Source organism: Micromonospora sp. WMMD961 (assembly GCF_029626145.1).
In the GTDB taxonomy this organism is placed as follows: Bacteria; Actinomycetota; Actinomycetes; order Mycobacteriales; family Micromonosporaceae; genus Micromonospora.
Map to the genome: position 1 here is coordinate 492,799 of NZ_JARUBJ010000002.1, position 228,999 is coordinate 721,797.

At 70.9% G+C, this 228,999-nt stretch carries 212 protein-coding genes, 4 tRNA genes and 3 pseudogenes (1 of these 219 only partly in view); 123 read left to right on the plus strand and 96 right to left on the minus strand.

Annotated elements, in window-relative coordinates; all coding sequences use genetic code 11:
• Window positions 1-10 precede the first annotated feature (10 nt).
• Window positions 11-850 carry a hypothetical protein gene (locus O7614_RS02410; protein ID WP_278142122.1) on the plus strand — a complete coding sequence of 280 codons (840 nt, stop codon included), beginning with the start codon at window positions 11-13 and terminating at the stop codon, window positions 848-850.
• Between the two features lie 251 nt (window positions 851-1,101).
• On the plus strand, window positions 1,102-1,311 hold the full coding sequence (locus O7614_RS02415; RefSeq protein WP_007073996.1) for a BldC family transcriptional regulator: 210 nt from the start codon (window positions 1,102-1,104) through the stop codon (window positions 1,309-1,311).
• A gap of 74 nt (window positions 1,312-1,385) precedes the next feature.
• Here the strand turns inward: O7614_RS02415 and O7614_RS02420 are convergent, their stop codons facing one another.
• Entirely contained in the window at window positions 1,386-1,775 is a 390-nt protein-coding gene (locus O7614_RS02420; protein WP_278136865.1) for a PPOX class F420-dependent oxidoreductase, read from the minus strand.
• Window positions 1,776-1,829: 54 nt separating this feature from the next.
• Between O7614_RS02420 and O7614_RS02425 the strand changes: the two genes are divergently transcribed.
• Window positions 1,830-2,609, plus strand: coding sequence for a class I SAM-dependent methyltransferase (locus O7614_RS02425; RefSeq protein ID WP_278136866.1), 780 nt, complete (start codon window positions 1,830-1,832; stop codon window positions 2,607-2,609).
• A 44-nt stretch (window positions 2,610-2,653) separates the two neighbouring features.
• Here the strand turns inward: O7614_RS02425 and O7614_RS02430 are convergent, their stop codons facing one another.
• Window positions 2,654-2,941 (minus strand): hypothetical protein, encoded by a 288-nt coding sequence (locus O7614_RS02430; RefSeq protein WP_278136867.1) that lies wholly within the window; start codon window positions 2,939-2,941, stop codon window positions 2,654-2,656.
• 176 nt (window positions 2,942-3,117) lie between these two features.
• On the opposite strand from O7614_RS02430, the gene O7614_RS02435 reads away from it, so the two are divergent.
• Both O7614_RS02435 and O7614_RS02440 read left to right on the plus strand, forming a co-directional pair.
• A complete protein-coding gene (locus O7614_RS02435; RefSeq protein WP_278136868.1) occupies window positions 3,118-3,975 on the plus strand; it encodes a 3-hydroxyacyl-CoA dehydrogenase family protein in 858 nt (285 codons plus the stop codon).
• Window positions 3,972-4,715, plus strand: a complete 744-nt coding sequence (locus O7614_RS02440) for an enoyl-CoA hydratase/isomerase family protein (RefSeq protein ID WP_278136869.1) — start codon at window positions 3,972-3,974, stop codon at window positions 4,713-4,715. The genes O7614_RS02435 and O7614_RS02440 overlap by 4 nt, the downstream gene beginning before the upstream one ends.
• A 64-nt stretch (window positions 4,716-4,779) precedes the next feature.
• Here the strand turns inward: O7614_RS02440 and O7614_RS02445 are convergent, their stop codons facing one another.
• Window positions 4,780-6,123: an ABC transporter substrate-binding protein gene (locus tag O7614_RS02445; RefSeq protein ID WP_278136870.1), complete on the minus strand. Its 1,344-nt coding sequence runs from the start codon at window positions 6,121-6,123 to the stop codon at window positions 4,780-4,782.
• A 156-nt stretch (window positions 6,124-6,279) separates the two neighbouring features.
• On the opposite strand from O7614_RS02445, the gene O7614_RS02450 reads away from it, so the two are divergent.
• Window positions 6,280-6,669 carry a hypothetical protein gene (locus tag O7614_RS02450; RefSeq protein WP_278136871.1) on the plus strand — a complete coding sequence of 130 codons (390 nt, stop codon included), beginning with the start codon at window positions 6,280-6,282 and terminating at the stop codon, window positions 6,667-6,669.
• Between the two features lie 54 nt (window positions 6,670-6,723).
• Here the strand turns inward: O7614_RS02450 and O7614_RS02455 are convergent, their stop codons facing one another.
• Window positions 6,724-7,164 carry a hypothetical protein gene (locus O7614_RS02455; protein ID WP_278136872.1) on the minus strand — a complete coding sequence of 147 codons (441 nt, stop codon included), beginning with the start codon at window positions 7,162-7,164 and terminating at the stop codon, window positions 6,724-6,726.
• A 130-nt stretch (window positions 7,165-7,294) separates the two neighbouring features.
• Here O7614_RS02455 and O7614_RS02460 point away from each other — a divergent pair, with 130 nt between their 5' ends.
• Window positions 7,295-8,002 (plus strand): DUF2786 domain-containing protein, encoded by a 708-nt coding sequence (locus O7614_RS02460; RefSeq protein ID WP_278136873.1) that lies wholly within the window; start codon window positions 7,295-7,297, stop codon window positions 8,000-8,002.
• Window positions 8,003-8,022: 20 nt separating this feature from the next.
• On the opposite strand, the gene O7614_RS02465 is transcribed toward O7614_RS02460, so the two are convergent.
• On the minus strand, window positions 8,023-8,547 hold the full coding sequence (locus O7614_RS02465) for an SRPBCC family protein (RefSeq protein WP_278136874.1): 525 nt from the start codon (window positions 8,545-8,547) through the stop codon (window positions 8,023-8,025).
• Window positions 8,548-8,703: 156 nt separating this feature from the next.
• Here O7614_RS02465 and O7614_RS02470 point away from each other — a divergent pair, with 156 nt between their 5' ends.
• Complete coding sequence (locus O7614_RS02470) at window positions 8,704-9,624, plus strand: hypothetical protein (protein WP_278136875.1); 921 nt, start codon at window positions 8,704-8,706, stop codon at window positions 9,622-9,624.
• A 145-nt stretch (window positions 9,625-9,769) separates the two neighbouring features.
• Here the strand turns inward: O7614_RS02470 and O7614_RS02475 are convergent, their stop codons facing one another.
• The 9 genes from O7614_RS02475 to O7614_RS02515 all read right to left on the minus strand — a co-directional run bounded on the left by O7614_RS02475 (window position 9,770) and on the right by O7614_RS02515 (window position 15,679).
• On the minus strand, window positions 9,770-9,973 hold the full coding sequence (locus tag O7614_RS02475; RefSeq protein WP_278136876.1) for a hypothetical protein: 204 nt from the start codon (window positions 9,971-9,973) through the stop codon (window positions 9,770-9,772).
• Window positions 9,974-10,114: 141 nt separating this feature from the next.
• Window positions 10,115-10,188: transfer RNA gene (locus O7614_RS02480), tRNA-Phe, on the minus strand.
• A 99-nt stretch (window positions 10,189-10,287) separates the two neighbouring features.
• Window positions 10,288-10,361 (minus strand) — tRNA-Asp (locus tag O7614_RS02485).
• Window positions 10,362-10,392: 31 nt separating this feature from the next.
• Window positions 10,393-10,465: transfer RNA gene (locus O7614_RS02490), tRNA-Glu, on the minus strand.
• A 154-nt stretch (window positions 10,466-10,619) separates the two neighbouring features.
• Window positions 10,620-11,402: a polysaccharide deacetylase family protein gene (locus O7614_RS02495; protein ID WP_278136877.1), complete on the minus strand. Its 783-nt coding sequence runs from the start codon at window positions 11,400-11,402 to the stop codon at window positions 10,620-10,622.
• A 76-nt stretch (window positions 11,403-11,478) separates the two neighbouring features.
• Window positions 11,479-12,423 (minus strand): MerR family transcriptional regulator, encoded by a 945-nt coding sequence (locus tag O7614_RS02500; protein WP_278136878.1) that lies wholly within the window; start codon window positions 12,421-12,423, stop codon window positions 11,479-11,481.
• On the minus strand, window positions 12,413-13,030 hold the full coding sequence (idi, locus tag O7614_RS02505) for an isopentenyl-diphosphate Delta-isomerase (protein WP_278136879.1): 618 nt from the start codon (window positions 13,028-13,030) through the stop codon (window positions 12,413-12,415). The genes O7614_RS02500 and idi overlap by 11 nt, the downstream gene beginning before the upstream one ends.
• A complete protein-coding gene (gene crtI / locus O7614_RS02510; protein WP_278136880.1) occupies window positions 13,027-14,508 on the minus strand; it encodes a phytoene desaturase family protein in 1,482 nt (493 codons plus the stop codon). The genes idi and crtI overlap by 4 nt, the downstream gene beginning before the upstream one ends.
• A gap of 28 nt (window positions 14,509-14,536) precedes the next feature.
• On the minus strand, window positions 14,537-15,679 hold the full coding sequence (locus O7614_RS02515; protein ID WP_278136881.1) for a polyprenyl synthetase family protein: 1,143 nt from the start codon (window positions 15,677-15,679) through the stop codon (window positions 14,537-14,539).
• A gap of 64 nt (window positions 15,680-15,743) precedes the next feature.
• Between O7614_RS02515 and O7614_RS02520 the strand changes: the two genes are divergently transcribed.
• Both O7614_RS02520 and O7614_RS02525 read left to right on the plus strand, forming a co-directional pair.
• Entirely contained in the window at window positions 15,744-16,667 is a 924-nt protein-coding gene (locus tag O7614_RS02520) for a phytoene/squalene synthase family protein (RefSeq protein ID WP_278136882.1), read from the plus strand.
• Window positions 16,664-17,989, plus strand: coding sequence for a deoxyribodipyrimidine photo-lyase (locus O7614_RS02525; protein WP_278136883.1), 1,326 nt, complete (start codon window positions 16,664-16,666; stop codon window positions 17,987-17,989). Before O7614_RS02520 ends, O7614_RS02525 begins: the two co-directional genes overlap by 4 nt.
• A 6-nt stretch (window positions 17,990-17,995) precedes the next feature.
• On the opposite strand, the gene O7614_RS02530 is transcribed toward O7614_RS02525, so the two are convergent.
• The gene (locus O7614_RS02530; RefSeq protein WP_278136884.1) at window positions 17,996-19,060 is read right to left on the minus strand and encodes a serine hydrolase domain-containing protein; all 1,065 of its coding nucleotides are present in this window, start codon (window positions 19,058-19,060) and stop codon (window positions 17,996-17,998) included.
• A gap of 92 nt (window positions 19,061-19,152) precedes the next feature.
• Between O7614_RS02530 and O7614_RS02535 the strand changes: the two genes are divergently transcribed.
• From O7614_RS02535 to O7614_RS02570, 8 genes are all read left to right on the plus strand, one after another.
• Complete coding sequence (locus O7614_RS02535; protein ID WP_278136885.1) at window positions 19,153-20,628, plus strand: FAD-dependent oxidoreductase; 1,476 nt, start codon at window positions 19,153-19,155, stop codon at window positions 20,626-20,628.
• Between the two features lie 326 nt (window positions 20,629-20,954).
• Entirely contained in the window at window positions 20,955-21,959 is a 1,005-nt protein-coding gene (locus O7614_RS02540; protein ID WP_278136886.1) for a LacI family DNA-binding transcriptional regulator, read from the plus strand.
• A gap of 450 nt (window positions 21,960-22,409) precedes the next feature.
• Window positions 22,410-23,789, plus strand: coding sequence for an extracellular solute-binding protein (locus O7614_RS02545; protein WP_278136887.1), 1,380 nt, complete (start codon window positions 22,410-22,412; stop codon window positions 23,787-23,789).
• Between the two features lie 89 nt (window positions 23,790-23,878).
• Entirely contained in the window at window positions 23,879-24,835 is a 957-nt protein-coding gene (locus O7614_RS02550) for a sugar ABC transporter permease (protein WP_278136888.1), read from the plus strand.
• A gap of 12 nt (window positions 24,836-24,847) precedes the next feature.
• On the plus strand, window positions 24,848-25,735 hold the full coding sequence (locus O7614_RS02555) for a carbohydrate ABC transporter permease (RefSeq protein ID WP_278136889.1): 888 nt from the start codon (window positions 24,848-24,850) through the stop codon (window positions 25,733-25,735).
• Between the two features lie 101 nt (window positions 25,736-25,836).
• Window positions 25,837-27,474, plus strand: a complete 1,638-nt coding sequence (locus O7614_RS02560) for a glycoside hydrolase family 13 protein (protein ID WP_278136890.1) — start codon at window positions 25,837-25,839, stop codon at window positions 27,472-27,474.
• A gap of 136 nt (window positions 27,475-27,610) precedes the next feature.
• Entirely contained in the window at window positions 27,611-30,487 is a 2,877-nt protein-coding gene (locus O7614_RS02565; RefSeq protein ID WP_278136891.1) for a discoidin domain-containing protein, read from the plus strand.
• A 183-nt stretch (window positions 30,488-30,670) separates the two neighbouring features.
• The gene (locus O7614_RS02570; RefSeq protein ID WP_278136892.1) at window positions 30,671-34,357 is read left to right on the plus strand and encodes a discoidin domain-containing protein; all 3,687 of its coding nucleotides are present in this window, start codon (window positions 30,671-30,673) and stop codon (window positions 34,355-34,357) included.
• Between the two features lies 1 nt (window position 34,358).
• Here the strand turns inward: O7614_RS02570 and O7614_RS02575 are convergent, their stop codons facing one another.
• Window positions 34,359-35,159 (minus strand): crotonase/enoyl-CoA hydratase family protein, encoded by an 801-nt coding sequence (locus O7614_RS02575; protein WP_278136893.1) that lies wholly within the window; start codon window positions 35,157-35,159, stop codon window positions 34,359-34,361.
• Between the two features lie 161 nt (window positions 35,160-35,320).
• On the opposite strand from O7614_RS02575, the gene O7614_RS02580 reads away from it, so the two are divergent.
• Window positions 35,321-36,175 carry a Rieske 2Fe-2S domain-containing protein gene (locus O7614_RS02580; protein WP_278136894.1) on the plus strand — a complete coding sequence of 285 codons (855 nt, stop codon included), beginning with the start codon at window positions 35,321-35,323 and terminating at the stop codon, window positions 36,173-36,175.
• Between the two features lie 455 nt (window positions 36,176-36,630).
• Here O7614_RS02580 and O7614_RS02585 read toward each other — a convergent pair.
• The 12 genes and pseudogenes from O7614_RS02585 to O7614_RS02640 form a co-directional block, all read right to left on the minus strand.
• Window positions 36,631-37,671, minus strand: a pseudogene (locus O7614_RS02585) (LysM domain-containing protein); the annotation flags it as partial.
• 14 nt (window positions 37,672-37,685) lie between these two features.
• Window positions 37,686-38,135 (minus strand): pilus assembly protein TadG-related protein, encoded by a 450-nt coding sequence (locus tag O7614_RS02590; protein WP_278136895.1) that lies wholly within the window; start codon window positions 38,133-38,135, stop codon window positions 37,686-37,688.
• Window positions 38,132-38,599, minus strand: a complete 468-nt coding sequence (locus O7614_RS02595; RefSeq protein WP_278136896.1) for a TadE/TadG family type IV pilus assembly protein — start codon at window positions 38,597-38,599, stop codon at window positions 38,132-38,134. The genes O7614_RS02590 and O7614_RS02595 overlap by 4 nt, the downstream gene beginning before the upstream one ends.
• Window positions 38,596-39,042 (minus strand): TadE family protein, encoded by a 447-nt coding sequence (locus O7614_RS02600; protein WP_278136897.1) that lies wholly within the window; start codon window positions 39,040-39,042, stop codon window positions 38,596-38,598. The genes O7614_RS02595 and O7614_RS02600 overlap by 4 nt, the downstream gene beginning before the upstream one ends.
• 5 nt (window positions 39,043-39,047) lie before the next feature.
• Window positions 39,048-39,251 carry a hypothetical protein gene (locus O7614_RS02605; RefSeq protein WP_278136898.1) on the minus strand — a complete coding sequence of 68 codons (204 nt, stop codon included), beginning with the start codon at window positions 39,249-39,251 and terminating at the stop codon, window positions 39,048-39,050.
• Window positions 39,252-39,276: 25 nt separating this feature from the next.
• The gene (locus O7614_RS02610; protein WP_278142123.1) at window positions 39,277-40,146 is read right to left on the minus strand and encodes a type II secretion system F family protein; all 870 of its coding nucleotides are present in this window, start codon (window positions 40,144-40,146) and stop codon (window positions 39,277-39,279) included.
• A complete protein-coding gene (locus O7614_RS02615; RefSeq protein ID WP_278136899.1) occupies window positions 40,146-41,045 on the minus strand; it encodes a type II secretion system F family protein in 900 nt (299 codons plus the stop codon). Before O7614_RS02615 ends, O7614_RS02610 begins: the two co-directional genes overlap by 1 nt.
• 4 nt (window positions 41,046-41,049) lie before the next feature.
• The gene (locus tag O7614_RS02620) at window positions 41,050-42,594 is read right to left on the minus strand and encodes a CpaF/VirB11 family protein (RefSeq protein WP_278136900.1); all 1,545 of its coding nucleotides are present in this window, start codon (window positions 42,592-42,594) and stop codon (window positions 41,050-41,052) included.
• On the minus strand, window positions 42,584-43,384 hold the full coding sequence (locus O7614_RS02625) for a ParA family protein (protein WP_278136901.1): 801 nt from the start codon (window positions 43,382-43,384) through the stop codon (window positions 42,584-42,586). Before O7614_RS02625 ends, O7614_RS02620 begins: the two co-directional genes overlap by 11 nt.
• Window positions 43,385-43,386: 2 nt before the next feature.
• Complete coding sequence (locus O7614_RS02630; RefSeq protein ID WP_278136902.1) at window positions 43,387-44,049, minus strand: SAF domain-containing protein; 663 nt, start codon at window positions 44,047-44,049, stop codon at window positions 43,387-43,389.
• Between the two features lie 40 nt (window positions 44,050-44,089).
• Complete coding sequence (locus O7614_RS02635; RefSeq protein WP_278142124.1) at window positions 44,090-44,962, minus strand: hypothetical protein; 873 nt, start codon at window positions 44,960-44,962, stop codon at window positions 44,090-44,092.
• A gap of 74 nt (window positions 44,963-45,036) precedes the next feature.
• The gene (locus O7614_RS02640; protein WP_278142125.1) at window positions 45,037-45,555 is read right to left on the minus strand and encodes a hypothetical protein; all 519 of its coding nucleotides are present in this window, start codon (window positions 45,553-45,555) and stop codon (window positions 45,037-45,039) included.
• Between the two features lie 638 nt (window positions 45,556-46,193).
• Between O7614_RS02640 and O7614_RS02645 the strand changes: the two genes are divergently transcribed.
• Window positions 46,194-47,102, plus strand: a complete 909-nt coding sequence (locus tag O7614_RS02645; RefSeq protein WP_347404330.1) for a prepilin peptidase — start codon at window positions 46,194-46,196, stop codon at window positions 47,100-47,102.
• Between the two features lie 162 nt (window positions 47,103-47,264).
• On the opposite strand, the gene O7614_RS02650 is transcribed toward O7614_RS02645, so the two are convergent.
• A complete protein-coding gene (locus O7614_RS02650) occupies window positions 47,265-47,885 on the minus strand; it encodes a phosphatase PAP2 family protein (RefSeq protein ID WP_278136903.1) in 621 nt (206 codons plus the stop codon).
• A gap of 170 nt (window positions 47,886-48,055) precedes the next feature.
• On the opposite strand from O7614_RS02650, the gene O7614_RS02655 reads away from it, so the two are divergent.
• The gene (locus O7614_RS02655) at window positions 48,056-50,455 is read left to right on the plus strand and encodes a glycosyl hydrolase family 65 protein (RefSeq protein WP_278136904.1); all 2,400 of its coding nucleotides are present in this window, start codon (window positions 48,056-48,058) and stop codon (window positions 50,453-50,455) included.
• Window positions 50,456-50,514: 59 nt separating this feature from the next.
• On the opposite strand, the gene O7614_RS02660 is transcribed toward O7614_RS02655, so the two are convergent.
• Entirely contained in the window at window positions 50,515-50,979 is a 465-nt protein-coding gene (locus tag O7614_RS02660; protein WP_278136905.1) for a hypothetical protein, read from the minus strand.
• Window positions 50,980-51,123: 144 nt separating this feature from the next.
• Here O7614_RS02660 and O7614_RS02665 point away from each other — a divergent pair, with 144 nt between their 5' ends.
• From O7614_RS02665 to O7614_RS02680, 4 genes are all read left to right on the plus strand, one after another.
• Window positions 51,124-51,912 (plus strand): SAM-dependent methyltransferase, encoded by a 789-nt coding sequence (locus O7614_RS02665; protein ID WP_278136906.1) that lies wholly within the window; start codon window positions 51,124-51,126, stop codon window positions 51,910-51,912.
• Between the two features lie 73 nt (window positions 51,913-51,985).
• Window positions 51,986-53,149 carry a low temperature requirement protein A gene (locus O7614_RS02670; RefSeq protein WP_278136907.1) on the plus strand — a complete coding sequence of 388 codons (1,164 nt, stop codon included), beginning with the start codon at window positions 51,986-51,988 and terminating at the stop codon, window positions 53,147-53,149.
• Window positions 53,150-53,159: 10 nt separating this feature from the next.
• Window positions 53,160-54,056: a helix-turn-helix domain-containing GNAT family N-acetyltransferase gene (locus O7614_RS02675; protein ID WP_278136908.1), complete on the plus strand. Its 897-nt coding sequence runs from the start codon at window positions 53,160-53,162 to the stop codon at window positions 54,054-54,056.
• Window positions 54,057-54,113: 57 nt separating this feature from the next.
• Window positions 54,114-54,854, plus strand: a complete 741-nt coding sequence (locus tag O7614_RS02680; RefSeq protein ID WP_278136909.1) for a hypothetical protein — start codon at window positions 54,114-54,116, stop codon at window positions 54,852-54,854.
• A gap of 187 nt (window positions 54,855-55,041) precedes the next feature.
• Here the strand turns inward: O7614_RS02680 and O7614_RS02685 are convergent, their stop codons facing one another.
• From O7614_RS02685 to O7614_RS02695, 3 genes are all read right to left on the minus strand, one after another.
• A complete protein-coding gene (locus O7614_RS02685; protein ID WP_278136910.1) occupies window positions 55,042-57,006 on the minus strand; it encodes an ABC transporter permease subunit in 1,965 nt (654 codons plus the stop codon).
• A 68-nt stretch (window positions 57,007-57,074) separates the two neighbouring features.
• Window positions 57,075-58,505 (minus strand): extracellular solute-binding protein, encoded by a 1,431-nt coding sequence (locus O7614_RS02690; protein ID WP_278136911.1) that lies wholly within the window; start codon window positions 58,503-58,505, stop codon window positions 57,075-57,077.
• Between the two features lie 304 nt (window positions 58,506-58,809).
• Complete coding sequence (locus O7614_RS02695) at window positions 58,810-59,580, minus strand: IclR family transcriptional regulator (protein WP_278136912.1); 771 nt, start codon at window positions 59,578-59,580, stop codon at window positions 58,810-58,812.
• A gap of 123 nt (window positions 59,581-59,703) precedes the next feature.
• Between O7614_RS02695 and O7614_RS02700 the strand changes: the two genes are divergently transcribed.
• Complete coding sequence (locus tag O7614_RS02700; RefSeq protein ID WP_278136913.1) at window positions 59,704-60,198, plus strand: hypothetical protein; 495 nt, start codon at window positions 59,704-59,706, stop codon at window positions 60,196-60,198.
• Between the two features lie 72 nt (window positions 60,199-60,270).
• On the opposite strand, the gene O7614_RS02705 is transcribed toward O7614_RS02700, so the two are convergent.
• Complete coding sequence (locus O7614_RS02705) at window positions 60,271-60,774, minus strand: hypothetical protein (protein WP_278136914.1); 504 nt, start codon at window positions 60,772-60,774, stop codon at window positions 60,271-60,273.
• Between the two features lie 130 nt (window positions 60,775-60,904).
• Between O7614_RS02705 and O7614_RS02710 the strand changes: the two are divergent.
• Window positions 60,905-61,161, plus strand: a pseudogene (locus O7614_RS02710) (site-specific integrase); the annotation flags it as partial.
• A gap of 25 nt (window positions 61,162-61,186) precedes the next feature.
• On the opposite strand, the gene O7614_RS02715 reads toward O7614_RS02710, so the two are convergent.
• From O7614_RS02715 to O7614_RS02725, 3 genes are all read right to left on the minus strand, one after another.
• Entirely contained in the window at window positions 61,187-61,444 is a 258-nt protein-coding gene (locus O7614_RS02715; RefSeq protein ID WP_111242115.1) for a Txe/YoeB family addiction module toxin, read from the minus strand.
• Complete coding sequence (locus tag O7614_RS02720; RefSeq protein WP_278136915.1) at window positions 61,441-61,716, minus strand: type II toxin-antitoxin system prevent-host-death family antitoxin; 276 nt, start codon at window positions 61,714-61,716, stop codon at window positions 61,441-61,443. The genes O7614_RS02715 and O7614_RS02720 overlap by 4 nt, the downstream gene beginning before the upstream one ends.
• Before the next feature lie 154 nt (window positions 61,717-61,870).
• A tRNA-Lys gene (locus O7614_RS02725) sits at window positions 61,871-61,942 on the minus strand.
• A gap of 295 nt (window positions 61,943-62,237) precedes the next feature.
• Here O7614_RS02725 and O7614_RS02730 point away from each other — a divergent pair.
• Window positions 62,238-63,320, plus strand: coding sequence for an NAD-dependent epimerase/dehydratase family protein (locus O7614_RS02730; RefSeq protein WP_278136916.1), 1,083 nt, complete (start codon window positions 62,238-62,240; stop codon window positions 63,318-63,320).
• A 110-nt stretch (window positions 63,321-63,430) separates the two neighbouring features.
• On the opposite strand, the gene O7614_RS02735 is transcribed toward O7614_RS02730, so the two are convergent.
• The 8 genes from O7614_RS02735 to O7614_RS02770 form a co-directional block, all read right to left on the minus strand.
• Window positions 63,431-64,615, minus strand: coding sequence for a hypothetical protein (locus tag O7614_RS02735; protein ID WP_278142127.1), 1,185 nt, complete (start codon window positions 64,613-64,615; stop codon window positions 63,431-63,433).
• An 82-nt stretch (window positions 64,616-64,697) separates the two neighbouring features.
• A complete protein-coding gene (locus tag O7614_RS02740; protein ID WP_278136917.1) occupies window positions 64,698-65,447 on the minus strand; it encodes a ZIP family zinc transporter in 750 nt (249 codons plus the stop codon).
• A 54-nt stretch (window positions 65,448-65,501) separates the two neighbouring features.
• Complete coding sequence (locus O7614_RS02745) at window positions 65,502-66,692, minus strand: GNAT family N-acetyltransferase (RefSeq protein ID WP_278136918.1); 1,191 nt, start codon at window positions 66,690-66,692, stop codon at window positions 65,502-65,504.
• A 73-nt stretch (window positions 66,693-66,765) separates the two neighbouring features.
• A complete protein-coding gene (locus O7614_RS02750) occupies window positions 66,766-67,458 on the minus strand; it encodes a hypothetical protein (protein ID WP_278136919.1) in 693 nt (230 codons plus the stop codon).
• The gene (locus tag O7614_RS02755) at window positions 67,455-68,300 is read right to left on the minus strand and encodes an ATP-binding cassette domain-containing protein (RefSeq protein WP_278136920.1); all 846 of its coding nucleotides are present in this window, start codon (window positions 68,298-68,300) and stop codon (window positions 67,455-67,457) included. The genes O7614_RS02750 and O7614_RS02755 overlap by 4 nt, the downstream gene beginning before the upstream one ends.
• Complete coding sequence (locus O7614_RS02760) at window positions 68,297-68,635, minus strand: PadR family transcriptional regulator (RefSeq protein WP_278136921.1); 339 nt, start codon at window positions 68,633-68,635, stop codon at window positions 68,297-68,299. The genes O7614_RS02755 and O7614_RS02760 overlap by 4 nt, the downstream gene beginning before the upstream one ends.
• Before the next feature lie 101 nt (window positions 68,636-68,736).
• Window positions 68,737-69,456, minus strand: a complete 720-nt coding sequence (locus tag O7614_RS02765) for a protein phosphatase 2C domain-containing protein (RefSeq protein ID WP_278136922.1) — start codon at window positions 69,454-69,456, stop codon at window positions 68,737-68,739.
• Window positions 69,457-69,536: 80 nt separating this feature from the next.
• A complete protein-coding gene (locus O7614_RS02770; RefSeq protein ID WP_278136923.1) occupies window positions 69,537-70,109 on the minus strand; it encodes an XRE family transcriptional regulator in 573 nt (190 codons plus the stop codon).
• 55 nt (window positions 70,110-70,164) lie between these two features.
• On the opposite strand from O7614_RS02770, the gene O7614_RS02775 reads away from it, so the two are divergent.
• Window positions 70,165-71,442, plus strand: coding sequence for a benzoate/H(+) symporter BenE family transporter (locus tag O7614_RS02775; protein WP_278136924.1), 1,278 nt, complete (start codon window positions 70,165-70,167; stop codon window positions 71,440-71,442).
• Here O7614_RS02775 and O7614_RS02780 read toward each other — a convergent pair.
• The 4 genes from O7614_RS02780 to O7614_RS02795 form a co-directional block, all read right to left on the minus strand.
• Entirely contained in the window at window positions 71,355-71,726 is a 372-nt protein-coding gene (locus O7614_RS02780) for a hypothetical protein (RefSeq protein WP_278136925.1), read from the minus strand. The two genes, O7614_RS02775 and O7614_RS02780, sit on opposite strands and share 88 nt — an antisense overlap.
• Window positions 71,727-72,017: 291 nt before the next feature.
• The gene (locus O7614_RS02785) at window positions 72,018-72,269 is read right to left on the minus strand and encodes a hypothetical protein (RefSeq protein WP_238642919.1); all 252 of its coding nucleotides are present in this window, start codon (window positions 72,267-72,269) and stop codon (window positions 72,018-72,020) included.
• Window positions 72,270-72,350: 81 nt separating this feature from the next.
• Entirely contained in the window at window positions 72,351-72,809 is a 459-nt protein-coding gene (mscL, locus tag O7614_RS02790; RefSeq protein ID WP_278136926.1) for a large conductance mechanosensitive channel protein MscL, read from the minus strand.
• 39 nt (window positions 72,810-72,848) lie between these two features.
• Complete coding sequence (locus O7614_RS02795) at window positions 72,849-73,529, minus strand: FadR/GntR family transcriptional regulator (RefSeq protein ID WP_278142128.1); 681 nt, start codon at window positions 73,527-73,529, stop codon at window positions 72,849-72,851.
• A gap of 86 nt (window positions 73,530-73,615) precedes the next feature.
• Here O7614_RS02795 and O7614_RS02800 point away from each other — a divergent pair, with 86 nt between their 5' ends.
• Complete coding sequence (locus tag O7614_RS02800; RefSeq protein ID WP_278136927.1) at window positions 73,616-74,896, plus strand: MFS transporter; 1,281 nt, start codon at window positions 73,616-73,618, stop codon at window positions 74,894-74,896.
• Between the two features lie 13 nt (window positions 74,897-74,909).
• On the opposite strand, the gene O7614_RS02805 is transcribed toward O7614_RS02800, so the two are convergent.
• Window positions 74,910-75,266: an STAS domain-containing protein gene (locus O7614_RS02805; protein ID WP_179781714.1), complete on the minus strand. Its 357-nt coding sequence runs from the start codon at window positions 75,264-75,266 to the stop codon at window positions 74,910-74,912.
• 163 nt (window positions 75,267-75,429) lie between these two features.
• Between O7614_RS02805 and O7614_RS02810 the strand changes: the two genes are divergently transcribed.
• The 6 genes from O7614_RS02810 to O7614_RS02835 are packed head-to-tail and all read left to right on the plus strand — an operon-like array spanning window position 75,430 to window position 81,021.
• A complete protein-coding gene (locus O7614_RS02810; RefSeq protein WP_278136928.1) occupies window positions 75,430-76,290 on the plus strand; it encodes an STAS domain-containing protein in 861 nt (286 codons plus the stop codon).
• Window positions 76,290-76,700, plus strand: a complete 411-nt coding sequence (locus O7614_RS02815; protein ID WP_278136929.1) for an STAS domain-containing protein — start codon at window positions 76,290-76,292, stop codon at window positions 76,698-76,700. Before O7614_RS02810 ends, O7614_RS02815 begins: the two co-directional genes overlap by 1 nt.
• The gene (locus O7614_RS02820; RefSeq protein WP_278136930.1) at window positions 76,697-77,116 is read left to right on the plus strand and encodes an anti-sigma regulatory factor; all 420 of its coding nucleotides are present in this window, start codon (window positions 76,697-76,699) and stop codon (window positions 77,114-77,116) included. Before O7614_RS02815 ends, O7614_RS02820 begins: the two co-directional genes overlap by 4 nt.
• A complete protein-coding gene (locus tag O7614_RS02825) occupies window positions 77,113-78,126 on the plus strand; it encodes a SpoIIE family protein phosphatase (RefSeq protein WP_278142129.1) in 1,014 nt (337 codons plus the stop codon). Before O7614_RS02820 ends, O7614_RS02825 begins: the two co-directional genes overlap by 4 nt.
• Window positions 78,123-79,478, plus strand: coding sequence for an ATP-binding protein (locus tag O7614_RS02830; protein WP_278136931.1), 1,356 nt, complete (start codon window positions 78,123-78,125; stop codon window positions 79,476-79,478). The genes O7614_RS02825 and O7614_RS02830 overlap by 4 nt, the downstream gene beginning before the upstream one ends.
• A gap of 13 nt (window positions 79,479-79,491) precedes the next feature.
• Complete coding sequence (locus tag O7614_RS02835) at window positions 79,492-81,021, plus strand: SpoIIE family protein phosphatase (protein ID WP_278136932.1); 1,530 nt, start codon at window positions 79,492-79,494, stop codon at window positions 81,019-81,021.
• Window positions 81,022-81,043: 22 nt separating this feature from the next.
• Here O7614_RS02835 and O7614_RS02840 read toward each other — a convergent pair whose 3' ends face one another.
• On the minus strand, window positions 81,044-81,871 hold the full coding sequence (locus tag O7614_RS02840) for an AraC family transcriptional regulator (protein WP_278136933.1): 828 nt from the start codon (window positions 81,869-81,871) through the stop codon (window positions 81,044-81,046).
• 31 nt (window positions 81,872-81,902) lie between these two features.
• Here O7614_RS02840 and O7614_RS02845 point away from each other — a divergent pair, with 31 nt between their 5' ends.
• The 4 genes from O7614_RS02845 to O7614_RS02860 all read left to right on the plus strand — a co-directional run bounded on the left by O7614_RS02845 (window position 81,903) and on the right by O7614_RS02860 (window position 85,430).
• A complete protein-coding gene (locus tag O7614_RS02845) occupies window positions 81,903-82,484 on the plus strand; it encodes a TIGR03086 family metal-binding protein (RefSeq protein WP_278136934.1) in 582 nt (193 codons plus the stop codon).
• A 182-nt stretch (window positions 82,485-82,666) separates the two neighbouring features.
• Window positions 82,667-83,203: a PadR family transcriptional regulator gene (locus O7614_RS02850; RefSeq protein ID WP_278136935.1), complete on the plus strand. Its 537-nt coding sequence runs from the start codon at window positions 82,667-82,669 to the stop codon at window positions 83,201-83,203.
• Window positions 83,200-83,901, plus strand: coding sequence for an ABC transporter ATP-binding protein (locus tag O7614_RS02855; protein ID WP_278136936.1), 702 nt, complete (start codon window positions 83,200-83,202; stop codon window positions 83,899-83,901). The genes O7614_RS02850 and O7614_RS02855 overlap by 4 nt, the downstream gene beginning before the upstream one ends.
• A complete protein-coding gene (locus tag O7614_RS02860; protein WP_278136937.1) occupies window positions 83,898-85,430 on the plus strand; it encodes an FtsX-like permease family protein in 1,533 nt (510 codons plus the stop codon). Before O7614_RS02855 ends, O7614_RS02860 begins: the two co-directional genes overlap by 4 nt.
• Window positions 85,431-85,471: 41 nt before the next feature.
• Here the strand turns inward: O7614_RS02860 and O7614_RS02865 are convergent, their stop codons facing one another.
• Both O7614_RS02865 and O7614_RS02870 read right to left on the minus strand, forming a co-directional pair.
• A complete protein-coding gene (locus O7614_RS02865) occupies window positions 85,472-85,657 on the minus strand; it encodes a hypothetical protein (protein ID WP_278136938.1) in 186 nt (61 codons plus the stop codon).
• Between the two features lie 80 nt (window positions 85,658-85,737).
• Window positions 85,738-87,834 carry a S9 family peptidase gene (locus O7614_RS02870; protein WP_278136939.1) on the minus strand — a complete coding sequence of 699 codons (2,097 nt, stop codon included), beginning with the start codon at window positions 87,832-87,834 and terminating at the stop codon, window positions 85,738-85,740.
• Window positions 87,835-87,930: 96 nt separating this feature from the next.
• Here O7614_RS02870 and O7614_RS02875 point away from each other — a divergent pair, with 96 nt between their 5' ends.
• Entirely contained in the window at window positions 87,931-89,289 is a 1,359-nt protein-coding gene (locus O7614_RS02875; RefSeq protein WP_278136940.1) for an FAD-binding oxidoreductase, read from the plus strand.
• Window positions 89,290-89,299: 10 nt separating this feature from the next.
• On the opposite strand, the gene O7614_RS02880 is transcribed toward O7614_RS02875, so the two are convergent.
• Window positions 89,300-91,375, minus strand: a complete 2,076-nt coding sequence (locus tag O7614_RS02880; RefSeq protein WP_278136941.1) for a SpoIIE family protein phosphatase — start codon at window positions 91,373-91,375, stop codon at window positions 89,300-89,302.
• A 361-nt stretch (window positions 91,376-91,736) separates the two neighbouring features.
• Between O7614_RS02880 and O7614_RS02885 the strand changes: the two genes are divergently transcribed.
• Entirely contained in the window at window positions 91,737-96,104 is a 4,368-nt protein-coding gene (locus tag O7614_RS02885; protein WP_278136942.1) for a HAMP domain-containing protein, read from the plus strand.
• On the plus strand, window positions 96,101-96,655 hold the full coding sequence (locus tag O7614_RS02890) for a response regulator (RefSeq protein WP_278136943.1): 555 nt from the start codon (window positions 96,101-96,103) through the stop codon (window positions 96,653-96,655). Before O7614_RS02885 ends, O7614_RS02890 begins: the two co-directional genes overlap by 4 nt.
• 17 nt (window positions 96,656-96,672) lie before the next feature.
• Here O7614_RS02890 and O7614_RS02895 read toward each other — a convergent pair whose 3' ends face one another.
• On the minus strand, window positions 96,673-97,008 hold the full coding sequence (locus tag O7614_RS02895) for an STAS domain-containing protein (protein WP_278136944.1): 336 nt from the start codon (window positions 97,006-97,008) through the stop codon (window positions 96,673-96,675).
• A 198-nt stretch (window positions 97,009-97,206) separates the two neighbouring features.
• Between O7614_RS02895 and hemL the strand changes: the two genes are divergently transcribed.
• From hemL to ccsB, 6 genes are all read left to right on the plus strand, one after another.
• Window positions 97,207-98,544: a glutamate-1-semialdehyde 2,1-aminomutase gene (hemL, locus tag O7614_RS02900; protein WP_278136945.1), complete on the plus strand. Its 1,338-nt coding sequence runs from the start codon at window positions 97,207-97,209 to the stop codon at window positions 98,542-98,544.
• 63 nt (window positions 98,545-98,607) lie between these two features.
• Window positions 98,608-99,255, plus strand: a complete 648-nt coding sequence (locus tag O7614_RS02905; RefSeq protein ID WP_278136946.1) for a histidine phosphatase family protein — start codon at window positions 98,608-98,610, stop codon at window positions 99,253-99,255.
• Complete coding sequence (locus O7614_RS02910; RefSeq protein WP_278136947.1) at window positions 99,255-99,821, plus strand: TlpA disulfide reductase family protein; 567 nt, start codon at window positions 99,255-99,257, stop codon at window positions 99,819-99,821. The genes O7614_RS02905 and O7614_RS02910 overlap by 1 nt, the downstream gene beginning before the upstream one ends.
• A complete protein-coding gene (locus O7614_RS02915) occupies window positions 99,821-100,678 on the plus strand; it encodes a cytochrome c biogenesis protein CcdA (protein WP_278136948.1) in 858 nt (285 codons plus the stop codon). The genes O7614_RS02910 and O7614_RS02915 overlap by 1 nt, the downstream gene beginning before the upstream one ends.
• Entirely contained in the window at window positions 100,675-102,300 is a 1,626-nt protein-coding gene (locus O7614_RS02920) for a cytochrome c biogenesis protein ResB (protein ID WP_278136949.1), read from the plus strand. Before O7614_RS02915 ends, O7614_RS02920 begins: the two co-directional genes overlap by 4 nt.
• Window positions 102,300-103,265: a c-type cytochrome biogenesis protein CcsB gene (gene ccsB / locus O7614_RS02925; protein WP_278136950.1), complete on the plus strand. Its 966-nt coding sequence runs from the start codon at window positions 102,300-102,302 to the stop codon at window positions 103,263-103,265. The genes O7614_RS02920 and ccsB overlap by 1 nt, the downstream gene beginning before the upstream one ends.
• 69 nt (window positions 103,266-103,334) lie before the next feature.
• Here the strand turns inward: ccsB and O7614_RS02930 are convergent, their stop codons facing one another.
• From O7614_RS02930 to O7614_RS02940, 3 genes are all read right to left on the minus strand, one after another.
• Window positions 103,335-104,696, minus strand: coding sequence for a hypothetical protein (locus O7614_RS02930; protein WP_278136951.1), 1,362 nt, complete (start codon window positions 104,694-104,696; stop codon window positions 103,335-103,337).
• Between the two features lie 139 nt (window positions 104,697-104,835).
• On the minus strand, window positions 104,836-105,048 hold the full coding sequence (locus tag O7614_RS02935; protein WP_278136952.1) for a hypothetical protein: 213 nt from the start codon (window positions 105,046-105,048) through the stop codon (window positions 104,836-104,838).
• 155 nt (window positions 105,049-105,203) lie between these two features.
• Window positions 105,204-105,680: a MarR family transcriptional regulator gene (locus tag O7614_RS02940; RefSeq protein ID WP_278136953.1), complete on the minus strand. Its 477-nt coding sequence runs from the start codon at window positions 105,678-105,680 to the stop codon at window positions 105,204-105,206.
• A gap of 130 nt (window positions 105,681-105,810) precedes the next feature.
• On the opposite strand from O7614_RS02940, the gene O7614_RS02945 reads away from it, so the two are divergent.
• The gene (locus O7614_RS02945; RefSeq protein WP_278136954.1) at window positions 105,811-106,365 is read left to right on the plus strand and encodes a carboxymuconolactone decarboxylase family protein; all 555 of its coding nucleotides are present in this window, start codon (window positions 105,811-105,813) and stop codon (window positions 106,363-106,365) included.
• A 16-nt stretch (window positions 106,366-106,381) separates the two neighbouring features.
• Here the strand turns inward: O7614_RS02945 and O7614_RS02950 are convergent, their stop codons facing one another.
• Complete coding sequence (locus O7614_RS02950; protein ID WP_278136955.1) at window positions 106,382-107,134, minus strand: alpha/beta hydrolase; 753 nt, start codon at window positions 107,132-107,134, stop codon at window positions 106,382-106,384.
• 223 nt (window positions 107,135-107,357) lie between these two features.
• On the opposite strand from O7614_RS02950, the gene O7614_RS02955 reads away from it, so the two are divergent.
• Window positions 107,358-108,818 carry a menaquinone biosynthesis decarboxylase gene (locus tag O7614_RS02955; RefSeq protein WP_278136956.1) on the plus strand — a complete coding sequence of 487 codons (1,461 nt, stop codon included), beginning with the start codon at window positions 107,358-107,360 and terminating at the stop codon, window positions 108,816-108,818.
• On the plus strand, window positions 108,818-109,729 hold the full coding sequence (mqnP, locus tag O7614_RS02960; RefSeq protein ID WP_278136957.1) for a menaquinone biosynthesis prenyltransferase MqnP: 912 nt from the start codon (window positions 108,818-108,820) through the stop codon (window positions 109,727-109,729). Before O7614_RS02955 ends, mqnP begins: the two co-directional genes overlap by 1 nt.
• Before the next feature lie 43 nt (window positions 109,730-109,772).
• On the opposite strand, the gene O7614_RS02965 is transcribed toward mqnP, so the two are convergent.
• Complete coding sequence (locus tag O7614_RS02965; RefSeq protein ID WP_278136958.1) at window positions 109,773-110,780, minus strand: terpene synthase family protein; 1,008 nt, start codon at window positions 110,778-110,780, stop codon at window positions 109,773-109,775.
• A 149-nt stretch (window positions 110,781-110,929) separates the two neighbouring features.
• Between O7614_RS02965 and O7614_RS02970 the strand changes: the two genes are divergently transcribed.
• Complete coding sequence (locus O7614_RS02970) at window positions 110,930-111,559, plus strand: UbiX family flavin prenyltransferase (protein ID WP_278136959.1); 630 nt, start codon at window positions 110,930-110,932, stop codon at window positions 111,557-111,559.
• A gap of 111 nt (window positions 111,560-111,670) precedes the next feature.
• On the opposite strand, the gene O7614_RS02975 is transcribed toward O7614_RS02970, so the two are convergent.
• Window positions 111,671-111,937: a BldC family transcriptional regulator gene (locus O7614_RS02975; protein WP_007454516.1), complete on the minus strand. Its 267-nt coding sequence runs from the start codon at window positions 111,935-111,937 to the stop codon at window positions 111,671-111,673.
• Window positions 111,938-112,207: 270 nt separating this feature from the next.
• Here O7614_RS02975 and O7614_RS02980 point away from each other — a divergent pair, with 270 nt between their 5' ends.
• From O7614_RS02980 to O7614_RS02990, 3 genes are read left to right on the plus strand one after another with little or no spacing between them, the layout of a single operon-like run.
• Window positions 112,208-112,666, plus strand: a complete 459-nt coding sequence (locus tag O7614_RS02980; RefSeq protein ID WP_088986799.1) for an Lrp/AsnC family transcriptional regulator — start codon at window positions 112,208-112,210, stop codon at window positions 112,664-112,666.
• 50 nt (window positions 112,667-112,716) lie between these two features.
• Window positions 112,717-113,547 carry an SDR family NAD(P)-dependent oxidoreductase gene (locus O7614_RS02985; protein WP_278136960.1) on the plus strand — a complete coding sequence of 277 codons (831 nt, stop codon included), beginning with the start codon at window positions 112,717-112,719 and terminating at the stop codon, window positions 113,545-113,547.
• 32 nt (window positions 113,548-113,579) lie between these two features.
• A complete protein-coding gene (locus O7614_RS02990) occupies window positions 113,580-114,671 on the plus strand; it encodes a PLP-dependent cysteine synthase family protein (protein WP_278136961.1) in 1,092 nt (363 codons plus the stop codon).
• Window positions 114,672-114,734: 63 nt separating this feature from the next.
• Here the strand turns inward: O7614_RS02990 and O7614_RS02995 are convergent, their stop codons facing one another.
• From O7614_RS02995 to O7614_RS03010, 4 genes are all read right to left on the minus strand, one after another.
• Window positions 114,735-115,355, minus strand: coding sequence for a putative glycolipid-binding domain-containing protein (locus tag O7614_RS02995; protein WP_278142130.1), 621 nt, complete (start codon window positions 115,353-115,355; stop codon window positions 114,735-114,737).
• Window positions 115,356-115,461: 106 nt separating this feature from the next.
• Window positions 115,462-117,471, minus strand: a complete 2,010-nt coding sequence (locus O7614_RS03000) for a DEAD/DEAH box helicase (RefSeq protein ID WP_278136962.1) — start codon at window positions 117,469-117,471, stop codon at window positions 115,462-115,464.
• A 197-nt stretch (window positions 117,472-117,668) separates the two neighbouring features.
• A complete protein-coding gene (locus tag O7614_RS03005) occupies window positions 117,669-119,348 on the minus strand; it encodes a hypothetical protein (RefSeq protein ID WP_278136963.1) in 1,680 nt (559 codons plus the stop codon).
• A gap of 114 nt (window positions 119,349-119,462) precedes the next feature.
• The gene (locus O7614_RS03010) at window positions 119,463-121,016 is read right to left on the minus strand and encodes a C40 family peptidase (RefSeq protein ID WP_278136964.1); all 1,554 of its coding nucleotides are present in this window, start codon (window positions 121,014-121,016) and stop codon (window positions 119,463-119,465) included.
• Window positions 121,017-121,255: 239 nt separating this feature from the next.
• On the opposite strand from O7614_RS03010, the gene mqnE reads away from it, so the two are divergent.
• From mqnE to O7614_RS03025, 3 genes are all read left to right on the plus strand, one after another.
• Entirely contained in the window at window positions 121,256-122,425 is a 1,170-nt protein-coding gene (gene mqnE, locus O7614_RS03015; RefSeq protein ID WP_278136965.1) for an aminofutalosine synthase MqnE, read from the plus strand.
• A gap of 23 nt (window positions 122,426-122,448) precedes the next feature.
• Window positions 122,449-122,904 (plus strand): hypothetical protein, encoded by a 456-nt coding sequence (locus O7614_RS03020; protein ID WP_278136966.1) that lies wholly within the window; start codon window positions 122,449-122,451, stop codon window positions 122,902-122,904.
• A gap of 73 nt (window positions 122,905-122,977) precedes the next feature.
• Complete coding sequence (locus O7614_RS03025; RefSeq protein WP_278136967.1) at window positions 122,978-123,277, plus strand: DUF4229 domain-containing protein; 300 nt, start codon at window positions 122,978-122,980, stop codon at window positions 123,275-123,277.
• Between the two features lie 94 nt (window positions 123,278-123,371).
• Here O7614_RS03025 and O7614_RS03030 read toward each other — a convergent pair whose 3' ends face one another.
• Complete coding sequence (locus tag O7614_RS03030; protein WP_278136968.1) at window positions 123,372-124,709, minus strand: C39 family peptidase; 1,338 nt, start codon at window positions 124,707-124,709, stop codon at window positions 123,372-123,374.
• Window positions 124,710-124,920: 211 nt separating this feature from the next.
• On the opposite strand from O7614_RS03030, the gene O7614_RS03035 reads away from it, so the two are divergent.
• The 4 genes from O7614_RS03035 to O7614_RS03050 all read left to right on the plus strand — a co-directional run bounded on the left by O7614_RS03035 (window position 124,921) and on the right by O7614_RS03050 (window position 130,198).
• Window positions 124,921-126,798 carry a M14 family zinc carboxypeptidase gene (locus O7614_RS03035; protein WP_278136969.1) on the plus strand — a complete coding sequence of 626 codons (1,878 nt, stop codon included), beginning with the start codon at window positions 124,921-124,923 and terminating at the stop codon, window positions 126,796-126,798.
• 352 nt (window positions 126,799-127,150) lie between these two features.
• Window positions 127,151-128,080, plus strand: coding sequence for an ABC transporter substrate-binding protein (locus O7614_RS03040; protein ID WP_278136970.1), 930 nt, complete (start codon window positions 127,151-127,153; stop codon window positions 128,078-128,080).
• A 151-nt stretch (window positions 128,081-128,231) separates the two neighbouring features.
• A complete protein-coding gene (locus O7614_RS03045) occupies window positions 128,232-129,266 on the plus strand; it encodes an iron ABC transporter permease (RefSeq protein ID WP_278136971.1) in 1,035 nt (344 codons plus the stop codon).
• 92 nt (window positions 129,267-129,358) lie between these two features.
• Window positions 129,359-130,198, plus strand: a complete 840-nt coding sequence (locus O7614_RS03050; protein ID WP_278142131.1) for an ABC transporter ATP-binding protein — start codon at window positions 129,359-129,361, stop codon at window positions 130,196-130,198.
• On the opposite strand, the gene O7614_RS03055 is transcribed toward O7614_RS03050, so the two are convergent.
• The 5 genes from O7614_RS03055 to O7614_RS03075 form a co-directional block, all read right to left on the minus strand.
• A complete protein-coding gene (locus O7614_RS03055; protein WP_278136972.1) occupies window positions 130,148-130,912 on the minus strand; it encodes a VOC family protein in 765 nt (254 codons plus the stop codon). The genes O7614_RS03050 and O7614_RS03055 overlap by 51 nt on opposite strands.
• Before the next feature lie 95 nt (window positions 130,913-131,007).
• Entirely contained in the window at window positions 131,008-131,745 is a 738-nt protein-coding gene (locus O7614_RS03060) for an ABC transporter permease (RefSeq protein ID WP_278136973.1), read from the minus strand.
• A 10-nt stretch (window positions 131,746-131,755) separates the two neighbouring features.
• Window positions 131,756-132,697, minus strand: a complete 942-nt coding sequence (locus tag O7614_RS03065; RefSeq protein WP_278136974.1) for an ABC transporter ATP-binding protein — start codon at window positions 132,695-132,697, stop codon at window positions 131,756-131,758.
• Window positions 132,694-133,005 carry a transcriptional regulator gene (locus O7614_RS03070; RefSeq protein WP_278136975.1) on the minus strand — a complete coding sequence of 104 codons (312 nt, stop codon included), beginning with the start codon at window positions 133,003-133,005 and terminating at the stop codon, window positions 132,694-132,696. Before O7614_RS03070 ends, O7614_RS03065 begins: the two co-directional genes overlap by 4 nt.
• Window positions 133,002-133,646 carry a transporter gene (locus O7614_RS03075; RefSeq protein ID WP_278136976.1) on the minus strand — a complete coding sequence of 215 codons (645 nt, stop codon included), beginning with the start codon at window positions 133,644-133,646 and terminating at the stop codon, window positions 133,002-133,004. The genes O7614_RS03070 and O7614_RS03075 overlap by 4 nt, the downstream gene beginning before the upstream one ends.
• A gap of 135 nt (window positions 133,647-133,781) precedes the next feature.
• Between O7614_RS03075 and O7614_RS03080 the strand changes: the two genes are divergently transcribed.
• Genes O7614_RS03080 through O7614_RS03095 form a run of 4 tightly spaced genes read left to right on the plus strand, consistent with a single transcriptional unit; the run spans window position 133,782 to window position 136,137 of the window.
• Window positions 133,782-134,186 carry a type VII secretion target gene (locus tag O7614_RS03080; RefSeq protein WP_278136977.1) on the plus strand — a complete coding sequence of 135 codons (405 nt, stop codon included), beginning with the start codon at window positions 133,782-133,784 and terminating at the stop codon, window positions 134,184-134,186.
• The gene (locus O7614_RS03085) at window positions 134,183-135,109 is read left to right on the plus strand and encodes a WXG100 family type VII secretion target (protein ID WP_278136978.1); all 927 of its coding nucleotides are present in this window, start codon (window positions 134,183-134,185) and stop codon (window positions 135,107-135,109) included. Before O7614_RS03080 ends, O7614_RS03085 begins: the two co-directional genes overlap by 4 nt.
• Window positions 135,110-135,119: 10 nt before the next feature.
• Complete coding sequence (locus O7614_RS03090) at window positions 135,120-135,521, plus strand: YbaB/EbfC family nucleoid-associated protein (RefSeq protein WP_278136979.1); 402 nt, start codon at window positions 135,120-135,122, stop codon at window positions 135,519-135,521.
• Between the two features lie 4 nt (window positions 135,522-135,525).
• Window positions 135,526-136,137 (plus strand): hypothetical protein, encoded by a 612-nt coding sequence (locus O7614_RS03095; RefSeq protein WP_278136980.1) that lies wholly within the window; start codon window positions 135,526-135,528, stop codon window positions 136,135-136,137.
• A 59-nt stretch (window positions 136,138-136,196) separates the two neighbouring features.
• Here O7614_RS03095 and O7614_RS03100 read toward each other — a convergent pair whose 3' ends face one another.
• Together O7614_RS03100 and O7614_RS03105 are read right to left on the minus strand one after the other, a co-directional pair.
• Window positions 136,197-138,401 carry an AAA family ATPase gene (locus tag O7614_RS03100; protein WP_278136981.1) on the minus strand — a complete coding sequence of 735 codons (2,205 nt, stop codon included), beginning with the start codon at window positions 138,399-138,401 and terminating at the stop codon, window positions 136,197-136,199.
• Window positions 138,402-138,952: 551 nt separating this feature from the next.
• Window positions 138,953-140,203 carry an HNH endonuclease signature motif containing protein gene (locus tag O7614_RS03105; RefSeq protein ID WP_278136982.1) on the minus strand — a complete coding sequence of 417 codons (1,251 nt, stop codon included), beginning with the start codon at window positions 140,201-140,203 and terminating at the stop codon, window positions 138,953-138,955.
• Between the two features lie 208 nt (window positions 140,204-140,411).
• Between O7614_RS03105 and O7614_RS03110 the strand changes: the two genes are divergently transcribed.
• The 4 genes from O7614_RS03110 (at window position 140,412) to O7614_RS03125 (ending at window position 143,835) form a co-directional block, all read left to right on the plus strand.
• On the plus strand, window positions 140,412-140,933 hold the full coding sequence (locus O7614_RS03110) for a hypothetical protein (protein ID WP_278136983.1): 522 nt from the start codon (window positions 140,412-140,414) through the stop codon (window positions 140,931-140,933).
• Window positions 140,934-141,041: 108 nt separating this feature from the next.
• On the plus strand, window positions 141,042-141,626 hold the full coding sequence (locus tag O7614_RS03115; RefSeq protein WP_278136984.1) for a winged helix-turn-helix domain-containing protein: 585 nt from the start codon (window positions 141,042-141,044) through the stop codon (window positions 141,624-141,626).
• A gap of 41 nt (window positions 141,627-141,667) precedes the next feature.
• Window positions 141,668-143,032, plus strand: coding sequence for an MFS transporter (locus O7614_RS03120; RefSeq protein ID WP_278136985.1), 1,365 nt, complete (start codon window positions 141,668-141,670; stop codon window positions 143,030-143,032).
• The gene (locus O7614_RS03125) at window positions 142,984-143,835 is read left to right on the plus strand and encodes a menaquinone biosynthesis protein (RefSeq protein ID WP_278136986.1); all 852 of its coding nucleotides are present in this window, start codon (window positions 142,984-142,986) and stop codon (window positions 143,833-143,835) included. The genes O7614_RS03120 and O7614_RS03125 overlap by 49 nt, the downstream gene beginning before the upstream one ends.
• Before the next feature lie 90 nt (window positions 143,836-143,925).
• Here the strand turns inward: O7614_RS03125 and O7614_RS03130 are convergent, their stop codons facing one another.
• Complete coding sequence (locus O7614_RS03130) at window positions 143,926-144,888, minus strand: hypothetical protein (protein WP_278136987.1); 963 nt, start codon at window positions 144,886-144,888, stop codon at window positions 143,926-143,928.
• Window positions 144,888-145,877, minus strand: coding sequence for a hypothetical protein (locus O7614_RS03135; RefSeq protein WP_278136988.1), 990 nt, complete (start codon window positions 145,875-145,877; stop codon window positions 144,888-144,890). Before O7614_RS03135 ends, O7614_RS03130 begins: the two co-directional genes overlap by 1 nt.
• Window positions 145,878-146,249: 372 nt before the next feature.
• Here O7614_RS03135 and paaA point away from each other — a divergent pair, with 372 nt between their 5' ends.
• From paaA to O7614_RS03270, 27 genes are all read left to right on the plus strand, one after another.
• On the plus strand, window positions 146,250-147,329 hold the full coding sequence (paaA, locus tag O7614_RS03140) for a 1,2-phenylacetyl-CoA epoxidase subunit PaaA (RefSeq protein WP_278136989.1): 1,080 nt from the start codon (window positions 146,250-146,252) through the stop codon (window positions 147,327-147,329).
• A complete protein-coding gene (paaB, locus tag O7614_RS03145; RefSeq protein ID WP_091395615.1) occupies window positions 147,326-147,610 on the plus strand; it encodes a 1,2-phenylacetyl-CoA epoxidase subunit PaaB in 285 nt (94 codons plus the stop codon). Before paaA ends, paaB begins: the two co-directional genes overlap by 4 nt.
• Before the next feature lie 76 nt (window positions 147,611-147,686).
• A complete protein-coding gene (paaC, locus tag O7614_RS03150; protein ID WP_278136990.1) occupies window positions 147,687-148,412 on the plus strand; it encodes a 1,2-phenylacetyl-CoA epoxidase subunit PaaC in 726 nt (241 codons plus the stop codon).
• On the plus strand, window positions 148,406-148,882 hold the full coding sequence (gene paaD, locus O7614_RS03155) for a 1,2-phenylacetyl-CoA epoxidase subunit PaaD (protein WP_278136991.1): 477 nt from the start codon (window positions 148,406-148,408) through the stop codon (window positions 148,880-148,882). Before paaC ends, paaD begins: the two co-directional genes overlap by 7 nt.
• Window positions 148,879-149,988 (plus strand): 1,2-phenylacetyl-CoA epoxidase subunit PaaE, encoded by a 1,110-nt coding sequence (gene paaE, locus O7614_RS03160; RefSeq protein WP_278136993.1) that lies wholly within the window; start codon window positions 148,879-148,881, stop codon window positions 149,986-149,988. The genes paaD and paaE overlap by 4 nt, the downstream gene beginning before the upstream one ends.
• A gap of 132 nt (window positions 149,989-150,120) precedes the next feature.
• A complete protein-coding gene (locus tag O7614_RS03165; protein ID WP_278136994.1) occupies window positions 150,121-153,750 on the plus strand; it encodes an ALF repeat-containing protein in 3,630 nt (1,209 codons plus the stop codon).
• Complete coding sequence (locus O7614_RS03170) at window positions 153,747-154,157, plus strand: hypothetical protein (protein WP_278136995.1); 411 nt, start codon at window positions 153,747-153,749, stop codon at window positions 154,155-154,157. Before O7614_RS03165 ends, O7614_RS03170 begins: the two co-directional genes overlap by 4 nt.
• Before the next feature lie 202 nt (window positions 154,158-154,359).
• Window positions 154,360-155,550, plus strand: coding sequence for a cyclic dehypoxanthinyl futalosine synthase (gene mqnC / locus O7614_RS03175; protein ID WP_278136996.1), 1,191 nt, complete (start codon window positions 154,360-154,362; stop codon window positions 155,548-155,550).
• A 427-nt stretch (window positions 155,551-155,977) separates the two neighbouring features.
• On the plus strand, window positions 155,978-157,237 hold the full coding sequence (locus O7614_RS03180; RefSeq protein ID WP_278136997.1) for a cell wall anchor protein: 1,260 nt from the start codon (window positions 155,978-155,980) through the stop codon (window positions 157,235-157,237).
• A gap of 191 nt (window positions 157,238-157,428) precedes the next feature.
• Window positions 157,429-158,139 (plus strand): demethylmenaquinone methyltransferase, encoded by a 711-nt coding sequence (locus tag O7614_RS03185; RefSeq protein ID WP_278136998.1) that lies wholly within the window; start codon window positions 157,429-157,431, stop codon window positions 158,137-158,139.
• An 89-nt stretch (window positions 158,140-158,228) separates the two neighbouring features.
• Window positions 158,229-158,453: a hypothetical protein gene (locus O7614_RS03190; protein ID WP_130406437.1), complete on the plus strand. Its 225-nt coding sequence runs from the start codon at window positions 158,229-158,231 to the stop codon at window positions 158,451-158,453.
• Window positions 158,454-158,592: 139 nt separating this feature from the next.
• Entirely contained in the window at window positions 158,593-159,870 is a 1,278-nt protein-coding gene (locus tag O7614_RS03195) for a geranylgeranyl reductase family protein (RefSeq protein WP_278136999.1), read from the plus strand.
• A gap of 191 nt (window positions 159,871-160,061) precedes the next feature.
• Window positions 160,062-160,427, plus strand: coding sequence for an NADH-quinone oxidoreductase subunit A (locus O7614_RS03200; protein ID WP_007454588.1), 366 nt, complete (start codon window positions 160,062-160,064; stop codon window positions 160,425-160,427).
• 14 nt (window positions 160,428-160,441) lie between these two features.
• Entirely contained in the window at window positions 160,442-161,119 is a 678-nt protein-coding gene (locus O7614_RS03205; protein WP_088986765.1) for an NADH-quinone oxidoreductase subunit B, read from the plus strand.
• Window positions 161,116-161,853, plus strand: a complete 738-nt coding sequence (locus O7614_RS03210) for an NADH-quinone oxidoreductase subunit C (RefSeq protein WP_278137000.1) — start codon at window positions 161,116-161,118, stop codon at window positions 161,851-161,853. Before O7614_RS03205 ends, O7614_RS03210 begins: the two co-directional genes overlap by 4 nt.
• Window positions 161,850-163,178, plus strand: a complete 1,329-nt coding sequence (locus O7614_RS03215) for an NADH-quinone oxidoreductase subunit D (RefSeq protein WP_278137001.1) — start codon at window positions 161,850-161,852, stop codon at window positions 163,176-163,178. The genes O7614_RS03210 and O7614_RS03215 overlap by 4 nt, the downstream gene beginning before the upstream one ends.
• The gene (gene nuoE, locus O7614_RS03220) at window positions 163,175-164,377 is read left to right on the plus strand and encodes an NADH-quinone oxidoreductase subunit NuoE (protein ID WP_278137002.1); all 1,203 of its coding nucleotides are present in this window, start codon (window positions 163,175-163,177) and stop codon (window positions 164,375-164,377) included. Before O7614_RS03215 ends, nuoE begins: the two co-directional genes overlap by 4 nt.
• The gene (nuoF, locus tag O7614_RS03225; RefSeq protein WP_278137003.1) at window positions 164,374-165,690 is read left to right on the plus strand and encodes an NADH-quinone oxidoreductase subunit NuoF; all 1,317 of its coding nucleotides are present in this window, start codon (window positions 164,374-164,376) and stop codon (window positions 165,688-165,690) included. Before nuoE ends, nuoF begins: the two co-directional genes overlap by 4 nt.
• A 55-nt stretch (window positions 165,691-165,745) precedes the next feature.
• The gene (locus O7614_RS03230; RefSeq protein WP_278137004.1) at window positions 165,746-168,253 is read left to right on the plus strand and encodes an NADH-quinone oxidoreductase subunit G; all 2,508 of its coding nucleotides are present in this window, start codon (window positions 165,746-165,748) and stop codon (window positions 168,251-168,253) included.
• 118 nt (window positions 168,254-168,371) lie between these two features.
• On the plus strand, window positions 168,372-169,721 hold the full coding sequence (gene nuoH, locus O7614_RS03235; RefSeq protein ID WP_278137005.1) for an NADH-quinone oxidoreductase subunit NuoH: 1,350 nt from the start codon (window positions 168,372-168,374) through the stop codon (window positions 169,719-169,721).
• A 1-nt stretch (window position 169,722) separates the two neighbouring features.
• Window positions 169,723-170,364 carry an NADH-quinone oxidoreductase subunit NuoI gene (nuoI, locus tag O7614_RS03240; protein WP_141907606.1) on the plus strand — a complete coding sequence of 214 codons (642 nt, stop codon included), beginning with the start codon at window positions 169,723-169,725 and terminating at the stop codon, window positions 170,362-170,364.
• Window positions 170,361-171,131, plus strand: a complete 771-nt coding sequence (locus O7614_RS03245; protein WP_278137006.1) for an NADH-quinone oxidoreductase subunit J — start codon at window positions 170,361-170,363, stop codon at window positions 171,129-171,131. Before nuoI ends, O7614_RS03245 begins: the two co-directional genes overlap by 4 nt.
• Window positions 171,131-171,448 (plus strand): NADH-quinone oxidoreductase subunit NuoK, encoded by a 318-nt coding sequence (gene nuoK / locus O7614_RS03250; protein ID WP_278137007.1) that lies wholly within the window; start codon window positions 171,131-171,133, stop codon window positions 171,446-171,448. The genes O7614_RS03245 and nuoK overlap by 1 nt, the downstream gene beginning before the upstream one ends.
• 11 nt (window positions 171,449-171,459) lie before the next feature.
• Entirely contained in the window at window positions 171,460-173,388 is a 1,929-nt protein-coding gene (nuoL, locus tag O7614_RS03255; protein ID WP_278137008.1) for an NADH-quinone oxidoreductase subunit L, read from the plus strand.
• A gap of 64 nt (window positions 173,389-173,452) precedes the next feature.
• Window positions 173,453-174,985, plus strand: coding sequence for an NADH-quinone oxidoreductase subunit M (locus O7614_RS03260; RefSeq protein WP_145785928.1), 1,533 nt, complete (start codon window positions 173,453-173,455; stop codon window positions 174,983-174,985).
• Window positions 174,982-176,535 (plus strand): NADH-quinone oxidoreductase subunit NuoN, encoded by a 1,554-nt coding sequence (gene nuoN / locus O7614_RS03265; RefSeq protein ID WP_278137009.1) that lies wholly within the window; start codon window positions 174,982-174,984, stop codon window positions 176,533-176,535. Before O7614_RS03260 ends, nuoN begins: the two co-directional genes overlap by 4 nt.
• A gap of 90 nt (window positions 176,536-176,625) precedes the next feature.
• Complete coding sequence (locus tag O7614_RS03270; protein WP_278137010.1) at window positions 176,626-177,711, plus strand: polyprenyl synthetase family protein; 1,086 nt, start codon at window positions 176,626-176,628, stop codon at window positions 177,709-177,711.
• Here the strand turns inward: O7614_RS03270 and O7614_RS03275 are convergent.
• Window positions 177,687-178,916, minus strand: a complete 1,230-nt coding sequence (locus tag O7614_RS03275; RefSeq protein WP_278137011.1) for an MFS transporter — start codon at window positions 178,914-178,916, stop codon at window positions 177,687-177,689. The genes O7614_RS03270 and O7614_RS03275 overlap by 25 nt on opposite strands.
• A 154-nt stretch (window positions 178,917-179,070) precedes the next feature.
• On the opposite strand from O7614_RS03275, the gene O7614_RS03280 reads away from it, so the two are divergent.
• Window positions 179,071-179,853, plus strand: coding sequence for an IclR family transcriptional regulator C-terminal domain-containing protein (locus O7614_RS03280; RefSeq protein WP_145785932.1), 783 nt, complete (start codon window positions 179,071-179,073; stop codon window positions 179,851-179,853).
• 109 nt (window positions 179,854-179,962) lie between these two features.
• On the opposite strand, the gene O7614_RS03285 is transcribed toward O7614_RS03280, so the two are convergent.
• Complete coding sequence (locus O7614_RS03285) at window positions 179,963-182,089, minus strand: PhoX family phosphatase (RefSeq protein WP_278137012.1); 2,127 nt, start codon at window positions 182,087-182,089, stop codon at window positions 179,963-179,965.
• A 214-nt stretch (window positions 182,090-182,303) separates the two neighbouring features.
• Here O7614_RS03285 and O7614_RS03290 point away from each other — a divergent pair, with 214 nt between their 5' ends.
• Together O7614_RS03290 and O7614_RS03295 are read left to right on the plus strand one after the other, a co-directional pair.
• Window positions 182,304-182,819: a sigma-70 family RNA polymerase sigma factor gene (locus tag O7614_RS03290; RefSeq protein ID WP_088986748.1), complete on the plus strand. Its 516-nt coding sequence runs from the start codon at window positions 182,304-182,306 to the stop codon at window positions 182,817-182,819.
• Window positions 182,816-183,526, plus strand: coding sequence for a zf-HC2 domain-containing protein (locus tag O7614_RS03295; RefSeq protein WP_278137013.1), 711 nt, complete (start codon window positions 182,816-182,818; stop codon window positions 183,524-183,526). The genes O7614_RS03290 and O7614_RS03295 overlap by 4 nt, the downstream gene beginning before the upstream one ends.
• 86 nt (window positions 183,527-183,612) lie before the next feature.
• On the opposite strand, the gene rarD is transcribed toward O7614_RS03295, so the two are convergent.
• From rarD to eccE, 4 genes are all read right to left on the minus strand, one after another.
• The gene (gene rarD, locus O7614_RS03300; protein ID WP_278137014.1) at window positions 183,613-184,548 is read right to left on the minus strand and encodes an EamA family transporter RarD; all 936 of its coding nucleotides are present in this window, start codon (window positions 184,546-184,548) and stop codon (window positions 183,613-183,615) included.
• Window positions 184,545-185,042, minus strand: coding sequence for a GNAT family N-acetyltransferase (locus tag O7614_RS03305; RefSeq protein WP_278137015.1), 498 nt, complete (start codon window positions 185,040-185,042; stop codon window positions 184,545-184,547). Before O7614_RS03305 ends, rarD begins: the two co-directional genes overlap by 4 nt.
• Window positions 185,043-185,148: 106 nt before the next feature.
• Window positions 185,149-185,535, minus strand: a complete 387-nt coding sequence (locus tag O7614_RS03310) for a phage holin family protein (protein WP_278137016.1) — start codon at window positions 185,533-185,535, stop codon at window positions 185,149-185,151.
• Between the two features lie 61 nt (window positions 185,536-185,596).
• Entirely contained in the window at window positions 185,597-187,504 is a 1,908-nt protein-coding gene (eccE, locus tag O7614_RS03315) for a type VII secretion protein EccE (RefSeq protein ID WP_278137017.1), read from the minus strand.
• A 292-nt stretch (window positions 187,505-187,796) separates the two neighbouring features.
• Between eccE and O7614_RS03320 the strand changes: the two genes are divergently transcribed.
• On the plus strand, window positions 187,797-188,117 hold the full coding sequence (locus O7614_RS03320) for a WXG100 family type VII secretion target (RefSeq protein ID WP_238645909.1): 321 nt from the start codon (window positions 187,797-187,799) through the stop codon (window positions 188,115-188,117).
• A gap of 21 nt (window positions 188,118-188,138) precedes the next feature.
• Window positions 188,139-188,432, plus strand: coding sequence for a WXG100 family type VII secretion target (locus O7614_RS03325; RefSeq protein WP_278137018.1), 294 nt, complete (start codon window positions 188,139-188,141; stop codon window positions 188,430-188,432).
• Between the two features lie 130 nt (window positions 188,433-188,562).
• Here the strand turns inward: O7614_RS03325 and mycP are convergent, their stop codons facing one another.
• On the minus strand, window positions 188,563-189,786 hold the full coding sequence (mycP, locus tag O7614_RS03330; protein ID WP_278137019.1) for a type VII secretion-associated serine protease mycosin: 1,224 nt from the start codon (window positions 189,784-189,786) through the stop codon (window positions 188,563-188,565).
• A 152-nt stretch (window positions 189,787-189,938) separates the two neighbouring features.
• Between mycP and O7614_RS03335 the strand changes: the two genes are divergently transcribed.
• Both O7614_RS03335 and O7614_RS03340 read left to right on the plus strand, forming a co-directional pair.
• Entirely contained in the window at window positions 189,939-192,758 is a 2,820-nt protein-coding gene (locus tag O7614_RS03335; RefSeq protein WP_278137020.1) for an SseB family protein, read from the plus strand.
• Complete coding sequence (locus tag O7614_RS03340; protein ID WP_278137021.1) at window positions 192,755-193,120, plus strand: hypothetical protein; 366 nt, start codon at window positions 192,755-192,757, stop codon at window positions 193,118-193,120. The genes O7614_RS03335 and O7614_RS03340 overlap by 4 nt, the downstream gene beginning before the upstream one ends.
• A gap of 5 nt (window positions 193,121-193,125) precedes the next feature.
• Here the strand turns inward: O7614_RS03340 and O7614_RS03345 are convergent, their stop codons facing one another.
• From O7614_RS03345 to acs, 4 genes are all read right to left on the minus strand, one after another.
• Window positions 193,126-194,058, minus strand: a complete 933-nt coding sequence (locus O7614_RS03345; RefSeq protein WP_278137022.1) for an alpha/beta hydrolase — start codon at window positions 194,056-194,058, stop codon at window positions 193,126-193,128.
• A gap of 165 nt (window positions 194,059-194,223) precedes the next feature.
• A complete protein-coding gene (locus O7614_RS03350; protein ID WP_278142132.1) occupies window positions 194,224-196,659 on the minus strand; it encodes an immune inhibitor A domain-containing protein in 2,436 nt (811 codons plus the stop codon).
• A 333-nt stretch (window positions 196,660-196,992) separates the two neighbouring features.
• Window positions 196,993-199,788 carry an immune inhibitor A domain-containing protein gene (locus O7614_RS03355; RefSeq protein WP_278137023.1) on the minus strand — a complete coding sequence of 932 codons (2,796 nt, stop codon included), beginning with the start codon at window positions 199,786-199,788 and terminating at the stop codon, window positions 196,993-196,995.
• 224 nt (window positions 199,789-200,012) lie between these two features.
• Complete coding sequence (gene acs / locus O7614_RS03360) at window positions 200,013-202,034, minus strand: acetate--CoA ligase (protein ID WP_278137024.1); 2,022 nt, start codon at window positions 202,032-202,034, stop codon at window positions 200,013-200,015.
• Window positions 202,035-202,241: 207 nt separating this feature from the next.
• Between acs and O7614_RS03365 the strand changes: the two genes are divergently transcribed.
• Window positions 202,242-202,988, plus strand: coding sequence for an oxidoreductase (locus tag O7614_RS03365; protein WP_278137025.1), 747 nt, complete (start codon window positions 202,242-202,244; stop codon window positions 202,986-202,988).
• Window positions 202,989-202,995: 7 nt separating this feature from the next.
• Here O7614_RS03365 and O7614_RS03370 read toward each other — a convergent pair whose 3' ends face one another.
• From O7614_RS03370 to O7614_RS03390, 5 genes are all read right to left on the minus strand, one after another.
• A complete protein-coding gene (locus tag O7614_RS03370; protein WP_278137026.1) occupies window positions 202,996-203,628 on the minus strand; it encodes a TetR/AcrR family transcriptional regulator in 633 nt (210 codons plus the stop codon).
• Window positions 203,523-204,887: a methyltransferase gene (locus O7614_RS03375; RefSeq protein ID WP_278137027.1), complete on the minus strand. Its 1,365-nt coding sequence runs from the start codon at window positions 204,885-204,887 to the stop codon at window positions 203,523-203,525. Before O7614_RS03375 ends, O7614_RS03370 begins: the two co-directional genes overlap by 106 nt.
• Window positions 204,884-205,780, minus strand: coding sequence for a hypothetical protein (locus O7614_RS03380; protein ID WP_278137028.1), 897 nt, complete (start codon window positions 205,778-205,780; stop codon window positions 204,884-204,886). Before O7614_RS03380 ends, O7614_RS03375 begins: the two co-directional genes overlap by 4 nt.
• Before the next feature lie 227 nt (window positions 205,781-206,007).
• Window positions 206,008-206,814 carry an HAD-IB family hydrolase gene (locus O7614_RS03385; protein ID WP_278137029.1) on the minus strand — a complete coding sequence of 269 codons (807 nt, stop codon included), beginning with the start codon at window positions 206,812-206,814 and terminating at the stop codon, window positions 206,008-206,010.
• Window positions 206,815-207,418: 604 nt separating this feature from the next.
• Window positions 207,419-207,832 carry an HD domain-containing protein gene (locus O7614_RS03390; RefSeq protein WP_278137030.1) on the minus strand — a complete coding sequence of 138 codons (414 nt, stop codon included), beginning with the start codon at window positions 207,830-207,832 and terminating at the stop codon, window positions 207,419-207,421.
• Between the two features lie 186 nt (window positions 207,833-208,018).
• On the opposite strand from O7614_RS03390, the gene O7614_RS03395 reads away from it, so the two are divergent.
• Complete coding sequence (locus O7614_RS03395) at window positions 208,019-208,795, plus strand: hypothetical protein (protein WP_278137031.1); 777 nt, start codon at window positions 208,019-208,021, stop codon at window positions 208,793-208,795.
• Window positions 208,796-209,476: 681 nt separating this feature from the next.
• Complete coding sequence (locus O7614_RS03400) at window positions 209,477-210,028, plus strand: hypothetical protein (protein WP_278137032.1); 552 nt, start codon at window positions 209,477-209,479, stop codon at window positions 210,026-210,028.
• Window positions 210,029-210,229: 201 nt separating this feature from the next.
• Here the strand turns inward: O7614_RS03400 and O7614_RS03405 are convergent, their stop codons facing one another.
• Both O7614_RS03405 and O7614_RS03410 read right to left on the minus strand, forming a co-directional pair.
• Window positions 210,230-211,135 carry a hypothetical protein gene (locus O7614_RS03405; protein ID WP_278137033.1) on the minus strand — a complete coding sequence of 302 codons (906 nt, stop codon included), beginning with the start codon at window positions 211,133-211,135 and terminating at the stop codon, window positions 210,230-210,232.
• A gap of 771 nt (window positions 211,136-211,906) precedes the next feature.
• The gene (locus O7614_RS03410) at window positions 211,907-212,656 is read right to left on the minus strand and encodes a helix-turn-helix transcriptional regulator (RefSeq protein WP_278137034.1); all 750 of its coding nucleotides are present in this window, start codon (window positions 212,654-212,656) and stop codon (window positions 211,907-211,909) included.
• A 119-nt stretch (window positions 212,657-212,775) separates the two neighbouring features.
• On the opposite strand from O7614_RS03410, the gene O7614_RS03415 reads away from it, so the two are divergent.
• The 11 genes and pseudogenes from O7614_RS03415 to O7614_RS03465 all read left to right on the plus strand — a co-directional run bounded on the left by O7614_RS03415 (window position 212,776) and on the right by O7614_RS03465 (window position 221,071).
• The gene (locus O7614_RS03415) at window positions 212,776-212,949 is read left to right on the plus strand and encodes a hypothetical protein (RefSeq protein WP_278137035.1); all 174 of its coding nucleotides are present in this window, start codon (window positions 212,776-212,778) and stop codon (window positions 212,947-212,949) included.
• Between the two features lie 470 nt (window positions 212,950-213,419).
• Window positions 213,420-213,956: an NUDIX domain-containing protein gene (locus O7614_RS03420; RefSeq protein ID WP_278137036.1), complete on the plus strand. Its 537-nt coding sequence runs from the start codon at window positions 213,420-213,422 to the stop codon at window positions 213,954-213,956.
• A 188-nt stretch (window positions 213,957-214,144) separates the two neighbouring features.
• Window positions 214,145-214,699 (plus strand): sigma-70 family RNA polymerase sigma factor, encoded by a 555-nt coding sequence (locus O7614_RS03425; protein ID WP_278137037.1) that lies wholly within the window; start codon window positions 214,145-214,147, stop codon window positions 214,697-214,699.
• On the plus strand, window positions 214,699-215,697 hold the full coding sequence (locus O7614_RS03430) for a CU044_5270 family protein (protein WP_278137039.1): 999 nt from the start codon (window positions 214,699-214,701) through the stop codon (window positions 215,695-215,697). Before O7614_RS03425 ends, O7614_RS03430 begins: the two co-directional genes overlap by 1 nt.
• 220 nt (window positions 215,698-215,917) lie before the next feature.
• Window positions 215,918-217,021, plus strand: a complete 1,104-nt coding sequence (ssd, locus tag O7614_RS03435) for a septum site-determining protein Ssd (protein ID WP_278137040.1) — start codon at window positions 215,918-215,920, stop codon at window positions 217,019-217,021.
• Window positions 217,018-218,229, plus strand: coding sequence for a TadA family conjugal transfer-associated ATPase (locus tag O7614_RS03440; RefSeq protein WP_278137041.1), 1,212 nt, complete (start codon window positions 217,018-217,020; stop codon window positions 218,227-218,229). Before ssd ends, O7614_RS03440 begins: the two co-directional genes overlap by 4 nt.
• Window positions 218,226-219,356 carry a hypothetical protein gene (locus O7614_RS03445; protein ID WP_347404331.1) on the plus strand — a complete coding sequence of 377 codons (1,131 nt, stop codon included), beginning with the start codon at window positions 218,226-218,228 and terminating at the stop codon, window positions 219,354-219,356. The genes O7614_RS03440 and O7614_RS03445 overlap by 4 nt, the downstream gene beginning before the upstream one ends.
• The gene (locus O7614_RS03450) at window positions 219,353-220,036 is read left to right on the plus strand and encodes a type II secretion system F family protein (RefSeq protein WP_278137043.1); all 684 of its coding nucleotides are present in this window, start codon (window positions 219,353-219,355) and stop codon (window positions 220,034-220,036) included. The genes O7614_RS03445 and O7614_RS03450 overlap by 4 nt, the downstream gene beginning before the upstream one ends.
• Window positions 220,037-220,059: 23 nt before the next feature.
• A complete protein-coding gene (locus O7614_RS03455; RefSeq protein WP_076470820.1) occupies window positions 220,060-220,227 on the plus strand; it encodes a DUF4244 domain-containing protein in 168 nt (55 codons plus the stop codon).
• An 86-nt stretch (window positions 220,228-220,313) separates the two neighbouring features.
• Window positions 220,314-220,664: pseudogene (locus tag O7614_RS03460) on the plus strand (TadE family type IV pilus minor pilin); the annotation flags it as partial.
• Entirely contained in the window at window positions 220,661-221,071 is a 411-nt protein-coding gene (locus tag O7614_RS03465; protein WP_278137044.1) for an Rv3654c family TadE-like protein, read from the plus strand. The pseudogene O7614_RS03460 and the gene O7614_RS03465, both read left to right, overlap by 4 nt.
• Window positions 221,072-221,509: 438 nt before the next feature.
• Here O7614_RS03465 and O7614_RS03470 read toward each other — a convergent pair whose 3' ends face one another.
• The 3 genes from O7614_RS03470 to O7614_RS03480 form a co-directional block, all read right to left on the minus strand.
• Window positions 221,510-222,088 (minus strand): hypothetical protein, encoded by a 579-nt coding sequence (locus tag O7614_RS03470; RefSeq protein ID WP_278137045.1) that lies wholly within the window; start codon window positions 222,086-222,088, stop codon window positions 221,510-221,512.
• 142 nt (window positions 222,089-222,230) lie between these two features.
• Window positions 222,231-222,440 (minus strand): hypothetical protein, encoded by a 210-nt coding sequence (locus tag O7614_RS03475; protein WP_278137047.1) that lies wholly within the window; start codon window positions 222,438-222,440, stop codon window positions 222,231-222,233.
• A gap of 96 nt (window positions 222,441-222,536) precedes the next feature.
• Window positions 222,537-224,969, minus strand: a complete 2,433-nt coding sequence (locus O7614_RS03480; RefSeq protein ID WP_278137048.1) for a DEAD/DEAH box helicase — start codon at window positions 224,967-224,969, stop codon at window positions 222,537-222,539.
• Between the two features lie 140 nt (window positions 224,970-225,109).
• Here O7614_RS03480 and O7614_RS03485 point away from each other — a divergent pair, with 140 nt between their 5' ends.
• The 4 genes from O7614_RS03485 to O7614_RS03500 all read left to right on the plus strand — a co-directional run.
• Complete coding sequence (locus O7614_RS03485) at window positions 225,110-225,466, plus strand: STAS domain-containing protein (protein WP_088986718.1); 357 nt, start codon at window positions 225,110-225,112, stop codon at window positions 225,464-225,466.
• Window positions 225,463-225,900, plus strand: coding sequence for an ATP-binding protein (locus O7614_RS03490; protein ID WP_278137049.1), 438 nt, complete (start codon window positions 225,463-225,465; stop codon window positions 225,898-225,900). Before O7614_RS03485 ends, O7614_RS03490 begins: the two co-directional genes overlap by 4 nt.
• Before the next feature lie 317 nt (window positions 225,901-226,217).
• Window positions 226,218-228,578 carry a sodium-translocating pyrophosphatase gene (locus O7614_RS03495; protein WP_278137050.1) on the plus strand — a complete coding sequence of 787 codons (2,361 nt, stop codon included), beginning with the start codon at window positions 226,218-226,220 and terminating at the stop codon, window positions 228,576-228,578.
• A 101-nt stretch (window positions 228,579-228,679) separates the two neighbouring features.
• Window positions 228,680-228,999: the 5' portion of a hypothetical protein gene (locus O7614_RS03500; RefSeq protein ID WP_278137051.1), read on the plus strand. Its footprint extends 223 nt past the window's final position; the window shows 320 of its 543 coding nt (coding positions 1-320); the start codon lies at window positions 228,680-228,682; its stop codon lies beyond the right edge, outside the window.

The following is a 228,999-nucleotide window of genomic DNA, read 5'->3' on the forward strand; positions in this document are numbered from 1 at the left end:
GGATCGCGCGGTGCCGTCGCTCTTCGCTTCTTACCTGCGCGTGTACGAACCGCTGACCGCCTTCGACCGGGACCGGCAGAGCTACTGGCGCCGTTACGTCTCGGAGGGGCGGGCGGTCGCCCCGGTCGAGGGGCCCGGCCGGCAGCGGACGGCGGTGATCGAGGCGCTGGGCGCTGGCTGGACCCGGCTGCCCGACCTGCCGGAGGAGGCGTACGTCCTGGAGACGGACGACAGCCTGCTGGTCTGCCCGTGGAACCTGCGGATCCGGGTCGCCGAGGCGGCGCTCAGCGCTCGGGACGGCGTGCCCTCGGTGCTCGCCGACGCCTTCGTGCCGCCGGTGCTCGCCGGGCAGGCCAGGGCGGTCGTCGACGACTGGCGCAGCGGCGCTCGGGTGTTGGAACACGGCGTACCCCGGGTGCACGAGCAGATCGCCACCTGGGGGGTGCCACTGCGGTGGTTCGTGCTCTTCGAGCCGGCTGAGCGGGACCTGGTCACCCAGCCGGGGCGACGGGCGTTGCGCTACCGCACCGAGATCTCCAAGGCCCGCCGCCGGTCTTCGCGGGCGCTGTCGGTGTTGCGCAAGTCGGTGGGCGACGCGCCGATCACCGAGGCGGTGGAGGAGGCGGCTCGCTGGTTGGAGGAGTTCCATCCCCGCTCGGTGGTCGAGTTGGACTACGGCGGTCTGGTGGACCTGCTGTCCGACGAGACCCTCGAGGCCGACGACTCTCCGGAACTTGTCGCGGGCGGCCTCGCGGGGCTGTCGCGGGGTGAGGCCGACGAGGCGTCGGCCGCGTACGACAAGTTGGTGGCCCGGTGGCGCGCGGTGCAGTTGCTCGAGCGGTGCAACTAGGGGCAAATCGGCCTAGGAGCGCTCCCAAGGTGAGGTGTGCTCGTAGTTGACGCATCACGAACCGTGATCATGAGTCCGAATAAGGTAGTTTCTGCCGTGTAAAAGTCGTAAAAATCGGGCATGGTTCATCCGTCCGTCTAGGGACCTTCATCCGTTCGGCCCATGTCGGACATCGGGGACTAGCCGGACCATGGGAGACGCGTCGGCCGGCGGGACCCCGGCCGATGTCTATACATGTGGAGGAGTGACCGATGGCATCGCGAACGCACGAACCAGAGCCGCTACTTACACCGGCCGAGGTGGCGTCGATGTTCCGTGTCGACCCGAAGACGGTGACCCGGTGGGCCAAGGCCGGCAAGCTCAGTGCCATCCGCACCCTGGGTGGTCACCGTCGCTACCGCGAGTCGGAGGTCAGGGCGCTGCTGCAGGGTCAGATCCCGCAGCAGCGGCAGGGCGACTGAGTCGGCAACAGGTTCTTTCCGGTCAGGGGCGGTGGATCTCGATCCGCCGCCCCTTTCCACGCCTCAGCACCGACTCAGCGCTGCGTCTCGGCCAGGGTCACCCGGATGCCGACCGTGCCACCCTCGCCCCGGCGCAGCCGGCTGCCCAGCAGGCTGAGTCGACCGAGCAGGCGGTACTTGTGCTTGAGCAGGTCACGGACCCGGCCGGTGTCACCACTGCCGTAGATCGTCGCGTGGGCCGGCACCTCCGCCCCGTGCGGTCGGCCCCGCACGTCGCACGGAGCCACCGTCACCTCGCCGTTACGCCGGATCCGCTTGACCTTGCCCGAGTCGGCCCGGGTCCAGACTGCCAACGCCTCGCCGTCGCGTACCGCCCAGACCGGCGTCGGCACCGCCCGACCGTCCTTGCGGAAGGTCGTGAGCAGGATGTACTTCTCGGCCGACAGCCGGTCCAACGTGGTCACGCCGCCAGGATACGGCCGCCACGGGTCGCTGAGTGGCCGGATAGCGTGAACGTCGTGACGGGGGAGCCTCTAATCGGTGACGTGGTCGGCGAACTGCTGCGGGACGCGCTCGCGGTGGCCAGCGGGGTCGGGCCGCGACCCCTGGTGGGTGGGCGACTGCCCCGGCCGGTCATCGAGATCATCGAACGGGACGACGGGCTGATCAACGGTGCGCCCGCCGCGCACTACCTCGACGGACCACAGGACTGGCAGCCGTACGACCACCGCGCGGTGGACCGGGTCCGCGGCGAGACGCTGGACGTCGGCACCGGCGCCGGCCGGATCGCCCTGCTGCTCCAGGAGCGCGGCGTACCGGTCACCGGCCTGGACACCTCCGCCGGCGCGCTCGCGGTGAGCCGGCGTCGCGGTGTCCGGCGACTGGTACACGGCACGGTCGACACGCATGTGGCCGATGGTCAGCGGTACGACACGTTCCTGCTGCTCGGCAACAACCTCGGGCTGTTCGAGGGCCGGAAGCGTGCTCCCGAGTTCCTGACCGCGCTCGCCGCGCTGGCCCGACCGGGGGCGCAGATCATCGCGCACGGCACCGACCCGTACGGCACACGCGACCCGGTGCACACCGGTTACCACGAACGCAACCGTCGCCGGGGTCGGCTCGGCGGTCAGCTCCGGCTCCGGTTGCGCTACCGGGAGCTGAGCACCGAGTGGTTCGACTACCTGGTCTGCTCGGCGGACGAGTTCGCCTCGCTGGTGCACGGCACCGGCTGGCGGTTGACCGATGTGGACGACCGCGACAAGCCCTACTACCTGGCCACCCTGCGCCTGGCCGACTGAGCGACGGCCCCCGCGCATCACCAGCGCGGAGGCCGTCGTACAGCTCAGACCTGGACGGTCGGGGGAAGCTGCTCGGGCGGCAGACCGCCGTCGCCGTCGACCACCTCGTCCGGCTGGCCGTCCTCGTCGATGTCGACCATGGTGATGTCCACCTTGCCGTCGCCGTCGGTGTCGAACTGGAACAGGTCGGCCTTGCCGTCGCCGTCGGTGTCCACCACCCACACGTCGGTCCTGCCGTCGTTGTTGGTGTCGGCGCGCAGCAGCTCGACCCGCTCGTCGCCCCGGGTCTCCACGATCTCCCCGTCAGTGACGCTCTCCGGTGCCTGGCTCATCTCGGTGGTCCTTCCCTCGGTTGACGCAGCCGTCATTACCCGATCCCGCGCTCCCCCACGCATGGCCCGGGTCGTCGAGCTGTCTAGGGTCGCACCATGAGCGAGCGGAGCGGGCGGAACACCCCGGTCGGCGTGGCGGGGACCCCGCGCGTCGGCGGGCGGGACAGGGAGGCGTGATGAGCGATCGTTTCGTGGTCGTCGGTGCCGGCACGATGGGGCTCGGCATCGCGTACGTGGCGGCCGGGGCCGGGCACGCCGTGGAACTGGTCGAGGTGGACCCTGAGCGGGGAGCTACCGCGTTGAACCGGCTGGCCGACCTGTGGGAGCGCGCGGTGCAGCGCGGGAAGCTGAGTGCCGACGAGGCCGCCGCGAACCGGCAACGGGTCACGCTGCGCCCGACGCTCGCCGACGTCGCTCCCGCCCCCGAGGTGATCGTCGAGGCGGTGCCCGAGCGGCTCGACCTGAAGCGGGCGGTGCTGCGCGACGCCGCCGCGCTGCACCCGGCTCTGCTGGGCAGCAACACCTCCAGCATCGCCATCGGCGAGCTGGCCGCCGGACTGGACGCGCCCGAGCGCTTCCTCGGCCTGCACTTCTTCAACCCGGTCTGGGCGATGGCGCTCCTGGAGATCGTGGTCGGCCCGGCCACCGCCGAGGAGACCACCGCGGCGGCCGTCGCGCTCGCCGGCCGGTTGGGCAAGGACCCCGTCGTCGTACGCGACATGCCCGGCTTCGCCACGTCGCGACTCGGGGTCACCCTCGGGCTGGAGGCGATCCGGATGGTGGCCGACGGGGTGGCCAGCCCGGCCGACATCGACAAGGCCATGGTGTTGGGCTACCGGCACCCGATCGGCCCACTGGAACTCACCGACCTGGTCGGTCTGGACGTGCGGCTGGACATCGCCCGCACCCTCCAGGCCGCGTACGGGGACCGCTTCGCACCGCCACCCCTGCTCGTGGAGATGGTGGCCGAGGGGCGGTTCGGGAAGAAGTCGGGGCAGGGCTTCTACCGGTGGGAAGGCGGTGTCAGACAATGAGCGGCCTGCGGATCGAGGAGCGGCCGGACCGGCTGGTGGTGACGTTGGATCGGCCGGAGAAGCGCAACGCCATCGACGCCGACCTGATCGCCGAGTTGCACCACGTCTGCGCCGAGTTGGAGGCGTACCCCCGGCTCCTGCTGCTGACCGGCGGCGCCGAGGGCGTCTTCGCCGGGGGCGCCGACATCGGCCAACTCCGCGAGCGGGGCCGCACGGACGCTCTCGCCGCGATCAACTCCGCCGCGTTCGCCCGGATCCGGGCGCTACCGATGCCGACCGTGGCCGCCGTCGACGGCCCGGCCCTGGGCGGTGGCGCGGAGCTGGCGTACGCCTGCGATCTGCGGGTGTGCACGGCTCGGGCGGTCTTCGGCCAGCCGGAGGTGCGGTTGGGCATCCTGGCCGGCGCTGGCGCGACCCACCGGCTGCCCGCGCTGGTCGGTGAGGGCCGAGCCAAGGAGCTGCTCTTCACCGGACGACGGGTGGACGCCGCCGAGGCGTTGCGGATCGGCCTGGTGAACCGGGTGGTGGACGAGCCCGGTGAGCTGTTGACAGTGGCGCACGCCCTGTTGGACGAGATCGCCCTGGGCTCGCCGCTGGCGCTGCGGCTGACCAAGCTGGCGGTGGACGCGCCCGCCGCCGCGCACCCGCATCTCGACCTGGTCAGCCAGGCGGTGCTCTTCGAGGACGAGGAGAAGCACCGGCGGATGACCGAGTTCCTGGAGCGCCGCCGGCCGCGATGATCGCCCGACACGAAACGGCCGCACCGGCTGAGCGCCGGTGCGGCCGTTTCGTGCTTCTGCTGGGCTACTGCCGGATCTGCACCCCGGCGTCGGCCAGGCCGCGGATCACCTGGGCGGACTCACCGAAGCCGATGATCAGTACGGCGTCCGCGCCGAAGGCCTTGATCTCCTTCGCGCCGCCGCTGAAGTCGACCGGGGGCGCCTTCGCGTCGGCCGGCGGTTCGTACGTCATCAGCTTGAGCCGGTCGTTCGCGATGCCGGCCTTCTCCAGTTCGTCGCGGACGGTGGCCTGGAGGCCCTCACCGTAGGAGTCCTTCCGGGCCACGATGACGATCTTCTGTGACCCGTCGCGGAGAATCACGTCGGCCAGCGCCCGGCCCTGGAGGCTGTCCGGAGGGGCGGTGCGGAAGTAGAGGCCCTTGTCCTCCACGTCGGTCAGCCCGCTGTCGGTGTTGGACGGGGAGAAGAGGATCTTCCCGGCCCGCACCACGTCCGGCAGCACCTCTCGGGAGATGCCCGAACCACCCGCGCCGATGATCACGCTGACGCCGTCCGCCACGTGCTTGGCCACCGTCGCCTTGGCCACCGTCGGGCTGGTGCCGTCGTCACCCTCGACCCAGGTCACCGGCTTGCCCAGCGCGCCGCCGGCGGCGTTGACCTCCTTGATCGCCAGCGCGGCGCCGGCGGCCATCGGGGGGTACGCGATCGCCAGGTCACCGGTCTTCGGCAGCAGGCCGCCCAACTTCAGGGGCTCCTGGTCGGGGTCGCCCCCCGGGCGCTGCTTCTTCGGCTTCGGCGGCGTCTTGGTGCTCGCCGCCGACTCGATGCCCGCGCCGACGAACTCGGTCTTGCCGTCGTTGATCTGCTGCCCGTCGAAGGTCAGCGTGGCGTAGCTCGCGGTGGCCGGCTCACCCTTGTCGGTGAAGCCCGCCCGGGTCAACGACACGCTGCGGTACTCGATGTCCTGCCCGTTGCGGGCCAGCGCGAGACAACTCGCCGGATCCTCGCAGCGCTGCCCGTCGTTGGTCACCGCGACGATCTGCTTCGCGATGGCCGCCGGGTCGGTACTACCGGCCAGCTGCGCGGCGAGCACGGCGATCACCACCGCGTCGTACGACTCGGCTGCGTACAGATAGTCCGTCAGCGCCGGATCGACGGCCTTCAGTCGGCTCTTGAAGTCCTCCGGCAGCGGGGTGAGTGGCGTGGTGCCCTTCATCCCGTCCACGAGGCTCGCACGTTCCTTCAACTCCGCAGGATAGGAGTTGAGCATGTTGCCGTCCGTGCCGTAGAGGCGCACCTGTTGGGCGCTGGCCTCCTTGGCCTTGTCATCCCCGCAAGCGCTTGTGGCGAGCAGGATCGTCGCGCAGGCAGCCAGTGTGGCCACCCGCGAGCGGCGTGAAACGAGCATGGTCGTCCTTCCTCCGGCGAAGGTCCGCTGCGCACATTAGCGTGCCGAGGCCGACGGTGGGACCGTGGAGGTGGCGTAAAGCGCAGGTAGCTCGCATTGAACACGGACAGTGACGATCGGTGGGGGTGCTTGACCTCCCGTCCTACTGTGCGCTGGGTGACGGACCTACCACAGCAAACGTTCGACGACGCAGCCGCCGTGCTCCGCTCGGCGCTGGCCGGGGATGGAGACGCGGTGGTGGGCGCGTTCGACGCGGTCGTCGACCGGGCCGGCCTGAGTGGCGCGTACGGGGTCGCCTGGTGTCTCGCCGCGACGATGCTGGGTGACACCCCGGCGGCCAGCGGGGCGGCGCTGGACTTCCCGGGGATCGACCAGGCGGAGTACGACACCCGCTGGGTGGCGCGTTTCGTCAGCGCGTACGCCAATCGGGACGAGCCGACCGGAGAGGCGCTGTTCGGGGCTGCGGCAGCCGATGGTCTGCTGCCCGACTGCCTGCTCACCCTCGCCGGCTCGACGATCGCCACCCTGCGCAGCCGCGCCGGGTGAGAGGCCGGGTCGCGGCGTCCGTCGGGGGGCGGACGCCGCGACCGGGCGCACCGGTCAGAACGCGTGGTACGCGATGAGCGGCTCGTACTCGTACCGCAGGTTCTCGAAGCGGACCCGGAAGTTGACCCCGTCCCGGACGTTGGTCGCCACCGTGATCCAGCCCGAGTTGGCCGGCAGGTAGGTCCAGTAGTTGCAGGCGCTGGTCTTGTCGACGAAGATCACGCACGCCTCGGTGGCATACACGCTCGCGTTGCGGACGTTGATGTCGCGACAGCGGGTGGTGGTGCGGTACTGGCCGGCTGAGCCGCCGTAGCGGCCACTTTCGAAGTACGACCGGACTGCCCCGCCATAGCAGGTGGCGAGCGGGGCGAAGGCGTTCGTGCCAGGGGCGGCCGGTGTGATCGGCGTGGGTGCGGCGGCCTGTGCGGGTGCGCCGGCGAAGAGCAGCGCGGCGGTCGTGGCGACGGCGAACAGGCGAGCGGTCGGGGATGGCATGCGTGCAGGCCTCCGAAACAGTCAACTGACAGTCCGGATTGGACTGATCATCGGACGGTGACGATGATACGTATCGATCGATGCTGTCGTGGCCCCGTTGATGTCCGCCCCGTGTGGTAGCTCTGTAGGCATGTCCGAGGCCATGCTCAGCAAGGTGCGCAAGCTGCTGGCCCAGGCCGAGGATCCGGCCTGCACGCCCGCCGAAGCCGCCGCGTTCACCGCCAAGGCGACCGAGCTGATCGCCCGCTACGGCGTGGACCGGGCGCTGCTGGCCGTCCGCGACCCGACCACCGATCCCGTCGGCGACCGGGTTCTGGACATCGTCGCCCCGTACGCCCGCGACAAGGTCGGCCTGCTCGCCGCCGTCGCCGAGCCGCTGCGCTGCCGTTGCGTGCGCCGTCGGCAGGGCAACGGCTTCGCGCTGCACCTCTTCGGCTTCGCCAGTGACCTGGAGCGGGTCGACCTGCTCTTCACCTCGCTGCTCGTGCAGGCGGCGCACGGCCTGGCCGCCACCCCGGTGCCGGAGGACGACCATCCCGCCGCCTTTCGTCGCTCCTGGCTGGCCGGCTTCGCGGAGGTGATCGGAGGCCGCCTCTGGGCGGCGGAGACGGCGGCGGCCAGCGAGTCGGGCACGCCGTCGGTGGCGCTGGTGCTCGCCGACCGGTCCGACCGGGTGCAACGACGGCTCAGCGAGGAGTACCCACGGCTGCGCACCGCACCGCCACGCCGATTGGGCGGCACCGGGTTCGGCTCGGGTGCGGAGGCCGGCCAACGCGCGAACCTGGGCGGCCGGGACCTCTCCGGCCGCTCCGCTGCTGATCGGCGGCTCGGCCGGTGAGCCGGTCAGGCGTCAGCCGGTCAGGCGGAGGTGCCGGGCTGGCGTGACACCGTGTCGACGTAGCGGGTGAGCAGCTCGTGCCAGCCGGCGGTGAGTGCCTTGCGGTATCCCTCGGCCGCCTCGCCATGCCGGTCGAAGTGCCGGTGCTCCAGCTCGACCCGGGTGCGTTCCGGCCCTTCCGGCAGGAACAGCACCTCGACCTCGCTGGCCCGGGCCGGATCCGGCACCGGCGCCCGGTCGGGGCCGATCTGCCAGACGAAGACCAGCCGCCGCGGCGGATCCCAGGTGAGCACCCGCCCCCAGTCGGCGCGGAAGCCGTACGGGCCGATCTCGTAGAGCATGCCGCCGGCCCGGGGCTCCATGCCCAGCTCGTCGAGTGCGTCCGGGCCGGACCAGGTGTATTCGACGACCCACCAGTCAGTCAGCTTTGCGGTGAAGACCGCGAACGCATGCTCGGCCGAGCCGGGGACGAGAAGACTGCACCGCAGGGAAAAACGGTCGGCGTCCTGCCGGATGTCGGCCGGATCAGTCATTTCCTGTCCCATAGGCCCGGACCATACCGGCTGATGCCCGGGTGTGCAGCTTCGCGCGGTGCCCAGTTACAGACAGAGGGTCGCCGGGCCGTCACGCACGGGATGCCCGACCGGAAACCGGGTAACCGCGCGAACGACCGGAACTCTGTGCAGGCGGGGCGGGAGATCATGAGCGAGAACGCGCAGCAACGAGGGCCGGACCGGGACGTCGACAGGGCAGAACCGGACGTCCTGCTCGACATCCCGAAGGTGTCCGTCGACTCGATCCGGCTGGTGGTCGACGGCCTCGACGCCGACCTGTCGCTGCGGGCCCGGGTGGCCAACCTCCTCCAGGTCGACGCCGGCGTACGGGTGCACCTGAGCGGCGGCGAACTGGACGTGAACGGGGTGCACGCCGAGGCGCAGCTACGGGTGCGGCTGGAGCAGCTGACCAGCATCCTGGGGCGGGCGCTCGACACCCTCGACAGCAACCCACAGATCATCGAATCGCTCGCTCGGACGGCCACCGCCGTCGACGACGTGAACCGCAGCGCGCAGCAGTTGGCCGCCGGGGCAGCGGAGGTCCGGGCGTCGGCGAGGCGCTCTGACGGCGTACTCGAGGGAATGGGTCAGCAGGTCGGTGCGGTCGCCGACCGTGACCGACCCGGTCCTCCTGATCGGCCGGGTCCGGGTCGGCCTGGACCAGGTCCGGTCGGCTCGGAACCGAGGGCCGGGGGTCCAGGGCCCCGAGCTGGCGGCCCTGGACCAGCCGATCAGTCGCGACCGGCGGGTCAGCATCCGGAGGCTCGTGAGCCGGAAGGTCAGCATCCGGCGGGCCCGAGGCCCGAAGCCCGTGAGTCGGCGGGCCGGGGGCCGGAAGGAAGGACTGGACGATCCGGTGACCGGCCCGATCAGGCGGCTGCGCCCGGTCCGAGCCCGTCCGGAGACGGTGACGGCGGTCTGTCGGCCACGGCGCAGGCTGCCGCCCAGAACGCCGCGCAGCTCGCCGAGCAGGCGGGGGAGACGCTGCGACAGGCCGGACGCAGCGTGTGGGAGGCGATCCAGGGCAGCGTGGTGCAGCACCGCCCGCAGGGTCGCCACGACCGCTGACGCCGTGCCGCCGCGTGGCCGCGCCATGATCGACTCGGTTTCCTTGATACCGCGGTGTCGCGAGCACTGGGACACCCCGACATCAGGGAAGTCGAGTTGATCACAAGCCGTTCCGTGGTGCTGCTGGCCGGTGGGAGGGGCCAGGTCAGAAGTCAGGTCCGCGCCAGTGGGCTCCCAGCACCGCTGCCTCTATGCGGAGCAGCAGGCCCGCGATCACCAGCAGAGCGCCGGACACGAGGAACTCGCCGCTGGAATTGACGCCGCTGAGGCCCATGACGAAGAGGGCGCCGCCGACAACAGCGCCGAGTGTTCCGATGGTCTCCACGATCCCGCCAGGTCTTCTGTCCACGGGCCGGAGCGTAGGTGCGGACGATGAACGCGGGGCGGCCAGGACCGGTCGTGCAGGGTATCGGTGAAAGCACCGGAAACAGCAAGATCCCCACCTGCGAATCCGCTGGTGGGGACCTCTGTAGCCCGGCGAAAGGCTATGTGGCCAGGGGCGGGGTCGAACCGCCGACCTTCCGATTTTCAGTCGGACGCTCGTACCAACTGAGCTACCTGGCCGTGTCGCTCGGCTCATGCTACCCGGCTACCGGATGAACCGGTGGCAGGGCGACCTGCTCCGATACGCAGAACGCCGCGCGAGGCGCGGCGTCAGCGCTGCGGTCCTGACGGGACTTGAACCCGCGACCTCCGCCTTGACAGGGCGGCGAGCACTCCAACTGCTCCACAGGACCTAGCTTGTGTTGCTCCGGCTTACGCCGGTCGTGCCCCCAACGGGATTCGAACCCGTGCTACCGCCTTGAAAGGGCGGCGTCCTGGGCCGCTAGACGATGAGGGCGGCCCCGCCATCATTGCACACTCGCAACTTCAAGCGGACTTGCTCCCATCCGGCCCCGCCGGAGGCTCCGAAAGCATACGTGATGCCTGGTCGGTCGACAAAATCGGAATCGGCAAGGGCTGGAAATGGGGGATAACCGCAGGTCAAGGGCGGTCTAGCGGAGTTTGGCGATGCCGAAGCGCTTCTTCAGGTCGGCGATCAGGTGAGGGCAGGCGGCGAGCGTCGCGGCCCGGTTGCCACCCCCGTCGTGCAGCAGCACGATGGCACCGGGGCGGGCGGCGGTGTGGACCCGTTTGCCGATCGTGGCGGCGGTCGGCTTGTCCCAGTCCTGCGGGTCGACCGACCAGTGCAGCGGGAGCATGCCGAGCCCTTTCGCCACGTCCAGCACCTCCGGCGTCCACCGGCCGCCCGGCTGCCGGTAGAACGGCACCTTCGCGCCGGGAGCCGCCGTCTGGATGGCCTTGTTGGTGCGGGCCAGGTCGGCCTGGATCTCGTCGACGGGCCGCCGGGCCAGGTCGAGGTCGTGCCGCCAGCTGTGGTTGCAGAGCTGGTGCCCCTCGCGCACGATCCGCCGGACCAGCTCCGGGTGGCGCTGCACCTCGCGACCGACCACGCAGAAGGTCGCGGTCACCTTGGCGGCCTTCAGCTGGTCGAGCACCTTCGGCGTCCAGGTCGGGCTGGGCCCGTCGTCGAAGGTGAGGACCACCGGGCGTTCGCCGGTGTTGCGACGCAGGCCGGCCGGGAGCTTCGCCGGCAACGGACGCAGCGGAGGCTTGGCCGGCTTGGTGACGCTGGGGTGCGGTGTCGGGGTGGGCGGCCTGGTCGCTTCCACCGGCCGTGAAGCGCCGGCGGGTGCGATGGTGCGCTCCGGCTGGGCACAGCCGGACAGGGCCAGCGCCGCGGCGAGGACGGACGCCAGGACGGCGCGGGCTTGCATCTGCTCGCTCCCGGAGGGGTCGGGGTAGGCGGACCCGCCCGACGGTAGTTCACCCGGTCAGCGGGCGACAGTGCGATCAGTCACGCGTCGACTGGTCCAGGGAGTCACGGACCGCGGCGGCCAGCGAGACCGCCTCGGCCAGGTCCACCGGCCGGACCACCCCGGCGGGCAGCGCGTCTGCTCGCCAGCCGGGGCCGGCCGCGAGCGCCAACAGCGGGCGGCGGGGCGCGGCGAGCAACGCGCTGAGCTGGGCCGGGTCGGCGGTGGCGCGGGTGTGCGACCAGAGCACCACGGCGGCCGGTCCGGTCCGGTTGACCGCCTCGACCAGGGCGGCCACCGGCACCCGGGCGCCGAGCATCCGGTAGCTGACCCCGGCCTCCGCGAGAGCCGCGGCCAATGCTTCCAGTGGCAGGGTGTGCTGCTCCTCGTCGGCGCAGGAGAGCAGGATGCGGGCCGGGCCGGTGGGCACCCTGACCCGACTGGCCGCCGCGAGGGCCTCCGAGACGCAGCGGGACACCAGGTGTTCCACCTCGATCAGGCCGGCGGTGGCGGCGTGGCGTTCACCGATGCCGGCGAGCACCGGACGTAGCAGTCCCTCCCAGGTGGCGACGACCCCGCTGGTGGCCAAGGCGTGCGCGATCGTCTCGCTGATCACCGCCGCGTCCAGGCGCATGGCGGCTCGGGCCAATCCGCGGGCTGCCGGCCCGGCGCGGCCCACCGGGATGCTTCCACCGCCGTCGCGACCAGGTGCGTGGGTGCGGCCGGGGGCGACCGTGCCGTTGGATGACGGGTCCGGTGCCTGGCGGGCCCAGCGGGCCGCCTCGGCGGGGCTCACCCCCTCGGTGGTGAGGCGTCGCATGATCTCGAGGCGGGCCAGATCGGCCGGCGTGTAGCGGCGATGGTGACCGGGGACGTGTTCACTGGGCCCGAGCCCGTAGCGCTGGTGCCAGGTGCGAAGGGTCGTGACCGCGACCCCCAGCCGGCGTGCGACCGCACCCGCGCTCAGCGCCTCATCGACCACCCGACCGCTCCGCCGTGTCGTCCGCCGGTCCGGGCGGGGTCACGGCCAGGCTGGATGTGCCGGACGTGGACCCCGTGGGGCGCAGCAGCCGGTTCACCACCCCACCCAGCCAGGGCGCGTACGACCGGGGGTCGCGGTCCAGTTCGGCTTCCAGCGCGGTCGGGTCGGCCCACCGCAGCTCGGCCACCTCGCCCAGGTCCGGCAGCAGTGGAGCAGAGGGCAGGAAGTCGCCCCGCAACACGTGGTCGTACTCGAATTCGACCCGACCGGTCGCCGGGTCCTCGGCGTAGTAGACGTAGACGCCGACCTCGGTTAGCTCGACCGGGCCCGCGCCCAGTTCCTCGCGTAGCCGCCGGTTGGCGGCCTCGGCGAGCGACTCGCCCGGCTGGGGGTGGCCGCAGCAGGAGTTGGCCCAGCGCAGCGGGAACCGGGTCTTGACAGCGGCTCGGCGCTGGAGCAGCACCTGGCCGTCCGGGTCCACCAGCAGCACGGAGAAGGCCCGGTGGAGTTGCCCCGGCGGCTGGTGCGCGGCGGCGACGGTCGTCTCGCCGTTGGCCTTGCCGGTCTCGTCGACCAGCTCGACAAGGTGCCCCTCGCGACCGCTCATCGACCGTCCCCGGTGATCCGGCCGGCGGCGAGCTTGCCGGAGATGAGCACCATCGGCACGCCGACGCCCGGCTGGGTCCCGGAGCCGACGAAGACCACGTTCGACAGCTTGCGGTGCAGGTTGGACGGGCGGAACGGGCCGGTCTGGAAGAGGGTGTGGGCGGCGGCGAACGGCGTGCCGGCGGCCATCCCCTGCTCCTCCCACTCGGCCGGGGTGATCGCCCGCAGCACCTCGACGCCGGCGCCGAAGCCGACGTAGCCGCGCTCCTCCAGGGTGCCGATCAGCTGGTCGCTGTAGCGCTGGGTCAGGTCGCCGCGCCACTCGAACGGAGCCCGGTGCAGGTTGGGCACGGGGGCGAGCACGTAGTAGGTGTGCCGGTCCGCAGGGGCCACCGACGGGTCGGTCCGGCTCGGGTTGGTCACCAGCAGCGACGGATCGGTCATCAGCTCACCCCGCCGGATGACCTCATCGAAGGTGCCCTTCCACGCGCGTCCGAAGTGGATGTTGTGATGCGCGATCTTTTCATATGCCTGTCGGGAACCGACGTGCAGAACGACGCAGGACGGCGAGTAGGTGAGCTGTCGTGCCGGAGCGGCCGGGAGCAGGTCCCGGTAGGCGACCGGCAGGTCGGGGTTGAGCACCACCACGTCCGCCGGCACCAGTTCCCCGTCGGCGGTGAGCACTCCGGTGGCCCGACCGTTCGCGGTCTCCACCCGGGTCACCGTGGTGTCGTACCGGATCTGCACGCCGTGCTTCTCGGCCGCGCCGGCCATCGCCCTGGAGACCGCGTGGATGCCACCGCGCGGGAAGAAGACCCCGGCCACCGAGTCGAGGTACGCGATGACGGTGTAGATGGCCAGCGCGTCGTGCGGCGCGAGGCCGGCGTACATCGCCTGGAAGGAGAAGATCCGCTGGGTACGTGGGTCCCGGAAGAATTGGTTGATCTTCGTCTGGAGCCGACGGAAGGCCCCGCCGGTGAGCAACTTGAGCAGGTTGCCGGTGAGCAGGTCGGTCGGCGCGTCCAGGTTGCGCTCGATGAAGTCGGCCCGCTCCAGACGCCACAGCTCCCGCGCGTAGTCGACGAAGCGCAGGTAACCGTCGGCCTCACGCGGCCCGCAGACCCGGGAGATCTCGGCGGCCATCCGCGTGGTGTCGGTGAGCACGTCGAGGGTCGAGCCGTCCGGGTAGTACGCCCGGTAGGCAGGGTCGAGCGGGGTCAGGTCGAGCCAGTCGCGCAACTCCTCACCGACCGCGCCGAGCGCCTCGGCGATCAGGTCGGGCATGGTGAGCACGGTCGGACCGGTGTCGAACTCGTAGCCGTCCACGGCCAGTCGGCCGGCGCGCCCGCCGGGCACCGGCTCGCGTTCCAGCACTGTCACCTGCCGGCCACTGCCGGCGAGGTGCAGCGCGCAGGCGAGCCCACCCAGCCCGGCCCCGACGACCACCACCCGGTCCGTCCGTCCTGTCACCGTCCGCACGTGACCACCTCCTTGCTCAAGTCGCTCATCAGGCCCGCCGGTTGGCAGCGGCGGTGGCCAGCCCGGTCAGTGCGGTCCGCGCCGTCTGGTCCACGGGTGCGGCGTCGAGCGCCGCCAGCGCGTCACCCACCCGCTCGGCGATCATCCGCTCCACCCGGGTCACCGCACCGGTCTCCACGACCAACTCGGCGAGCCGGTCGACCGGTCCGCCGGCGGCCCGCTCCAACGCCCGGAACTGCGCTGGCGTGGCCAGCTCCCGGGCCAGCATGAGCAGCGTGGTCGGCTTGCCGGTGCGGAGGTCGTCGCCGGCCGGCTTGCCGGTGGCGGCCGGGTCGCCGTAGACGCCGAGGAGGTCGTCGCGCAGCTGGAACGCCTCGCCGACCGCCAGGCCATAACGGGTGTACGCGGAGACCAGCGGATCGTCGAGGGGGACGCCGGCCAGACAGGCCCCGAAGAGCAGTGGTCGCTGGACGGTGTAGCTGGCGGTCTTGTAGCGGGCCACCCGCAGCGCCCGGTCGACCGACCAGTTGGCCGGGTCGTTCTCGCCGAGCACGTCGAGGTACTGCCCGGCGACCGTCTCCACCCGCATCTGGTCGTAGCAGCGGCGAACCTCGAACAGCCGGGCCGTCGGCACCGTGGCCTGGGCCAGCAGTCGATCGGCCCAGACCATGCAGAGGTCACCGATGAGCACGGCGACCGCCTCGCCGAACCGGGCGGGATCACCTCGGTGGCCGGCGGCGATGTGCTGTTCGGCGAGCGCGACGTGCGCGGTGGGCCGGCCTCGGCGGGTGGTGGACGCGTCCATCACGTCGTCGTGGACGAGGGCGAAGGTGTGCAGCAGTTCGAGCGAGGCCAGCGCGGGCAGGACCGGGGGCAGTGCCTCGGCGGCGCCGACCGCGCCGCGCCACCCCCAGTAGGCGAACGTGGGCCGGATCCGTTTGCCGCCGACGAGGACGGCGTCCCGCGCGGCTGCGGCGAATCGGCCCATCGACGGGTCGATCTCGGCGAGGGTGTCGACCTCGGCGGTGAGGAACGTGCTCAGGGTCTCGTGGACCGCCGTGATCAGGTCCTGGGTGTACGCGGCCAGCACGGCGCGGACCGGATCGTCCCCGTCCCCTGGCCCCGCCGGCGCCACGCGGGTCGCGTTACCCGCAACTGCGTCGTTGGCCATGTGGCTGAGCGTACCCTAGGCTACGAGTTGCGTCGATTGGTGCGTCGATAAATGAGGAGGGCCGGTGGAAACTGATCTCACCGCTGCCTATGAACGGTGCCGTGAGCTGCACAAACGTCACGGCCGCACCTACTATCTCGCCACTCGACTGCTTCCCGCTTGGAAACGACGACATGTGCACGCCCTCTACGGGTTCACCCGGTACGCGGACGAGATCGTGGACCGCACCGAGGACCTTCCCCAGGTCGAGCGGGCTGCCCTCCTGGAGGACTGGGCCAGCCGATTCGTGTCCGGCCTGCACGGAGCGCCCGTCGACGACCCGTTGCTGCCGGCGGTCCTGCACACGATCGCCGTCTTCGATCTCGACCGGGACGACTTTGCGTCGTTTCTGAAGAGCATGGCGATGGACCTGACCGTCAGCTCCTACCCGACGTACGACCACCTGCTCGACTACATGGAGGGCTCGGCGGCGGTGATCGGCACGATGATGCTGCCGATCCTGGGCAGCTCCGACCCGGCGGCGGCCCGGGAGCCGGCACGGCAGCTCGGCTTCGCCTTCCAGCTCACCAACTTCATCCGGGACGTCGCCGAGGACCTCGACCGAGGTCGCACCTACCTACCGGACGAGGACCTGACGAAGTTCGGTGTGACCCGCGAGGAGCTGGCCGAGGCCAGCGCCCGGGGCCGCGGTACGCACCGGACCCGCGAGCTGATCGAGTACGAGGTGACCCGCGCCCAGGCGCACTACGCCGCCGCCGCTCCGGGCATCACCATGCTGGCGCCGGCCTCACAGGCCTGCATGCGCACCGCGTACGCGCTCTACGGCGGCATCCTCGACGAGGTCGCCGCGCAGGACTACGACGTCTTCGCCCGGCGCGCCCTGGTGCCGCAGCGGCGACGGATGGCGGTGGCCGCGCGGGCTCTGCTCACCTCGACCGGTACACCGGTCACCATCCCCGGGCCGACGGTCCAACCGGAGACCCGGTGACCGCGAGCACGGCGATCGTGCTCCTCACCCGCGACCTGCGGGTGCACGACCATCCGGCGCTGGCCACCACCTGCGCCGCCTTCGACCGGGTGGTGCCGCTGTACGTGCTCGACCCGGCGCTGGCCGACCTGTCGGCCAACCGCACCCGGTTCCTGCATCAGGCCCTCGCCGAGCTGCGCGTCGAGCTGCGTGAGCGCGGCGGTGACCTGGTGGTGCGGCACGGTGACCCGGTGGCCGAGACGATCCGATTGGCCGGCGAGGTCGGCGCCACCGCCGTCGCGCTCTCCGCCGACGTCAGCCACTACGCCCGGCGTCGGGAGCGGCGGCTACGCGCGGAGTGCGAGCGGCACCGACTGCACCTGCGACTGTTCCCCGGGCTGACAGTGGTCGAGCCGGGTGCGCTCCAGCCCGGTGGCGGCGGCGACCACTACCGGGTGTTCAGCCCGTACCACCGGTCCTGGGCCGCCCGTCAGTGGCGCGAGGAGTTGGCCGCGCCGGACCACGTGGCGCTGCCCGGTGGCGTGCGCGTGGGCAGTCTGCCGAAGCCGCCGGCCGGGGAGTCGCCGGACGCGGCGGTCGGCGGCGAGCGGGTCGCCCGGCAGCGGCTCACCGACTGGCTGCCCGACCTGACCCGGTACGACGACCAGCACGACGACATGGCCGGCGACGACACCTCCCGGCTCAGCCCGTACCTGCGTTTCGGGTGCGTCTCGCCGCTGGCGGTGGCGAACCGCGCCGGGGACCGGTCCGGCCCGTTCGTCCGGCAGCTCTGCTGGCGGGACTTCTACTACCAGGTCACCGCGGCCTTTCCGGAGATCTCGACCGCGGCGTACCGGCGGGGTGCCACCGAGCAGTGGCGCTACGACGACGACGCGGTGGCTGCCTGGGCCGAGGGCCGCACCGGGATGCCCATCGTCGACGCCGGGATGCGACAACTGCGGACGCAGGGCTGGATGCACAACCGGGCTCGCCTGATCACCGCCGGCTACCTGACCAAGCACCTCGGGCAGGACTGGCGTGTGGGAGTGAAGGTGTTCTTCCGTTGGCTGCTGGACGGGGACGTGGCGAACAATTCCGGCAACTGGCAGTGGGTCGCCGGCACCGGCAACGACACGAAGCCCTACCGGGGGTTCAACCCGGTCCGGCAGGCCGAGCGGTACGACCCGGACGGCGACTACGTACGCCGGTGGGTGCCGGAGCTGGCGGGGGTGCAGGGCAAGGCGGTCCACCAACCGTGGCGACTGCCCGAGGCGCTCCGCCGGACGCTCGACTATCCGCCACCGCTCTCGGTGCCCGGCACCGACCCGGTCTGGCTGCGCTGACCTGCGTCAGAGGCAGGAGTGCAGCGCCTCGGCCAGTTCGTCGACCCGGTCGTGCTCGGCCAGGTGGGCCGTGGCGTACGCGAGGGTGTAGCCGCGCTCCGGGTCGGCCCACGCGCTGCTCCCGCCGATCCCGCCCATGCCCCAACTGCCGTCCGGCTCCCACTGCATGCCCAGCGTCCAGTGGGCGCGGCGGTCCAGCACCAGGTCCGGTCCGTCGTACTGGACGCGGGTCGCCTCCGCCACCAGCTCCGGGCTGAGCAGCCGGACGCCGTCGAGGACGCCGCCGGCCAGCAGGCCGGTGTAGAGCCGGGCCAGGCCGGATGCGGTGGCGTGCAGGTTGACCGCGGGCATCTCGGCAGCTCGCCAGAGCGGGCTGTTCAGCACGGCCAGGTCCAGTCCTCCGGCCGGGTTGCCCAACGCGCGCGCCCGCAACGATCCCGGCTCGCCGAGCATCCGAACCGGCCACTGCGGGTCGCCGTAGCGCATCTCGGCGCAGCGGCGTTGGTCCGCCTCGGTCAATCCGTAGCCGAGGTCGAGCCGCCACGGACCAGCGATCTCCTCGGCCAGGAACCGGCCCACCGACCGCCCGTCGACCCGCCGGACCAGCTCGCCCACCAGGTGCCCGTACGTCCAGGCGTGCTCGCCGGCCACCGAGCCCGGCTGCCACTCGGGGTCGGCGGCGGCCAGATCACCGGTGAGCAGCGCCCAGTCGGCGATCGTGGTGGCCGGCCGGGGCACCGGGAAGGCCGGGAGCCCGGCGGTGTGCGACAACACCTGGCGCACCGTGGCCGGCGTGCGGAACTCTGGCCAGTACCGGTCGACTGGCGCGTCGAGGTCGACCTGGCCCCGGTCGACGAGCATCAGCAGGCAGAGCGCGACCACCGGTTTGCCGACCGAGTAGACGTTGGCCAGCGTGTCCGGCCGCCACGGCTCGGCACCGGCCCGGTGACCCCCGATCAGGTCGACGACGGGCTGCCCGTCGTACCAGACGACCAGGTTGGCGCCGGTCTCCCGGCCCGAGGCGTGCAGGTCGTGGAAGCAGTCCCGGACCGGGGCGAAGCGTGCGTGCATCCCGTCACGGTAGGCGGCCCGGACCGGTGAGTGCGCCGACATTTCCGCCGACCCCGGTGGTCGGGGTGGTGTCGCTGGGGGATGCTGTTCCGGTGGCGGATCCGGAGCTGGTGGATGTGGTCGTGGTCGGGCTCGGAGTCGGTGGCGAGGAGGTGGCCGAACGGCTCGCCGACGCCGGCCTGAGCGTCGTCGGCGTCGAACGGGATCTGGTCGGCGGGGAGTGCCCCTACTGGGGCTGCATCCCGAGCAAGATGATGATCAGAGCGGCCAATGCCCTCGCCGAGGCCCGCCGGGTCGACGGGCTCGCCGGGACGGCACAGGTCCAGCCGGACTGGGCGCCGGTGGCGAAGCGGATCCGCGAGGAAGCCACCGACACCTGGGACGACACCGTCGCGGCCGAGCGGTTCGTCGGCAAGGGCGGCCGGCTCGTGCGGGGCAGTGGCCGTCTCGACGGTCCGCGTCGGGTCCGGGTCGGTGACCAGGTGTTCGAGGCCCGGTACGGGGTCGTGCTGGGCACCGGGACCCGTCCGTCGGTGCCCCCGATCGACGGCCTGGCCGACACGCCGTACTGGACCAACCATCAGGCGATCGAGGTCGAGAAGCTGCCGGAGTCGTTGCTGGTGCTCGGCGGCGGCGCCATCGGTCTGGAGTTGGCGCAGGTCTTCGCCCGCTTCGGTGTCCGGGTGACGGTGGTGGAGGCGCTCGACCGGGTGCTGGCCGTCGAGGAACCGGAGGCGTCCGAGGTCGCCGCCGCGGCGCTGCGCGCCGACGGCGTGGAAATCCACACCGGGGTACGCGCCGAACGGGTCGAACACGACGGCACACGGTTCACCCTGCGTGGCAGCGGCGGTGCGGCGTACACCGCCGACCAGTTGCTGGTGGTGACCGGGCGCAAGGCACACCTGGCCGAGTTGGGGCTGGAGACGGTCGGCCTGGACGGCAGCTCGCGTTTCCTGCCGGTCGACGACCGGTTGCACGTCACCGACCACGTCTGGGCGGTCGGCGACCTGACCGGTGAGGGCGCCTTCACCCACATCGCGATGTACCAGGCGGGGATCGTGATCGCCGACATCCTGGCCCGGGCTCGCCAGGCGACGGCGGGGGCGGATGCCAGCGGCACCTCCAGCGTGGTCGGGGGAGCGATGGGTGCGTCCAGTTCGCTGGCCGCCAGCGGGTCGAGCGGGTCGGCCGGTACGGTCCCGCGAGCCGACTACCGTGCGCTGCCCCGGGTGACCTTCACCGACCCCGAGGTCGGCGCGGTCGGGCTCACCGAGCGGCAGGCCCGCGAGCGCGGCATCAACGTGCAGGTCGGATTCACCAAGCTGAGCAGCTCGACCCGGGGCTGGATCCACCAGGTCGGCGACGAGGGCTTCATCAAGCTCGTCGCGGACGCCGACCAGGGCGTGCTGATCGGCGCGACCTCGGTCGGTCCGGCCGGCGGCGAGGTGCTGTCCGCGCTGGTGGTGGCGGTGCACGCGGCGGTGCCGCTGAGCCAGCTCCGGCACATGATCTACGCGTACCCGACCTTCCACCGGGCCATCGAGACCGCACTGCGCGACCTGTCCTGACGCCCGCCCAGCCGAGTCCAGAGTGCGCCGCGCCTGGCGATGCCGCACACGTGGCGGCTGGACATGATCCACTCGCGTTTCAGGAAGTCGCGGTATCCGGGGCACCTTGCACACCGCAATATCCTTGACAGTCGAGTCGATCACGACGGCCTGCCCCGGTGGCCGGACGTCAGGGTTCATGCAGCCGGAAGAGCGGTTTCGGCGTTCGGTGTTGCGCGCCGCAGGGGTCGGAATGGTCGGCCGTGGGAAGAATGCGGCAGCCGGCTAGCAAGCGCCGGGCAGTTTGCTGTTCATTTCTTTCATCCACACGACGTACGATTGCGACTGTGACCAAGCGGTTGACTGAAGTTGCCAAGAAGGCGGGCGTCAGCGAGGCCACCGTCAGCCGGGTGCTCAACGGCCGTGACGGGGTGTCGGAGGCGACCCGGACCGCGGTGCTGACCGCGCTGGACGTGCTCGGTTACGAGCGGCCGACCAAGCTGCGTGGCGAACGTGCCCGGCTGGTCGGGCTGGTGCTGCCCGAGTTGCAGAACCCGATCTTCCCGGCGTTGGCCGAGGTCGTCACCGGGACCCTCGCCCAACGCGGTTACACGCCGGCGCTCTGCGCCCGGACCATCGGCGGTGTCTCCGAAATGGACTACGTGGAGATGCTCCTCGACCACCAGGTCTCCGGGGTGATCTTCGCTGGTGGTTCGTACGCGCTCGCCGACGCGCGGCACGACCACTACCGTCGGCTGACCGATCGGGGTCTACCGGTGGTGCTGGTGAACGCGGGTGTGGACGAGCTGGGTTTTCCCCGGGTCTCGACGGACGACGCGGTGGCGGTGGAGCAGGCGTACGGGCACCTGCGCTCGCTCGGGCACGAACGCATCGGCATGGTGCTCGGTCCGGAGGGGCACGTGCCGTCGCGCCGCAAACTGGACGCGATGATCCGGGCCGCCGGCTGGGGTGAGGACGACGCCGAGTGCGTCCAGCGCTCCAGCTTCTCGATGGAGGGAGCACGGGTCGCCGCCACGAAGTTGGTCGAGCGGGGCGTCACCGGCATCATCTGCGCCAGCGACGTCCTGGCCCTGGGCACCATCCGTGCGGCCCGGCGGCTGGGCCGCTCGGTGCCGACCGACATCTCGGTGGTGGGCTACGACGACTCCGCGTTCATGACCTGCACCGATCCGCCGTTGACCACGGTCCGGCAGCCGATCGAGACGATGGGGCAGGCCGCCGTGGACCTGCTGGTCACCCAGATCGAGGGTGCCGGCGTGCTGCAGGACGAGCTGCTGTTCGAGCCGGAGTTGGTGGTACGCGGCTCGACCGCTCCCGCCCCCGGCCGCTAGCGACCACCACACCGACCGAGGCTTCCGGCCGTCGACCGCCCACGCGGTCGACGGCCGTTCCCGTCCCTACACCCACCCCACCCACCCCCACCCCACCCGCGACGATCATGGAGTTGTGGTGGGTGTCATAACGTCTGTAAAGCCCTTAAATCAGGCACCACAACTCCATGATCGACGCGCTCGGGCAGGGCTTGCCGCATCGACCTGTTCGAATGGGCCTTTATGGCGGGTTAAGGGCCGTTTTATCCCGGTGCTTTCAGGCTCTTGCCAACATCTGTCGTCATCATGTCGTGTCCTTTCGTCTCAGGGTCGACACCTTGCTGAAATGAGTCGGCCTCGCTACAGTGACTCCACTCACACCTGGCTCCGACGCAGCTACTGGGCGTCAGGTCGCATCACCGCAGATCAGCGAAGGTCATTGGAGACACCCGTTCCCGAAGGGATGGACAGATGTCCGTACCGCAATACCGAAAGGCTGCGGCGGTCGCGCTCGTGGCCGGCCTGGGGCTCAGCCTCACGGCGTGCTCCACGAAGAGTGACGACAAGGGCGCGACCGCTGGCGGCAAGGTCACCATCACGGTCGACTGCCAGCCCGTCGGTGCCCAGAAAGAGCTGCTGAAGAACTGGAACGACGATGTCGCCGAGTTCCAGAAGCAGAACCCGGACATCGTCATCAAGAGCGTCAGCGTCGGCGAGCAGTGCAACAACCCGCCGGACTTCACCGCCCGGCTGGCCGGCGGCACGGTGACCGACGTGTTCTACGGGTACATGACCGACGTCCAGCAGGTGCTTGACTCCGGTCAGGCGATGGACATCACCCAGTACGCCAACAAGGACACCGTTCCGACCTGGGACAGCATCGACCCCGCGCTGAAGGAGGTCTTCACCGACGGCGGCAAGCTCTACGCCGTACCGGTGAAGAACTACTCGATGGGCCTGATCTACAACAAGGCCCTGTTCCAGCAGGCTGGGCTCGACGTGAACAACCCACCCAAGACCTGGGCCGACGTCCGGGCCGCCGCGAAGAAGATCTCCGCGCTCGGCAACGGCATCGCGGGCTACGCGGAGTACAGCGCCGGCAACACCGGCGGCTGGCACTTCACCTCCCTGCTCTACTCGCAGGGCGGCCAGGTGCTCACGGCTGACGGCAAGAAGGCCGACTTCAACAACGCGATGGGCAAGCAGGTCCTGCAGAACCTCAAGGACATGCGGTACGGCGACAACAGCATGGGTGCCCGCCAGCTGCTCCAGTGGGGCGACCTGCTGACCAACGCCGGCGCCGGCAAGGTCGGCATGTTCATCGGTGCGCCGGACGCCACCCAGGCGATCGTCAGCCAGTTCCAGGGCAAGTTCCAGGACTGGGCGATGGCCCCGCTGCCCGGCCAGGACGGTGCGGCGAAGGGGACGCTCGGTGGCGGCGAGGGCTACTTCTTCAAGAAGGACCTCACCCCCGAGCAGGTCAAGGCCGGTCTCAAGTGGATCGCGTACCAGAAGCTCACCCCGGGCAAGGGTCAGTTCGACTACGTCCGGGCCAAGCCGCAGAACTACCCGGTGGGTCTGCCCCAGCCGCTGCTCTTCGCCAACGGCAGCGACGCGCAGAAGCAGGAACTGGAGCTGCGCAAGGCGAACGCCAACGTCGACACCGCCAACTTCGCGATCTTCGAGGCGACCCCGGTGCCGATCAAGGGTGAACCGCGCAACGCCCAGGCGATCTACGCGGTGCTCGACGCCGCGATGTCGGGTGTGCTGACCAACCCGAACTCGAACATCGACGCACTGCTCAAGACCGCCGAGGAGAAGGTCAACCAGCTCCTCGCCGCGGAGAGCTGACCGAGCGTGTGGGGGCCGGGACGCCGACCCGGCCCCCACACACCACCCGCACCGCATCTCGACGTCACTTAACTCACCCAGGAGTTGCCTTGGCGATCACCGTCGTCCCGGAGACCCCCAGGAAACCGGGCCGCCCGCCGTCGCCGTACTCGGCCGGGGCGCAGCGCACGAGCCTCGGCCGCAAGGTACGGGACAACCTCACCGGGCACGCGTTCCTGATCGGCGCGGTGCTCTGCTTCGTCGTCTTCTCCTGGTACCCGATGATCCGCGGCATCGTCATGAGCTTCCAGCGGACCCGGCGCGGCGAGACCACCTGGGTGGGCTGGGACAACTACTCCCGCATCCTCGCCGACCCGAGCTTCTGGCCAGCCTGGCAGAACACGCTCTACTTCACGTTGCTCGCGCTCGTCCTCGGGTACGCGGTGCCGTTCTTCGTGGCGGTCCTGCTCAACGAGTTCCGCCACGCCAAGGGGTACCTGCGGATCCTGGTCTACCTACCGGTGATGCTGCCGCCGGCCTCGGCGCTGTACCTCTTCAAGTTCTACGCGTACGACCCCAGCGAGGCGGGCCTGTTCAACGCGATCCTGAAGGCGCTGCACCTGCCCACCTCGCAGTGGATGCAGTCGCCCGAGATGACGATGCCGGCGATGGTGCTCGCGTCGACCTGGATGAACATGGGCGGGGCGGTGCTGATCTACCTCGCCTCGTTGCAGAACATCCCGGGCGAGTTGTACGAGGCTGCCGAGCTCGACGGTGCGGGCATCTGGAAGCGCATCCGCCACGTGACGATCCCGCAGACCCGGTTGATCCTCGCGCTGCTGGCGATGATCCAGATCGTCGCCACGATGCAGCTCTTCATCGAGCCCCTGATCCTCGCCAACGGCGCGGGCGCGGAGGATTCCGCGACGTCGGTGGCGTACCTCATCTACCAGCACGGCTTCTTCCAGAACGACCTCAACGGCGCTGCGGCGCTCGGTGTGATCATGCTCGTGGTGCTGGCCGGCTTCTCCGCCGCCTACCTGCGGCTGAGCGCGAAACAGGACTAGGACGGGCGAGACATGGCACAGGACTCCGGCACCCGGACCCTCATCTCCTCCGCGCAGCTTCGCCGTGGGCGCGGCAGGTTCATCTACTGGTCGCTGCTCACCGTCGTCGTCGTGGGCTTCACCCTGGTCTTCCTCGGGCCGCTCTACTGGATGGTCACCGGCGCGCTCAAGTCCGGCCAGGAGATCGCGCAGACCCCGCCCACGCTGTTCCCGAAGGACCCCCAGCCGCAGAACTACATCGACGCGTGGAACAACCTGGACCTCGCCAAGCTGTTGTTCAACACGTTCTACTACGCCACCGGCGCGGTGCTGTTCCAACTCGTCCTCGACACCGCCGCCGCGTACTCGTTGTCCAAGCTTCGACCGATCTTCGGCAACGTGATCCTCGCCCTGATGCTGGGAACCCTGATGATCCCGGCGATGGTCCTCATCGTTCCGCAGTACGTCACGGTGATCGACCTGCCGATCCTGCACATCAACCTGCTCGACTCGCCGTTCGCCATCTGGCTGCCGCTGGTCGCGAACGCGTTCAACATCTTCCTGCTGAAGCGGTTCTTCGACTCGATTCCCGAGGAGCTGATGGCGGCGGCTCTGATGGACGGGGCGTCGTCGATGCGCACGCTGTGGTCGATCATCCTGCCGTTGTCGCGCCCCATCCTCGGTGTGGTCTCGATCTTCGCGGTGACGGCGGTCTGGAAGGACTTCCTCTGGCCGAAGCTGGTCATGCCGTCGCCGGAGACCCGGACGGTCAGCGTCGGCATCTACGCCTTCGCGGGTGGTACGCCGATGAACGTGGTGATCGCCGCCTCGGTCATCGCCGCGATCCCGACCGTCATCATCTTCCTGATCTTCCAGCGGAACATCATGTCCGGTCTGACCACGGGCAGCATCAAGGGCTAGCCACGACCGCAACACCCCGCGCGGCGGACAACGATCGTTCGCCCGACACACATACAGGTCCGGCGAACCCGCCGACGTACTGACCCAGAAAGCAGGTGCTCGTGTCCACAGCAGACAGCAGTCCGTGGTGGCGTGGAGCGGTGATCTACCAGGTGTATCCCCGGAGCTTCGCCGACGGCAACGGCGACGGCATCGGCGACATCGCCGGCATCCGGTCCCGGCTGGATCACCTGTCCGCGCTCGGCGTCGACGCGATCTGGTTCAGCCCCTGGTACCCCTCACCGATGGCCGACGCCGGCTACGACGTGTCCGACTACCGGGACATCGACCCGGTCTTCGGCACCCTCGCCGAGGTCGAGGCGTTGATCGCCGAGGCGCACGCGCTGGGCATCCGGACCATCGTCGACGTGGTGCCGAACCACTGCTCCGACGCGCACCCGTGGTTCCAGGCCGCGCTCGCCGGTGGGCCCGGCGCACCCGAGCGGGACCTGTTCTGGTTCCGCCCCGGCCGGGGCCCCAACGGTGACCAGCGCCCCACCGACTGGGTCGGCGAGTTCGGTGGCGAAACCTGGACCCGCACCACCAACCCGGACGGCACCCCCGGCGACTGGTATCTGCACCTCTTCGCCCCGCAGCAGCCGGACTTCAACTGGGACCACCCCCGGGTGCGGGCGGAGTTCGAGGACATCCTGCGGTTCTGGTTCGACCGGGGCGTGGACGGGATCCGGATCGACTCGGCCGGCCTGCTGGTCAAGGACGGGACGCTACCCGAGGTCCAGCCGGACCAGCCGCACCCGTTCCACGACCTCGACGGGGTGCACGACATATACCGGGGCTGGCGGCGGGTCGCCGACGAGTACGCCGACCGTGCGTTGATCGGTGAGGTGTGGCTGCCGGACCGGCAGCGGTTCGCCAACTACCTGCGCCCGGACGAACTGCACGCCGCGTTCAACTTCGACTTCCTCGGCTGCGCCTGGGACGCTTCCGCGTTGCGCGAGAGCATCGACGGGACGCTGAGCGCGCACGCGCCGGTCAACGCCCCGGCCACCTGGGTCCTCTCCAACCACGACGTCACCCGCCACGTCACCCGCTACGGTCGGGCCGACACCAGGTTCAGCTTCGCGGCCAAGCGCGAGGGTATCCCCACCGACCTGGAACTGGGCACCCGCCGAGCCCGGGCCGCCGCGCTGCTGTCGCTGTCGCTGCCCGGAGCCGCCTACGTCTACCAGGGCGAGGAGTTGGGCCTCTACGAGGTCGAGGACATCCCGTACGCGCTGCGGCAGGACCCGATGTGGGAACGTTCCGGCCGGATCGACCCGGGCCGGGACGGCTGCCGCGTACCCCTGCCGTGGGCTGGTGACGAGCCGCCGTTCGAGTTCAGTCCGGCCGGCGCCGCAGCGCCCTGGCTGCCCCAGCCGGCCGACTGGAAGGACCGGACGGCCCGCGCGCAGACCGGAGACTCGGCGTCGATGCTGGAGCTGTACCGGGCGGCGATCCAGGCGCGGCGGGCCGACCCGGCGCTCGGCGACGGGGAGCTGACCTGGCTGCCCGCCCCGGACAGCGTGCTCGCCTTCAGTCGTGGCGGCGGCTTCGTCTGCGTCGTCAACCTCTCCGACTCGCCGGTTCCGATGCCGGCGGAGGGGGAGTTGCTGCTGGCCAGTGGGCCACTCGACGACGGGTTGCTGCCGGCCGACACCGCGGTCTGGCTGCGTACCGCCAAGGCGACCGACCTGACCTGACAGTGCTCGCCGTGGTGCCGGCGGCCCGTCCCGGCCGCCGGCACCACGCCACCCGGAACGGAAGGAGGAACGAGGGGGACGCGCCGCACCGACACGGGGGGACCTGGCCTGCCTGACGAAAGGGAGAGCGCAGCTCATGGCCAACCACACCACCGGCACCCCGCACCACCTTCGACACCCGACCCGGGCAGGGTTGGCCGCCATTGCCGCCGCCCTGCTCGCCGCCACCTCGTTGACCGCTCTCGCGGTCACCGGCACCGCAACCCCGGCCTCGGCGGCCGGGCTGTCCCCCTTCGACATCCCCAACCGGGGCGCCACAGTGCCGTTCGTCGAGCAGGAGGCGGAGAAGGCCGCCCACAACGGCACGAAGATCGGCCCGGACCGCCGCTACGGCACGCTGCCGTCCGAGGCGTCCGGCCGGGAGGCGGTGACCCTCGACGCCGTCGGCGAGTACGTCGAATTCACCCTCACCGCCCCGGCCAACGCGGTCACCTTCCGGTACAGCCTGCCGGACAGCCCGGCCGGCACGGGCCGGGACGCCGCCATCGACCTGCGGGCCAACGGGTCGCTTTTGAAGTCGGTCCCGGTGACGTCGCGGTACGGCTGGTACTACGGCGGATACCCGTTCAACAACAACCCGGGCGACACCAACCCGCACCACTTCTACGACGAGACCCGGGCGATGTTCGGCAGCACCCAGCCGGCCGGCACGAAGATCCGGTTCCAGGTCTCCTCGACCGCGCAGTCGCCCACGTTCACCATCGACCTGGCCGACTTCGAGCTGGTAGCCCCGGCGATCACGAAGCCCTCCGGCGTCATCGACGTGGTCACCGACTTCGGTGCCGACCCGAGCGGCGCGACCGACTCGACCGCGAAGTTCCAGGCGGCCGTCGACGCCGGTAAGGCCCAGGGCCGGGCGGTCTGGATCCCGACCGGGACCTTCACCCTCTGGGACCACGTGGTGGTCGACGGGGTGACGCTGCGTGGCGCCGGCCCCTGGTACTCGGTGCTCGGCGGCCGGCACCCCACCGAGCGGAACCGGTCCGTCGGCATCTACGGGAAGTACGTCCCCGGTGGCGGCTACACCGGCCCGGTGCGCGCGCACGAGGCGAACGGGCCCAGCCGCAACGTCACCCTGCGGGACTTCGCCATCATCGGCGACATCCGCGAGCGGGTCGACGACGACCAGGTCAACGCGCTGGGCGGGGCGATGACGAACTCGGTGGTCGACAACCTGTGGTTGGAGAACACCAAGGTCGGGGCGTGGATGGACGGCCCGATGGACAACTTCACCATCCGCAACAGCCGGATCCTGGACCAGACCGCGGACGGGGTGAACTTCCACACCGGCGTGACCAACTCGACGGTGACCAACACCTTCGTCCGCAACACCGGCGACGACGCGTTGGCGATGTGGGCGCAGAGCGTGCCGAACGTCAACAACTCCTTCACCCGCAACACCATCGGCGTGACCCTGCTGGCGAACCACCTGGTCAGCTACGGCGGTCGGGACATCACGATCACCGACAACGTGACGGCCGACTCGCTGACCAACGGCGGCGGCATCCACGTCGCGAACCGTTACCCGGGTGTGCAGGGCGACACCGCGGTCCGCGGCACCTGGACGATCGCCCGCAACACGTTGATCCGCAACGGCAACTCGGACTACAACTGGAACTTCGGCGTCGGGGCGATCTGGTTCTCCGCCCTCAACGAGTCGTTCCAGCAGGCCACCATCAACATCACCGACACCGACATCCTGGACAGCTCGTACGCGGCGCTGCACTGGATCGAGGGCCAGACCAGCGGCATCAACCTCAACAACGTACGCATCGACGGCGCCGGCACGTACGCGCTCCAGGTGCAGGCACCCAGCCAGGTGTCCTTCACCAACGTGCGGGCCACCAACATCGCGCAGAGCAACCCGATGCACAACTGCGTGGGCGGTGGCTTCCAGATCACCCAGGGCTCGGGGAACTCCGGCTGGTACACCCCGACCCCGTACTGCGGCCCGTGGCCGAACCCGCAGTGGGGTGGCGGACCCACCTCGCCGCCGCCCACCACGACCCCGCCTCCCACGACCCCGCCGCCGACCACGCCACCCCCGACCAGCGGGAACCTGGCGCTGAACCGGTCGACGACCGCCACCAGCACCAACCAGAACTACGCGGCGGGCAACGTGGTGGACGGCAACGCGGCCAGCTACTGGGAGAGCGCCAACAACGCGTTCCCGCAGTCGATCACCATCGACCTGGGCGCGTCCCGGTCCGTCGACCGGGTGGTGCTCAAGCTGCCCAGCGGTTGGGAGCAACGCACCCAGACGCTGTCGGTGCTCGGCTCCGCCGACGGGTCGTCGTACTCCACGCTGGCGTCGTCCGCCAGCCGGGTCTTCACCCCCGGCTCGGGCAACACCGTGTCGATCGGGCTGCCCTCCGGTGCCCGCCGCTACCTCCGGGTCACCGTCACCGGCAACACCGGCTGGCCGGCCGCGCAGCTCTCCGAGGTCGAGGTGTACGGCGGCACGACCACCACACCACCGCCGACCACCACCCCGCCCCCGACCACCCCGCCACCCACGACCACCCCGCCACCCAGCGGCAACCTGGCGGCCGGGCGGTCGATCACCGAGACCAGCCACTCCGACGTGTACGCCGCCCCCAACGCGGTGGACGGCAACCCGAACACCTACTGGGAGAGCGCCAACAACGCCTTCCCGCAGTCACTGACCGTGGACCTGGGTGCCGACCGGTCGGTGTCCCGGGTGGTGCTGAAACTCCCACCGTCGTCGGCCTGGCAGACGCGTACGCAGACGCTGGCGGTGCTCGGCTCCACCAACGGCTCGTCGTTCACCACGGTGAAGGCGTCCGCCGGCTACACCTTCAACCCGGCCAGCGGCAACACGGCCACCGTGACCTTCACGGCGACCAACCAGCGGTACCTGCGACTCACCGTCACCGGCAACAGCGGCTGGCCGGCCGGCCAGCTCAGCGAGTTCGAGGTCTATTCCAGCTAGGCCGTCGGCCCCGCCCGGACCGGGCGGGGCCACCGGTCCGGTCCGGCGCAACGCGGCGCCGGCCACCCACCCCGTCCCCCAACCCGCACCATCCCCCACCTGTCGCGGAACGACGGGCGTACCCCTGCACCCGTCGCCGGGCAACGCACCCACACCCACCCCCGAAAGAGGTGTAGCGACCCCATGTTCAGCAACGGCACCAGACGAGGCACGCCGCCGCTCGGCGCGCCCAATCCCGTCCCCCGCACGGGCCACCGACGGCTGCTCGCCAGCGTGCTCGCCGGGATGCTCCTCGCCACCGCCCCGGTCGTCATCCCCGCGGCGAACGCGGCACCGGCGGTCGACCCGGTCGCCGCCGCCGCGCGGATGGCCATGCTCGCCGGGCTCTCCGCGACGATGACCGCCAGCAGCTACAACCAGAACTACGTGGCGGGCAACGCCAACGACGGCAACGCGTCGACCTACTGGGAGAGCGCCAACAACGCGTTCCCGCAGTGGATCCAGGCTGACCTGGGCGCCACGGTCAGCGTGGACCGGGTGGTGCTCAAGCTGCCACCCGCGTCGGACTGGCAGACCCGCACCCAGACGCTGTCGGTGCTCGGCTCGACCAACGGCTCGTCCTTCACCACCCTGAAGGCGTCCGCCGGCTACACCTTCAACCCGAGCAGCGGCAACACCGCGACGGTCAGCTTCACCGCCGCCAGCACCCGCTACGTGCGGGTGCAGGTCACCGGCAACACCGGCTGGCCGGCCGCGCAGTTCTCCGAGGTCGAGGTGTACGGCGCCACCGGCAGCACCGACACCCAGGCCCCGAGCGTTCCCGGCAACCTGGCGTACACCCAGCCGGCCAGCGGGCAGATCCGGCTCACCTGGTCAGCGTCCACCGACAACGTCGGGGTGACCGGCTACGACGTCTACGCCAACGGCGCGCTGCGCGGCAGCGTCAACGGCTCGACGCTCACGTACACCGACAGTCAGTCGGCCAGTGCCACCGTCTCGTACTACGTGCGGGCCAAGGACGCGGCCGGGAACCAGTCGGCGAACAGCAACACCGTGACCCGGACCGGCACCGGCAACCCGCCGACCGGTAGCAACCTGGCGATCGGCAAACCGATCACCGCCTCCGGGTACGTGCACACGTTCGTGGCCACCAACGCCAACGACAACAACGTGGCCACCTACTGGGAGGGCAACGGCAACCCGAGCACGCTGACCGTGCAGCTCGGCGCGAACGCCAGCCTCAGCCAGATCGTGCTCAAGCTGAACCCGGACTCGGCCTGGGGTACGCGTACGCAGAACATCACGGTGCTCGGCCGGGACCAGGGTTCGTCGAGCTTCACCACCCTGGTCGGCGCGGCGAACTACACCTTCAACCCGGGCAGCGGCAACACGGTGACCATCCCGGTCTCCGGTGCTGCGGCGGACGTACGGCTCTCGATCGCCTCGAACACCGGCGCCCCGGCCGGGCAGGTGGCCGAGTTCCAGGTCTTCGGCACCCCCGCGCCGAACCCGGACCTGACCGTCACCGGCATGTCGTTCAGCCCGTCCGCACCGGTCGAGACCAGCACGATCACCCTCTCGGCCACCGTGCGCAACGCCGGCTCGGCGGCCTCCGGCGCGACGAACGTCAACTTCTACCTGGGCTCCACCCGGGTCGGGACCGCCTCGGTCGGCAGCCTCGCCTCCGGCGCCTCGACCACTGTCAGCGCCAGCATCGGCACCCGTGACGCGGGCAGCTACCCGCTCAGCGCGAAGGTCGACGAGTCGAACACCGTCGTCGAGCAGGACGACACCAACAACAGCTACACCAACCCCAGCCCGCTGGTCGTCGCCGCGGTCGCCAGCTCCGACCTCGTCGCCTCGGCGGTCGCCTGGTCGCCGGGCAACCCGTCGGCGGGCAACACGGTGACCTTCTCCGTGTCCATCCGCAACGCCGGCAACCAGGCTTCCGCGTCCGGTGCGCACGGCATCACCCTGACCGTGCTCAACGAGTCCGGCACCGTGGTCCGTACCCTGGCCGGCTCGTACTCCGGCGTGATCAACGCCGGCGCCACGGTCGGGCCGATCAACCTGGGCACCTGGACCGCCGCGAACGGCAAGTACACCGTCCGGGTGGTGCTCGCCGTGGACGGCAACGAGCTGCCGGTGAAGCAGGCCAACAACACCAGTGACCGCCCCCTCTTCGTCGGTCGCGGCGCCAACATGCCCTACGACATGTACGAGGCCGAGGACGGTGCGATCGGCGGTGGCGCCAGCGTCGTCGGGCCGAACCGGGAGATCGGCGACCTGGCCGGCGAGGCGTCCGGTCGGCGGGCGGTGACCCTCAACTCGACCGGCAGCTACGTCGAGTTCACCACCCGGGCCAGCACCAACACGCTGGTCACCCGCTTCTCCATCCCGGACGCACCGGGCGGCGGCGGCATCAACTCGACGCTGAACGTCTACGTCAACGGCACGTTCCACAAGGCCATCGACCTGACGTCCCGGTACGCCTGGCTCTACGGCAACGAGGCCAGCCCGGGCAACTCACCGAGCGCGGGCGGACCGCGGCACATCTACGACGAAGCCAACGTCATGCTCAACTCCACCGTCCCGGCCGGCAGCAAGATCCGCCTGCAGAAGGACCCGGCCAACACCACCACGTACGCGATCGACTTCATCAACACCGAGCAGGTGTCGCCGATCGCCAACCCGGACCCGTCCCGCTACACCACGCCGACCGGCTTCACCCACCAGGACGTGCAGAACGCCCTGGACCGGGTGCGGATGGACACCACCGGCAACCTGGTCGGGGTGTACCTGCCGGCCGGAAACTACTCCACCTCGTCGAAGTTCCAGGTGTACGGCAAGGCGGTCCAGGTGACCGGCGCCGGCCCCTGGTACACCCGGTTCAATGCCCCGTCGGGCCAGGACAACACCGACATCGGCTTCCGGGCCGAGGCGTCGGCGGCGAACTCGTCGTTCAAGAACTTCGCCTACTTCGGTAACTACACCTCGCGCATCGACGGCCCGGGCAAGGTGTTCGACTTCTCCAACGTGTCGAACATCGTGATCGACAACATCTGGAACGAGCACATGGTGTGCCTCTACTGGGGCGCGAACACCGACTACATGACGATCAAGAACTCCCGGATCCGCAACATGTTTGCCGACGGCATCAACATGACCAACGGGAGCACCAACAACCTGGTCAGCAACAACGACGCCCGGGCCACCGGCGACGACAGCTTCGCGCTGTTCTCGGCGATCGACGCGGGCGGCGCCGACATGAAGGACAACATCTACGAGAACCTGACCTCGACCCTCACCTGGCGGGCCGCAGGCGTGGCCGTCTACGGCGGGTACGGCAACACGTTCCGCAACATCTACATCGCGGACACCCTGGTCTACTCGGGCATCACCATCAGCTCGCTCGACTTCGGCTACCCGATGAACGGCTTCGGTGCCAACCCGCCGACCCGGTTCGAGAACATCTCGATCGTGCGGGCCGGTGGGCACTTCTGGGGTGGGCAGACCTTCCCGGCGATCTGGGTCTTCTCGGCCTCGAAGGTGTTCCAGGGCATCCGGGTCAGCGATGTCGACATCGTCGATCCGACGTACAGCGGCATCATGTTCCAGACCAACTACGTCGGCGGGCAACCGCAGAACCCGATCACCGACACGGTCTTCACCAACGTCTCGATCAGCGGTGCCCGGAAGAGCGGGGACGCCTACGACGCGAAGTCCGGCTTCGCCATCTGGGCGAACCCGATGCCGGAAGCCGGGCAGGGTCCGGCCGTCGGGTCGGTCACCTTCAACAACCTCCGGTTGAGCAACAACGCGGTGGATATCCAGAACCCCACCTCGACGTTCACCATCATCCGCAACTGAGTCACCCGGTAGCCGACGCCGTCGGGAGGTCCCACCCTCCCGGCGGCGTCGCGCCGTGCCGGCCCTCGCCCGCGGCGAACCGGGCCGCACCGGCCACCGCGTCCGTGGCCAGCGAGTCCATCCCGTATGCCAACTCGGTCGCCAGTGCCTCCGGCTCGGGCCGCCCGGCGGCGGTCAGCATCGCCGCCCGATCGTTGCGCAGGCAGGTCTGCGGGTGCCGGGCGATAGCCGCCGCCAACTCCTCGGCCGCCGCCCGTGCCTGGCCGGGTGGCACCACCCGGTTGACCAACCCCATCGTGTACGCCTCGTCCGCCGGCACCGGGCGGCCGGTGAGGATCAGGTCCATCGCCCGGCTCTCGCCGATCAACCGGGGCAGCCGGACGGTGCCACCGTCGACCAGGGGCACTCCCCACCGGCGGCAGAACACCCCGAGCGTCGCGTCGGACTCGGCGACCCGCAGGTCGCACCAGAGCGCCAACTCGAGTCCGCCCGCCACCGCGTACCCGGAGATCGCCGCGATCACCGGTTTGCTGAGCGCCATCCGGGTCGGACCCATCGGCCCGTCCCCCTCGGGCTCCACCCGGTTGCCACTCGGGGTGCCGATCGCCTTCAGGTCGGCCCCGGCGCAGAACGTGCCGCCGGCGCCCCAGAGCACGGCCACCGACGCGTCCGGGTCGGCTTCGAAGGCGCGGAAGGCGTCGGCCAGCGCCCGGGCGGTCGGCCCGTCGACGGCGTTGCGAGCCGCCGCCCGATCCAGCACAACGGTCGTCACCGGCCCGGAACGCTCCACCCGTACACCCATCGACTCAGCATGCCTGCGTTGCCCGGCACCCACAATCCTGGTCGATCTTGCAGGTTCGGTCGACCAGGTTGGTGTCGAGCGGCGTCTACAAGATCGCGCTGAGTGGCAGTTTTGTCACCCGCGACCGGTTTGCGACCCCCTTCGCCGGGAAGTCGGTACGGGTGCGAGCACTTTTGACGAAAGTTGAGCAGGCATCCAGGCTGGACCGGACCGGTGACCGGTTGCAGCGAATCGTCCTCAGCACGCTGCGTCCGCGGCGGCTGCGGGACCTGCTGCACGGGGTCACCATCGGGCACCCACTGCACCCGGCGATGGTGCAGGTGCCGGTCGGCGCGTGGATCAGCGCCGCCGTCCTGGACCTGATGCCCGGGCAACGGCGGCCCGCGACGATGCTGGTGGGCCTGGGCACCGTCAGTGCGGTGCCGGCGGCGGTCGCCGGGTTCAACGACTGGGCGGCACTCGCCCGGGACCAGCGCCGCGTCGGCCTGGTGCACGCCGCCGCCAACACCGTCGGCGTGACGCTCTACGCCGGCTCGTTGGCCGCGCGACTGTCCGGCCGGCACGGCGTCGGTCGAGCCCTCGGCTTTCTCGGGCTCTCCACCGTCAGCCTCGGGGCGTACATCGGGGGTCATCTCGCGTACAAGCAGGGGGCGCAGGTCAACCAGAGCGTCTCCGAGTTGCGCCGGATGACCGACGGGTGGCACTCGCTCGTCGACATGGCGACGCTGCCGCAGCGCACCCTGATCACCCGAGAGGTGGACGACGACATCTCGGTGATCCTCTACCGGCACGGTGACGAGGTGACCGTGATGTTGGAGCGCTGCCCGCACCAGAGCGGGCCTCTCGGCGAGGGCGAGGTGCAGGAGATCGACGGCCACGCCTGCGTGGTCTGTCCGTGGCACGGCAGCGCGTTCCGGCTCAACGGCGGCGAGGTCGTTCAGGGGCCGTCCGGCAACGACCAGCAGATCCTGCCCACCCGGATCCAGAACGGCGTGCTCCAGACCCGCCTGCCCTGACGGCCTTCCGTTGCGGGCAGCTCTCGAGCGCGCCGGGTCCGCTATCCCCGGTCCGGTCCGGAACCGCTGCGTCGGTGGCGGCCGACCGGTGGCCCGTCCGGTACGGAGTCCAGACCGTGCCCGCCGGTGAGCAGCCCACCCGCGCCATCGGCACCAGCCCAACCGCCGTCACCGCCCCAACCCGGCGCGCCGGCGGGCTCCACCCCGCCGCCGCTTCCGGTGCTGCCGCTGCCGCGGGGGGCGGTGTCGTTGGCGCTCGTCGGGGTCCGACCGGCCGGTGGGGTCGGAGCCTCGATCGCTGCTGCCGCCCGGCTCGCCGCCCAGGCCGCACCGCTTCCACCGGCTCCGCCAGCGGTCCGCCGGGTTGCGCTCGTGGTGCGGCCCGCGCTGCTGGTGCTTCGCGACGTGCCGCCTCGGGGCTTGCGCGAGGAGGCGGCCAGTCGGGGGGTCGCACCGGCGGTCGCCGGGCGTCGACGCAGACCCAGGACCGCGCCGATCTGGGCACCGACAATGCTCGCCACGGCCAGTACGGCGGAGACCGCCAACGGTCGGTTCACCCGGTCGGCCGCACCGGCGCGGGCTGCGCCGACCGTCATCGCGGGTGGTTGGCCCGCTGACCCCGTACCGCTGGGTGGTGCCGGGTCCACCCGCTCCGGTGCGGCCCGCTCGGGTGCCGGCCGGGGTGCGGGCGCCGGTTTCGGGGCCGCGGGGCGGACGACCAGACGGCCATTCGCGTGCTGCCGGGCCCCCTGGTCGGCGGCCTCCGTCGGGAGTCGGAGCAGTTGGCCGGGGCGGATCCGATCCGGGTCGTCGAGCTTGTTCAGCGCCGCGAGCTGTCGGTAGTCACCGAACTCGTCCAGATAACGCTCGGCCACCTCACCCAGGTAGTCACCCCGCGCCACCCGGTACACCGGCGCGGCCTCGCCGTTCGTCGACCGGCCGCTGGGTGCGGCCAACTCCGTCCCGGCCAACCCGAGTGGCCCGCCGCGGGCCAGCGGGGCTGCGGCGTCGGGTGTCGTGCCCGCGCGGGCCGGCGCGGCCAGGGTGGCCACCGTCGGTGCGCCCGGATTCGGGTACGCCGGGGGGCCGTAGATCGCCGCGGCGCTGGCGGCGGCCGGGCTGGCGATCAGGATCAGCGCGACCGAGCCGACCAGCGCGGCGGCGGCCTTCTGCTGGCGTCCCATCCCGGGCAACTTCGGCGCCGGCCGGCGCAGGGTCTGTGCGCCCAGCTCGACGAGGACGGAGAAGGCGAACGTGGCCCAGCCGAACCAGCCGGCCACGGCCAGTGCCCGCAGGAAGAGCTGACCATCGTCCCGGCTGGTCAGGGCGGTGCCCACCTCGCTGATGGTGGGAAGGTGGTCGGGCAGGGGGTTACCGGCGAAGGCCAGCAAGGCGATCGGCGCGCCGACCAGCAGCACCAGGAGCACGGCCAGCGCGCCGATGCCGGTGAGGATCCGTCCGGTCCGCCGTACGACGGACCCACCCGATGCGGGCATGGCTGCCTTCCTTCCTAAGGTGCTGTGGTGATGGCACTCGCGGTCGCCTCGCCGGTGACGGCGACCGTCTTGTCCTGGACGAACGGTCCGAGCATCGAGCGCTGGTAGGTGATGGTGACGGTCACCCGGATCCGGACTTCCCCGCCGACCTCGGGGAAGCCCACCGTGTGACCGGCGATGTCGACGGCGGCCAGGTAGTTGGCGACCGCCACGGCCGCCTCCTCCGGGTCGATCCGCTTGGGTCCGCCCTCGATGGCGGTGGCCCGGTCGATGGCCTGGCCGCCGGCCCGAGCCGCCTCGGCGGCCAGGTTCTGGGCGCGTTGCAGGGTGCGGAGCTGCCCGGCGGCGTCGAAGGAGAGGCCGATGATGGCCAGCACGCCGATCATCGTGACCGCGAGGAAGATGCTCACCCGGCCGTGCTCACCCGAGTGCGAGTGGCCGGGTGCCGGCGCGGTGGCGGTCACTGCCGGCTCCGGTAGCGGTCCAGAGGCGAGGTGAAGCTCGCGGTGATCTGCTTCTCGGCGGGCATCCCGGGCAGGATGCCGAGCGAGATGTCGTCGAACGACACCAGGCAGACGATCTCCACCGTCACCGTGGCGTCCTCGCCGACCGTGCTGCCGAAGGCGCTTTCGAAGCTGGTCGCCGCGCCGGCCACCGAACCGGTGAATGTGGGGTTCAGGTCGTTCGCGCAGGCCAGGCCGTGCCAGTCGAGCTGTTGCTCGGCGGCCTCCCGCGCCGCGGTCTTCGCGGTTTCCGAGTCCCGCGAGATCGAGGCGGCACGGGCGGCGTCGTGAACGGCGGCCTCGACCGCCTCCGCGGCGAGCGCGGTACGCCCGACCACGCCGGCCAGCACCATCAGCGCGATGAACGCGGGCGCGAGCACCGCCACCTCGATGGAGACCGAGCCGCGCTCGGCGGTGCGGTTCACGGGGGCGTCACCCTCTCCACCGTCCCGTGGGCGGTCTGCTGAATCGCGAAGTCCACGCCCGGTACCACCGACAGGGACCGGCCGCTCACCGTGCAGGTCACCTCGACGTCTTCGATGATCACGCAGTTCGGGCCGGGTGCGTTCCAGCCCACCAGCCAGCCGCCGGCGGCCTGCAGGAACTGGGTGGCGCTGTCCACCCCGGCTCCATCCGCCGCCTGGTAGGACCGCTGGGCGTTGACGCCGCCCTGCGCGGCGTTCAACGCGGTCGAGCGGGCGAGGAAGACGGCCGCGATCTGGATCGAGGCGAAGAGCAGCACCAGGATCAGCGGCATCAGCACGGCCAGCTCCACCGGGTTGGCACCCCGATCCCGGTCACCGGCCGCGAGGTGGCGCCGGGCGGCGTCGACCGCCCGGTGCCACCTCGCGAACGCGGCTCGGCGCATCACGGCTACTCCGGCTCCGTGTAGTCCGGGATGTTGTCCATCCAGTTCTCCGCCTTGGCCAGGGCCAGCGCGGTGACGGCCATGGCGACCACGACCAGGCCGGCGATGATCACCGCTGTGGGCACCGGGCTGTCGCCGCGCTCGCCGTCGCGGCGCAGCTCGGCCAGGCGCGTCGTCAACACGACGTGCAGGTAGCTGAAGATGGGCATGGCGTACTCCTCCAGGTGGGCGGGGTCACAGACGGGCGACGAACGGATAGAGGACGAAGCCGAGCAGCACGAAGACGAGCAGTGCGCCCGGGATGTCGAGCTTGCTGGTCACCGCCTCGGCACGAGTGAGGTTGTCGGTGCGGATCTGGTCGCGCAGCGAGTCGGCCCGGCTGCGCAGGGTCTCGTGCACCTGCGCGCCCTCACTGCCGGAGGAGCGCATGATCGCGCCGACGTCGCCCAACTCCGGGATGCCGATCTTGTCGGCGAGGTCGCGTAGCTCGTCCCAGGGCGCGTGCATTTGCATCTGGGCCATCCGCAGCGACTCCTGGAGCCGGTCGAACACCCAGCCGTCGCAGACGGCCGCGGCCCGTTCCAGCGACTGCACCGGGCCGTGCGCCGCCGAGAGTTGCAACGCCACCAGATCCAGGTACGTGCAGACCGCCTGGCGGAACTCGTCGCGGGCGGCGTCGGCCTTGGTCAGCACGGCACGATGTGCCAGCAGAGCGCCCAGCAACCCCAGGCCGAGGCTGCCGAGCACCGGTACGACGAGCGGAAACGAGACGCCGAGCACCAACAGCGCCACCCCGAGCACTGTGGGCGTGGCCAGCCCGATCAGTGCGGAGAGCAGCACCGACAGCGCGTACTGCTCGGAGGTCTGACCGATCAGGGCGAGCTGCCGGTGGGGTGGCCGCAGCCAGCGGGAGAACCCGCTCAACCAGTCCAGCCGACGGGAGGCGGGCGCGGCGATCTGGCCGGTGCCCGGCGGCTGGTGCAGCCGGCGCAGCGCCGGCCCGAGTGCCGGAGTCGCCGGTACCAGCTCCCGGATCACCAGGAACACGCCCAGCCCGACGCCAGCGCCGCCACAGACCGCCATGATCAACTGCCAGTTGACCATCATGCGATCACCTCGCTCGGGTCGGGCGCCGGGAGGAACCGGGCCGGCCGCTGCGGCTGACTCATCGACCGCACCCAGGCCAGCAGGCCGATGAAGGCGGCACCGAGGACGGCCATCACCACCTGACCGAGCGGTGTGCCGTACGGCCTGATGTACTCGGTGTTGATCAGCCCGTACGCGAGGGTCGCCAGGGTCATTCCGGTGAGGAAGCGGACCGCGAACCGGGGCTGGGTGCGCTTGGCCTCGATCTCCCGGCGGGTGGCTACCTCCGCCGACGCCGCGCCGGCGATCGAACCGAGCACGTCACCCAGCCGTTCACCCCGGTCCGACAGGTGCAGGATCAACGCCGCGACCACCTGGTCGCAGACCGGGTCGGCGATCTCGTCGGCGAACGCCAACAGCGCGGAGCGGGCCATCCAGCCGGCCTGTAGACGGGCGGCGAGCAGCCGCACCTCGTCCTCGATGCCGGGCGGCACACTGCCGATCGTGCCGATGATCGACTGTTGGAGACCCTGCCCGGTGCCGGAGACGTCCTTGAGTCGGCGGGTCCACTCGCCGACCGCCTCGATCCGGGCGATCGCCCGCTGTTCGGCCTTGCCCACACCGAACAGCCACGGGGTGCCGGGCACCGCGACCGCCACCAGGAGACCCACCACCGGCAGCCCGGTCAGCAGGAACGCCAACGCGCCCGCGGCCAGCGCGGTGACCAGCAGCGCCTGGTAGGACCGTTGCTCGGCCGGCGTGCTGCCGGGTCCGCGCCACAGCCGACCGAAGCCGGACCGGCCGCCCGGAGGCGCACCGGGAGGCCGACGGGTGCCGACCAACGCCACCACGGCCAGCAGCAGCCCCGCCACGCAGGCGGCCCCGGAGACCACCGCGATCAGTTCCAGGCTGCCCATCACGTCACCGCCGGGCCAGCCGGGTGTGCCGGGGCCGGCGCCAGGCGCCCGTACCGGCCTCGATCCACCGGGTGAGCAGCCGCACGTCGTACCCCACCCGCAGCAACTGGTCGCGGACCCGCTCCGGCAGGTGCCGGGGGACCGCACGACCATCCGGGCCTGGCCCGAAGACCGTGGTGGTGGTGATCCGACCGGCCTCGCCGGCCCCGATTACCTCCTCCACATGGGACACGAACCGTTGTTTACGTCCACCGATCGCGGTCTCGTCCTCGACGGTGACGTAGACGATCAGGTCGAGGGCGTTGCCGGCCATCCGGCGGGCCTGGTCGACGGTCATCTCCCGGCCGTGCGCCAGCGCCAGCTCGACGATCCGTTCACCCACTCCGGCAGCCGTGCGGGCGTGGATGGTGCACATCGAGCCTCGGCTGGTGGTCATCGCCTGGAGCATCGGCACGATCTCCCGGGAGCGGACCTCCCCCACGATGATGCGCAGCACACCCATCCGCAGCGACAGCGGGATCAGGTCGGCGATGGTCACCTCGCCGGCCGGGCGGCCGTCGAAGCCGCGTTCGCCGTGCCCCTCCCGGGCCTCGAAGCTCATCACCGCCCGGTGCCGCTCCCGGCGGCGGGCCGGTAGCAGTTCGCGGCTCTCCTCCAGCAGCACGTACGGCTCGTCCGGCGGGATCTCGTTCATCAGCGCTCGGATGATCGTGGTCTTACCGGCGCCGGCCAACCCGGCGACCATGATGTTCAGACCGGCGCGCATCGCCGCGCGGAGGAAGTCGCGCAGCAGCGGGTCGATCATCTCGTCCAGGTCGCCCCGGGCGCCCGCCACGTCGTCCAGGCTCACGTCCAGGGTGTTGTGCTTGCGGATCACCGCGTACGGGCGGTGGCTGACCAGGAACACCGCGGCCAGCCGGCTGCCGTCGGGCAGTTGCAGGTCGAGGGTGGGCTTCACGGTGGACAGGGACCGCTCGGTCGCACCCGCCCGACGGGCCGCCGCCTGGAGGATCTCCACCAGCTCGGCGTCACTGTCGGCGATCGGCTCGGCCCAGTCCACCCCGCCGCCGTGCCGGGTGATGCGTACCTGGTCACAGCCGAGGATGTGCACTTCCTCGATGGTGTCGTCGACCAGCAGGGTCTGTAGCCGGCCGAGCCCGACCAGTTCGGCGGTCACCTGGTCGAGCAGCAGGCGTTCCTCGCCGGCGGCCATCGGCGTGCCCGACCGGCGTACCGAGTCCGCGTACGCGGCGACCACCGTGACGGCGAGTCGGGCCCGCTCGGTGTCCTCCTCGTCGACGGTGAACTCCCGGCCGCGCTGCCACACGGTGAGTCGCTCGGTGAGTTCCCGACGCAGCTCCCGGACGACGTGGAAGTCCATCCGGGGTCGGGGCGTCGGTTCCGGTGGCGTCGTGGTCGGGGGCAGCGGCTGCGGCACCGGCGCGTGCTGCTGCTGGTGCCGGCCGTTCGGGGTGGCCAGGGGCGCTGCGGTGGAGGTGACACCCGGTGGCTGTTGACGCGGGTCGGCGGAGACCGGCTCAAACCGCATCCGGCACCCCCTGCTGCACGGGCCACGCCAACCGGGCCCGCCGCCGTTCCAGCAGCGCGCCGATCGGCACCTCCAGCGCGGCCGCCGCGCGCATCAGCGGCCGTCCGGCCCGCACGGTTCCGCCCAGAGCCAGCACCCCCGCGGTACGTGGATCGTGCGGCAGCCGTGCGATCACCGGAAGTTTCAGGGCTCGGCTGATCTCGGCTCGTCCGCGCCCACCGCCGACCAGCAGCAGCCGCAGGGTGCCCGGCGGCACCCGGTGTTCGGCGAAGTCCCGCTCGATCGTGGTGACCACCGCCCGGGTGCCGGAGAGGTCGGGCAGGTGCGCCCGGGTCACCAGCAGCACCACCGAGGCGGCTCGCAGCACCGGCCACGGCGGCCCGGTGACGTGCAACCGGCCACAGTCGACCAGGACGTCGTACCCGGGGGTGCCCCGGTCCAGGGCGTCGAAGTAGTCGGCGAAGCGTTGCCAGAGGGGGGTGACACTGCCGCCCTGGGCCGGGTCGACGAGCCCGGGCAGCAGCAGTCGTTCCCGACGGGGTGCGTCCAGGTCGACGAGCTGCGACCAGAACGCGGTTTCCAGGTTGCCGTCGCGGAGTTCCCCGACGGCCAGTTCGCCGAGGCCGCGTGGACCGTCCAGCTGACCGCCGAGGTAGCCGGCGAGGATCGAGCCGCCGGCCGGGTCGCACTCGGCGAGGACCAGCCGTCGGTGCCAGGCCAGCGCGCAGGCCAGCGCCGAGGTCGTGACGCCGGGCGAGCCCTTCGCGGACACCAGCGCGATGATCGCCATGCTCAGGCCGTCTCGGTCAGCACGACGGCGATCCGGTCCTGTGCGGCGAGCGCCACCACCGCCGGTACGTCGCGGGTGAGCAGCGCCAGGTACAGCACCTTGTCGTCGTTCGCCGAGGCGACCATGTCGATCACGGTGGCCGTGAACCTCGTGCCGGCGGCTGCCGCCTCTCCGTTGGTGTTGCTGCGGTCCGGGGTGCTCACCAGCAGGACCTTGTCCCCGGGGTGCAGTTTGCGGGCCGGCACCTGGGCGGTCTTCAGGCCCAGCGCGATCTGCTGTTGGCCGGGGCCGAGCAACGGGTCGTCGGTGACCTGCCCCAGCGTGAGCAGGGTGCCCGGGACCAGCGCCACGGCGGCGCGTTTACCGACCACCTCGTCGAGCCGGCCGGCCGGCACCGGGCGCAGCCCCTGACCGCCGGCGACCTGCACGCTGACCAGGTCGGCAGCGCTGATCTCACGTCCCACCTCCACCGGCCGGGCCACCGCCAGGTAGCTACCGGTGGCCCGGACCGAGGTCACCGCGAAGGCCGCGCCGAGCCCACCCAGCGCGATCAGGAGTACGGCGAGACCGAGCAGCCCGGGGCGGACCCGCCGCTGCCGGACGACTGTCGGCGGGGTGACCGGCGCGTCGACCGAGGCGGTCCCGTTGCGCGTCGCGAGGCTCACTGGGTCATCTCCGTTCGCGGGGATCGCACCATCGGCTCACTCACCGGGTCACCACCTGGAGTTCGTTGATCTGGATCTGCACGTTGCCGCTGCGGCGGGTCACCAGGATCTCTCCGGTCTGGCCACCGCCGCGCCAGGTCACCGTCCAGTGCGTGGTGGCGCTGACCGTGTACTCGCCGGCCGTCGGGTAGCCGTCGGGATCGCCGCAGTCCGGCGAGGGGCGACCGGCGAGGTCCTTGTTCTTCGCGTCGTACGGGGTGCCTGCCGAATAGCAGGTGATCTTCTCGTCGTTGCCCATGTCCCAGACGATCCGGCTGACCGCCGCGGTGATCGAGACGGTCACGTCCCGGTCGGTCGCGCTCGCCGTCAACGGGCCGAAGTAGTCCTCGCCCGGGTTGGCCCACAGCCACACCGGCAGACCGACGAGACCGGGGCCGATGCCCTTGCGGGGTGCGACCTTGAGTGGTGCGGGCAGCAGCTTGATCGATGCCAGGGCGCGCCGGGCCAGCTCCTCCGGATTGGGTGGTGCGCCGAAGCCGGCCGGGGGCTCGTCCAGCAACACCTCGGTCTGGTTGCCCACGTCCGCGCCGCCGTTGCAGGTCTGCACGTACCACTGCTGGCCCTCGGGTGCCTCGGGCTGCGGTACTGACAACTTGTAGTAGCAGCCGTCGCTGCTGTTGAACCAGCCCTTGAACTCGTCGTAGCAGGGGATGGTCCGCCCGTCCCACCGGCAGACGCCACCCCCACCGCCCCCGCCGCCGTCGTCTCCGCCGTCGTCACCGCCGCCGCCCGGGTCACCCGGGTTGCCGGGTTCGTCGTCCCAGACGTTGCAGTCCGGCTGGTCCGGCGGGCAGTTGGCCCCCGGGTCGGCGCGTCGAGCAGCGGCGGCTGCCGACGGGGTCGCGCCGACCACCAGCAGGAGGGCGAGGCAGACCCCGGCGAGAGCCCGCCAGGATGTGCCAGCGCGGCGTGAGCGTGCTCCGGACGTCAGCACGGCTGGTCCCGGTGCGTCGTGCCAGAGTTGATCAGCCAGCGCCCGTCGGGATACCGGGTCGCGGTGGCGGTGGAGAAGTGCCTGCCGCCTCCGCTGCCTGGAACCACGCGCTTGTCCTTGGCGTAGACCAGCCGGTAGCCGGTCGTGTCCAGGCAGTCCTGGATCTCCACGGTGGCCGGCTTCGCGTCCAGGCTGACCGCGATCACGGTCGGGTCCGACTTGACCGTCCCGGTACGCATAGCGCCGTGCTCCTTAGCGTCGCGAATGGACAATTGCACCCGAGTGAGAAGTGGATCAGCGAGATACCGGGCGAGTTCCGGCGCGCGTGGATCACTGCGCCCGCTCGCCGTACGCGAGGCCGCGAGATAACCGGAGTACGCGTCCAGTGCCGCCTTTTCGGCGGCTTGCCGTTCGATCTCGGGATCGGTCCGTCGTTCCTCTTCACGGGCTGCCGCCGGTCGTTCGACCGACTCCCGTCCGCTGGCGCAGGCGGTGAGCGGCGCTGCCGCCATGACCGCCAGCAGGCAGATTGCCGCTCGTCTGAGCTGCCGTCCGCGCACCGTCGAGCCTCCTCGTGGTCGCCCGCAGCGGTGAGGGGTCACCGCCGTCGGGCATGCGGAAGCGCGCCCGGATCAGCACATCCGGAGCCGTTCATTGCGCTTCTGCATTCACCGTTACGGATCTTCTACAAATGCAAGGTCCTGTGTCTTCCGGTTGTCGAGGTGAGGCTTGCGTCGCACCCAAGGGGCGAGCATAGGCTGACGCTCGCCGATGCAACAGAGGCAATTCAAGTGAACACTCTGAGTGATGACAGGTGGTGGTGGCGGGTGTCCGCACTGCGACCCGGGCAGTGGCCGGGCGAGGGATCGTCGGGGATCGGGCGTCGCCGGGGCGGGTGGGGTCGCCGTTGCCCCGTCGCTGGTCCCGGGAGTGGGACATCACGGCCCGATCCCGGCATCCCACCGGCGTCGTCGGTCAGCCGGCGGGCCGCCTGGCCCGCCGAGTCAGCCGGCCGGAGTCCGGTCGAAGGCGCCCTCCGGCGGCCGGGCGGGAAGGTCGCTTTCTGCGCCATCCGCCACACCCCGGCGATCGTTCAGTCACGATCCGTGTTCACCTTGGTGGGGGAGCACCGGGGCGTAACGGAGGCGACATGGCACTGACCGGCCCCCCGGCGGCCGTCCCGGGTCGGCAGACCCCACCCGATCGGCGCTCGGCAACCCCGCCGACCGGCGGTCCGGCGACCGCGCAGGCCGGCGGTCCGGCAACCCCGCAGACCGGCGGCACGACCGAATCCACCGGACCGACGGCGGGTCGTGGCCGCGCTACGGCACGGGCCCGGCTGTCGACGCTGCTCGCGATCCTGGCGATCGGCCCGCTGATGCGGATGGCCGCGCTGCGCTACGCCGTACCCCCGGGCATGCCCAGCCGGACCGGCTGCGACGCCTGCGGCACGTCGATCGGCCTGACCCGGCCCTGGCCGGCGCTCGGTCCGGCCGCCCGGTGCGGTCGTTGCCGAGCGCGGGTCGGCCCGCCCCCGGGCACGGTCGAGGTGGCGGTGCTCACCGCGGTGCTGCTGCTGCTCGCCCTGGCCGACTCGGCGGGCGGGGCGCTGCCGGCGCTGGCCTGGTGGCTCGGCTGGACGATCCCGGCGGTCCTCGTCGACCTGGCCGTGCACCGATTGCCGGACCGGCTCACCCTGCCGGCGGCTGCCGGGACCTGGCTCCTGCTCGGTGTCGCCGCGCTCGACGCCGAGCCGGGGCACTGGCTGCGGGCGGTCCTCGCCGGCGCCGGGCTGGCGCTCTTCTTCGCCAGCACCACGTTGCTGCTCGGGCGTCGTGGCTTCGGGTTGGGCGACGCCAAGCTGGCGCTGAGTGTGGGAGCGCTGCTCGGCTGGTACGGCTGGCCGGTGCTGCTGGTCGGGCTGCTGCTCGCCTTCGGGCTGTCCGCGCTGCTGAGCGTGGGTCTGCTGGCCGCCCGCCGGGCGCACTGGAACACGCACCTGCCCTTCGGCCCGTTCCTCCTGCTCGGCACGGTGGGCGCGCTGCTGCTGGCCCGCTGACCGCCCGCTGCTGACCGCCCGCCGCCCTGCCCGCCGCCCTGCCTTCAAGATCGCGCTCGAACCAGGAAGTAGTGGTCTCGCCGGCGGTTGCAGGCCACCAGAACCAGGATCGAGCGCGACCTTGGGGCGCGCTGGCCCCCCGGCGGGGGTGGGTGGTGTGGGTCAGGGGTTCGGGCGGCCGGCCAACTCGGGGACCGGGGTGCGGGCACGGCGGCGCAGCAGTTCGGTGGTGGGTCGGGCCAGAAGTGGGGTTGCCACCACGGCCACCAGGGCGCCGAACAGCACGCCGGCGATGACGTCGTGCGGGTAGTGCACGCCCACGAAGACGCGGGAGAAGGCACCGAGCGCGGCCAGCGGCAGCGCGACCAACCCGAGCCGGCGGGAGAGCAGCACCGTGGTGACCGCCAGCGCGCCGGCCACCGTGGAGTGGTTGCTGGGGAACGACCAGTCACCCGGGGGTGGGCAGGCACCCGCGATGATCGCCCGGCCGACCGTCCGGCAGGGCCGATCCTCGTCCACCACTGTCTTGAACCACTCGCTGCCCACGTACGCCAGGAGGGCTGGCAGCGGCGCGATCAGGGCGAGCGCCCGGTCGCGCGGACCGCCGGAGCGGCGACCCAGCGCGGCGATCAGCAGGAGTGCGCCGAGCAGCAGGATCACCCCCTCGGTCGCGTGCCCGACGAACCACTGCACCGGCTCGGGGCTGGCGGCGGCGGCGTCGACGACGTCGCGGTACCACTCCGCACTGATCTCCGGAACGTCCATGCTGCCGTTGTCGGCCATGCCTCACCTCACCTCATGTTCATACCCCGTTCATCTTGGAGACACCCTAGGAACGCGGCACAGGGCATCACCGCTGTCGAAGGTCGGGCTGCCGGCACGACCTGCGTCCAGGATTCGTACAGCCGGCTCTGCTTGGCTGGTCGGGGACGTCGGCATCCACAGGAGGCTTCGTGCACACCAGTTCGGCCACCGACCAACCGCCAGGAGCCGCCGATGCGGGGAATGACGAGACGTGGCGGATCCGGCGTACGGCGGCCGACCTGGACCGGCTCGGCGAGACCGAGTCGATCTTCGCGTTGGGTAACGGGTGGGTCGGGTGGCGCGGGGTCCTCGACGAGGGTGCCCCGTGCGGGATGCCGGGCAGCTACGTCAACGGCCTGCACGAGCGGCGCGAGCTGAGCTACCCCGAGGAGGGGTACGCCTTTCCGCAGGCCAGCGACACCGTCATCAGCGCGCCGAACGCCACGCTGATCCGGCTCTGGGTCGACGACGAGCCGTTGGACATCCGGACCGGAACACTGCGCAGCCATGAACAGGTGCTCGACCTGCGTACCGGTGTGTTGCGTCGGGACACCGAGTGGATCTCCCCGGCCGGGAAGGGGGTGCGGATCCGCAGCACCCGGCTGGTGTCCCTGCCGCGCCGCCCGGTGGCCGCTGTCCGGTACGAGGTCGAGGCGCTGGACACCCCCGTCGAGCTGCGGGTCTGCTCGGACCTGCTGGCGAACGAGAAGGTGCCGGAGCGCTCGGACGACCCCCGGGCAGCCTCGGTGCCCGCCGACCCGCTGACCGCCGAGTCGTACGACGCGAGCGGCCTCGACGGCGTGCTGGTGCACCGGACCGAGCGCAGCGGCCAGCGCGTGGCGGTAGCGGTCAGTCACCTGGTGGACGGGACGGACACGGTCACCACCACCGGTGACAGCACCCCGGACCGGGTACGTCTGACCGTGGCGGGTCGCCTGCATCCCGGGCAGCGGCTGCGGCTGACGAAGTTCGCCGCGTACGAGTGGGCGGCGGTCCACGACGTACCCGCCGACGAGTTGGCTGCCCTGGTCTCCGCCGAGGCGGATGCGGCCCGCGCGGACGGGTTCGACGCTCTCCTCGTCGATCAGCGGGCCGCCCTGGACGGGGCCTGGCAGGTCGCCGACGTGCAGCTCGACGGCGATGAGGAGCTTCAGCAGGCAGTGCGGTTCGCGATGTTCCACCTGATCCAGGCCGGTCGGCCGGACTCGGACCGGACCATCTCGGCCAAGGGGTTGACCGGCAACGGCTACGACGGGCACGTCCTCTGGGACACCGAGACCTACGTCCTGCCGGTGCTCACCTACCTGGCCCCGGCGGTGGCCCGCTCGGCGCTGAGCTGGCGGCACGCCCACCTGCCCGAGGCCCGGGAGCGGGCCCGCGAGCTGCGGCTGACCGGTGCCACCTTCCCGTGGCGCACCATCGGCGGCCGGGAGTGCTCCGGCTACTGGCCGGCCGGCACGGCCGCGCTGCACGTCAACGCGGACATCGCCGACGCGGTACTGCGCTACCTGGCGGCCACCGACGACCAGCGGTTCCTCGCCGAGGCGGGATTGGAGTTGCTGGTGGAGACCGCCCGGCTCTGGCACGGCTTCGGCCACTGGTCGGACACGGGCGACTTCCACCTGCACGGGGTGACCGGCCCGGACGAGTACGCCGCACTCGTCGACGACAACGTCTTCACCAACCTCATGGCGAAGCGCAACCTGCGGGGCGCGGCGGACGCCGTTGAGCGCCACCCCGACCTGGCCGGCCGGCTCGGCGTGGACCAGGACGAGGTGGTCAGCTGGCGGGCCGCCGCCGACGCGATGTTCGTTCCGTACGACGGCGAGCGCGAGGTGCACCAGCAGGCCGCCGGCTTCACCGAGCAGCCCGAGTGGGACTTCGCGAACACCAGCGCGGACGACTACCCGCTGCTGCTGCACTTCCCGTACCTGGAGCTGTACCGCAAGCAGGTGGTCAAGCAGGCCGACCTGGTGCTCGCGATGCAGCTGCACCCCGGGGAGTTCACCGCCGCCGAGAAGGCCCGCAACCTGACCTACTACGAGGCCCGAACGGTCCGCGACTCGTCGCTGTCGGCCGCACCGCAGGCCGTCCTGGCCGCCGAGGTCGGGCACCTGGATCTGGCGTACGACCTGTTCGCCGAGTCGGTCCTGCAGGACCTCGCGGACCTGGGCGACAAGACCGCCGACGGGCTGCACCTGGCCTCGCTGGCCGGTGCGTGGCTGGCACTCGTACTGGGCTTCGGCGGGCTGCGCGACGACCGAGGTGTGCTCTCCTTCGACCCCCGGCTGCCGCGTCGGATCGACCGGTTGGCGTTCAGCCTGCGCTGGCGGGGCCACCGGCTGCGGGTCACGTTGACTCCCACCGAGGCCCGCTACGAACTGCCCGACGCCGCCTCCGACACCGAGGTCGAGGTCTGGCACCACGGCGAGGCGGTACGGATCACCGGTGCCGAACCGGTCAGCCGGCCGATGCCGCCGGTGCCCGATTCCGGTCCGGAACCGGCCTCCCCGCCCGGCCGCCGCCCCACCCGTCGCTCGGCCGACTGAGCCGCCCGCTGCTCGGCTCGGCCCTCGCAGGCAGGCTGGCGTGCGGAGCCGTCGCCAGCTCAGGCCTGCACGGGACCGCCGGCCATCCGTTCCCGGACGGCCTCCAGCGCCTCGAAGGCGTACGCCCAGTTGTGGCACTTGAAGCTGCGCAGCCCGTCGATCGCGGTGTGACAGTCGGAGCAGCGCACGCCGGCGATGGCATCGGGGATCTCGGTGTTGACGTACTTGCGCTCGCCGAGGATGACCGTGGCGATCATGGCCTTGTCGTGCAGGCCGGAGAGCGCCGACGAGACGATGTCGTACCAGGTGACCCGCCGGCCGCACTTCGGGCAGTCCGGTTCGTCGCCGCTGACCCAGAGCGGCGCGCCGATGCTCCGCGCCGGCATGCCGAGCAGCTTCTCCAACCGCCGGACGTCCGACTCCGGGGTGGTCCAGCGGTGTCGGCCGGGCAGTGACGCGGGCGAGTCGTACACGGCGCGGAACAGGTCGTGGTCGACCTGCACCGTCTCGCGCTGAGCGGTCATCGGCTTACCTCCTCGTTGAGTCGGTGCCCCCACCGTGGTCAGCGACGACCATGGGCGCTGCCGGATCAACGACACGACAGGGCAGCGGGTCGTCGCCACAGGTGCTAGACATCGGAATCCCACGTCACTGTCGAAGGGACCCCCGTGACCGACCAGCCGGCGCCCGATGCCACCGCCCGACCCAACGTCGCCCGGATGTACGACTACTTCCTGGGCGGCAGCCACAACTTCGCCGCCGACCGGGCCGCCGCCGAACGGGTGCTGGAGATCTTCCCGGAGACCGGGGTCGCCGCCCAGACCAACCGCCACTTCCTGCGCCGAGCTGTCCGCCACGCCGCCGGACAGGGCGTACGCCAGTTCCTCGACATCGGTGCCGGGCTGCCCACCCAGGGCACCGTGCACGAGGTGGTGCGGACGGTGGCACCGGACGCCCGGGTGGTCTACGTCGACTACGACGAGGTGGCCGTCGCGTACGCCCGGCAGTTGTTGACGGACGTGCCCGGCACGGCTGTCGTCCAGGGTGACCTGCGGCGGCCCGACGAGTTGTTGGCGCACCCGGACGTGCGAGGCACGCTCGACCTGGATCGGCCGGTGGCGGTGCTGCTCCTCGCGGTGCTGCACTTCGTGCCGGACGACGACGACCCGTGGGCGGCGGTCGCCCGACTGCGGGACGCCACCGTCCCCGGCAGTCACCTGGTGCTGTCCCACCTGACGTTGGACGGCATCCCACCGGAGTTGGCCGAGCGCGGGAAGGCCGTCTACCGCAACAGCAGCGCGCCGCTCGTTCCCCGCACGCACGCCGAGACGTTGCGCTTCTTCACCGGGTACGACCTGCTCGAACCCGGCCTCGTGGAGACCACCCGGTGGCGGCCGGACGGCGAGGGTGACCTCGTCGACTCGCACGGCTACGCCGGGGTGGGCGTGCGCCGCTGATCGGCTTTTCGCCTCCGTAGCCCTCCCCGGGTGGTACGACGGACGCAGGGCGTGCCACCGGGAGGAGCCGCCGATGGCCAGCAAGCCCGACCGGCTGCTCCGCAGGAGCGAGGCGCCGCTGAGCGCCTCGTTCCTGGAGCTGTTCTTCGACCTGGCGTTCGTCCTGGCGCTGAGTCAGCTGGCCGAGCACCTGCTGCACGACCTCACCCTGGTCGGCGCCCTGTACACAGCGATACTGCTGACCGGGGTCTGGACCCTCTGGGTGACCACCACCTGGTTCGCCGACTGGTACGACCCGGAGAGCGCGGCGGTTCGAGGACTGCTGATCGCCGCCGCGTTGGCCAGCCTGTTGGCCGGGGTGGCGATCCCGCAGGCCTTTGACGGCCGGGGGTTGCTCTTCGCGGGCGCCTACGTCGCGCTGCACGTCGGGCGGAGCATCGTCACCGCCGTGACGTTGCGGGGGCACCCCCGACAACGCCGGGCGGTACGGATCCTCAGCTGGTACACCCTCTCCGCCGTACCGTGGCTGGCGGGCGGCTTCTGGGCGGACGGGCGGGTGCCGCTCTGGGTGCTCGCCCTCTCGATCGACCTCATCGGCCCCCGGTTCCGCTGGCCCACGCCACTGTTGGGCCGTGCGGAACGGGAGGAACTGCATCTCGTCGGCGAGCACTTCGCGGAGCGGTACCAACAAATCATGATCATCGCGCTCGGTGAACTCGTGCTGGTCGCCGGTCTCTCGTACGCCGACACCCGACTGCACGTGCCGGAGACCGCCGCCTTCCTGCTGGTCTTCGCGACGGCAGTGCTGATCGGTCTCCTCTACGTGACGCCCGCCGGGCAGCGCCTCGGGCCGGCCATCGAGCACGCCGACCCGGCCCGGATCGGCGTCATCACCGGACACCTGCACCTGGTGATGATCGCCGGGTTGGTGGTCACCGCCGTCGGGGCCGAGTTGAGCATCGCCCACCCCACCGAGACCAGCGACGCGACCGCCGTCCTGGTCATCCTGGGCGGTCCCACGCTGTTCCTCGTCGGGCGGATCCTGTTCTCCCTGATGATCCACCGGCGGATCTCCTGGCCCCGGGTGGCCGCCCTGTTCGTGTTGGGTGGTGTGGCGGCCGCCCTGCGGCCGCCGCTGCTGGCGGTCAGCGCGGTCGCCACGGCGGTGGTGCTCGTGGTCGTCGTCCTGGACCGTGCCGGCATCACCACCTACCGCCAGACCCAACAACCTGACTAAGGTCAGGTATATGGACGCCGCTCTCATCGCCGCCGTGCGGCGGTTCAACCGGACGGTCACCCAGCGGGTCGGTGCCCTCGACGACGAGTACATGGCCCAGGGTCGGCCCCTCGGGCAGGCCCGCCTGCTGTGGGAGATCGGCCCTGCCGGCGCCGAGGTCGCGGCACTGCGGGCACGGCTCGGGCTGGACTCCGGCCACCTCAGCCGACTGCTGCGCGCCCTGGAATCCGAAGGGCTGGTCACCGTCGGACCGACCGTGCAATCCGGCGGCGACGGCCGGGTACGCACAGCCCAGCTCACCGACGCCGGCCGGACCGAATGGACCCAGCTCGACCGGCTGTCCGACGAACTGGCCGCGTCGATCCTCGGACCACTCACCGAGGCCCGCCGGGAACGACTCGTCACCGCCATGGCCGAGGTCGAACGGCTCCTCATCAGCTCGATGGTCGTCATCGAGCCGTGTCCACCCAACGGCCCGCGGGTACGCGCATGTCTGCGGGCTTACGTCCGGGACATCGAGCGTCGATTCGACGACGGGTTCGACCCGGAACTGAGCAACCCGGTCCCGGACGAGGCACTCATCCCACCCGCCGGCGTCGTCCTGCTCGCCACCCTCAACGCCGAACCGATCGGCTGCGGCGCTGTCAAACTCCACCCGGACGCGCCTGCCGAGATCAAACGGGTCTGGGTGTCGGACACCGTCCGTGGGCTCGGCGTCGGGCGACGGTTGCTGGGCGAGTTGGAACGGTACGCCGCCGAGCGTGGCGCGAGCGCCGTCCGGCTGGACACCAACCGCAACCTCACCGAGGCGATCGCCCTGTACCGGTCGGCGGGTTACCGGGAGATCGAGGCGTACAACACCGAGCACTACGCCCACCACTGGTTCGAGAAGCGGCTTGGGCAGTGACGGTGGCACCCGATCACCCGGGGGAACGTATTGCCTGCCATCGCTACGGTCGGTGGGGTGAAGGGTGACGCCGTCGCGGGATACTGGAGGAACTTCGCCGGTGCAGCGCTCTTCGCCGTGCTGTGCGTGCTCCTCTCGGTAGCGGTGGCTGCCGCCTTCTTCGGTGTGGCATACCTGCTCAGCGACGTCGGGATCGTCGCCGGCCTGTTCTTCGGGCTCGGGATCACCGTCGTCGTCGTCGGGCTCTACGCGGCCACGCCCTTCCTCTTCGAGGCGTTGTTGGGGCCGAACCTGTTCCAACGGCTGTTCTGCGTACGCGACAAGTCCCTCACCCCGGACGCCATCCGTGAGCTGACAGCTATCGCGGCCGCGCCGGTCACCGGTCCGCTCGCCCCCGGACACGGCGTGCTCCGGATCATCCCGATCAAACCCGCGTGGTGGAACGATCCGGACGCGTACGACGACGACACCAGGCCGGTCGTCATGGTCGAGGGGAGTGAGCATCGACTGCCCGGGTGGGACCCGTACGAGATCGCCGTTCCCGCCGGGATGGTCGAGGTCGTGGCGTGGCTGCCGCTTCGTACCGGCATTCCGGGACGGCAGGCCACCGGTCTCGTCGACGTACCGGCGGGGCGTGTCGGCGCACTGGTGTACCGACCCTCGTCGCTGCCCGAACTCCCCGGCACGGCCACCGACCTGGCTGGCGAGGTGCGGGGCGAGACGTCGTCGTCCCGGACCGGGTGGGTGACCACCCTGCTCATCGCTCTTGGCGTCCTGACGTGGCTGATCGTCGGTTAGCGCAGCCGGGTTCGTCTACCACGTCGCCGTCACCCTGGACGGATTCATCACCGGCCCGGACAGCGGCTCCCTCGTCCTCACCTACACCCGCGCGCGGGCCGGCAGCGAGACCGAGTGAACCTCCTGGGGCTTGCCCTTGCCGGGCCGCTGGTGCCGGTCGGCACCAGCGGCCCGTAGGTTCGCTTGGTCAGCCCTTCACCGCGCCCGCGGTGAGCCCTTCGGTCAGGAAGCGCTGCCCGAGGGCGTACATGACCACGACCGGGATGCTGACGAGCAGCGACGCTGCGGCGAGTTGTCCTTGTGGGACGACGTCTCCGGCGATCATCGACTGCATCCCGACGGGGAGCGTCTTGTACTCGTCCTTCGTGATGAACACGAAGGCGAACAGGAACTCGTTCCAGGCGTTGGTCAGGGTGAAGAGCGCGACCGCCAGCAACCCCGGCTTGGCCAGTGGCAGCACCACCCGGCCGAACGCCTGGAGGCGGGTGCAGCCGTCGACGAGCGCGGCCTCCTCCAACTCGATGGGGATCGACGAGAAGTAGCCGACCAGCAGCCAGGTGGCGAACGGCAGCGTGAAGGTCGGGTACGTCACCACCAGGGACCACAACGAGTCGGTGAGCCGTGCGCCGATGAGCATCTGGTACAGCGGGATGAACAGCAGCGCACCCGGCATCACGTAGGTGAGCAGCACCGTGACGGTGAAGCCCTGCGCCCCGCGGAACCGCAGCCGGGCCAGTGCGTAACCCGCCAGGGCGGCGCAGACCAGCGCCACCGCGGTGGACGCCGCCGACACCAGGATGGTGTTGAGGTACCAGCGGCCGAACGGCTGGTTGTCGAACAGGGCGCTGAACTGTTCCAGGGTCCACGGCGTCGGCCACAGGTCGTCGGTGCGCATGACGACCTGGCCCTCGGACTTGAAGGCGGTGACGGCGATCCAGTACAGCGGGCCGAGCACGAAGAAGAGCAACCCGGCCAGCGCGACCCAGGACCCCAGACCCGACGCCGCCGCCGCCGACCGTCGACCGCCCCGGGACTGCAGGGTCGAGACCACCCGGCCGACCGCCACCGCGATCAGCAGGATCACCCCGAGGACCACCGCCGCCTTCCAGAAGATCTCCGGCGACGCCCAGAAGAGCAGGCCGGTGACCACTGCGGTGACGACCCACGGCAGCGCCTTGCGCGCCGTTCCGGCCCACCGCCGCGCCCCGATCCGCCACGCCGCCTGGCGTCGCCGGGGCAGCCTGATGGTGGTGTCCTGGCGTAGCAACCTGACCAGGACGAACACCAGCCCACCGATCACCGGCAGCATGACGAGCGTGACCGCCGCGCCGGCGCCGTACTGCAGTTGCAGGATCGCCTTCGAGTAGGCGATGAGCACGTACGGCGCGGTCACGTCACCCGGTCCGCCCTGGGTCAGCAGCCAGACGAGGTCGAAGTTGTTGAACGTCCAGATCGACGACAGCGTCACCGTCACGGTGAGCACGTGACGCAACCCGGGCAGCGTCACGTTCATGAACCGCTGCACCGACGAGGCGCCGTCGATCGTCGCCGCCTCGTAAAGGTCCGCCGGGATGGCCTTCAACCCGGCGAGGAAACACACGGTGAAGAACGGCACCCCCTTCCAGACGTTGACGAGGATCACCGACGGCATGGCCAGCTCCGGGTCGGACAGCCAGCCCGCCGGCCAGCTGTCGACCAGGTGCGCGCTGGCCAGTAACGGCCCGATTCCGGTTGCGGTGAGCAGCGTGTTGACGCTGCCGAAGATCGGGTCGAGCAGGGAGCGCCAGCTGAACGCCGTCACCACCGTCGGCACCACCCACGGCACCAGCAGCAACCCGGTCAGCACTGCCCGCCCGCGACGGCGATGGTGCAGCAGCAGGGCCGCGGACAACCCCAGCACAACCTTGAAGATCTCGGCGTACGCGGTGAAGACGAACGAGTTCACCACGCCCGTGTGGAACTGGTCGTCGCCGACGAGCGCGAGGTAGTTGTCCAGGCCGACGAACACGGTGTCCTGCCCGTGCCGTTCGGTGGTGCTGGTCAGGATCGACCGGGCGATCGGCACCAGAACAAGAGCGCCGACCAGCAGGGCCATCGGCGCCAGGAACAGTGTCGCCAACCGCCAGTCACGCCCCAGCCGCCGCTGCGTCATGGTGAGAGAGCCAGGTCCCGACGGCGGGGATTTCCTCGCCGTCGGGACCCGCGCAGGACGGACCGAGCTCACTGCGGCAGCCCCTGCTGGTTGAAGATCTGCACCATCTTCGCGTGGGCGGTCGTCACGGCCTGCGCCGGCGCAGTCCCCTGCACGACCTGCTGCATCATGTCGGTGAGGACGTAGGCGGAGCCGACGGCCTGCTGGCCCGCGCTGGCCTTCTGCGGGAAGGCCAGGCCGTTCTTCGTGTTCAGCGGTAGCTTGAGTTCAGTGATCTTGCGCAGCATGGGGAACGCCGGGTCGCCACTGGTGAAGAACGGGTCGGCGTCCCAGACCTTCTCCCAGGCGGGCATCACCAGGCCGGGGGCCTCCTTCGCCACGCCGAGCAGGGCGGGCGCGCTGACCAGGTACTGCGCCAGGAGCTTGGCGAGCCCGGGGTTCTTGGCGCCCTTGAAGACGACGAAGCCCTGCGACTGGCCGAGGAGCAGGGGGTTGTTGGTGGCCGGTCCGATGCAGTCGGAGAACACGTGGGTGTTCGCGTGCACCGGGTTCTTCTTGGTCCGCGAGTCCGCGTAGACGCTGAACTGGTTGCGGGTGTAGCCGAGGATCCCGGCGAGCCAGTTCTCGTTGTTGCTGGTGTCGGTCCAGCTCGCGATCCCCGGCGGCAGCATCGGCTTGTACTTCTCGTTGGTGTAGATGTCGCCCAGGAAGGTGACCGCCTGCACCGTCTCGGGGGAGTTGAACGTGACCTTCCGGCCGTCGTTGGAGGCGATCGATCCGCCGTACGCGTTGATCAGGGCCTCGATCATGCCGTTGCCGTCACCGGACCGGTTCACCGTCATGCCCCAACCGAACCGGCGTTTGGCCGGATCGGAGATCTCCAGGCATACGTCCCGCAGCTCTTCCCAGCTGTAGATGTCCTTGGGCGTGATGCCCTTGTCCTGCATCCAGTCCTTGCGCAGGAACGACCCGATCCCGATGAAGTGGTAGGGGATCGCGAACCACTTGCCGTCGAAGACGCAGAAGTTCTTGGCCTCGGCGCAGGGTTCGCCGTACTTGGCCGTCAGCGCCTGGACGACGTCCGTCACGTCCTCCAGGTCACCCAACGCCTGGAACTGCGCGACGAAGCGCGAGTCGGTCATGAACGCCAGGTCGCGCGCCACCCCACCCTCGACCTCGGCGTGGATCTTGGCCACCACGTCACCGGCGTCGGCCTGGACCAGGCTGTTCTCGATCTTCGTCCCGGTGGTGTCGGCGAACTTCTTGATCGAGCTGTCGAGGGCTTCGTTCGCCGCCGTCGAGTACAGCTTCTGCGACAGCATCCCCATCGAGGAGCCCTTCATCGCGGCCGCCGCGTCGATCAGCTCCTGCGGAACCTCCGGCTGCACCTTGGCGGGCGAGTCGGATTCACCCCCACACGCGGCCAGACCTGCCGCGCCGAGCACCCCCACCCCCATCCCCAGAAAGCCGCGTCGTGACCAGGCCGGATTGATGTCCATGGACATTCGCCTCCTTCGAGTCCCCGCCGCACGGCACGCCGAGGGCGTAGCTCGTGCAACAGGTGTGTCTTCATGACGGCGACCACGGATGCGCGTCGCCCGCATCGGTCAGTGCGTTGAGGCGATCGGCGACCGGGCCGAGAAGGCGGCGCTGATGTTCCAGTTCGGTCGAGCCACGGGACCACCGCCGTTCGAAATTTCGAACTCAGTTCGAAATACCGCATCAAGTGGTCGCGACGCTAGAACAGCCCTGAGAAGAATGTCAATGTTTCGATGGTGTTTCGAACCGAAAACGGGAGGTGGGCTATCGAGGCAGGGCCCGGTAGCCCATCCGGGCGGACAGCGTGGCCGCGCCCTCGCGGACCAGCTCGGTCCACTCCCGGTACGCCTGAGCCGTCCAGCGGATGATCGGCGCGGACAGACTCATCGCGGCGATCGTGGTGCCGGAATGGTCCCGGATCCCCGCGGCGACGCAGCGCATGGCGGTGTCGGACTCGCCGATGTCCACCGCGACGCTGTCCGCCCGCACACGCGCGAGATGTGCCCGAAGGCGGTCCGGATCGGTGATGCTTGCCGGAGTCATGCCAGGCAGGGCGTCCTTGGTCAGGACGGCGTCCAGGACGGCCGGATCGAGGCCCGACAGCAGGATCTTGCCGACCGCCGTGCAGTGAGCCGGCAGCCGCCGCCCGACCGCGGAGACCATCCGGACCGGGTGCGTGCTGTCGAACTTGACGAGGTAGATGACATCCGCACCGTCGAGCACGGCCACGTGCACCGCCTCGTCGCACGCGGCGGCCACGTCCCGCGCGACGCACTGCGCCTCACGGACCAGATCAAGCCGGCCGGCGAACGCCGCACCGAGCTGGAACAGCGGCATGCCGAGCCGATACCGCACCGGCTGGCCCGGGACCGAGATCAGGTACGAGCGAGCCTCAAGCGTGACGAGTAGTTCGTGGACGGTGGTGCGGGGCAGGTCGAGCCGCTCCATCACCTGGCGGGCCGACAGTTCAGGGCAGTCCACGAACAGTTCGAGGACGTCGAGTGCGCGGTTGACCGCCGGTACCACACGGGGCATGTCGATAGTCCCTTCGCAGTGCGGGCCCCGCGTCAACGATCTCCACTTGGGCCAGCACTTGAAGAGGATAGCTACGTCAGCCCTGGGCGCCAGACTGTTGCAGAACCTTGCGACCATGACGCCATGACCTCCGGCCCGCCCGCCACCCAGGCCCAGGATCAGGTATCCGACGCGGTCCTCACGGCGGTCTACACCGTGGTCGGCGCCCGCCGCACATCCCTCGACACGATGATGTGGCAGATTCCCGCGCTGGCTACCGCGGCTCAGGCCTTTCTTCTCACGATCGCACTACAGCCCGGCAACTCACCCGCTGCCCAAGCCCTCGCCGTCGTCCTCGGCACGATCCTCGCTGTCCTGGCGGCACAGTTGATGGCCAAACACCGCCATCTTGAGATGAGCGACAGTCGGCTCATGGAGCGGATCGAGGGACAGCTGCGCCTTGAGCGAAGCCTCGACGTCCCTCCCCACGCCGCCGGGCGTCGCCGTCTCGGCGATCACCAACCCTGGTGGATTCGCATGTCGTCGTACCGGCTCTGGCTGCTCGGTGTGACCGGTTTCGGCGTCGCGGACCTGACCGTGGCGGTGGACGCCGTGGCAGACCTGGGACTCTTCCGTTGAGCCGACACCGTTGACCCGTGCAGAGGGCGCGGGTCGGTCCTCGTCGCCTGAGCTGAGGATGATCGCGAATCGTCAGGGTTTCCGTAGCCCGTCACTGTTCTGAAGAGCTACTTTGCCGCCGGCGGCGAGGGCGGTCAGGATAACGGCGGCGCCGACGCTGAGCGCCGCCTTGTTGACCCACCTGTCCAGGTAGTGCTTGTTCTCGGAGTCCTTCGCAGATTCCTTGTCGGCGGTCTGCATGAGGCAGTCGGTGAGGTACCTTCGCTCTTCCGGGCTCAGATCGTCGCGTTGGAGCTGAGCGATGATCGCCGCTCTGGCTTCCTGGTAGCCCCGATGAACGTTCTCCTGGCTCTTCTCGTTGAACGAGAGGGTGGATTCGTGCATCCTCCGCACCGTGGTCATCGCCTTGACGGCAAATTTTGTGATCTCGGGGAGCTGCTCGATTACTTTTAGCTGAACCTCCTTCTCCATCTCCGGCATCATGGCCACGAGCTGGATGACCTTGTCCTTGGAGAGATTCCGCCAAGTGTCGATGCCAAGGGCCTTCTTGGCGTCCTCTTCACTGCTGATGGCCATCCTGTGTCCTGCCCGTCGAGAGGTCCAATCGGCAAGGAGCGTAGCGGGGCCCTGCTCGTCCGCGCTGCCTTCGATTCGCCACACGGCGTGGGTGCCTTGTCGACACCGGCGGCGCGCTGCTGCGTAGCCTGGTCGGCCGGTCGAGCCGCGCAACTTCAACCGGTTCTGGGACCGCCGCTGTGACGCGGCCGGCGTTCGGCGGATGACCGTCAGGGATGCCGGCGGACCTGCGCCTCGCTCCTGGCGGACCTGGACGTGCACCCTCGGGTGGCGATGCAGATCCTGCGGCACGCGCAGTTCGCCATCACCATGGAGATATACACGGTGGTCTCCTCGGCGGCTACCCGCGACGCCCTCAAGCGGCTCGGCCAGACGCTCGACCGATGACCGCTGGGTTGCCGGTTCCGGTCCGCTATCGGTCGCCGTAGTGGTACCGGCAGGCGATGATCTCGACGTCGTCCTTGGTGATCCGATACACCAGGCGGTGTTCGCGATCGATCCGGCGGGACCAGAAGCCGGACAGCTCTCCCCGAAGGGGCTCAGGCTTGCCGATGCCCTCGTATCCGTTGCGCATCACGTCCGCGATGAGGTCGTTGATGCGCTTGACCAGCTTCCGATCCGTGTGGCTGAGGTACTGGCTCCATGCCGTTGCGGTGAAGACCAGCCTCACGCGACGTCCCGCACGCTGGCCGGGTCGATCAGGTCCCGCTCGGCCGCATCACCCTTCTCCAGCTCTGCCATCGATCGGCGCAGCGCGGCGGCGTTGCTGGGGTTGCGCAGGAGGTACTCGGTCTCCTTCATCGACTCGTACTCCGCAAGCGGCACGATCACCACGGGCTCGTGGCCGGATCGGGTCACCACCACTTCCTCCGCGTCGTTGATGACGCTGTCGAGTTCGGCGGCCAGGTTCTGCCGTAGCTGGGTGAAATTCACGGTCCGCATGACCACCTCCATGGCAAGTACAGAAAACTGTACCTCAGGTGAGCCGATAGAGACATGCGTGTGCGTGGCCGGCTCGCTGCTGTACTTCACTGCTGTACGGGGCACGCGCACCAACGCAAGAGACCGGTGGAGGGCCGGTTGACCTGCGGAAGAGTGGGCCGCCAGGGACTCGAACCCTGAACCTATGGATTAAAAGTCCACAGCTCTGCCATTGAGCTAGCGGCCCGCGCGCTCAGGTTACCTGACAGGGAGCGATGCCGGCTCTCGGCTTCCGGCCAGGTGTCGATGCCTGGCAATCGGCGGACCTGATCGTCACGAGGTTCGCGATGTGGCGGTGTCCGGGACGGTGGAACCGCCAGGTCGGGACCTTCCTCACCCCTGATCGACCCGGGTTTCCGGAAGCCGGGGTGTCGTGCCCGCCCGGATACCGCGACTTTCAGAAAACCCAGTGGATCAAGCCGCCGGCCGCGCGGGGCGGGGCGTGGTGGTTGAGCTGCTGCTGGGCGGGTACGGGGTCGGGCATGCGGATCGTGGTGGTGGGGGCCAGCGGCAACGTCGGTACGGCATTGCTGCGGCGGCTGCGCCGGGAGCGGGGCGTGGAGTTGGCCGGGGTGGTCCGGCGGTTGCCCGGCCCGGATGTCGGCGAGCCGTACGACCAGGTGGAGTGGCACTCGTGCGACGTCGGTGCGCCGACTGCCCCACCCCAGCTGGCCGAGATCTTCGCCGGTGCGGACGCGGTGGTGCACCTGGCCTGGCAGATCCAGCCCAGCCATGACCAGCGGGTGCTGCGCCGGACCAACGTCGACGGTAGTCGGGCGGTGATCGACGCGGTGGTTCGGGCCGGGGTGCCGGCACTGGTGTACGCCTCGTCGGTCGGCACCTACGCGCCCGGTCCGAAGGACCACCCGATCAGCGAGCGGTGGCCGGCGACCGGTGTGGCCGGCTCGTCGTACAGCGAGCACAAGGCGGAGGTCGAGGCGCTGCTGGACGAGGTCGAGCGGGAGCACCCGACGCTGCGGGTGGTGCGGATGCGACCCGGGTTGATCTTCCAGCGGGCCGCCGGTGTGGAGATCACCCGCTATTTTCTCGGCCCGCTGGCGCCGGTGTGGCTGTTGCGCTTCGGTCGGATTCCGTTGGTGCCGACGAACCGCCGGTTGCGGATGCAGGCGGTGCACGCCGACGACGTCGCTGATGCGTACACCCGGGCGGTGTTGGGTGATGTGCGCGGCGCTTTCAACGTCGCTGCGGACCCGGTGCTGACGCCGGAGCTGGTGGCCCGGCACTTCCATGGCTGGACGGTGCCGGTCGCCGCGCCGGTGCTGCGCGCGGCGGCGGCGCTGAGCTGGCGGGCGCGGCTGCAGCCGGTCGACGCGGGCTGGGTGGAGCTGGGTCTGAACGCCCCGCTGATGTCCAGCGAACGCGCCGAGACCGAGCTCGGTTGGCAGCCCAAGATCAGCGCGATCGCGGCCCTCAAGGAACTCTTCGCCGGAATGGCCGACGGCGACCACACGCCGAGCCCGCCGATGTCCGGCACCCGCGACCTGCCCGGCCGCCCCGCTGCTCTCCTGAAGGCCCGCCCCCCAGGCCAGGGGAACCCCTACTGATCCGGGTGATCAAGAGGTTTCGGTCAGAAACGCGCCTCCGGTGACCGAAACCTCTTGATCACCGGAGGGCATCCGCACGGCGGACGCAAGGGAGCAGCCGGCGGCGGGGGTCAGCTCAGCTTGGAACCGGTGACAGTGGGGTTCTGGGCGCCCAGGAAGAAGATGCCGGGGAAGCCGCGGGTCTCGAACTTGGCGCTCGGGTTGCGGCGCAGGGTCGAGCTTTCGATCCGCATCGTGCCGGTGCGGTTGTTGCTCACGAAGAAGACCGCGCCGCCGCCCTCGTTGGCCTTGTTGTTCTCGATGATCGTGCCGGCGATCCGGACGGTGAACTCGTTGCCGTCGCAGTAGATCGCGCCGCCGCTGCCGCCGCCGGGCGTGCCGGACTTGGCCGGGTTGGCCCCGCTACCGATCGCCTCGTTGTTCTTGAGCAGGCTGTTCAGCACCACCCAGGAGACGCCGATGCTGCTCAGCGCCCCTCCGTTCGAGCAGGAACCGCCGTCGAAGGTGCTGCCGACCACGTACACCGGCTTGTTCTCGTACTGGCTGAGCACCCGGACGGCTGCGCCGCCCAGGTCGGGGCCGGTGCGGTCGCAGCGGTTGCGGACGAAGCGCGAGTTGACCACCTTCAGCCGTCCACCACGGACGAAGATCGCCCCACCGCCGCCGCCCTCGGCCTTGTCGCCGGTGGAGTTGCCGTCGGTGAACGTCAGGTTCTGCACGGTGAGCTGGGGGTGATCCTGGTTCTGGCAGTGTGAGGTGGTCCAGCCCTGGGCCTCGTCGCAGGTGTTCATGTAGAGGATGCGGCGCTGCCCCTGGCCGCTCAGCGTGACGGTGCCGCCGCCGTCCAGCACGACCTTCGGTCCGTTGGCGTTGCGGACCTTCGCGGTGGCGGTCATCTTGATCGTCACCGGCGCCGGCCCACAGTTGAACGTGATGACACCGCCGGCCGCGACGGCCTTCACGACCGCTGCGGAGGTGCAGCTCGCCGGGGTGCCGGTGCCGATGGTCCGGGTCGGCTTCGAGGTGTCCACCGCCCTACCCTCGGCCGGCACGCTGGCCTTGCCGTTCGGGTTGCCCGCGGCGAGGACCTTCTCGGCGGGCTTCGGGCTCGCGCTGGCACCCGGGCCACCGAGGCCGTCGCGGGCCTCCGGCGCGGCGTTCTGGTCGCCGGTCGCCAGTGCCGTCGGCGAGGTGGACGAGCCGGGCTGGAAAGCGGGCGCCGGGTCGTCGGCCGCGCAGGCGGGCAGGGTCGCGGTGGCGACACCGAGGACGAGCAGGGCGGCAAGCGACGTCATGCGCACCCCGTGATGCTAGGAGCAGTGACGGTGTCGCGACGAATCCGCCGTGCCGGTTTAATACGCAGCTAAGACGCCGTCATCAGGCGTGGGACAGGGCGAACGCGGTCAGGAAACCGGCGACGGTGATAAGGCCGACCAGCAGGTGCGCGTCCTCGAATGCCTCGGGAACCATGGTGTCGGTGATCATCGCGAGGATCGCGCCGGCGGCCAGCGCGGTGATCCCGGCCAGCACCTCCGGTGGAGCGCCGCCCAGCAGTGTGTTGCCGAGCAGCGCCGCGGCTCCGCTGATCAGGGCGATCCCGGTCCAGAGCAGGAAGACGTACCGCCGGGGTCGACCGGCCTGACGCATGCCGGCCGCGCTGGACAGGCCCTCCGGGACGTTGCTGAGGAAGACCGCCGCCACCGTGACCAGGCTGACCGTGCCACCGCTGAGCAGGCTCGCGCCGATCACCACCGATTCCGGTACGCCGTCGAGCAGGGCGCCCACGGCGATAGCCGACCCGGAGCCGGGCTTCTCGTTCTCGGAGGGTTGCTGGTCACCGGAGCGCTTCCGGTGTCGGGCACCGTGTCGGGCGAGCACCAGATTGGCCACCGTGTAGACGACCGCACCGGCGGCAGCGCCGAGCGCGGTGGGCAGCAGACCACCCTGCTCGTGCGCTTCGGCGATCAGCTCGAACGACACGGCGGAGAGCAGCACCCCGGCACCGAACGCCATGATCGACGCGATGAGACGCTGCGGCACCCGCGCGAACCAGCCGACCGCCGCCCCGACCAGCAGAGCCGACCCGGCCAGTAGGCCCCACCCACCCGCCTGTAACCACTCCGGCATTCGCGGGAGACTACCCACGGCCGTCGGGCCGACAAACCCGGTCGTGAGGAAGGCTCAGAAGTCGGCGAAGAGGTACGGCACCCGGCGGGGGAAGATGCCGCGCAGCTCGGCGGCGGCGTCCACCGGCACCTCACCCAGGCCCCGCAACGGCAGCTCGGCCGGGTCCAGCACCCCGTACGCCAGGGCGGAGAGCCCGGCCGCGGTGAGGGTGGCGGTGGGCGTACGGCCGGTGGTGTCGTCGACCAGCTCCAGCGCGCCGGTCGTGCCGTCCAGTAGGTGGGTGCCGGCCAGCCACCGGTCTCCGGTCAGCTCGACCCGTACCCGGCCTGGTCCGGCGGGCAGCCCGCGCAACGCGTCCATCGACAGCAGTCGGGCCATCGGGGCCGACGAACCCGGTACGGCCGTGCGCGCCTCGACGTGCACATCCAGGTCGGTCAGCCACAGCTCCGGCAGCTCGTCGGGCGGGACCTGGACGGTGATCCGTTCGATCTGGTCGACGTGCCGGGCGAAGAACTGCAACAGCAACGTCCGGGCGAGCGGGTCGACCACCAGCATCTCGTTGCCGTGCAGCGTTCCGCCGTGCCCGTCGATCCGGTACGTCACCGCGCCGGTCACCTCCCCGCCCACCCGGGCGGTGAGCAGCCAGTACTCGTCCCGGTCGCGCATCCCGACCGCCCGGTAGTCCGGGAAGACCGAGAAGCCGTGCCGTTCCTGGAGGTGGCGCTCGGTGAACGCCCGCCAGGCCGGGTAGCCGGCCGCGATGCGCTCCCAGCTCACTTCGCCGGGCAGGTCCACCCGGAGCAGCGAGCCCAGGTTGGCCGCGGTGAAGGTGACCCGGCGCGGCTTGGGCAGCCCGACGTAGCCGAACCGGGCGTAGAAGCTGGGTCGGAACGGGTAGAGCGCGCTGAGCGGGTGCCCGTCGTCGCGCATCTCGTCGAGGAGTTGGTGCAGCAACGTCCGGACGTGCCCCTGCCGGCGGGCCAGCGGATGGGTCGCCACCCCGGCGACACCGGCCATCGGCAGGACCGCCCCGCGCAGGTTCTGTCGCATCGGGATTGCCGAGGCGGCGGCTAACGTGGTGCCGCCCTCCTCGGCGATCAACGTCCGGTTGCCCTCCTGGTAGGGCAGGTAGTCGCGGAACTCGTCGATCCGTGCGGCACCGAGCGGCGAGGACTCGAAGGCGTACGCGGCCAGCGGGAAGCTGGTGGTGAGACGGTCGTCGGCGGTCACCCGGCGGATGGTCATTCGTCCATCTCAACCCGCCGCAGGGGTCGTAGCAACCGGATTCGGCCGATCTGCGGCGTCGACCAGCGCCGCGTCAGCCGACCTGCAGGTGTCGCAGGTGCCGGCGGCGGCGCAGGCGGACGCTGGCCACCGCAGCCACGCCCAGGGCCAGCAGGGCGGTGACGACGAGCCCGTGCAGCAGGCCACGGGATAGATAGCCCTGGTCGGTGTGGTCCACCGACCAGGTGGCGATCTCCCGGGTCGACCAGAACGGCGTCAACTTCGCCCCGGACCCCGCCGGGTCGATCAACATCTGCACCGTGACCACGGTGAGCAGCAGCAGCGTGCCCTCCAACTCGCGGGGCAGCAGCGCACCGATCAGCATCCCGAACGGTGCCGCCACCGCGACGGAACAGAGCAGCGCCGCAGCCAGGCCGCCGTACCGCAGGCGCGCGCCGTCGATCATCGGGAGCAGGAAGAACGGCACGGAGATGACCAGCCCCACCGTCCACAGGCCGAGCATCCGCCCGAGGTAGAGGTGGTGGGGGCGGTAGCCGGCCAGCCGCAGCCTCGGCTCCAACTCACGGGCGGCGGTCGTGGCGAACAGCGCGGCGGTGCTCACCGCCCAGCCCACGCCGAGGAGCAGCGAACGGACCGACTGCCCGAGGTAGCCGTCCCGCCGGATCAGGTAGAAGGTCAACGGCATCAACAACAACAGCAGGAGTACGCCTCGACGCCGCAGCAGCTCCCGAACTGTCATCTCGGCGACGGTGACGAGCTGGTTCACAGGTGACCTCCCTGGCGGCCGGGCGCGTGCCACTCGGTCTCTCGTGCCGGGGTCAGGTCGAGCACGATGTCCACCCGGTCGAGTTGGTTGAGCAGGTGCGTCACCACGACGATGGCCGTGCCGGCGTCGCGCAACCTGCTGAGCTGATCCCAGAAGTTGACGTACGTGCCCTGGTCGAAGCCCTGGTACGGCTCGTCGAGCAGCAGAACGTCGGGGGCGCTGAGCGTGGACATGGTCAGGTTGAGCTTCTGTCGGGTGCCACCGGACAGGTGGCGGGCCTGCACGTCCCCGCCCGCCTCCCAACCGAGCTGGCGAGCCGCCGCCCGACCGGCGCGGCGGGCCGGGCCGCGGGTCACGCCCTGACCGGCGCCGACGAGCACGAAGTGCTCGTCGGCGAGCAGGAAGTCGGCGGTGCCGCCGGACTGCGGGCAGTAGCCGAGCCGCCCGGAGACGGTCACCTCACCGGCGTCCGGTGACATCAGCCCGGCGCAGATCCGGAGGAAGGTGCTCTTGCCGCAGCCGTTCGCGCCGACCACGGCGGCGATCTGTCCGCCCCGGACGGTCAGCGTGGCGTCGCGCAGCACGGTTCGCCGCCCGTACTTCTTGCTGATGCCCGCCGCGTGCAGCCGTACCGGCCCGGGACGTGGTCCGGGCGCGGTGCCGATGCTCTCCACGACCGCGCCCGCGTACTGCTGGGGTGGACCGAAGACGACCCAGGGGTCGCCGCCCCCTTCGCGCAGGTGTGTGGCGGCCTCGGCGACCACGTGGCGGGCGGTGTCCGGCGCGACCCGGCGCTGGTGCAGTTCGGCTGTGAGCGTCCGCAGCCAATCGTCGGCGTTCACCGGGTGACCCCCTTCGTGACGATGTCGTTCACCGGCCGGACGAAGGTGAGCCAGGCGTTGCCGCCGGTGCGGAGCGCCGCGTGTCCGTCGTCGGTGAGCCGGTAGTACTTGCGGGCCGGCCCGGCACTGCCCTCCCGCCACTGCGCGGTGACCAGGCCGGTCTTCTGTAGGCGCAACAGCACGGGATAGAGCGTGCCGCCCTGGATCGGCCCGACTCCCGCCGTGTCGAGCGCCTGGGCCAGTTGGTAGCCGTAGGACTCGCCTTCGGACAGCAGGGCGAGGACGCAGATGTCGAGCACCCCCCGCAGCCACTGCCCGCGCCGGTCGGAATCCACGCGTCGGACAGTAGCGGTGCAAGCTAGATGGCACAACTACCTACTTGGGTGGCCGGACCCGATCCGGCGGGTTCCGTGAACCGCGGAGTGCGTCCTACTAGTCAGCGGGCGACGACGTCGGAGACCACGACGGTCACGTTGTCCGGAGCGCCGGCGTGGTGGGCCAGCTTCACCAGTTGCTCGCCGCACTGCTGGCGGTCGGCGTACATGCCCAACGCCGCCGCGATGGCGTCGTCCTCGACGTAGTCGGAGAGCCCGTCGCTGCACAGCAGCAGTCGGTCGCCGGGGACCACGGTGAGCACCCCGATCGCCGGTGGGGTGTCGGCTCCCTGCACGGCCCGGGTCACCAGGGACCGCTGCGGGTGGTGACGCGCCTGGTCGGGGGAGAGCGTGCCCTGGTCGACCAGCGCCTGCACGAACGTGTCGTCGCGGGTGAGCTGCGTCAGCTCCCCGTCGCGCAGCAGGTAGCACCGGGAGTCGCCGACCTGGGCCAGCACCAGAGTCTCCCCGGCCAACAGCGCCGCGGTGAGCGTCGTGCCCATCCCTTCCCGGGTCGGGTCGACGGTGATGGCGGCGTGGATGCGCTGGTTGGCGGTGCTGACCACGGCGCGCAGGGCGTCGGCGGCACCGTCGGGGTCGGTGGGCGGGGCCAGCTCGTCCAGGATCCGGATCACGATCTCGCTCGCCACCTCGCCCGCGGGCAGCCCACCCATGCCGTCGGCGACGGCGATCAGGCGGTCACCGGCGAGGGCGGAGTCCTCGTTGTTGGTGCGCACCAAGCCGATGTCGTTGAGGATGACCGAGCGGAGGATCAGCGTCATGGGGTCAAGCTTGCCAAGAAGACCCTGCCTTCGTCTCTACGCACTACTGCGTGGGGCGAAAATGATTGAGATATGGGTCGTCAGGACCGGTCTCGTCGGCGCGGGTAGCGCAGCAGCAGGCTGGCGGCGACCTCCTCGTCGCCCACCGCCGCGTAGCTGTGCGGCACGTCGGACACCCAGCGGAGGTGGCCACCGGCCGGGGCGGTCAGTGGTGCGTCGACCGGCCCGGCGCGCAGCACTCCGGCGAAGACGGTGATGTGTTCGGTCACGCCCGGTTGGTGGGCGGGTGAGGTCTGCACGACGCCCGGCGCGACTCTCATCCGGTACAGCTCGTAGGTCGCGTCGGTGTCGGTGAACACCTCCAGCAGGGTGGCGGTGACGGCGGTGCCGTGCACGATCGGCTCGGCCGCCGGTTCGGCCAGCAGGGCGGTGAACGGCACGCCGAGCTGCGCGGTGACCGCCCAGAGCGTCTCCAGGGTGGGGTTGCGGGTGCCGTGTTCCAGGCCGGAGAGGGTGGCCTTTCCGACACCGGCGAGCCGGGCCAGTGTGGACAGCGAGATGCCCCGCTCCTCGCGTAGGGCGCGGACCCGACGGCCGACGACGACGGGATCCACGTCGAGGCCCGGGCGGCGGGCTGGTGGTGGCTGCGGCACCCGACTATGGTGCTACACGCTGTCGTTCCGTAAACGGAACAGTCGGGGGAGTGGGATGGCCGGACGTGTGCAACCACTGCTGGCGGGCGTGGTCACCGCGCTGGTCGGCTTCGCCAGCTCGTTCACGGTTGTGTTGGCTGGGCTGCGCGCGGCCGGCGCGTCGGACGAGCAGGCCGCCTCCGGCCTGCTCGCCCTCTGCGTGGCGTGCGGGCTCGCCGCCGCCTGGCTGGGCTGGCGGCACCGGATACCGATGAGCGTGGCCTGGTCCACACCGGGCGCGGCGCTGCTGGTGGCGACCGGGCCACCCCCGGGCGGTTGGCCCGTCGCGGTGGGCGCCTTCCTCGTCTCCGGGGTGCTGATCGTCGCGGCCGGGCTGTTTCCACCACTGGGCCGCGCGGTGGCCGCCATCCCCAAGCCGGTGGCCGGCGCGATGCTCGCCGGGGTGCTGCTGCCGCTGTGCACCGCCCCGGTCCGCGCACTGGTCGAGCTGCCCCTGGTGGCCGGGCCGGTGGTGGCGGCCTGGCTGCTGCTACACCGGTTCGCCCGCCGCTGGGCGGTGCCCGGTGCGCTGGTGGTGGCGGTGGCGGCGATCGCGCTGACCGCGCCGCCGGCCGGTCCGACCGGTGCCGCGCTGGTCCCGTCGGTCACGCTGACCGCGCCCGCCTGGAACGCCTCCGCGCTGGTCGGGCTGGCAGTTCCACTGTTCCTGGTCACCATGGCCGCGCAGAACGTACCCGGCATGGCCGTGCTGGTCGGCTACGGCTACCGGCCGCCGTTCGGCGCCGCACTGCGGGCCACCGGCCTGGCCAGCCTGCTCGCCGCCCCGGCCGGCGGGCACGCGGTGAACCTCGCGGCGATCACCGCTGCGCTCGCCGCCAGCCCCGACGCGCACCCGGACCCGGAGCGGCGGTGGGTCGCCTCGGTCACCGCCGGCCTCGGGCTGGCTCTGCTCGGGTTGGGCGCCGGAGCGGCCACCGCGCTTGTCGCAGTCGCCCCACCGATCCTCATCGAGGCGGTCGCCGGGCTGGCCCTGCTGGGCGCCCTCGCGACCGCGCTCGCCTCTGCGGTCGCCGACCCGACGACCCGGGAGGCCGCAGTGGTCACCTTCGTGGTGACCGCCTCCGGGGTGACGTTGATCGGCGTGGGCGGCGCGTTCTGGGGTCTGGCCGCCGGTTGCCTGATGCTGTTGCTCTTCCACCGCCGCCCACCCACCGCCCCACCGGCCGACGGGCCGGGGCGGTCGGATCACTCCTCGGGAGGTAGGTCGGCCATGCCCACGGCCAGGAGGACCCGGCCGTCAGCCACCGACCCGATCCGGTCGGCCGGTACGTAGACCGCGCCGGTGCGGGTCAACTCCGTCGAGACCTTCAGGTAGCCGCTGTGCAGCAACCGCGCGGCCAGGTCGGCCGGGACGTCCGGCTCCTCGACCGCGGTCGCCTCGATCAGCTCGTCCAGGCTGCTGCCCGGGTCGGCGGTCGACGTCTGGACGGTCACCGCGTTGGGGTCACCCCGCTGGACGAGGTCCACGGTCCCGACCTCGGTGCCGGCTGAGTCGATCACCGGCATCCCGGTGGTGATCCGCGAGATGGTCGCCTGCTGCTCGTCCTGCTGGTCCATTCGATGCCGGTTCCCGGGGCGGCGCGCCGCTAAACGCCGTCGCTCGGCTGCCCGCCCGCCGCCCGGCGGCGCAGCGGGGGGCGGCGATATCCGGAGAGCCTGATGCCTGTGTGGCATCAATATGCCCCAGCGGCATCACCGCAAAGAGCGGTACCGCCTCCCCGGGCCTGGAGCGGCGGCAACCGGCGGCAGAGCCCACCGCCGCCGGGATCGCCTTGGCGGCAACGCTGCGCCCGGCAGCAGGGCAGCAGGGCAGCAGGGCAGCAGGGCAGCAGGGCGGCAGGTGGTTGGTCAGCCGTTCGGCAGGGTCCAACTGCCCGGGGGTCGGGGGGACAGCTCCCGCCAGGTGTCCGGGCCGTCGAGCAGGGCCCGGACGGTGTCCTCGGCCTCGTCCGCACTGCCGTACTCGTAGAACCGGGAAATGCCCTCGGCCCCGCCGGCGCGCTGCTCGACGTGCCACCGGTCGGCGTCCACCCGCAGGAAGACGTCCCGCCGGGCCAGCCGCCCCCACTTCCCGTTCCACCAGTGCTTGCGCTGCTCCATGGCGGGACTCTATCGAACACACGTACGAGAAGGTGCGGCCCCTGCGGGATTCCCACAGGGGCCGATGTGCATCCGGTCGAGTCAGCGCTGCGTCGGCGGTTCCGTCCGGCGGCCCAGCACGTCGTCCAGCGCCCCGCGCTGCTGGCCCGGGGTGGTGTGACCGGCGGAGACCAGCGCGTCCCGGATCTCGGTGAGCAGCTTGACCTCCTCGCTCGGCGCGGCCGGCGGCGGCTCCTCGCCCCGCTGCCGGCGCTCGGCCAGCTTGTTCATCGGGAACACCACGAAGAAGTAGAGCACCGCGGCGGTGAGCAGGAAGGTGATCAGGGCGTTGATGAACGCCGCCCAGTCGAAGACCTGGTCGTTGAGTGTCCACTTCCCGGCCGAGAGGCTGGTGCCCCCGCCGATCGCCTTGATCAGTGGTTCGAGGAACGACTTGGTGAGCTGGGTGACCACGCCCGTGAAAGCAGCACCGATCACGATGCCGACCGCCAGGTCGACGACGTTGCCGCGCATGATGAAGTCTTTGAAGCCCTTGAGCATCCGTACTCCCGAGGTGTCCGCTTTTCTGTCGGGGACAACCTATGCCCGTTCGGCGGGCTCCAGAAAAGCGCCGGCTTCGAGCGCGGCACGGCGCGGGTCGCCGGCCCGGATCGCCTCGACCAGTCGGCTGTGGTCGACGTAGCGCTCCGGGGTGAGCGCGTCGCCCATCGCCTGGGCGACGGTGCTGCGCAGGGCGCTGCCGACCGAGGCGTACAGCTCGGCGAGCATGGCGTTGTGCGCGGCGGCGACCACCGCCGTGTGCAGCGCCGCGTCGGCCTCGACGAACGCGTCGACCCGACCGTCGTGCCAGGCGGCCTCGCGCTCCGCGAGCGCGCCGTCGAGCGCCGCCAGATCCTCCGGGGTACGCCGCAGCGCGGCGAGACGGGCGGCCTCCACCTCGAAGGCGCGGCGCACCTCGATCACCTCGGTCATCCGGTCGTCGCCGAGGCGGCGGGCCACCACCGGTGCCAGCTCGTCGGTGGAGATCACGTACGTGCCGGAGCCCTGCCGGCACTCCAGCACGCCGGCGTGCACCAGCGCGCGGACCGCCTCGCGGACCGTGTTGCGGCCGACGCCCAGCGCGGCAACCAGCTGTGGCTCGGTGGGGATGCGCCCGCCGACCGGCCACTCGCCGCCGAGGATCCGAGCGCGGAGCTGTTCGATCGTCTGCCGGACCCGGTGGCCACGGGGTGGCACGGCGGGCTGGCCGCGCGGCGGCACGGCGGGCGCGGAGGAGGAATCGACCGACGGTGGCACTGGTTACATCACCGGTCCCAAATTCATCCCATGATTGTAGGTTAGCGGTCATGACCCCGCCACCCACCGCCGCTCCGGCGCCCCCCGCCCCCGCCGCCGTCGACACCCGCCTAGCCGACGGCCCGGGTGCGGTCCGGCGGACGCACCCGGCAACCGGCGGCGCGCTCGTGCTGGTCGGGATGCTGCTGGTCGCGGTCAACCTGCGGGCCGTGGTGACGAGCCTCGGCGCGCTGCTCGACGAGGTCCGCGACGGGCTGGGCCTCTCCGGTGCCACCGCCGGTCTGGTCACCACCCTGCCGACCATCGCGTTCGCCGGTCTCGGCGCGCTCACCCCGTGGTTGGTACGCCGGGTGGCGCCGGCCCGGGTGCTGGTGGTCGCCATGCTCGCCCTCGCCGTTGGTCAGGTGCTCCGGGTCGTCACCGACTCGACCTGGGTCTTCGTGCTCACCAGCGCGCTGGCGCTGTCCGGCATCGCGGTCGCCAACATCCTGCTGCCGATGCTCGTCAAGCAGCACTTCCCACACCGCACCGGCCTGGTCACCGGGGCGTACACGATGGCGTTGACAGTGGGCACGACGCTGGCCGCCGCCACCGCGGTGCCTATCGCGCACGCCTTCGGGTCCTGGCGGGCCGGGCTCGGCATCTGGGCCGCGATGGCCGCGGTGGCCGTACTCCCGTGGGTGCCGCTGGCGCTGCGGACCCGGACGGGCGTGCGGCGGGCGACTCCGACGGCGGTCGCCACCGCGCCAGCGCGGATCCGGCCGGCACGGACCCGGCTCGGCTGGGCGATGGCCGCCTACTTCGGGGCGCAGTCGCTCAGCGGGTACGCGATCATGGGCTGGTTGGCCCAGTTGTTCCGCGACGCCGGCTACCAGCCGGAGTCGGCCGGGCTGCTGCTCGCCGGGGTGACCGCGCTCGGTGTGCCGATCGCGCTGCTGATGCCCACCCTGGCCGGCCGGCTGGGCAGCCTGCGTCCGCTGGTGCTCGGGCTGACCACCGCGTCGGCGTTGGCCTACCTGGGGTTGGCGCTGGCGCCGCGTGGTGCCGCCCTGCTCTGGGTCGCGCTGCTGGCCATCGGTCAGGGGGCGTTCCCGATGATCCTGACCGCGATCGGTCTGCGCGCCCGCACCGCCGAGGGAACGGTCGCGCTGTCGGCGTTCGCGCAGAGCACCGGCTACGTGATCGCCGCCCTCGGCCCGCTGATGGTCGGCATCCTCTACGAGGCCACCGGCGGTTGGACCGCCCCGATCGGGTTCCTGCTGGGCGCTCTCGCCGTGCAGACCACGGCGGGCATGGCGATCGCTCGTCCGCGCTACGTCGAGGACGAGTGAGGAACGGCTGCGGTCAGGAGGAGGCTGGCGTCGATTCGCCGGCGACTGCCTCGTCCACCGTCGGATAGGTGTGCAGCACCTCGACCAGCCCGCTCACCTCGAGGATGCGCAGCACTCCCCGCTGTGGCGCCGCCAGCCGGACCACGCCGCCCGCCTCGTCGCAGCTGTTCTTGGCGCGGACGAAGACCGACAGACCGGTCGAGTCGCAGAATGAGACGTCCGCCAGGTCGAACACCAGCCGGCTGCGGCCCTTGTCGAGCAGGTCGGTGATCTGGTCCTGAAGCTGCGGTGCGGTGGCCATGTCCAGCTCGCCCGCGACCGACACGACGACCACGTCGCCGCGCTGTTCCGTGTGCACCGTCAAGGACATTCGCCAGACCTCCTGTTATCGGGGGAACGGTATCCCACGACCGGGGTCGAACGCAGAACGGGAGCCGGGATCCGGTGGCCATCGTCATTCCGTTGCTACGGGGCAAGTAGTTGATCAGCCCTCGGTGATAGAGTCCGCCCGGTCCAGGTCAAGGGGGTTCGAAATGGCGTTGAGCACCGAAGAAAGTGGTCGGCTCGCCGCGCTGCTCGGCGGGCAGGCCGAACGGGTCACGACTCGGTGGACCGAGATCGTCACCAGTTCGTTGCGGGGCCGGCTGAGCCAGGCCGAGTTGCGTCGTCAGGTCGAGGACCTGCACCGTGCCATCGTCACCACCAGCGAGCAGGGCACCATCGACCTGTCCGCCGACAGCGCCGCGGAACTGCGGGCCGCGCTCTCCGAGCTGTCCCGTGGCCGGGCCCGGCAGGGCTTCTCCGCCAGCGAGACCACGATCAGCATCTTCGCGCTGAAGGACGTGCTGGCCGAGCTGGTGCAGGAGGACGGCGGCCCGAACGCGCTGCACGACTACGTCTCCTTCTCGAAGCTCGTCGACGAGATGGGCCTGTTCACCTTCGAGAGCTTCGTCCGGACCCGGGAAAGCCTGATCGCCGACCAGGCCGAGCAGCTGCTCGAACTCTCCACCCCGGTGGTCAAGCTCTGGGAGGGCGTCGTCGCCGTGCCGCTGGTCGGCACCCTGGACTCGGCCCGGGCCCAGGTCGTCATGGAGCGGCTGCTGCAGACCCTGGTCGACACCAGCTCGCCGTACGCGATCATCGACATCACCGGCGTACCGGCGGTGGACACCCAGGTCGCCCAGCACATCCTGAAGACCGTGGTGGCCGCCCGGCTGATGGGCGCCGACTGCATCATCTCCGGCATCCGCCCGCAGATCGCGCAGACCATCGTGGCGCTCGGGATCGAGTTCGGCGACATCGCCACCAAGGCGAGCCTCGCCGACGCGCTGCGCCACGTGCTGCGGCTCAACGGGGTGGAGACCGCCCGTCGCCAGCCGCGCCGGGACGCCTGATGGAACGGGTGCCGATCCTCAAGATCGGCGACATCCTGCTCGTCTCCATCCAGCTCGACATGTCCGACCAGACGGCGGTCCAGCTTCAGGAGGACTTGGCCGAGCGGATCGTCGCCACCGGCTGCCACGGCGTCATCATCGACATCACCGCGCTGGACATCGTCGACTCCTTCGTCGGGCGGATGCTCTCCACCATCGCGTCGATCTCCAAGGTGCTCGACGCCGAGACGGTGGTGGTCGGCATGCGGCCGGCCGTCGCCATCACCCTTGTCGAACTCGGGCTGTCACTCAACGGCATCCGCACCGCGCTGAACGTCGAGCGTGGCATGGAGCTGATCGCGGCGGCCCACGCCGACGAGCTCGACTACCAGCTCGACGACGAACCGGACGCCGAGACGGCCACGCCGTGACCGCGGGCGTCGACCTGGGCCAGCCGCAGGCGCAGTCGGTCCGCAGCGATGAGGACGTGGTGCGCGTCCGGCAGTTGGTCCGCGCCGTGGCGGTGGCCAGCAAGCTGTCCCTGGTCGACCAGACCAAGCTGGTCACCGCGGCGAGCGAGTTGGCCCGCAACACCCTGGTGTACGGCGGCGGCGGTTCGGTCGAGGTGACGGTCGTGGACAACGGCCGACGCAAGGGCGTGCAGATCGTGTTCGCCGACTCCGGGCCGGGCATCGCCGACCTCGACCTGGCGATGACCGACGGCTACACCAGCGGCGGCGGCCTCGGCCTCGGCCTCAGTGGGTCGCGCCGGCTGGTCGACGAATTCGAGATCGAGACGTCGGCGGAGACCGGCACGCGGATCACGGTCACCAAGTGGTCCAGGTGAACGCCGACGCGGTCACCGACAGTGGCATCTGGTTCCGGGTGGAAGCCAGCAGCGCGGCGAGCGCCGTCCGACGTGCCGCCGAACGGCTCGGTGCGCAGGTGGAGATGGGGGCGGCGCGCATCGCCGACCTGGCCATCGTGGCGGCCGAGTTGACCAGCAACCTGGTCAAGCACGCCGACGAGGGTGTCCTGCTCCTCCGGCCGGTACGCCGCGCCGGGCAGGCCGGTGTGGAACTGGTGGCCATCGACGCCGGGCCCGGCATGGTCGACCTCACCGTCTCGTCCCGGGACGGGCACTCCACCGCCGGCACGCTCGGCATCGGTCTGGGCGCCATCGTCCGGCAGGCCAGCTGGTTCGACGGATACTCGTTGCCCGGCCGGGGCACCGTCCTCGCCGTGCAGGTCTGGCCGGCCGAGGCGGCGCCGCCGTCCTGGGCCGGAGCCCTCAGCCGACCGTTGACCGGCGAGACGATCAGCGGCGACGGCTATGCCGTCCGGGTCGTCGACGGGCGGCACCAGGTGCTGGTCAGCGACGGGTTGGGGCACGGCCCGCTGGCCGGGGCCGCCACCGAAGCGGCGCTGGCCGCGTTCCGCGACGCCCCCGCCGGCCCGCCGGCGATGGTGGTCGGTCACCTGCACCGGAGCATGTCGCACACCCGGGGCGCCGCGCTCGCCGTCGGCGAGCTGATGCCGGAGGCCGGTGTGCTGCACTACGCCGGCCTGGGCAACATCTCCGGCGTGATCGTCGACGGTGACGGCCATCGCCGAGGGCTGGTGTCGCTGCCCGGCATCGCCGGCCACCAACGGCCGACAATCCGCGAGTACGACTACCCGTTCGGTCCCGGCGCCCGGCTGGTGATGCACAGCGACGGGGTGGTCGACCGGTGGCGGATGGCCGACTACCCGGGCCTGGCCGAGCGATCCCCGCTGGTCATGGCGGCGACCCTGCTACGCGACGCCGGAGTGCGCCGCGACGACGCCTGCGTACTGGTCGCGAGGTCCTGGGCATGAGCGGGGCCGCGCTGCCGCTGCTGCAGATGGCGCTGCGGGTCGAACAGGACATCTTCGTGATCCGTCAGCGGGGCCGTGAGGTGGCCGCCGTGGTCGGCCTGGAACACCAGGACCAGGTGCGGATCGCCACCGCGCTCAGTGAGGTCGCCCGGGATCTGCTGCGGACGACCGGAGGAGCGGACGTCTCGTTCCACGTCGACGCGGCCGCCGACGGCCGCTTCCACCTGCGCGCCGACCTGGCCCCGGTGACCCCGCTGCCGGACGGCCGCTACGAGCCGCAGTCCGGCGCGGTGTCCCGACTGGTTGACACACTGAGCGTGTCGACCGTCGAGGGGGTTACGGTCGTGAGGATGTCCCGACGAGTCCCGGCCAACGCGCCGACGCCGACCCCGGAGCGGCTCGCCGAGTTCCGTACCGAACTCGGCCAGACCGCGCCGGCCAGTGCGCTGGACGAGCTGACCGTGCAGAACGGGCAGCTCATCGCCGCACTCGACGAGGTGCGCAGTCAGCGCGACGAGCTGGCGGTGCTGAACGAGGAGCTGGCCGAGACCAACCGCGGTGTGCTGGCGCTCTACAACCAGCTCACCGAGGAACTCGAAGAGACCAACCGCGGCGTCGTCGCCCTCTACGCCGAGCTGGACGAGAAGTCGGCCCAACTCCGTGCCGCGAGTGAGTCGAAGAGCCGGTTCCTGGCCAACGTGAGCCACGAGCTGCGCGCCCCGGTCACCGCGATCATCGGCCTGGGGCGGTTGCTCACCGACTCCGCCTCCGACCCGCTCACCGACGAGCAGGGCCGCCAGGTCGATCTGATCCGCTCGTCGGCGGCGGACCTGCTCAACCTCGTCAACGAACTCCTCGACCTCGCCAAGGCGGAGTCCGGCCGGATCGAGCCGGACCTGACCGACGTCGACCTGCGCCCGGTCTTCGGTCAACTGCGCGGCACGCTACGCGCGCTGGCCACCCGACCGGACGTGGAGCTGGTCGTGGAGGAGCCGGCCGTGCCGGCCCTGCTGCGCACCGACGAGGTGCTGCTCGGCCAGGTGCTGCGCAACCTGCTGCACAACGGGTTGAAGTTCACCGAGCGCGGCCAGGTGCGACTGAGCGCCCACCGGCAGGATGACCGGTGGAAGTTCGAGGTCAGCGACACCGGGCCGGGCATCGCCCCCGAGCTGCACGACCGGATCTTCGAGGAGTTCTACCAGGTGCCCGGTGCCACCCGGGTCGGCGGCACCGGCCTCGGTCTGCCGTACGCCCGGCGGTTGGTGACGCTGCTGGGCGGGACGCTGCAGCTGACCAGCGCGCCGGGCGAAGGCAGCACGTTCACCGTCTCCCTGCCCACCGGCCGGGCGTGACAGCGTGGACGGCATGCCGACAACCATCCTGGTGGTCGACGACAGTCGTACCAAGCGTTACCTGTTGGTCAGCTGGCTGACTCGGGCCGGGTTCACCGTGCTGGAGGCCGAGAACGGCGCCGAGGCGTTGGCCCGGGTCGAGGCGGACCGGATCGACCTGGTGGTTCTCGACGTCCGACTGCCCGACGTGAGTGGCTACGAAGTCTGCGAACAGATCAAGGCGCGGCATCCGGCGATGCCGGTGATCCACGTGTCGGCGCACGCCGTGGACGTGGCCGACCGCGCCCAGGGGTTGACCCGGGGTGCGGACGCGTACCTGACCGAGCCGATCGAGCCGGAGGAGCTGATCGCCACCACCCGGGCGGTGTTGCGCTACTACCAGGCCCGGCAGCGGGCCGAACTGCTCGCCGAGCGGTTGCTCGGGTTGGCCGACACGACCGTGGCCGTGCACGCCGCGCCGACCTTCGCGCGCCTGCTGGAGGCCGCCGCCGAGGGTGCCGCCCAGATCTTCAGGAGCCCGGCGGCGGTGATCGCCGAGACCTTCGACGGCGACTGCCTGGCCGGCGTCTGCGCCGGTCCCGGCGCGGTGGCCGCCGTGGTGCCGTGGGTCGTCGACGACACCGGGGTGCCCACCGGTGCCACGGTGCGGGTGGAGGCCCCGGAGAACTGGGCGCTCGTCGACTGGCCGGCGGACGACACGGTGACCGTCGCCGCCGCCCGGCTGCGCGAGGATCGGGCCCCGCTGTACGTGGTGGTCCCGACCGCCACCCAGACCGCTCAGACCCCGGTGCTCAAGCAGTTGGCTCAGGCGGTGGCGGCGGCCGTCGAGGGGCAACGCTCGTTCGACGAGGAGCACCGGATCGCGGTCACCCTCCAACGCAGCCTGCTCCCGCGCGGTCTGCCCACCGTGGCCGGCCTCGACCTCGCGGTGCGCTACGAGCCGGCGAGCGCGCAGACCGAGGTGGGCGGCGACTTCTACGAGTTGGTGATGCTCGACGGGCATCTGCTGCTCGCGATCGGCGACGTCGCCGGCCACTCGCTGCACGCGGCGACCGTGATGGCCGAGCTGCGGCACGCGGTGCGGGCGTACGCGGTCGAGGGGCACCAGCCCGGCGAGATCCTGCACCGGGTCAACGAGCTGATGCGGACCCTGCTGCCGAACGAGCTGGCCACGCTCTGCGTACTGCTGCTGCATCCACCGACCGGACGGGTCCGGCTGGCCAGTGCCGGGCACCTTCCCCCGCTAATGGTCATGGACGGCAAGGTCGATTTCGTGCAGCACTCCGCGCCGCTGCTCGGCGTCCGCGCCCCGCGCCCCGCCGACCTGGAGTTCGTGCTGCCGGCCGGGGCCACGCTGGTCTTCTACACCGACGGGCTGATCGAGCGACGGGACGCCACCATCGACGAGGGGATGGCCGCGCTCGCCGCGCTCTCCGCCACCGTCGACGATGACCTGGACCGCTTCTGTGCCCGGTTGCTGGTGGAGCTGGCCCCACCGGAGATCCAGGACGACGTCGCCGTGGTCGTCCTGCGCCGCCGCTGAGCTGTCGGCTGTCTCGGCTTCCTCAACGCACCGAGCGGGCGTACGCGGCGGGGGACATCCCGGCCACGGCGGTGAAGTCTCGGACCAGGTGGGCCTGGTCGCTGTAGCCGAGGTCGGCGGCGAGGTCGGCCCAGCGCAGCGGGCCACCGGCGGCCTGTTCGACCGCCTCCTGGAGCCGGTAGCGGCGGATGACCCACTTCGGCGCGACCCCCACGTACTCCATGAAGAGCCGCTGCAACCGGCGGACCGGAACGTCGTGCCGCGCGGCGAAGTCGTCGACCCGCAGCACCGTCCGGTCGGTGCGGATCGCCTCGGCAAGCTGGATGGCCTCCTCGGCCATCGGGTCCGGCTCCGGCTGCCAGGCGCTGAGGAGGGCGTCCAGCGCCCGGCAGCGCTCGTCGTCGCTGGCCGCTGTTGGCGAGAGCCCCGAGGGCCTGCCCGCGCACACCAGGACGTCCGGGCGGGTCAACCGGCCGGCGGGCAGCGGCACCCTACGGCCGGTCAGCTCACTGACCGGGCGCTGCCAGAACGGGTGGAAGCCACCGGGGCGGAACTGCACCCCGGACACCCGGCCGGTGCCGCTGAGTGTGATCCGGAACAGGTCGAGGCCCACTCCGGCCACCTCGCCGGACTCGGGCCCGTCGCCGTCCCGTTGGAACACCACGTTCACCGACGGGTGCGGCACGACCCGTTGCTCGAACGGATCGCGCAACGTCCAGTCGATCAACCAGTAGTGCTCGACCCACTGGCGCAGCGGCTCCGCCGGCAGGTGTCGGCGGAAGCGCACCTCGCGCAGCATGCGCCCGGGGTCGAGAATTCCCCGGCTGTCGCCACGCGGTCGCTGTCGCATTTGTTCAAGACCACCCTCATACGCTGGCCCTATGTCCACTCAGACTAGCGAGCTGCTGGCGGCCGCCGCGCCGCGAACCGTCGATGTCGTACGGGGTGTCTACGACGACCAGTTGGACCTGCCCACACCGTGCAGTGACTACCTGGTCCGTGATCTGCTCAATCATCTCTTCCAGGTGGTGGTCAACTTCCAGGACCTGGCCGAGAAGCGACAGGTGGAGTGGCTCGAGAAGCCCGACCACCTGGGCGACGGCTGGCGGGACCGGTTCGAGGTGGAGACCGGCCGGTTGATCGCCGCCTGGTCGGACCCGTCCACATTGGAGGGCGTGTCACCGGGCATGGGCATGCCGCAGTCCGTCATCGGCGGTATGGCCCTGCTGGACCTGACAGTGCACGGCTGGGACCTCGCGGTCGCCACCGGCCAGCCGTACCAACCGGCCCCGGAGGCGGTGGCCGAACTGCACGCGCTGGTGGAGCAGTTGGGCCCCACCGCCCGCAAGATGGGCGTCTTCGCCGACCCGGTCACCCAACCCACCACCCCGACCGACAGCCCCGACCTGGCCCACCTCCTGACCCAAACCGGCCGCACCCCCACCTGGCCCCAGACCCCCTAACCCCACCCCCACCCCCACCCCCACCTCCACCCCCACCTCCCTCCCGGCCTCAATCCCCGTGGGTGATCATGAAGTTATTGCTATCGACGTCGGCGTGTCCGGGCAACAACTTCATGATCAACGGGATGGGTGGGGTGGGTTTTGTATTGACCGGGGTATTCGCTGGGTGAATAGTGGGTGGGGTGTCCACGCCGCATGTTCTGCTCGGGTTGCTCGCCGGGGGCAGCCGACACGGCTATGAGCTGAAGCGTGCGCACGACGAGCGGCTGCCACGGGCTCGACCGCTGGCCTTCGGGCAGGTCTACGCCACGCTCGGCCGCCTCGAACGCGACGGGCTGGTGGCCGCCGCCGGGCAGGACCGGGTGGCCGGGCCGGATCGCACGGCGTACGCGCTGACCGACCAGGGGCGGGACACACTGGACCAGTGGCTGTCCGCAGTGGAACCGCCCATGCCGTACGTGGCCAGCACACTCTTCGCCAAGGTCGTGGTGGCGCTGCTGGTCGCCGACGTCGATCGGGCCCGGTCGTACCTGATCGCCCAGCGGGCCGCGCACACCGCGCGGCTGCGCGAGCTGACAGTGGTCAAGACCGACCCGGTCGCCACCCTCAGCGACGTGGTCGCTGCCGATTTCGCGATCGCACACCTCGACGCGGATCTGCGGTGGCTGCACGCCACCCTGGGCCGGGTCGCCGACTGGCACCGGGAGGTGCATCCGTGACGCAACTCCAGGCTCGCGGCGTGGTCCGGGCGTACGGCCCGACGCCCGCGCTGCGCGGCGTGACGCTCGACGTGGCCGAGGGCGAGATCGTCGCCGTCACCGGGCCGAGCGGCTGTGGCAAGTCGACACTGCTGCACTGCCTGGCCGGGATTCTCCGGCCGGACGCCGGCGAGGTCACCTGGCGCGGGCACCGCATCGACACTCTGTCGGAGGCGGCACGATCCCGGCTGCGGCGCACCGAGTTCGGGGTGCTGTTCCAGTTCGGTCAACTGGTGGCCGAGTTGACCGCCGCCGAGAACGTCGCTCTGCCCCTGCTCCTCGCCGGCACGGGGCGGCGAGAGGCACGGACGGCGGCGTTCACCTGGCTGGAACGGTTCGGGGTGGCCGAGGTGGCCGACGTCCGGCCGGGTGAGATGTCCGGGGGCCAGCAGCAACGCTGCGCCACGGCGCGGGCGCTGGTGACCGAGCCCCGGGTGCTCTTCGCCGACGAACCGACCGGCGCACTGGACACGCTCACCGGCGAGCAGGTCCTCACCCAACTGGTCCGGCTCGCCCGTGAGCAACGTACCGCCGTCGTGCTGGTCACCCACGAGCCGCGGATCGCCGCGTACGCCGATCGGGAGGTCGTGCTGCGCGACGGCCTGGTGGACCACACCGGCCTGGGGCTCGACGTCCCGCTGGCCGGCGGTGCCCGGTGAGACCGACGACGCTGGCCCGCCTCGCGCTCGCCGGCACCCGCACCGACACCGCCCGGGTGGCGCTCACCGCGCTCAGCGCCCTGCTGGCGACCCTGGCCGGGCTGACGGCGCTCACAGTGTTGGCCATCCCCACCCCGGCGGTGACGGTTGACAACCCGAACAGGTTGTCGGAGCAGTACCACAACGCGCTGTTGGCGGAGCCCGGGTTGCGCGGCGGTACGGCGTTCGCACTGCTGATGCTGATGATCCCGGTGCTGGCGCTGGCCGGTCAGTGCGCCCGGCTCGGCGCACCGGCCCGGGACCGCCGGTTGGCCGCGATCCGGCTGGCCGGCGCCACACCCGGGCAGGTCACCCGGCTGGTCGTGCTGGAGACCGGCGTGGCCGCCCTGCTCGGCACACTCGTCGGGTTGGGTGTCTACCTGGTCGGCCGCGACCTGCTGCACCGGCCGGACGCGCGGGGTCAACTGGCCCTGCCCACCGACGTGCTGCCGTCGACCGGCGCGCTGGCTGGGGTGGTGCTCGGTCTGCCGGTCGTGGCGGCGCTGGCCACCACCCTGATGCTGCGTACGGTCACCACCAGCCCGCTCGGGGTGACCCGCAAGGCAGCCCGCGAACGTGGTCCAGGCCCGTGGGCCGGGCTCCTGATCGGGTTCGGCGTGGTGTCGTTCGCGGTGATCCGTCCGGTGGCCAATCAGCTCGACGACACCGGCGAGTGGACCTGGCTGGTGCCGCTGCTCTTCGCGGCGGGTTCGTTGGCGGCGATGCTCGGGGTGGTGATCGGCACCGGCTGGATCTCGTACCACTGCGGGCGGTTGTTGCGCCGGCACGCCCGCCGTGCCCCGGCGTTGCTCGCGGCGGGCCGGCTGATGGCCGATCCGTGGGCGGGCAGCCGCACGTTCGCCGCACTCCTCGCGGCGTTGATCTTCGGCGGGGGTGCGGCCGCTCAGCGCGCCTACTTCGCCACCAAGGACCAGCTCGACCGGGAGCAGAGCCGACTCGCCGGTGCGGGCGACGGTGGCGCCAACCCCTTCTACCTGTCGACGATGGATCTCGTCGACGGCGCGATCGCCGTGGCCGTCCTGATCGCGACGGGCGGGCTGATCGTCGCGCTGGTCGAGGGGATCGTCGCCCGTCGACGTGCCTACGCCGCGTTGGTCGCCACCGGGGTGCCCCGCGCCACGCTGAGTCGTTCGGTGGCCTGGCAGGCGTTGGCGCCGGCCGTGCCCGCGATCCTGCTCGCGCTCACAGTGGGCACGCTGCTCGGCCGAGGGCTCGTGGCAGAGGTGTCAGCGGGTGGCGGGTCGACGTTGGTCTGCGAGGCCACGGCGGCGCTCTGTGACGACCCTGCCACCAGGGAGCAGTACTCCCGAATCGTGTACTTCCCCGAGGTGAACCGTGCCGTTCCCGTACCCCTGGAGCACCTGGCGTGGCTCGGCGCCGGCGCCGTGGCGGCGGTGCTGGTGACGGTCGGTGTCGGCCTGCTCTTCCTGCGTGCCAGCACCGCCCTGGACGAGCTGCGGACGACCTGAACCGGGGTGGTCCCACCGGTCGGCCTGACCCGCCGGCCGGGTCAGGCGCTGAGCAGGCCGGCGGAGAGCGCGATCAGCGTGCCGGCCACGGCCGAGCAACAGCAGACCAGGAGGCCGGCTACCGCGGCGAGGATCAGCCAGACCCGGCGATCCCGTGCCACCGCAGCCACGCTCGGTCGGCGGACGTCCTCGAAGGCCCTGTCGTCACCATCCGTAGCCCCGGTCATCCCGGAAGTCTAGGCCCCGACCTCCGCCGCGACCCGAAAGGCCGGGCCGCGCGAACGCGACCCGGCCATGATCGGGCTGGTCAGGCGCGGCCGATCCGGTCCAGGATCCAGGCGTTGATGAACGCCTCCTCGCGCCAGGCGTCGTAGCGACCGCTCGGACCGCCGTGCCCGGCGCCCATCTCGGTCTTGAGCAGGTAGTCACCGCCCGGGGCGACAGCCCGCAGCCGGGCGATCCACTTCGCCGGCTCCGAGTAGAGCACCCGGGTGTCGTTGAGGCTGGTCACCGCGAGGATCGCCGGGTAGTCCACGGCGGTGACGTTCTCGTACGGCGTGTAGGACTTCATGTACGCGTACACCTCGGGATCCTCCAGTGGGTTGCCCCACTCCTCCCACTCGGTGACGGTCAGCGGCAGCGACGGGTCGAGGATCGAGGTGAGCGCGTCCACGAACGGCACCTGCGCGACGATCCCGGTGAAGGCGTCCGGCGCGAGGTTGGCGACGGCACCCATCAGCAGGCCGCCGGCCGAGGCGCCCCGCGCCACCAGCCGGTCGCTGGCCGTCCAGCCGGCCTTGACCAGGTGCCGCGCGCAGGCGACGAAGTCGGTGAAGGTGTTCTTCTTGGCCAGCATCTTGCCCTGGTCGTACCAGCGCCGGCCCAGCTCTCCACCGCCCCGGATGTGTGCCACGGCGAAGACCACGCCCCGGTCCAGCAGGGACAGTCGGGCCACCGAGAACCACGGGTCCATGCTCGCCTCGTACGAGCCGTAGCCGTACAGCTCGCAGGGCGCCGAGCCGTCCCGGGGCGTGCCGACGCGGCAGACCAGGGAGATCGGTACGCGGGTGCCGTCGTCGGCGAGTGCCCAGTCGCGGTGCTGCTCGTACTCGGCGGGGTCGTACGGCCGGCCGTCCGGCCCGGGCAGCACCGGCTTCTGCTTACGCAGCACCATCTGCCGCGTGACCAGGTCGTAGTCGTACACCGAGTCGGGGGTGACCAGGGAGGAGTAGCGCAGGCGGACCTGTCCGGTGCGGTACTCCGGGTTGGCGTCCAGCCCGACGCTGTAGAGCGGCTCCGGGAAGTCGATGTCGTAGGAGTCGTCGCTGCCGACCGGCAACACCCGCAGCCCGGTGAGGCCGTCGGTGCGCAGTGACACCACCAGGTGGTTGGCGAAGGCGTCCACGGCCTCCAGCCGGGTGCCGGGGGTGTGCTCGATCACCGGCACCCAGTCGCCCGGCGCGTCCGCCGAGGTGAACGCCAGCGCGAAGTCCTCCGCGCCGTCGTTGTGCAGGATCAGGAAACGGTGGCCGTGGTGTTCCACGGCGTACTCGACGCCCTGGCGTCGGGGCGCGATCACGGCCGGCGCGCCGGTCGGGTTGCCGGCGGGGATCACCAGCACCTCGCTGGTCACCTTGCTGTGGATGTCGATCAGGATGAACTTCTCCGAGCGGGTCAGCTCCACACCGACCCAGAACCGCTCGTCGTCCTCCTGGTGGACCACGACGTCGTCGGCGGCGGCCGAGCCGACGGTGTGCCGCCACACCCGGTTCGGCCGCCAGGCGTCGTCCACCGTCACGTAGAACAGCACCGACGCGTCGGACGACCAGGCGGTGCCGTAGAAGGTGTCGGGCACCTCGTCGGGCAGCAACTCGCCGGTGGTCAGGTCCTTGATGCGCAGGGTGAACCGTTCGTCGCCGGAGAAGTCGGTGGAGTAGGCCAGCCAGCGGCCGTCCGGGCTGACGTCGAACGCGCCCAGCGAGAAGAAGTCGTGCCCCTCGGCCAGCAGGTTGCCGTCGAGCAGCACCTCCTCACCGTCGAGCGGGGCACCGTCGGCGCTGACCGGCGGGTCGATCTCACCGTCGCGGACCGCGCGGCGGCAGTGCACCCCGTACTGCTGCCCCTCGACCGTCCGGGTGTAGTACCAGTGCCCGCCCTTGCGGGTCGGTACGGACAGGTCGGTCTCCCGGGTCCGCTGGCGGGTCTCCTCGAACAGTGCGGCGCGTAGTTCGGCCAGGTGGACCGTGCGCGCGTCGGTGTACGCGTTCTCGGCGGTCAGGTAAGCGATCGTCTCCGGATCGTCCTTGGCGGCGAGCCAGGCGTACTCGTCGATGACGGTGTCGCCGTGGTGGGTGCGCTCGCTGGGCACCCGCTTCGCCGCGGGCGGGGCAGTCTCGGTGGTCACGGCGGCCACGTTACCGGCCGGCACCGGCCGCACGCCGGACCCGCGGCATCCTGATAGTCCTCACCACGTCTTTCGAACACATGTACGATAGCCGCCATGGCGGCAGCAGCGAGTTCCCTCGGCCGGTCCGGAGCCCTCGAGATCACCCGACGATTGGCGGCCATCTGCGGGCCACCGTTCACCCGGCCGGGTGGGCCGGCCGACGAGGTGGCGGGGCGGCCGGCGCGTTGGGTGGCGGTGCCGGGCGGCCCGCACGCCGCAGCCGAGGTGCTGAGGCTGGCCGCCGCGCACGACCTGGCGGTGGTGCCCCGGGGTGCCGGCACGAAGATCGACTGGGGTGCCACACCGGTGCAGGTGGACATCATGCTCGACACCGGGCGGTTGGCCGGCATCGGTCACGAGCCGGTCGGCGCGCTGGTGGCCGAGGTGGGTGCCGGCACCCCACTGCGCGCGGTGCAGGCCACCTTGGAGCGCACCGGGCAGCGGCTGGCGATGGACGCCCCGTCGCCCGGCGCGACCCTGGGCGGGGTGCTCGCGGCGGGCGAGGCGGGCCCGCTCAGCCACCGGCACGGCAGCCCGTGCGACCAGCTGCTCGGCGTCCGTTACCTCGCCGCCGACGGTGAGCTGGTGAGCGCCGGGGGTGGCGCACCCGGGCTCGACCTGGCCCGGCTGCTCTGCGGCTCCCAGGGCGCGCTCGGCGTGCTCGTCTCGGCGAGCCTGCGGGTGCAGTCGGTCCCGGCGAGCCGGCTCTGGGTGTCCCGTCCGGTGTGGACACCGTTGGAGGTGCACGACCTGGTCCGGACGATCCTCGCCGCCCGACTGGAGCCGGCGGCCATCGAGCTGGACCTGCCCGGAGGCGCGCCCCGCCCGCGCACGCCGTACCCGGCAGGGCACCCGGCCGCCACCGCCCGCGAGCGCCACCCGTCGATGTCCGGGCGGGCCGGTGCGCCGTCGAGGGCCGGCAGTCTGGTGGTGCTGTTGGAGGGCGGGCCCGCCGACGTCACCGAACGCGCCGAGCGCCTGGTCGGTCTGCTGCACGGGGAGGCGACGATCGCGCACTCCGCGCCGACGTGGTGGCGTCGCTACCCGTTCGCACCCGGCGACACGGCACTGCGCCTGGAGGTGCCGATCGGCGACCTGCACGCCGCCGTCTACGCGTTGCGTGACGCGGCCGGCACGCCGGTGCCGGTGCGCGGCTCCGCCGGGCTGGGCGTGGTGCACGCGGCGCTGCCCGGAGCGCTGGCCCCCGACCGGGTGGCGTCCATCCTGACCGCCGTCCGCGGTGTGCTGCTGGCCCGGCAGGGCCGCTGCGTCGTGGTCTCCGCTCCGCCGGCGGTCCGGCGTGCCGTCGACCTCTGGGGCGAGCTGGCCGGCCTGCCCCAACTACGGGCGGCCAAGGAGCACCTCGACCCGGAACACCGGCTCGCACCCGGGCGTCTCCCGGGCGGTCTGTGACGCGCGGCGGTCAGGGCGCGTCGTTGCGGAGCACCAGGACGGCGATGTCGTCCCGGGGCGGCTCGACCGAGAAGTTGATCGCGGCGGAGCGCAGCCGGGCGGCCACCACGTCGGCCGAATACCCCGCCAGGGGCGCTGCCGCGTCCCGCAGGCGGTCGGTGCCGAACAGTTCCCGGCCCCGTCGCCGCTCGGTGACGCCATCGGTGTAGAAGATCAGTGAGTCGCCGGGCGCGAGCGCGATCTGCGCCGTCGGTGAGGTGATCGTGTCGAGCAGGCCGAGTGCGGTGCCGCCGGTGCCGACGAACCCCGCGCCGCCCGCCGCGGACAGCAGGACCGGCCGGTCGTGCCCGGCCAGGTGCAGCGCCACGTCGAGTTTGTCGCCGCCGCCGGGCCCGACCGCCGCCAACGCCAGCGTGCAGTACCGCCCACCACCCCGCTCGACGAGCGTCTCGTTGAGCCGGGCCAGCACCTCCGGCAACGGTTTACCGTCGCCGACCAGCACCCGGATCACATCCCGGACCAACCCGGTCACCGCGGCGGCCTGGACACCCTTGCCCGACACGTCACCGATCACCACCAGCCAACGCCCGTCGGGCAGCGGCACCACGTCGTAGAAGTCGCCCCCCACCTCGGCGTCGTCGCCGGTCGGCACGTACTCGGCGGCGAAACCGATGCCGTCCACCACGGGAAGCACCGGCGGCAGCAGAGACTGCTGGAGCGTCTGCGCCACGCGACGGCGCTCGGCGTGGATCCGGGCGTTCTCGATGGCCAACGCGGCACGCCGGGCCACGTCCTCCAACACGGCCACCTCGTCCGGGTCGTGCCGGTGCCGCTGGTGCCGCCCCACCGCCAGGGTGCCGAGCCGCTGCCCGCGAGCGATCAGCGGCACCGCGAAACCCTCCATCGGCCCGCCCAGGGGGATCTGCGACGCGCTGCGCGACGCCTCGCGCAGGCGAGCCTGGATCGAGTCCGGCCCGGTCTCCGCCAACACCTCGTGCAGTTGCGGGAGCGTCGACTCGTCGGCGTGGCTGGCCGCCGCCAGCCGCAGCCGGCCCCACTCGTCGGTGGTGTGCACCGCGCACCACTGGCCGAGCCGCGGCACCACCAACTGCGGCACCAGCGCCATGGTCAGGTCGACGTCCAACGACTGGGCGAGCAGCTCACTCGCCTCGGCAAGGAACGTCAGCCACACCTGCCGGCGGACGTCGGCCCGGCGCAGCCGGTCGTTCTCCAGGTGCAGCGACAGACGCTCGGCGGTCAGCACCGCCAACGGCCGGGCGTACGCCGACGGCGCGGCGTCCAACTCCAGCTCACCGGCGTACGGGCGGTGCACCGTCAGTGGCACCCGGAGCAGCTCACTGCCGGGGCGGGGCGGTCGACCGAAACGGGCCAACACCTGGCGTCCCTGCCCGTCGCCCCGGTCCAGCCGGATCGTGCCGCCGGCCGCACCCACCATCTCGGCGACCCGGCTGAGGAGGTTGGTGGCGAAGTCGGGCAGCGGGTCGTCCGCGTACAGGTCGGGCGCGGTCTGCATGAGTTCGCTCATCGCGCTGGCACTCGGCGCGGCCCGGTCCGCTGTCGTACCCGGGCCGGCGCTGGTCGGGCCGGACGAGTGACCGGCGATGCCCTCGGCCGACGTCTCGGCGCCGGGGCGGTCCAGTCGAAACCAGACGCCCTTTCCGGTGGGCAGGTAGGTCGTGCCCCAGCGGCTGGCGAAGTGGTCCACCAGCAGGAGGCCCCGGCCTCGCTCGGAGACCTCGTTGATCTCGGCGGAGTCGTTGCGGGTGCCGACGGTCAGCTCGTCGCCCGAGCCGGGCGCGAAGTCGGAGACGGTGACGGTCAGCCCGACCTCGTCGGCGACGACCTCGATGTCCAACTCGGTGCGGGCGTGCTCAACGGCGTTCGTGGTCAGCTCGGTGGTCAGCAGCAGGGCCTCGTTGGCCAGCTCGTCCAGGTGTGACTCGGTCAACACCGAGCGGACCACGGCACGGGCGGCGGCTGGCGTACGACGATCTGCGGGCAGCCGCACACGCCGGACCGCCCCGTCCCGGGCTCCGGTCGTCGCCGTCCCCGCCTCGGCTGACACCCCCGTATCCTCCACCGTCCGCCTGCCGGGTGCCAAGCCGATCACCCCCGCGCGCCCTCCACCGGGCGAATGGAGCACCAACCGTGCGTTGCCGGATGCCCACTCCGACTCCGTCTCGGCCCGACCGCCCTCGGGAAACGGGCCCTACCCGCCGTACTCCACCGGATGTGCCGGCCAGGCGGGTTGGTCACGACTGCGAGGTCTGCGACGGACGTACCCGATCGGCCCTCATCGAGCCGGTTCCGGTGACGATCCCGGCCAGCTGGCGGGTCGCGCACCCTGGCACTACGGCTCGCGCGGGCACAATATGGGGTGCCGGCGTGTCCGCACGGACCGGCGCCCCCGAGTTGAGCGAGGAATGATGACCACGGCGAAGCAGTCGGTGGCGGATCCGTCCGCGCCCGACCACGAGGCGCTCCTCGGTGAGTTGACCGAGGCACTGCGACGGATCGGTCGCGGCGACCTGAAGGTCCGGCTCCCCCGCCGGGCGGGCGCGGCCGGCGAGGTGGCGGACGCCTTCAACGAGGTGGTCTCGCTCCAGGAGCGGCAGTACCTGGATCTGCGGCGGATCAGCCGGATCGTCGGTCGCGACGGTCGGCTCACCGAGCGTCTGGACGACGAGGGGTTGGACGGCTCCTGGGCGGAGGGGCAGCGGGCGATCAACTCGCTGATCGACGACCTGGGCCGACCGACCACCGAGATCGCCCGGGTGATCGTGGCGGTCGCGGACGGCGACCTGTCGCAGCACATGGCGTTGGAGATCGACGGCAGACCGCTGCGCGGTGAGTACCTGCGCATCGGGCGCACCGTGAACACGATGGTGGACCAGCTGTCCTCGTTCTCCAACGAGGTGACGCGGGTGGCCCGTGAGGTGGGCACCGAGGGCAAGCTGGGTGGTCAGGCGGATGTCCGGGGTGTCGCCGGCACCTGGAAGGACCTCACCGACTCGGTGAACACCATGGCGTCGAACCTGACCGGCCAGGTGCGGTCGATCTCGCAGGTGGCGACGGCGGTGGCGAAGGGTGACCTGTCGCAGAAGATCACGGTCGGCGCGCGTGGTGAGGTGGCCGAGCTGGCCGCCACGATGAACTACCTCACCGATACGCTGCGGCTCTTCGCCGAACAGGTGACCCGGGTGGCCCGCGAGGTGGGCACCGAGGGCAAGCTCGGTGGTCAGGCCGAGGTGCCGAACGTGGCCGGGACGTGGAAGGACCTGACCGACAGCGTCAACTCGATGGCTTCGAACCTGACCGCCCAGGTCCGCAACATCGCGCAGGTCTCGACGGCGGTGGCGCGCGGTGACCTGTCGCAGAAGATCACGGTCGCCGCGCAGGGTGAGATCCTGGAGCTGAAGGACACCGTCAACACGATGGTGGACCAGTTGTCGTCGTTCGCCGACGAGGTGACCCGGGTGGCCCGTGAGGTGGGCATCGAGGGCAAGCTGGGCGGTCAGGCCCAGGTGCGGGGTGTCTCCGGCACCTGGCGTGACCTCACCGAGAACGTCAACCAGCTCGCCGGCAACCTGACCAGCCAGGTCCGCAACATCTCCCAGGTCTCCACCGCCGTGGCGAAGGGTGACCTGTCGCAGAAGATCACGGTGGACGCCCAGGGCGAGATCCTGGAGCTGAAGAACACCGTCAACACCATGGTCGACCAGTTGTCGTCGTTCGCCGACGAGGTGACCCGGGTCGCGCGTGAGGTGGGCACCGAGGGCAACCTGGGCGGTCAGGCGCAGGTGAAGGGCGTCTCGGGTACGTGGCGGGACCTGACCGACAACGTGAACTCGATGGCGTCGAACCTGACCAGTCAGGTGCGCAACATCGCGTCGGTGACCACGGCGGTGGCGAAGGGTGACCTGAGCCAGAAGATCACGGTGGACGCGCGGGGTGAGATCCTGGAGTTGAAGTCGACGGTCAACACGATGGTCGATCAGTTGTCGTCGTTCGCCGACGAGGTGACCCGGGTGGCCCGTGAGGTGGGCACCGAGGGCAAACTCGGTGGTCAGGCCCAGGTACGCGGTGTCGCCGGCACCTGGCGCGACCTGACCGACAACGTGAACTCGATGGCGTCCAACCTGACCGCCCAGGTGCGCAACATCGCCCAGGTCTCCACGGCGGTGGCGAAGGGTGACCTGTCGCAGAAGATCACGGTGGACGCGCGGGGCGAGATCCTGGAGTTGAAGTCGACGGTCAACACGATGGTGGACCAGTTGTCGTCGTTCGCCGACGAGGTGACCCGGGTGGCCCGCGAGGTGGGCACCGAGGGCAAGCTCGGTGGTCAGGCGCAGGTGAAGGGTGTTTCCGGCACCTGGCGGGACCTGACCGACAACGTGAACTCGATGGCGTCGAACCTGACCAGTCAGGTCCGCAACATCGCGTCGGTGACCACGGCGGTGGCGAAGGGTGACCTGTCGCAGAAGATCACCGTCGACGCCCAGGGCGAGATCCTGGAGTTGAAGTCGACTGTCAACACGATGGTGGACCAGCTGTCGTCGTTCGCCGACGAGGTGACCCGGGTCGCCCGCGAGGTCGGCATCGAGGGCAAGCTCGGTGGTCAGGCGCAGGTGAAGGGGGTCTCCGGCACCTGGCGGGACCTCACCGAGAACGTCAACCAGCTCGCCTCGACGCTGACCACGCAGCTGCGGGCCATCGCCCAGGTGTCCACCTCGGTGACCCGGGGCGACCTGACCCAGCGGATCGCGGTCAAGGCGCAGGGCGAGGTCGCCGAGCTGAAGGACAACATCAACCAGATGATCGTCACCCTCCGGGAGACGACCAAGAAGAACGCCGAGCAGGGCTGGTTGGACTCCAACCTGGCCCGGATCGGTGGCCTGTTGCAGGGCCAGCGCGACCTCGGCGAGGTCTGCCGCATGATCATGACGGAGGTGACGCCGCTGGTCGACGCCCAGCTCGGCGCCTTCTTCCTGGCCGACGACGCCGACGGCAGCATGCGACTGCGGCTGACCTCCTCGTACGGGTACGTGGCGCGGGGCACCGACGTCACCTTCGGGCCGGGTGAGGGTCTGGTCGGGCAGACCGCGTTGTCCCGCCGCACGATCCGGGTCAGCGCCTCCCCGAACAGCCGGCTCACCCTGCGTTCCGGTCTGGCCGAGACACCTCCGTCCGACCTGGTGGTGCTCCCCGTCCTGTTCGAGGGCGAGCTGCTCGGGGTGATCGAATTCGCCAGCGTGTCGGCGTTCTCCGAGCTGCACCTCGCGTTCCTGGAGCGGCTGGTGCTCACCATCGGCATCGCGGTCAACACCATCCAGGCCAACCGGCGTACGGAGGAGCTGTTGGCCCAGTCGCAGCGTCTGGCGCACGAGATGCAGGAGCAGTCGGCGGAGTTGCAGCGCACCAACGCCGAGCTGGAGGAGAAGGCCACGCTGCTCTCCGAGCAGAAGGGCAACATCGAGACGAAGAACCGGGAGATCGAGCTGGCGCGGCTGGGTCTGGAGGAGAAGGCGCAGCAGCTGACCCGGGCGTCGGCCTACAAGTCGGAGTTCCTGGCCAACATGAGCCACGAGCTGCGTACGCCGCTGAACTCGTTACTGCTGTTGGCCCGTCTGCTGGCCGAGAACTCGGAGCAGAATCTCAGCCCGAAGCAGATCGAGTTCGCCCGGACCATCCACGGGTCCGGCTCCGACCTGCTGCGTCTGATCGACGACATCCTCGACCTCTCCAAGATCGAGGCGGGTCGGATGGACGTCGAGCCGACCGAGATCCGCTTCACCGAGCTGCGCGGCTTCGTCGAGCAGGCGTTCGCGCCGCAGGCCGAGGAGAAGAACCTCGACTTCCAGGTACGGGTGAGCAAGGACCTGCCGCCGGCGCTGGTGACCGACGCGCAGCGGTTGCAGCAGATCCTGCGCAATCTGCTCTCCAACGCGGTGAAGTTCACCGACAACGGTGCGGTGACACTGCGGATCGCTCCGGCGGCGGAGAACGCGGTGTTCGACGTGCCGGCGTTGACCAACGCCCAGCAGGTGATCGCGTTCACCGTGATCGACACCGGGATCGGCATCTCCGACGACAAGTTGTCGATCATCTTCGAGGCGTTCCAGCAGGCGGACGGCACGACCAGCCGCCGCTACGGCGGCACCGGTCTGGGGTTGTCGATCAGCCGCGACCTGGCCCGGTTGATCGGTGGCACCATCACCGTGTCGTCCGCGCCGGGTCAGGGTTCGACGTTCACCCTGTTCGTGCCGCAGGTGTTGGCCCCGGACGCGGTGGTCGCGCCCCAGTCGCCGTCTCCGCAGCGGGCCGGCCTGCCGTCGTCGCTGCTCATGCCGCCGTTGGAGCTGCTGTCGGAGCGGCCGGAGGCACCGGCCACCCGTCAACTGGACGGCGCCACCGTCCTCATCGTGGACGACGACGTACGCAACGTCTTCGCCTTGACCAGCGCGTTGGAGCTGCACGGTATGACCGTGCTGTACTCGGACAACGGGGCGGACGGTGTCCGCCTGCTGGCCGAGCATCCGGAGGTGGACATCGTGCTGATGGACGCCATGATGCCCGACCAGGACGGGTACGAGACCACCCGCCAGATTCGCCGCAACCACCGCTTCGCCGACCTGCCGGTGGTCTTCCTGACCGCGAAGGCGATGCCGGGTGATCGTGAGTCGGCGCTCGCTGCCGGGGGCAGCGACTACATCACCAAGCCGGTCGACCTGGACGACCTGATCGAGTTGATGTCGTCCTGGATCAACGGCAGCCGGACCGAGGAGACTTCGTGACCCAGATGGCCAAGGCGCTGCTCGTGGACGACCGGCGGCAGAATCTGACGGCCCTGGAGGCGATCCTCCAGGGTCTGCCGGTCCAGTCCGTCGCGGTGGAGAGTGGCGAGGCGGCGCTCAAGCAGCTCCTGGTCGACGACTTCGCGGTGATCCTGCTGGACGCGCAGATGCCGGACATGGACGGTTTCGAGACGGCGAGTCACATCAAGCGCCGCGAGCGGACCCGACACGTGCCGATCATCTTCCTGACCGCGGCCGACCGGGACGCCCAGCTCGCCCTACGGGGATACCAGGTGGGCGCGGTGGACTACCTGACCAAGCCGTTCGACCCGTGGGTGCTGCGGGCGAAGGTGTCGGTCTTCGTCGAGCTGTGGGTGAAGACCCGGCAGTTGGCTGCCCAGTCGGACCTGGTCCGGGAGCGCGACACGCAGTGGCGGAGGCTCACCGACGCGGTCGACGAGGCGACGACCCTGCTGCGCTCCGACGACGTGGAGGCACGGGACCGGGCGGTACGCATGCTGGAGCAGGCCCGCTGGGGCAACACCGCCTGACGCGGGGAGCGGGTGGGTCAGCCGGTGGGCTGGTCGTTGCGGATCATCAGGGCGCTGCGGAGGCCGGTGATGTCCAGGACCCGGATGAGGAAGTCGCCCACATGGGTCAACATCAGCAGACTCTGCGCGTGGCTGGCCTTGCGGCTGAGCACCACGAGGGTGCCCAGGCCCTGCGAGTCGCAGAAGGTGACACCACCGAGGTCGAGCACGATCCGCGGCGGCGGGTCGGCCAGTACCTCGTTGACGACGGTGGAGAGCTGGGCCGCCGTGAGCATGTCGATCTCACCGGCCAGGCGCAGCACTGCTTCGTCGCCCGTCCGGTCTAGCGTGATGGACAGTTCGGCACGATCCACCCGGTCAGCCTAGCGCGATCCGGCCGGTCCGGCCTGTTGAGGCCGTGAGCCGTCGCCGTGCCGGCCGTGAACCGTCGCCGCCCAGGCCACGCGCCCCCGGTCGGCGCTGCTGGCGGGCACCGGCGGTGGGTGAGCCGGGTAACCCGACTGCGGGGTGGCTGCTGGTGGGCCGTTCGCCGCTGACACAATGGCGTCATCGTGACCGACATCTTTCCCGCCGGATCCGGCCGCTACCCGGCCGAAGCGCCGGCCTCCGAGGCCCTGTTCGACCGCGCCCGTGCCATCGTGCCGGGCGGGGTCAACTCCCCTGTGCGCGCCTTCCAGGCGGTCGGCGGCGCCCCCCGTTTCATGGTCCGTGGCGAGGGTCCGTGGCTGTACGACGCCGACGGCCGCCGCTACGTCGACCTGGTCTGCTCCTGGGGGCCGTTGATCCTCGGGCACGCCCACCCGGAGGTGGTGGACGCCGTGCAGGCTGCCGCCGCCCGGGGCACCAGCTTCGGCACTCCCACCCCGGGTGAGGTGGAGTTGGCCGCCGAACTCGTCGACCGGACTCCGATGGAGCAGGTCCGCCTGGTCAACTCGGGCACCGAGGCCACCATGTCGGCGATCCGGCTGGCGCGTGGCTTCACCGGCCGCTCCAAGATCGTCAAGTTCGCCGGTTGCTACCACGGGCACGTCGACGCGCTGCTTGCCGCGGCCGGGTCCGGCGTGGCCACGCTGGGCCTGCCCGACTCGCCGGGTGTGACCGGTGCGGCGGCCAGCGAGACGATCGTGCTGCCCTACAACGACATCCGGGCCGTCGAGGAGGCATTCGCCGCCGAGGGGCCGCACATCGCGGCGGTGATCACCGAGGCCGCCGCCGGCAACATGGGCGTGGTCGCCCCTCGCGACGGTTTCAACCAGCAGCTCGCCCGGATCGCGCACGCGCACGGCGCGCTGCTCGTGGTGGACGAGGTGATGACCGGGTTCCGGGTCTCCCGCGCCGGGTGGCACGGCCTCGACGCCTCCGACGCCGACCTGTGGACGTACGGCAAGGTCATGGGTGGTGGCCTGCCCGCCGCCGCGTTCGGCGGGCGGGCGGACATCATGGCGCGTCTCGCCCCGGCCGGCCCGGTCTACCAGGCCGGCACGCTCTCCGGTAACCCGCTGGCCTGCGCCGCCGGGCTGGCGACCCTGCGGCTGGCTGACGACGCGCTCTACCAGCGCCTCGACCAGACGGCCGCCACCGTGGGCAAGCTGGCCTCCGACGCGCTGGCCGCCGCCGGGGTCCCGCACCGACTGTCGTACGCGGGCAGCATGTTCTCGATCTTCTTCACCGACGCCGACGTGGTCGACTACGACAGCGCGCGCACCCAGCAGGTGCCGGCGTTCAAGGCGTTCTTCCACGCGATGCTCGCCGCCGGCGTCTACCTGCCGCCGAGCGCTTTCGAGTCGTGGTTCGTGTCGGCGGCGCTCGACGACGCCGCTCTGGAACACATCGCCGACGCGCTGCCGACGGCGGCGAACGCGGCGGCAGCGGCCGGTCACGGGGGTTAGCGTGAGCGCGAGGAGTGAGCCGGTCTTGCGAGCCCCGCAGTCGAGAACAGAGGGGGCGCAGCCTTGAGTAAGACGGTGGTCCACGTGCTCCGGCACGGTGAGGTGTACAACCCGGATCAGATTCTCTACGGTCGGTTGCCCGGCTTCCGCCTCTCCGAGCTGGGTGTGCAGATGGCCAAGGCCGCCGCGCAGGGCCTGGCCGAGCGGGAGATCGTGCACGTGGTGGCCAGCCCACTGGAACGCGCCCAGCAGACCGCCGAGCCGATCGCCGCCCAGTTCGGGTTGCCGGTCGGGGTGGACGAGCGGCTGATCGAGAGCGCGAACTGGTTCGAGGGCAAGAAGGTGTCCCCGGGTGACGGGTCGTTCCGTGACCCGCGCAACTGGTGGGTGCTGCGCGACCCGGTGACCCCGTCCTGGGGCGAGGCGTACCGGGTGATCGCCGAGCGGATGTTCGCCGCCGTGCAAGCCGCCCGGGTCGCCGCCGAGGGGCGCGAGGCGGTGCTGGTGTCGCACCAGCTGCCGATCTGGACGCTGCGCCGCCACGTCGAGCGCAAGCGGCTCTGGCACGACCCGCGCAAGCGGCAGTGTGGGCTGGCGAGCCTCACCTCGTTCCACTTCGACGGTGCGAAGGTGGTGGGCATCGGCTACAGCGAGCCGGCCGCGCACCTGATCGCCCTCTCCGCGACAGCCCGGACGGCCAAGGGGGCCTGATGAACGCCCGGAGGTGGACCGCCGGCCTGCTCGCCACCGTCGCCGCGGTGGCGCTGGTCGGCTGCACGTCGAAGGGGCAGGAGAAGACCTGCACGGCCACCACCGACGGGATCTTCGAGTGTGCGCCGGACCAGCGCTCCGCACCCCCGAAGCTCGCCGGTGAGCTGCTCCTCGGCGGCACCTACGACGTCAGCCAGGCTCGCGGTCAGGTCGTGGTGGTCAACTTCTGGGGATCCTGGTGCGCGCCCTGCCGGGCCGAGGCGGATGACCTGGAAGCCGTTTACCAGGCCACCAAGGGCTCCGGAGTGACCTTCCTCGGCATCAACGTGCAGGATTCGCGGGACAAGGCCAAGGCGTTCGAGCAGGGGCGGGTCACCTATCCGAGCCTCTTCGACCCGGCCAGCCGGCTGGCGCTCGACCTGGACATCCCGCCGAACACCGTCCCCGCGACGGTGGTGCTCGACCGGGAGGGGCGGATCGCCTCGGTGATCCGGGCCGCCGTCAAGCAGGAGGGCCTGCAACCGATCGTCGAGCGGATCGCGGCCGAGAAGCCGGCGTCGAACTGATGGGCGAGACCTTCAAGGAGCTGGCCCTGAGCGGGCCGCTGCTGCTCGCCATCGGCGCGGCGGCGCTCGCCGGCCTGGTCAGCTTCCTCTCCCCGTGCGTGCTCCCGCTCGTCCCTGGCTACCTGTCGTACGTCACCGGGCTGGCCGGCGCCGACCTCGAAGGCCGTGCAAGGAAGGGCACCTTGTTAACGCCTGCGGTAGAAGAAGGGGCCCTTCCTTACACTTCGGCCGGCGGGGGCGGAGCTGTCGCCGTACGGGAGCGGACCGCGACGGTCGCCGTCAAGGGCCGGGTGCTCGCCGGGACGCTGCTCTTCATCGCCGGCTTCACTGTCGTCTTCGTCGCCACCGCCATCCTGTTCGCCGGTATCGGCCGGGTCTTCTTCGAGTACGAGCGGCAGCTCGAAATCGTCGTCGGCGTGCTGATCATCGTGCTCGGGTTCGGTTACCTCGGGATGATCCCCGCTCTGCAACGGGAGTTCCGGATCTCCCGGCTGCCGTCGGCCGGGCTGCTCGGCGCACCGGTCTTCGGGGCGGTCTTCGCGCTCAGTTGGGTGCCCTGCACGGGCCCCACGCTCGGCGCGGTGATGGGCATGGCGGCCACCAGCGGGCAGAGCGACCGCGCCGTGGTGCTGGCCGTGGCGTACTGCCTCGGGTTGGGGATACCGTTCATCGTCTTCGGGCTGGGCTTCGAACGCCTGCTCGGGGTCTTCCGCGCCGTCCGGCGCAACAGTCGTTGGGTCACCCGGGTCGGCGGCGCCCTGCTCATCCTGATCGGCCTGGCGCTGGTCACCGGCGGGTGGCAGAGCTTCGTGATCTGGCTGCAGACCACCGTCGGGGTGGGCGAGGTGAGCATATGACGGTCGTCGACGAGCGGCCCGAGGCCGAGGCCCCGGCGCCGCGCCGCCGGCCCAACCGGCTGCTGGCCCTGCTGCGCAACTCGTGGCGGCAGCTCACCAGCATGCGTACCGCCCTGATCCTGCTGTTCCTGCTGGCGATCGCCGCGATTCCCGGCTCGGTGCTGCCGCAGCGCGGGATCAGCCCGGAGAAGGTCAACGAGTACTTCGTCGACCACCCGGACTGGGCTCCGCGACTGGACCGGATCGGCGCGTTCGAGGTCTTCGGGTCGGTCTGGTTCTCCGCGATCTACCTGCTGCTGTTCACCTCGCTGATCGGCTGCATCACGCCCCGACTGCGCGACCACGTCCGGGCGTTGCGGTCCCGGCCGCCGGCCGCGCCGAAGCGGATGGCCCGGCTGCCGCAGCACGCCGTGCTGCCCGCCCCGCCCGGCGGCGTGGCGGCGATCGCCGACGTGCTGCGTAAGCGCCGCTGGCGGGTCGAGGTGCGCGGCGACGAGGTCTCCGCCGAAAAGGGCTACCTCAAGGAGACCGGCAACCTGCTGTTCCACACCTCGTTGATCGCGGTGCTGATCGGAGTCGCGCTCGGCTCGTGGTACGGCTGGAGCGGCAACCGCCTGCTGGTGGCGGGCGCGGACAACGCCTTCTGCAACACCCGCCAGCAGTACGCGGAGGCGAAGCTCGGCCCGCGTGTGGACAGCGCCGATCTGCCCCGCTTCTGCCTGCGGTTGGACGACTTCGAGGCCCGGTTCCTGCCGTCCGGTCAGCCGGAGTTCTTCAATGCCACGGTCACCGTCGACGGGCCGGACGAGCCGACCCGCCGCGCCGACTTCTCGGTGAACTCGCCGCTGCGCCTGACCGACGCGAGCGTCTACCTGCTCGGCCACGGGTACGCACCGGTGATCCGCTACACCGACCGGTTCGGCAACAGCCAGGTCAGCGACGAGCCGTTCCTGACCACCGGCGACATGGGCCTGACCAGCGAAGGGCTGGCCGCGTTCCCGGACGCGAACGTCGACCCGGCGACCGGCCAGCGCGCACCGGATCTGCAGATGGCGTTCACCGGCATCTACCTGCCCACGGCACCCGAGAAGGGGCCGTTCGTCCGCTCGCAGTATCCGACCGAGCGCAACCCGGTGCTGAACCTGGTCGCCTACCAGGGCAACCTCGGCCTGGACGCCGGCATCCCCGGCTCGGTCTACCAGCTCGACCAGCGGCAGGTGCGGACCGGCAAGGTCAAGGAGGTCGGCACCAAGCTGCTCAAGAAGGGCGAGACCTGGACGTTGGCGGACGGCACCACAGTCGAGTTCCTGGGCACCGAGCGGTACGTCACCCTCTCCATCCGGCACGACCCCGGTGCGACGCCACTGCTGATCAGCTGCGGTGTCCTGCTGGTCGGGCTGATGGGTTCGCTGTTCGGGCGGCGTCGCCGGGTGTTCTTCCGGGTGGTGCCGGCGAACCCCGGGGAAAGATCTCCGACGGGCGGTAGTAGTTTGGTGGAGGCCGGTGGGTTGCCGCGCACCGACTATCCAGGGTTCGCCGAGGAGTTCACCCAGCTCGTCGCCGCGGTCAAGGGTGACGACGGAGCGGCCGAACGGGCCGGCGTGCGAGAAGGAGCCGAGTGATGTCCGCACTCTCCGACAATCTGGTCACCTTCGCGATCCTGGCGTACCTGATCGCCATGATCGGCCACGCCGTCGAGTACGCGCTGGGCAACGCCCGCACCCGGGTCGCCGCGGCGGCCCCGGTCCGCGAGCTGGTGGGCGCCGGCGGCGTACCGGTGCCCCCCACGCCGGTCGCGTCGCCGAGCGTCGGTGACCGGTCCGCACGGCGTGCCCGCCTGGGCGGCCTGGTCGGGGTGGGTGCCACCGCGGTCGCCGCCGTGCTGCACCTGGCGGCGCTGGTCACCCGGGGGCTTGCCGCCGACCGGATGCCCTGGGGCAACATGTACGAGTTCGTGCTCACGGTGACGTTCATCGGGGTCGCCGCCTGGCTGGTGGTGCTCTGGAAGCGACCGTCGCTGCGCAAGCTCGGGCTGTTCCTCACGCTGGTGATGGTGCTGCTGGTGGCCACCGCCGAGCTGGTGCTGTACGTGCCGATCGTGCCGCTGGTGCCGGCACTGAACTCGTACTGGTTCGTCATCCACGTCTCGACGATCGTCTTCGCGTCCGGCATCTTCCTGCTCGGTGTGGTGCCGGCGGTCGGCTTCCTGATGCGCAGCGGATACGAGCAGGGTAAGCGGAGCTTCCCGTACACCCTGGCCAAGCGGCTGCCCGGCGCGGTGGGCCTGGAGCGGCTGACCTTCGCGCTGCACGCGTTCGCGTTCCCGATCTTCACCTTCGCGGTGATCGCCGGTGCCATCTGGGCCGAGGCGGCGTGGGGTCGGCCGTGGGGCTGGGACCCGAAGGAGACCTGGGCGTTCATCTCCTGGGTGGTGTACGCCGGTTACCTGCACGCCCGGGCCACGCCCAGCGTGCGGCGCAACGTGGCGACCTGGCTCGCGGTGCTCGGCTTCCTCACCATGCTGATGAACCTGTTCGGGGTGAACATCTTCTTCACCGGCCTGCACTCGTACGGCGGGCTGGACTGACCTGGACGTGCAGCGCGGGCCGGTCACCGATTCGTCGGTGACCGGCCCGCGTCGTCGTGCCAGCTGTGGTCAGCCCACGGTCACCGCGGCGACGTCGTTGCCCGGGTTGTCGTCCACCCGCGGGTAACGCTGCGACGGCTGGACCTCGCCGGGCAGACCGGAGAGGCTGTCGATGCGCAGATCGAACGCGACGGTGTGGCTCGTCCCGGCCGGGAAGACGGCCCCGGGCCCGGTGCAGTACCAGGTCGTCGGGGCGTCTCCGGCGGTCTCCTCGTCTCCGCTGAGCCAGCAGCCCGACGGGTTGCCCAGCACTGTGGTGCCGGCCGGCGGTACGAAGAGGAAGCCACCCACGCCGTCACCGGAGATGGTGGCGTCCGGGACACCGGGGCCCGCGTTGCGCAGGCCCACAGTGACCCGCACGGTGTCACCGACGGCTCCGGTGACTGTCGCGCCCTGGGCGACCACGTCGAAGGCCCCCTGCACCGAACGCAGGTAGGTCTGACCCCCGGCGCCGGTCACCCCGGCCGGAATCACGTCGAGCGGCTTGCCCACCGGCCGCAGCCGTAGCCCCTGCCCAGCCTCGCGGGGCTTGAGCTTCACCCCGTTCGGCAGCGGCCCGGCGCTGGCCAGCGGCTCCACGAACTGGGTGATCCGCTTGCTGCCGAGGGTGGCCGGGCCGACAGTGGTGGTCAGCTTCTGCCGCAGCTCGTGCCGCTGGCCGGGGGCGAACGTGCCCCGCACCGTGCAGACCATCACCGTGGCGAGCGACTGGTTGGTGCCGTACCGGCAGTTGCGGTAGCTGGCCGGAACCAGACCGACCGAGAAGCTCATGGTGAGCCGGAGGTCCACGACCGGCTGGTCACCGGCGTTGACCACGGCCACCGGCACGGGCACGGTGTCCCCGACGGCGACGCCGGAGACGTACTCGTCGACCAGGTCGCGCAGGTCGGGCCCGGACCGCACGGTGATCGTCGCCTGCTGGGTGGCCGGCTCGGTCTGCTCGCCGAGCGCCGTGTAGGCGAGGGTGCCGGTCGCACCGTCGGTGGCACCGGGCGCGGCCCGGAACACCACCGGCACGGTGCCGGTGAGCGTGCCGAACTCGTCGACGGCCGTCGACGGCATCGGACAGCTGACCGCGCTGCCCTCGGTGACACAGAAAGCCGGGAAGACGGCGGTGGCCACGCCGGCCAGGCCGGTCAGGTCGACTGTCACCCGGGGCTGGGTGGCGCCGGTGCTGGTCAGGGTCAGCGGAACCGTACGGCCGGGAGCGCCCGGGCCGCCGACCGTCACGTCGTCCAGCCAGGCGCTGACCCAGCCCGGGTCGTCCTGCGCCACGGCCGGACCGGCCGCCACGCCCACCGTCGCGGTGCCCACGACCAGCGCGGTCAGGCCGCGAAGGAGCCTGCCACGGGTAACGTGCACAGATCTCATCGATCTCCTTGGTGAGGTATGAGCCGATCGGAAGAAGCCGGAGCCATCGCTCCCGGCCCGACCGGCACCCCAGATCCTAGAGATCACCTGTGACAGTTCTCGATGGGCCGATCGCTCAGTGATCGCCGCGCGAGCGGACCTATTTCGGTGACTGCAGCCCCGGCCGCCACGCGCTCAGCGTCCGTTCGATCTGCACGGTGACCTGGTACGACACTTCGGGCACATCCGCCAACTCGATCCGCTCACCGCGTAGCGCGAGCTGTGCGTGCAGCTCTCGGGCGACAGCGTCGCGTACCGCGACCAGCAAGGGCGACATCCCGTCCGGGTCGCCGACGACATAGGCATCCGACATTCCACCAGCCTGCGTCCGAGACACGCCGTCACGCCAGAACGGGTGAGAAGTCTCCGTGCCTTGGATGTGGATCGCGTTCGCCGTGGATCGTGCCTGGTCGCTGATCGCGCTTGGTCGGTCGCCCGCCACCCCAGCCTGGCATGTCCAGTGGCTGGTCAGCCGCCGAACCAGCCCGGCATGTCCAGGCGGAACCAGTTGGCGGCGGCCACCGTGCGCAGGTCGTCCTCGATGGCATCGACCCGTTCCTCGCCGAGGCGTTCGGTCCACTGGCGACGCAGCCGATCGAAGATCTCGGCCGAACGGCGTAACCCGTCGGCGCCGCGCGGCGTGACCCGAACCAGTCGGCGGCGGGCGTCGCGGGGGTCGTCGACCCGCTCCAGGTATCCGACCTCGACCAGCCGGTCGACGGTCTTGCCGGCAGCCTGCTTCGAGATGCCGAGGCGCTGCCCCAGCTCGGTGGCGGTGGTGCCGTCCAATCCGACGGCTTGGAGCACGAACCCGTGCAGCGGCCGTAGCTCCGGATGCCCCTCCCGGCCCAGCTCGGCGTGCAGGTCGTCGATGAGCGTCCGAAACCCGGCCAGCAGCAGGAGCGGCAACTGGAAGCCGGGCCGTGCGGGTTCAGTGGTTGCCATGTTCGACAACCACGTTTACTATTTCGTCAACCACGTTGACTATCTTACGGGCTGCGGCGACGCCCCTGTCGCACCCCGTGCCCCGCACCCTCCGGGCCCTCTCGGCCGATCAATCGAAAGCAGGTGAACCGTGTCCGCCTTCACTGAGCACACAGGAGAAACCGCACCCGTCGCCGCCCGTCGGGCGATCGAGGGTGTGCAGACCCGGTTCGGCTGGCTGCCCACCCCGGTGGCGCTGATGGCCGGGTCGCCGCAGTTGCTCGCCGGCTTCCTCGCCGCCAGTGCGGGTTTCGAGCAGACCGACCTCTCTCCCCTGGAACGGGAGGTGGTCGTCCTGGCCGTCTCCACCACCCACGAGTGCCACTTCTGCGTCGCCCTGCACACCGACAAGCTCACCCGGCTCGGTGCGAGCGCCGAGCTGATCACCGCGCTGCGCACCGGCTCGCCTCTGCCCGAACCGCGGCACGAGGCACTGCGCCGGTTCACGCTGGCGGTGCTCGACCACCGGGGCGCGGTGCCCGACGACGAACTGGACGACTTCCTCTCCGCCGGTTACCTGCCCCGACACGCGCTGGACGTGGTGCTCGGCGTCGGCGCGTACACCATGTCCACCTTCGCCAACCGGCTCACCCGAGCGCCGCTCGACCCGCCGCTGGCCGCTCACGCCTGGGCGCCGACAACCTGACCGGAGACGCCGCTGTTCAGGCCGCCCCCAGGAAGTCCCGCAGCAGGGCGAGCATCTCGTCCGGGCGCTCCTCGTACAGCCAGTGCCAGCAGTCCTCGATCACCTCGCCGCGGACCGTGTCGGCGTACCGGCGAACCGGCTCGGTGACCTGCTCACCGAGGCTGGCCGCCGCGCCGACGGCAAGCACCGGCATGGCCAGCTTCGTATCCCGGTACGCCGTGTTGTCCGCGATGTCCTGCTCGAACGCTCGGAAGTACGCGAAGCTGGCCCGCAGATGCGCCGGGTCGCGCAGGTGGCTGGCGAACTCCTCGATGTCGGGTGTGGCGATGCTGCCCTTGCGCACCATCAGGGCGTCGGTGAACCGATCCACCCAGAGCGACTCCCGCCCGCTGACCATTGCCTCCGGAAGCCCGTTGCCGAGGTAGAAGTAGCCGAAGTTCCACACCCCGGGCCCGGCCGAGGTGACCGCGGGGAACGTGTAGATGCTCTCGTCCGGGATCGGCGCCTCGGTGAGCACCAGCCGACTCACCCGCTGCGGATGGGCGGCGGCGTACGCGTACGCCACCATGGTCCCCAGGTCGTGCCCGACCAGCCGGAGGCCGCCGACCAGGCCGAGCTGGTCGAGCAGTCCGTGCAGGTCGGCGGCGGCGGTCTTCTTGTCGTATCCGCCGTCCGGGGCATCGCTGCCCCCGAAGCCGCGCAGGTCGGCGCGACCACGTCGAAGGAGCGCGCCAACTCGGGCAGCAGGTGCCGCCAGATGTACCAGCACTGCGGATACCCGTGCAGCAGCATCAACGGCGGGCCGCTGCCGCCCCGGACGTAGTTCATGGTGATCTGGCCAACCCGTGCCCGTTGCTCGGTGAACCCCGCCGGAACCCGATCCCCATCCACAGCCGCCCCCGTCCGCCGCCCGCCGGTCTCGGGGGGGTGATCGCGAGCGTCACAGCACCCGGCTTGGGCCGCGCGGCACCCGGTGCGGGAGACTGGGCGGTATGGCGGCTCGTGGCTTCCCGTACACCGATCTCAAGGACTTTCTCGCGGCGCTGGAGCGCGCGGGGGAGTTGCGCCGGGTCGACGTCCCGGTCGACCCCACCCTGGAGATCAGCGAGGTGGTCACCCGCACGGTGCGGGCCGGCGGGCCGGCGTTGCTCTTCGAGCGCCCGACCCGGGGTGAGATGCCGCTGGCGATCAACCTGTTCGGCACCGAGAAGCGGATGGCGATGGCCCTCGGTGTCGACTCGCTGGACGAGATCGGCGCCCGGATCGGCGCGTTGATCAAGCCGGAGCTGCCGGTCGGCTGGTCGGGCATCCGGGAGGGCCTCGGCAAGGTCATGCAGCTCAAGTCGGTGCCACCGCGCAAGGTGAAGACCGCGCCCTGCCAGGAGGTCGTCTACCGGGGTGAGGACGTCGACCTGAACCGGCTGCCGGGGTTGCAGGTCTGGCCCGGCGACGGCGGGATCTTCCACAACTACGGGCTGACCCACACCAAGCACCCGGAGACCGGCAAGCGCAACCTCGGCCTGTACCGCCTCCAGCAGCACGGCCGCAACACCCTCGGCATGCACTGGCAGATCCACAAGGACTCGACCGCCCACCACGCGGTCGCCGAGCGGCTCGGACAGCGCCTGCCGGTCGCGATCGCGATCGGTTGCGACCCGGTCGTCTCGTACGCGGCCAGCGCGCCGCTGCCCGGCGACATCGACGAGTACCTGTTCGCGGGGTTCCTGCGCGGCGAGCGGGTGGAGATGGTGGACTGCCTCACCGTGCCGCTGCAGGTGCCGGCGCACGCGCAGATCGTGCTGGAGGGCTACCTGGAGCCGGGTGAGCGGCTGCCCGAGGGGCCGTTCGGCGACCACACCGGCTTCTACACCCCGGTCGAGCCGTTCCCCGTGCTGCACGTCGAGGCGATGACGATGCAGCGCAAGCCGGTCTACCACTCGATCGTCACCTCCAAGCCGCCGCAGGAGGACCACGGTCTCGGCAAGGCCACCGAACGGATCTTCCAGCCGCTACTCAAGCTCATGATCCCGGACATCGTCGACTACGACCTGCCGGCCGCCGGGGTCTTCCACAACTGCGCGATCGTGTCGATCCGCAAGCGCTACCCGAAGCACGCGCAGAAGGTGATGAACGCGATCTGGGGCGCGCACCTGATGTCGCTGACCAAGCTCATCGTGATCGTCGACGAGGACTGCGACGTGCACGACTACAACGAGGTCGCCTTCCGCGCCTTCGGCAACGTCGACTACGCGCGCGACCTGCTGCTCACCGAGGGGCCGGTGGACCACCTCGACCACTCGTCGTACCAGCAATTCTGGGGCGGCAAGGCGGGCGTCGACGCGACCCGCAAACTCCCGACCGAGGGCTACACCCGCGGTTGGCCGGAGGAGATGAGCATGAGCCCGGAAGTCTCGGCCCTGGTCGACAAGCGCTGGAAGGAGTACGGGATCTGATGGCCGTCCTCGACGCTCCGGCCGAGAAGCCGGGCCGGGTCAAGTCCTTCCTCAAGCTCGTCGCGATCGAGCACTCGGTGTTCGCGCTGCCCTTCGCGTACCTGTCGGCGCTGAGCGCCATGCAGGTCAACGGCGGGCGGGTGCGCTGGTGGGACCTGCTGCTGATCACCGTGGCGATGGTCGGGGCACGGACGTTCGCGATGGCCGCCAACCGGATCCTCGACCGCCGGATCGACGCGCGGAACCCGCGTACCGCCGGACGGGAACTGGTCACCGGAGCGGTGAGCGTGCGGACGGCCTGGACCGGCGCGGCCGTCGCTCTGGTGGTCTTCCTCGCCGCCGCCGCCCTGCTCAACCCGCTCTGCCTGGTGCTCGCGCCGCTCGCGGTGGTGCCGCTGGTCGTCTACCCCTACGGCAAGCGGTTCACCAACTGGCCGCACGCCATCCTGGCGATCGCCCAGGCGGTCGGCCCGGTCGGCGCCTGGCTGGCGGTCACCGGCACCCTGGACGGCTCCGGTCCGGCCTGGGTGCTCGGCGTGGCGGTCGGGCTCTGGATCGGCGGCTTCGACCTGATCTACGCCTGCCAGGACTCCGAGATCGACCAGGAGATCGGCGTGCACAGCGTGCCCGCCCGCTACGGCCGCCGCTTCGCGCTGCACGCCTCCACTGTCGCGCACGTGGTGACCTTCTTGCTGTTCGTCTGGTTCGGCGCGCTGATCGGCCTCGGCTGGCTCTGGTGGATCGGGCTGGCGTTCACCGCTGTCGCGTTCGGCTATCAGCACCTCGTCGTCACCCCGACCGACCTGAGCAAGGTCAACCGCGCGTTCTTCACGGCCAACGGGTTCGTCGGCATCGCGTTGTTCGTCTTCGCGCTGCTCGACCTGGTGATCCGGCTGGGCCTACGGCCCTGACCGGCTGACTGCGCCGCCGCCCCGCAGCCCCGCCGCCTGACCGTTAGGAAGGGCCCCTTCCTATACCCGAGGCGTTAGCAAGGGGCCCTTCCTTGCTGATGGGGTAGCGGGCGCTCTCCAGGGTCCAGTCGATGGTGCCCCGGACGGCGTACGCGACCACGTCGAGGTGGTCGCTGACCGCCCGGTCCAGGGTCGGGCCGAACGACGGCACCGCCGCCCGCAGCGCGACGAACTGCCGCATCGACTCCCGCCAGCGCTCCACAGCCAGATCGACCGCCTTCGCCGACGGCACCGCCAGTTCGGCCTCGATGGCCAGGACCAGGTTGTGCCCGCCCGCGGTCGCCCGGTCCCTCTCCAACGAGGCCAGGTCGTTGTACCAGGAGAGCAGGTCGTTGCCGATATCGGCGATCTGACGCAGCAGCGGATGGTGATAGACGGGGTCGGGCAACGGACGCTCGCCCGCGAACTCCACCAGCGCGTACGACACCTCCGCCGCCGAGGTCGCCCGCCGCAGCTCCACGTACTCGTCGACGCCGGGCCGGCGGCCGGCCTCCTTGTTGACCGCCTCCTGCCAGGTGCCGTCGAGGTGCCGGGCCACCGCGTCGGCGAAACGCGACCGCCACCGGGCCGGCATCCGGCGGCGCGGCTCCCGCCAGGCCAGCACCAGCAGCCGTCGGAGCGGACCGCTGAGCCCGGCCTGACGACGACGGGGACCGTCGCTCAGCAGGGTCAGCGTGCCGTTGCGGAGGCCCCGGATCTGCTCGGAGGTGAGCCGATCCGGCCCGTCACAGGCGTCGTCGACCAGGAAGAACCAGGTGAACAGCACGGTCAGCACCCGAAGGTCGGCTTCGCTGGCGTCCGGGTACAGCCTTCCGGCGTACCGGGCGAACGCTCCCCGGGTCAGCCGGTGCAGCGCGGCGTCGTCCAGTGCGAGGCCGAGGTCGGGCAGCAGGCCGAGCAGCCACTCCTGCACGCGGTCGGCGTGCGGTGAGAGCCGGGCCTGGACCGGACATTCGGCACGCAACGCCTGAAGGGCCTCGCCGGTCCTCACCGATGCCTCCTGTGCGAGATCGTTCCGATGCGAATCCCCACCGGAGCATGCCAGGTCGACGCAGTGCCCACCTGCCCGCCGGGAGGGTCGCAGCGGCGTATCCCGGGGGTGCCCACCATCGGACCAGCCGCACCAGGCAGGCTGGGGGCATGCGGGAACCATGGGTGGTCGGGGTCTCCGGAGCATCTGGTACGCCGTACGCGGCGGCTGTCATCGCAGGACTGCTCGACGCGGGCGAGCCGGTGGACCTGATCGTGTCCCGTGCGGCACGACTCACCGTGCTCGACGAGACCGGCCGACCGTTCCGCGACGCGCACTGGGCCGAGGATCTCGCCGTCTGGCTCGACCGGGACCTGACCGGGGCGGACGTGCGGCACTGGCCGGCCGGTGACCTGGCCGCCGGGCCGAGCAGCGGCTCCTACCGGGTACGTGGGATGGCAGTGGTCCCGGCCAGCACGGCGGCCTGCGCCGGCATCGCCATCGGGCTCTCCAAGGACCTGTTGCAGCGCGCCGCGGAGGTCAACCTCAAGGAGCGCCGCCCGGTGGTGGTGGTCCCCCGGGAGACGCCGGTGACCCGCAGTCATCTGGAGCACCTGATCGCGCTGCACGACGCCGGCGCTGTGGTGCTGCCCGCCAGCCCCGGCTTCTACGGCGCCGGCGCGAGCGCCAGCGCCCAGCAGTTGGTGGATTTCGTGGCCGGCAAGGTGCTCGACGCGCTCGGCGTCCCACACACCCTGTTCCGGCGTTGGTCCGGCCAGCTCGGCACGGCTCGGAGCTGAGCCGACCACCCGGCAGGCACCGGCACCGCGCCGCGTCGCCACCCGGCCGTCGGCCGAAGCGGGACGCGGACCGGGCCGAAGTCCGGTCCGCGTAGCGATGTCCGCACCAGTTCAGTACATGCCGGCGTTGGCCGGACCCGGCCCCGTGGATGCGGCCGGCCCCACATTGCGTGGTTTTCCGACCTCGTCCACCTCGTCCAGCATGCCCTCCCCCTCAAGCAGGGCCCGCACCTCGGATTCCCGAAACCGGCGATGCCCGCCTGGAGTCCGGATGCTTCCTATCCGGCCGGCCGCCGCCCATCTCGTCACAGTTTTCGGGTCTACCCGAAACAGCGCGGCGACCTCACCCGGTGTCAGCAGGCGATCTCCAGTGTCCACAGCCCCCTCCTCGCGTCGACGAAGCCCCCGGCTGAACACACTGCCCCCGGCTGGTGCGTAGCCCAGAGCCGTCATGAGGGACGTATGGCAATTACAGCACCGGGGACATGACCTGTCCGCCCAAACGCGAAAAATGCACTGAGTGAGGAGTTAGTAATGGTACTTGTGCTACCTCCGCCGTGACCGGCGGATTGCCAACAGTGACTCACCACTCAGTCCAACGGATGCCGAAGCCGCCACGTTATGCCTCAACGGTTAGGGTCACTCTCTGTGGACGCCATCGACCTGAACCTCGTCGACCTGCTGCGCGGCAACGCTCGCCTCTCGTACGCCGAGCTGGCCCGACAGGTGGGCCTGTCGGCCCCGGCCGTGCACGAGCGGGTCGGCAAGTTGGAGAGCAGCGGCGTCGTTCGGGGCTACCGCGCGGACGTGGCCCCGGAGTCGATCGGGCTGGGTGTCACGGCGCTGATCGGCATCGTCGAGGACTCCGGTGCCGACACCGACGACATGCTCGAGTCGCTGCGGGTGCTGCCCGAGATCGAGTCCTGCTACTTCATGGCCGGCGTGGAGTCGTTCCTGCTCAAGGCCCGGGTCGGAACGATCGCCGAGCTGGAGCAGTTGATCGTGCGCTTGAACCGGACCCCCGGGGTGGCCTCCACCCGCACCGCCATCGCGCTCTCCACCAAGTGGGAGAACCGCCCGCAGCCGGTCGGCCCGCCCGCGACCTGACCGACGCGTACCCCTGGTGTCGCCCGGTCGGCCGGCGGTAGCGTGCGCCGATGACCCCGCCGGGACGTCGCGTGGCCGTGGTGACCGGCGCTGCCGGAGGGCTCGGTCACGCCATTGCCAGCGCGCTGCACGCCGACGGCTGGTCGGTGCTGTCCACCGACCTCGACCCGACAGCGGTGGCCGCCGCCGCAGCGCCCCTCGGCGGTTGGTCGGCGGCCCTCGACGTCCGGGACGAGGGTGCCTGCGCCGCCGTCGCCGCGAGCGCGGCCGCCCGGGGCGATCTCGCCCTCTGGGTCAACAACGCCGGCGTCCTGACCACCGGGCCGTCCTGGGAGCACGACGGGCCGACCCGCCGCCGGATGTTCGACGTCAACGCCCTCGGTGCCATGAACGGCACCCTCGCCGCGCTGGCCGTGATGCGTGGGCAGGGCCACGGCCACGTGCTCAACGTCGTCTCGCTGGCCGGGCTGATCGCCGCGCCCGGCGAGACGGTGTACGCGGCCAGCAAGCACGCCCTGCTGGCGTTCAGCCTCGGCACGCTGTCGGATCTGCGGATCGCCGGCTACCGCCGGGTGCACGTCTCCTGCCTCTGCCCGGACGGCATCTGGACCCCGATGCTGCACGACCGGCTCGACGACCCCACCGCGGTGGCCTCGTTCACCGGGTCGATGTTGACCGCGCAGCGGGTCGCCGCCCGGGCGGTCCGGTTGGCCCACCGACCACGCCCGGTGGTCAGTCTGCCTCGCTGGCGGGGTGCGCAGGTGCGCCTGCTGGACGCCCTGCCCCGGCTGGCCCTCGCGCTGACCCCGCTGGTCCAGGCCGTCGGCCGCGCCGGTCAGCGCCGCCAACACCGCCGGAGCATGCCGCCGGACCGCCGCTGACCACCCCCGGGCCTGCTTGCTAGGTTTCCGGCGTGACTCATCTCGACCGGTGTGACGAGGCCAGCCGAGCCTGGGTGACGGAGGCGATCGCCGCCGTCGAGGCGGACGCGAACCGCTCGGCCGACACCCACCTGCTGCCCTTCCCGTTGCCCCGGTCCTGGGGGATCGACCTCTACCTCAAGGACGAGTCGTCGCATCCCACCGGCTCGCTGAAGCACCGGCTGGCCCGCTCGCTGTTCCTCTACGGGCTCTGCAACGGCTGGATCGGACCGCGCACCACGATCGTCGAGGCGTCCTCGGGCTCGACGGCGGTCTCCGAGGCGTACTTCGCCCGGATGCTCGGGCTGCCCTTCATCGCGGTGATGCCGGCCTCCACCTCGCCCGAGAAGGTCGCGCAGATCGAGTTCCAGGGTGGGCGGTGTCACCTGGTGGACGACCCCGCCAGCGTGGTGGTCGAGGCCCGGTGGCTGGCCGAGGACTCCGCTGGGCACTTCATGGACCAGTTCACCTACGCCGAGCGGGCGACCGACTGGCGGGGGAACAACAACATCGCCGAGTCGATCTACGCCCAGCTCGAACTGGAACGGCACCCTATTCCCGCCTGGGTCGTGGTGGGTGCCGGCACCGGCGGCACCAGCGCGACGATCGGCAGGTACGCCCGGTACCGCCGCCTCGCCACCAAACTCTGTGTGGTCGACCCGGAGAACTCGGCGTTCTACCCGGCCTGGCTGGCCGCCGACTGGTCGGTGCGGACCGGGAAGGGCTCCCGGATCGAGGGGATCGGCCGGCCCACCGTGGAGGCGTCGTTCCTGCCCTCTGTGGTGGACCGGATGGTCCAGGTGCCGGACGCGGCGTCACTGGCCGCCATGCGCGCCGGGTCGGCGCTGCTCGGCCGCAGGGTGGGCGGGTCCACCGGCACCAACCTGTGGGGCGCGTTCGGCCTGATCGCCGCGATGCTCGCCGAGGGCCGCACCGGCTCGGTGGTCACCCTGATCTGCGATCCGGGCGACCGGTATGCCGACACGTACTACGCCGACGACTGGGTGGCCGCCCAGGGTCTCGACCTGACCCCGCACCTGGCCACGATCGACCGCTTCCTGACCAGCGGGGTCTGGCCAGCCTGAACCGGTCAGCGGGGTCTGGCCCGTCCGAGCGCCGGTCAGCGGGGTCTGGCCAGCCTGAACCGGTCAGCGGGGGTCGATCCGCTCCGCCAGCCCGGGGTAGCGCACCACGTAGCCGCTGTCGTCCAGATCGATGTCGGCGGTGAAGGTGCCGCTGGCGAAGCGCACTCGACCCGGCCCGAGCCCGGTGTAGATCTGCTCGGCCGCCACCACCTCCAGACCGGGCAGCAGCACCCACGCGACGGTGATCCGGTGTGCCACGTCGGCCGGCTCGGCGGCCAGCCTGAGCCGGTGGACCGGCAGGGTGTTGAACAGCGGCGAACCGCTCAGGTCGACGTCGAGCGCGTCGGCCAGCCGGTCCGGGTCATCGGTGCCCGGCAGGCCGGCCCGAGGATGACCCGCCGTGACCAGGGCCCGGTCCAGGTCGCCCTGCTCGGCGGTGGTCACCCGCCATCGGTCCACCGCCCGCTCCAGGGTCACCCTGCGCATCCAGCCCAGCCCTTCGGCCTCGACCTCGACCCGGGCGGTGGACCAGTCCGGCGCGGTGGTCAGCTGGTAGCGGGCGGTCCAGGGGATCGGGTCCACCGCGAGCAGGGTGCCCCGGGCCGTCAACCCGCGGCTGTCGTCGAGGAGAACCTGCTCGCTGCCGGCGGTGTCGGTCCGGGACCAGAAGATTGACTGCGGCATGGTCGGCATGAGCCGGACGTTACGCGACCCGACCCATGTCGGCACGGCATGCGCGAACGCCGCCGCGGAGCAGGTGCTCCGCGACGGCGTTCAGTGGATCAATGGATCAGTGGGTACGCGCGGGCGGTCGTCCGCCGAAACCGCGCCGGTCGTCGCGCGGACGGTCCTCACGGGGACGGTCGTCGCGCGGACGGTCGTCCCGGCCACGGCTCTCCGGGCGGAAACCACCCCGAGTGTCGCGGTCGCCGAAGCGCCGCTCACCAGTCGGCCGGTCGCCCCGACCGTCCCGGTCGCCGAAGCGCCGCTCACCAGTCGGCCGGTCGCCCCGACCGTCCCGGTCACCGAAGCGCCGCTCGCCGGCCGGCCGGCCGTCCCGGTCGCCGAACTGCGGGCGGTCACCGAACCGGCGCTCGCCCTGCGGGCGGTCGCCGTAGCCCCGGGTGTCCCGATCGGCGTAACGCCGCTCGCCGAAACCTCGGTCGCCGGTGGGCCGGTCGCCGTAACGTCGCTCGCCCTGCGGGCGGTCGCTGTGCTGGCGGTCGCCCTGGGGGCGGTCGCTGTGCTGGCGGTCGCCGTATCGACGGTCGCCCTGGGAGCGGTCGCCGTACTGGCGGTCGCCCTGGGGGCGGTCGCTGAAACGCCGCTCGCCGGCCGGGCGGTCGCCGTAGCGACGCTCACCCTGGGGGCGGTCGCCGTACTGGCGGTCGCCCTGAGGTCGGTCGCCGTAGCGGCGCTCACCGGTCGGCCGGTCGCCGTAGCGCCGCTCCCCGCCCGTGCGGTCGCCGAAGCGGCGCGGGCCGCCGGATCGGTCGTCGAACCGACGCGAGCCGCCGGAGCGGTCGCCGTAGCCGCGCGGCTCCGCCTCCACGCGAACCGGGACACCGCTGGGCTCCCGGGCGCCGACCAGCTCGACCAGAGCCTGGTCGCCGACCCGGACCCGGGTCTCGGCCGGCGCGACGCCGGCCTTCTCCATCATCGCCAGGGTGGTGCGGCGCTGCTTCGGCAGCACCAGCGTGGCGACAGCACCCGACTCGCCGGCCCGGGCGGTGCGCCCGGCCCGGTGCAGGTAGTCCTTGGGATCCTTCGGAGGGTCGACGTGCAGCACCAGGGTGACCCCGTCGACGTGGATGCCCCGAGCCGCCACGTCCGTGGCGACCAGCACGTTCATCCGGCCTTCGCGGAACTCCGCGAGGGTCTTGGTGCGCATCCGCTGGGTCTTGCCGCCGTGCAGCCCACCGGCGCGGACCCCGACTGCGGCGAGCTGCTCGACCAGCCGGTCCACCCCGAGCTGCGTACGGGCGAAGACCATGGTCCGGCCGTCCCGAGCCGCGATCGAGGCCGCCACCGGGAACTTCTCGTGCGGCGGGATCAACAGCATGTGGTGGTCCATGGTGGACACCGAGGCGGTGGACGGCGCCGTGGAGTGGGTCACCGGGTCGGTCATGAACCGCTTGACCAACGCGTCGACGTCACCGTCCAGGGTGGCCGAGAAGAGCAGCCGCTGACCGTTCGCGGGCGTCTTCGCCAGCAACTCGGTCACCTCGGGCAGGAAGCCCATGTCGGCCATCTGGTCCGCCTCGTCGAGCACGGTGACCTCGACGTCGTCGAGCTGGCAGATGCCCCGCTCGATGAGATCGCCGAGCCGGCCGGGGGTGGCCACGATGATCTCCACGCCGCGCCGCAGCGCGTCGATCTGACGGTCGTACGGCACACCGCCGACGGCGGTCTTCAGGAACACGTTGAGCGCCTTGCCCAGCGGCAACAGAGCGTCGTTGACCTGCATGGCCAACTCCCTGGTCGGGACCAGGACGAGGGCGCGCGGACGCATCGGGCGGGCCGGCTTGGCGGCGGCGACCCGGGCCAGCAGTGGCAGACCGAACGCGAGCGTCTTGCCTGAGCCGGTCTGCCCACGGCCCAGCACGTCCCGGCCGGCGAGGGCGTCCGGAACGGTGGCCCGCTGGATCTCGAACGGGGTGGTGATGCCCTGCCGCGCCAATGCGCGGACCAACGGCTCGGGGAGGCCGAGGGCGGCGAAGTCGATGGCCTCGGCGGCGTCGGCCGCCGGGGTCGGGTCGAAAACGGACGTGACGGTGCTGGAGTCAGCAGAGGTGGTCAACAAAAACCTTTCGAGCGGGGCGCATCTTCGCGATGGCCTGCCGCGGCTGTGCCGCCGGATCGCCCGCAAGATCGCCCAGGGGCGCGCATCACGCGCGCCGGGTCAGTGATCTAAGCCAGTGTACGGCGGTCCGGCGAACCCGCCAGCCGGTTGCCCGACCGTAGTGGGCGGACTCACCATCGCGTCCCCTCGGCGGCTCACCCGTTGAGCACGCCGCCGACGAGACCGTCCAGCGCGTCCCCGGCGAGCAGGACGATCATGACGCTGATCGCGACCAGCAGCCCCAGAGCGGCGACCAGAACGATCACCGCCCGTGTGTTGCGGGAGCGCTCGGCCGGGGTGTCCGCCCAGCCCTGGGCCAGGATGTGCCCGCTCAGCGAGCCGGAGGTCTCCACCGCGTTGGTGGGCATCGCGATCGTGGTGAAACCAGCCCCCTCACCGCTGCCGTAGACGGTGCCGGCCAGGTCGGAGCCACTGCCGCGCCGCCCACCACGAGCACCGGCCGTACCCGGGCTGGAGCTGCCGGCCGGCCTGTCGGTCGGCCCGGTGGTCCGGGAGTCGCCGGTGCCGCTTCCCGTCGACGGGGGAGCGCCGACGCTGGACGGCGGCCAACTCGGCAGCGCGGGTGCGGGCACCACCGGTGGCGCGGCGGCGGGCGTCTCGGTCCACCCGCCGCCCGACGTCGAGCGGGTCGTCTCGGCGGCAGGCCACCCTGCTGGTGGCCCGGAGACCGATGCGGTGGCGCGTACGCCGGGCGTGTCGGTCATGGCCGGCGGAGGTGGGAACGGTGGTGCGGGCATCGGGCCGGGCGGACCTGGTGGGGCGGGCACCGGCGGTGCGGGTGGCGGAACGGGCGGGCCCGGGACGGGCGGCGCCGGCGGACCCGGGACGGGCGGCACCGGCGAGGGCGGCGGTACGGGTGGACCCGGAACGGGCGGGACCGGGCCGGGCGGTGGCGTGGGTCGCGGCGGTGGCGTCGGCATCGGGCCGGGTGGGTACGGCCCCGGCGTCGGCGCGGGTTCCGGCTCGGGTGGTGCCGGCTGGGTGGGCCCGGGCCCGGGTGGCGTGGGTGCCGGCTCCGGCTCCGGAGTCGACGGCTCCGGCGGCTGGGCCGGCCGCGGCGGTTGCGCCGGCTCCGGAGGCTCGGGACTCACCGGCCCGGCTCCGTAGACGGTTGGCGTGCTGCCTCGGGTGTCCGGCGTGCCGATCGCACCGGCTGTGACCCGGCTGCTGCTGGGAACGGTGGCGCTGGCCCGGGCCGGCGCGGTCGAGTCGTTGCGCTGCCCGGGCACCGGAACGTCGGCCGAGCCGGTCGCGCGGTAGGTGGTCGCGGTGACCGGAGCGCTGGCCGGCAGGTCGCTGCGGGAGGCACCGGCGGTCGCGACGCTGGCGCGAGCCCGTACCGGCGCGGCGGGCTGCCCCAGGTGGGCACCAACCGGCGTTGGCTGGCCGGCGGGCACAGCCGGCGTCGCCTGGCCGGCGGGCACAGCCGGCGTCGCCTGGCCGGCGGCTTCGGCGGGCGTCGCCTGCGCAGTGGCCACGGCCGGTGTTGCCTGCCCGGCCGCCACGGCGGGAGCGTCGGCGTCGGCAACGGGAGCGTCCGTGTCGACGGGGGCAGCGTCGGTGTCGGCGGGGGCAGCGTCGGTGTCGGCGGCGACACCGGTGTCGGCGGAGTCGCTGTCGGGGAACGGGACCGCGGTGTCGTCGGGCGCGGACTGGGCTGTGCCGCTGCTGACCGGGTCAGCGGGCGGGGCCACTGGTTCGGCGTCGGTGGACGACGGCGGGCCGGACACCGGGTCGGCGGTGCCGAGCCCTGGCGGGTCGGCGCGGTCGACCACGGGGTCGACAGTCTCCGCCGGATCTCTCTGCTCGGCCATCTCCGCCCTCCGCGCCATGCTCGCACCCGGACCCGTGACGTCGAGCCGGATGTGCCTGGTTGTCACCGTGCCACAGATCTCCCCGAGCGGACAGCCGGAGCGGGTCGTGGCGGATCAACCAGCGGTGCTGGCGCTGCCCGACGGGCTGCCGCCGCCCGTCGCGCTCGTGGTTGCCTTCGGCGTGGTCGGCGGCGACGTGCTGTTCGGTGCGCTGGTGGGCGCCGAGGGCAGCGTGGTCGGCGTGCTGCTCGGGGTGGTGGTCTTGGTCGGCGTCGGGGTCGGCGTCGGGGTGGCGGACTTCGTGGGCGTCGGCGTCGGCGTGGGCGTCGCGCTGCCGGTCGGCGTCGGGGTCGGGGTGGCGGACTTCGTCGGCGTCGGCGTCGGGGTCGCGGACTTCGTGGGCGTCGGGGTCGGGGTGGGCGTCGAGACCGGCGGAGTCGGTACGGAGACGATCGGTGCCGGCACCGCGCCGATCACCCGGGTCGCCGCGTACAGCCGGGTCCAGCGGACGACCGAGATCTTGACGACGTCGCCGGTGGTGGGTGCCTGCACCATCTTGCCGTTGCCGATGTACATGCCGACGTGGTGGATCGTCGTCCAACTGCTGCCGGAGGCGAAGAAGAGCAGGTCGCCGGGGAGTAGCGCGCTCTGCGGCACTGTCCGGCTCCGGGTGGCGGCGTACTGGTCGCGGGCGACCCGGGGCAGGTCGAAGTAGTCGGCGCCGCGAGACCGGTACGCCGCCCACATCAGACCGGAGCAGTCGAACTGGTCCGGCCCCTCCTCGGACCACTTGTAGGGGTCACCGAGCTGGGCGAGCGCGTACCGGACCGCAGCCAGTGCCCGTGGGTGCGCGGCCATGCCGCTGATGCTCTGGTTGGCGACGTAGCCGGTGCCGTACTGCTGCTCGGCGGCCTCCTGCTGGCGTTCGATCTCGATCAGTTGGGCGGAGTTGTCGCGGCGCAACTTGAGCAGGCTCGCCTCGGCGGTGCGCAGCGCCGCCTCGCCCGTGGTGAACTCCGCGTCGGCGGCGGCGAGCAGGTTCTTTGCTTCGGTGTGCTTCTGGTACGCCTGCTGCTCACCGGCACGGGCTCGGGACAGCCCGCCGGCCACGCCGGTGGTGCCGCCGTCGACCTTCTCGCCTCGGGTGATCTGCTGGAGGCGGCTCAGCTCCCGGATGTCCTGGGCGACGTCGCCGGGCGGCAGCGCGGCGGCTGCCTTGACGGCGTCGGCCGCGGCCACGTCGGCCTTCTGCTGGGCCCGGAGCAGGGCGTCCTGCGCGCTCGCGAGCACCTTGCCGGCGGATTCCACCTGGGCTTTCGCGTCGGACTGCTTCTGTTTGATCTTCAGGAGCGCTTCGCCGAGTGTGCCGACCTGGGCTTCGCCGGCATAGATCTGTGCGGCCAGCGGACCGGTGCCGATGGTGCCCACCGGCGGTGCCGGGACGCCGGCGACGGGTGGGCCGCCGGGCAGTTGGACCGCGCCGATCGCTGGCGGTCGGTCACCGGTGTCCGGCACCGTCGTGGGCAGTCCAGGCTCGGCGTACGCGGGGGTGGCCAGCACAGCGGCGGCGATCGCGCCGAGCAGGGCGGCCCAGAGCTTCGGACGCAGCACCGGCGAGATCACCGGGCTCCGTCGTCGCTGCCGTCGACCAGGCCCGCTGTAGGTCATGCTGCTCCCCGTCCCGCTACTCCTCGCCGCGCACGGTGGGCGCGACCGTCGGGACGGTACCAGTGTGTGTGTTCCGCCCCACCTTGTTACTACCGCACCTCGCCACTCATGTCGATGCGTGGCCTGGTTACGGGAGGCTGAGAGTTCGGTGAAGTGGGTCGCTGCCGGCGACCGTGCCGCCGGGACCGTCGGCCCCGCGACGTACGCTCGATCCGGACCGTAGGTGGAAGGGACGTGCCATGGACGCCGGACTCAAGCGTGAGCTCGAAGCGAAGGTGTACGCCGGTGAGCGGCTGACCCGGGAGGACGGGGTCGCCCTCTACGAGAGCGACGACCTGACCTGGTTGGGACGGCTGGCGCACCACAAGCGCACCGAGCTGAACGGTGAGCGGGTGATGTTCAACGTCAATCGGCACCTCAATCTGACCAACGTCTGCTCGGCGTCCTGTGCGTACTGCTCGTTCCAGCGCAAGCCGGGCGAGAAGGACGCGTACACGATGCGCATCGACGAGGCGGTCCGCAAGGCCAAGGAGATGGAGGACGAGCAGCTCACCGAGCTGCACATCGTCAACGGTCTGCACCCGACGCTGCCCTGGCGTTACTACCCCAAGGTGCTGCGCGAGCTGAAGGCGGCGCTGCCGAACGTCAAGCTCAAGTGCTTCACGGCGACCGAGGTGCAGTGGTTCGAGAAGATCAGCGGCCTGAGCGCCGACGAGATCCTCGACGAGCTGATGGACGCCGGGCTGGAGTCGCTGACCGGCGGTGGCGCGGAGATCTTCGACTGGGAGGTCCGGCAGCACATCGTCGACCACGCCTGCCACTGGGAGGACTGGTCGCGCATCCACGCCCTGGCGCACCGCAAGGGCATGAAGACCCCGGCGACCATGCTGTACGGCCACATCGAGGAGCCTCGGCACCGGGTCGACCACGTGCTGCGGCTGCGGGAGCTGCAGGACGAGACCGGCGGCTTCGCGGTCTTCATTCCGCTGCGCTACCAGCACGACTTCGTCGACTCGGCGGACGGCAAGATCCGTAACCGGATCCAGGCGCGCACCACGATGGCGTCGCCGGCCGAGTCGCTGAAGACGTTCGCCGTCTCCCGGCTGCTCTTCGACAACGTGCCGCACCTGAAGAACTTCTGGGTGATGCACGGGCTGTCGGTTGCCCAGCTCTCGCTCAACTTCGGCGTGGACGACCTGGACGGCTCGGTCGTCGAATACAAGATCACCCACGACGCCGACTCGTACGGCACCCCGAACACCATGCACCGCGAGGACCTGCTGCACCTGATCTGGGACGCCGGTTTCCAGCCGGTCGAGCGGGACACCCGCTACAACGTGGTCCGGGAGTACGACAAGGCCCCCTCGCTGGCGCAGCGGCGCGCCGAGCCGCAGCAGGTCTGGGCCTGAGTCACCACGTACCCTCGCAGTCGATGACCGAGCAGAGCAGGTCCGAGCAGCGGGGCGGTCCCGAGCAGCAGAGCGGGTTTCCCCGCCGGGACGCCGAAGGGCGTGTCCGTACCCTGGGCGATCTGCTCGGGGTGTGCCTGGCCGGAGTCGTCATCGGCGCGTTGGCGTTGGTGTTGTTCGACTGGGCGTTCGCCTCGGTCGGTGCCGGTGACTTCGGGCACACCAATGGCTGGCTGGCGGTGATCCTGCCGGCGTGGCTGTTCTGGGACGACTTCCGGGCCTGGGAGTTCGGCGCGGCCCGGGTGCTGGCGGCGGTCGTCGCGGCGGCCGTGGGCGTGTTCGTCGGGCTGCTGATCGCCGGGTTGGGTGCGGGGATGCCACCGCTGCTCTCCGGCGCGTTGGCGGCGGCGGCGTTCACCGTGGCGTACGCGGTGGTCTGGTTCCCGGGCGTCCGCTGGCTGGCCCGCCGGACCGGTTGACCGCTACCGCCCACCGGGCGGATCGACAGTTCCGCCGGCATCGGCGGGCGACGGAGAGAACGGAGTGGTGCGGGTGAGCGCCGCGCTCAAGTACACGCTGGGCCGGATCGGGCTGTTCGTCGCCGTGCTGGCGGGCCTCTGGCTGATCGACATGAACGTGTTCCTGAAGCTGATGTTGGCGTTGGTCTTCTCCGCCGCGCTCTCCTTCTTCCTGCTGCGCGGCTGGCGGGACGAGATGGCCGGCGAGATGGCCGACGCGACCGAGCGCCGCCGCGCGGAGAAGGAACGCCTCCGCTCGGCCCTGGCCGGCGAAGACCAAACCCCCGCCGACCCACCCACCCCACCCACCCCACCCACCGACCCCCAGCGTTGACCATGAAGTTATTGCCACGACACGCCGAGTGGTCGGGCAATAACTTCATGATCAACGGACCTGGCTCAGCCTTGGGTGGCCTTGCCGGGGTGGGTTACCAGTTGGTGGAGCCTTGGACCTTGGGCCAGGGCTTGGAGAGCGGCTTGATCAGGTACGCGATGCCGCCGGAGCCGCCGGAGGTGCCCCCGCTGGCGTTGGTGCGCTTGGTCCGCAGCCAGATCTGTTCGAACTGCGCGCGCTTGTAGACGTTGCGCACCACGTCGTTGCTGGACGAGGCGGGGTCGTTGACGATCACGTCGCCGTCGGCGGTGAAGCCGACCACCACGAAGAGGTGCCCGGAGGTGCCGTAGTTCGCGCCGTCCAACTCGCTGGCGAGGAAGGATTGACTGGTGACCACGGGGATGCCGGCGGCGATGAAACGCTCCAGTTCGTCCAGCGAGTGCAGTCGGGTCACCCGACCCTCCAGCCCGGGAAAGCTGGCCGCGTACGCGGTGTTGAACGGCCAGTTGCCGGCGCCGTCGTACGCGTAGTCGTAGGTCATCCGGGCCGCGTGGTTGACCGTCGGGTCGGGATAGGTCGGGTCCACCCAGGAGGTGTCGGCCGCTGACGGTTTGCGGCCCCAGTACTCGACCACCATCTCCGTGGAGGTGGGTGAGCACCACGCCTCGCCGCCGCCGTCGTACTCGGGGTAGTGCCCGGCGTGCACGTTCTGCGAGTAGCGCGGCACCGGCAGCTCCCGGCCCCAGGCGATGTGCCCGGCGCTCGGCGGCACGGTGAACCGGTCCGGCACGGTGGAGCTCATCGCGCCCAGCATCCGGACCACCGGGGCGGCGCTCTGCCCGGGTGCGCGGTAGAGGGTCAGCTTGAGCTGGTACGACCGCAGCAGCACCCCGGCGGTGGCGTCGTCGATGCTGAAGGTGTCGGTCCAGATCGTCGACCAGGGATCGCCCTGCCGCTCGACGCTGGTCCGCTTGATGTCGGTGTCGCCGGATGCCCAGCGACCCAGGACGTACCACGGGGTCTGGTCACCGCTGGTGTAGCTGCCCTGCATCTCCACCTGGATCCAGGTGCCGGTGGGGGTTTCCGCGTTCCACGAGGCGATCAGCTCGGTGGCGTCGAACCCGATCCGGGTCACCGGTGAGGTCCAGGTGCCGTACTCCCAGGTGCGGGTGGCGCCGGTGTGCGGGTCGGCGTACTCGGTAGTGCCGGCTGAGCGGGCCAGGGTGAGGCCCGCTCGGGCACCGGGCAGCACGCGGGTGCCGGACCGGTGGCCCCGGTGCCAGTCGGCGGGCCCGGACCAGTCCTGGAAGGTGATCTGCTCGTCGTGTCCGACGGCGGGCGGGCGGGCCGCCGTCGCGGGCGCGGCGGTGGCGAGCAGGGTGAGCGCGGTGACGCCGGCGAGGGCGGCCGCGTGCAGGCGGGATCTGGCCATGGGTGCTCCGCGGTGTCGAGAGGGGCATCGTCGCTGGTCAGTTTTCCGCTTGGAGAGAAGTTTCGCCATACGTTGATGGGAAGAAAATCATTGCCGCCGTGATGATCCGCCTGGGATGCATAAGGCAGCGATCGATATTGATATGACCATGTGGCAGGTGGTGAAGTGTCCTTCACCGAGCGGGATCTCCCGCCCTCTGAGGAGGTAGTCCATGGCCCTCCGCCCACCTCACCCTCTCCGTCGCGTCCTGATGCTCGCCGTCGTCGTCGGGCTCGGGATCGCCGCCGTCGCCACCGCGCCAGTCGCCGCTCAGCCGGCACCCGACCGGGCCGCCGAACCGGTCGCCGCCGGCTACCGGGTCCTCGGGCCCCGCACCTTCGCCGACCGCGACGCGGTGGCCCGCACCGGCGCCGCCATCGACTACTCCGAGCACGGCGTGCTGCACATCTCGGCGACCGCCGGCGAGGCCGCCAAGATCACCAAGCTCGGCTTCCGGCTGGAGCCGCTCGCCCCGCCGCCCAACGCCGAGCGCGGTGCCGGCGAGGTCGGCACGCTGGCCTTCCCGCCCGCCGACTCCAACTACCACGACTACGCGGAGTTGACCGCCGTCGTGAACCAGGTCGTCGCCGACCATCCGGCGATCGCCCGCAAGATCAGCATTGGCACGTCGTACGAGGGCCGCGACCTGATGGCGGTGAAGATCTCCGACAACGTCGGCACCGACGAGAGTGAGCCGGAGATCCTGTTCAACTCCCAACAGCACGCCCGCGAGCACCTGACCGTCGAGATGGCCATCTACCTGCTCAACCTCTTCACCGACAGCTACGGCAGCGACTCCCGGATCACCAACATCGTCAACAGCCGGGAGATCTGGATCGTGCCGTCGGTCAACCCGGACGGCAGCGAGTACGACATCGCCACCGGCTCGTACCGGTCCTGGCGCAAGAACCGGCAGCCCAACAGCGGCTCGTCCAACGTGGGCACCGACCTGAACCGCAACTGGTCCTACCAGTGGGGCTGCTGCGGCGGCTCGTCCGGCAGCACCTCGTCGGAGACCTACCGCGGCCCGTCGGCCTTCTCCGCACCGGAGACGCAGGCGCTGCGCAACTTCGTCAACAGCCGGGTCGTCGGTGGCGCCCAGCAGATCAAGGCGAACATCGACTTCCACACGTACTCGCAGCTGGTGCTCTGGCCCTTCGGCTACACCACCGCGAACAACCCGTCCGGGATGAGCGCGGACCAGTACAACACCTTCGCCACCATCGGCCAGCAGATGGCGGCCACCAACAGCTACACGCCGGAGCAGTCCAGCGACCTCTACGTCGCCGACGGCACCAGCATCGACTGGATGTGGGCCACCCACGGCATCTGGGCGTACACCTTCGAGATGTACCCCGGCTCGTCCGGCGGCGGTGGCTTCTACCCGCCGGACGAGGTGATCCCCGCGCAGACCTCGCGCAACCGGGAGGCGGTGTTGATGCTCAGCGAGTACGCCGACTGCCCGTACCGGGCGATCGGTAAGCAGGCGCAGTACTGCGGCGGTGGTGGTGGCACCACGGTCTGGTCGGACACCTTCGAGACGGCCACCGGCTGGACCATCAACCCGTCCGGCACCGACACCGCCACCCTCGGCGCATTCGAACGGGGTGCCGCCCAGGCGACCACGTCCTCCGGAGCCAAGCAGCTCACCCCGTACGCCGGATCGAACGACCTGGTCACCGGCCGGCTCGCCGGTTCGGGGGCCGGTGACTACGACGTCGACGGCGGAGTGACCAGCGCCCGGTCCCCGGCGGTGACGCTGCCGTCGTCCGGGACGCTGACGCTCTCGCTGGCCTGGTACCTGGCACACGGCTCGAACGCCTCGTCGGCGGACTACCTGCGGGTGAGCGTGGTGCACAACGGCGGCACCACCGCGCTGCTCACCCAGGCCGGCGCGGCAACGAACCGCAACGGGAGCTGGGCGGTGGCCAACCTCAACCTCAGCCCGTACGCCGGCCAGTCGGTGCGCATCCTGGTGGAGGCGGCGGACGCCTCCGGCGCCAGCCTGGTGGAGGCGGCTGTGGACAACGTCACCATCACGTCCTCCTGATCGGGTGGGGCTCCGCTCCGCCCGGCGGGGCCCCACCACCCGCTCCCGGACCCCTCTTTCAGCGTCGATCTAGGGCATATCGTCGTGATGTGAGATTGACCCACGACGATGTGCCCTAGATCGACGGGGGTGGTCCGGGCGGTGCGCTACCGTCTTAGCGACCAGTCCGCAGCGAAGCCGGTGCGAAACCCGGCGCTGTCCCGCAACTGTGATGCCCCACCCCGGTGGGGATGAGCCAGGTCGCCTACGGATCGGTCGCGATACGCGCTCTCGAGGAAGGGCGCCTCGTGGGCGGGCGTACGAAAGTCCCTGTCGGCGAAGCACCACACTCCTCGACCGACAGGAGGCCCCCATGAACAGACGTACCCCTCGGCTCTTCGCCGCGACCCTCGCGGTCGCCGCGCTCGCCCTCGGCGCCTGCGCCGAGAAGACCGACGACAAGCCGGCCGCCGGTACTGCGGCCGCCAACTACCCGGTCACGGTGGGCTCGCTCACCCTCGACAAGCGTCCCGAGAAGATCGTTGTGCTGTCGCCAACCGCCACCGAGATGCTCTTCGCGATCGGTGCCGGCCCGCAGGTGACCGCCGTCGACGACCAGTCGAACTACCCGGCCGACGCGCCCAAGACCGACCTCTCCGCGTACCAGCCGAACGCCGAGGCGATCGCCGGTAAGAACCCCGACCTGGTGGTGCTCTCCGACGACCGCAACAAGGTCGTCGACCAGCTCACCAAGCTGAAGATCCCGGTGTACCAGACCCCGGCGGCGGTCACGCTCGACGACTCGTACCGGCAGATCACCGAGCTGGGCACGCTGACCGGGCACGCCGACCAGGCCACCGACGTGGTGACCCGGATGAAGGACGACATCGCCAAGCTGGTCAAGAACCTGCCGCAGCGCGCCGAGAAGCTCACCTACTTCCACGAGCTGGGCCCGGAGCTGTACAGCGCCACCAGCAAGACCTTCATCGGCTCGCTCTACAGCCAGGTCGGGCTGACCAACATCGCCGACCCGGCGGACGCGGACGGCAAGAACGGCGGCTACCCGCAGCTGTCCCAGGAGTTCATCGTCAAGGCCGACCCGGACTTCGTCTTCCTGGCCGACTCCAAGTGCTGCCAGCAGAACGCCGACGCGGTCAAGGCCCGCAGCGGCTGGGCCGGGCTCACCGCGGTCAAGAACAACCAGGTGGTCGCGCTGGACGACGACATCGCCTCCCGCTGGGGCCCGCGCGTCGTCGACCTTCTCCGGGTCATCATCGACGCGGTCGCCAAGGTGCCCGCGTGACCCGGACCCGTCACTGACCGGGGCACCGATGACCGCCCCGACACCCGCGACACCGCCGGCCGGGGCGTCACCCTCGTCCCGGTCCGGCGTGTTGCCCTCCGGTGATTCCAGGCCCGGCGCACTGCCGCGCGAGAGGCCCCGGCCCGCCGGGATGCGCAAGCGTTGGCTGGTCGCCGGGGTGTTCGCGGTGCTCGTCGCGCTCGTCGCCGGTGTGTCGCTCGGCCCGGTCAGCCTGCCCGCCGGCAGCGTCGCCGCCGAGCTGCTCAACCTGATCCCGGGCGTCCGCCTCGACAGCGGGCTGTCCGAGCGGGAGATCGCGATCGTCACCGAGTTGCGACTGCCCCGGGTCGTACTGGCCCTGCTCGTCGGCGGCCTGCTCGCCCTCGCCGGCGGCTGCTACCAGGGCGTGTTCCGCAACCCGCTCGCCGACCCGTACCTCCTGGGAGTGGCTGCCGGTGCCGGCCTCGCGGTCACGGCGGTGATCGCCCTCGGCGGCGCCGGCCGGGAGGGCGCGATCTCCGGGCTGCCGATGACCATCCCGTTGGCCGCGTTCGCCGGTTCGCTGCTCGCCGTGGCGATGACCTACGTTCTCGGCGCGGGCGGAGGGCGCAGCAACTCACCGGCGATGCTGATCCTGGCCGGGGTGGCGGTCTCCGCGTTCCTCTCCGCCGGGCAGACGTACCTGCTGCAGAAGCACGCCGACAGCATCCAGCCGGTCTACTCCTGGCTACTCGGTCGGCTCGCCACCGCCGGCTGGCACGACGTGCTGCTGGTGCTGCCGTACGCCGCGCTGACCACGGTGGTGGTGCTGCTGCACCGCCGCGAGCTGGACGTCCTGGCGGTGGGCGACGACGAGGCGAAGAGTCTGGGCCTGCACCCGCAGCGCACCCGTTACCTGTTGATCGCCGCCGCCTCCCTGGGTACCGCGGCGGCGGTCTCCGCGACCGGCCTGATCGGTTTCGTCGGCATCATCGTGCCGCACACCGTCCGGCTGCTCGCCGGGTCGAGCTACCGGGTGATCCTGCCGCTGTCACTGCTGTTCGGCGGAGCGTTCCTGGCCCTGACCGACGTGGTGGCCCGCACCGCCGCCGCTCCGACCGAGGTGCCGATCGGAGTGGTGACCGCCCTGCTGGGCGGCCCGTTCTTCGTGATCGTGCTGCGTACCGCCCGGCGGGTGCTCACGTGAGCCGTGAGCCCGCTGCCGGCCCGTCCGTTGCCGGACCACCCCCTGCTGGCTCGCCCGCCGCGGATTCGTCGGTCGCCGGTTCGTCCGACGGCGTGCCGGCCGTCGAGGTGCGTGGGTTGCACGTCCACCTCGGCGGCACGCCGATCCTGGCCGGCGTCGACCTCACCGTCGCCGTGGGCGAATGGGTCACCGTGATCGGCCCGAACGGCGCCGGTAAGTCGACCCTGTTGCGCGCCGTCGGTGGCCTGCTGCCCGCGCCGGACGCGATCACCCTCTTCGGTACGCCGAGCACGGCGCTGCGCCGCCGGGACCGCGCCCGGGTGGTGGCCACGGTGGCACAGTCCCCGGTGGTGCCGCCCGGCATGTCGGTGCTGGACTACGTGCTGCTCGGTCGCACCCCGTACATCCCGACGTTGGGCCGGGAGTCGACCGCCGACCTCGACGCCGTGCACGAGGTGCTCGGGCGGCTGGACCTCACCGCCTTCCACCGTCGCGAGCTGGCCACCCTCTCCGGCGGCGAGCGGCAGCGGGTGTTCCTCGCCCGGGCGCTCGCCCAGGGCGCGACACTGCTGCTGCTCGACGAGCCGACCAGCGCACTCGACATCGGTCACCAGCAGGAGGTGCTGGAACTCGTCGACCAGCTACGCCGTGAGCACGGCCTGACCGTCCTCGCCACGATGCACGACCTCTCCGTGGCCGGCGAGTACGCCGACCGGATGGTGATGCTCGCCAGCGGCCAGGTGGTGGCCGCCGGGACTCCCTCCGAGGTGCTGACCGAACACCTGCTCGCCACCCACTACCGGGCCAGCGTCCGGGTGGTCCCCGGCGCGCACGGCCCCCTGGTGGTTCCCGTCCGGCCCGGCCCCCGCGGGGCTCGTGGGTCAGGGGCCGAGGTCGATGACGGAGAAGAGGGCGCCCTGGGGGTCGCGTAGGGCGGCGAACCGGCCTGCCGGGATGTCGCGGGGCGGGACCAGGATCGTGCCGCCCAGCTCGGAGGCGCGGGCCGCGGCGGCGTCCGCGTCGGTCACCGCGAAGTACACCGTCCAGTACGCGGGCAGGTCGGCCGGGAAGTCGTCGGCCAGCGGCGGCATCATTCCGGCGACGATCTGTGTCCCGAGCCGCCAGCCGGTGTAGGTCATGGGACCCACCGCCTGGTCGTCCGGTTGCCAGCCGAACACCAGCTCGTAGAAGACCTTCGCGCCCTCCGGGTCGGGGGTGACAAGTTCGTTCCAGCTCATCGCGCCCGGCACGTTGAACACTTCGGCACCGCTCATCGTCAGCGGCTGCCAGACGCTGAAGGTGGCGCCGGCCGGGTCGGCGAAGACGGCCATCCAGCCTCGGTCGAAGACCTCGAACGGCGGCACGACGACCTGCCCGCCGGCCCGTTCGACCCGTCCGGCGACCAGCTGCGCGTCGTCGGTCGCGACGTACGTCGACCAGATCGGCACCTGGTCGGGGATCGCTGGCGGCCCGGCTCCGGCGACCGGCTTGCCGTCGAGCAGGAAGACCGTGTAACCGCCCGCCTCGGGCTCCGGCGTCACCCGGCCGGTCCAACCGAACAGCTCCGGGTAGAAGCGTCGCGCGTCGCCCAGGTCCGGGGTGGCCAGGTCGGCCCAGCAGGGCGTACCCGGCGGGACGGTGCTCACGTCAAGACCCCTCTCGGCCGGGGGCGACCATTGCGGCCCCCTGCCGGAATCCTGGCACCGTCCCGCCGCAGCCCGGGGCGGAAACGGACGAATCGTCAGCTGAACCGGCGACCCTCGTCCCGTCGGTACGCCCAGCCGGCCAGCGCGGCGAGCAGCACCACCCAGACGCCGAGCATGATCAGCGCCAGCGGTTGGACGCGGTAGTCGCCGACCGCCGCCCACATCAGCTCTGCCGCGCCCCGGGTGGGCAGGAACGGGGCGATCGTCTCGATGAACCCGGGCGCGTCGCCCGGCGCGGAGAGCAGCCCGCCGCCGAACGCGAGCGGCAGGAAGACGACCTGCGCGACGACGATCGCCGCCTTGCTCGGCAGCGAGTAGCCGATGGCCAGGCCCATCAGCGTGAACGGCACCGAGATCACGGCCACGGTCCCGATGGCCAGTAGAAACGCCGCCGGGGTGGCCTCGGCCGCGGTCAGTGTCGCGCCGATCACGACGACCGGGATCAGCGAGAGGTACGTCAGCGCCAGGCCGGCCAGCACGCGGCCGGCGAAGCGGGGTGCCGGCCCGGCCGGCAGGGTCCGGGTGTACGGGTTCCAGGGTTGGTCGCGGTCCTCGGCGACACCGACGCCGTACTGGAAGATGTTGGCGCTCATCACCGAGAAGGTGACCATCGACGCGGTGGCGAGGGTGGCGCCGACCGAGTCGTCGCCGGCGAACGGCACCACGAAGAAGATCATGGCGGCGGCCGGGAAGAAGGCGCTCCCGAAGACCGCCACCGGAATCCGGATGATCTCCAGGAGTTGGTATCGGGCGTGGACCAGGGCGAGCTGCACGGCGGCCTCCTCAGACGGTGGTGGGTCGGCCGCCGGTGCCGGCGGTGGCGGGTCGGTCCTCGGCGGTGGCCTGGTCGGCGATGGACCTGCCCCCACCGGTGATGGCGAGGAACGCCTCCTCCAGCGAGGTCGGCCGTACCTCCAGGTCGGTGAAGGCCGTTCCGGCCCGGACCAGCGCTCGGACCAGCTCGTCGGCGTCGGTGGTGAGCAGGTGCAGTCGGCCGTCGACCCGTTCGGTGCGGACGACCCCGGGCAGGTCGGGCAGGTGGTCGGCGACGAGGCTGACCCGGCGTACGCCGACGATGCCGCGCACGGCGTCCACCGTGTCGTCGGCGAGCACCCGGCCCTGCCCGATCACCACCACCCGGTGGGCCAGCGCCTCCACCTCCTCCAGATAGTGGCTGCTCAGCAGCACGGTGCCGCCGTCGTCGTGGAACGCGCGGATCGCCTCCCACAGGGTGTGCCGGGCGGCCACGTCCAGGCCGGTGGTCGGTTCGTCGAGGAACACCAACCGGGGTCGGCCGACGAACGCCAACGCCACCGCCAGTCGCCGGCGCTGCCCCCCGGAGAGCCCACCGGTCTGCCGCCGGGCGAGGTCGCCCAGGCCGAACTGGTCGAGCAGCTCGGCGCGGGGTACCGGGTCCGGGTAGTGCGCGGAGACGAAGTCGACGACCTCGCCGACGCGCAGCGTGCCCGGCAGGCCGGTCTCCTGCGGGGTGACCCCGATCTGTCGTCGGCTCGCCGGGTCGCGGGGGTCGCGACCGAACAGCTCGACCCGCCCCGAGCTGGGGCGACGCAGGCCGACCAGGAGGTTCATCAGGGTGCTCTTGCCGGCGCCGTTCGGCCCGAGCAGGCCGACCAGCTCACCGGCCCGGACTTCGAGGTCGACGCGGTCGAGGGCGAGGACGTCGCCGTACCGGCGGCTGGCCTGGTCGGCGCGGGCGAGGGTCATGGCTGCTCCTTCGACGGAGTGGGGTCGAGCAGGGTGCGGATCGCTTCGGTGTACTCCTCGAACGCCAGCCGGCCTCGTCGGCTGAGCCCGACCAGGGTCGCCGGGGTGCGTCCACGATGGGTCTTGCTGATCTCCACGTAGCCGGCGTCCTCGAGCTTGCGCAGGTGCACCGAGAGGTTGCCGGCGGTCATCCCGAGCAGCTCCTGCAGGCGGGGGAACGCGATCTTGTCGCCGACATTGAGAGCGGAGAGGCTGGCCACCACCCGCAGCCGGGCCTGCACGTGGATAACCGGGTCCAGTTCGGTCACGGCTGCTGTCGCTGTCGCTGTCGCCGCCGGGCCAGCGCGCCGGCCACCAGCATTGCGCCGCCGCCAGCCACCGACACGACAAGTGCGTGCCAGCCGGGCCCGGCGAACACGCCGGCCAGGTTGATCACGCTGATCCAGACGCCCAGCCGGAACAGGTCCCGGTCCAGCCAGATCGCCCCGCCGGCCATGTGCAACGCGCCGGTCAGCCCGACTGCCGTCGCCGACCAGAGCAGCGCCGCCAGGTCGTGCGGCAGGTGCTCGGAGACCTGGCCGAGCCCCGCGTAGACGCTCACCGGACCGAGCGCCCAGGCGCACCCGTACCAGCGACCACGCCGCGCGGACTCTCCGCTGACCTGGCCGTAGGCCCGGACGCTGGCGACCGCCTGGACCGCTGCGGCGGCCAGGAGCAGTGCGAAGAGAACGGTCAGCGGTAGCCAGCTCGGCAGCGGGAGCAACTCCTTCTCGCCGGGGGAGAACCGCAGGAAGAAGAGCCCGAAGCCGACCAACCAGGCGACTCCCCAGGGCCAGTAGAGCAGGCGGACGTCGGGGTCGAGTCGACGCGCTGTCGCGGACCGCTGGTCCTGGATCAGCCGCAGCGCGGCCGCCGCGTCGGTGGGTGGGAGTTCGTCGTCTAGATCCACGCAAACTACTTTACGATACAAAGTCCAGCCCCGGTGACCCCGACGATGCGGGCGGGGTCACCGAGCGCGGCGGGCAGTGCTTATGGTGGGGAGTCGCGGGGGTTGATCCGTCGCACAGGACACAGGGGAGGGTCCGTGTCGAGCCCGAGCAGTGAGCTGGAGGTCCAGCCGGAGGCGCTGACGGCGTTCGCCAAGGCGTCCACCGACCGGGCGGCGCGCTTTCGCGAGTTGCACCGCTCGTTCGGCGAAGGGCACGTGCCCCGGCACGCGTTCGGGGTGATGCCGGCGTCCTTCAGCCTCGCGGCGGCGTACGCCGAGCAGTTCGAGGCGTGCCTGCAAGGGCTGGCCGACGGCGCCGAGGTGATGGCGGACATCGCCGAAGGGCTCGACGACACCGCCGGCGCCTACACCGGCACCGACGTGGCCAACACCGACATGTTCGTGCCCGGCCGCCCGGCCGCTCCCGACGTCATCGCACCAGGCCCCTGGTCGTCGGGCACCTCGTCTCCCGGCGGCACGACCGGGCAGGTGCCGGCATGAGCACCGAGGCGTTGACGCGCAACAAGACCTACTTCGAGCAGATCGTGTCCGGCACCCCCGACCCGTTCAAGCCGCTGTCCAACGCGGTGCTCTGGCCCTTCGAGCAGCTCCTCGAACTCGTCGCCGGCGAGCCGGACGATTTGATGCGCGCCGCTCAGCTCTGCCTCGACACCGGCGCGGCGGTCCGTGAGATCGCCGGTGAGCAGATCCAGCACCGGGCCCGTCTGCGGGGGGCCTGGTCGGGTGACGCCGCCGAGAGCTTCCACGCCTCGATGGAGTCGGTGGAGGAAGCCATCGAGGAACTGGCCAAGGGGTTGGACGGCACCAAGGAGGTGCTGGTCGACGCCGCCAACGCCGCAGTGGACGCGTTCAACCTGCTGGTCGAGCTGATCCTCGAGTTCCTGCTCTGGTTCCTCACCGAGGTGATCATCGCGGCAGTGGCGGCGGCGTTGAGCGCCGGGATCTCGCTCGCGGCGACGGTCGTCCGGGTGTTGGCGCGGCTCGCCACCACCGTCGGACGGATGGTCAAGATCGTCGCCCGGTTCGCCGAGATCCTGACGAAGCTGGCCACCAAGATGCAGAAGGTCGCCGAGCTGCTGATGAGGTACCGTCGCGCGGTCCTGGAGATCCGCAAGGCGAAGAAGGCGTACAAGGTGTGGAACAAGTCCGGTTGGACGGCCGAGGGCAGGGCGTTCCAGATCGAGAAGTTCAAGACGCTCTTCCCGGGCAAATTCGTGATCAACCAGGTGTCCCCGGTCAACGTCCCCGGGATCGGCGGCGCCCTTTTGGACACCGGCGTCGGCCTGCACGACATCTCCGACGGCACGAAGGACCGCAACTACCTGGTGGACGGCACGTACCGCGAGGATCTGGGCCCCTACACCAAGGGCGTGCAGAATGTCTTCGACTCCATCCTGACCTGAGGGGACCGACATGACCTTTCCCGGTCTGGACCGCATCGAGGCGCTGGCTCGCAACCTGGACAGCTGGCAGCGTGAGCTGGCCGGAAGGATGACCGAGCTGGAAGACAGCAGCGCCGAGGGCGTGAGCGACTCCGGCCTGGTCCGGGTCACCGCTGCGGCGGACGGCACGATCGTCTCGACCGAGGTGAACGCCCGGGCGATGCGCCTCGACTCGTACACCCTGGCCGAGGAGTTCACCGCCGCCGCCAAGCGCGCCCAGGAGGCAGCCGCCGCCCGGGTCCGCGAACTGGTCGGCGAGGTGATGGCCGACGCGCCCGGCAGCGGTCGATCAGCCGGAGGCCGTCGGCCGGCCGAGAGCAGTCGGCCGGCCGCCGGCAGCCAGGTGCCCGACGACCGCCCGGATTGGTACTGATCCGGTGACCGACAACAACTACCAGGCACGACTCAGCCAACTCGTCGAGCCGGGCGAACGGCTGCTCGCCATCGCGAAGACGGAGATCGCTCAGGGTGCCCGACCGGCAGAGATGCCCGTCACCGGGAGCCCGGAGCCGTCCAGCGGCGGTCGTGGCGGCATCCTCGCCAGCGGGCTGCTCAGCCTGATCTCGCCGCTGATCTCCTTCTCGGCTGGGGACCGGCTCGTCGACCACGTCTTCTACGGAGTGGCCGGTCGGGGGCCTGTGGGTTCGGCCGCGTCCACCCTGCAACACTCCCGACGCCCAGTGCCCCCGGCGACCACTGTCGAGGACACCATCCTCGCCGTCACCGACCGACGGTTGCTGGTGTGCGCCTCCGGGCCGATGAAGCTCTGGTCCAGTCAGGCCGACGACGAGAGGGCGGCAGCCCAGACCCGGGTGGTCTGGTCGACGCCCCGTACCGCCGTGGCCAACGCCTGGGTCGGCTGGCACCGGCTCAACCCCAAGCGACTCCGGATCAGGTTCACCGACGGGTCCTGGTTGGCGTTCATCGTGCCGATCGCCGAGTCCGGCAAGCCGTTGCGCGAGATCGCCGCAGCCCTCACCGACCGCTGAGCGACGCCGACCCGCCCTGGCGCGTCCGTCTCGGCTGGCCTCCGTCGGTGGCTGCCTGCTCAGTGCTGCGCGGTCGACAGCGGCTCGGGCAGCGGTTCGTGGTGCAGCACCGCCAGCCGCGACACCGCCCGGGTGAGCACCACGTACAGCCGGTGTAGCCCGCGCGGTTCGGCCGCGACGATCGCGGCCGGCTCGACCACCACCACATGGTCGTACTCCAGGCCCTTGACCAGCGTCGCGGGCACCACGGTGACCCGCTCCGCGGTCGCCACGTCGTCGGCGGTCGCGGTTGCGACACCGGCGTCGGCCAGCGCCGCGCGCAGCCCGTCCACCGCGGCGTCCGCGGCGATCACACCCACCGAGCCGTCGTGCGCGAGCGCCGCGCGCACCTCCGCCACCGTCGCCGAGGTCAGGTCGGTCACGGTACGCACGTCCAGGCCGCCGTCGTGCCGCAGTGACTCAGCCGGCGGTACGTCCACCGCGAGCGCCGGGAGGAGCAGGTTCGCGAACGCGACCACCGCGGCGGGTACCCGGAAGCCGATCGTCAACGGGACCACCACAGCCTCCGGCTTGCCCAGGTGGGCAAGGGAGTCCTTCCAGTCCGTGGCCGACCACGGCGCGGTGCCCTGGGCGAGGTCACCGAGAAGGGTGATCGAGCCGTGCTCACTGCGGCGGGCAATGGCCCGACACTGCATCGGGGAGAGATCCTGCGCCTCGTCCACCACCACGTGCCCGAACCCGGAGGGTCGTTCGAGCAGCCCGGCCGCCTCGTCGATCAAGACCGTGTCGGCGGCGGTCCAGCGGGTCGCCTTCGGGGTCCGAGGCGGCTTCTCCCACACCAGCAGGGCCTGTTCGGCGTCGTCGAGCAGCCCGTCCGCCGCCGCGGCGAGTCGATCCGGGTCGGAGAGCAGCCCGTGCACCAGCCCTTCCGGGGTGAGCGCCGGCCACACCGCGTCCAGGAAGTCGGTGACTGGTCGGCAGCGGCCCATCCGGCGCAGCCAGGCGTCACCGGGCGACTCGGCCCGGCGGGCTTCGGCCTGCCGTTGCAGCAGACTCACCACCCGGGCCCGGACCCGTTCCCGGCCGGTGCCGTACGGCAGCCCTTCCCGGCGGGTCTCCTCGACGATCCGGTGCAACGGCTCCAACCCGATCCGCCACCGGAACGAACCGTCCGACACGGTGATCGACTCGTTCGGCGTGCCGATCTGTGCCCGCACCGCGCGTCGCAGCACGCTCGCCATGCGTACGTCGTGCTTCAGCGCGGCGACTGCCGGCATCTCGACCGCCCGCACCGGCGCCCGAGAGATCAGCTCCTCCACTGTGGCCTGCTCGACCTCGACCTCGCCGAGCGCTGGCAGCACCGCCGCGATGTACGACAGGAACGCCCGGTTCGGCCCGACGATCAGCACGCCGGCCCGCCGCAGTCGCTCCCGGTGCAGATAGAGCAGGTACGCGGCCCGGTGCAGCCCGACCGCCGTCTTCCCCGTGCCCGGCGCGCCCTGCACACAGATCGAGTCGGCCAGGTCGGCCCGAACCAGCTCGTCCTGCTCCGGCTGAATGGTGGCAACGATGTCCCGCATCGGCCCGACGCGCGGCCGTTCGATCTCGGCCGTGAGGATCCGACTGGTCGTACCGAGTTCCTCGCCCCGATCCAACCGCTCATCTTCGAAGCTCGTCAGCACCCCGTTGCTGAACCCGAACCGCCGCCGGACGGCCACCCCCTGCGGATCCCGCGCGCTGGCGCGGTAGAACGACCGGGAGACCGGCGCCCGCCAGTCCAGCACCAACGGCTCGCCGCGCTCGTCGGTAACGTGCCGCCGCCCCACGTGGTACCGCCGGCCGTCATGATCACTGGTGCTGGTGCTGGTGCTGGTGCTGGTGCTGGTGTCATCGGCGGTCGCGTTGCTGGCGGTCGCGTTGCTGGCGGTCGCGTTGCTGGCGGTTCGACCGTCGGTGGCCTTGCTGTCTGTGGTGCCGCTGTCTGTGGTGCCGTTGTCTGTGGTTTCGGGTACCGTTCCCGCGAAGTCGAGGCGACCGAAGAAGAGTGGTGTGGTGGGGTCGTCCGCCAACTCGGCCACCCGGCGGGCCAGTGTGCGGCCGAGCGTTTCGGCTGCGTAGGCGTCGCCGGCAACCTGGTCACCGCTGGCGAAGAGAGCTTCGGCCCGCTCCCGCATCCGGCGTAGCGCTGCCCGCGAGGTTGCGAGGTGAGCGCGTTCGGCGGACAGATCCGTGTCGAGGTGGGTGTCGAGGTCAAGTGCGGGCATGCTGACGTCCCATCGTTCACATCTGCTGCGCGCTCGCGTGTCCGGGGGCGGATGGCCGCCCGCCCGGCGCGAAGACGTCCGTTCCGGTGCAGCTCACCTCGGCCGTCAAGCGGCCTGCAACCCTACGCCTCGGCTGCGGTTCCTTCCACCGAATTACCCACACGACCACCCGTGCGAGATGGCGTGTCGCCGGGCGAGCGCTCCTGCGGTGCGCGTGTCACCCGGTGGGCGGGCGCTTGTGATGTGGGTGTCGCCGGGGGCATGGTGCGCCCGTCGCCCCCCTGGGCCGGTGCTGTGTCGCGGATGTCGGGTGGTGCTGCGCGGGTGGTGCTGCGCTGTGCTGCGTGGGTGGTGCTGCGCGCGCGGCGTCGGCGGGGCTGCGCGGGCACGCGGGTGCGGCGAGGGAGTGCGGGGCGAGGGGTGCGCGGGCGCGGCGAGGCGTGCGCGGGCGCGGGAGGGCGGACGCATGAGCACGCAGGCGTGCTGGTGGTTTCCGGAATCGGCCCGTGTGGTTGGTCCGGGTTCGAGTGGCGCAGGCATGTTTGCCGGTATCAGCAGCGCCGGTGGTAGAGATTGCGTCGCGGTGTGCGCAGCGGGTCGAGCCAGCTGGGCGGGAGAAAGTCGGGTCGGCCGTCGGGCGCGATGCGGATCGTCCACTCGCCGCGGTGAACGAGCCGGTGGTGGTAGCCGCAGAGCAGCACTGCGTTGCCCAGTGCTGTCACACCACCGTCAGCCCAGTGCCGGACGTGGTGACCATCGCACCATCGGGACGGCCGATCACAGCCAGGAAAGGCGCAACCGCCGTCGCGTAGCACCAGTGCACGGCGTAGCGGGCCGTTGAAGAGTCGGCGCTGACGTCCGACGTCCAGGACCTGGCTGTTGCCGCCCAGCACAGCGGGCAGCACGCCCGCGTCGCACGCGATGCGGCGGATCGCGCCGGGCGTGAGGGACCCGCCGGTCTCCAGGGTGCCGGCGCGTACGCCGTTGACCAACTCGTCCAGCGAGACGGTCACCACGAGCTGCGGCCGGTCGCCACCGTTGTCGGGCAGCTCACCGGTGCGGAGCGCGAGCCGGCAGACCTCGCCCAGCGCATCCGCCCGTCGCTGACCGGGGCTGCGGTCGTCGTGCTCACCGGCCGGGGTGCAGAGCGGGTCGATCGCCTCACGTAGCAGGCTCGCGGTTTCGGTGTCGAGGTTGCCGCTGAGGCGTACCTGCCCGTTTTGCTGCTCGGAGAGCGTGACGTGCCGGCGGGCCTCGGCGCGCTCGGTGGCGCGTTTGAGGGCGGCCAACTCGGCCTGGTCGGCGAGGTCCGGTGCGACGTGCGTGAGGACGCGCTCCCCGAGCCGGCTCAGGATTGTCGGATCGAAGCGGTCGGCCCAGTCGACCAGCAGCTGAGTGGCTTTGTTCGCCACCTCCGGGCCGGCCTCCGGTGGAAGGGCGGCGATCGTCTCTGCCACCACCCGACCCTGCTCAACGGACATCGCACCGCTGAGCAGCGCGTCCTGCACCGCCGGTGGGGCGGCGTCGACGGTGCCGGCGAGCTGGACCAGTTGGCGGGCTGATCGACTGGTGAGCCGGAGCCGCTCCCGCAGCCAGCTGGCGGTGGACGAGGCGCCCTGGGCGACCGCCAGGCCGCGACTGTCCAACTCGCGCACCAGACCGAGGTGGACGGCGGCCAGCCGCTGCGTCAGCACGTGCGCCGCGTCGAGAGAGGCGAGCAACTCGTCGTCGACTAGCCCCCACAGCGAGGCTTGGGCGCAGTCGTCGACGGCATCTCCTGCCTGCGCCAACGCCCTCAACATGACGACAGAATAGAACGTACGTACGACACTTTCGATCCGTGTTGATCAATGTTGACTGACGCATTTCTTTTGGGCGGTCTCGGGGCGACCGCTTGCTGTTCGCCGCACAGATGCGTGAGGCGGCAGGGTCACGGCGGGCACGGCTCAGGGCGGGACGGTCGCGGTGGCTGGACGTAACGGGCGCCGTTGGCAGGCTCAGGGCAGAGCAATGCGCGAGCGCGACAACACCCGCGCTGCTTGCCCGCGCTGCTTGCCCGCGCCGCCCGCGCCGCCCGCGCCGCCCGCGCCGCCCGCGCTGCCCGCGCCGCCCGCGCTGCCCGCGCTGCCCGCGCTGCCCGCGCTGCCCGCGCTGCCCGCGCTGCCCGCGCTGCCCGCGCTGCCCGCGCTGCCCGCGCTGCCCGCGCTGCCCGCGCTGCCCGCGCTGCCCGCGCTGCCCGCGCTGCCCGCGCTGCCCGCGCTGCCCGCGCTGCCCGCGCTGCCCGCGCTGCCCGCGCTGCCCGCGCTGCCCGCGCTGCCCGCGCTGCCCGCGCTGCCCGCGCTGCCCGCGCTGCCCGCGCTGCTTGCCCGCGCCGCGCGCCGCCTGCCGCCGCGCGCCGCCTGCCGCCGCGCGCCGCCCGCCCGCCCCACCGCCCCCGCCCCACCGCCCCCGCCCCGCCGCCCCCACCGCCCGGCCGCTCGCCCGCTGACAGCCGCCCGCCTGGGCGGTCTGCTCCGCGCCACCCTCGCGTGACACGCCGCCCGGGGGTTGCTGGTGAAAGCTGGGGTGATCGCCGAAGGGGTCAGGTTGGCCGACGCGGAGGTGGTGGCGGGTCGGGAGACCGGCCGGGATCATGGGGTCATGACCGAGGCCCGCGCCGATTCGCGTCGGATGACGATCAGTGACCCGCAGGTGATGCGGGCGATGGCGCATCCGGCCCGGATTGCGATCATGGAGTACCTGAACAGCCGCGAGAGCGGCGGGACTGCCACCGAGTGCGCCGACATCGTCGGGCTGTCGCCGAGCGCCACCAGTTATCACCTGCGGGCGTTGGCGAAGTTCGGTCTGGTCGAGCAGGCGCCGAGTCGTGGGGACGCGCGCGAGCGGCTGTGGCGCGTGTCGAGTTCGAGTGTGCTGGTCGAGGCCGGTCGTGATGCCGGGCCGGAGGCGCGTGCGGCGGAGCAGGCGCTGGTGGAGGCGCATGCGGTCCGCGGCATGGAACGGACCCGGGACTGGTTGCGGCGCGCCGGGGACGAGCCTGCGGAGTGGTACGACACGGCGCTGTTCACCGACACGTTGCTGTTGCTGACCGCCGAGGAGTTGAGCGGGCTGAACGAGGCGGTCATGGCGCTGCTCCGGCCGTACCAGGCGCGACGGCGTCAGGCCGATCCGCCCCCGGGGGCGCGTTCGGTCGCTGTGCAGTACCGGACGGTGCCCCTGGCCTGACGCCCTTGCGCCAACAAGTTGTGAAGGATTATTTTCGAAGTATGTCCTTCACAACTGAGGCATCGCGCTGGCCGGACGTCTGGCTCGCCGCCACCGCACGTGGCACCACGATCTGCGGCGACTTTCTTGCCGCTACCGCTCTCGCACTGGCGTTACAGGGTGCCGGGGCGGGAGGGCTTGCCGTCTCGGGGCTCCTACTCGCGGCCACCCTGCCTCTGGTCGTGCTCGCGCCGCTCACCGGCCGGCTCGTCGACCGGGTGGACAGCCGCACGCTGCTGGTGACCGTCGGCCTCGCGCAGGCGGTGATCTGCACGCTGCTCGCCGTCGCGGAGCACCCGATCGTTGTCGTGAGCCTCGTCGCGCTGCTCGCCTGCGGGCTCGCGGTGAGCCAGCCCTGCCTGGCTGCGCTGTTGCCGGTGATGGTCCGTCCCGCTGACCTGCCACGGGCCAGTGCGATCAGTCAGAACGCCGTCTCCCTCGGCGCACTCGGTGGGCCGGTGTTGGCCGGCCTGCTGGTGGGGCAGTTCGGCACCCGCGTACCCCTGCTTCTCGATGCCGCGACCTACCTGGCGCTGGTGGTCGCGGGCCTGCTGCTGCGGACCCGGCGTGGCGGCCGCCAACCCGCCACCGCAGCGCCGGGGCCCGTGCGCGGAGAAGACCACCGGGGTACGGACCTGGGCTGGCGGCTGCGCCGTGATCCGCTGATGCTGGTCATGGTGGCGAGTACCGCTGTGGTGATCGCGGCGATCGGCGGCATCAACGTGATCGAGGTCTTCTTCATCCGGGAGACGCTGCACGGCTCGGCGACCACCTACGGCCTGGTGGGCGCGGCCTGGATGGCCGGCATGCTGCCCGGTAGCTGGCTCGCCGCCCGACTCGCCCGCCGGTTCGACGACGCGGCCCTCATCCGTGGGGTGCTGGTGAGCCTGGCCGTGTGCAGCCTGCTGGTGCTGCTCGCCGCCGGGGTGCCGTCTGCTGGCTTGCTGGTGCCGCTCTGGCTGGTGGCCGGCGCGGCGAACGGCGGCGAGAACGTCTTCGCCAACCTGCTCACCACCCGCCGGGTGCCAGAGGCGATGCGCGGCCGGGCGTACGCCAGCTACGGCGCGGCGGTGCAGGGTGGCTCGATGGCCGGCTATCTGGTCGGCGGCGCGCTGCTCACGGCTGTCTCGCCCCGCCCGCTGATCGCCGGAGCGGGCGTGGCGGGTCTCCTGGTGGTGCTGGTCTTCGTGCCGGTCGTCGCCCGCGCGGTACGACGGCCGCCGTCGGGCGAGGCCGACGGACGACACCGCGGTGCGGGGTTGGCCACTTCGGGCCGGCCCGCCGAGCCGGAGCCAGAGGCCGCGGATACGGTCGGGTCATGGCTGAGCGCATCGCACGCCCGCGGGTCGGGCACATCCAGTTCCTGAACTGCCTGCCGATCTACTGGGGTCTGATGCGCTCCGGTGCGCTGCTCGACGTCGACCTGCACAAGGATTCGCCGGACCGGCTGAGCGCGGCACTGGTCGCCGGGGACCTCGACATCGGCCCGATCACGCTGCTGGAGTACCTCAGGCACGCCGACGAGTTGCTGCTCCTGCCGGATCTTGCGGTGGGCAGTGACGGGCCGGTGCTCTCGGTCAACATGGTCTCCACCCGGCCCCTGGGCGAGCTGGACGGCGCCCGGGTGGCGCTCGGCTCGACCTCGCGGACCGGGGTGATGACGGCGCAGCTGCTGCTCGCCGAGCAGTACGGCGTCCGACCCGACTACTTCCGTTGCCCCCCGGACCTGACCCAGATGCTGCTGGAGGCCGACGCCGCGGTGCTGATCGGGGACGTGGCGCTCCGGGCGTACTACGAGGCGCCGCAGCGGGGTCTCACCGTCACCGACCTCGGGCAGGCGTGGCGGGAGTGGACGGGCCTGCCGATGGTCTTCGCGGTCTGGGCCGTCCGCCGTGACTTCGCCGCCGCCCACCCCGGCATGGTCAAGGAGGTGCACGAGGCGTTCCTGCGTTCGCGGGACCTGTGCCTGGCCGAGTTGGACCAGGTCGCCGAGGCGGCGGCCCGCTGGGAGACGTTCGACGCGGCGACCCTGGCCACGTACTTCCGGGCCCTGGACTTCTCCCTCGGCGGCCGTCAGGTCGCCGGGCTGCGCGAGTGGGCCCGGCGGGCCACCGCGATCGGCGAGGCCCCGGCGCTGCCGGACGGCGGCCCGGAGTTCTTCGCCGGCTGAGCGACAGGCCGGACCCGATCGCGCTAGGCCGGAACGCGAACCGCCCGACCAACTGTCTGGTCGGGCGGGCGCCGGAGAGGTGAGCGCGGCTCAGACACCGGGGCGAAGCAACGCCTCGGTGATCTTCTCGCAGTTCTTCATGCCGTAGTCGTAACCCAGGTTGATCGGGTACCTGACCATCACGCCCATCGTCCAGGTGTCGCCGATGGCCAGGCAGTTGATGTGCATCTCCTGCTCCTTGGTCCGGTCGATCCACCCGTTCTTGATGGCGATCTGCTTCTGCTCGGCGGCCGGGAAGGCCTTGCGGATGCCGAAGTCGCCGGCGCCGCGCACCAGCTTCATCTCGTTGAGCAGCCACTTGGTCCACTTCGGCCCGGCGGCGGTCCCGGTGGCGATGCAGTTGCCCAGTCGGGCGGTGTCCCGCGGGGACAGTGCCGTCCGGGACCAGCCCTTGTCGGGGGCGACGCTGCTGTCGGTCAGCTTGCACATGGAGATCAGCCGCTTGATCGAGGCGTCCCGGCCGACGGTGTTGTAGAACTGTTCGGCCCGGGTGTTGTCGCTGTCCCGGATGATCCGTGTCGCGTCGGCGAGCTTCGCGTCGCTCGGCGTCTGGCCGGCGTCGGCCGAGCGCCGCAGGTAGTCGGCGACGATCCAAGACTTGATCAACGAGGCGGTCGTGCTGGTCTCGCCCATGTTCTTGGAACCGATGATCTGCCCGGTCCGGCGGTCCAGCACGCTCCAGGAATACCAACCTTCGATGTCCAGGTCGAGGTTCTTCGCCACGAACGGCAGCGGCTCCAACGAGGGGCTGGGGCTCGGCGACGGTGGGGCCGGCTGGCGGGCGCTGCGGTCGGTGGCCCCACCGGTGGACCGATCGCTTGTCGTCGTGCCGGCGTCGCCCCACTTGGCGGCGGCAGCCGACTCGAACGGCGAACCGGGCAGCAGCCGCAGTGACACCAACACCAACCCGATCAGGATGACCGCGATCGCGACCAGCCGAAGCGGGGATGCGTCAGCACCCTGGCGCCGGGCGGCCCGACGGTTTCCGGCCATCAGAGCTTCCCGACCGGCTGCTGCGGCACCTTCAGCGCGGCACCGGGCTGTGGGGTGACCAACTGGGTGGCCACGCTCGCGCAGACCTTAGCGCCGTAGTCCAGACCGCTCTTGATCGGGTAACGCAGCATCACCGCGAGGCTCCACTTGTCGTTGACGGCCAGGCAGTTGACGTGCCAGTTGCCGTCGTAGTTGATCGGGGTCCAGCCGTTCTTGATGCTGACCGGGCCCTGCGCGGTGATCGACTTGGGCAGGCCGTCGATGATCCCCCAGCGGCCACCGCCCGAGGTTGGCCGCTGATCCTTCGTCGCGGTGGTGCCTCTGACCTTGGCCATCTGTTCCAGCACCCACTTGGTCCACTTCGGGCCGGCAGCCCGACCGTCGGCGATGCAGTTGCCGACCCGGACCGCGTCACGAGGCGACATCCGGGTGAAGCTCCACCAGCCCTCGTACTTCGGGACGTTGCCCCGTTTGGTGTCGGTCAGCCCGCAGATCTTGATGGCTCGCTGCATCACCGGCCCGATCTGCCCGTTCGGCAGCACACGGTAGGAGCCACCCGCGGCGGCGTAGATCTTGTTGGCGGCACCGTCGTTGCTGTCGATGATGGCGAGCCGAGCCTGCTCCTTCAACGCCGCCGGCGGCTCCTTGTCGCCGAGCTGGCGCAGGTAGTCGGAGACGATCCACGCCTTGATCATCGACTCGGTCGAGCTGGTCGCTGCCATGTTCGGTGACCCGGAGATCTTGCCCGTCCCACGGTCCAGCAGTGCCCAGGAGAAGAACTCACCCTGGAAGTTCACCGACACCGGGCCGGCCGCCAGTGTGGGCGGCGGTGGTGGTGCGGGCGCGGGCGCGGCGACGGTCGAGGCGGCGCCGCCTCCGCCTCCGCTGCTGGCGCCGTCGGAGAGGCGGGCGTACGCGGCGGGGACCAGGAGGACGCCGCCGAGCAGCACCGCCGTTATGGCGAGCACCATGGTCACGCGAGATCGCATGAGTGGGTGAGCTCCAGGTGTCAGGGCCGGGGGGACCGGCTTGTTGTCCGAAAGGATCGGCCGACCGCCGAGGCCGGGGGAGGTGGCCTCTGTCCTTCGCGGCAATCGTCTGAAGCCGATCGGTGTGACGGCGAAAGTCTACGTCCGGTTGTGGGACCCGCCAGACCTCGACACTAGGCAACCTGCGATAAAGGCGGGATATGGGACCGGTATGCGTTTATTGAGTGGATTCACCTTTGTCTCGTGGCCTAAGTCACGGCCACGTTCGACGGTTCGAGGTGACGTAAAGCGCTCATTCCGTTACGGATGGGATCCTCGGATTTCTGTTACACCCCCTGGCGCATCGTGGTGCAAGCTGTAACACTTAGCCTCATGTATGGCAACGACTTCTCCGCCCCGGACGGCGCGCCGGACGAGGGGCCCGCCAGCGGCCTGCTGGGCGAGGTCGAGGCCGCCGAGGCCGAGCTGCGCGCGGCGGCAGCACGCGGGCGACGTGGTGGCCCCGCCCCCGACGAGGACCTCGCCGCGTACTTCGCCGAGGTCGTCGACGCCGAGCAGAAGATCGAGCCACGGGACTGGATGCCCGACGCGTACCGGCGGACGTTGATCCGGCAGATCGCCCAGCACGCCCACTCCGAGATCATCGGGATGCAGCCGGAGGGCAACTGGATCAGCCGGGCCCCGTCGCTCAAGCGCAAGGCCATCCTGCTGGCCAAGGTGCAGGACGAGGCGGGCCACGGCCTCTACCTCTACGCCGCCGCCGAAACCCTCGGCATCAGCCGCGACGAGCTGGTCCAACTGCTGCTCGACGGAAGGCAGAAGTACAGCTCGATCTTCAACTACCCCACCCTGAGCTGGGCCGACGTGGGCGCGATCGGATGGCTGGTGGACGGTGCGGCGATCGTCAACCAGGTGCCGCTGTGCCGCTGCTCGTACGGGCCGTACGCCCGCGCGATGATCCGGGTCTGCAAGGAGGAGTCGTTCCACCAGCGGCAGGGCTACGAGATCCTGCACACCCTTGCGCACGGCACCCCGGGGCAGCAGGCGATGGCCCAGGACGCGGTGGACCGCTGGTGGTACCCGTCGCTGGCCATGTTCGGCCCGCCGGACGGCGACTCCACCCACTCCGCCCGGTCGATGGCCTGGAAGATCAAGCGTTTCTCCAACGACGACCTGCGGCAACGTTTCGTCGACATGTGCGTCCAGCAGGCCGAGATCCTCGGGCTCCGCATCCCCGACGCGGGCCTGCGCTGGAACGAGGAGCGGCAGGCGTACGACTACACCCAGCCGGACTACGACGAGCTGATGCGCGTGATCTCCGGCGACGGGCCGTGCAACCGGGAACGGATCGCCCACCGCCGGGCCGCGCACGCCGACGGCGCATGGGTACGCGAGGCCGCCGCGGCGTACGCCGCGAAGCGGGCGGGACAGAAGGAGACGGCCGCGGCATGACGCAACACACCCCTCTCTGGGAGGTCTTCGTGCGGGCCCGACGCGGGCTGTCGCACACCCACGTCGGCAGCCTGCACGCCCCCGACGCCGAGCTGGCCCTGCGCAACGCCCGGGACCTCTACACCCGCCGCCAGGAGGGTGTGTCGATCTGGGTGGTGCCGGCCGGCGCGATCACCGCGTCCAGCCCGGACGAGAAGGACGCCTTCTTCGACCCGGCCGCCGACAAGGTCTACCGTCACCCCACCTTCTACGAGGTGCCGGACGGGGTGGCTCACCTGTGAGTGAGCGGAGCGAGCGAACCGGCCGGCTCAGCAGCGGGGCGCTTCGCGTCGCCGCCGAGCGCAGCGAGGTGACGGCGTGAACGGGCCCTTCGACTTCACCCTCGGCCTCGCCGACGACGCGTTGATCGCGGCGCAGCGGTTGGCCGAGTGGACCACCCGCGCGCCGGAGATGGAAGAGGACATCGCGCTGGCCAACATCGCCCTCGACCAGCTCGGCGCGGCCCGCCTGCTGTTGTCGTACGCGGGCGAGTTGGAGGGCGCGGGTCGGGACGAGGACGCGTTGGCGTACCTGCGCGACGACCGCGAGTTCCGCAACGCGCTCCTGGTCGAACTGCCCAACGGCGACTTCGCGGTGACGATGGCGAAGCTGTTCTTCCTGGCCGCGTACCAGTTGCCGCTGTACACCGCGCTGGTCGACTGCGCGGACGAGCGGCTGGCCGCGATCGGCGCGAAGGCACGCAAGGAGTCGGCGTACCACCTGGACCACGGCGCGCTGTGGGTGAAGCGGCTCGGCGACGGCACCGAGGAGTCGCACCGTCGCATGCAGGCGGCGGTCGACCAGGTGTGGCCGTACACCCATGAGCTGTTCGTCGCGGACCCGGCGGCGCCGGTCGACCCGGCCACCCTGCGGCCGGCGTTCGACGAGACGGTCGGCGCGGTGCTGGCCGAGGCGACGCTCAGTCGGCCGGAGAGCGGCTGGGCGCCGGCCGGCGGACGAACCGGCGTGCACACCGAGCACCTGGCCTACCTGCTCGCCGAGATGCAGGTGTTGCACCGCGCCCACCCCGGAGCGCGGTGGTGAACCCCAGGGCGGCGGCCGCGTCGGTGGTGGACCCGGAGATCCGGGTCATCACCATCGACGAGCTGGGCATCCTGCGGGCCGTCGAGGAGGATCCGGTCAGCGGCCGGGTCACCGTCACCATCACCCCGACCTACACCGGCTGCCCGGCGATGGACGTGATCCGCGCCGACATCCGCCGCGCGCTCGCGGTGGCGGGTCACCCCGACGCCGAGATCCGCACCGTCTTCAGCCCACCGTGGAGCACCGACTGGATCTCCGCGGACGGGCGGGCGAAGCTCGCCGCCGCCGGGATCGCGCCGCCGGCTCCGGCTCCGGCACCCGGCGTCGTGTCGCTGACCCTCGCGGTCCGCTGCCCGCGGTGCGGCTCGCCGGAGACCGAGCAGGTCAGCCGCTTCGGCTCCACCGCGTGCAAGGCGCTGTGGCGGTGCCGTTCCTGCTCCGAACCCTTCGACCACCTGAAGGCGCTGTGACTGTCACGATCACCCGCCCGGCCCGCCGCCGGCCGGTCTTCCATCCGCTGTCCGTCGACGCCGTCGACCGCCTCACCGACGATTCCGTGGCGGTGACCTTCGCCGTACCCGAGGAGTTGCGGGAGACCTTCGCGTTCCGCGCGGGTCAGCACCTCACCGTCCGTCGCGTCGCCGAGGACGGCACCGACGTGCGCCGGTCGTACTCGATCTGCTCCACCCCCGACGACCTGGCCCGGCACGGCCGGTTGCGGATCGGGGTGCGCGAGGTCCCCGGCGGCGCCTTCTCGGCGTTCGCCTGCGGGGCGCTGCGCGGCGGCGACACGGTCGAGGTGCTGCCGCCGCTGGGCACGTTCACCACGGCGTTCGCGCCGGACCGGGTGCGGCACTACGGCGCGGTCGTCGCGGGCTCCGGCATCACCCCGGTGCTCGGGCTGGTCGCGACCGCCCTGGCCGTCGAGCCGGCCAGCACCTTCACAGTGGTGTACGGCAACCGCACGGCGAACACGGTGATGTTCGCCGAGGAGTTGGCCGACCTGAAGGACCGCCATCCCAGCCGCCTGCACCTGGTGCACGTGCTCTCCCGGGAGCAGGGCGAGTCCCCGCTGCTCTCCGGGCGGGTCGACGCGGAACGGCTGGGCCGGTTGCTCGGCAGCATCGTGCCGGGTGACCTGATCGAGGAGTGGTTCCTCTGCGGCCCGTACGGCATGGTGGTCGACGTCCGGGACGTGTTGACCGGTCGAGGGCTGCCCGAGTCGGCGGTGCACACCGAACTGTTCCACGTCGACGCGCCGCCGGAGCCGGTCCGCCGGCCGGTCGACCGGGCCGGCGCCGGAACCGAGGTGACCATCGTGCTGGACGGCCGATCGTCGAGCTTCACCATGGGTCGCGAGGAGCGGGTGCTGGACGCCGCGCTGAAGGTGCGCGGCGAGTTGCCGTACGCCTGCAAGGGTGGTGTCTGCTCGACCTGCAAGGCGAAGGTCGTCGACGGGTCGGTCACGATGGCCCGCAACTACGCGCTGGAGCCGGACGAGTTGGCCGCCGGCTACGTGCTGACCTGCCAGTCCAGCCCTACGACCGACACGCTGACCGTCGACTACGACGCCTGAGGCGCTGCGACGGGGCAGCGCGTGCTCGTCTATCTCACATAGAGTCCCCCTGCTGCTACGGCTGGCAGCCACAGTCGACGTTCGGGGGCTTCGGTGGGACGTACCAAGCGATGGCGTGCGCAAATTGGACTCTTGAGTCGGGGAGCGGTGGCCCTCCTGGCTGCTGCCTCCCTCACGGTGGGCGTCGGCCATGTGCCCGCCGCCGCCGACCCGGTGGACGTGTCGGGGGAGCGGGCACTCGCGGTCTGGCTGATGAAGAGTGGCAGCCCGGTGCTCAGCTATGCGGCCGAGGCGGCGCTCGTCGGCAGTGACGCCGACGTCCACGCCTTCGTCACGACCGGCCAGCAGGTGGCCCGAGCGCAGGACGACCGGGTCCGGATCGCCGAGCTGATGGCGCTGAGCGGGCCGGCCGTGAACGCGGCGGCCCAGCAGGTGCTGCGCGGATCGGAAGCGGACGCCCGGGCATTCCTGGAAACCGGCTTCGTCGCTCCCATGCGGCAGGACCAGCGCGTCCGGATCGCCGAGATCATCACTCTCGGCGGGCCGGCCACCGATGCGGCGGCCCAGACGGCGTTGAACGCGGGGGACCAGGCGGTCGCCGAGTTCCTCGTGTCCGGGCAGTACCAGGCCCGCGTCCAGGACGACCGGATCGCGACCGCGGAGATCATGGCGGTCGGTGGCGCGAATGTGCGGGCGGCCGCACAGACGGCGCTGCGGGGCACCCCGGTCGACGTCCGGGAGTTCCTCGACCGGGGCCAGCACGTGGCCCGCGCACGGGACGAGGAGATCTTGACCGTCTCGCGCCTGGTCGAGTTGGCGACGCAGGCGCAGGAGACGGCAGCCCGGGAGACGCAGGCCGCCAAGGACGCCTCGGCGCGGGCGGTCACCGCCGCCCGGCTGGCGAAGGAGGCGGCGCAGACAGCGGCCGCCGAGACGGCGGCCGCGAAGGATTCGGCCAGCCAGGCGGCGGCAGCAGCCGCCCGGGCGGCCAACGCGGCCTCCCGCGCGGCTGCGGCGGCCCAGGAGGCGATCGGCGCGGCCAGCGCGGCCAACAACGCGGCCCGGGTGGCGTCCAACGCGGCGGCCAGGGCGGCCTCCGCGGCCGCGCTCGCGGGTCGTGCGGCCTCCGATGCGCGCGGTGCCGCCGCGGCGGCGGCCACCGACGCCAACAAGGCTAGCCTCGCCCGCCAGGCGGCGCAGCGAGCCCGGGACGTGGGCAAGGCGGCGCGTCGCGCCGCCGAGGCGGCCCGCGCCTCGGCGGACGCCGCGGAGGCCTCCGGCGGTGCCGCCGCGGCGGCTCGCAGCGCGGCGGCGAACGCGCAACTAGCGGCCAACGCCGCCGACGAGGCCGGTGGACACGCGAACGTCGCCGAGGAGCAGGCGCGGCAGGCGCGGGCGGCCGCAGCCAAGGCACGACGGTTGGCCGCTCGCGCTGATCGTGCGGCGGATGCTGCGCAGCGACTGGCGGCGACGGCGGCGACGGAGGCGCGGAAGGCGTACCGGTTCGCCCTCGACGCGGCGGGGCACGCGGAGGCCGCCGCCGCGGCGGCCGACGATGCCGCCGAGCATGCCGGTGAGGCTGCGGAGGCCGCAGCCCGGTCGACGGCGCATGCCGCCGCGGCTGCGGAGGCCGCCAACCTGGCCGGTGAGGCGGCAGCCCAGGCGGACGCGGTGGAGCAGGCCGCCCGGACGGCTGACGCCGAGCGCCTGACCATCGAGACCGAGGAGCGTCTGGAGGCGGCCGGCGAGGCGCGGCAGGAGGAACTCGACCGGCCGGTGCCACCGGCGTGGGACGTGCCGGAACTCGACCGACTGCACCCGGAGACCCGGCGGCTGCTCGACGAGGCCACGGCATCGGGAGCCCCCACGGAAACCGTTCTGCGCAGCGGTCGGTTGGCCGCTCTGCGGTTGGCCAACGAGGCCGGTCCCTGGACCCGGGCCGCCGCCGAGGATGCGCTGAGCGGTGCGGAGGCGGATCTGCGTCACTTCCTGACCGCCGGGCGGCTGACGGCGGCGGAACAGGACGACCGGGCGCGCGTGGCGCACCTGGCGGACACCACCGACAAGCCGGCACTGGCCCAGGCCGCCGAGGCGGCGCTCGCTGGTACGCACGCCACGATCGTCGACTTCCTTCGGCTGCCCATGTACGAGGGCAAGATCCAGGACGACCGTGTCGCCATCGCGGAGGTCATGGCTCGTGGTGGTCCCAGCACGGACGCCGCCGCCCAGGTCGCACTGAGGGGCACCCCGGCAGACGCCCACGCCTTCCTGCGTACCGGTCAGTACGCCGCCGCCGAGCAGGACGACCGGATCGCCATCGCCACCATCATGTCGGGTGCCGGTGCGGAGCTCACCGCCGCCGCCCGGATCGCCCTGGCGGGGCCACGGCAGGGCCTGCGTGACTTCATCACGGTCGAGCAGCACAAGGCCCGGCAGCGCGACCAGGAGACGGCCACGCACGTGGCGACCGTCCGCCAGTACGTCGCACAGGCCGCCGGAGTCGCCGCCACCGCGCGGGCCGACGCGGCGGAGGCGGCACGGGTCGCGGCGGTGGCCCGCAAGGCTGCCGCCGAGGCCGAGATGTACGCGCAGCAGGCGCGCGACGCGGCCGACGACGCGCAGGGGTACGCGGATCAGGCGGCTGTCTCCGCCGCCCAGGCCAAGGCCTCGGCGGAGGCCGCGGAGGCCGCCGCCAGGGCCGCCCGCGACGCGGCGAACTCGGCCAAGCGGGCTGCCGTGAGCGCGACCGCTTCGGCGGCGCAGGCGACCGCCTCCGCCGCCCAGGCGCGGAGCTTCGCCAACGACGCCTACGCCGCGGCTGCCGCGGCCCGCGCCTCCGCCATCGCGGCCGGCAAGGACGCGGCGCTGGCCGCCGAGGCGGCCCGCGAGGCGGCCGCGCACGCCATCGAGCTGCAGCGCCAGGAGGACGCCGCCACCCGGCAGGCCGAACAGGCGGAGGTAGACGGCGACCCCGGGCTCAAGGAGTACGAGAACTCGACCACGATGATCGAGTTCGATGGAGCGTGCTACCTCAATGGGATCAAACTTCCGGCGACGTTGGGTGTCGGTTCCTGTGCCGAGCTGGCGAAGGACTTCGACGCCTGGCTCGGCGATTGGGCTGGCAACATCAGCTGGGAGACCCTGCAGGGCAGGCCGGATGTCGCCGAGCAGCTGCTCTACGATTACTGCCAGAACACCCGACACGGCATCTCGTTCCCGTGGGACAGCCCGGACACCTGCGGGGCCGAGCTGAAGCGTCAGCTCAAGGATGTCGTCGGCACCCCGGTTGTCATCCGCTACATGGAGTCGGGCATCGGGCCGGCGGTGCGGCCGCTGGGTAAGGCGCTCGGGCTGGTGGGCAAGGTGCCCAGCGTCGCTCAGCTCTCCCGGGGCGCGCTCGCACGAGTGGGCGACTTCGCCAGCGAGGCGTCGGCGTTCAGCCACTACGCCAAGCACGTCAAGGGAATCATCCTGAAGAACGGCAAGACGCGGTTGAGGGTCGACGGGACGGGAAAGGTGGTCGCGCCGGACATGCCGGAGTTCGCGAGTTACTCTGCCTACCGGCAGGCGGCTCGCCAGTTCATGGGCGGCCCGAAGCCTCCGGGCGCCGTCGAGGGCGTCCGTAGGGGCGGTGACCTCGTCCGGGTGGACCCGAACACGGGCTGGTTCGGCATCCGTGCACCCGACGGTTCGATCCGCTCCTTCTTCCGCCCCACCGAAATGAGTCCGATGGACTACTTCCGTTCGCAGTTCACGCCATGACCGATCCCACCGGCTTCGCCGAACGTTTCCAGGCGGTGGTGGCCTCGACGGGCGCGCGTCCCCGCCTGCCCGGAGAGTTGTTGGCGCAGTGGGCCCAGTTCGTGGAGTTCTGCGAGGAGGGCTACGACGACAACCTCGACGAGTACGACAACGACCTGACGGTCCGAGACCTCATCGAGAGGGTGCTGAACGCACCGGCGCTCGAGGGCGTACCGGAGCTGCGCTGGATGCGGGAGCAGGTCGCGGAGTCGGACGAACGGTTCCGGGCCCTGCTCGGATCGGAGCCGCTCCCCTTCGAGGTGCCCCGTCCGTGGTGGCGTGCCCGCCTGCCCCGGTACGGAGGCGCGGAGATGGTGGACGACGCCCGCAGACGGTACGGCGTGCGGGTCGAACTGTCCGAGGAGTGATCGTGGTCGGGCTCCGGTCGACCGGCCGGAGCCCGACCAACACCCGCACCATCCTCGCCGGAGGCCCGGAGGCGCGACAGACGATGGCCCGTTCCGGTTCCCGGGGCGGGCCATCGGCGCTCGTAGTGAGGTGAGCCACTGCCCGCCGGGCGTGGCAGCGCCCCCAGGGTGGCTGCGGTGACCGGGGCGTACGCTCGATGGCGTGACGGTGAGCCGGGAGATCGACGACATCCTGCAGCGTGGCGCGGACGGCGGGCGGATCACGCCCGAGGAGGCGCTGCTGCTCTACACCGAGGCGCCCTTCCACGCGTTGGGCGAGGCGGCGGACGCGGTGCGCCGGCGGCGCTATCCGGACAACGTCGTCACGTACCTGATCGACCGCAACATCAACTACACGAACGTCTGCGTGACGGCGTGCAAGTTCTGCGCGTTCTACCGGGCGCCCAAGCACAAGGAAGGGTGGACCCACCCGACCGAGGAGATCCTGCGCCGGTGCGGCGAGGCGGTCGAGCTGGGCGCTACCCAGGTGATGCTCCAGGGCGGGCACCACCCGGACTACGGCGTGGAGTACTACGAGGACCTGTTCTCCTCGGTCAAGCAGGCGTACCCGCAGTTGGTCATCCACTCGATCGGCCCGAGCGAGATCCTGCACATGGCGAAGGTCTCCGGGGTGAGCCTGGACGAGGCCATCGCCCGGATCAAGACCGCCGGTCTGGACTCGATCGCCGGTGCCGGCGCGGAGATGCTGCCCGAGCGGCCGCGGAAGGCCATCGCGCCGCTCAAGGAGTCGGGCGAGCGCTGGCTGGAGGTCATGGAGCTGGCCCACCGGCAGGGCATCGAGTCGACCGCCACCATGATGATGGGCACCGGCGAGACGCACGCCGAGCGGATCGAGCACCTGCGCATGATCCGGGACGTGCAGGACCGCACCCGGGGTTTCCGGTCCTTCATCCCGTGGACGTACCAGCCGGAGAACAACCACCTCAAGGGCCGCACCCAGGCGACCACGCTGGAATACCTGCGGCTGGTCGCGGTGGCCCGGCTCTTTTTCGAGACCGTGCCGCACCTGCAGGCGTCCTGGCTGACCACCGGCAAGGACGTCGGGCAGCTCGCGTTGCACATGGGTGTGGACGACCTCGGCTCGATCATGCTGGAGGAGAACGTCATCTCCTCCGCCGGTGCGCGGCACCGCTCCAACCTGCACGAGCTGATCGGCATGATCCGCTCGGCAGACCGGATCCCGGCGCAGCGGGACACCCTCTACAACCGGCTCGCCGTGCACCACACGCCGGCCGACGACCCGACCGACGAGCGGGTGGTCTCGCACTTCTCCTCGATCGCGCTGCCCGGCGGCGGTGCGGGCAGGTCCCTGCCGCTGGTCGAGGTCAACTGACGCCCGTCTTCGCCCGGCCGTTCGGCTGACCACCGCTCATGCTCCCGCCGGAACGCCCCGGCGGTACGGGTGGTCCCGGTCGCCGCTCCGTCAGGCTGCTCGGCGCGGGGTGGTGGAGATGATCGCCGACGGCTAGCGTCGCGGCTCGTATCCGTCGCTACCGTCGGTCGCCGAGTTCGGGGCGATCGTGCTGGTGGCGGATGGTCTGACGGTCTTCGTCGTGGGCTCGTCCTCCATCGGCCCGTTGCGGGTCGTTCATATAACGCACGGCGGTACGGGCGGGATGGGTGACCATCCCGCCCGTACCGTCTGCCCAGCTCGGGCCGGACGGATGAAATCGCCTCCGCATGCTGGCGTGCGAGATCGACCTCCGATAGCGTCCGCTCGTTCCGCAACCAATTCTTTCTTCCCTACCCCCGGGGGACTGATGACAGCGTTCCACCACTCGGCCCTGGCGCGCGCTGGTGTCGTGGCTCTGCTCGCGGCCGGTGGCCTGGCCACCGTGGCCGCCCCCGCGCAGGCCGCCGACCAGGCCGATCTGGCGCTGGTGCCGCTCAGCTACGAGCTGGCCAAGGGTGTCAAGGCGGCCAAGGCCAAGCCGTTCAAGTTCCGGGTCGACAACAGCCGGAGCACGGTCGCCGCCAAGGGTGTCAGCTACACCGCCAACGTCAGCCAGTTGGACAAGAACATGGTCGGCGTCGTGGTGCCGGACGGCTGCCAGGTGAAGGGCAAGACGTTCACCTGCGCGCTCGGCGACGTGCCGGCCGGCACCAGCGAGGAGTTCGGCATCCCGCTGTTCTCCACCGGTGGTCGTGGTGACGCCGGCACGTTGGTGGTCACCATCAAGTCGACCACTGTCGACCCCAAGCGTGGCGACAACAAGGTCGAGCACGGGATCACCGTCGCCAAGCCCGGCTACGACCTGACCAGTTGGGTGCAGGACGTCCAGGCCAACGTCGTGGTGAACGGCGTCCAGGGCGACGATCCCGACCTGCGTCCGGTGCGGCGGGGCGAGACGGTGCCGTTGGACTGGGCGATCTACAACGACGGCAGTCGCAAGGCGACGGGCGTCTTCTACGGTCTGACCCTGCCGGTGGGCGTCACCTTCGCGCAGAAGCCGGAGGGCTGCATCGAGCAGGTGTTCCAGGACAAGCAGCAGCTGTTCTGCGAGGACGCCGGTGCGGTTTTGAAGCCCGGCGAGTACTACACCTCGGACGTCCGGGTGACCGTCGGCGACGACGTGACCGAGCCGGTGCTGCACGAGGGTGACCTCTTCGCGTACGGGCTGGACGGCGCCGCAGGGCAGGCCGAGGAGGAGCCGGAGGTGGCCAGCCAGGCGCAACGCAAGGCGTTCACCGAGGTCGACGTGATGGACAACCACACCACCTTCGAGGCGTTCGTGGACCTGACCGCGACGCCGACGCCCACGCCGACCGCGACTCCCACGCCCACGGCGACGCCGACCGGTACGCCCACGCCGACCGGGACGGCCACCCCGGGCACCGCCACCTCGCCGGCAGCCGGCGGCGGTGGCGGCGACGGCGGGTTGCCGGTGACCGGTGTGCAGGCCGGTCTGATCGGTGGCATCGGCGCGCTCATCCTGCTCGCGGGCGGTGCGCTGCTGGTGCTCTCCCGCCGGCGCAAGGTCGTCCTGGTCGCCCCCGGCGACGAGAAGTCGACCGACTGACGAACACGCCCCGACGCCGCTCGGACGAGAGCGGCGGCAGGCTGGCACGACGTGAGGGCGGGGTGGACGACCACCCCGCCCTTTCGCGTGCGTGGGCCGCGCGGCCACGGCACCCCGCCCTTTCGCGTTCCCCGGCACAGGCCGCGCCACCCTCCGAGCGTCGGTCGGTGGACGGCTGGCAGAGTGGTGGGGTGAGCCGTACTCCGCAGGGCCAGCGAGCCAGCCTGGACAAGCAGCCGCACGAGGTCGCCGCGATGTTCGATGGCGTGGCAGAGCGTTACGACCTGACCAACACGGTGATTTCGCTGGGTCAGGACCGCTCCTGGCGTCGGGCCACCCGGGCGGCGCTCGGATTGCGGCCGGGCGAGCGGGTGCTGGACGTGGGCGCCGGCACCGGCGTCTCGACCCGTGAGCTGGCCCAGTCGGGGGCGTACGCGGTCGGGGTCGACCTGTCGCTGGGCATGCTGTACGCCGGCAAGCGGTCCCGCCCCGAGGTGCCGCTGCTGGCCGGAGACGCGCTGCGACTGCCGTTCGCCGATGCCAGCTTCGACGCGGTGACCATCTCCTTCGCCCTGCGCAACGTCAACGACACCGATGCGGCGCTGCGGGAGTTGGCACGGGTGACCCGGCCGGGCGGGCGGCTGACGGTGTGCGAGTTCAGCACTCCGGTCAACCCGGTCTTCCGGACGGTCTACCTGTCGTACCTGATGCGGTCGCTGCCGGCGGTCGCCCGTGCGGTGTCGAGCAACCCCGAGGCGTACGTCTATCTCGCCGAGTCGGTCCGGGCCTGGCCGGACCAGGCCGCGCTGGCCGGGCGGGTCGCCGCGGCCGGGTGGGGACGGGTGGCGTGGCGCAACCTGACCGGTGGTGTGGTGGCTCTGCACCGGGGCATCCGCGAGTAGCGCTCGGCACCCCACACGGGCCGGTACGGACATTATTCAGGTTCCGTGAATATCGTCATTTAGTCCACTTTGCCCCGTACGCTGGACCCATGACCGGAGCAGACCCGGCGGACCCGGTGGCCGCCACCGACGACGACGCTGCCGAACTCATCGCGCAGTTGCGCGCGTTGGCCGGTGCCGATCCGGTGGAGGTCCGGCAGGTGGTCGCCGAAGTGTTGGCGGCACTCGACCGGGCGGCGGGTGGGGCGCTCCGTGAACATCTGCCGGAGACCATCCGGGTCGACGCGGGGCTCGACGCACCCAGTCCGGCCTGACACCTGGCTGCTGTGGACGGTCGTGGGCTGTCACATCGGCGAGTTAGGTACCCCTGATCCTGCGCTGGTATGACGCCGGTCATACACTCGTCCCGTCTGGCTTGTGAAGCATTTCACGAGCGTGCGGGAGGAGGCGCGAATGACCGCGGTGGAACACGATGCCGACGTCATCGTCGTGGGCGCCGGTCCCGGTGGGTCAGCGACCGCGTACCACCTGGCCCGGCACGGCGTACGGGTGCTGTTGCTGGAGAAGACCGAGTTCCCGCGGGAAAAGGTCTGCGGCGACGGGTTGACCCCGCGCGCCGTGCGCCAGCTGATCCGGATGGGTGTGGACACCTCGCCCGAGGCGGGCTGGCTGCACAATCGCGGCCTGCGCGTCATCGGTGGCGGCGTACGTCTCGAACTGGACTGGCCAGAGCTGGCCAGCTTCCCCAACTACGGCCTGGTGCGGACGAGGCTGGACTTCGACGACCTGCTCGCCCAGCGGGCGGTGGCGGCTGGCGCGAAGCTGCGAACCAACGTCAACGTGCTGGGTCCGGTGCTCGACGGCGACGGCCGGGTCACCGGCGTCGAGGCGGAGGTCGGCCCGGGCAAGGAGCCCACCACCTTCCACGCCCCGCTGGTCGTCGCGGCGGACGGCGTCTCCGGCCGTTTCCCGCTCGCGCTCGGGCTGGCCAAACGGGAGGACCGGCCGATCGGCGTGGCCGTCCGCCGCTACTACCGCTCGCCGGCCAAGCACGAGGACAACTACCTCGAATCCTGGTTGGAACTGCGCAGCAAGGACAGCGGCGACAACCTGCTGCCCGGCTACGGCTGGATCTTCGGCCTCGGCGACGGTCGGGTCAACGTCGGCCTCGGAGTGCTCAACTCGTCCTCCGCGTTCGGCAAGACCAACTACCGCCGGCTGCTCACCGACTGGCTCGCCAACACCCCGGAAGACTGGGGGATGACCGACGAGACCAACGCCGACGGCCCGATCCTGGGCGCCGCGCTGCCGATGGGCTTCAACCGGGTGCCGCACTACACCCGTGGCGTGCTGCTGGTCGGTGACTCGGGTGGCATGGTCAACCCGTTCAACGGCGAGGGCATCGCGTACGCGATGGAGTCCGGCGAACTGGCCGCGGAGGTCGTTGTCCAGGCCCTCGCGCGGCCGGCCGGCCCGGAGCGGGAGCGGGCGCTGATGGCGTACCCGAACGAGCTGAAGGCCCGGCTTGGCGGCTACTACCGGCTGGGCGGCATCTTCGTGAAACTGATCGGCCGCCCGGAGATCATGCGGATCGCCACCAAACACGGCATGCCGCACCCGACGCTGATGCGTTTCGTGCTCAAGCTGTTGGCCAACCTGACCGATCCGCGTGGCGGGGACGCGATGGACCGGGTCATCAACGCGATGACGAAGGCCGCGCCGGCCGTGTAGCGCGAGGAGTGAGCTTGCGAGCCCCGCAGTCGCGAACGAAGGCGGGAACCGTATAAGTAGGACGGCATCGGTGCTGGTCACGGCCCCGACGCTGACAAAGATCGACCCCCGCCGACTGCCACTGCGAGGGACGTGAATAGTGTGATTTTCGTCAAGCACCGAGGGCAGGGAAGGACGAGCAGGAGAAAACGATGTCGCTCTCGCCTTACGCACCGATCATCGGGCTGTTCGCCCTCGCCGCGGCGTTCTCGCTGTTTTCCGTCGGCGCCGCCCGCTTCGCCGGGCCCCGTCGCTACAACAAGGCCAAACTCGAAGCTTACGAGTGCGGCATCGAGCCCAGCCCGCAGCCGGTCGGCGGCGGGCGGTTCCCGATCAAGTTCTACCTGACGGCGATGCTCTTCATCGTCTTCGACATCGAGATCATCTTCCTCTACCCCTGGGCGGTCTCGTTCGACGCTCTGCCGATCTTCGGCTTCGTGGAGATGGTCCTGTTCATCGTCGCGGTCTTCGTTGCGTACGCCTACGTGTGGCGGCGCGGCGGCCTGGACTGGGACTGAGGAAGGAACGTCAGATGGGCATCGAGGAGAAGCTTCCCGCCGGCGTCCTGCTCACCTCGGTGGAGAAGCTGGTCAACTGGTCCCGGAAGTCGTCCGTGTGGGGCGCGACCTTCGGCCTGGCCTGCTGCGCCATCGAGATGATGGCCGCCGGTGGTCCGCACTACGACATGGGCCGCTGGGGCATGGAGGTCTTCCGGGCGTCGCCCCGGCAGGCCGACCTGATGATCGTGGCGGGCCGGGTGAGTCAGAAGATGGCACCGGTGCTGCGCCAGATCTACGACCAGATGGCCGAGCCCCGCTGGGTGCTCTCGATGGGCGTCTGCGCCAGCAGCGGCGGCATGTTCAACAACTACGCGATCGTGCAGGGCGTGGACCACGTGGTGCCGGTCGACATGTACCTGCCCGGCTGCCCGCCCCGGCCGGAGATGCTCATCGACGCGATCCTCAAGCTCCGCGAGAAGATCATGTACGAGCCGCTGGGCCCGAACGGCCGCAAGATGCTGGCGGCCCGCCAGGAGCGCGGCGACGTCCCGGTGGTGCCCTACGGCTCCATGCCCTCCTCGTACCGCAGCGACAAGGCCCGGCGCGCCGAGTGGACCCGCGCGGTCCGCGAGGGTCGCGAGGAGCAGCTGCGCATCGAGAACTGGATGAACGCTCAGAACCACCTCCACCCGCAGGTAGGCCCGAAATGACGTCACCCACGGACAAGCCCAACGACGGCGGCGTACCGCTGCCGGTGGTGCCGGCCGGCTCCACGAGCGGTGCCCCTGCCGAGTTCCCGCCGGCCAGCCCGGCCGGTCGCGGGATGTTCGGCAACCACGGCACCGGCGACGTGTCCGGCTACGGCGGCCTGGTCCGCCAGCGCACGCCCATCGAAGAGGCGTCCCGGCCGTACGGGGGCTACTTCGACGAGGTGCGCGACGCGTTGGAGGAGGCCTACCCCGCCTTCGGCGACGCGATCGAGAAGGTCGTGGTCGACCGGGGCGAGCTGACCCTGCACGTACGCCCGGAGCGGATCGCCGAGGTCTGCCAGGTGATGCGGGACGACCTGGCGCTGCGGTTCGAGCTGTGCTCGTCGGTCTCCGGCGTGGACTACCTGGGTGCCGACGAGCGCCGGCTGCACGTGGTCTACCTGCTCACCTCGATGACGTACCGGCGGCGGGTCCGGCTGGAGGCCGCGGTCTCCGTCGAGGCACCGCACCTGCCCAGCGTGACCGCCGTCTACCCGACCGCCGACTGGCAGGAGCGGGAGGCGTACGACATGTTCGGCATCGTCTTCGACGGCCACCCCAACCTGACCCGCATCCTCATGCCGGACGACTGGGAGGGTCACCCGCAGCGCAAGGACTACCCGCTCGGCGGCGTGCCCGTCGAGTACAAGGGGGCAGAGATCCAGCCGCCGAACGAGCGGAGGTCGTACCAGTGAGCGCGACGTCGAACTACGCCAGCGAGCACGAGACCGACGAGGGTCGCGTCTTCACCGTCACCGGTGGGGACTGGGACACGATCGTCTCGGGCACCGACCCGATCAACGACGAGCGGATCGTCGTCAACATGGGTCCGCAGCACCCGTCCACGCACGGGGTGCTGCGGCTGATCCTGGAGCTGGAGGGCGAGACGGTCCGCGAGGCCCGGTCCGTCATCGGCTACCTGCACACCGGCATCGAAAAGAACCTCGAATACCGCAACTGGGTTCAGGGCTCGACGTTCGTGACCCGGATGGACTACCTCGCTCCGATCTTCAACGAGACGGCGTACGCCCTCGCGGTGGAGAAGCTGCTCGGCATCACCGACGACATCACCGAGCGGGCCACCACCATCCGCGTGCTGATGATGGAGCTCAACCGGATCTCGTCGCACCTGGTCTGGCTGGCCACCACCGGCATGGAGCTGGGCGCGATCTCGATCATGCTGTACGGCTTCCGCGAGCGGGAGTACATCCTCGACATCTTCGAGACCATCACCGGTCTGCGGATGAACCACGCGTACGTCCGGCCGGGCGGTGTGGCGCAGGACGTGCCGGACGACGCGATCCGCAAGATCCGCGAGTTCCTCAAGATGATGCCGAAGAAACTCAAGGAGTACGAGGACCTGCTCTCCGGCCAGCCGATCTGGACCGAGCGGACGAAGAACGTCGCGGTGCTGGACGTGACCGGCTGCGTGGCCCTCGGCATCACCGGCCCGGTGCTGCGCTCCGCCGGCCTCGCCTGGGACCTGCGCAAGACCATGCCGTACTGCGGTTACGAGACGTACGAGTTCGACGTGCCGACCCACCCCGACGGTGACGTGTGGGGTCGCTACCAGGTCCGGCTCGCCGAGATCCGCGAGTCGATGAAGCTGGTCGAGCAGGCCCTGGACCGGCTCCGTCCGGGCCCGGTGATGGTCGCCGACCGCAAGATCGCCTGGCCGGCGCAGCTGGCCATCGGCGTGGACGGCATGGGTAACTCGCTGGAGCACGTCGCGAAGATCATGGGTCAGTCGATGGAGTCGCTGATCCATCACTTCAAGCTGGTGACCGAGGGCTTCCGGGTTCCGCCCGGCCAGGTGTACGTCGCCATCGAGGCTCCCCGCGGCGAGTTGGGCGTGCACGCGGTGTCCGACGGTGGCACCCGGCCGTACCGGGTGCACTACCGGGAGCCGAGCTTCGTCAACCTCCAGGCCCTCCCGGCGATGGCCGAGGGCGGCCTGATCGCCGACGTGATCGCCGGCGGCGCCTCGTTGGACCCGGTCATGGGGGGTTGTGACAGATGACGACGACGACTTTCACCGACGAGACCCGGGAGCGGGCGCGGGCGATCATCGCCCGTTACCCGGCGGACCGGTCCCGCTCGGCGTTGCTGCCGTTGCTGCACCTGGTGCAGGCCGAAGAGGGGTACGTCTCCCCGGCCGGGGTCGCGTTCTGCGCCGAGGTGTTGGGGCTGAACAAGGCGCAGGTCGGCGCGGTGGCCACCTTCTACACGATGTACAAGCGCAAGCCGACCGGTGACTTCCTGGTCAGCGTCTGCACCAACACCATGTGCAACGTGCTCGGTGGCCAGGAGGTCTACGACACCCTCGCCGAGCACCTGGGCGTGGGGCACGACGAGACGACCGCCGACGGCACGATCACGTTGGAGCACGCCGAGTGCCTGGCGGCGTGCGACTACGGCCCGGTGATGACCGTCAACTACGACTTCTTCGACGGCGTGGACGCGTCCACCGCGGTCGGTGTCGTCGACGAGCTGCGGGCGGGCGGGCGGCCGATGCCAACCCGCGGTGCCCGGCTCTGCACCCTCAAGGAGATGGCGGTGCAGCTCGCCGGCTTCGCCGACGAGCGCGAGGGCGCGGTCGCCGACGGCGAGCCGGGCGAGCCGACCCTGCGCGGGCTGCGGCTGGCCCAGCAGCACGGCGTCTCGGTGCCGGGCTTCGACCCGAACACCCCGATCCGCAGCAAGGCGGAGGCGGACAAGGCGGCCGCCGAGGCGAAGGCGAAGGCGGAGGCCGCCAAGCCGGCGCCCGTCGAGGCCAGCGCGGCGCCGGTCAAGGGTGGCGACGGGGCGTCCGCTCCGACCGGGGCGGACGGGGTCGCCGGGCCGGCGAAGCCGGCGGACGCCACCGGGCCGGCGAAGCCGGCGGACACCACCGGCAGCACCACGCCGGACGTCAAGGCACCGGACGACACGTCGCCGCAGGTGCGTACCGCCGAGACCCGGCAGCCGGACGCGGGCACCGCAGTGCCGGACGCCCCTGGCACCAAGGTCCCGACGGACGACACCGGCACCGCGCCCGCGGCTGGCGACGCACGGTCGGCCGAGGCCGCCGGCGTGGCGGCCAACGCGCCGGCCGGTGACGGCAAGCCCGCCGGCGACGAGGCCGGGGCGCAGGAGCGCAACCTCACCGAAGCGAAGGCCGGCACCGACGCCGACGGCGGCGGACCGGCGGACGCGAACGAAACGGGGGCCCAGAAGTGACCACTCCCCGCCCGGAGACGCTGGCCAAGCTGACGCCGGTGCTGACCAAGCGCTGGCTGTCGCCGGACGCCTGGCGCATCGGCACGTACGAGCAGCTGGACGGCTACGCCGCGCTGCGCAAGGCGCTCAAGGCCCACCCGGACGACCTGATCCAGCTGATCAAGGATTCGGGGTTGCGCGGCCGGGGCGGCGCCGGCTTCCCGACCGGCCTCAAGTGGGGCTTCATCCCGCAGGGCGACGGGAAGCCGCACTACCTGGTGGTCAACGCCGACGAGGGCGAGCCGGGCACCTGCAAGGACCTGCCGCTGATGACCCACGACCCGCACGCGCTGGTCGAGGGTGTCATCATCGCGTCGTACGCGATCCGGGCCAGCCGCGCCTACATCTACATCCGGGGCGAGGCGGTGCACGCCGCGCGTCGGCTGCGCAACGCGGTCCAGGAGGCGTACGACAAGGGCTACCTCGGCCGCAACATCCTGCGCAGCGGCTACGACCTGGAGCTGGTGGTGCACTCCGGCGCCGGGGCGTACATCTGCGGCGAGGAGACGGCGCTGCTGGACTCGCTGGAGGGGTTCCGGGGTCAGCCCCGGCTGCGCCCGCCGTTCCCGGCCACCCACGGCCTGTACGCGAGCCCGACGGTGGTGAACAACGTCGGCACCATCGCCAGCGTGCCGCCGATCGTGCTCGGCGGGGCCGACTGGTGGAAGAGCATGGGCACCGAGAAGTCCTCCGGGCCGATGATCTACTCGCTGTCCGGCCGGGTCGCCAACCCGGGCCAGTACGAGTGCTCGATGGGCGTCACGCTGCGCGAGCTGCTGGAGCTGGCCGGTGGCATGCAGCCCGGCCACAACCTGCGGTTCTGGACCCCGGGTGGATCGTCGACCCCGCTGCTCGCCGCCGAGCACCTGGACGTGCCACTGGACTTCGAGGGGGTGGCGGCGGCCGGCTCGATCCTCGGCACCACGGCCACCCAGATCTTCTCCGACCAGGACTGCCCGGTCTACGCGACGTACCGGTGGCTGGAGTTCTACCACCACGAGTCGTGCGGCAAGTGCACCCCGTGCCGCGAGGGCAACTACTGGATGGTCCGGGTCTACCGGCGGATCCTCGCCGGTCAGGGCACCCACGAGGACCTGGACACCCTGCTGGACACCTGCGACAACATCCTCGGCCGCTCGTTCTGTGGCCTGGGTGACGGCGCGACCAGTTCGGTGACCTCGTCATTGCAGTACTTCAAGCAGGACTACCTCGACTACATCGAGGGACGCACCGCACCCAAGCTGTCGGAAAAGACCTTGGTGGGTGCGCACTGATGAGCGCGAGGAACGAGCTTGCGAGTCCCGCAGTCGCGAATGAAAGGCGACTCTGATGACCGACGTAGCAAAGCAGACCGAGACCGTCACCCTCACCATCGACGGCGTCGAGGTCACCGCCCCCAAGGGGACGCTGCTGATCCGGGTCGCCGAGCAGATGGGCACCGAGATCCCCCGGTTCTGCGACCACCCGCTGCTGGCCCCGGCCGGCGCGTGCCGGCAGTGCCTGGTCGAGGTGGAGGGGCAGCGCAAGCCGGTGGCCTCCTGCACCCAGACCGTCGCCGACGGCATGGTCGTGCGTACCCAGATCACCTCCCCGGTGGCCAAGAAGGCGCAGGAGGGGGTGATGGAGCTGCTGCTGCTCAACCACCCGCTGGACTGCCCGATGTGCGACAAGGGCGGCGAGTGCCCGCTGCAGAACCAGGCGATGTCCACCGGCCGCACCGACTCGCGCTTCCACGAGCACAAGCGGGAGTACGAGAAGCCGATGGCGATCAGCAGCCAGGTGCTGCTGGACCGCGAGCGGTGCGTGCTCTGCCAGCGGTGCACCCGGTTCTCCGAGGAGATCGCCGGCGACAAGTTCATCGACCTGATGGGCCGGTCGTCCGCCGAGGAGATCAACATCTACCGGGACGACGCGTACGGCGAGCAGGGCGACGACGGTGACGTGCCGTTCAACTCCTACTTCTCCGGCAACACCGTGCAGATCTGCCCGGTGGGCGCGCTGACCGGTGCCCAGTACCGCTTCCGAGCCCGACCGTTCGACCTGGTGTCCAGCCCGAGCGTGTGCGAGCACTGCTCGGCCGGCTGCGGGCAGCGCACCGACTGGCGGCGCGGCAAGGTGCTGCGCCGGCTGGCCGGCGACGAGCCGGAGGTCAACGAGGAGTGGAACTGCGACAAGGGCCGCTGGGGCTTCCAGTACACCCGGGCCACCGACCGGCTGACCACTCCGCTGGTCCGCGACGAGCACACCGGTGAGCTGCGCGAGGCGTCCTGGAGCGAGGCGCTCACCGTGGCCGCCGAGGGGCTGCACACGGCTCGGGAGAGCGGACAGGGCACCGGGGTGCTGACCGGCGGTCGGCTGACCGTCGAGGACGCCTACGCGTACGCGAAGTTCGCCCGAGTCGCGCTGAACACCAACGACATCGACTTCCGGGCCCGACCGGTCTCCCGCGAGGAGGCCGACTTCCTGGCCAGTTCGGTCGCCGGGGTCACCGACGTCACCTACACCGACGTGGAGAACGCGCCGGCGGTGGTGCTGGTCGGCCTGGAGCCGGAGGAGGAGTGCCCGATCCTCTTCCTGCGGCTGCGCAAGGCGTACCTGAAGAAGACCCTGACGGTGTACGCGCTGGCGCCGTTCGCCACCCGCGGCCTGGAGAAGCTCGGTGCCAAGCTGGCCCGGGTCGTGCCGGGCGAGGAGGCCAGCGTGCTCGCCGAGCACGCCACGGTCGCCGAGGCGCTGAGCGCGCCGGGCGCGATCCTGATCGTCGGTGAGCGACTGGCCAGTGTGCCGGGTGGGCTGTCCGCCGCCGCGGACGTGGCTCGGCGTACCGGAGCGAAGCTGGTGTGGGTGCCCCGCCGTGCGGGTGACCGGGGCGCGGTCGACGCGGGCTGCCTGCCCAACCTGCTTCCCGGCGGACGACTGGTGACCGAGCCGGCCGCCCGGGCCGAGCTGGGCGAGGCGTGGGACATCCCGGCCGGGGTGATCCCGAGCCAGGCCGGCCGGGACACCGACGGCATCCTCGCCGCCGCCGCCAACGGGCAGCTCGGTGCGCTGGTCGTCGGGGGTGTCGACCCGGCCGACCTGGCCGACCCCCGGCTGGCCGAGTCCGCGCTGGACACGGTGCCGTTCCTGGTCAGCCTGGAGCTGCGCGCCAGCGCGGTGACCCGGCGGGCGAACGTGGTGCTGCCGGTCGCCCCGGTGGTCGAGAAGTCCGGCAGCTTCCTGGACTGGGAGGGTCGGCTGCGTCCGTTCGAGGCGGTGCTGAACACCGCCGCGATGACCGACGGTCGGGTGCTCGACGCGCTGGCCGCGCTGCTCGACGTTCGGCTGGGTACCGCCGACGTGCCGAGCGTTCGCCGTGAGCTGGGCTCGCTGCCGGCGACCCGGATGTCCCGGCCGGCCGCACCGTCGGTGGCGCCGGGCCGGGTGCCGCACCCGGGCGCCGGTGAGGCCGTGCTGGCGACCTGGCACCAACTGGTCGACCTGGGCACCCTGACCGACGGTGACGAGCACCTCGCCGGCACCGCCCGCCCGCCGGTCGTCCGGCTGGGCAAGGGCACCGCCGAGGCGCTCGGTGTGATCGACGGCGACGCGGTCACGGTCGGCACCGACCGGGGTGCGCTGACCCTGCCGGCCGAGCTCACCGAGATGCCGGACGGCGTGGTCTGGTTGCCGACCAACTCACCCGGTTCGACAGTGCGACGCAGCCTCGGGGCGACGTCCGGCGCGGTCGTCCGGATCTCCGTTCCCGCACCGAGCGCGGCCGTTCCGGCCGGGCGCGTGGCGGCCGACGAGACCGGTCTCCCGGGTCCGCTCCTCAACACCGGGGGTAACCAGTGAGCGCGAGGAGTGAACGAGCGCACGCGAGGGAGGCCCTCCGCGAGCGCGAGGAGCGAGCGAAGCGAGCCCCGCAGTCGCGAGCAGTCAGGCTCGCAGTCGCGAACGAAAGGTGGGCACTGTGAGTCCCCTCCTCGCCCAGGACCCGACGCTGGCCGACTTCGGCCGGGATCCGTGGTGGCTGGTCCTCGGCAAGATCGTCTTTGCGTTCGCGTTCGGCCTGCTGGCCACCCTGCTCGGTGTCTGGTTCGAGCGGCGCGTCGTGGGCTACATGCAGGTGCGGCCGGGCCCCAACCAGGTCGGCCCGTTCGGCCTGCTGCAGACGCTCGCCGACGGTCTGAAGATGGCCTTCAAGGAGGACATCCTCCCGAAGGCAGCCGACAAGGTCGTCTACTTCTTCGCCCCGACCATCTCGGTGATCTGCGCGGTCACCGCCCTGTCGGTGATCCCGTTCGGGCCGATGGTGAGCATCCTCGGCCACCACACGCCGTTGCAGGTCACCGACGTGCCGGTGGCGGTGCTGCTGCTGCTCGCCTGCTCGTCGATGGGCGTCTACGGCATCGTGTTGGGCGGTTGGGCCTCCGGCTCGACGTACCCGCTGCTCGGCGGTCTGCGGTCGAGCGCCCAAATGATCTCCTACGAGGTCGCCATGGGGCTCTCCATCGTGGCGGTCTTCATGACCGCCGGCACGATGAGCACCAGCGGGATCGTCGCCGCCCAGGGCGACGCCACGCGGCTGACCATCTTCGGCACCGAGATCCCCGCGCCGGGCTGGTACGCGATCCTCCTGCTGCCCAGCTTCATCATCTTCTTCATCGCCACCGTGGGTGAGACCAACCGGGCGCCGTTCGACCTCCCCGAGGCCGAGTCCGAGCTGGTCGCCGGCTTCATGACGGAATACAGCTCGCTGAAGTTCGCGCTCTTCATGCTCAGCGAGTACGTCGCGATGGTGACCATGTCCGCGGTCACCACCACGCTGTTCCTCGGAGGTTGGCGGGCACCCTGGCCGATCACCCTCTGGGAGGGCGCCAACTCCGGTTGGTGGCCGATGCTCTGGTTCTTCGGCAAGGTGATCGCGCTGGTCTTCGTGTTCGTGTGGCTGCGCGGCACGCTGCCCCGGCTGCGCTACGACCAGTTCATGCGCCTCGGGTGGAAGGTGCTGCTGCCGATCAACCTGGTCTGGATCCTGGTCCTGTCGGGCCTGCGCTCCATCGAGGACTGGGACACGCGCGGCAAGGTCATCGCCGTCAGCATCCCGGCCGGCATCCTGCTGATCGCCACGCTCTTCTGGCCAAGCCGCAAGCCGCAGCCGAAACCGACGACCCAGGAACAGGTCGACAACCGGCCGTACGGGAGTTTCCCGCTGCCGCCGATGGATCTACAGGTACCACCGAGCCCGCGTATCACGCGCGTGGTCGCCGAGCGGGAGCCGGCCAACATCGTCGCCGGCTCGGACTCCAGGGAGGTGTGACGTGGGCGCGATCACCGGAACGTTCAAGGGATTCGGTGTCACCTTCTCGCACATGTTCAGGAAGGTCGTCACCACCGACTACCCGTTCAAGCCGCCGGTGTCGGCGCCGCGCTACCACGGGCGGCACATCCTCAACCGGCACCCGGACGGCCTGGAGAAGTGCATCGGCTGCGAGCTGTGCGCCTGGGCCTGCCCGGCGGACGCCATCTACGTCGAGGGCGGCGACAACACCGACGAGCAGCGCTTCTCGCCGGGTGAGCGGTACGCCAGCATCTACCAGATCAACTACGCCCGCTGCATCTTCTGTGGGCTGTGCATCGAGGCCTGCCCGACCAGGTCGCTCACCATGAGCAACGAGTACGAGCTGGCCCGGGACAACCGGCAGGACCTGATCTTCACCAAGGAGCAGTTGCTCGCTCCGTTGCTCGAGGGCATGGAGCAGCCACCGCACCCGATGCGGCTGGGTGACAGCGAGAAGGACTACTACGTCGGCGCGCTGGACAACCCGGGCACCTCCGCCGGTGCCGAGACGTCCCCGATGGGCCCCGGCCGCTACCAGGTCGAGGAGCACCCCGGCGTGACGTTCCCGGGCGCCGAGCAGGCCGCCCAGCGCGCGGCGGCCGGCAAGGGAGAGAAGGCATGACCACGTCTACGGTGCTCGCCGCGGCGGGTTCGGTCTCCGGCGGCGAGGCGGTCACCTTCTGGATCCTCGCCCCGCTCGCGCTTCTCGGCGGGATCGGCATGGTGGCCGCGCGCAACGCCGTGCACTCGGCGCTGTGGCTGGTGCTGACCATGCTCTGCCTGGGCGTGTTCTACGTGCTCCAGGCCGGGCCGTTCATCGGCATGGTGCAGATCATCGTCTACACCGGCGCGATCATGATGTTGTTCCTGTTCGTGCTGATGCTGGTCGGTCGGGACTCCACCGACTCGCTGATCGAGACGCTGCGCGGCCAGCGGGTCGCCGCGATCGTGCTCGGCGTGGGCTTCGCCGGCCTGGTCGGCACCGGCGTCTACCAGGCGCTGGACCGGACCACGGCGGTCGGCCTGGAGCAGGTCAACGCCGAGGGCAACGTGCAGGGCATCGCCCGGCTGCTGTTCACCAAGTACGTGTTCGCGTTCGAGCTGACCTCGGCGCTGCTGATCACCGCGGCGGTCGGCGCCATGGTGCTGGCCCACGTCGAGCGGCGTAAGCAGGACAAGGTCGACCAGGTGTCGACAATGCGCTCGCGCTTCGCCCCGGGCAACTACCCCGGTCCGAAGCCCGGCCCCGGTGTCTTCGCGACCTCCTCCTCGGTGGCCACCCCGGCCCGGCTGCCGGACGGCCGCCTGACCGACCGCAGCACCCCGGCGATCCTTCCGCAGCGCGAGCTGACCGCCGAGGAGACCTCCCTGAAGGGGACGGACAAGTAATGGATTCGTTCTTCTCGGTCGAGCCGAACTACTACCTCGTCCTCGCCGCGGTGCTGTTCACCATCGGCGCCGCCGGGGTGCTGATCCGGCGCAACGCGATCGTGCTGTTCATGTGCGTGGAGCTGATGCTCAACGCGGCCAACCTGACGCTGGTCACCTTCAGCCGGATCAACGGTGACCTCAACGGCCAGATCATGGCGTTCTTCGTGATGGTGGTGGCGGCGGCCGAGGTCGTGGTCGGGCTCGCGATCATCATGGCCATCTTCCGGACGCGACGCTCGGCGAGCGTCGACGACGCCAACCTGCTGAAGTACTGAGGGGTCCACCGGTGGAAGAGACTGTGGAATACGCCCAGGCCACGGGGCTGCTCGGGGGCGTCTGGCTGCTGGTGGCGATCCCGCTGCTGAGCGCGGCCGTCCTGCTGCTGCTCGGCCGGCGGGCCGACCGCTGGGGGCACTGGTTGGGTGTGGCGGCCATCGGTGCCGCGTTCGTGCTCGGCCTGTCCTTCTTCTTCCAGCTGCGTGGCCTGGAGAACAAGTCGGTCGAGCTGAGCCTCTGGGACTTCATCGCGGTCGGTGACCTGCGCGTCGACTTCGGCCTGCTGTTCGACCCGCTGGCTGCGGTCTTCGTGCTGCTGATCACCGGGGTGGGCTTCCTGATCCACCTGTACGCGGTGGAGTACATGGCGCACGACGCGGGTCGTCGCCGGTTCTTCGCGTACTTCAACCTGTTCGTCGCGGCGATGCTGCTGCTGGTGCTCGGCAACAACTACGTGATGCTGTACTTCGGCTGGGAGGGCGTCGGTCTGGCGTCGTACCTGCTGATCTCCTTCTGGACCGAGCGGCCGAGCGCGGCCACCGCCGGTAAGAAGGCGTTCCTGATGAACCGGGTCGGCGACGCCGGCCTGGCCATCGGCATCTTCATCATGTTCGCCACAGTGGGCACCACCCAGTACGACGAGGTGTTCAACGGTGTCGGCTCGCTGACCGGCGCGACGGTGCTGGTCCTCGGTCTGTTGCTGCTGCTCGGCGCGGCCGGCAAGTCCGGCCAGTTCCCGCTGCAGGCCTGGTTGCCGGACGCCATGGAGGGTCCGACCCCGGTGTCGGCGCTCATCCACGCGGCCACCATGGTCACCGCGGGCGTCTACCTGATCGCCCGGTCCAACCCGATCTTCTCCGCGAACTCGACGCTGCAGGTCGTGGTGGTCAGTGTCGGCGCGCTCACCCTGCTGATCGGCTGCGTCATCGGTGCGGCCAAGGACGACATCAAGCGGGTGCTCGCCTGGTCGACGGTGAGCCAGATCGGTTACATGTTCGTCGGCGTCGGACTGGGCGGTGGCGCGTACGCGCTGGCGATCATCCACCTGCTGGCGCACGGCTTCTTCAAGGCCAACATGTTCCTGGGTGCCGGCTCGGTGATGCACGGCATGAAGGACCAGGTCGACATCCGTCGCTTCGGTGGCCTCTCGAAGCACATGAAGATCACCTGGCTGACCTTCATGATGGGCTGGCTGGCCATCATCGGCCTCCCGCCGCTCTCCGGCTACTTCTCCAAGGAACCGATCATCGCGAGCGCCTTCGAGCGGGAGGACTGGACCGCCTGGCTCTTCGGCGGTGCGGCGCTGCTCGGCGCCGGGCTGACCGCGTTCTACATGACGCGACTGTTCGTGCTCACGTTCCACGGCCCGAAGCGGTGGACCGAGGACATCGAGCACCCGCACGAGTCGCCGAAGCTGATGACCATCCCGCTGATCCTGCTGGCTGCCGGTTCGGTGGTGGCCGGTGGGCTGATGGCCTGGAACGACGGCGTCGCCTCCTGGCTGTCGCCGGTGCTCGGCGAGGAAGCCGCCGGTGAGGCCCACGGCGTGCTCTCCCACACGGTGATCACGATCCTGTCGCTGCTGGTCACCGTGCTCGGCGCCGGCCTGGCCTGGTTCCTGTTCCGGGCCGGTACGGCCACCGCGCCGCAGCCGGCCGGTGTGCTGGTCACCGCCGCCCGACGCAACCTCTACACCGATGCGTTCAACGAGGCGGTCTTCGAGAAGCCGGGCATCTTCCTCACCCGGGCGCTGGTGTACCTCGACAACCGGGGCGTCGACGGGCTGGTCAACGGGCTCGCCGCCGCCGTCGGGGGTGGCTCGGCTCGGCTCCGGCGGATGCAGACCGGCTTCGTCCGCTCGTACGCCACCTCGATCCTGGCCGGTGCGCTGCTGGTGATGGCGGCGTTCCTGGCGGTGCAGGCGGGGTGGTTGGCGTGATCGACCTCTTTCCGGCCGCCCCCGCCGGCGGACCACGCAGTGACGACGGAGGTAAGGCCGCATAATGTCCAACTTCCCGTTCCTCTCGGTGCTCACCGTGGCGCCACTGGTGGGCGCCCTGGTGGTGGCCTTCCTGCCGCGCCACCGGCCGGAGCTGGCCAAGCAGGTGGCGTTCGCCTGGTCGCTGCTCGTGCTGGTGCTCTCGGTGGTGATGTGGGTCAGCTTCAAGACCGGCGGTGACCGGTTCCAGTTCCGCGAGTCGTACTCGTGGATCCCGAACTGGGGAGTCAGCTTCACCTTCGCCGCCGACGGCATCGCGCTGGTGATGCTGATGCTGATCGCGGTACTGGTGCCGCTGGTGATCCTGGCGTCCTGGCACGACGCCGAGTCGTCGAAGCGGTCGGTGCCGGTCTACTTCGCGCTGCTGCTGGTCCTCGAGTGCACGATGATCGGCGTCTTCGCGGCCGCCGACGTCTTCCTGTTCTACGTGTTCTTCGAGGTCATGCTGGTCCCGATGTACTTCCTCATCGGCAGCTACGGCGGCCACCAGCGGCAGTACGCGGCGGTGAAGTTCTTCCTCTACTCGCTCGTCGGCGGTCTGTTCATGCTGGCCGCGGTGATCGGCCTCTGGGTGGTCGGCGGGAAGACCTTCGACTGGCAGGCGCTGTCGCAGGTCGACATCAGCACCGGCACCGAGCGGTGGCTGTTCCTCGGCTTCTTCCTCGCCTTCGCCATCAAGGCGCCGTTCTTCCCGTTCCACACCTGGCTGCCGGACGCCGGTGGTGCGGCCCCGGCGGGCGCGGCGGCGCTGCTCGTCGGCGTGCTGGACAAGGTCGGCACGTTCGGCATCCTGCGTTACTGCCTGCCGCTGTTCCCCGAGGCGTCGAAGTGGTTCGCACCGTGGGCGCTGGCCCTGGGCGTGATCGGCATCGTCTACGCCGCGCTGCTGGCGGTCGGTCAGAACGACCTCAAGCGACTGGTGTCGTACACCTCGATCGCGCACTTCGGTTTCATCGGGGTGGGCATCTTCGCCTTCACCACCCAGGCCGGCACCGGCGCGGTGCTCTACATGCTCAACCACGGGCTGGCCACCGGCCTGCTCTTCCTCGTGGTGGGCATGCTGATCTCCCGGCGTGGCTCGGCGCTCATCAGTGACTTCGGTGGTGCCGGAAAGCTGGTCCCGGTGCTCGCCGGGGTGCTCTTCTTCGCCGGTCTCGCCTCGCTCGCGCTACCGGGTACGGCACCGTTCATCTCCGAGTTCCTGGTGCTGATCGGCACCTTCACGGTGAACAAGCCGGTCGCGATCATCGCCACGCTCGGCATCATCCTGGCCGCCGCGTACGTGCTGTGGATGGTGCAGCGCACCACCCAGGGCACCCTCAACCCGGCCTTGACCGAGGTCGACGGGATGCGGCGGGATCTCAACCTGCGCGAGAAGGTCGTGGTCGCCCCGCTGATCGCTCTGATCGTGCTGCTCGGCTTCTTCCCCAAGCCGGTCACTGACGTGATCAACCCGGCCGTCCAGGCGACCATGGACGACATCGGCAGAACCGACCCGGCCCCGTCGGTGGGCACTGTCCAGGAGGCGGCAAAGTGACCGAGTTGAAACTGCCGTCGATCGACTACGCGGCGATCGCTCCGATCCTGATCATGCTGGGCGTCGCGTTGCTCGGCGTGCTCGCCGAGGCCCTCGTGCCTCGGCGCTGGCGGCACGTGGTGCAGTTGACGCTGGCGCTGCTCGCGGTGCTCGCGGCGCTGACCATGGTGGTGCTCAGCGCCGACGAGCGGATCATCACCGCAGGCGGGGCCCTCGCCATCGACGGGCCGACACTGTTTCTCCAGGGCGCGATCCTGGTGCTGGCCGCGATGGCGCTGCTGCTGATCGGTGACCGCTCGGTCGAGCGGGGCGGGGCGTTCGTCGCCCAGGCCGCGGTGACCGCCGAGTCGGCCGACGACCGGCGGCAGGCCGAGGGGCGTAACGGCCTCACCGAGGTCTACCCGCTCACCACGTTCGCGATCGGCGGCATGCTGATCTTCGTGGCGGCGAACGACCTGCTGACCATGTTCATCGCGCTGGAGGTCTTCTCCCTGCCGCTCTACCTGCTCTGCGCGCTGGCACGTCGCCGGCGTCTGCTGAGCCAGGAGGCGGCGATGAAGTACTTCCTGCTCGGCGCGTACGCCTCCGCGTTCTTCCTGTTCGGGGTGGCGCTGATCTACGGCTTCACGTCCGGCATCCCGGATCGGCCGGCCGGCGTCGACTTCGCCACCATCGACGCGGCGGTGGGCGAATCCCCGGCCAGCCCGGTGCTGCTCTTCGCCGGCATGGCGCTGCTCGCGATCGGCCTGCTCTTCAAGGCCGCGGCGGCACCGTTCCACGTCTGGACCCCGGACGTCTACCAGGGTGCGCCGACCCCGGTCACCGGCTTCATGGCGGCCTGCACCAAGGTCGCCGCGTTCGGTGCCCTGCTGCGCGTCTTCCACGTCGCGTTCGCCGACGCCAGCTGGGACTACACCCCGATCCTCGGCGCGGTGGCGGTGCTGACCATGCTGGTCGGTGCGGTGCTCGCGGTCACCCAGACCGACATCAAGAGGCTGCTCGCGTACTCCTCGATCGCCAACGCCGGCTACCTGCTGGTCGGTGTGCTGGCACCGAGCCGCGACGGACTCGCCGGCACGATGTTCTACCTGGTCGCGTACGGATTCTCGGTGCTCGCCGCGTTCGCGGTGGTGACGCTGGTGCGGGACGCCGACGGGGAGGCCACCCACCTGTCCCGCTGGGCCGGGCTGGGACGGCGGTCGCCGTTCTTCGCCGCAGTGTTCACGTTCATCCTGCTGGCCTTCGCGGGTATCCCGCTGACCAGTGGCTTCATGAGCAAGTTCGCGATCTTCGGGCCGGCCCTGGAGGAGGGGCAGGCCTGGCTGGTGATCGCCGGCGTGCTGACCAGCATGGTGCTGGCCTTCCCGTACCTGCGGGTCGTGGTGATGATGTGGCTCTCCGAGCCGGGCGAGTCCACCCCGACGGTCACCGTGCCCGGTGGGCTCACCTCCGCCGCGCTGATGATCGGCGTGCTGGCCACCCTGGTGCTGGGCGTCGCCCCGGCCCCACTGCTCGACCTGGCAGCCGGAGCCGCCGAATTCGTTCGATGACAGAAGGATCGATTACCGGGGGCCGGCGCGTGTTCACGTGCCGGCCTCCGGTGCGTATCCCCGACCCGGAGCAGGTCGAACGGGTGTGGCATGGTTGATAGCGTGGTGAATCCGGCGGGTGAGCGTTCAGGTGCCTCCGGCTCCGGCGGTCGGCGGGGTCGCGCGAGCACGAGTCAGTTCGGCGCGATCGGGCTCAACGTTGCCGATCCGCGGGTCGAGGCGTCCGTGCTGGCTGTGCTGGACACGGTCGAGGTCGAGTTGCGGGCCAGCGTGGCCAGCGCCGACCCGTTCGTCACCGAGGCCGCCCGGCACCTCCTCGAGGCCGGCGGGAAGCGTTTCCGGCCGCTTCTGGTGGCGCTCGGCGCCCAGTTCGGTGACCCGACCGGCCCGCAGGTGGTCCCGGCCGCCGTGGTGATGGAGCTCACTCATCTCGCCACCCTCTACCACGACGACGTGATGGACGAGGCCGTCGTCCGACGGGGCGCGGCGAGCGCGAACTCCCGCTGGACCAACTCGCTCGCCATCCTGGTCGGCGACTACCTCTTCGCCCGCGCGGCGGACATCGCCGCCGACCTGGGTCCCGAGGCGGTCCGGTTGCAGGCGCGCACCTTCGCCCGGCTGGTGCACGGCCAGATCGCGGAGACCGTGGGGCCGCGCGCCGAGGACGACCCGGTGACCCACTACCTGAACGTGATCGCCGACAAGACCGGCTCGCTGATCGCCACGTCGATCCGGTTCGGCGGCATGTTCGGTGGCGCCGCCCCGGAGCACGTGGAGGCCCTCGCCGGGTACGGCGAGACGATCGGTGTCGCCTTCCAGCTCACCGATGACCTCCTCGACATCGCCTCCGAGTCGGTGCAGTCGGGCAAGACGCCCGGCACGGACCTGCGCGAAGGTGTCCCGACGCTGCCGGTGCTGTACGCCCGGGAGTCGGACGACTCGGACGCATCCTCGGTGCGTCTGCGGGAGATCCTGGCGACCGGTCCGCTGACCGACGACGCGCTGCACGCCGAGGCGTTGGGGCTGCTCCGGGAGAGCCCGGCGCTCAAGCGCGCCCGGGAGACCGTGCGGAGTTACGCCGAGGACGCCCGTGCGCGCCTGGCCCCCCTTCCGGAGGGCCCGTCGCGGCACGCGCTCGAATCGCTCTGCGACTACATCGCCGACCGCACCAGCTGATCGTCGTTCCGACGCGCGGCAGCAGCGGCGCGGCTCAGTAGACGGCCACCGCCGAGCATGAGGACGGCCGCCAGCAGCATGGACACCGCCGCGGTGGTCCACATGGCCGGGTAGCCGAGGTGGGCGGCGAGGGGGCCCAGGCTCAGCGGGCCGAGACAGCCGCCCGCGTACACCCCGGTCTGGGTGATCGAGGTGGCGGCGGCCGGTGACTGCGGATGGAGTCGGACCACCGCGAAGGTCATCAGGCCGGGCCACGCCCAACCCAGGCCGAAGCCGAGCACCACGCCGAGCACCAGCGGCACCGGGCCGGTCAGCGCGAGCAGGCCCAGCCCGACCGCGCCGACGACCAGCATCGCGGCGATGAGGGCGACGTGGCCGCTGGCGCGGCGATCGGCCAACCAGCCGGCGCCCACCCGGGCCGCGACGCAGACCGCGCTGCCCAGCGTCAGGGTCAGGCCGGCCAGGCCCGGCGACATGCCCCGGGCCGCGGCGGAGTCCACCAGGAAGGTGCCCAGGGCGTTCGCTGCCACCGCTGCCAACGTCGCCGCCGCTCCGACCACCACAAGCGCCGCCGTCGCCCGGCCGGCGCGCGTCGCACCGGCCCGGCGCGGCGGGCCGGGCACCTCCCGGGGTACGGCGGGCAGCGTCGTCATCGCGGCCACCGCTGCCGCCACGAACGCCCACCGCCAGCCGACGGTGAGCGCGATGGCCGGCACCGCCGCGCCGGCCAGCAGGGTGGAGATCGGGATGGCGGCCTGCTTGACACCGAACGACAGCCCCTGCCGTCGGGCCGGCACGTGTTGGGCCAGTGCGGTGTTGCTCGCCAACTGGCCGAGGGCGTTCGCGGCGGCGCTGAGTGCCAGCAACCCGACCAGCACCGGGTACGAGCGGGCGAGAGCCGCCACGGCCAGCATCGACCCGGCGGCCAGCACGATGCCGCAGCGGGCCACCCGGGTCGGGCCGTACCGCTCGACCAGTCGGCCGGAGGGCACCGAGGCCAGCGCGCTGACGCCGAAGTAGACGGCTACGGCCAGGCCGAGGCCGGCCGGGGAGAAGCCGAGGTCGGTGCCCATCTGCACGGCGAGACCACCGAGCAGGAACACGGGGAGTACGCAGGCCACGGTGGTGGCGACGGCACCGGCGCTGGCCCTGATCGGGTGGGATCGGGCGGCGTCCGGCTCGGGGGTGATGGCGGTGTTGGTCATCGTCCGGCAAACCTACGTGAATCCTCCTCAGGCCACTCGCCGTGACGGTCGGGCCACGAGCTGTGGATGGTGATCTGGCATCCTCGACCCGAACAGGCATTTCGCACCGGGCCTGTTTTTCATATGGTGTAAGTCCCCGGCGGCGGAGGTGGTTGTGCGCGACCCCTTGGCAGAACCTTCGGACCTGATCCGCAGCGTGTCCCGAGCGCTGCGGGTGCTGGAGTCGGTCGGTCGCGCCCCGAAAGGCCTGACCGTCAAACAGATCGCCCGGCGGTGCGAGCTGACCGTGGCCACGACCTACCACCTGGTCCGCACACTCGCGTACGAGGGCTACGTGATCCGTCGCGAGGACGGCACGTACATCGTGGGGTTGGAGGTGGCCGACCGCTACCGGGAGTTGGTGACCGCCTTCCGAGGCCCGCCAGCGGTCGGTGAGACCCTGCGGCGGGCCGCCCTGGACACCGGCTACAGCCACTACCTCGGTCGCTTCGTCGGCGGTCAGGTTGCCCTCACGGCGGTCGCCGAGGGGCACCGCTCGCCGTACCTGGAGGATCTGGTCCCCGGCTTCGACGAGGGCGCTCACGCGACAGCTCTCGGTAAGGCGCTGCTCGCCACTCTGAGCGTCGACCAGCGCCACCGCTACCTGCGGGAGTACGGCATGCGCCCGTTCACCACCGCCACGCTGACCACCACCGAGACGTTCGAGGCCGACCTGGCCGCCGGTGACCGGCGTGGCATGCAGTTGGAGATGGGGCAGTTCCGCCAGGGGGTGGCCTGCGCGGCGGTGCTCGTCGCGCCGGACAAGGACATGGAACGCCGCGTCGTGCTGGCCTGTGCGTTGCCGGCCAGCGAGATGATGACCTCTGCCCGGGTGGTCCGCGCCAAGCTGCTCACGGTGGCCCGCAGCGTCGCCGACGGCATCGCGTCCGACAACTGACCGCAGCAACGCCGGAGGCCCTCTCCCGGGCTGGGAGAGGGCCTCTGCGGGCGGTCCAGCCCCGGACCGCCTGAGCAACGTCGACGGCCGGCCGGCCGCGGGTGTGAGGTCAGCTGCCGACCGGGCCACCGTCGAGGCGCCAGGTGACCACCACGCCCGGCTTGGCGTAGTCGCCGTCCGGCCAGTTCGAGGCCGGGTTCTCCACCGAGGCGCCGGTGATCTCGCCCGGGTGCTGCACGGCGACGAACACCGAGCGGTTGTCACCGGTGATGAACGGACCGCAGGTCTCCGCGCCGAGCGGCACGGTCAGGAACTGCTTCAGGTGACCTCGCTCCGGGCCCTCCACGGCGGTGGCGAACAGGCCGTCGTTACTGCCCAACGCGTTGCCGTCGGTGGAGATCCACAGGTTGCCGGTGGCGTCGAAGGCGACGTTGTCCGGGCAGGAGATCGGAGAGACCTTGGTCTTGTCGTACCCGGCGAAGAACGTCGACGCGTCGGTCGGGTCGCCACACACGATCGGCAGCGACCAGGCGAAGGTCTCCGAGGTGTTGTCGTTGCGGTCCTCGACCAGCTCCAGGATCTGCCCGTGCTTGTTGGCGTTGCGCGGGTTCGCCTCGTCCGGCTTCGGGTTGCTGCCGACCCCACGGTTGGTGTTGTTGGTCAGCGCCACGTACACCTTGCCGGTGAGCAGGCTCGGCTCGACGTCCTCGGGGCGGTCCATCTTGGTCGCACCGACCTTGTCACCGGCGAGCCGGGTGAAGGTGAGCACGTCCGCGGCGGTCATCCCGTCGACGAACGACCGGTTGCCGCTGACCAGCTTGATCCAGCGACCCCGGCCGTTGAAGGCGCCGTCGGTGGGCAGCTTGCCCGAGCCGTCGATCTCGGCCGCGCTGGTCTGGTCGAGCTGCGCCACGTAGAGCGTGCCGGACTCCAGCAGGGTCAGGTTGTGCTTGCGGGCAGCCCAGGAGTTGCCCTTCATGAACTTCTGGTCGGAGACGAACTTGTAGAGGTAGTCGAACCGCTCGTCGTCACCCATGTAGGCGACCACGTGGCCGTCCTTGGCCACGATCACGTTCGCGCCCTCGTGCTTGAACCGGCCCATCGCGGTGTGCTTGCGCGGGCGGCTCTCCGGGTCGAACGGGTCGATCTCGACGATCCAGCCGAACCGGTGCGCCTCGTTGGGGTGCTTGGCCAGGTCGAAGCGCTCGTCGGCGCGCTCCCACTTGCGGCTGCCGCTGGGGTAGCGGCTGGCGGTGCTGATGCCGTAGCGGTCCAGCTTCGGCTTCAGTTCGGCCGGGGCGGCGTCAGCGCCGACGAAGTACTGGTTGAAGTTCTCCTCGCCGGAAAGCACCGTGCCCCACGGGGTCACGCCGCCGGCGCAGTTGTTCAGGGTGCCGACGACCGTACGACCCCTGGGGTCGGCGGCGGTCTTCAGCCACGCCGAGCCGGCGGCCGGGCCGGTCAGGTCGAACTTGGTGCTCAGCGCGGTGACCCGCCGGTTGTACGCCCGGGGGCCCTTGCCGACCGGCTTCCACTGCCCGGTGCCCGCGACCCGTTCCAACTCCACCACTGACATGCCGTGCGCGGCCATGGCGGTGCGCAACTGCTCCACGGACAGCCCGTCCAGGCCGGGGAAGCCCGGGAACATCAGGTCCTCGTTGGTGTACTCGTGGTTGACCACGAGCAGCGCCCGCTTGCCCTGCTTGTCCAGCGGCAGCACGCCCACGAAGTCGTTGTTGTAACCGAACTGCTTGGACTGCGCGGCGGCGGTCTGGTGGTGCACGTTGAACTCGGGCGCGCCCGGCAGCACCGGGTCACCCCACTTGATCACCACGGCGTGGTCGTAGCCGTTCGGCACGACCAGGGTGTCCAGCTTGTTCGGCGGGATCGGCTTGAAGGTCAGCGCACCGTTGCCGACACCGGTGCTGGGACGGCCGAAGCCGAAGGCCTCCGGGACGTCCGGGGTGGTGGGGGCGGCCATGGCGGGCGCCGCGCCGGCGAGCGCACCCGCCGCCGCGCCGCCGAACCCGAGGACCAGGGCGCCGACAGCGCCGGCCCGGACCACGCCGCGGCGCGAGACCTCCGCGTTCACCACGTCTCCGAAGTACGCGTTGTCGGACGTGTTCGGGACCGGGTGGTCGCACGCGTTTCCGCAGCGGTACAGACAGGTCATGGCGTCACGGGTGCCATGGCGGTTGCCGGTCAACAGGGGGAGCAGCCGGGGGCGGTCGCTCATGGGGGAAGCCTCCAGGGAATCGGTGGCACGACAGGCGGCGTACCCGCCGGACGCTAGGAGGGCGTGGTGAGCGCTCGTCGGCTGCGATGTGAACCCGGCATGAACACCTCTGCGGGCGACAACCGTCTGACCTCGGGCTGAACCGTTCGGCGTGACCGCACGTATTCACGGGCGGACGCAACGCCGGACGCGCGCAGGAAGCGAGGAGACTGCCATCAGCGACCACGACGCCCAACTGCTGCGCGCGCTGCACGACGAGCACGCGGAGGCGCTGTACGCCCATGCCCTGCGGCTGGTCAACGGTGATCGGCAGCGCGCCGAGGACCTGGTGCAGGAGACACTGCTGCGGGCCTGGCGACACCCGGAGTCCCTCGACCCGAAGCGCGGTTCGGTGCGGTCGTGGCTGTTCACCACCGCCCGCAACCTGGCCATCGACGCCTGGCGGCGACGCTCCACCCGGGTGGGTGAGGTGTTCACCGACGACCTGCCCGAACCGCCGGAGGTCATCGACGAGGCCGAACGGGCGGTGGAGGCGTGGACCGTCGCCGAGGCGCTGAACCGGCTCAGCCCGACCCACCGGGAAGTGCTCGTCGAATGCTTCTACCAGGGGCGGTCGGTGGCCGAGGCGGCGTCCCGCCTGGGCGTACCGCCGGGAACCGTGAAGTCCCGCACCCACTACGCGTTGCGGTCTCTGCGGTTGGTCCTGGCCGAGATGGGGGTGACGGGATGACCCGGTGCGAGTTCGCGTACGACGACGGCGCGTACGTGCTGGGTGCCTTGGCTCCCGCCGAACGGGCAGCCTACGAGCGGCACCTCTCCGGCTGTGCCGCCTGCCGGGAGTCGGTCGCCGAGATCGCCGTGCTGCCCGGGTTGCTCGGGCGCCTCGACCCGGCGGGGTTGGAGCAGATCCTGCCCCCGCCGGCCCCGCCCCGGGTGCCCGCGCTGCTCGACGAGGCCCGGCGTCGCCGGCGTCGGCAACGCTCCGCGGACCGGCGACGGTACGCGTTGACCACCCTGGCCGCCGCCGGGCTGGCCCTGGTCGTCGGTGTCGGTACGGCCGCGGTGCTGCCCCGACCGGTCGCACCGCCGCCGGGGGCGCAGAGCACGCCGGGCCCGCAGGTGTCGATGGTCGCGATGCGGCCGGTGGCGGCTGCGGGACCGGTGCACGCCGACATCGGGCTGGTCGGCACCAAGTGGGGCACCCGGGTGACCATGCGGTGCGGGTACGACGCGCGGACGAGTTACGGCAAGGCGTACCCGTTCCGGCTGGTGGCGCGTGGCCCGAACGGCGCCACCGAGCAGATCGGGTCCTGGCTCGCGGCCCCCGGTGACGACCTCAGCTTTACCGGTGCCACCAGGTTCACCGACGCCGAGCTGGCCAGCGTGGAGCTGCAAAAGGCAGACGGCACCCCCCTGCTCACCTACGCCGTCCCGTAACCCGCCCCGCCGGCCCGGCCCGGCCCCGCCCCGCCCCGCCCGGTCGCGTCGATCATGGAGTTGTGGTGGGTGACGAACCGCCCGAACTAGGGTCGGGCGGGCACCACAACTCCATGATCGACGGCGGGTTCGGGTTGGCGGGCCCGGGTTCGGCGGGAGGTGCGGACGGCGTCGGTGGTGAAGACGATCAGGGCCAGCCAGACCAGTGCGAAACCGGCCAGGCGGGCGGGCGGCATCGGCTCGTGGAAGATCAGCACACCGCAGCCGAGCTGCAGGATCGGCGCGAGGTACTGGACCATGCCGAGGCTGCTCAGCGGCAGCCGGTTGGCCGCCCCGGCGAACATCAGCAGCGGGATCGCCGTGGCCGCGCCGGCCAGCACCAGTAGCGCGGTGTGCCAGGCCGACACGTGGCCGAAGGTCGAGTCGGCCCTCGCGGTCAGCCAGCCGAGGTAGCCCAGCGCCGGCAGTGCCAGCACCGCGGACTCGACGAAGAGCCCCTCCGCCGGCGGCAGCCCCAGCCGCTTCTTGACCAGGCCGTAGCCGGCGAAGCTGAACGCCAGGGTCAACGCCAGCCAGGGCAGCCGGCCGTAGTCCACGGTGAGTACCACGACCGCCGACGCGCCGATCCCCAGCGCCGTCCACTGCGCCGGGCGGAGCCGCTCCCGCAGCACCGTCACGCCGAGCAGCACCACCACCAGCGGGTTGATGAAGTAGCCCAGCGCGGTCTCCACCACCCGGTCGGAGTTGACCCCGTAGATGTAGGTGCCCCAGTTGACCGCGATCAGCGCGGCGGCGGCGACCATCCCGGCCATCGCCCAGGGGCGACGCAGCAGCGCCCGCAGGAAGCCGACATTGCGCAGCGCGCCCAGCAGCAGCGCCACGAACACCACCGACCAGATGACCCGGTGGGCCAGGATCTCCAGCGGGCCGGCCGGCCGCAACAGCTTGAGGTAGAGCGGAAAGAAACCCCAGAGCAGGTACGCGCCGAGGCCGTAGAGGTATCCCAGGCGAAGCGGCGTCACGCCTCTACCGTAAGGGGCGTACCGCTGCCTTGTTCCTTTCCAGTGACTGGGGTCACCGGCGGGCGCTGGTCGAGGTTCATCCACCGCTCCGGGACGTCCAGCGGCGTGAAGCCCACTCTCGCGTACACCTGGTGTGCGTCGTTGGTGATCAGCAGGATCCGGCGTACGCCCAGCTCGGCCAGGTGGTCACGGGCCGCGCCGACCAACCACCCACCCAAGCCGCGACCCCGGACGGCGCGGTCGACGTACACGTCGGAGAGCCAGGCGAAGGTGGCGCGGTCGGTGACCACCCGAGCCACGGCCACCTGGCGGCCGTCCTCGGGCCGGTAGACACCGAACGGCAGCGAGCCGGCGAACGCCCGCTCGGTCACGGCCCGGTCCCGCCCGAGTGCCCAGTATGCGTCGGTCGACAACCAGTGGTGCACCAGCTCCAGATCGAGCCGGGCGGGGTCGGTGCTGAGCAGGTGGCCGTCGGCGCGGGTCAACGAGAACATCACGTGACGCTAACCGCCGAGGTGGGCACCTGCGGCGGCCAATTCCCGAAAGGTGGTAACCGGCCCGCCCCGGCGGGAAGCCGGGACGGGCCGATCCGCTCGGCGGTCAGTCCCGGTCGAGGACGGCGCCCAGGATCCAGGTCACGATGCTCACGAAGAGCGCACCGAGCACGGCGGCCGGCCAGAAACCGTCCACAGTGAACGGCAACCCGGCCTGGTCCGCGATCCAACTGGTGAGAAGGAACAGCAGCCCGTTCACCACCAGCGCGATGAGACCCAGCGTCAGCAGGTAGAAGCCGCAGCCGACCGTCTTGATGACCGGCTGGAGAACCGCGTTGACCACGCCGAAGATCACCGCCACCAGGAGCAGCGTGGTCACCGTCTCGACAGCCGAGTTCGACTCCAGAGAGATGCCCGGGATGAGGAGTGTGGCCAGCCAGAAAGCCAGCGCTGTGCTGGCCAGCCGAATCAGCAGACCTTTCAGAAAACCCATGGCGGGGATCGTGCCACGGACCGCGCACCTACGTAACCCGGCAGTTGACCATCCTGCTGGATCAGCCGCGCGCCGGTTTCCCGATCAGTTGCGACTCGATCGGAGTGGGGGAGAGCAGGGCCCAGCGCAGCGCCCTGCGGTTGACCACGGCCACCATGTCGTCCCGGATCCGGGTCAGCCACTCGGCCGACCCACCGAGGCCCAACGCGGTGCCGGCCAGCGCGGCCTCGGCGGCGTTCAGTGGTTGCAGCAACGCCAGGTCCGCCCGGCTCAACGCGTCCACGTCCGCCGGCGTCAACTCGTCGCGTACCAGGAGAGTGGCCCGCCACGGCGGGCCCGGCTCGGCGTCGGCCGGCACCGACCCCGCGTCGACGACGAGCAGTAACGGGCGTAGCGCACTGCCCACCCCGTCCGCGACCGGTCGGCCGGGCGGGATCAACGGGATCGTCCCGCCCGGCGCACCCACCCCCCGTACGAACGGTTCCCAGGCGCGCGGCCGGGAGGTCTGCACCACCACGAGCGCACCGAGGGCCAGGGCGCGCAGGGCCACCAACTGGGCGGCGCGCACTCCGCCGACCAGCAGCACCCGGGTGCTCTCCGGCCGGAACAGTCGTACGGTGACGGCCCCGCCGTGCCGGTTCGTGCCGACCATCATTCCCGCGCCGCCCACTGTCAGCTCCCAGTCGTCCAACGCGACGCGGGCAGGCGCTTCGTTGCTGGTCAGCGCCAACGGGAGCGTCGCGCCGAGCCCGCTCAGGTGCGCGCCGTCGAGCCGCCGAAGCTCCCCGCCCAGGTCGGTCACCAGGCGCGTCATCGCCTCGGCGGCTGCGGCCAGCTCGGTCGCCGTGCCGGCGGCCAGGCGAACGGTCAGCTCGGTCGGCACCCCGACACCTTCAGTGGTCGGGTTCGGCCCCGCGGAGATCGACACGGTCGTCGCGGTCACCGGCAACGCGAGCAGCCGGGGCGTCAGTCGCCGTCCACCCGCGCCGTCCGGCCAGCGGACCAGCCGGAAGGTGGCCTGGAGCAGTGTGCCGGACCGGAGCGTGGGCCAGGACTCCCGCACCGGATGGCCGTCGTGATGGGCCAGCTCGCCCAGCACCCGCAGCGCCGCAGGCACGCCGAGTGGCCGCGCGGTCAGCGACCCGAGCCGGCGGACGATCCGGCGTACCGTGCCGGCGAGCACCCGGCGCAGGTCCTCTCCGGACCAGCCGTCCACCCGGAGCACCCGCACCGCCAGCACCGCCCGTTCCCGCCCGGCGAGCCGCCCGTCGGTGAGCTGCCGGTACGACGTGCCGACCGTGCCGGCTGCCGCCGGCACCGGCGCCGGCGCCCCGGTGAGCAGCAGCTGGACCCGCAGCGGGGGCAGGTCCGGCCCAGCCGGAGGCAGCAGGGCGGACGGCGCGGGAATGGCCCGGGACGCGTCGCCGAGCAGATCGCCGGGGTCGCCGAGTTCCAGCAGCACCACCATTCCAGCGGTGTCCTCCAGCACCGCCGCGGGCCCACCGGTCAGCTCCGTGGACCGGACGACGGTGCCCGGAGCGACCAGTTCGAGCAGCTCGGTTGCCCCGGTCGGCCCGGGCAGTTCCCGGCGACGGGTCACGTGTTCGGCGGCGGTGCCCAGCCACTCGAAGAGCCACCGGCCCCGGACCCGGACCACAGCCGCTGCCACCAGCAGCACGGCGACAAGTGTCGCTGCCGCGATGACCGGCGCGGGCCGGCCGAGGGCGGTGAGGACCAACGCCGCCGCGACCTGCGCGGTGACCAGTTGACCGGCGTGCACCCTGACCCCGGAGCCTCGGCCGGATGATGTCCACCGGTCGAGGGTCGATCGGCGACGAGGTGCCCGCCGGTCGGCGAAGCCCGGGCGGCGATCGGTGGGGCGGCCTGGGCCGATCGCCGGCGGCACGGTGTCTGGCCCGGACCGGGCCGGTGTCGCCCGGTGCGGTCCTCCGGTGGTGATCGCCGGCACCGCGCCTCCTCGACCTGTGGGGACCGCGTCGCACCGGCGGCCGACCGTGCTCGGGTGGCCGTCACGCGCCGCGACGTGGCTGCAGCACATCGTAAGTGACCGATGGCTGCCATGGTTGTCCACAGGGGAAAGGCAGGGGGTAGCAGAACTGCGACGAGGTCGCTACCGTCAGCCACGAAGTTCGTCGCTGACCCGTGTCTCAGTGCTCGACGGCCGGGCCAAGCGGACGACGCGTCCCCAGGGTGGCCGCGTCGAGAGCCAGGTGCGATCGGAGAGACGAGGTGACGTCCGGGTGTCCCAGACGCAGGCAGAAGCCGCGGTGATGCAGCAGACAGCCGCGAAGTTCGAGCAGGTGGACCAGTCGTTGCAATCCATGCTGACCGGCCTGCTGGCCGAGCTGGAGGTGTTGCAGCAGGCCTGGCGTGGCGCCGGTGGTCGATCCTTCGAGCAGGTCAAGCAGCAGTGGTCGCAGGACCAGGCGGCGCTGCACCGGGCGTTGCGCGAAACCGCCGGCGCGATCCGCACCGCCGGCCGACAGTACGACGTCTCCGACGACGAGGTCGCCAGCCGGGTAGCCGGCACCAACCGCGGCGGCATCCAACTGCCGCTCTGATCCCGCCCGGGAGGAAATCCGATGGACCATGGTGTGCTGGTCGTCAACTTCGCCGCGCTTCAGCAGGCCGGCGCGGACATCCAAAAAGCGCTGAACAGGCTCGACTCGCAACTCGGCCAACTCGAACGCGATGCCGCCCCGCTGGTGGCGAGCTGGACGGGCGAGGCCCGCCAGGCCTACGAACAGCGGCAGGCACGGTGGCGGTCCGCCTCCCAGGACCTCCAGGCGATGCTGCGGGACATCAAGTTGGCGGTGGGTGACTCCGCCTCCGACTATCTGGACACGGAGAAGAAGAACACCGGGCTGTTCCAGTGAGCGCGGTGGGCCGGGAGCGCTGACCATGACCAGGTCGGTGCCCCGGCCGCTGCGCCGCAGCGTCCGGCTGACGGGGGCAGCTTCGGGCAGTGCGCCGACGGAGTCGGGCCAGGCTGGTGGGCTCGCGGAGTCAGACCCCGCCGGCTGGACGCCATCGTCGGCGGGCACCGCGGGGCACCACCAGGGCGAGCAGCACCACGGTGGCCGCCGTCGTGCCGACCACCGCGCCGACCAGCAGGGCACGATCCCGTGCCGCCGCTCTCCGGGTCTGGCGGGCGAGCGCTGCCGGGTCGGCGCGATCGTCAGGGAGTGCGGTGACTTGCCGCGGGCCGGCCGCGCGGCTGCCGCCGGTCTCGGTGACTGCCCGGTAAGGGTTCAGCACGCCGGCGCCGTACCCGCCGCCGTGGCCCATGCCCGGGGCCGGGTCGGCGGTGGCGACGATCCGCTCCGCCACCTGGGCGGCGGTCAGCTCCGGCCGGTACTCGCGCAGCAACGCGGCGGTGGCGGCCACGAAGGGCGCCGCGTAACTGGTGCCCTCGACCCGAAGGTGGCCGGCGCCGGGTGCGGCGGTCAGCACCTCGCTGCCCGGCGCCACCAGGTCGACGTACGGGCCGGTCTGCGAGAAGGCCGTCCGCCCACCGTCCGCCCCGATCGCCCCCACGCCGAGCACCCCGTCGTAACCGGCCGGGAACGGTTGGGGGTTGCCGTTGTCGTGCAGGTTGCCGGCGGCGGCCACCAGCACGACGTCGCGTTCGACCGCGTACCGCACGGCCGAGCGCACCTCCGGGTCGTCCGCGTACAACACCACGGACAGGTTCACCACGTCGGCGTCGTGGTCGACGGCCCAGCGGATGGCCCGGGCGAACTCGTCGGCGCTGACCGTACGCCCCGACTCCCGACCCTGCACCACCTGCTGCTCACTCACCCGCACCGGCAGGATCCGGGCATCCGGTGCGAGACCGCGGAAGGCGACACCGGGGCGGGGTGCCGCCGCGATGATGCTCGCCACTCCGGTGCCGTGCCCCGCGCAGTCCCGCCTGCCGTCCCCGCCGGCGTCGAGCAGGTCGGTGCCGGCCAGCACGCGCTCGGCCAGTTGGGGGTGCACCCGATCCACCCCGGAGTCGACCACCGCGACGGTCACCCCGGCACCGGTGGCCAGGGGCGCGAGCCGGGTGGGGTCGTACCGTTGCTGTGGCCAGGGTGTGGCGGTGACCGGCCGGGCCGGGGTGAGGTTGGTCGCACAGGCCGGCACCACGCGCAGCCTGGCGGTGGCGGCGACGGTCGGGAGGGCCGGTACGGTCAGGAGGCCGACGGCCAGACCTGCGAGGACCGGGCGCGTGATCGATCGAGACATCGACAGCCTCCGTATCGTGTCGGCTCCGGGACGGGATGTTATCGCCTCACCCACGCCCCGGCAGGGCGCCGACGGCCAGCCATTGTGATCTTGGTACCACCTTGTAGGTTGTACGCGATACCTGTGGCCTGTTCTCGGAAGGGGAGGTGGCCGTGACCGAATGGGAGCCGGCCACGGAGGCCGAGGTGGCGATGCGCGACGCGCTGCACGCCAACGACCAGGAGCTCTACTTCCGGCTTCTGTCCCGCACCGACCTGCTGTTGCCGGTCTCCGCCCCGACGCAGCCCGGCCAGCCACCCGCCGGCTGGGGCACCTGGACCACCGGCGGTCGGACGCACGTCCTGGCCTTCACCTCCTCCACCGCGCTGCGGGCGTGTCTTGGCGATCATCCGGGCAGCAACCGACGCGTCCCCTTCGCCGACCTCGCGGTCGGCTGGCCCAACCAGGAGTGGTGGCTCGCCGTCAACCCCGGCCTGCCGGTCGAGGGTTACCTGCCGGCCTGGTTCGTGGCTCAACTCTCCAGGGGGGACGTGCGGCTGCCCGGCCGCACCATGGGTGCCCGCGCCCGTCTGGAACGGGCGGAGACCCTCGCGCGCACCCGGACCGGGCCTTCCGGCCGGGGCGCGACGCCGGCCGCTGGTCGACAGTCGGCGACTGGTGCGTCGTCGTTCGGCGCGGACGCGACAGTGCTGGCTCCGACTCCGCCGCCGCCGGTTCCGCCTGCCCCCGTTCCCCCTGCCCCCGTCCCGCCTCCCCCCGTTCCGCTCGCCCCGGTCCCGCCAGCTCCGGTTCCTCCTCGAGGGCCCGCGTGGGATGCGCAGCCCCGGGTGGGTGCTTCCGCGGTGCCGGGCCCGGCGTCCCGCACCCCTACCCCCACCGAGCCGTCGCGCCGACCCGGGGCGGAGGACCTGCCCGCCGGTCAGCGCCAACCGACCGAGCCGCCGCGACCCGGCGCCCTGCCCCGCAGCGGCCGGCCGTCCCGGTTCGCACCGTTGACGCCCGCCGACCATCCTGGCACCGACCAGCCGAGGCCCGGTGTGGGCTGGCCCGCAGCGGACCGCTCGGGCGACGACGGCCCGGCCGGCGGCAACGGCAACGGTGGCCACCAGGGTGCCCGCCGTTCCTTCTTCGAACCCAGCACTCGTGTGCCCGACCCGAGCACGGGCGGAGGTCGTGCCGGTGACCGGGCGGCCCCGCCGACGCGGTTCGGGCGAGGCAGCCAACCCTTCCCGCGTCGCCGCCCGGCCGATGCGCCGGCCGACGAGACCGCGACCCGGGCCTTCCCGATGGGTGATCCGGACGCCACCAGGCCGTTCCGGCAGCCGGCGGCCGACCTCGGTGCGTCCCGGGGCGTACGCGCACCGACACCCGGTGAGGAGGTCACCCAGCCGCTGCCTCCACGCCGGCACGACCTGCCGGGGGAGGAGCCCACCCGCGCCTTCCGGATGACCGGTGAACCGCCGCTGCCCCGGGCGTCGGAGCGGCCCAGCCCTCCGTCCGAGGAGACCCAGGCGATCCCCCGCGACCGGCCGAGCCCGTACGCGCAGGTGGAGGAGCTGTCGACGTCGGCTGCGGAGCCGGTGTCCGGCCCGCCCGCGCCGCGCCGCGGCTTCACGCCCATCGTCATCGAGGGCACCATCATCGAGTCCCGCGACCTCGCCGGCCCGGTCGACAGCAGCGGTCCGGCCGCCACTGCCAACCGGCCCAGCAGCTCGCCCGATGCCGCACCGCCGCCGTTCGGCTCGACATCCTCCGAGCCGAGCATGTTCGGCCCGCCGTCGTTCAGCCCGACGCAGCCGGTGCCGAGCCCGTCCACGCCGCGTCCGACCGTTCCGACGGAGGCCACCGGTGCCCGCGTCGACAGCCCGGTCGGTGCTGGTCACGCCGACATCGGCGGCCCGTCGGTCGGTCTGGCGAGCACCGATCTGCCCGCTGGTGGCGAGAGCCGCAGCGCGGACGCCGAGAGGCTGATCCCGCTGGCCGACGACCCGGCGGCGGCCGAGTTCGAGCCGGCCAACACGGTCGAGGAGGACCTGCTCGGCGCCGCCGGCTCCGGCAGCACCGACACGTTCCTGTCCACCCTGCTGCTGGCCCGGGTCCTGCTGCCGGCGGCACCGGAGTCGCTGCGCGGAAGCCGCCCCGGGGATGCGGGCTTCGTCTGGCGTACGGCGCAGCTCGACGGCGAGACGTACGTGGTGGTCTACACGTCCCCGGAGCGTCTCGCCGACCACTTCGAGGGTGACGTCGACACGGTCCGGGTGAAGTTCGCCCAACTGATCCGGCGCTGGCCGGACGAGGACTGGTCGTTCGCCGTCAACCCGGGCACACCTGTCGGTGCCAAGCTGCCCGGTGAGCAGATCGTCGCGTTGGCCAACTGGGCCGCCGAGGTGGGGCTCGGCGACGACCTGGAGGTGGACCCGGAGGAAGCGCCGGTCGCGGCGGAGCCCACCGCCCGCCCCCGGTACGCCCCGGCGGCGGTCGACCCGACCCGACCGACGGTCATGCAGAAGGCGATCGCGCCCTCTCAGCTCGCCTACTACCTCGATCGTGGGTACGACCGGGTCTCCGGCTTCGTGCACCGGGCCGGTGAGTTGGCGCACCTGACCACGCCGGCGCAGCTGCACGACGCGCTCGGCCTCAGCTACCCCGGTTCGCCGTTCTCCCGGGACGCCGAGGAGATCTACGTGCTGCGCTGGCCGGCGCACCGGCCGAGCCTCTACCGGATTCCTTACGGCGGTCAGAACGAACCGGCGATGCGTGCCATGGAGGGCTGGGTCATCGAGCGTCCCCCGTTCCGGGGCAACGGCTTCGCCCCGGGCGAGAGCAGCGACGTGGTGGCAGAGTTCAAGGTGGACAGCGCGCGACTCCCGCACGGTGCGCAGCTCTGGCGGATCGGCACGGACGGCACCGAGCGGGTGGTGGCGGAACTCGACACCGACACGGTGCTCTGGCGACGGGTCGGTGAGGCGTGAAGCGCGACGGCTACGTGGCCCGTTGGCAGGGCCGGGAATACCAGGCCAGCCCGGACGGCGACAACATCCGCCTCTACCAGCCCGAGCCGGGCGAGGGCTTCGACGAGGTCCGCGCGGGCCGCTACGTCCGGGTGCTGCCGGCGAGTGAGATCGAGGACCTGGCGTACGTGCGGACCACCTGCACCTGGAAGGGGCAGCCGTTCATCGTGCTCGGCGAGCACGACGCCTGGCTGCGGGTGGAATACACCGGCGGCCGCTGGCCGGTGGCGGAGGCGATGCGGCTGGAGGTGTTCGACTTCGGTGTCTACCAGGGTTGGGCGCCGGCCGCCGAGGTCACCGACCTACGGGAGCAGCGGGTCTGAGGCGGTCAGGTCTTCGCCCACCGCAGGATCTCGCCGAGCACCAGATCGGGTGCTTCCAGGTGCGGGAAGTGCCCCACCCCGTCGAGCAGCCGCCACTCGTAGGGTGCGACGACGTAGCGGCCGGAGCCCAGCGCGGTGCGCGGCAGCGAGGCGACGTCCAGCGCGCCGTGCAGTTGCAGGGTCGGGGTGGACAGCGGCTTCTGCATCAGGCGGACGAACCGGTAGCCGTGCAGCCGTAGCAGCGAGCGGAACGCCCACCGGTATCCCTCCAGGGCGCAGAACGCGGCCTGCGGAATGCGCATGGCCTCCCGGCACCGCTCGGCGTACGCAGCGAAGTCCGGCCCGGCCACCCAACGCGGCCCGCCCCAGCGACGCAGGATCTCCGCGACGCCGGCCGCGCCGTCGCGGGTCAGCACGTGTTCGTAGCGGGGTAGCTGGAACTTCAACGCCGGTGTGGACGCGGCGAACTGCCCGCGCGGGTCGGCGAAGATGGCGGCGCGCAGTCGCAGCGGGTGCGGCGCACCCAGCACCACGAGTCGACGGACCAGCGACGGGTGGAACGAGGCCACCGTCCAGGCCACCATGCCGCCGAGGCCGCTGCCGACGATCGTCGCCGACCGTTCGCCGAGCGCACGGATCAGTCCGGCGATGTCGGCGGCGAGGGTGTAACCGTCGTACCCTCGGGGTGGTTTGTCGCTGGCGCCGTAACCGCGCAGGTCGACGGCGACCGCCCGGAACCCGGCGTCGGCGACCGCCGGCAGCATCTGGTGCCACGCCCACCAGTGCTCCGGGAAGCCGTGCAGGAAGAGCACCATCGGCCCGGTGCCGGCCTCGACCACATGGAACCGGGTGCCGTTGGCGCCGACGAAGCGGTGCGTCCACGGCCCCTCGGTGAGGACACGAGACTCGTCGACGGCTCCGCCGCGCTGGTCGGTCATGGCAGACAGCCTAGGACCCGGTTGCCGCCGACGACCCTGGTGGTCGCGTTGAACAGGGGAAAGCCCGGGTTTGACCCGGAGTGGTGCCAGGGTCCCGGCCGGACAGAGGGCGACGCCCGGGCAGGTGGCCTGCCCGGGCGTCGCTCTGTCTAGCGGGATCAGTGGTCAGCTGACCCGGATCTTCATCGAGGTGCCGTCCTGCTCCACAACCCTGATCTTGACACCGGCCGCGGGGAGCTTGACGCCGTGGTTCGGCAGCTCCTCGTAGAAGTACTTCTTGGTGTCGTCGAACAGCGGCTCGGCAGCCTGGCCACGGATGTACTGCGGCTGGCTGTTGAGGTGCAGGGTGAACGAGTCGGCCTTGTTCAGGCTGAACGGTGCGTCGTAAATCTGGACGCGGGCGCGCCACGGGGCACCGGTCAGGTTGTAGATCGGGCGCGGGTGCGCGTCGATGTACAGGTTGCGACCCTCACCCGGGTGACCACCCGGGTTGGTCGGCGAGGCCGGGGCGGTGTTGTTGTCCTCCCAGCGGGTGTTCCAGTACGAGATGAGCAGGCCCTCCTGGTACGCGTAGTGGTCCACCCAGTCCGGGCGGGTGTTCGCGTAGCCGAAGAAGTACGGGCCGGTCTTCAGGTACTTGTCGTAGGACACGTAGGACCGGTTGCCGGCGATGTAGAAGTTGTCGAACTCGTCGGTGTAAGTGGCACCGACGACCTCCCACTCGTCGAGCGCCCAACCCGCGTCGGTCTCGGCGCCGTCGCTGAACACGGTCTGACCGTCGGCGGTCACGGTGATCGCGTCACCGAAGAAGCCGCCCTCGGACACACCGCCGTCGGTGACGTAGTGCAGGCGAACCTGCGCCGTCTTGCCGGCGACCGAGGTCAGCGGGATGTTGATGTCAGCCCACGCGCCGTTGCTGGTGCCGGCTAGGGCCGGGCGGCCCGCGCCGTCGACGCCGATCGGCTGGCCGTTGACGGTGCCGTCCAGGTCGGTCCAGGTCTGGCCGCCGTCCGTCGACGCCTCAAAGTAGAGGTAGTCGTAGCCCGCCTCGATGGCGTACTTGCCCTTGAGCGACAGCGCCGCCGAGGACTTGCCGGTGAGGTCGAACGTCCTCGTCATGGTGCCGTCGAGGTTGTCCCTGTTGCCGGAGAAGTACTGTTTCGAGCCCTCGAACGGTGCGCCGTAGTTGAAGGTGTACTCCTTCTTGGGCAGCACCACCACGACGGCCTGGGCCTTCTTGGAGTTGTACTCCTGCGGGCCGAGCTCCAGGGTCTGCTTCTGACCGGCAACGACCACCTCGTAGTCGAGCCAGCCGAGCTGGAGCTTGTTCCAGGCACCGAGGTCGCCGCCCCGGTCGCCGATGCCGACGTCGTTCTTGGCGCCGAGCCGGCTCTGGGCCATCAGGGTCCAGTGCTCGTTGCTGTTGTCGGCGGGGCCGTAGTCGTCCGGCAGGCCCAGGTCGTGGCCGTACTCGTGGTAGAAGACGCTACGACCGCCGTTTTCCGGCTGGATGGTGTAGTCGCGGATCCAGACGCCGGTGTTGCCGATCTGGGTGCCGCCGATCGGGAAGTTCGGCGGGCCGACGGGCGAGCTGTTGTACGCCGACCAACGGTGGCTCCAGATCGCGTCCTCACCCTGCTGCGGGTCACCGTCGGCCTGGTCGCCGCCGGAGTGGACGATCTGGAAGTGGTCGATGTAGCCGTCCGACTCGTTGAAGTCGCCGTCACCGTCGTAGTCGAAGCGGTCCCACTGGTCGAAGGACTTCATCTCCGCGGCGATCTGCTCGTCCGTCCGGCCCTTGGCCTTCTGGTCGGCGACCCACTGGTTCGCGGCGTCGCGGATCAGTGCCCAGGTGTTCGAGCAGACGCTGTCGCCGCAGACGGCGGGGTCGCCGGTCGGGTCGTCGTCGGCCTTCGGGTCGTCGGAGCGACCGTAGCGAGCCTCGTTGTACCGGACCTTGACCCAGTCGGTCACCTCACCCTCGACGGTGTAGCGACCCGAGGACTGCGCCTCGTAGTACTGCTTGAGCGACTCGTCGCCCGGGTTGGTGCCGAAGTACAGCTGACGGAAGTGCTCCGGGCTGAAATCCGGCTGCCAGATGGTGGAGTTGTCCACGGCCCGGTTGGGCTCAGGGATCTTGTTGTGCAGCGGCCCGTCGAACGTCGCCGGTCCGGCGATGTCCGCGTTCAGGTCCTTGTCCGGGTAGGACGGGTGCCGCTCGTCACCGAACTCGGCCAGGATCACGAAGATCTTGTCGGTCCGCTCACGCTTGAGCTCGACGTACTGGTCCCTGGTCTCCTGGCCGCCGCCGGCGGCGGAGCGCGCCTTGGCGTTGGTGGCCGTCTTGCCGACCTGGCCGACCTTGACGACCGTGCTGCCGTTGCGCTCGATCGGCTTGCTGCGCCCGCTCAGCACGTCGGCGAGACCCTGCTCACGCAGCTCGCGGCGCTTGTCCTCGAGCTTGTCGGGGAGCTCATCCTTCAGCGCCTGTGGTTCGGCAGCGGCCGGTGCTGCTGCCGGCAGTTTGGGCTGCGGGGCCGCCGAGGCGGACGGGCCGAACGCCAGGCCAGTCGCCGTCAGTGAGAGCCCGAGCAGACCCACTGCGACTTTGCGCACGTGGTACCTCCGGTGTGAGGGAACCGGCCCAACGGGGGTACGGGCCGGTGGGAGATCGATCCCACTAGTGGGACCAATGGTGAACATAGACACTGCCGGTACGGGTGGGAAGACAGACGCGTCGATTTGTTGCAAGATTTTGTTGGGAATGCTTTTCACCGTCACACACCAGGTCTTCATCAGCCACGCTGACCAGCGACGATTGGCTCGGTCCCGTATACAGCGACCGATTTCGATCAATGTGATCGAGGAACGACAGTGGGGCCGGCGACGTCTCCGTCACCGGCCCCACCGTCAGTTGTCGAACCGGGAAAACCGTTACTTCTTCGCCGGGGTGACGAAGATCGTGGCGGACGAGTTGTCCTTCGCCGCCTTCTTGATGGTGAGCGAGACGCCGTAGTTCACGTCCTGGTCGCCCGGGTTACCGGTGCCCAGCACGATCGCCCCGCCGCCCAGGGTCACGCCGTAGAACTCCGGCGCCGGGCTACCGTCCGGGTTGGTGACCCGGGTGGTGTATGGCGCGTTGCCGCGCGACGGCAGGACCACCGACGCGTCGTTGTCCCGGGCGTAGGCAGCACCATCGCGCATCTCGATGCCCGGGTACCAACCCTTGGCGTCGGTGAACGACTTCACCGGCGGCAACCCCTTGAACTTCGTGCAGTACGCGCTGTACGGCTCGTCCGCCGCCTCCAGGCACTCCGTGAAGGGGTACGTCCGCTGCAACGAGAACGCCGCGTTCGACGACTGCGGGCGGCTGGGTAGGTTGTCCGTCACCGACGGGTCCTTCACCGCCGCCTCGCCGGTGCGGCGCAGCGGGTCGAAGTGCGAGTCGACGATGAGCAACCCGCCCTTCGCGCCGTAGCTCGGCAGCGCGGTCATCTGCCCGGTGACGTGGTTGACGTCGCCGAGCGCGGTGTCCCGGTACCAGACCAGCATGCCCGGGGCGTTGTAGGAGATCCGGTCGACCTTCCACGCCTCGTGCGAGTAGATGGTGTCGTAGGCGTACTGCAGGCCCTTGTCGAAGCCGTCGAAGTTGCGCCACTCCGCCAGGTAGTACTGCGCGTGCACCTCGGTGCCGGTGGAGACCTTCCAGCCCTCGCCGGTGGTGTCGACGAAGGTGCCGCCGGTGGCCGTCCAGCCGTTGTCGCCACCCTCGACGTCGTCACTCCAGGTGGTCGCGCCGCCGCCGGTGACCGAGAAGTCGTCGACGAACCAGTTGCGCTCCTCGAACGCCTCGTCGGTGGCCAGGCGCAGCCGCACCTGCACGGTCGTACCGGCGTACGCCGACAGGTCGACGTAGTCGTGCCGCCAGCCGTGGGTGTCACCGGTCAGGCCGTACTTCTTGCCACCGAAGTCGGTCATCCGGCCGTTCGGGTCACCGTAACCGTCCGGCGTGGTGACCACGGTGCCGGACTCGTCGTACACCTTCTGCTCGGTCCAGGTCGTGCCGCCGTCGGTGGAGAGCTCGACGAAGCCGTAGTCCCAGTCCTCCTCGATGATGTAGTTGTTCCACATCCAGAACTTCGAGTCCGCTGCCGCCGGCACGTCGACCGAGCGGCTCAGCTTGACGTCCGCCCACTCCTGGTCGTTGTTGCTGTGCCACATCTTGGTGCCGCTGTGCGGCGTGGCCAGCGTCGTCACCTTGTCCGGCAGGTCGACCTTGATGCCGTCCTCTGCGTCGATCGGGGTTCGGGACGTCTGGCCGAGTTTCACCTCGCGCGGGTTCGAGCCGGGCCGGATGGTCAGCGGGTCGGCCCAGCCGAGCACCCACTTGTCCCAGATGCCCATGTGCGTCGGCAGCGCCTGGAAGATCTCACCCGAGTGTGAGCCCGAGGCCATCAGGTCCCAGAAGTCCACGTCGGAGTCGGCGTTGCCGGACGTGTCGTAGAGGTCCGGCAGGCCCAGGTCGTGACCGAACTCGTGGGCGAAGACACCGACACCGGCGTCCTCCGGCTGCACGATGTAGTTCGACGCCTTGAGGTTGGTGCCCGGGATGGTGTAGCCGCCGGCGATCGTGGAGGAGTGCGCCCAGACGGCGTACACACCCTGGTCGCCGCCGCCGCGCGACTTGCCCTGCCCGGCGTGCACCAGCACGAGGTGGTCGATCACGCCGTCCGGCTCGAAGACGTTGCCGTCACCGTCGCGGTCGGCCTGGTCCTCGATGTCGTAGTCGGCCCAGGGGAAGGTCGGGTCCTTCGCGGCGAGCGCGTCGATCGCGTCGGTCGCCAGGCGGCCCGCGCCGGCCGGGTTGTCCGGGTGGCCGTTCATCGACTGCTCACGGCCCGGCACCCAGGCGCCGGTCTCGTCCTGGAAGCAGCGGTTGGCCGCGTACCAGCCCTCCGAGTGCGGCACGGTGATCCACGGGCTGGCCTGCCCGTCCACCGTGTACGCGTTCTTGGACATCTCCAGGTACATGTTGTGCATCGTGCGACCGGACAGGTCGATGCCCTTCTTGCCGTCCGGGCCCTTCAGGTCGGTGCGGACCCGCTCGGTGATGCCCTTCTTGCTGTAGAGCATCTTGTTGTAGTGCTGCGGCGAGAAGTCCGGCACCCACATCGAGTTGTTGTCCTCGTGGGGCAGGCGCGCCGGGTCCGGGATCTTGTTGTGCTTCGGGCCGTTCTGGACGGTGCCAGGGACGCAGGTCCGGTCCTCGAACACCGTCTTGGGGACCATCACGCCAGTGAAGTCGTCGTTGGCCTTGTCGTTGAACTCGACGAGCAGCGTGAGCAACTTCGCCGTCTGCGTGGTCGGCGCCTTCTTGAACTTGCGGGGGTTCTGGCCCGTCTTGAGTGACTTGGCCTCGGCCTTGGCCAGTGCCCGCGCCGCCACCGGGTTGCCCCGGGCGTGCTTGCGGTCGAACGCGCGCGCCGACTCGGCGGCAGGGGTATAGACGCCACCCATGCCCTTGACCTCACGACCGGTGGTGTCCGGCTGCACCTCGGGCTCGGCGTAGTTGATGTAGTGCTCGTCGGCCCCGATCACCGCCCTGGGGGTGGGGGACGACGACTGGGCGGCCGCGCTGCCGGTCACGGTCAGTGACGTGGCCGCGAGGGCGATGACGGGCAGCGCGACGAGTAGTCGTCGGCGCGACCCTGGACGGGAGTTTCTGTTCATGCCACTCCGTTTCTCGGGCAGAGGACGTCGGTGGGGCCCGTGCGCCGGGACGCGACGGGACCGTCCGACGAGCGTGAAACTAGATGACGAGAAAGCCGCACGGCAGGATCGTGATCGATGCGTTACCCGTTCGGTGGGAGCGCCGCTCGTCGTACCTCCACACAAGACAACGGTGGGTGACGGTCCGTCCGGACCGCCACCCACCGCAGGGGTACGTCTACTCGTCAGTCCTCGTCGGACTTCGCGCCGCTCATCCCGGAGGAGATCAGGTCCATCACCGAGGAGTCCTGCAACGTCGTCACGTCGCCCAGCGACCGGTTCTCCGCCACGTCCCGCAACAACCGGCGCATGATCTTGCCCGAGCGGGTCTTCGGCAGCTCCGGCACCAGCATGATCTGGCGCGGCTTGGCGATCGGCCCGAGCGTCTTCGACACGTGGTTGCGCAGGTCGGCGATGAGCTGCTCACCTGCGTCGCCACTGATGTCCGTGCTGCCCCGCGGAATGGCGAACGCGACGATCGCCTGACCGGTCGTCGGGTCGGTCGCGCCCACGACCGCCGCCTCGGCCACCGACGGGTGCGACACCAGCGCCGACTCCACCTCGGTCGTCGAGATGTTGTGCCCGGACACCAGCATCACGTCGTCCACCCGGCCGAGCAGCCAGATGTGCCCGTCGTCGTCCTTCTTCGCCCCGTCCCCGGCGAAGTACACCCACCCGCGGTGGCCTTCGGCCCCCGCCTCCCGCCCAGACTCGACGCCTCCGGCGCCTGCACCGAACCGTGACCAGTACGTCTCGATGAACCGGTCGTCGTCACCCCAGATGGTGCGCAGCATCGACGGCCACGGCTCACGCAGCACCAGGTAACCGCCGCCACCGTTCGGCACCGACTGCCCCTGGTCGTCCACCACGTCGGCCACGATGCCCGGCAGCGGGGCCATCGCCGAACCGGGCTTGGCCGCGGTGACCCCCGGCAACGGCGAGATCATGATGGCGCCCGTCTCGGTCTGCCACCAGGTGTCCACGACCGGCAGCTCGCCCCGGCCGATGTGCTGCCTGTACCAGATCCACGCCTCCGGGTTGATCGGCTCGCCGACGCTGCCCAGCAGGCGCAGCGACGACAGGTCGAAGCCGGCCGGGATGTCCTCGCCCCACTTCATCATCGTCCGGATCAGGGTGGGCGCGGTGTACAGGATGCTCACCCCGTACCTGTCGACGATCTCCCAGAACCGTCCCTTGTGCGGGGTGTCCGGGGTGCCCTCGTACATCACCTGGGTCGCGCCGTTGGAGAGCGGGCCGTACACGATGTACGAGTGCCCGGTGACCCAGCCGATGTCCGCGGTGCACCAGTAGACGTCCGTCTCCGGCTTGAGGTCGAAGACCGCGTGCGTCGTGTACGACGCCTGCGTGAGGTAGCCGCCGGTGGTGTGCAGGATGCCCTTCGGCCGGGCCGTGGTGCCGCTGGTGTAGAGGATGAACAGCGGGTGCTCGGAGTCGAACGGCTGCGCGGTGTGCTCGGCCGACGCGGTCTCCACCGTCTCGTGCCACCAGTGGTCCTTGTCCGACCACGCCACGTCCTCGCCGGTGCGGCGGACCACCAGCACGTGCTCGACCGACGGGCAGCTCGCGACCGCCTCGTCCACTGTCGGCTTCAGCGCCGACGGCTTGCCTCGCCGGTAACCACCATCCGCGGTGATGACCACCTTGGCGCTGGCGTCCTGGATCCGGTTGCTCAGTGAGTCGGCCGAGAAGCCACCGAAGACCACGCTGTGCGCGGCGCCGACCCGGGCGCACGCCAACATGGCCACCGCCGCCTCCGGGATCATCGGCAGGTAGATGGCCACCCGGTCACCGGCGGTGACCCCCAGGTCGGTGAGCGCGTTCGCCGCCCGGCAGGTCAGCTCGTGCAGGTCGGCGTACGTGATGGTGCGGGTGTCGCCCGGCTCGCCCTCCCAGTGGATCGCGACCTTGTCGCCGAGCCCCGCCTCGACGTGCCGGTCCAGGCAGTTGTACGCCACGTTGAGCTGGCCACCCACGAACCACTTCGCGAACGGCGGGTTCGACCAGTCGAGAACCTCGTCCCACTTCTTCGACCACGCCAGGCGATCGGCCTGCTTCGCCCAGAACGCGAGCCGGTCGGCCTCCGCCTCGGCGTACGCGTCGACGGTGACGTTGGCGTGCGCGGCGAGTTCGGCCGGCGGGGGGAACTGGCGCGTCTCGTTCAGCAGATTGGCCAATGCCTCGCTCATGCCGTGACTCCTCGTCGCTCGGGTGACCTGGGTCTCGCTGGGCACGAGGGTAGTCGGCAGGCCCTCGGCCAGCGAGGGCTGCCCGCCTCGTCGCGCCGAGCGGCCTTCGCCGCGCGCCCGGCGGTGGAGCACGGCGCCCGGGTGGTCCCGGTCGCGTTGTGGACGGGGGCGCCCCGCTGCGCCGGGACGGGTCGCTAGCGTGACGGGGTGACCACCGACCCGCTCGCGCCGCTGCTCGCGCTCGCCGACATCGCCTCCGCCGTCGAGCGGGCCCGCGCACGGTTCGACCAGGCGCTCGGGCACCGCGCGCTGCGTCGGCACGGTGGCCAGGTCGCGGCCGAGGTGAGCCTGCGCTCCGCGGTTGCCAGCGCCGCCCTGGAAGGGGCCGTGCACGAACGGGAGGCGGTCCGCGCCGGCACCGTCACCGACCCGGTGCTCCAGGGGGCGCTGCGGGTCGCCGGAGCGCTGCCCGGCCTGAGCGAACTCTGGCCCAAGGCCCCCCGGCAGGCGCTCGCGAAGCTGCACGTCCTCGCCGCCCGGGAGCTGGTGCCGGAGGCCGAGCTGGGCCGCCCGGTGGCCGACCCCGTGGTCGCCACCCGGCTGGACGGGCTGGCCGGGCTGGTCGCCGGTGGCACCAAGGTCTCCCCGCTGGTGCTCGCCGCCGTCGTGCACGGGGAGTTGTTGAACCTGCGCCCGTTCGCCGGGCCGTCCGGCGTGGTGGCCCGGGGCGCCGCCCGGCTGGTGCTGCTCGCCGGCGGCCTCGACCCGCGCGGCCTGCTCGCCGTCGACGTCGGGCATCGCGAGCGGGAGCCCGAGTACGTCGGCTCGGCGGGCGCGTTCGCCACCGGCACCCCGGACGGGCTGCGTTCCTGGCTACGCCACTACATGGCGGCCGTCGAGGTCGGCGCCGACCAGCTCACCGTCATCGGCGACGAGGTCCTCGCCGCCGCCTGAGCGGCGATCAGTCCCGCCGCGTCGCCCGGTTGACCTTGGCCTGCAGGGCCCGGCGGGCGATCGGCCCGAGATCGTCGACGATCTCCATGAGGAGTGCGAGCTGGTCGAGCGCGGCCATCGCCTGGTCGGCGCCCGCCGGGTCCACCCCGTCGTAGAGTTCCAGCCCGATGAACGCGGCCGAGACCGCGCGGGCCAGGCCGGGCACGTCGGCGACCTCGGCGAACGGAGAGCCGGCGAGGAGCCTGCGCAGGACGGCCTCGATCTCGTCCACCCACAGCTGGAGCGCTCCGGCGGTGGGAGCGGCCATGCGTTGGTCCGCCTGTGCCCCCGCCAACATCTGGGCCAGGAAGGTGACGTTGCCGAGTTGTCGTTCCTCCTCGTGCAGCGCCCGCCCGACCGCGAGCAGTTCGCGCAGCGACCCGGCCGAGGCCAGCCGTGCCGACCAGTGCTCGACCCGCGCGGCAGTGCTGGCCCGGCAGGCCGCCGCGAGCAGGTCGTCCACCGTGCCGAAGTGGTAGAAGACGAGCGCCTGGTTCACCCCGGCGGCGGCGCCGATGGTACGGGCGGAGACGCCGGCGATGCCGTGCTCGCGGATGGCGGCGATGGCACCGTCGAGGAGACGCTGCTTGGTGTCGGCCATTGCTCTCCTCTCGAACGGGCCGGATGCGGCGGTGCGATCATCGCATCGCTCACCAGTTGGGCCAGCCAGGTGGCTCCGGGCAGTCGTAGTGTCCAGCCGACGAACGCCCAGCCGAGGTGAAGGTGTTCGAGTCCGCGGGCGACTGCGGCCACCCCCCGTTCCGTGTGGCCGTCGCCGCCCACGTACTCCGCCCGCCACAGCACGTGCTCGTGCTCCCGGGCCGCCCGGATCCGCAACCCGACCGGATGCCGCCGGGCCAGCATGCGCCAGGTGGCCGCGCAGGGCCCGCAGTCGTGGTCCAGCCAGAGCACCGCCGGCGGCTCGGAGGGGTACGGCCGCCAGCGAGGCCACCAGTCGCGTACCTGCCTCCGGTAGGACCGCCAGGAGTCGCCGTACCGCGCCCGCAGGTCGTGTTGCTCGTGCGGCCCGGCCACCGCCGCGCCGAACGCTGCCGCCGACACCGCCGCGAGGACCAGGCTGACGCTCCGGGTGACCGCTGCCGTGAACAGCAGCAACACCACGGCGGTGAGCTGCATCGGGTTGGCCAGGTACGCGTACGGCCCGGTGGTGACCAGACGACGCGGCGGATCCCACGGGTACGGCGTGCCACTGCCCCGGGCGACGAACTCCACGACGGCGGCCACCGCCGGAGCGGCCATCAGCAGGGTCAGCTGCGCGACGACCAGCATCCCGGTGCGGTTCAGCTCGATCAGCCCGGCCCACGACCCGTCGCCCAGCTCGAAGGCCAGCGTGGGGAGGAACCAGAGCAGCATGGCGGCGAAGACTCCCACCTGGAGTGACGCCCGCGCGCCCAGGTGCCGGCGGTCGGCGCAGAACCGACCGAGCAGTTGGGCGGGCAACGCCACCACGATCAGCCCGACCACCTCCCCGACGAGCCAGTGCGGCCCGAGGTCGACCAGCGGGTGCAGCGCCGGCATCGCCACCGCGTCGACCCAGAGCAGCAGACCCAGCGCGATCGGCAGCGGCAGCACCCGGCGCAGCAGCACCGGCAGCGGACCCCAGAGGGCCGCCCAACCGATCCACAGGTCCACCGGCATCCCCCGGTACGCGCCGTCGACCGGAGCGAAGGCGTACCAGCCGGCCACGCGGGCGACCTCGTGCAGTGCGGCGATGCCGATCCCGGCGGTCAGGAATGCCAGCAGCCCCGCGGCCCGCACGGACCGGTTCCGCTCCCGGGCGCCGACGGCCAGCACCGCGGCCAGCGGCAGTGCCAGGCTCAGCCAGCGGGCGACCGTCACTCGAACGCCAGCATGTCGAGAAGGTGCCCGACGCCGGCGCCGAGCAGCACCTGCTGCACCGGGCCGAAGTACCAGGACGGGTCCAGGCCCCGCGTGTAGTCGACCCGGACCCTGACCTCGGTGTGCCCGGCGTCGACGGCCCGCCAGCTCAGCTCCGCGTGCTGCCAGGTGAACCAGCGCGCGGTGATGGAGCTGTCCTCGACGAAGCGGAAACCCACCCTTCCCGGTGCGACGCTCTCCACCTCGGCGAGGAGGTGGCCACCCGGCCCGTGCGCGCTGCCGTGGTAGCCGAACATCCACCGGTCGCCGACGTCGAGCCCGTCGCCGCTGACCTGCCCGGGAGTGGGCACGCCCAGGAGCCGCAGCGGCACCGACCGGACGTCGGCCGGGCGGGGGCCGGTGGCGAGACGCTCGGCCACCTGGTCCACCGGGAGCCCGACGACCCGGGTCACCTCGACCCTCTGCTCCGGGTCGACCCGGGGAGCGATGCCACTGCCCTCCAGGCCGGGCAGGAGCAGCAGGGGTACGGCCACCAGCGCGTACGGGCGGTTGGCGTCCCGCAGGGCGCGGATCAGCGCGGTGGTGCCGTGCGCCACCGCGTAGACCAGCGGGGCGGCCAGCAGAACGCAGATCGCACCCTCGTGCAGCGCCACCGACGCCATCAGCAGGGCCACCGTGGTGGCCGCGAAGACCTTGCCGTGGGCCGTCTGGCGGGGTGCCAGCGCGAGGGCGGCGGCCAGCAGCACCGGGAGCGCCACGAAGAGCACCGCGCTGTCCGCGCGGCCCTGGTTGACCACCCCGACGAAGAGGACCACCCCGAAGAGCGTGATCAGGCCGGCCAGCGTCCAGTGCGCACTCGTCCGGCGCGGTGCCGGTCCGTCGTCGTCCACCATGCGAATCTCCCCCGTCTTGAGCGGTCGCTCAAACGGAGCGTACGGCTATTTGAGCGAACGCTCAACCCCGTGGTCGGGCAGGGGAGGCATCCTGAATCGGATAGATGACACTCGACGTCGGGCGGAGTGGGGTCGACGGGCTGAATCAGGCCGGGGCGGTAGCCGCACGCGCCGCCGAACGGGCCTGGTCAGGTGATGGTCGAGCGTGGGCCGCTGGACTGGCCTGGTCAGGCGGTGGTCGTGGCCGTGCGGGTCCGACGGTGCCGGCCGTACCAGGCGATGCCGATGGCCACGCCCACACCGACGCCGAGCGCTGCCGCAGCCACCGGTACCGCGGGTCGCTCCCGCAGGCGGCGGCCCAGCGGGATCGGGTGCCGGAACTCCAGCACCGGCCACGCGTTCTCCGAAGCCAGCTTGCGCAGCTGCCGATCCGGGTTGACCACGCTCGGGTGGCCGACACACTCCAGCAAAGGACGATCGCTGTACGAGTCGGAGTAGGCGTACGAGTCGGCCAGGTCGTAGTCCCGGGCTGCCGCCAACTCGCTGACGGCCTCGACCTTGCTCGGGCCGGCCGCGTAGAACTCGACCTCACCGCTGTACCGGCCATCGCGAACCGTCATCCGGGTGGCGATCACGTCGGTGACCCCGAGCAACTCGCCGATCGGCCGGACCATCTCCTCGCCCGACGCCGACACCAGCACCACGTCCCGCCCCGCCGCTTGGTGCTCCTCGATCAGGGCGGCGGCCTCGGCGTACACGTAAGGGTTGATCAGCTCGTGCAGTGTCTCCGCGACGATCTGGCGGACCTGCTCCACCTGCCAGCCCTTGCAGAGCGCGGCCAGGTAGTCCCGTGTTCGGGCCATGGTCTGCTCGTCGGTGCCGCCCAGCCGGAACATCAGCTGCGCGTACGCCGACTTGACCACGTCACGCCGGGTGATCAGCCCGTCCCGGTAGAACGGCCGACCAAACGCCAGGGCGCTCGACTTGGCGATGACGGTCTTGTCCAGATCGAAGAAAGCGGCACTTCGGCCCACGGCGCGAAAGTCTAGCCGGATGGTCTATCGTCGGCGGGTGCCCGGGGTCAGGCCACCCCTCACACCTGCGGGCAAGCAGCACCATCTCCGCTCCGCGTGATCGCGCTCACACTCTGCGAGGAGATTTTCGCGGTGAGTGGAGCAGGCACCACTCGACGTGACGGGCGCGCTCAGGCAAACTTGTCCCTACGACGAGCTTTCACATAGCCGAAAACAGGCAGACGCTCGGCGGTTGCACCCCCCGTGACCGCTGAGTGGTTCGGCTCGACCCCCCCGGAGCCGAACCTTCGACGACCCCCGTCTCCCCCCGACGGGGGTCGTCCCTTTCTGGGAGCGCTACGCCGCCGCAGCTCACAGGTCATCCTCCGGCTCGTCTAGACCGTCTAGGGACGGTGTTTCTGCGGCCAGAGGCAGCAGAGAGGCAGCAGAGCCGTCGAATGCCTCCAGGACGCGGGCGGCGTAGTCGTCCGGGCTCGTCCGGAGATCGAGGACCCGAACCAGCCCGGTCGCGGTGTACTACTCGTTGAAGTTCCGCCGAGCGGTCAGGCACCTCACATGGTGGACAACATCTACTACGGGCGGGCCGACCGGGCGAAAATGCGGCTCAGTGACCATCTGGTCCGGTCGTCATGTCGGCACAGCAGAGAGCATCGGTCACTGCCGTTTCTTCCCGAACGAACTCGGCGGCCAGGTCCTCACCGAGCCCACGTTCGTCGGCTTCCAACCAGGCGCAGGAGTGATGAGCGACCAGGGCAGCGATGCGCTCGTTGAAGCGTTCACGACGGAGCCAGCGGCCACCATCGAGCGAGTGGAAGCCGGTGTCGACCAGGTCTGGGCTGTAACCCACGTCGTGTAGCCAGGCCGCCGCTACGAGTACCTCGCGATCCTCGCTCGGGACTGCCCCGCTGAGCCGGTCCGCCTTGGCGGCGACTGCCTGGACGTGACTCCACCGACGGGGTAGCTGCGTCTCCAGCAGGTGTCGCGCAACTTCCTGGGCGGTGTCGATGAGGGCGGCCATGACGCCAGGGTACGGAGCGACCACCTTGGCTCGCCATCCCGTGACCAGCAGACCGACGAGAGGAGGACGGCCGGCTGCCGTGTCTAGTCCCACCACATGCTTGACGGATCCGTCCCAGCACATGCTTGACGGCCTAGAAACCTCCCGCGGCTGCCGATGAAGCTCAACCCCGCCTAGCATCGCCTGATGAGTGGAGTGCCGCCAGTCCCCGTAACCATGCAGCAGGACTGCAACGGCCCTGCCGATGCCTGGCTACTTCCCCGATTGCAGATGCGGCTGCGACCGGTCGATGCGCCCATCCACACCCCGCAAGCGAAGCTGGGTGGCCAACCCGTATGGCTCGAGCCACCCACCTGGCCGCTGTCTCGCAGCCTGGGAACGCCCATGATGTTCGTCGGCCAGATCCCCATCCCCGGTGAACCAACGAGTCTCGCCTACCTGTTCGTCACCGACGATCCTCAGGGCGCCGCCGAGACTTTCGACGCTGAGGCCGGCGAGAACGCGCTCCTGGTTCAACCCGGCGGGCGTATCCCACCCTTCATCGTCGCGACCGACACGGCCACCGGTCCGTCCCTGTGGCGACGGGGCATGACATGGGACGAGCACGTAGGCGTCGAACTCGCGGTGGACCTGGTCCCGCCGGCTCCGGCAGCCGAGGCAGCTCTGGATGCGGATATCGAACGCCAAGAGGCCGAACGGGCAGGCGTACTGCTGGACCTCCCCGACACTGTCGATGCAGATGCCAGCGCGCTCCCGTCCTACAGCTACGTCGGCGGCAAGGCCCACCTATGGCAGGGCGACCTTCAGGGAGTACCGGCCGACTGGCGGTTCCACTTCCAGCTCGACGGCGGAGAAGGTCAAGGACCCGATGACCCCTACGCCCTCAACTTCGGCGGAGGAACCGGATACGGCTTCCTCTCTCCCGACCTCCGCGAAGGCCGCTTCTTCTGGGATTGCGTCTGACGCCCACGGCAACCCGACAACCGGTGCCCGGCGCGATCTTGTCAAGCATCTGGTGGGACGCGAGTGTCAAGCATGTCCCGTGACGGGACAGCCGGCCGGCTGCCGGCCCCGTTCAAAGTTTCTGTACGTCTTCAAGGCGGCCCGCAACGGGCCGCACGCGCCGCCGCCTGGGCGCGCGTCCGTCGCTCCGCTGGCGCTCCGACTCCGGCCACGCAGAACGCCCGGCGGCTGGCGCGGAGAGCGGGAAGCCCAGGGCCGCCGCAGACGGGGCGGGTGTGAGAGTGGTGAAGGTTCGCCGCCGGCAGCCGGCCGCGCCGCGCCCGAGCGACGCGGCGCAGGGAAGCGCACGCCGGGTCCGCGCGGCGGGGTCGCGGGTGGCGAACCGGTCGCGGTTACTGCGCCTCCGGCGGGGGCGCTCCGGCTCCAGGATGGTCGGGGCTCCGTCGGCGGGTCGCGGTCCGTGGGTGGTTGCGCGGGCCATCCCGCCAGCCGCCGACCCGGGCGAGCCGAGCAGACCGCCGCCCGGCCCGCCAGCGTCCGAACCTGTGTCAAGGTCCGCTTGACGTGGCGGACCGGGCGGCGGCCCGCTCCCCAGGAGGGCGGGTCGACGGCAGACGGGATGGCATACCTGGTTGTGCTCCGGTGTAGCGCTCCACTTGACCGGACCAGCACCATCGAACCGTGCAGACTCCACTCTGGGTTCCACTGGTCGTGGCGGTGATCGGCGTACTAGGAACTGTAGCTGCGGGTGTGGCGGGTGTGCTCATCACACAACGCCGGTCAGATCGGCGAGACGACAAGACTTGGCAACGTGATCGTCAGCGAGAGCGGGAACGCTGGGCTCGCGAGGACGAAGATCGAACATTCGAGCACCGACGGGAGTCATATGTCAGCTTCTACGAGTCCCTCAAGGTCATGGCGCTGATGGCCTACGAGAAGGGCTACGGATTCCACGCCGAACCTGAACTGCCTCGCGACTGGAACAGGCAGACCTTCGCGCACCTGAACCGTCTAAGGATCTATGGAAGGCCGGCCGTGGCCATGGCAGCAGCTACAGCGTACAACGCGGCTTGGAGGTGGGGTCAGTACTGCAAGCACGACGACCTTGACGATCCGATGTTTCACGACGGTCAGGAACGATACGACGAAGCTGAGTTTAAACTGCTCCTAATGATCCGTGAGGATCTGGGGATTCCTGGCGACACCGAAGGTGCAGTGGAGGGACTCGCGTAGCTGAGTGACTAACCGGGTGACGACCGGCGCGGATAAGATCGGACGTGCATGGACACTGGCGCACCGGGCGGGCAGGTCAATCCTACAAATCGCGCAGCTTATCACCGGTCGATCAATCCTTCGGGAGGAAGAAGTCAACTCCTGATAGTGAGACAACTGTCAGTTGCGCGCGTACCACGATTGCAACATCATGACGCACGCCTAGTCTTCAGGCGTCTGATTCTGATAAAACCATACTTTCGGATTGTGTAGATATTTGTCGCTCTGATTCGAGTATGGTTTTTCGGTCCAGATCGGAGGATCGTTGGCGAACTTTGCGTACGTTGGGACAATTTCTCCAACAGTGAGAGACCTCGGAAGAAGTATCCTGTATTCGGAGCCTTGAGCATTGAGACAGAAAGAAAGAATCGAGGGCAGGCTACTTTTGTAGGTGTTCAGCAGCGCAGCTACGTTCACCCAGTCTCGGTCATGTCGCTCAACAGGCAGACAAACGAGTTCGTACACGTTCTGATTCATCGAGACAAAGGCTTGATAGTCGGACGCTGTCATCAACGAAACGCCTACTTTGTCGCGCAACTCCTCGATCAGCGGGTGTCCTTCACTCTCGTCCAAGATCTCACCATAGCCGTACAGCGTCTCCATCTTGAAGCGGTGTATACCGGCCTCAAACGAAGCGCACAGCCCTGCAAGAATGACACTTGTAGTAGGGGTCAAGGCGCGGTTGTGGGCAAGCATGTTACGAATTTCGTTCAGCTCTAGCAGTTTGGAACTAAGGGCATCCTTGGGCAGGCTTAGAATTCGCTGCACAAAGGGCCAAATTTCCTCGTCCAGCAGCAGGCGGCGCAACTCTTTATGCATTGTCAGCCAAATCAGGTTGTCGTCCGACTCGGCATTCAGATAGATGCGACCACCGTTAGCCTCCACGCGACCTCGCAGCGCACCCCGGAGTTGAGGATCAATGTGCGATGGCCAGGCTGTGCCGTACTTGTTCATATATGCGGCGAGGGTTATTCGCCTTAGCCAGTTCTCAATTCTGTAGATGGCACGATATGCTTCGACATTTACGGTAGGGAGAGGAATGTCATCGCCAAACGTTACGTCGATCAACCGTTCCTCCAGGCCGTCGTGAATCTAGCTGAGAGCATTGTCGGTCGAGATGGATAGCGAGACGACGTGCGGCCACCACAAGCGTCGGCCAGGAAGTGTCCACAGGGGCCCCACGCGTCGATCATGCCAGCGCCACGTCACGCTGGCCATCCCTGCCGAGCCCCCCAACGGCGGCAACAACGGGCAACAACAGATCGCGCAACTGTGTAGCCGGCTTCCAGCGGCTTGGAGCCAGCGCGAGCTGAGTGACTAACTGAGTGACGACCGCGACGGACATACACGGACGTGCGGGGATGATGTCCGACGGAGTTCATGGCTCGGCGCTCGTCCTATGCCAGCTCACGAGATCGTGTTGGTTGCCTGGGGGTCAAGGGGTCGACGAGGACCAGGCCTAGGCCGTAGGAGGTCGATCGTGCCTGACCATTGACGACCACGGGGATCCCGCCTGCCCAGGTGACAGGGCTTGGTCGGCCCGATGACCAGGCCGGCCTTCCGTCCATGTTGCGCAAGATCGCGGGCACAACACTGGCACAACTGATACCCACCACCGCCCACAAACAACGACAACCATTGAGCGAGCATCGCAGGTTAGGCAGCTTGCACCGCTCGGCCGACGTGGGCGCTCTCAACGGTCGAGCAGCGAAGTACAGCGACCGTGCCAGCCGAACCAAGCCGAGAAGCGCCTCAGCAGGCCGTTTGACCTCGCATTAAGCCGGACCCGACTGGCCCACTGAGAGTTCGCATCAGGGCGGTATATGCATGGCTGGGTGACTAAATCACAACATATATGTGAGCAATTATGGCGCCCAGTAGCCTGACTCCTTCCTCTACTTCCACCTGTCGCAACTGTTCCCCCGGAGAATGCACGGCCGCATTCGCCGCCGAAACAGTTCGTTCCGCTCGCTCCAGTAGTTCATCAGTTATGATGCCTCGATCACAGAGTACTTGAAGTTTCTCCAACAGCGTCCAGTCGCCACCTGCACCTTGATCTACGCAAGTGGCTTCCAAGACCCATCTAACTGCCGCGAAACTCGGGAGAAGCGCCCCGGTAATGTAGGATTGCCAGGCGTCTCTATAGCCTGAGCCGATGCTTTCCGGAACCTTTTCGAATAGCCACGACAGTGAATCTCCTGCCGGTGTCATGTATCTGGAAGCAGTTCTTTCGGTGTAGTGATGAACTATATTCCCAGATATGGTGCCGAATACTACTCCACCACTGGATGCGGAGACATTTTGTGCGAGGCTTCTTGCTTCTTTGAAAGTATTGAACGTATCGCGATATTCGACCGGATCGCCGCCAAGCGCGGCAATGATTGCGCTGGCCGTTTCCCATCGAGGTAAAGATTTCGCACTTAAAACATCAGCAACTGTGGATACCGGAACCTCGGTCCTCTTGCTCAGTTCCCGATAGGAGAGGCGACCGCGCTCGCGAAGTTCAGACAGCCGGGATGCCCATGCTTGTCGAGCCACGTCGAGGGCACTGGGGTGCCTGACCATTTCGGTCGAATCGTCATAAACCACTACATGACTCCACGCACTTGTGATCTTCGCGTCCGGCGTTGTACGGTGCGTTCGCCGGACACGCCGTACAGACCGTACGGGCCCCGGACACCTTCAACTTACACGAGCCGGGAGCTCTCATGTTCGTCGACGCACGCTGGGCTGCGCTGGCCCTGATCTTCGCCCTAGTCTTCCTGATGGCTCGTCGCAGGAAGGACCTGTCTGAGCCGCTTGTAACGGCTGTTGTCATCTGCACATTGCTCGCTACGCTGCTCTTCTTCATCCCCGTGCCGGTCGTGGTGTTCGGACGGTAGCCCGCGCGGTGCCATCGGTGTGGCTGTCTAGCTGGCTGGCGGTTCCTACCATCTGAGCGCCGCAAGCTGGTTACAGCAACGCTGACAGCAACCGGCCTGGATGATCTCGGCCGATGCGAGCCACCGATGGACAGCGCTCCGAGGTCACGACCACGTGCGGACGGCGCCAGACGAGTCGCCCAGCACTTGTAAGCGAGGCGTCAGGCGGGGAGGCAGCAAGAAGGCAGCGCAAGCCTCGACGCGGGCCGACCCGGAACGTGAATTGATGACGCCCGACACCTGCTGCTGGATGCGGGCCGCCATCATCTGACAGCGGCCGACAGCTTGTGTCCGCATCCCCCCGACGGGGGTCGTCCCTTTCCCGGGAGCGCTTCCGGCCAGCTGAAGGTCTGTTCTCGGCCGGTCGGGACGGCGGGCGAAAGTCGGCGGAGGTCAGCCGGACCCCGATCTCCGCAGAGATCCGCCGCTCCGTGGCCAGCGCGGCAACATCACGCTTCTGGTTTGATCACTCGATGGGTTATGTCGGCTCCTACACCTGGCAACTCCGACAGTTGGTCGGGTCTCGCCTGCTGCTCATGCCCGGAGCGCAGGTCGTTCTTCTCGACGAGGCTGAGCACGTCCTGTTCCAGCGACGTCGTGATTCTGGCTTGTGGGAGATACCGGCCGGGGCCGCCGAGCCAGGAGGAAGCTTCGTCGGCACCGCGATCGATGAGGTCCGAGAGGAGACCGGACTCATAGTCGACAGCTCCGACCTCGCTGCCTTCGGTTGCCTGTCTGAGCCGGATGCGCACGTCATCACCTATCCCAACGGTGACCGGATGCACTGCTTTGCCATGTGCTTCGAAGCGCGACGATGGTCAGGCGTGATCGAGCCGGAGAGCACGGAGGTGCTCGAAGTGGCTTTCGCTGACCCCGCAACGCCACCCGGACCGCTGCAAGCACAGACCCGGGTTGTCCTGGAAATGCACGCCGCTTATCGCCTGACCGGCCGGTTCCAAGCCAGGTGAAACCTCCTGCTGCGCTTCGTCGCCGAGCATCCGCAGGCCGACCGTGCCGTACTGCTCAATGTCCTGGACCGGGTCGCCGCGCTGCTTGCCCGGCGTGACGGTGTCCGGCCCTACGGTGCCCGGCGGTAACCCTCGGCCCTTCGGCGACACAAGCCAGGGTGAGAGTCGCCGAGGCAATGGGGGTTCGGGTGGGTCCACCGCAGGAGCGGGACGAGGGCTGGTTCACCAGTCTCTACGCCGCCGAGTACGCGCACATAGTCCGATACGGCCTGCGCCGGCTCGCTGACAGGGATGCCTCGGCGGAGCTTGCCCAGGATGTCTTCGTCGTCGCCTGGCGTCGTCGCGTCGAGGTGCCGGAGCGCAGTCTGCCCTGGCTGTACGGGGTGGCCCGACGCCTTCTGGCGAACCAGTGGCGGTCCCGGCGTGGAGCCCCAGACCTCCTGCCGATCAGCGACGTCGAGTTGGCTCGGCTGGCCGGCTCGTCGGGTGCGGACGCCACCGTCGGGGTTGCCGACATCCGGGCCGCTCTGGCCACCCTCAACGACCTCGATCAGGAAATCCTCCGGCTGGTCGGCTGGGAGGAGTTGACGGTGTCCGAGGCGGCCAAGGTTCTGGGCTGCACCCGGACAACTGCCGCGGTTCGCCTGCACCGCGCCCGCCGCCGTCTTGCCGAGGCGATGTCGGACCGGCCCGCACAGTCCCGGCGTCGTCCGGTGTTGGTGACCACTCGAGAGGATCTGTGATGTTCGGAGCAGAGCGAACCCGTACTCTTCTCGGCCCGGCCGACCCGGCGCGGAATGCCGCCGTCGGGCCGCCACCCGTCTCGGCCCGCGAGCTGATTGACCGCGCCGGCGCTACCGAGACGGTCGCCGGGCGTCGGCGCGTACGCCCGACCCGCCGGCTGGTCCTGGCGGCCGGGACGTTGGCGGTCGCGGCCGGTGCCGTGACGGTGCTCCAGCCATTCGGCGGGGCCACCCCGGACACGCCACGTGGGCCGGGATCGGTGCTCGTGCCGGTCGCGTACCAGTTCGACGCGGACCCGCCGGCGGCCGGCCCGCAGCTGCGCATGCTGGCCGACAAGATCGAAGACGCGGCGTACGACCACCAGATCGGGCGATACATGTATCACCACACGAAGGTGTGGGGCGATCCGGTGATGACGGCCGCCGACGGCCGCCACCAGGTGGCCTTTCCCCACGAGACGAAGATCTGGCAGGCCGCCGACGGGACCGGTAACCAGGCCACCGTTCAACTGGAACCGGAGTACCCCGACCAGGAGTCTCGGGACTACTGGCAGCGCGAAAGCGCTGGGCGACCAGCAGTCACCGGCACCCCCGCCCCGAGTGTCATTCCGCTGCCGCCCATGGAGATCCGGCCGCTGTCGGCCGACCCGTCCGAGCTGCCGGAGCTACTGAAGGTCGAGCACGGCGCGGGGGCGGCGAGCAAGGAGGTCAGTACGCTCTACGGGCGGTACGTCGTACCGCGTGCGACCCGAGCGGCGGTCCTACGGGTCCTCGCCGACGTGCACGGCTTCCGCTGGCGGGGGCAGGTCACGGACCGCGCCGGCCGGAACGGTGTCGCCGTCACCTTCGACGACCGCGAGCACGACGCGCAATCTCTTCTGATCTTCGATCCGAACACGGGCGACCTGCTCGCCCACGAGCGGTTGACGCTGTCGCCCGCGCGGATCAGCTCGTACAAGGTGATCCTCGATGTCGCCTGGACCGACCGGGTCGGCTGACCGCCGACGTATGGGGCCGCTCCTTCCTGGAGCGGCCCCGCTGTCTTTCCCGCAGCAGCAGGAGCTGCGGAGTTGCCCGCACCCGTAGCAGATCAACTGTCTCGGCGGGCTTTTTCCACAGCCCACCAGGTTGTCCACAGGCGATCGCATCGGGGCGGCCTGCGGGGCGGATTGCGAGCAGGGTCGGCGGCATACCACAGCCCGACCGCTGGAGGCCGCGATGCCATCCCGTACCTCCGTCCCGCCGATCCGCCGGCTCCCGCTGGTCGTCACCGGCGACGACGATCTGCTCGATGACGTGCTCCGGCTCGCCGCCGCAGGCGGGACCGAGGTGGAGCTTGCCCGCGACCCGGCAGCCGCGCGTACCCGATGGCTTCCCGCGCCGCTGGTGTTGCTCGGCGTCGATCAGGCGCAGGCATGTCTGCGTGCCCGGTTGCCGCAGCGCCCCCGGCTGGTGCTGGTCGGCCGGGCCGGTCAGCTCGACCCCGGCTGGCAGATCGCCGAGCTGGTCGGTGCCGAGTACGTCGCCCTGCTGCCCGCCGCTGAGTCATGGCTGGTGGACCGGTTCGCCGAGCAGGGCCCGGACCGTCCGGACGGCGTCGACGCCCGGGTCGTCGCGGTCTTCGGGGGTCGGGGCGGTGCCGGGGCGAGTGTCCTGGCCGGTGGCTTGGCCGTGACCGCCGCGCGGGCCCGGTTACGCACCCTGCTGGTCGACGCAGATCCACTCGGTGGGGGCCTCGACCTCGTGCTGGGCTGGGAACAGTTGGAGGGGCTGCGGTGGCCGTCGCTCACCGGTGCGGACGGGCGGGTGGACGCCCCGGCGCTGGTGCAGGCGCTACCCAGCCGGGGTGACCTGGTGGTGCTCTCCTGGGATCGCGGCGAGATGCTGGCGCTGCCGGCGGCGGCGATGGCGGCGACAGTGGACGCCGCCCGGCGCGGGCGGGACTTCGTGGTGGTCGACCTGCCCCGCCAGTTGGACGACGCGGCCGTGGTGGCGTTGCAGTCGACCGATCAGGCGTTTGTCGTCGTCCCGGCCGAGTTACGCGCCACCGCTGCGGCGGCGCGGGTCGTGGCCGCCGCCGCCCCGCACTGCGCGGCGCTGTCGGTGGTGGTGCGCGGGCCGGCTCCCGGTCGGCTACGCGCGGCCGAGGTCGCACGGGCTCTTGGTCTCCCACTGGCGGGCACGCTGCGTCCTGAGCCGGGGCTGTGCCGTGGCCTGGAACGAGGTGAGGCACCCGCCGCCGCAGGCAAAGGCCCCCTGGCCGCACTCTGCCAACGGATCGTCTCCGACCTCACCGGTGTGCCGTCGGCGGGTGCGGCATGACCGGCCGGCCGGAGGACGGCACCCTCGCCGCCCGCGTACGGCAGCGCATCGCCGCCGCCACCACTCCCGTGACAGCGGCGGCGATCGTGTCCGCGGTACGCGCCGAGCCCAACACCGCGGTGCTCGGCGACACCGCCGTGCTGCGGATCGCCGACCGGGTGCACGACGACCTCGTGGGCGCCGGACCGCTGGCTCCGCTGCTCGCCGATCCGGAGGTGACCGATGTCCTGGTCAACGGGACGCGGGTGTGGGTCGACCGTGGTTCGGGGCTGCAACAGGTCGCGGTGCCGGTGGGCTCGGCAGAGGATGTACGCCGGTTGGCGCAGCGGCTGATCTCCAGCGCCGGCCGGCGGCTCGACGACGGATCTCCGTACGCGGATGCCCGGCTTCCCGACGGCACTCGGTTGCACGCCGTGCTGCCACCGGTCGCGACCGAAGGTCCGTACCTGTCCCTGCGGACCTTTCGGCACCGACCGTTCACCCTCGACGAGCTGGTACGTCAGGGGACTGTGCCGCGACCCGTGGCGCCGCTGCTCGCCGCCGTCGTCGCTGCCCGACTGGCGTACCTGGTGACCGGCGGGACGGGGTCCGGCAAGACGACCCTGCTCAACACGCTGCTGGGGATGGTGCCGGCCACCGAGCGGATCGTGCTGGTGGAGGACGCCGCCGAACTGCGTCCGGGGCATCCGCACGTGGTGGGGCTCCAGGCACGCACCGCCAATGTGGAGGGATCGGGCGTCGTCGGCATGGGTGACCTGGTTCGGCAGGCACTGCGGATGCGGCCGGACCGCCTGGTGGTCGGGGAGTGTCGGGGTGGTGAGGTGGTCGACCTGCTGGCTGCCCTCAACACCGGCCACGACGGAGGCGCGGGCACGCTGCACGCCAATACCCCGTCCGACGTGCCGGCCCGGCTGGAGGCCCTGGGCATGCTGGGCGGCCTGCCCCGTGCCGCGCTGCACGCCCAGGTCGTGGCCGCGTTGCAGGTGCTGTTCCAGGTACGACGAGGCGATCGGGGACGTGTCCTGGAATCGGTCTGCCTGCTGCTGCCGGAGGGGCCCGAGCGCCTGGTGACCGTGGTGCCCGCCTGGGTACGCGGCAGCGGCCTCGGGCTGGCCGCCCGGGCCCTCGGGGCGCTGCTTCGCGAGCGTGGGGTGGCGGTGCCACCGATCCTCAGCGAGCCGTGGCCCGGAACGGCAGGCCCGGCATGACCGGCGCGGCGCTGGTGGTGGCGGCGTTGCTCCTGATCGCCGCCGCGGTGGTGGCGTGGCCGGTGCAGAGCATCCGGGGCCGTCGGCGTCGCGTGTTGACGGCAGGCCCCGTGAGGGCCCGCGTTGATCCGGATGACGCCCTGGTGGAGTGGATCCGGGAACTCGGTCGCACGCCGGACGGGCCGGTAGACGGGGCAGCCGACTCGCCAGCCATGGATCGGTCGGTCGGTCAGCCGCGGCAGACCGTGAAACCGACCGCGCTCGGTTGGTCGGCTCGGGATGCAGCCGGAGGACCAAGCTGGCCCGGCGTGCCGGGCGGGTCCGTGCGGTCGACGGGTCCGGCGGGCCCGACACGTCCACCGGCCCGCCGCGACCCTCGGCGTCCAGCCGGCACCGCCCGACCGGAGAGCACGAACCCGGAGGCCGGCTCGACCATTGTTGAGGCGCGCGGCGACGTCGAGCACGGTGACCAGCAGGCGGCCGACACGATGATCAGCGGGTCGAGCATCGTCCCGAGGGCGCGAACCGTACGGCCGACGGCACGGGTGTTGCCGCTGGCCGGCCTTCTGGGCGGTGGCGTCGGTGCCGTGATCGGGGGGCCGGTGGCCGCGGTCGCACTGGCCAGCTACGGCGCGTTGGCCGTGCGGGCCGTGCTGCGTTGGCGTACGAACCGACGTTCCGAACAGGTCCGACGACGTGGGCTGGACCAACTCTGTGGCTTCGCGGCGGACCTCCGGGCCGGCCTGCCCGTCCCGCCCACGCTCGACGTCGCCGTCGAGGGGCCGGACCGGCTGCGTCAGCTGACGTCAGCGGCGGTACGACTGGCCGACCGGACCGGTGCGCCGCTCGCGGAACTCGTCGAACGGATCGAGGCGGACGCTCGGGCGACCGACCGAGGGCTGGCCGCCGCAGCGGCACAGGCGGCCGGGGCCCGAGCCACGGCCTGGTTGCTGGCGGCGCTGCCGGTCGGTGGGATCGGGCTCGGGTACGGGATAGGCGTCGACCCGGTTGCGGTTCTCCTGCACAGCAGGGTTGGCGGGGCCTGCGCGGTGCTCGCCGTGGCCCTGCAGGTGGTGGGCCTGCTGTGGGCGGAACGACTGAGCGCGGCACCGGGACGGACCGGATGAGGTCCCGGGGCGCGACAATCCAACGCAGCACAGCGGCCCTGGGCAGGACAGCGGACCCGGACCAAGCCGGGCCGTCCGTCGTACGGCGGCTGGACGTGATCCGGCTCGCGGCAGCGCTGGGTGGGCTTGCCGTGGCCGTCGTCGTCGGCGGCTGGTTGGGGTGGCTCGGCGCGGTCCCGACCGCGTTCCTGTTGGATCGTCTCCTGCGGCGGATCGAGTCGCCGAGTGTGCGCAGGCGGCGGCTGCAGGAGGCTGCCGACCTGCCGCTCGCCGCTGATCTCCTCGCTGCGGCGATGCGGGCGGGTGCCCCGGTGGACCGCTCGATTCTGGCCGTCGCCGAGACGCTGCACGGGCCGCTGGCCGGTCGGCTGGCCCGGGTCGGCCGCACGTTTCTGCTCGGCGGTGGCCCGGCGGAGGCGTGGTCCGCGTTGGAGGGGATACCCGGCGCTGAGCGCTTGACGGCAGCGGCGTTGCGCTCGGCCAACAGCGGTGCGGCCCTGGCCGGTGCGTTGACGCGGCTCGCGGATGACCTGCGTGCCGACCGGGCCACCGCAGCCGAGGCGTCGGCACGCCGGGCCGGGGTCCTCATCGTCCTGCCGCTGGGGCTCTGCTTCCTGCCGGCGTTCATTCTCGCCGGTCTGGTGCCGGTGATCGTCGCCGTTCTCGGCGACGTGCTCTGACCACAACGAGAGAGGGAACTGTCATGCGCAAACTGCTCGCCCGCCTGCGCGGGGACGCCGGGATGAACACGGCCGAATACGCTGTCGGCACGCTCGCGGCGGTCGCCTTCGCCGGCATCCTGCTCAAGGTGCTGACCTCCGGCAACGTCCAGTCGGCGTTGACCGCAGTCATCGACCGGGCGCTGAAGTGAGCAGGCGCCGGCAGGCTGGTCGCGGTTCACGGCCTGGCACCTCGGGGCGGGCCGGTCGCGGCGGATGGGAAACCGTCCAATCGGCCTTTCGCGGAGACCGGGGGTCGTTCACCGCCGAACTGGCGGCCGGCCTGCCGGCGCTTCTCCTGCTCCTGCTGGCTGGCCTGACCTCGGTCAACGCCGTCAGCGCAAAGGCGAGCTGCCTCCACGCGGCCCGGGAGGCTGCGCTGGCCGCCGCCCGCGGCGAGGACGGCAGCGCTGCGGCGGGGCGTGCGGCACCGCCAGGGGCGGAGGTGTCGGTGTCCGCCGACGGCGGCCGGGTGCAGGCGACGGTGCGCGCGCCCGTTCGCACGCTGGGCGGTCGGCTACCACGGATCGCCGTCGTCGCGACCGCTGTCGCTGCCGTGGAACCAGGCGTCGCCGACGGTCACCCATGATGGGCCTGTCAATCCGTGGCGGGCGTGGACCCGATAGCGAGCGGGTCGACCAGGGCAGCCCGGACGGGCAGCGGGGCGGTGCGACTGTCGTGCTGCTGGCGATGGGGTTGGTCCTCGTGCTGTTCGGGACGTTCGGCGCTGCCATCGCCGTCGCCGGGATGGCCGATCAGCGGGCGATGGTGGCAGCCGATCTCGGCGCGTTGGCCGGAGCCGCCCAGGCGCTCGACGGGGAAGTCACGGCCTGCGCGTCCGCTGCCGACATCGTCGCCCGCAATGCTGGTCGGATGGTCAGCTGTCACCTCGACGGGCTCGACGTGCTGGTGACCGTCGAGGTGGCGTTCACTCCACTTCCCGGATTGACCCGGGTTGCCACATCGACGGCCCGCGCCGGCCCGGTGCGCGCCTGAACGAGCAGGCCGTGCTGCTGCGGAAGCCGCCGGGGCAGCTCCGCCCGCATTCGGGCCCCGATCAGATGGGCACCGCTTTGGAGCTGAACCGCATACGACATCAGGCGCGATGCGTTTACGACATCAGCTCCAAAGGGGGTGTCCCTATGGGTTTGGTCAAGTCCCGGAAAGGGTTGACGTCAACCGGTGGGTGAGGTCATCGAGGCAGGCGGTGAGATCGGCAACGTCGGACATCTCGTAGCGGGTGGTGACGACGGTGGCTGTGGAGATCCGGGCGAGGTCAAGTTCGGCCTCGCCGCTGGTCCAGACGGTCAGTTGGGCCTCGCGGTGTTCGGGGGACGTTCGCGGGGCGTGCCGACGCGCGGGCCCGCTGGCCGGAGATCAGCGCCCGAGGGCCGTGCCCCGGCCAGCGGCCCGAGAAACGTGCGGCCGGGTCGTTCAGCGGGCCTGGAGCGCGTCGAGGGCGACGGCCATCGCGATGACCAGACGGCGGTCGATCTGAGGGTTCTGCACCTCGACGACGTACTTGTCGCGCAGGCCCCACTTCTTGACCACCGTGAAGACCGGCTGGCCGTCGGCGGTGAAGTCGAAGTGGTACGGCAGCCAGGACAGCGAGTCGACGAACCGGCGCAGCAGTGCCACCGGCATGCTGCGCTCCTGGCCGGTCACCTGCGGGAGGCCGTTCTGCTCGACGTGCCAGGTGGAGCGGAGCAGCGACTGGGCGAAGTCCTTGCGGAACAGCCCGATCGGGTTGCCGGCCGCGTCGGTGACGTCGTACGTGGCACCGAGGTCGAGGCGCTGGCGGGCCTTGAAGCCGAGCAGGGGCTGCTGCTTGGAGTCGTCCGTGTAGATCGTCACCTGCTCCTTGAAGGCGAGGCGCTTCTGCTGCGCGAACGCCAGCAACTCGCCCTCGGTGCCGTCCGGGGCGACGGCCCGGACCTCGTACTGGTTGACCATCATGCGCAGTCGCTGGCGGACGTGGAACTGGTGCTGACTCTGCAAGTTGTCGAGCTGCATCTGATCTCCTCGGGGGGACTGTGCGCCGGAGTCTCGCACAGCTCGACGAACGTTGCGCTCCCCGCCATCGACGCACACCGGATGCCGGGCGGTCGATGAGCTGCCCGGCACCCCGCTGCCCGTGTCGGGGAGCCGGGGAGTCTCAGCGGCCGTCCGGGGTGGTCGCGGCGCGCACCGCCCAGGTGTTGAGGACCTGGTGGATCACGCGCAACCGCTCGTTGATCTGTTCCAGCCGTTCCGCCTGAGCTAGGGCGGCCATCGCCGACCCGAGCGCGATCTGCTGGTCGAGGGTGAGATGGTCCTGGTCGATGGTGTAGAGCAGGTCGACGGTTTCGGCGATCGTGTCGGCCACGGCTTCTCCTCGGGCATGGGGAAATCATCAGCATGGACATCGATGGAAGCGCTCCCATGCCATTGTGCCCGGTGCCGAGCCGATTCATGCAACCGGCTACTCGGGCAGGTTCGCCAGCACCACGTCGAGGACCCGGATCGCGTCCGGCTTGGAGAGCGGATTGTTGCCGTTTCCGCACTTCGGTGACTGTACGCAGGAGGGGCAGCCGGTCTCGCAGCCGCACTCGGCGATCGCGTCCCGGGTGGCCCGCAGCCACGCCGACGCCGTCCCGTACGCCCGCTCGGCGAACCCGGCGCCACCCGGGTGCCCGTCGTAGACGAACACGGTCGGTGCCTCGGTGTCCGGGTGCACGGCGGTGGAGAGCCCACCGATGTCCCACCTGTCGCAGGTGGCCATCAGCGGCAGCAGGCCGATCGCGGCGTGTTCGGCGGCATGCAGCGCACCCGGCACGTCGGCCGGCTGGACTCCGGCGAGAGTCAACGACCGCGGTGACAGGGTGAACCAGACCGCCACCGTGCGCAGCTCCCGGGTTGGCAGGTCGAGCGGTCGGGTGTCGATCACCTCGCCGGTGGCGATCCGCCGCCGCTGGTACGACACGACCTGACTGGTCACGTCCACCTCGCCGAGGAACATACCGACCGGCCCGGCGTCCACGTAGGAGCGCACCGACACCACGGACAGGTCGGTGACGTCCCGCGCGTGGGTGGACCAGTCCGGTTCCTCGACGTGCACCAGCGCGCAGCCGTCGGCCAGATCGAGGTCGTCCACCACGTACGAGACACCCTGGTGCAGGTAGACCGCCCCGGGGTGGAGCAGGAAGTGCGAGGAACTGCCGTCGACGGTGCCCAACAACCGGCCGGTGGCCGACTCGACCACGCAGACCGGTGCGCCGCCCTCGCCGCGCAGGTCCACCTCGGGGCGTTCCCGGTGCCGCCAGTACCAGCCGGTGGGCCGCTGCCGTAGCGCGCCGGCCGCCACCAGCTCGTCGACGGCCTCCTTCGCCCCGTCTCCAAAGAGCACCAGGTCGGCCGGGGTGAGCGGGGCCTCGACCGCCGCGCAGGCGAGCTGCGGTGCCAGCACGTACCGGTTGGCCGGGTCGAGCACCGTCGCCTCCACCGGCGCGCCGAAGATCGCCTCCGGGTGGTGCACCAGGTAGGTGTCCAGCGGGTCGTCCCGGGCCACCAGCACCGCGAGAGCCTCCTGCCCGGAACGACCGGCACGGCCCGCCTGCTGCCACAGCGACGCCCGGGTGCCCGGGTAGCCGCAGATCAGCACCGCGTCCAGCCCGACCAGGTCCACGCCCAGCTCCAGCGCGTTGGTGGACGCCAGGCCGAGCAGGTCGCCCTGCAGCAGCGCCCGTTCCAGCTCGCGCCGTTCCTCGCGCAGGTAGCCGCCCCGGTAGGCGGCCACCCTGCTGCCGAGCCCCGGGACCGCGTCGTCCAACGACCGACGCGCGCTGGCCGCCACGACCTCGGCACCCTTGCGGGAGCGAACGAACGCGAGTGTGCGTACCCCCTCGGCGACCGTGTCGGCGAGTAGGTCCGCGGTCTCGCGCAGCGCCGACCGGCGGACCTGCCGAAGGTCGTCGTGCTCGCCGCTCCCCTGGGCGGGCACCGAAGAAGGGTCGGGGGAGACGGCGCCCGAGTCGGGTGGCAGCAGTGGCGGCTCCCAGAGCGCGAAGGTCACCCCGCCGCGCGGCGACGCGTCCTCGGTGACCGCTGTCACCGGCAGGCCGGTCAGCCGTCCGGCCGCGGTGGCCGGGTCGCCGGAGGTGGCCGAGGCGAGCACGAACACCGGGGTGGCCCCGAACCGGGCGCACTGCCGCCGAAGCCGACGCAGCACGTGCGCCACGTGCGAGCCGAACACCCCACGGTAGGTGTGGCACTCGTCGATCACCACGTACGCGAGTCGGCGCAGGAAACCGGACCACTGGGCGTGCCCGGGCAGGATGCCGTGGTGCAGCATGTCCGGATTGGTCAGCACGAACCGGGAGTGCCGGCGGATCCACTCCCGCTCGGCGCGCGGAGTGTCCCCGTCGTAGCAGGCGGGGCGTACCCCCTCCAGTTCCAGCGCGGCGACGGCCCGCAACTGGTCGGCGGCGAGGGCCTTGGTCGGCGCCAGGTAGAGCACTGTGGCCCGGGGATCGGCGAGGACCGTGGCCAGGGCCGGGAGTTGGTACGCCAGCGACTTGCCGGACGCGGTGCCGGTGGCGACCACCACATGTTCGCCCTCGTACGCCAGGGTGGCCGCCTGGGACTGGTGCTGCCACGGCGCGACCACGCCACGCCGGGCGAACGCGGCGCGCAGCTCGGCCGGCGCCCAGGGCGGCCACGGCGCGGGCACCCCGGCGCGGGCCGGTACCCGTTCCACGTGGGTGACCGGGTCACCGGCGCCGCGGGCGCGGAGCCGGTGCAGTAGGTCGGCCGGCGCTGGCCCAGGGCCGGGACCAGCGGATACGGTGGCCGCCGACGACGACTCCAGCTCGTGGCGCGGCGTGGGACGCGCCGTGCTGAAGTCGTCGGTGGTCACGCCCTGCACTCTCGCACTGGTGTTCGGAGATGAAAAGTCGGACACCGGGGTAAGGGGAAGCCGCCACTGGCGTTCGCAGGCCGTACCGGCGGTAGTGGTTAGATGCCCACGAGAGTTTACGGCTCTGGCGAGGAGGACCGATGGAGCTGTCGCTGGCGACGCGCACCGTGGGTGAGCACACGGTGCTCGAGGTCGGTGGTGAGGTGGACGTCTACACCGCGCCCCGACTCCGCGAACGACTCCTCGAGCTGATCGACGGTGGTGCCCGTCACGTGGTGGTCGACCTCGGCCGGGTGGACTTCCTCGACTCCACCGGCTTGGGTGTGCTGGTCGGCGCGCTCAAGCGGCTCCGCTCCGCCGGCGGTTCGTTCGCCCTGGTCTGCGACAAGGAGCCGTTGCTCAAGATCTTCCGGATCACCGCACTGGATCAGGTGTTCCCGCTGCACCCGACGGTCGACGCGGCGATCAGCGCCGACCCGGCGGGCGCCGGCGCGTGATGGCGACAGTCAAGCTCTCGTTCTCGCCCGCCCCGGTGCACGTGCGCACCGCTCGCCTGGTCGGCGTCGCCGTCGCCCGGCGTGCCGGGGTCCGGGAGGACCTGCTGGACGAGGTGCGCCTGGCCATCGGCGAGGCGTGTACCCGGGCGGTGGCCCTGCACCGGCAGTACGGTCTGGCCGACCCGGTGCTGGTGGAGATGTCCGACGGTGGCTCGTACTCGGTGCGGGTGGTGGACCGGGCGCCTATCGAGGCTGGCATCGGTCTGACCGCGTTGCCGCCGGACGAGTTGGCCAACGAGTCGCTCACCGACGAGGCGCTGACCACCGGCGTCGGCTTCGCGCTGCTCGCCGGGTTCGTCGAGGACCTGCAGGTGCGCCCGGTCGACGACGGCATCGGCACCGAGGTGCGGATGGTGTGGCCGGTCGGCCGCTGACCTGTTCCGGTTTCCAGGCCGCATTCCCTGCCGGGGGTGCGGCCTTCCTGCATGGATCGGGTCCTATATCAGATTTCGTTTCATAACACAGCGACGAAGATCATCGCGACACGGTGGGACCTGCGTGTGACCTCCGACACTGCGGAGGGCTACAGTACCCGGGTTGTCAGCAAGTGATCCATCCCGCACCCAGCGGGTATGGGTGTTCATCGCTGGTCCGCTGGGGTGGGTTGGCGCGCGCTTGCGAGTCCGCATCCAGGCGTCGGTCAGTGCGTCTCCACTCACCGGCGCGAGTGTTCGGTAACAGGAGGACACAGATGTCCGAGACCTTGGCCGCCGACGGCGGCGGGCTTTCCCTTACCGGAAGCAATGTCACCTACGTCGTCATCGCCGCGGCAATCGCGCTGGTGGCGCTCGCCTTCGCGGCCGCCCTCACCCGGACGGTGTTGGCTGCCGGCAAGGGCACCGCCACCATGCAGGAGATCTCGGGGGCGGTCCAGGAGGGCGCCTCGGCATACCTGCTCCGCCAGTTCCGTACGTTGGCGATCTTCGTGGTCGTCGCAGTGGTACTGCTCTTCCTGCTGCCGGTGCACGACACCGACGGCAGCGAGCTGGCGGTGAAGATCGGCCGGTCGGCGTTCTTCGTGGTGGGCGCGCTGTTCAGCGCGTTCATCGGTGGTGCCGGCATGTGGTTGGCCACTCGCGCCAACCTGCGGGTGGCCGCCGCCGCGAGGGAGCGCGAAGGTGGCCGCGAGGCCGCCATGAGGATCGCGTTCCGCACCGGTGGTGTCGTCGGCTTCCTCACCGTCGGCCTCGGCCTCTTCGGTGCCGCGCTCGTCGTCCTCGTCTACCGGGGTGACGCGCCGACCGTGCTGGAGGGCTTCGGCTTCGGCGCCGCGCTGCTCGCGATGTTCATGCGGGTCGGCGGCGGTATCTTCACCAAGGCCGCCGACGTCGGCGCGGACCTGGTCGGCAAGGTCGAGCAGGGCATCCCGGAGGACGACCCGCGCAACGCCGCCACCATCGCCGACAACGTCGGCGACAACGTCGGTGACTGCGCCGGCATGGCCGCCGACCTGTTCGAGTCGTACGCGGTGACGCTGGTCGCCGCGCTGATCCTCGGCCGTGCCGCATTCGGCGAGGAGGGCCTGGTCTTCCCGCTGATCATCTCCACCATCGGCGTGCTGATCGCGATCGTCGGCGTCTTCATCACCCGGCTGCGCGCGTCCGACCGCAGTGGTCTGACCGCCATCAACCGGGCGTTCTACCTCTCCGCGGTGCTCTCCGCGGTGCTGGTGGCGATCGCCGCGTACGCGTACCTCCCGGCGACCTTCGGCGAGTTCGACAGCGGCCTGACCGACGCGCCCGGCAACCCACGGCTGGTGGCCATCGGCGCGGTCGTGATCGGCATCGTGCTGGCCGCCGCGATCCAGGCGCTGACCGGCTACTTCACCGAGACCAACCGGCGTCCCGTGCAGGACATCGGCAAGAGCTCGCAGACCGGTGCCGCCACCGTCATCCTGGCCGGCATCAGCATCGGCCTGGAATCGGCGGTCTACTCGGCGCTGCTCATCGGTGCCGGCGTCTTCGGCGCGTTCCTGCTCGGCGGCAGCTCCATCACGCTGTCGCTGTTCGCGGTGGCACTGGCCGGCACCGGCCTGCTCACCACGGTCGGCGTGATCGTCGCGATGGACACCTTCGGGCCGATCTCCGACAACGCCCAGGGCATCGCCGAGATGTCCGGCGACATCGACGAGCACGGCGCCCGCACGCTGACCGAGCTGGACGCGGTGGGCAACACCACCAAGGCGATCACCAAGGGCATCGCGATCGCCACGGCGGTGCTCGCCGCGACCGCGCTGTTCGGCTCGTACACCGACACGCTCAGCAGCGCGTACGCGACGGCTGGCGTGAACGACGTCGGCAACGAGATCCTCAACTCGCTGAACGTGGCGAACCCACGCAACCTGGTCGGCCTGATCATCGGGGCGGCGGTGGTCTTCCTCTTCTCCGGTCTGGCCATCAACGCGGTGTCCCGCTCGGCCGGCGCGGTGGTGATGGAGGTCCGCCGGCAGTTCCGTGAGCTGCCCGGCATCATGGACCGCACCCAGCGCCCGGAGTACGGCAAGGTCGTCGACATCTGCACCCGGGACGCGCAGCGCGAGCTGATGACCCCCGGTCTGCTCGCCATCCTGGCGCCGATCGCGGTCGGCTTCGGCCTCGGGCCGGGCGCGCTCGCGGCGTACCTGGCCGGTGCGATCGGTGCCGGCACCCTGATGGCGGTGTTCCTGTCCAACTCCGGTGGGGCCTGGGACAATGCCAAGAAGCTGGTCGAGGACGGCGCGTACGGCGGCAAGGGCTCCGAGGCGCACGCTGCCACGGTCATCGGCGACACCGTCGGCGACCCGTTCAAGGACACCGCCGGCCCGGCGATCAACCCGCTGATCAAGGTGATGAACCTGGTCTCGCTGCTGATCGCACCCGCAGTGGTGGCCTGGAGCGTCGGCGACGAGCGCAACGTCGGCCTGCGGGTCGGCATCGCGCTGGTCGCGACGCTGATCATCGTGGCGTCGGTGGTGTTCAGCAAGCGCAAGGGCATCGCGATGTCCGACTCCGATGCCGACGGCAACACCGGTGCCGGCAGCACCGACCACCGTCCGGAGACGGTCAACGCCTGACCTGTCGACGGGCACCGGTCCCCGGTCGACGTACCGCGTCGACCGGGGACCGGCCGTCCGGCCCGGTGCCACACCTCGCCGAAGGCCGTACGCTGCAACGCATGCGTACGTGCCGGGCGTCTGCCGCCGGAAAGTTCACGGTGGTCCTGGCCACGATCGTCGTCGTACTCGCCGGCTGCGGCGGTGGGCCCAGCCCACGGGCCTGGGCGGCCTCGGTCTGTGGCGCGCTCACCCCGTGGCGTTCCGAGATCAGCAAGTTGACCAGCAGCACTGACGAGCAGATGACCGCGCAGACCACGCCGGCGCAGGCCAAGGAGAACCTGGTGCGGCTCTTCGGTGGGGCCGAGAAGGCCAGCGAGACCGCCCGCCGCAAGGTGGAGCAGGCGGGTGTCCCGGAGACCGACAACGGGGAGGCCATCTC

What these genes read in the sequence shown, in the direction of transcription:
- O7614_RS02415 (WP_007073996.1), top strand. Translation starts at nt 1,102, where the DNA reads ATGGCATCGCGAACGCACGAACCAGAGCCGCTACTTACACCGGCCGAG.
- O7614_RS02430 (WP_278136867.1), bottom strand. Translation starts at nt 2,941, where the DNA reads ATGAGCCAGGCACCGGAGAGCGTCACTGACGGGGAGATCGTGGAGACC.
- O7614_RS02435 (WP_278136868.1), top strand. Translation starts at nt 3,118, where the DNA reads ATGAGCGATCGTTTCGTGGTCGTCGGTGCCGGCACGATGGGGCTCGGC.
- O7614_RS02440 (WP_278136869.1), top strand. Translation starts at nt 3,972, where the DNA reads ATGAGCGGCCTGCGGATCGAGGAGCGGCCGGACCGGCTGGTGGTGACG.
- O7614_RS02445 (WP_278136870.1), bottom strand. Translation starts at nt 6,123, where the DNA reads ATGCTCGTTTCACGCCGCTCGCGGGTGGCCACACTGGCTGCCTGCGCG.
- O7614_RS02455 (WP_278136872.1), bottom strand. Translation starts at nt 7,164, where the DNA reads ATGCCATCCCCGACCGCTCGCCTGTTCGCCGTCGCCACGACCGCCGCG.
- O7614_RS02460 (WP_278136873.1), top strand. Translation starts at nt 7,295, where the DNA reads ATGTCCGAGGCCATGCTCAGCAAGGTGCGCAAGCTGCTGGCCCAGGCC.
- O7614_RS02465 (WP_278136874.1), bottom strand. Translation starts at nt 8,547, where the DNA reads ATGGGACAGGAAATGACTGATCCGGCCGACATCCGGCAGGACGCCGAC.
- O7614_RS02470 (WP_278136875.1), top strand. Translation starts at nt 8,704, where the DNA reads ATGAGCGAGAACGCGCAGCAACGAGGGCCGGACCGGGACGTCGACAGG.
- O7614_RS02495 (WP_278136877.1), bottom strand. Translation starts at nt 11,402, where the DNA reads ATGCAAGCCCGCGCCGTCCTGGCGTCCGTCCTCGCCGCGGCGCTGGCC.
- idi (WP_278136879.1), bottom strand. Translation starts at nt 13,030, where the DNA reads ATGAGCGGTCGCGAGGGGCACCTTGTCGAGCTGGTCGACGAGACCGGC.
- O7614_RS02515 (WP_278136881.1), bottom strand. Translation starts at nt 15,679, where the DNA reads ATGGCCAACGACGCAGTTGCGGGTAACGCGACCCGCGTGGCGCCGGCG.
- O7614_RS02530 (WP_278136884.1), bottom strand. Translation starts at nt 19,060, where the DNA reads ATGCACGCACGCTTCGCCCCGGTCCGGGACTGCTTCCACGACCTGCAC.
- O7614_RS02545 (WP_278136887.1), top strand. Translation starts at nt 22,410, where the DNA reads ATGTCCGTACCGCAATACCGAAAGGCTGCGGCGGTCGCGCTCGTGGCC.
- O7614_RS02555 (WP_278136889.1), top strand. Translation starts at nt 24,848, where the DNA reads ATGGCACAGGACTCCGGCACCCGGACCCTCATCTCCTCCGCGCAGCTT.
- O7614_RS02565 (WP_278136891.1), top strand. Translation starts at nt 27,611, where the DNA reads ATGGCCAACCACACCACCGGCACCCCGCACCACCTTCGACACCCGACC.
- O7614_RS02570 (WP_278136892.1), top strand. Translation starts at nt 30,671, where the DNA reads ATGTTCAGCAACGGCACCAGACGAGGCACGCCGCCGCTCGGCGCGCCC.
- O7614_RS02575 (WP_278136893.1), bottom strand. Translation starts at nt 35,159, where the DNA reads ATGGGTGTACGGGTGGAGCGTTCCGGGCCGGTGACGACCGTTGTGCTG.
- O7614_RS02600 (WP_278136897.1), bottom strand. Translation starts at nt 39,042, where the DNA reads ATGCGCCGAGCCGCGTTCGCGAGGTGGCACCGGGCGGTCGACGCCGCC.
- O7614_RS02605 (WP_278136898.1), bottom strand. Translation starts at nt 39,251, where the DNA reads ATGCCCATCTTCAGCTACCTGCACGTCGTGTTGACGACGCGCCTGGCC.
- O7614_RS02610 (WP_278142123.1), bottom strand. Translation starts at nt 40,146, where the DNA reads ATGGTCAACTGGCAGTTGATCATGGCGGTCTGTGGCGGCGCTGGCGTC.
- O7614_RS02615 (WP_278136899.1), bottom strand. Translation starts at nt 41,045, where the DNA reads ATGGGCAGCCTGGAACTGATCGCGGTGGTCTCCGGGGCCGCCTGCGTG.
- O7614_RS02620 (WP_278136900.1), bottom strand. Translation starts at nt 42,594, where the DNA reads ATGCGGTTTGAGCCGGTCTCCGCCGACCCGCGTCAACAGCCACCGGGT.
- O7614_RS02625 (WP_278136901.1), bottom strand. Translation starts at nt 43,384, where the DNA reads ATGGCGATCATCGCGCTGGTGTCCGCGAAGGGCTCGCCCGGCGTCACG.
- O7614_RS02640 (WP_278142125.1), bottom strand. Translation starts at nt 45,555, where the DNA reads ATGGCGGCAGCGCCGCTCACCGCCTGCGCCAGCGGACGGGAGTCGGTC.
- O7614_RS02645 (WP_347404330.1), top strand. Translation starts at nt 46,194, where the DNA reads ATGGCACTGACCGGCCCCCCGGCGGCCGTCCCGGGTCGGCAGACCCCA.
- O7614_RS02650 (WP_278136903.1), bottom strand. Translation starts at nt 47,885, where the DNA reads ATGGCCGACAACGGCAGCATGGACGTTCCGGAGATCAGTGCGGAGTGG.
- O7614_RS02660 (WP_278136905.1), bottom strand. Translation starts at nt 50,979, where the DNA reads ATGACCGCTCAGCGCGAGACGGTGCAGGTCGACCACGACCTGTTCCGC.
- O7614_RS02670 (WP_278136907.1), top strand. Translation starts at nt 51,986, where the DNA reads ATGGCCAGCAAGCCCGACCGGCTGCTCCGCAGGAGCGAGGCGCCGCTG.
- O7614_RS02675 (WP_278136908.1), top strand. Translation starts at nt 53,160, where the DNA reads ATGGACGCCGCTCTCATCGCCGCCGTGCGGCGGTTCAACCGGACGGTC.
- O7614_RS02685 (WP_278136910.1), bottom strand. Translation starts at nt 57,006, where the DNA reads ATGACGCAGCGGCGGCTGGGGCGTGACTGGCGGTTGGCGACACTGTTC.
- O7614_RS02690 (WP_278136911.1), bottom strand. Translation starts at nt 58,505, where the DNA reads ATGGACATCAATCCGGCCTGGTCACGACGCGGCTTTCTGGGGATGGGG.
- O7614_RS02695 (WP_278136912.1), bottom strand. Translation starts at nt 59,580, where the DNA reads ATGCCCCGTGTGGTACCGGCGGTCAACCGCGCACTCGACGTCCTCGAA.
- O7614_RS02700 (WP_278136913.1), top strand. Translation starts at nt 59,704, where the DNA reads ATGACCTCCGGCCCGCCCGCCACCCAGGCCCAGGATCAGGTATCCGAC.
- O7614_RS02705 (WP_278136914.1), bottom strand. Translation starts at nt 60,774, where the DNA reads ATGGCCATCAGCAGTGAAGAGGACGCCAAGAAGGCCCTTGGCATCGAC.
- O7614_RS02720 (WP_278136915.1), bottom strand. Translation starts at nt 61,716, where the DNA reads ATGCGGACCGTGAATTTCACCCAGCTACGGCAGAACCTGGCCGCCGAA.
- O7614_RS02730 (WP_278136916.1), top strand. Translation starts at nt 62,238, where the DNA reads ATGCGGATCGTGGTGGTGGGGGCCAGCGGCAACGTCGGTACGGCATTG.
- O7614_RS02735 (WP_278142127.1), bottom strand. Translation starts at nt 64,615, where the DNA reads ATGACGTCGCTTGCCGCCCTGCTCGTCCTCGGTGTCGCCACCGCGACC.
- O7614_RS02740 (WP_278136917.1), bottom strand. Translation starts at nt 65,447, where the DNA reads ATGCCGGAGTGGTTACAGGCGGGTGGGTGGGGCCTACTGGCCGGGTCG.
- O7614_RS02745 (WP_278136918.1), bottom strand. Translation starts at nt 66,692, where the DNA reads ATGACCATCCGCCGGGTGACCGCCGACGACCGTCTCACCACCAGCTTC.
- O7614_RS02765 (WP_278136922.1), bottom strand. Translation starts at nt 69,456, where the DNA reads ATGACGCTGATCCTCCGCTCGGTCATCCTCAACGACATCGGCTTGGTG.
- O7614_RS02775 (WP_278136924.1), top strand. Translation starts at nt 70,165, where the DNA reads ATGGCCGGACGTGTGCAACCACTGCTGGCGGGCGTGGTCACCGCGCTG.
- O7614_RS02780 (WP_278136925.1), bottom strand. Translation starts at nt 71,726, where the DNA reads ATGGACCAGCAGGACGAGCAGCAGGCGACCATCTCGCGGATCACCACC.
- O7614_RS02785 (WP_238642919.1), bottom strand. Translation starts at nt 72,269, where the DNA reads ATGGAGCAGCGCAAGCACTGGTGGAACGGGAAGTGGGGGCGGCTGGCC.
- mscL (WP_278136926.1), bottom strand. Translation starts at nt 72,809, where the DNA reads ATGCTCAAGGGCTTCAAAGACTTCATCATGCGCGGCAACGTCGTCGAC.
- O7614_RS02800 (WP_278136927.1), top strand. Translation starts at nt 73,616, where the DNA reads ATGACCCCGCCACCCACCGCCGCTCCGGCGCCCCCCGCCCCCGCCGCC.
- O7614_RS02805 (WP_179781714.1), bottom strand. Translation starts at nt 75,266, where the DNA reads ATGTCCTTGACGGTGCACACGGAACAGCGCGGCGACGTGGTCGTCGTG.
- O7614_RS02810 (WP_278136928.1), top strand. Translation starts at nt 75,430, where the DNA reads ATGGCGTTGAGCACCGAAGAAAGTGGTCGGCTCGCCGCGCTGCTCGGC.
- O7614_RS02815 (WP_278136929.1), top strand. Translation starts at nt 76,290, where the DNA reads ATGGAACGGGTGCCGATCCTCAAGATCGGCGACATCCTGCTCGTCTCC.
- O7614_RS02830 (WP_278136931.1), top strand. Translation starts at nt 78,123, where the DNA reads ATGAGCGGGGCCGCGCTGCCGCTGCTGCAGATGGCGCTGCGGGTCGAA.
- O7614_RS02835 (WP_278136932.1), top strand. Translation starts at nt 79,492, where the DNA reads ATGCCGACAACCATCCTGGTGGTCGACGACAGTCGTACCAAGCGTTAC.
- O7614_RS02840 (WP_278136933.1), bottom strand. Translation starts at nt 81,871, where the DNA reads ATGCGACAGCGACCGCGTGGCGACAGCCGGGGAATTCTCGACCCCGGG.
- O7614_RS02845 (WP_278136934.1), top strand. Translation starts at nt 81,903, where the DNA reads ATGTCCACTCAGACTAGCGAGCTGCTGGCGGCCGCCGCGCCGCGAACC.
- O7614_RS02865 (WP_278136938.1), bottom strand. Translation starts at nt 85,657, where the DNA reads ATGACCGGGGCTACGGATGGTGACGACAGGGCCTTCGAGGACGTCCGC.
- O7614_RS02875 (WP_278136940.1), top strand. Translation starts at nt 87,931, where the DNA reads ATGGCGGCAGCAGCGAGTTCCCTCGGCCGGTCCGGAGCCCTCGAGATC.
- O7614_RS02885 (WP_278136942.1), top strand. Translation starts at nt 91,737, where the DNA reads ATGACCACGGCGAAGCAGTCGGTGGCGGATCCGTCCGCGCCCGACCAC.
- O7614_RS02910 (WP_278136947.1), top strand. Translation starts at nt 99,255, where the DNA reads ATGAACGCCCGGAGGTGGACCGCCGGCCTGCTCGCCACCGTCGCCGCG.
- O7614_RS02915 (WP_278136948.1), top strand. Translation starts at nt 99,821, where the DNA reads ATGGGCGAGACCTTCAAGGAGCTGGCCCTGAGCGGGCCGCTGCTGCTC.
- O7614_RS02920 (WP_278136949.1), top strand. Translation starts at nt 100,675, where the DNA reads ATGACGGTCGTCGACGAGCGGCCCGAGGCCGAGGCCCCGGCGCCGCGC.
- ccsB (WP_278136950.1), top strand. Translation starts at nt 102,300, where the DNA reads ATGTCCGCACTCTCCGACAATCTGGTCACCTTCGCGATCCTGGCGTAC.
- O7614_RS02930 (WP_278136951.1), bottom strand. Translation starts at nt 104,696, where the DNA reads ATGAGATCTGTGCACGTTACCCGTGGCAGGCTCCTTCGCGGCCTGACC.
- O7614_RS02935 (WP_278136952.1), bottom strand. Translation starts at nt 105,048, where the DNA reads ATGTCGGATGCCTATGTCGTCGGCGACCCGGACGGGATGTCGCCCTTG.
- O7614_RS02940 (WP_278136953.1), bottom strand. Translation starts at nt 105,680, where the DNA reads ATGGCAACCACTGAACCCGCACGGCCCGGCTTCCAGTTGCCGCTCCTG.
- O7614_RS02955 (WP_278136956.1), top strand. Translation starts at nt 107,358, where the DNA reads ATGGCGGCTCGTGGCTTCCCGTACACCGATCTCAAGGACTTTCTCGCG.
- mqnP (WP_278136957.1), top strand. Translation starts at nt 108,818, where the DNA reads ATGGCCGTCCTCGACGCTCCGGCCGAGAAGCCGGGCCGGGTCAAGTCC.
- O7614_RS02970 (WP_278136959.1), top strand. Translation starts at nt 110,930, where the DNA reads ATGCGGGAACCATGGGTGGTCGGGGTCTCCGGAGCATCTGGTACGCCG.
- O7614_RS02985 (WP_278136960.1), top strand. Translation starts at nt 112,717, where the DNA reads ATGACCCCGCCGGGACGTCGCGTGGCCGTGGTGACCGGCGCTGCCGGA.
- O7614_RS02995 (WP_278142130.1), bottom strand. Translation starts at nt 115,355, where the DNA reads ATGCCGCAGTCAATCTTCTGGTCCCGGACCGACACCGCCGGCAGCGAG.
- O7614_RS03005 (WP_278136963.1), bottom strand. Translation starts at nt 119,348, where the DNA reads ATGGCCGAGCAGAGAGATCCGGCGGAGACTGTCGACCCCGTGGTCGAC.
- O7614_RS03010 (WP_278136964.1), bottom strand. Translation starts at nt 121,016, where the DNA reads ATGACCTACAGCGGGCCTGGTCGACGGCAGCGACGACGGAGCCCGGTG.
- mqnE (WP_278136965.1), top strand. Translation starts at nt 121,256, where the DNA reads ATGGACGCCGGACTCAAGCGTGAGCTCGAAGCGAAGGTGTACGCCGGT.
- O7614_RS03020 (WP_278136966.1), top strand. Translation starts at nt 122,449, where the DNA reads ATGACCGAGCAGAGCAGGTCCGAGCAGCGGGGCGGTCCCGAGCAGCAG.
- O7614_RS03030 (WP_278136968.1), bottom strand. Translation starts at nt 124,709, where the DNA reads ATGGCCAGATCCCGCCTGCACGCGGCCGCCCTCGCCGGCGTCACCGCG.
- O7614_RS03035 (WP_278136969.1), top strand. Translation starts at nt 124,921, where the DNA reads ATGGCCCTCCGCCCACCTCACCCTCTCCGTCGCGTCCTGATGCTCGCC.
- O7614_RS03040 (WP_278136970.1), top strand. Translation starts at nt 127,151, where the DNA reads ATGAACAGACGTACCCCTCGGCTCTTCGCCGCGACCCTCGCGGTCGCC.
- O7614_RS03045 (WP_278136971.1), top strand. Translation starts at nt 128,232, where the DNA reads ATGCGCAAGCGTTGGCTGGTCGCCGGGGTGTTCGCGGTGCTCGTCGCG.
- O7614_RS03065 (WP_278136974.1), bottom strand. Translation starts at nt 132,697, where the DNA reads ATGACCCTCGCCCGCGCCGACCAGGCCAGCCGCCGGTACGGCGACGTC.
- O7614_RS03085 (WP_278136978.1), top strand. Translation starts at nt 134,183, where the DNA reads ATGAGCACCGAGGCGTTGACGCGCAACAAGACCTACTTCGAGCAGATC.
- O7614_RS03090 (WP_278136979.1), top strand. Translation starts at nt 135,120, where the DNA reads ATGACCTTTCCCGGTCTGGACCGCATCGAGGCGCTGGCTCGCAACCTG.
- O7614_RS03100 (WP_278136981.1), bottom strand. Translation starts at nt 138,401, where the DNA reads ATGCCCGCACTTGACCTCGACACCCACCTCGACACGGATCTGTCCGCC.
- O7614_RS03105 (WP_278136982.1), bottom strand. Translation starts at nt 140,203, where the DNA reads ATGTTGAGGGCGTTGGCGCAGGCAGGAGATGCCGTCGACGACTGCGCC.
- O7614_RS03110 (WP_278136983.1), top strand. Translation starts at nt 140,412, where the DNA reads ATGCGCGAGCGCGACAACACCCGCGCTGCTTGCCCGCGCTGCTTGCCC.
- O7614_RS03115 (WP_278136984.1), top strand. Translation starts at nt 141,042, where the DNA reads ATGACCGAGGCCCGCGCCGATTCGCGTCGGATGACGATCAGTGACCCG.
- O7614_RS03120 (WP_278136985.1), top strand. Translation starts at nt 141,668, where the DNA reads ATGTCCTTCACAACTGAGGCATCGCGCTGGCCGGACGTCTGGCTCGCC.
- O7614_RS03125 (WP_278136986.1), top strand. Translation starts at nt 142,984, where the DNA reads ATGGCTGAGCGCATCGCACGCCCGCGGGTCGGGCACATCCAGTTCCTG.
- O7614_RS03130 (WP_278136987.1), bottom strand. Translation starts at nt 144,888, where the DNA reads ATGGCCGGAAACCGTCGGGCCGCCCGGCGCCAGGGTGCTGACGCATCC.
- O7614_RS03135 (WP_278136988.1), bottom strand. Translation starts at nt 145,877, where the DNA reads ATGCGATCTCGCGTGACCATGGTGCTCGCCATAACGGCGGTGCTGCTC.
- paaA (WP_278136989.1), top strand. Translation starts at nt 146,250, where the DNA reads ATGTATGGCAACGACTTCTCCGCCCCGGACGGCGCGCCGGACGAGGGG.
- paaB (WP_091395615.1), top strand. Translation starts at nt 147,326, where the DNA reads ATGACGCAACACACCCCTCTCTGGGAGGTCTTCGTGCGGGCCCGACGC.
- O7614_RS03170 (WP_278136995.1), top strand. Translation starts at nt 153,747, where the DNA reads ATGACCGATCCCACCGGCTTCGCCGAACGTTTCCAGGCGGTGGTGGCC.
- O7614_RS03180 (WP_278136997.1), top strand. Translation starts at nt 155,978, where the DNA reads ATGACAGCGTTCCACCACTCGGCCCTGGCGCGCGCTGGTGTCGTGGCT.
- O7614_RS03190 (WP_130406437.1), top strand. Translation starts at nt 158,229, where the DNA reads ATGACCGGAGCAGACCCGGCGGACCCGGTGGCCGCCACCGACGACGAC.
- O7614_RS03195 (WP_278136999.1), top strand. Translation starts at nt 158,593, where the DNA reads ATGACCGCGGTGGAACACGATGCCGACGTCATCGTCGTGGGCGCCGGT.
- O7614_RS03200 (WP_007454588.1), top strand. Translation starts at nt 160,062, where the DNA reads ATGTCGCTCTCGCCTTACGCACCGATCATCGGGCTGTTCGCCCTCGCC.
- O7614_RS03205 (WP_088986765.1), top strand. Translation starts at nt 160,442, where the DNA reads ATGGGCATCGAGGAGAAGCTTCCCGCCGGCGTCCTGCTCACCTCGGTG.
- O7614_RS03210 (WP_278137000.1), top strand. Translation starts at nt 161,116, where the DNA reads ATGACGTCACCCACGGACAAGCCCAACGACGGCGGCGTACCGCTGCCG.
- nuoE (WP_278137002.1), top strand. Translation starts at nt 163,175, where the DNA reads ATGACGACGACGACTTTCACCGACGAGACCCGGGAGCGGGCGCGGGCG.
- O7614_RS03230 (WP_278137004.1), top strand. Translation starts at nt 165,746, where the DNA reads ATGACCGACGTAGCAAAGCAGACCGAGACCGTCACCCTCACCATCGAC.
- O7614_RS03245 (WP_278137006.1), top strand. Translation starts at nt 170,361, where the DNA reads ATGACCACGTCTACGGTGCTCGCCGCGGCGGGTTCGGTCTCCGGCGGC.
- nuoK (WP_278137007.1), top strand. Translation starts at nt 171,131, where the DNA reads ATGGATTCGTTCTTCTCGGTCGAGCCGAACTACTACCTCGTCCTCGCC.
- O7614_RS03260 (WP_145785928.1), top strand. Translation starts at nt 173,453, where the DNA reads ATGTCCAACTTCCCGTTCCTCTCGGTGCTCACCGTGGCGCCACTGGTG.
- O7614_RS03270 (WP_278137010.1), top strand. Translation starts at nt 176,626, where the DNA reads ATGGTTGATAGCGTGGTGAATCCGGCGGGTGAGCGTTCAGGTGCCTCC.
- O7614_RS03275 (WP_278137011.1), bottom strand. Translation starts at nt 178,916, where the DNA reads ATGACCAACACCGCCATCACCCCCGAGCCGGACGCCGCCCGATCCCAC.
- O7614_RS03285 (WP_278137012.1), bottom strand. Translation starts at nt 182,089, where the DNA reads ATGAGCGACCGCCCCCGGCTGCTCCCCCTGTTGACCGGCAACCGCCAT.
- O7614_RS03295 (WP_278137013.1), top strand. Translation starts at nt 182,816, where the DNA reads ATGACCCGGTGCGAGTTCGCGTACGACGACGGCGCGTACGTGCTGGGT.
- O7614_RS03305 (WP_278137015.1), bottom strand. Translation starts at nt 185,042, where the DNA reads ATGTTCTCGTTGACCCGCGCCGACGGCCACCTGCTCAGCACCGACCCC.
- O7614_RS03310 (WP_278137016.1), bottom strand. Translation starts at nt 185,535, where the DNA reads ATGGGTTTTCTGAAAGGTCTGCTGATTCGGCTGGCCAGCACAGCGCTG.
- O7614_RS03325 (WP_278137018.1), top strand. Translation starts at nt 188,139, where the DNA reads ATGGACCATGGTGTGCTGGTCGTCAACTTCGCCGCGCTTCAGCAGGCC.
- mycP (WP_278137019.1), bottom strand. Translation starts at nt 189,786, where the DNA reads ATGTCTCGATCGATCACGCGCCCGGTCCTCGCAGGTCTGGCCGTCGGC.
- O7614_RS03345 (WP_278137022.1), bottom strand. Translation starts at nt 194,058, where the DNA reads ATGACCGACCAGCGCGGCGGAGCCGTCGACGAGTCTCGTGTCCTCACC.
- O7614_RS03355 (WP_278137023.1), bottom strand. Translation starts at nt 199,788, where the DNA reads ATGAACAGAAACTCCCGTCCAGGGTCGCGCCGACGACTACTCGTCGCG.
- acs (WP_278137024.1), bottom strand. Translation starts at nt 202,034, where the DNA reads ATGAGCGAGGCATTGGCCAATCTGCTGAACGAGACGCGCCAGTTCCCC.
- O7614_RS03370 (WP_278137026.1), bottom strand. Translation starts at nt 203,628, where the DNA reads ATGGCCGACACCAAGCAGCGTCTCCTCGACGGTGCCATCGCCGCCATC.
- O7614_RS03380 (WP_278137028.1), bottom strand. Translation starts at nt 205,780, where the DNA reads ATGGTGGACGACGACGGACCGGCACCGCGCCGGACGAGTGCGCACTGG.
- O7614_RS03390 (WP_278137030.1), bottom strand. Translation starts at nt 207,832, where the DNA reads ATGGCCGCCCTCATCGACACCGCCCAGGAAGTTGCGCGACACCTGCTG.
- O7614_RS03395 (WP_278137031.1), top strand. Translation starts at nt 208,019, where the DNA reads ATGAGTGGAGTGCCGCCAGTCCCCGTAACCATGCAGCAGGACTGCAAC.
- O7614_RS03415 (WP_278137035.1), top strand. Translation starts at nt 212,776, where the DNA reads ATGTTCGTCGACGCACGCTGGGCTGCGCTGGCCCTGATCTTCGCCCTA.
- O7614_RS03430 (WP_278137039.1), top strand. Translation starts at nt 214,699, where the DNA reads ATGTTCGGAGCAGAGCGAACCCGTACTCTTCTCGGCCCGGCCGACCCG.
- ssd (WP_278137040.1), top strand. Translation starts at nt 215,918, where the DNA reads ATGCCATCCCGTACCTCCGTCCCGCCGATCCGCCGGCTCCCGCTGGTC.
- O7614_RS03440 (WP_278137041.1), top strand. Translation starts at nt 217,018, where the DNA reads ATGACCGGCCGGCCGGAGGACGGCACCCTCGCCGCCCGCGTACGGCAG.
- O7614_RS03445 (WP_347404331.1), top strand. Translation starts at nt 218,226, where the DNA reads ATGACCGGCGCGGCGCTGGTGGTGGCGGCGTTGCTCCTGATCGCCGCC.
- O7614_RS03450 (WP_278137043.1), top strand. Translation starts at nt 219,353, where the DNA reads ATGAGGTCCCGGGGCGCGACAATCCAACGCAGCACAGCGGCCCTGGGC.
- O7614_RS03455 (WP_076470820.1), top strand. Translation starts at nt 220,060, where the DNA reads ATGCGCAAACTGCTCGCCCGCCTGCGCGGGGACGCCGGGATGAACACG.
- O7614_RS03465 (WP_278137044.1), top strand. Translation starts at nt 220,661, where the DNA reads ATGATGGGCCTGTCAATCCGTGGCGGGCGTGGACCCGATAGCGAGCGG.
- O7614_RS03470 (WP_278137045.1), bottom strand. Translation starts at nt 222,088, where the DNA reads ATGCAGCTCGACAACTTGCAGAGTCAGCACCAGTTCCACGTCCGCCAG.
- O7614_RS03485 (WP_088986718.1), top strand. Translation starts at nt 225,110, where the DNA reads ATGGAGCTGTCGCTGGCGACGCGCACCGTGGGTGAGCACACGGTGCTC.
- O7614_RS03495 (WP_278137050.1), top strand. Translation starts at nt 226,218, where the DNA reads ATGTCCGAGACCTTGGCCGCCGACGGCGGCGGGCTTTCCCTTACCGGA.